Source organism: Paraburkholderia sp. MM5482-R2 (assembly GCF_050436125.1).
GTDB classification, from domain to species: Bacteria; Pseudomonadota; Gammaproteobacteria; order Burkholderiales; family Burkholderiaceae; genus Paraburkholderia; species Paraburkholderia tuberum.
Window position 1 is genome coordinate 1 of record NZ_JBNDLP010000003.1, and the last position, 230,686, is coordinate 230,686.

At 64.3% G+C, this 230,686-nt stretch carries 188 protein-coding genes, 3 tRNA genes, 2 rRNA genes and 12 pseudogenes (1 of these 205 cut by a window edge); 77 read left to right on the top strand and 128 right to left on the bottom strand.

What is annotated here, in order from left to right; translation table 11 throughout:
• Window positions 1-144: 144 nt before the first annotated feature.
• The 6 genes from OKW37_RS22100 to OKW37_RS22125 form a co-directional block, all read right to left on the bottom strand.
• Window positions 145-3,026 (bottom strand): 23S ribosomal RNA (locus tag OKW37_RS22100).
• Window positions 3,027-3,372: 346 nt separating this feature from the next.
• Window positions 3,373-3,448, bottom strand: a tRNA-Ala gene (locus OKW37_RS22105).
• 53 nt (window positions 3,449-3,501) lie between these two features.
• Window positions 3,502-3,578, bottom strand: a tRNA-Ile gene (locus OKW37_RS22110).
• 74 nt (window positions 3,579-3,652) lie between these two features.
• A 16S ribosomal RNA gene (locus tag OKW37_RS22115) occupies window positions 3,653-5,185 on the bottom strand.
• The 16S and 23S rRNA genes sit together here with 2 tRNA genes alongside, the layout of an rRNA operon.
• A 600-nt stretch (window positions 5,186-5,785) precedes the next feature.
• The gene (locus OKW37_RS22120) at window positions 5,786-6,526 is read right to left on the bottom strand and encodes a CbtA family protein (RefSeq protein ID WP_429403790.1); all 741 of its coding nucleotides are present in this window, start codon (window positions 6,524-6,526) and stop codon (window positions 5,786-5,788) included.
• Between the two features lie 11 nt (window positions 6,527-6,537).
• Window positions 6,538-6,759, bottom strand: coding sequence for a CbtB domain-containing protein (locus OKW37_RS22125; protein ID WP_184011521.1), 222 nt, complete (start codon window positions 6,757-6,759; stop codon window positions 6,538-6,540).
• 266 nt (window positions 6,760-7,025) lie between these two features.
• Between OKW37_RS22125 and OKW37_RS22130 the strand changes: the two genes are divergently transcribed.
• The gene (locus OKW37_RS22130; protein WP_429403791.1) at window positions 7,026-7,646 is read left to right on the top strand and encodes a histidine phosphatase family protein; all 621 of its coding nucleotides are present in this window, start codon (window positions 7,026-7,028) and stop codon (window positions 7,644-7,646) included.
• Window positions 7,647-7,659: 13 nt separating this feature from the next.
• On the opposite strand, the gene OKW37_RS22135 is transcribed toward OKW37_RS22130, so the two are convergent.
• Window positions 7,660-8,100, bottom strand: coding sequence for a hypothetical protein (locus OKW37_RS22135; RefSeq protein WP_429403792.1), 441 nt, complete (start codon window positions 8,098-8,100; stop codon window positions 7,660-7,662).
• Between the two features lie 197 nt (window positions 8,101-8,297).
• Here OKW37_RS22135 and OKW37_RS22140 point away from each other — a divergent pair.
• From OKW37_RS22140 to OKW37_RS22165, 6 genes and pseudogenes are all read left to right on the top strand, one after another.
• Window positions 8,298-8,717: pseudogene (locus tag OKW37_RS22140) on the top strand (ATPase domain-containing protein); the annotation flags it as partial.
• A 165-nt stretch (window positions 8,718-8,882) separates the two neighbouring features.
• A complete protein-coding gene (locus OKW37_RS22145; RefSeq protein ID WP_429352617.1) occupies window positions 8,883-9,587 on the top strand; it encodes a MarR family winged helix-turn-helix transcriptional regulator in 705 nt (234 codons plus the stop codon).
• Between the two features lie 6 nt (window positions 9,588-9,593).
• A complete protein-coding gene (locus tag OKW37_RS22150; RefSeq protein WP_429403793.1) occupies window positions 9,594-11,696 on the top strand; it encodes an FUSC family protein in 2,103 nt (700 codons plus the stop codon).
• Window positions 11,697-11,765: 69 nt separating this feature from the next.
• Window positions 11,766-11,975, top strand: a complete 210-nt coding sequence (locus OKW37_RS22155; protein ID WP_090808477.1) for a DUF1656 domain-containing protein — start codon at window positions 11,766-11,768, stop codon at window positions 11,973-11,975.
• A complete protein-coding gene (locus OKW37_RS22160) occupies window positions 11,972-12,979 on the top strand; it encodes an efflux RND transporter periplasmic adaptor subunit (protein ID WP_187612142.1) in 1,008 nt (335 codons plus the stop codon). The genes OKW37_RS22155 and OKW37_RS22160 overlap by 4 nt, the downstream gene beginning before the upstream one ends.
• On the top strand, window positions 12,976-14,553 hold the full coding sequence (locus OKW37_RS22165; protein ID WP_429403794.1) for an efflux transporter outer membrane subunit: 1,578 nt from the start codon (window positions 12,976-12,978) through the stop codon (window positions 14,551-14,553). Before OKW37_RS22160 ends, OKW37_RS22165 begins: the two co-directional genes overlap by 4 nt.
• 214 nt (window positions 14,554-14,767) lie before the next feature.
• Here the strand turns inward: OKW37_RS22165 and OKW37_RS22170 are convergent, their stop codons facing one another.
• The 6 genes from OKW37_RS22170 to xylA form a co-directional block, all read right to left on the bottom strand.
• Complete coding sequence (locus tag OKW37_RS22170) at window positions 14,768-15,229, bottom strand: (2Fe-2S)-binding protein (RefSeq protein ID WP_429403795.1); 462 nt, start codon at window positions 15,227-15,229, stop codon at window positions 14,768-14,770.
• A 55-nt stretch (window positions 15,230-15,284) separates the two neighbouring features.
• Window positions 15,285-17,555 carry a molybdopterin cofactor-binding domain-containing protein gene (locus tag OKW37_RS22175; RefSeq protein ID WP_429403796.1) on the bottom strand — a complete coding sequence of 757 codons (2,271 nt, stop codon included), beginning with the start codon at window positions 17,553-17,555 and terminating at the stop codon, window positions 15,285-15,287.
• A gap of 290 nt (window positions 17,556-17,845) precedes the next feature.
• On the bottom strand, window positions 17,846-19,045 hold the full coding sequence (locus OKW37_RS22180; protein ID WP_184057422.1) for a sugar ABC transporter permease: 1,200 nt from the start codon (window positions 19,043-19,045) through the stop codon (window positions 17,846-17,848).
• Complete coding sequence (gene xylG / locus OKW37_RS22185; RefSeq protein ID WP_429403797.1) at window positions 19,042-20,601, bottom strand: D-xylose ABC transporter ATP-binding protein; 1,560 nt, start codon at window positions 20,599-20,601, stop codon at window positions 19,042-19,044. The genes OKW37_RS22180 and xylG overlap by 4 nt, the downstream gene beginning before the upstream one ends.
• Window positions 20,602-20,694: 93 nt before the next feature.
• Window positions 20,695-21,723 (bottom strand): D-xylose ABC transporter substrate-binding protein, encoded by a 1,029-nt coding sequence (gene xylF, locus OKW37_RS22190; RefSeq protein WP_184036310.1) that lies wholly within the window; start codon window positions 21,721-21,723, stop codon window positions 20,695-20,697.
• Window positions 21,724-21,855: 132 nt separating this feature from the next.
• Entirely contained in the window at window positions 21,856-23,178 is a 1,323-nt protein-coding gene (gene xylA / locus OKW37_RS22195) for a xylose isomerase (RefSeq protein ID WP_429403798.1), read from the bottom strand.
• Window positions 23,179-23,448: 270 nt separating this feature from the next.
• Here xylA and OKW37_RS22200 point away from each other — a divergent pair, with 270 nt between their 5' ends.
• The 3 genes from OKW37_RS22200 to OKW37_RS22210 all read left to right on the top strand — a co-directional run bounded on the left by OKW37_RS22200 (window position 23,449) and on the right by OKW37_RS22210 (window position 26,298).
• The gene (locus tag OKW37_RS22200) at window positions 23,449-24,669 is read left to right on the top strand and encodes a XylR family transcriptional regulator (RefSeq protein WP_429403799.1); all 1,221 of its coding nucleotides are present in this window, start codon (window positions 23,449-23,451) and stop codon (window positions 24,667-24,669) included.
• A gap of 33 nt (window positions 24,670-24,702) precedes the next feature.
• Window positions 24,703-25,797, top strand: a complete 1,095-nt coding sequence (locus OKW37_RS22205; RefSeq protein ID WP_184057428.1) for an aldose epimerase family protein — start codon at window positions 24,703-24,705, stop codon at window positions 25,795-25,797.
• 192 nt (window positions 25,798-25,989) lie between these two features.
• Complete coding sequence (locus tag OKW37_RS22210; protein WP_018424216.1) at window positions 25,990-26,298, top strand: DUF4148 domain-containing protein; 309 nt, start codon at window positions 25,990-25,992, stop codon at window positions 26,296-26,298.
• A 188-nt stretch (window positions 26,299-26,486) separates the two neighbouring features.
• Here OKW37_RS22210 and OKW37_RS22215 read toward each other — a convergent pair whose 3' ends face one another.
• Window positions 26,487-26,798, bottom strand: coding sequence for a hypothetical protein (locus OKW37_RS22215; protein ID WP_429403800.1), 312 nt, complete (start codon window positions 26,796-26,798; stop codon window positions 26,487-26,489).
• 261 nt (window positions 26,799-27,059) lie between these two features.
• Between OKW37_RS22215 and OKW37_RS22220 the strand changes: the two genes are divergently transcribed.
• Window positions 27,060-27,881, top strand: coding sequence for an isocitrate lyase/PEP mutase family protein (locus OKW37_RS22220; protein WP_429403801.1), 822 nt, complete (start codon window positions 27,060-27,062; stop codon window positions 27,879-27,881).
• A 196-nt stretch (window positions 27,882-28,077) separates the two neighbouring features.
• Window positions 28,078-28,713, top strand: a complete 636-nt coding sequence (locus OKW37_RS22225) for a helix-turn-helix domain-containing protein (protein WP_090808454.1) — start codon at window positions 28,078-28,080, stop codon at window positions 28,711-28,713.
• Window positions 28,714-28,741: 28 nt separating this feature from the next.
• Here the strand turns inward: OKW37_RS22225 and OKW37_RS22230 are convergent, their stop codons facing one another.
• Both OKW37_RS22230 and OKW37_RS22235 read right to left on the bottom strand, forming a co-directional pair.
• Entirely contained in the window at window positions 28,742-31,714 is a 2,973-nt protein-coding gene (locus OKW37_RS22230; protein WP_429404384.1) for an FAD-binding and (Fe-S)-binding domain-containing protein, read from the bottom strand.
• A 63-nt stretch (window positions 31,715-31,777) separates the two neighbouring features.
• Complete coding sequence (locus OKW37_RS22235; protein ID WP_429403802.1) at window positions 31,778-32,815, bottom strand: DUF1338 domain-containing protein; 1,038 nt, start codon at window positions 32,813-32,815, stop codon at window positions 31,778-31,780.
• A gap of 124 nt (window positions 32,816-32,939) precedes the next feature.
• Here OKW37_RS22235 and OKW37_RS22240 point away from each other — a divergent pair, with 124 nt between their 5' ends.
• Entirely contained in the window at window positions 32,940-33,872 is a 933-nt protein-coding gene (locus OKW37_RS22240; protein WP_429403803.1) for a LysR substrate-binding domain-containing protein, read from the top strand.
• A gap of 57 nt (window positions 33,873-33,929) precedes the next feature.
• Here the strand turns inward: OKW37_RS22240 and OKW37_RS22245 are convergent, their stop codons facing one another.
• Both OKW37_RS22245 and pcaQ read right to left on the bottom strand, forming a co-directional pair.
• Window positions 33,930-35,057 carry a 4-hydroxyphenylpyruvate dioxygenase family protein gene (locus OKW37_RS22245; RefSeq protein WP_429403804.1) on the bottom strand — a complete coding sequence of 376 codons (1,128 nt, stop codon included), beginning with the start codon at window positions 35,055-35,057 and terminating at the stop codon, window positions 33,930-33,932.
• Window positions 35,058-35,219: 162 nt separating this feature from the next.
• Complete coding sequence (pcaQ, locus tag OKW37_RS22250; protein WP_429403805.1) at window positions 35,220-36,173, bottom strand: pca operon transcription factor PcaQ; 954 nt, start codon at window positions 36,171-36,173, stop codon at window positions 35,220-35,222.
• A 112-nt stretch (window positions 36,174-36,285) separates the two neighbouring features.
• Here pcaQ and pcaH point away from each other — a divergent pair, with 112 nt between their 5' ends.
• Both pcaH and pcaG read left to right on the top strand, forming a co-directional pair.
• The gene (pcaH, locus tag OKW37_RS22255; protein WP_429403806.1) at window positions 36,286-36,990 is read left to right on the top strand and encodes a protocatechuate 3,4-dioxygenase subunit beta; all 705 of its coding nucleotides are present in this window, start codon (window positions 36,286-36,288) and stop codon (window positions 36,988-36,990) included.
• A gap of 3 nt (window positions 36,991-36,993) precedes the next feature.
• Complete coding sequence (pcaG, locus tag OKW37_RS22260; protein ID WP_429403807.1) at window positions 36,994-37,581, top strand: protocatechuate 3,4-dioxygenase subunit alpha; 588 nt, start codon at window positions 36,994-36,996, stop codon at window positions 37,579-37,581.
• Between the two features lie 96 nt (window positions 37,582-37,677).
• On the opposite strand, the gene OKW37_RS22265 is transcribed toward pcaG, so the two are convergent.
• Window positions 37,678-37,944, bottom strand: coding sequence for an H-NS family nucleoid-associated regulatory protein (locus OKW37_RS22265; RefSeq protein ID WP_429403808.1), 267 nt, complete (start codon window positions 37,942-37,944; stop codon window positions 37,678-37,680).
• Window positions 37,945-38,436: 492 nt separating this feature from the next.
• Between OKW37_RS22265 and OKW37_RS22270 the strand changes: the two genes are divergently transcribed.
• Window positions 38,437-39,075, top strand: coding sequence for a LysE family translocator (locus tag OKW37_RS22270; RefSeq protein ID WP_184057444.1), 639 nt, complete (start codon window positions 38,437-38,439; stop codon window positions 39,073-39,075).
• Between the two features lie 81 nt (window positions 39,076-39,156).
• Here OKW37_RS22270 and OKW37_RS22275 read toward each other — a convergent pair whose 3' ends face one another.
• Complete coding sequence (locus OKW37_RS22275; RefSeq protein WP_429403809.1) at window positions 39,157-40,791, bottom strand: acyl-CoA synthetase; 1,635 nt, start codon at window positions 40,789-40,791, stop codon at window positions 39,157-39,159.
• Between the two features lie 115 nt (window positions 40,792-40,906).
• Between OKW37_RS22275 and OKW37_RS22280 the strand changes: the two are divergent.
• Window positions 40,907-41,581: pseudogene (locus OKW37_RS22280) on the top strand (Crp/Fnr family transcriptional regulator).
• A gap of 18 nt (window positions 41,582-41,599) precedes the next feature.
• Here OKW37_RS22280 and OKW37_RS22285 read toward each other — a convergent pair.
• On the bottom strand, window positions 41,600-41,866 hold the full coding sequence (locus OKW37_RS22285) for a transposase (RefSeq protein WP_184057447.1): 267 nt from the start codon (window positions 41,864-41,866) through the stop codon (window positions 41,600-41,602).
• A 55-nt stretch (window positions 41,867-41,921) separates the two neighbouring features.
• Between OKW37_RS22285 and OKW37_RS22290 the strand changes: the two genes are divergently transcribed.
• Window positions 41,922-42,662, top strand: a complete 741-nt coding sequence (locus OKW37_RS22290; RefSeq protein ID WP_429404386.1) for a porin — start codon at window positions 41,922-41,924, stop codon at window positions 42,660-42,662.
• Between the two features lie 153 nt (window positions 42,663-42,815).
• Here the strand turns inward: OKW37_RS22290 and OKW37_RS22295 are convergent, their stop codons facing one another.
• The 7 genes and pseudogenes from OKW37_RS22295 to OKW37_RS22325 all read right to left on the bottom strand — a co-directional run bounded on the left by OKW37_RS22295 (window position 42,816) and on the right by OKW37_RS22325 (window position 51,939).
• Window positions 42,816-43,958, bottom strand: coding sequence for a porin (locus tag OKW37_RS22295; RefSeq protein ID WP_429403810.1), 1,143 nt, complete (start codon window positions 43,956-43,958; stop codon window positions 42,816-42,818).
• A 1,104-nt stretch (window positions 43,959-45,062) separates the two neighbouring features.
• A tRNA-Ile gene (locus OKW37_RS22300) sits at window positions 45,063-45,150 on the bottom strand.
• A 153-nt stretch (window positions 45,151-45,303) separates the two neighbouring features.
• Entirely contained in the window at window positions 45,304-47,694 is a 2,391-nt protein-coding gene (gene rpoD, locus OKW37_RS22305) for an RNA polymerase sigma factor RpoD (RefSeq protein ID WP_184057451.1), read from the bottom strand.
• A 91-nt stretch (window positions 47,695-47,785) separates the two neighbouring features.
• A pseudogene (dnaG, locus tag OKW37_RS22310) lies at window positions 47,786-49,643 on the bottom strand (DNA primase).
• Window positions 49,644-49,760: 117 nt separating this feature from the next.
• Window positions 49,761-50,207, bottom strand: a complete 447-nt coding sequence (locus tag OKW37_RS22315; protein ID WP_184057455.1) for a GatB/YqeY domain-containing protein — start codon at window positions 50,205-50,207, stop codon at window positions 49,761-49,763.
• A 234-nt stretch (window positions 50,208-50,441) separates the two neighbouring features.
• Window positions 50,442-50,654, bottom strand: coding sequence for a 30S ribosomal protein S21 (rpsU, locus tag OKW37_RS22320; protein ID WP_018424196.1), 213 nt, complete (start codon window positions 50,652-50,654; stop codon window positions 50,442-50,444).
• Window positions 50,655-50,703: 49 nt separating this feature from the next.
• Window positions 50,704-51,939, bottom strand: a complete 1,236-nt coding sequence (locus OKW37_RS22325) for an NAD(P)/FAD-dependent oxidoreductase (RefSeq protein ID WP_429403812.1) — start codon at window positions 51,937-51,939, stop codon at window positions 50,704-50,706.
• 145 nt (window positions 51,940-52,084) lie between these two features.
• On the opposite strand from OKW37_RS22325, the gene tsaD reads away from it, so the two are divergent.
• Window positions 52,085-53,113 carry a tRNA (adenosine(37)-N6)-threonylcarbamoyltransferase complex transferase subunit TsaD gene (gene tsaD / locus OKW37_RS22330; protein WP_184054832.1) on the top strand — a complete coding sequence of 343 codons (1,029 nt, stop codon included), beginning with the start codon at window positions 52,085-52,087 and terminating at the stop codon, window positions 53,111-53,113.
• 94 nt (window positions 53,114-53,207) lie between these two features.
• Here tsaD and folE2 read toward each other — a convergent pair whose 3' ends face one another.
• The 4 genes from folE2 to OKW37_RS22350 all read right to left on the bottom strand — a co-directional run bounded on the left by folE2 (window position 53,208) and on the right by OKW37_RS22350 (window position 57,441).
• Entirely contained in the window at window positions 53,208-54,014 is an 807-nt protein-coding gene (gene folE2, locus OKW37_RS22335) for a GTP cyclohydrolase FolE2 (RefSeq protein WP_090808410.1), read from the bottom strand.
• 245 nt (window positions 54,015-54,259) lie between these two features.
• Entirely contained in the window at window positions 54,260-56,167 is a 1,908-nt protein-coding gene (gene dxs, locus OKW37_RS22340; protein WP_184057459.1) for a 1-deoxy-D-xylulose-5-phosphate synthase, read from the bottom strand.
• Between the two features lie 87 nt (window positions 56,168-56,254).
• Window positions 56,255-57,136 (bottom strand): polyprenyl synthetase family protein, encoded by an 882-nt coding sequence (locus tag OKW37_RS22345; RefSeq protein WP_184057461.1) that lies wholly within the window; start codon window positions 57,134-57,136, stop codon window positions 56,255-56,257.
• The gene (locus OKW37_RS22350; RefSeq protein ID WP_090808406.1) at window positions 57,133-57,441 is read right to left on the bottom strand and encodes an exodeoxyribonuclease VII small subunit; all 309 of its coding nucleotides are present in this window, start codon (window positions 57,439-57,441) and stop codon (window positions 57,133-57,135) included. The genes OKW37_RS22345 and OKW37_RS22350 overlap by 4 nt, the downstream gene beginning before the upstream one ends.
• A gap of 320 nt (window positions 57,442-57,761) precedes the next feature.
• Between OKW37_RS22350 and OKW37_RS22355 the strand changes: the two genes are divergently transcribed.
• Together OKW37_RS22355 and OKW37_RS22360 are read left to right on the top strand one after the other, a co-directional pair.
• Window positions 57,762-58,868 carry an aromatic ring-hydroxylating oxygenase subunit alpha gene (locus tag OKW37_RS22355; RefSeq protein ID WP_429403813.1) on the top strand — a complete coding sequence of 369 codons (1,107 nt, stop codon included), beginning with the start codon at window positions 57,762-57,764 and terminating at the stop codon, window positions 58,866-58,868.
• Between the two features lie 149 nt (window positions 58,869-59,017).
• Window positions 59,018-59,887: a sulfurtransferase gene (locus tag OKW37_RS22360; protein WP_090808405.1), complete on the top strand. Its 870-nt coding sequence runs from the start codon at window positions 59,018-59,020 to the stop codon at window positions 59,885-59,887.
• A 50-nt stretch (window positions 59,888-59,937) separates the two neighbouring features.
• On the opposite strand, the gene OKW37_RS22365 is transcribed toward OKW37_RS22360, so the two are convergent.
• The 3 genes from OKW37_RS22365 to polA form a co-directional block, all read right to left on the bottom strand.
• The gene (locus tag OKW37_RS22365; protein ID WP_184057465.1) at window positions 59,938-60,810 is read right to left on the bottom strand and encodes a dienelactone hydrolase family protein; all 873 of its coding nucleotides are present in this window, start codon (window positions 60,808-60,810) and stop codon (window positions 59,938-59,940) included.
• A 90-nt stretch (window positions 60,811-60,900) separates the two neighbouring features.
• On the bottom strand, window positions 60,901-62,256 hold the full coding sequence (locus OKW37_RS22370) for an NAD(P)/FAD-dependent oxidoreductase (protein ID WP_429403814.1): 1,356 nt from the start codon (window positions 62,254-62,256) through the stop codon (window positions 60,901-60,903).
• A 157-nt stretch (window positions 62,257-62,413) separates the two neighbouring features.
• The gene (gene polA, locus OKW37_RS22375) at window positions 62,414-65,155 is read right to left on the bottom strand and encodes a DNA polymerase I (protein WP_429403815.1); all 2,742 of its coding nucleotides are present in this window, start codon (window positions 65,153-65,155) and stop codon (window positions 62,414-62,416) included.
• A gap of 1 nt (window position 65,156) precedes the next feature.
• Here polA and OKW37_RS22380 point away from each other — a divergent pair, with 1 nt between their 5' ends.
• A complete protein-coding gene (locus OKW37_RS22380; protein WP_035471771.1) occupies window positions 65,157-65,900 on the top strand; it encodes a TIGR00730 family Rossman fold protein in 744 nt (247 codons plus the stop codon).
• A gap of 178 nt (window positions 65,901-66,078) precedes the next feature.
• Window positions 66,079-66,636, top strand: coding sequence for a chromate transporter (locus OKW37_RS22385; protein ID WP_429403816.1), 558 nt, complete (start codon window positions 66,079-66,081; stop codon window positions 66,634-66,636).
• Window position 66,637: 1 nt separating this feature from the next.
• Here OKW37_RS22385 and OKW37_RS22390 read toward each other — a convergent pair whose 3' ends face one another.
• Window positions 66,638-68,164, bottom strand: a complete 1,527-nt coding sequence (locus tag OKW37_RS22390) for an AMP nucleosidase (protein ID WP_429404388.1) — start codon at window positions 68,162-68,164, stop codon at window positions 66,638-66,640.
• A gap of 191 nt (window positions 68,165-68,355) precedes the next feature.
• On the opposite strand from OKW37_RS22390, the gene OKW37_RS22395 reads away from it, so the two are divergent.
• The 7 genes and pseudogenes from OKW37_RS22395 (at window position 68,356) to OKW37_RS22425 (ending at window position 73,164) form a co-directional block, all read left to right on the top strand.
• Window positions 68,356-68,751, top strand: a complete 396-nt coding sequence (locus tag OKW37_RS22395; RefSeq protein ID WP_090808396.1) for a hypothetical protein — start codon at window positions 68,356-68,358, stop codon at window positions 68,749-68,751.
• Window positions 68,752-68,953: 202 nt separating this feature from the next.
• On the top strand, window positions 68,954-69,949 hold the full coding sequence (locus OKW37_RS22400) for a homoserine kinase (protein WP_429352639.1): 996 nt from the start codon (window positions 68,954-68,956) through the stop codon (window positions 69,947-69,949).
• Complete coding sequence (locus OKW37_RS22405) at window positions 69,940-70,746, top strand: BPSS1780 family membrane protein (RefSeq protein ID WP_090808390.1); 807 nt, start codon at window positions 69,940-69,942, stop codon at window positions 70,744-70,746. The genes OKW37_RS22400 and OKW37_RS22405 overlap by 10 nt, the downstream gene beginning before the upstream one ends.
• A 175-nt stretch (window positions 70,747-70,921) precedes the next feature.
• Window positions 70,922-71,374 carry a MarR family winged helix-turn-helix transcriptional regulator gene (locus OKW37_RS22410; protein WP_184057475.1) on the top strand — a complete coding sequence of 151 codons (453 nt, stop codon included), beginning with the start codon at window positions 70,922-70,924 and terminating at the stop codon, window positions 71,372-71,374.
• 171 nt (window positions 71,375-71,545) lie between these two features.
• Window positions 71,546-71,965, top strand: coding sequence for an organic hydroperoxide resistance protein (locus OKW37_RS22415; protein WP_184057477.1), 420 nt, complete (start codon window positions 71,546-71,548; stop codon window positions 71,963-71,965).
• A gap of 208 nt (window positions 71,966-72,173) precedes the next feature.
• A pseudogene (locus tag OKW37_RS22420) lies at window positions 72,174-72,648 on the top strand (FAD-binding domain-containing protein); the annotation flags it as partial.
• A 57-nt stretch (window positions 72,649-72,705) separates the two neighbouring features.
• Window positions 72,706-73,164, top strand: a complete 459-nt coding sequence (locus OKW37_RS22425; protein WP_429352640.1) for a TspO/MBR family protein — start codon at window positions 72,706-72,708, stop codon at window positions 73,162-73,164.
• A 156-nt stretch (window positions 73,165-73,320) separates the two neighbouring features.
• Here the strand turns inward: OKW37_RS22425 and OKW37_RS22430 are convergent, their stop codons facing one another.
• Together OKW37_RS22430 and OKW37_RS22435 are read right to left on the bottom strand one after the other, a co-directional pair.
• Window positions 73,321-73,500: a DUF3563 family protein gene (locus OKW37_RS22430; RefSeq protein ID WP_090808381.1), complete on the bottom strand. Its 180-nt coding sequence runs from the start codon at window positions 73,498-73,500 to the stop codon at window positions 73,321-73,323.
• A 109-nt stretch (window positions 73,501-73,609) separates the two neighbouring features.
• The gene (locus OKW37_RS22435; RefSeq protein WP_184057479.1) at window positions 73,610-74,788 is read right to left on the bottom strand and encodes an extracellular catalytic domain type 1 short-chain-length polyhydroxyalkanoate depolymerase; all 1,179 of its coding nucleotides are present in this window, start codon (window positions 74,786-74,788) and stop codon (window positions 73,610-73,612) included.
• 358 nt (window positions 74,789-75,146) lie between these two features.
• Here OKW37_RS22435 and OKW37_RS22440 point away from each other — a divergent pair, with 358 nt between their 5' ends.
• The 4 genes from OKW37_RS22440 to OKW37_RS22455 all read left to right on the top strand — a co-directional run bounded on the left by OKW37_RS22440 (window position 75,147) and on the right by OKW37_RS22455 (window position 78,221).
• A complete protein-coding gene (locus tag OKW37_RS22440) occupies window positions 75,147-75,848 on the top strand; it encodes a phosphatase PAP2 family protein (protein ID WP_429403817.1) in 702 nt (233 codons plus the stop codon).
• A 190-nt stretch (window positions 75,849-76,038) separates the two neighbouring features.
• Complete coding sequence (modA, locus tag OKW37_RS22445) at window positions 76,039-76,812, top strand: molybdate ABC transporter substrate-binding protein (RefSeq protein ID WP_429403818.1); 774 nt, start codon at window positions 76,039-76,041, stop codon at window positions 76,810-76,812.
• Between the two features lie 22 nt (window positions 76,813-76,834).
• Window positions 76,835-77,509, top strand: a complete 675-nt coding sequence (modB, locus tag OKW37_RS22450; protein WP_184036157.1) for a molybdate ABC transporter permease subunit — start codon at window positions 76,835-76,837, stop codon at window positions 77,507-77,509.
• Between the two features lies 1 nt (window position 77,510).
• On the top strand, window positions 77,511-78,221 hold the full coding sequence (locus OKW37_RS22455) for a sulfate/molybdate ABC transporter ATP-binding protein (RefSeq protein WP_429403819.1): 711 nt from the start codon (window positions 77,511-77,513) through the stop codon (window positions 78,219-78,221).
• A 37-nt stretch (window positions 78,222-78,258) separates the two neighbouring features.
• On the opposite strand, the gene OKW37_RS22460 is transcribed toward OKW37_RS22455, so the two are convergent.
• On the bottom strand, window positions 78,259-79,104 hold the full coding sequence (locus tag OKW37_RS22460; RefSeq protein WP_429403820.1) for a TOBE domain-containing protein: 846 nt from the start codon (window positions 79,102-79,104) through the stop codon (window positions 78,259-78,261).
• Window positions 79,105-79,188: 84 nt separating this feature from the next.
• Window positions 79,189-79,893: an SDR family NAD(P)-dependent oxidoreductase gene (locus tag OKW37_RS22465; RefSeq protein WP_429403821.1), complete on the bottom strand. Its 705-nt coding sequence runs from the start codon at window positions 79,891-79,893 to the stop codon at window positions 79,189-79,191.
• 144 nt (window positions 79,894-80,037) lie between these two features.
• Between OKW37_RS22465 and OKW37_RS22470 the strand changes: the two genes are divergently transcribed.
• Complete coding sequence (locus OKW37_RS22470) at window positions 80,038-80,298, top strand: hypothetical protein (protein ID WP_429403822.1); 261 nt, start codon at window positions 80,038-80,040, stop codon at window positions 80,296-80,298.
• Here OKW37_RS22470 and OKW37_RS22475 read toward each other — a convergent pair.
• The 6 genes and pseudogenes from OKW37_RS22475 to OKW37_RS22500 form a co-directional block, all read right to left on the bottom strand.
• A pseudogene (locus OKW37_RS22475) lies at window positions 80,181-80,721 on the bottom strand (NAD(P)H-dependent oxidoreductase). The gene OKW37_RS22470 and the pseudogene OKW37_RS22475 overlap by 118 nt on opposite strands.
• Window positions 80,718-81,818 (bottom strand): ACR3 family arsenite efflux transporter, encoded by a 1,101-nt coding sequence (gene arsB / locus OKW37_RS22480; RefSeq protein WP_429403823.1) that lies wholly within the window; start codon window positions 81,816-81,818, stop codon window positions 80,718-80,720. Before arsB ends, OKW37_RS22475 begins: the two are co-directional and overlap by 4 nt.
• Window positions 81,805-82,326 (bottom strand): arsenate reductase ArsC, encoded by a 522-nt coding sequence (locus tag OKW37_RS22485; RefSeq protein ID WP_429403824.1) that lies wholly within the window; start codon window positions 82,324-82,326, stop codon window positions 81,805-81,807. Before OKW37_RS22485 ends, arsB begins: the two co-directional genes overlap by 14 nt.
• The gene (locus tag OKW37_RS22490) at window positions 82,323-82,793 is read right to left on the bottom strand and encodes an ArsI/CadI family heavy metal resistance metalloenzyme (RefSeq protein ID WP_429352647.1); all 471 of its coding nucleotides are present in this window, start codon (window positions 82,791-82,793) and stop codon (window positions 82,323-82,325) included. Before OKW37_RS22490 ends, OKW37_RS22485 begins: the two co-directional genes overlap by 4 nt.
• The gene (locus OKW37_RS22495) at window positions 82,790-83,122 is read right to left on the bottom strand and encodes an ArsR/SmtB family transcription factor (protein WP_018424160.1); all 333 of its coding nucleotides are present in this window, start codon (window positions 83,120-83,122) and stop codon (window positions 82,790-82,792) included. The genes OKW37_RS22490 and OKW37_RS22495 overlap by 4 nt, the downstream gene beginning before the upstream one ends.
• 91 nt (window positions 83,123-83,213) lie before the next feature.
• Window positions 83,214-83,606, bottom strand: coding sequence for a tautomerase family protein (locus OKW37_RS22500; protein WP_429403825.1), 393 nt, complete (start codon window positions 83,604-83,606; stop codon window positions 83,214-83,216).
• A gap of 99 nt (window positions 83,607-83,705) precedes the next feature.
• On the opposite strand from OKW37_RS22500, the pseudogene OKW37_RS22505 reads away from it, so the two are divergent.
• Window positions 83,706-84,565 (top strand): annotated as a pseudogene (locus OKW37_RS22505) (LysR family transcriptional regulator).
• Window positions 84,566-84,609: 44 nt separating this feature from the next.
• On the opposite strand, the gene OKW37_RS22510 reads toward OKW37_RS22505, so the two are convergent.
• A complete protein-coding gene (locus OKW37_RS22510) occupies window positions 84,610-85,284 on the bottom strand; it encodes a hypothetical protein (RefSeq protein ID WP_184057505.1) in 675 nt (224 codons plus the stop codon).
• Between the two features lie 187 nt (window positions 85,285-85,471).
• Between OKW37_RS22510 and OKW37_RS22515 the strand changes: the two genes are divergently transcribed.
• Window positions 85,472-85,834 (top strand): MbcA/ParS/Xre antitoxin family protein, encoded by a 363-nt coding sequence (locus tag OKW37_RS22515; RefSeq protein ID WP_018424156.1) that lies wholly within the window; start codon window positions 85,472-85,474, stop codon window positions 85,832-85,834.
• Window positions 85,831-86,532, top strand: coding sequence for an RES family NAD+ phosphorylase (locus OKW37_RS22520; RefSeq protein WP_090808353.1), 702 nt, complete (start codon window positions 85,831-85,833; stop codon window positions 86,530-86,532). Before OKW37_RS22515 ends, OKW37_RS22520 begins: the two co-directional genes overlap by 4 nt.
• 37 nt (window positions 86,533-86,569) lie before the next feature.
• On the opposite strand, the gene OKW37_RS22525 is transcribed toward OKW37_RS22520, so the two are convergent.
• The 4 genes from OKW37_RS22525 to OKW37_RS22540 all read right to left on the bottom strand — a co-directional run bounded on the left by OKW37_RS22525 (window position 86,570) and on the right by OKW37_RS22540 (window position 91,284).
• A complete protein-coding gene (locus tag OKW37_RS22525) occupies window positions 86,570-87,307 on the bottom strand; it encodes a metallophosphoesterase (RefSeq protein ID WP_409259238.1) in 738 nt (245 codons plus the stop codon).
• Window positions 87,308-87,495: 188 nt separating this feature from the next.
• Complete coding sequence (locus OKW37_RS22530) at window positions 87,496-88,926, bottom strand: cytochrome c (RefSeq protein ID WP_429403827.1); 1,431 nt, start codon at window positions 88,924-88,926, stop codon at window positions 87,496-87,498.
• Between the two features lie 20 nt (window positions 88,927-88,946).
• Window positions 88,947-90,548 (bottom strand): GMC family oxidoreductase, encoded by a 1,602-nt coding sequence (locus tag OKW37_RS22535; protein ID WP_429404390.1) that lies wholly within the window; start codon window positions 90,546-90,548, stop codon window positions 88,947-88,949.
• 109 nt (window positions 90,549-90,657) lie between these two features.
• Window positions 90,658-91,284, bottom strand: coding sequence for a sugar dehydrogenase complex small subunit (locus tag OKW37_RS22540; protein WP_429403828.1), 627 nt, complete (start codon window positions 91,282-91,284; stop codon window positions 90,658-90,660).
• Window positions 91,285-91,620: 336 nt separating this feature from the next.
• Between OKW37_RS22540 and OKW37_RS22545 the strand changes: the two genes are divergently transcribed.
• The 8 genes from OKW37_RS22545 (at window position 91,621) to treY (ending at window position 111,376) form a co-directional block, all read left to right on the top strand.
• The gene (locus OKW37_RS22545; protein ID WP_184057517.1) at window positions 91,621-92,283 is read left to right on the top strand and encodes a DUF1345 domain-containing protein; all 663 of its coding nucleotides are present in this window, start codon (window positions 91,621-91,623) and stop codon (window positions 92,281-92,283) included.
• Window positions 92,284-92,812: 529 nt separating this feature from the next.
• On the top strand, window positions 92,813-96,265 hold the full coding sequence (locus OKW37_RS22550) for a maltotransferase domain-containing protein (protein WP_429509949.1): 3,453 nt from the start codon (window positions 92,813-92,815) through the stop codon (window positions 96,263-96,265).
• Window positions 96,262-99,729 carry a maltose alpha-D-glucosyltransferase gene (treS, locus tag OKW37_RS22555; RefSeq protein ID WP_429509951.1) on the top strand — a complete coding sequence of 1,156 codons (3,468 nt, stop codon included), beginning with the start codon at window positions 96,262-96,264 and terminating at the stop codon, window positions 99,727-99,729. The genes OKW37_RS22550 and treS overlap by 4 nt, the downstream gene beginning before the upstream one ends.
• Complete coding sequence (gene glgB / locus OKW37_RS22560; RefSeq protein ID WP_429352655.1) at window positions 99,722-101,932, top strand: 1,4-alpha-glucan branching protein GlgB; 2,211 nt, start codon at window positions 99,722-99,724, stop codon at window positions 101,930-101,932. Before treS ends, glgB begins: the two co-directional genes overlap by 8 nt.
• 115 nt (window positions 101,933-102,047) lie before the next feature.
• Window positions 102,048-104,261, top strand: a complete 2,214-nt coding sequence (gene glgX, locus OKW37_RS22565) for a glycogen debranching protein GlgX (RefSeq protein WP_184057525.1) — start codon at window positions 102,048-102,050, stop codon at window positions 104,259-104,261.
• Between the two features lie 139 nt (window positions 104,262-104,400).
• The gene (gene treZ, locus OKW37_RS22570; protein ID WP_429403829.1) at window positions 104,401-106,305 is read left to right on the top strand and encodes a malto-oligosyltrehalose trehalohydrolase; all 1,905 of its coding nucleotides are present in this window, start codon (window positions 104,401-104,403) and stop codon (window positions 106,303-106,305) included.
• Window positions 106,302-108,512: a 4-alpha-glucanotransferase gene (gene malQ / locus OKW37_RS22575; protein ID WP_429403830.1), complete on the top strand. Its 2,211-nt coding sequence runs from the start codon at window positions 106,302-106,304 to the stop codon at window positions 108,510-108,512. The genes treZ and malQ overlap by 4 nt, the downstream gene beginning before the upstream one ends.
• Entirely contained in the window at window positions 108,509-111,376 is a 2,868-nt protein-coding gene (gene treY, locus OKW37_RS22580; protein WP_429403831.1) for a malto-oligosyltrehalose synthase, read from the top strand. The genes malQ and treY overlap by 4 nt, the downstream gene beginning before the upstream one ends.
• 40 nt (window positions 111,377-111,416) lie before the next feature.
• On the opposite strand, the gene OKW37_RS22585 is transcribed toward treY, so the two are convergent.
• Both OKW37_RS22585 and OKW37_RS22590 read right to left on the bottom strand, forming a co-directional pair.
• Window positions 111,417-112,760, bottom strand: coding sequence for a hemolysin family protein (locus OKW37_RS22585; protein ID WP_184057533.1), 1,344 nt, complete (start codon window positions 112,758-112,760; stop codon window positions 111,417-111,419).
• Between the two features lie 91 nt (window positions 112,761-112,851).
• Window positions 112,852-113,673 (bottom strand): sensor histidine kinase, encoded by an 822-nt coding sequence (locus OKW37_RS22590; RefSeq protein ID WP_184057535.1) that lies wholly within the window; start codon window positions 113,671-113,673, stop codon window positions 112,852-112,854.
• 195 nt (window positions 113,674-113,868) lie between these two features.
• On the opposite strand from OKW37_RS22590, the gene OKW37_RS22595 reads away from it, so the two are divergent.
• Entirely contained in the window at window positions 113,869-114,210 is a 342-nt protein-coding gene (locus tag OKW37_RS22595) for an FKBP-type peptidyl-prolyl cis-trans isomerase (RefSeq protein ID WP_429403832.1), read from the top strand.
• Between the two features lie 19 nt (window positions 114,211-114,229).
• Window positions 114,230-115,018, top strand: coding sequence for a helix-turn-helix domain-containing protein (locus OKW37_RS22600; protein WP_429403833.1), 789 nt, complete (start codon window positions 114,230-114,232; stop codon window positions 115,016-115,018).
• 84 nt (window positions 115,019-115,102) lie between these two features.
• Here the strand turns inward: OKW37_RS22600 and OKW37_RS22605 are convergent, their stop codons facing one another.
• The 24 genes from OKW37_RS22605 to OKW37_RS22720 form a co-directional block, all read right to left on the bottom strand.
• On the bottom strand, window positions 115,103-116,299 hold the full coding sequence (locus OKW37_RS22605) for an O-succinylhomoserine sulfhydrylase (RefSeq protein WP_429403834.1): 1,197 nt from the start codon (window positions 116,297-116,299) through the stop codon (window positions 115,103-115,105).
• 246 nt (window positions 116,300-116,545) lie between these two features.
• Window positions 116,546-118,096 (bottom strand): amidophosphoribosyltransferase, encoded by a 1,551-nt coding sequence (purF, locus tag OKW37_RS22610; protein ID WP_090810350.1) that lies wholly within the window; start codon window positions 118,094-118,096, stop codon window positions 116,546-116,548.
• Window positions 118,097-118,189: 93 nt separating this feature from the next.
• Entirely contained in the window at window positions 118,190-118,741 is a 552-nt protein-coding gene (locus tag OKW37_RS22615; protein ID WP_184057541.1) for a CvpA family protein, read from the bottom strand.
• Window positions 118,742-118,748: 7 nt separating this feature from the next.
• Entirely contained in the window at window positions 118,749-119,699 is a 951-nt protein-coding gene (locus OKW37_RS22620) for an SPOR domain-containing protein (protein ID WP_184057543.1), read from the bottom strand.
• A gap of 29 nt (window positions 119,700-119,728) precedes the next feature.
• A complete protein-coding gene (gene folC, locus OKW37_RS22625; protein WP_429403835.1) occupies window positions 119,729-121,039 on the bottom strand; it encodes a bifunctional tetrahydrofolate synthase/dihydrofolate synthase in 1,311 nt (436 codons plus the stop codon).
• Between the two features lie 321 nt (window positions 121,040-121,360).
• Window positions 121,361-122,233 (bottom strand): acetyl-CoA carboxylase, carboxyltransferase subunit beta, encoded by an 873-nt coding sequence (accD, locus tag OKW37_RS22630; RefSeq protein ID WP_090808311.1) that lies wholly within the window; start codon window positions 122,231-122,233, stop codon window positions 121,361-121,363.
• Window positions 122,234-122,312: 79 nt separating this feature from the next.
• On the bottom strand, window positions 122,313-123,125 hold the full coding sequence (gene trpA / locus OKW37_RS22635; protein ID WP_184036040.1) for a tryptophan synthase subunit alpha: 813 nt from the start codon (window positions 123,123-123,125) through the stop codon (window positions 122,313-122,315).
• An 80-nt stretch (window positions 123,126-123,205) separates the two neighbouring features.
• The gene (locus tag OKW37_RS22640; protein WP_429403836.1) at window positions 123,206-124,120 is read right to left on the bottom strand and encodes a DNA-methyltransferase; all 915 of its coding nucleotides are present in this window, start codon (window positions 124,118-124,120) and stop codon (window positions 123,206-123,208) included.
• A 9-nt stretch (window positions 124,121-124,129) separates the two neighbouring features.
• Complete coding sequence (gene trpB / locus OKW37_RS22645; protein ID WP_184036034.1) at window positions 124,130-125,323, bottom strand: tryptophan synthase subunit beta; 1,194 nt, start codon at window positions 125,321-125,323, stop codon at window positions 124,130-124,132.
• A 60-nt stretch (window positions 125,324-125,383) separates the two neighbouring features.
• Complete coding sequence (locus OKW37_RS22650) at window positions 125,384-126,094, bottom strand: phosphoribosylanthranilate isomerase (protein WP_090808304.1); 711 nt, start codon at window positions 126,092-126,094, stop codon at window positions 125,384-125,386.
• Window positions 126,091-126,903 carry a tRNA pseudouridine(38-40) synthase TruA gene (gene truA, locus OKW37_RS22655; protein WP_184057549.1) on the bottom strand — a complete coding sequence of 271 codons (813 nt, stop codon included), beginning with the start codon at window positions 126,901-126,903 and terminating at the stop codon, window positions 126,091-126,093. Before truA ends, OKW37_RS22650 begins: the two co-directional genes overlap by 4 nt.
• Window positions 126,900-129,554 (bottom strand): FimV/HubP family polar landmark protein, encoded by a 2,655-nt coding sequence (locus OKW37_RS22660; protein WP_429403837.1) that lies wholly within the window; start codon window positions 129,552-129,554, stop codon window positions 126,900-126,902. Before OKW37_RS22660 ends, truA begins: the two co-directional genes overlap by 4 nt.
• A 138-nt stretch (window positions 129,555-129,692) precedes the next feature.
• Window positions 129,693-130,814, bottom strand: coding sequence for an aspartate-semialdehyde dehydrogenase (asd, locus tag OKW37_RS22665; protein ID WP_184057553.1), 1,122 nt, complete (start codon window positions 130,812-130,814; stop codon window positions 129,693-129,695).
• A 360-nt stretch (window positions 130,815-131,174) separates the two neighbouring features.
• Window positions 131,175-132,242 carry a 3-isopropylmalate dehydrogenase gene (leuB, locus tag OKW37_RS22670; RefSeq protein WP_429403838.1) on the bottom strand — a complete coding sequence of 356 codons (1,068 nt, stop codon included), beginning with the start codon at window positions 132,240-132,242 and terminating at the stop codon, window positions 131,175-131,177.
• A 90-nt stretch (window positions 132,243-132,332) separates the two neighbouring features.
• The gene (gene leuD / locus OKW37_RS22675; protein ID WP_018424120.1) at window positions 132,333-132,986 is read right to left on the bottom strand and encodes a 3-isopropylmalate dehydratase small subunit; all 654 of its coding nucleotides are present in this window, start codon (window positions 132,984-132,986) and stop codon (window positions 132,333-132,335) included.
• 84 nt (window positions 132,987-133,070) lie between these two features.
• Window positions 133,071-133,229, bottom strand: coding sequence for an entericidin A/B family lipoprotein (locus OKW37_RS22680; protein WP_184057555.1), 159 nt, complete (start codon window positions 133,227-133,229; stop codon window positions 133,071-133,073).
• A 5-nt stretch (window positions 133,230-133,234) separates the two neighbouring features.
• Window positions 133,235-134,644, bottom strand: a complete 1,410-nt coding sequence (gene leuC / locus OKW37_RS22685) for a 3-isopropylmalate dehydratase large subunit (RefSeq protein WP_090808290.1) — start codon at window positions 134,642-134,644, stop codon at window positions 133,235-133,237.
• Window positions 134,645-134,941: 297 nt separating this feature from the next.
• Window positions 134,942-136,243, bottom strand: coding sequence for a citrate synthase (gene gltA / locus OKW37_RS22690; protein WP_184057557.1), 1,302 nt, complete (start codon window positions 136,241-136,243; stop codon window positions 134,942-134,944).
• A gap of 72 nt (window positions 136,244-136,315) precedes the next feature.
• Window positions 136,316-136,588, bottom strand: a complete 273-nt coding sequence (locus tag OKW37_RS22695; protein WP_018424116.1) for a succinate dehydrogenase assembly factor 2 — start codon at window positions 136,586-136,588, stop codon at window positions 136,316-136,318.
• Window positions 136,589-136,672: 84 nt separating this feature from the next.
• The gene (locus OKW37_RS22700; RefSeq protein ID WP_090808286.1) at window positions 136,673-137,377 is read right to left on the bottom strand and encodes a succinate dehydrogenase iron-sulfur subunit; all 705 of its coding nucleotides are present in this window, start codon (window positions 137,375-137,377) and stop codon (window positions 136,673-136,675) included.
• Between the two features lie 26 nt (window positions 137,378-137,403).
• Complete coding sequence (gene sdhA, locus OKW37_RS22705) at window positions 137,404-139,179, bottom strand: succinate dehydrogenase flavoprotein subunit (RefSeq protein ID WP_184057561.1); 1,776 nt, start codon at window positions 139,177-139,179, stop codon at window positions 137,404-137,406.
• Window positions 139,180-139,183: 4 nt separating this feature from the next.
• Window positions 139,184-139,552, bottom strand: coding sequence for a succinate dehydrogenase, hydrophobic membrane anchor protein (sdhD, locus tag OKW37_RS22710; protein WP_184038008.1), 369 nt, complete (start codon window positions 139,550-139,552; stop codon window positions 139,184-139,186).
• Window positions 139,553-139,555: 3 nt separating this feature from the next.
• Window positions 139,556-139,972, bottom strand: coding sequence for a succinate dehydrogenase, cytochrome b556 subunit (gene sdhC / locus OKW37_RS22715; protein WP_090808277.1), 417 nt, complete (start codon window positions 139,970-139,972; stop codon window positions 139,556-139,558).
• Between the two features lie 157 nt (window positions 139,973-140,129).
• The gene (locus tag OKW37_RS22720; RefSeq protein WP_184038002.1) at window positions 140,130-140,930 is read right to left on the bottom strand and encodes a GntR family transcriptional regulator; all 801 of its coding nucleotides are present in this window, start codon (window positions 140,928-140,930) and stop codon (window positions 140,130-140,132) included.
• Window positions 140,931-141,469: 539 nt separating this feature from the next.
• Between OKW37_RS22720 and OKW37_RS22725 the strand changes: the two genes are divergently transcribed.
• From OKW37_RS22725 to acnA, 6 genes are all read left to right on the top strand, one after another.
• Window positions 141,470-142,453 (top strand): malate dehydrogenase, encoded by a 984-nt coding sequence (locus tag OKW37_RS22725; RefSeq protein WP_429403839.1) that lies wholly within the window; start codon window positions 141,470-141,472, stop codon window positions 142,451-142,453.
• 191 nt (window positions 142,454-142,644) lie between these two features.
• Window positions 142,645-143,661 (top strand): HpcH/HpaI aldolase/citrate lyase family protein, encoded by a 1,017-nt coding sequence (locus tag OKW37_RS22730; RefSeq protein ID WP_429403840.1) that lies wholly within the window; start codon window positions 142,645-142,647, stop codon window positions 143,659-143,661.
• A 54-nt stretch (window positions 143,662-143,715) separates the two neighbouring features.
• On the top strand, window positions 143,716-144,903 hold the full coding sequence (gene prpC / locus OKW37_RS22735; RefSeq protein ID WP_429403841.1) for a bifunctional 2-methylcitrate synthase/citrate synthase: 1,188 nt from the start codon (window positions 143,716-143,718) through the stop codon (window positions 144,901-144,903).
• A gap of 101 nt (window positions 144,904-145,004) precedes the next feature.
• On the top strand, window positions 145,005-145,517 hold the full coding sequence (locus OKW37_RS22740; protein WP_184057569.1) for a hypothetical protein: 513 nt from the start codon (window positions 145,005-145,007) through the stop codon (window positions 145,515-145,517).
• Window positions 145,518-145,541: 24 nt separating this feature from the next.
• Window positions 145,542-146,993, top strand: a complete 1,452-nt coding sequence (locus OKW37_RS22745) for a bifunctional 2-methylcitrate dehydratase/aconitate hydratase (RefSeq protein WP_429403842.1) — start codon at window positions 145,542-145,544, stop codon at window positions 146,991-146,993.
• A gap of 42 nt (window positions 146,994-147,035) precedes the next feature.
• Window positions 147,036-149,750 carry an aconitate hydratase AcnA gene (gene acnA / locus OKW37_RS22750; RefSeq protein ID WP_429403843.1) on the top strand — a complete coding sequence of 905 codons (2,715 nt, stop codon included), beginning with the start codon at window positions 147,036-147,038 and terminating at the stop codon, window positions 149,748-149,750.
• A gap of 149 nt (window positions 149,751-149,899) precedes the next feature.
• Here the strand turns inward: acnA and OKW37_RS22755 are convergent, their stop codons facing one another.
• Both OKW37_RS22755 and OKW37_RS22760 read right to left on the bottom strand, forming a co-directional pair.
• A complete protein-coding gene (locus tag OKW37_RS22755) occupies window positions 149,900-153,670 on the bottom strand; it encodes a DUF748 domain-containing protein (protein WP_429403844.1) in 3,771 nt (1,256 codons plus the stop codon).
• 213 nt (window positions 153,671-153,883) lie between these two features.
• Window positions 153,884-155,302 carry a DUF1254 domain-containing protein gene (locus OKW37_RS22760; RefSeq protein ID WP_429352675.1) on the bottom strand — a complete coding sequence of 473 codons (1,419 nt, stop codon included), beginning with the start codon at window positions 155,300-155,302 and terminating at the stop codon, window positions 153,884-153,886.
• A gap of 323 nt (window positions 155,303-155,625) precedes the next feature.
• Between OKW37_RS22760 and OKW37_RS22765 the strand changes: the two genes are divergently transcribed.
• From OKW37_RS22765 to OKW37_RS22775, 3 genes are all read left to right on the top strand, one after another.
• Window positions 155,626-156,273 (top strand): FMN-binding negative transcriptional regulator, encoded by a 648-nt coding sequence (locus OKW37_RS22765; protein ID WP_090808258.1) that lies wholly within the window; start codon window positions 155,626-155,628, stop codon window positions 156,271-156,273.
• 95 nt (window positions 156,274-156,368) lie between these two features.
• The gene (locus OKW37_RS22770; RefSeq protein WP_429403845.1) at window positions 156,369-159,005 is read left to right on the top strand and encodes a heavy metal translocating P-type ATPase; all 2,637 of its coding nucleotides are present in this window, start codon (window positions 156,369-156,371) and stop codon (window positions 159,003-159,005) included.
• 189 nt (window positions 159,006-159,194) lie between these two features.
• Entirely contained in the window at window positions 159,195-161,168 is a 1,974-nt protein-coding gene (locus OKW37_RS22775; RefSeq protein WP_429403846.1) for a methyl-accepting chemotaxis protein, read from the top strand.
• Between the two features lie 44 nt (window positions 161,169-161,212).
• Here the strand turns inward: OKW37_RS22775 and OKW37_RS22780 are convergent, their stop codons facing one another.
• Complete coding sequence (locus OKW37_RS22780; RefSeq protein WP_429352678.1) at window positions 161,213-161,866, bottom strand: glutathione S-transferase family protein; 654 nt, start codon at window positions 161,864-161,866, stop codon at window positions 161,213-161,215.
• Window positions 161,867-162,095: 229 nt separating this feature from the next.
• Between OKW37_RS22780 and OKW37_RS22785 the strand changes: the two genes are divergently transcribed.
• On the top strand, window positions 162,096-163,535 hold the full coding sequence (locus OKW37_RS22785; protein ID WP_429403847.1) for a polyhydroxyalkanoate depolymerase: 1,440 nt from the start codon (window positions 162,096-162,098) through the stop codon (window positions 163,533-163,535).
• Between the two features lie 37 nt (window positions 163,536-163,572).
• Here OKW37_RS22785 and OKW37_RS22790 read toward each other — a convergent pair whose 3' ends face one another.
• From OKW37_RS22790 to OKW37_RS22815, 6 genes and pseudogenes are all read right to left on the bottom strand, one after another.
• A complete protein-coding gene (locus OKW37_RS22790) occupies window positions 163,573-164,184 on the bottom strand; it encodes a flavin reductase family protein (protein WP_184037964.1) in 612 nt (203 codons plus the stop codon).
• A gap of 110 nt (window positions 164,185-164,294) precedes the next feature.
• Window positions 164,295-165,170, bottom strand: coding sequence for a 3-hydroxyacyl-CoA dehydrogenase family protein (locus OKW37_RS22795; RefSeq protein WP_260336653.1), 876 nt, complete (start codon window positions 165,168-165,170; stop codon window positions 164,295-164,297).
• Between the two features lie 213 nt (window positions 165,171-165,383).
• Entirely contained in the window at window positions 165,384-165,689 is a 306-nt protein-coding gene (locus tag OKW37_RS22800) for a hypothetical protein (protein WP_429403848.1), read from the bottom strand.
• 497 nt (window positions 165,690-166,186) lie between these two features.
• Window positions 166,187-166,345, bottom strand: coding sequence for a hypothetical protein (locus OKW37_RS22805; protein ID WP_018424094.1), 159 nt, complete (start codon window positions 166,343-166,345; stop codon window positions 166,187-166,189).
• Window positions 166,346-166,507: 162 nt separating this feature from the next.
• The gene (locus OKW37_RS22810; protein ID WP_429403849.1) at window positions 166,508-167,863 is read right to left on the bottom strand and encodes a hypothetical protein; all 1,356 of its coding nucleotides are present in this window, start codon (window positions 167,861-167,863) and stop codon (window positions 166,508-166,510) included.
• Window positions 167,864-168,169: 306 nt separating this feature from the next.
• Window positions 168,170-168,325 (bottom strand): annotated as a pseudogene (locus OKW37_RS22815) (MgtC/SapB family protein); the annotation flags it as partial.
• A 256-nt stretch (window positions 168,326-168,581) separates the two neighbouring features.
• Between OKW37_RS22815 and OKW37_RS22820 the strand changes: the two are divergent.
• Both OKW37_RS22820 and OKW37_RS22825 read left to right on the top strand, forming a co-directional pair.
• The gene (locus OKW37_RS22820; RefSeq protein WP_429403850.1) at window positions 168,582-169,715 is read left to right on the top strand and encodes an AGE family epimerase/isomerase; all 1,134 of its coding nucleotides are present in this window, start codon (window positions 168,582-168,584) and stop codon (window positions 169,713-169,715) included.
• A 302-nt stretch (window positions 169,716-170,017) separates the two neighbouring features.
• Window positions 170,018-170,221: a cold-shock protein gene (locus OKW37_RS22825; RefSeq protein ID WP_018424088.1), complete on the top strand. Its 204-nt coding sequence runs from the start codon at window positions 170,018-170,020 to the stop codon at window positions 170,219-170,221.
• A gap of 133 nt (window positions 170,222-170,354) precedes the next feature.
• On the opposite strand, the gene OKW37_RS22830 is transcribed toward OKW37_RS22825, so the two are convergent.
• Entirely contained in the window at window positions 170,355-171,977 is a 1,623-nt protein-coding gene (locus OKW37_RS22830) for a methyl-accepting chemotaxis protein (RefSeq protein ID WP_429403851.1), read from the bottom strand.
• Window positions 171,978-172,260: 283 nt separating this feature from the next.
• Between OKW37_RS22830 and OKW37_RS22835 the strand changes: the two genes are divergently transcribed.
• Window positions 172,261-172,695 carry a PaaI family thioesterase gene (locus tag OKW37_RS22835; RefSeq protein WP_184037950.1) on the top strand — a complete coding sequence of 145 codons (435 nt, stop codon included), beginning with the start codon at window positions 172,261-172,263 and terminating at the stop codon, window positions 172,693-172,695.
• 87 nt (window positions 172,696-172,782) lie between these two features.
• Here OKW37_RS22835 and OKW37_RS22840 read toward each other — a convergent pair whose 3' ends face one another.
• The 4 genes from OKW37_RS22840 to OKW37_RS22855 are packed head-to-tail and all read right to left on the bottom strand — an operon-like array spanning window position 172,783 to window position 176,339.
• Window positions 172,783-173,631 (bottom strand): ureidoglycolate lyase, encoded by an 849-nt coding sequence (locus OKW37_RS22840; RefSeq protein ID WP_184057599.1) that lies wholly within the window; start codon window positions 173,629-173,631, stop codon window positions 172,783-172,785.
• 52 nt (window positions 173,632-173,683) lie between these two features.
• On the bottom strand, window positions 173,684-174,427 hold the full coding sequence (locus OKW37_RS22845) for an SDR family oxidoreductase (protein ID WP_018424084.1): 744 nt from the start codon (window positions 174,425-174,427) through the stop codon (window positions 173,684-173,686).
• A 33-nt stretch (window positions 174,428-174,460) separates the two neighbouring features.
• On the bottom strand, window positions 174,461-175,291 hold the full coding sequence (locus OKW37_RS22850) for an amidohydrolase family protein (protein ID WP_429403852.1): 831 nt from the start codon (window positions 175,289-175,291) through the stop codon (window positions 174,461-174,463).
• 7 nt (window positions 175,292-175,298) lie between these two features.
• Window positions 175,299-176,339 (bottom strand): aldo/keto reductase, encoded by a 1,041-nt coding sequence (locus OKW37_RS22855; protein ID WP_429403853.1) that lies wholly within the window; start codon window positions 176,337-176,339, stop codon window positions 175,299-175,301.
• Between the two features lie 260 nt (window positions 176,340-176,599).
• On the opposite strand from OKW37_RS22855, the gene OKW37_RS22860 reads away from it, so the two are divergent.
• Window positions 176,600-177,385 carry an IclR family transcriptional regulator gene (locus tag OKW37_RS22860; RefSeq protein WP_429403854.1) on the top strand — a complete coding sequence of 262 codons (786 nt, stop codon included), beginning with the start codon at window positions 176,600-176,602 and terminating at the stop codon, window positions 177,383-177,385.
• 114 nt (window positions 177,386-177,499) lie between these two features.
• Complete coding sequence (locus OKW37_RS22865; protein ID WP_429403855.1) at window positions 177,500-178,045, top strand: hypothetical protein; 546 nt, start codon at window positions 177,500-177,502, stop codon at window positions 178,043-178,045.
• Window positions 178,046-178,087: 42 nt separating this feature from the next.
• Here OKW37_RS22865 and OKW37_RS22870 read toward each other — a convergent pair whose 3' ends face one another.
• The 5 genes from OKW37_RS22870 to OKW37_RS22890 all read right to left on the bottom strand — a co-directional run bounded on the left by OKW37_RS22870 (window position 178,088) and on the right by OKW37_RS22890 (window position 185,023).
• Complete coding sequence (locus tag OKW37_RS22870) at window positions 178,088-180,523, bottom strand: GNAT family N-acetyltransferase (protein WP_429403856.1); 2,436 nt, start codon at window positions 180,521-180,523, stop codon at window positions 178,088-178,090.
• A 171-nt stretch (window positions 180,524-180,694) separates the two neighbouring features.
• On the bottom strand, window positions 180,695-182,296 hold the full coding sequence (locus tag OKW37_RS22875) for a peptide chain release factor 3 (protein ID WP_090808225.1): 1,602 nt from the start codon (window positions 182,294-182,296) through the stop codon (window positions 180,695-180,697).
• A 752-nt stretch (window positions 182,297-183,048) separates the two neighbouring features.
• Entirely contained in the window at window positions 183,049-183,351 is a 303-nt protein-coding gene (locus OKW37_RS22880) for an H-NS family nucleoid-associated regulatory protein (RefSeq protein ID WP_090808223.1), read from the bottom strand.
• 124 nt (window positions 183,352-183,475) lie between these two features.
• Entirely contained in the window at window positions 183,476-184,675 is a 1,200-nt protein-coding gene (locus OKW37_RS22885) for a serine hydrolase domain-containing protein (protein WP_429403857.1), read from the bottom strand.
• A gap of 144 nt (window positions 184,676-184,819) precedes the next feature.
• On the bottom strand, window positions 184,820-185,023 hold the full coding sequence (locus OKW37_RS22890) for a hypothetical protein (RefSeq protein WP_084754379.1): 204 nt from the start codon (window positions 185,021-185,023) through the stop codon (window positions 184,820-184,822).
• Between OKW37_RS22890 and OKW37_RS22895 the strand changes: the two genes are divergently transcribed.
• Window positions 185,023-185,304: a hypothetical protein gene (locus OKW37_RS22895; RefSeq protein WP_429352688.1), complete on the top strand. Its 282-nt coding sequence runs from the start codon at window positions 185,023-185,025 to the stop codon at window positions 185,302-185,304. The two genes, OKW37_RS22890 and OKW37_RS22895, sit on opposite strands and share 1 nt — an antisense overlap.
• 257 nt (window positions 185,305-185,561) lie before the next feature.
• Here OKW37_RS22895 and OKW37_RS22900 read toward each other — a convergent pair whose 3' ends face one another.
• Window positions 185,562-185,825 (bottom strand): hypothetical protein, encoded by a 264-nt coding sequence (locus OKW37_RS22900; protein WP_184057612.1) that lies wholly within the window; start codon window positions 185,823-185,825, stop codon window positions 185,562-185,564.
• A 99-nt stretch (window positions 185,826-185,924) separates the two neighbouring features.
• Window positions 185,925-187,391 carry a sigma-54 interaction domain-containing protein gene (locus OKW37_RS22905; RefSeq protein WP_184057614.1) on the bottom strand — a complete coding sequence of 489 codons (1,467 nt, stop codon included), beginning with the start codon at window positions 187,389-187,391 and terminating at the stop codon, window positions 185,925-185,927.
• 327 nt (window positions 187,392-187,718) lie between these two features.
• Between OKW37_RS22905 and OKW37_RS22910 the strand changes: the two genes are divergently transcribed.
• The 4 genes and pseudogenes from OKW37_RS22910 (at window position 187,719) to OKW37_RS22925 (ending at window position 193,079) form a co-directional block, all read left to right on the top strand.
• On the top strand, window positions 187,719-189,119 hold the full coding sequence (locus tag OKW37_RS22910; RefSeq protein WP_018424071.1) for a GntP family permease: 1,401 nt from the start codon (window positions 187,719-187,721) through the stop codon (window positions 189,117-189,119).
• A 460-nt stretch (window positions 189,120-189,579) separates the two neighbouring features.
• On the top strand, window positions 189,580-189,831 hold the full coding sequence (locus OKW37_RS22915) for a hypothetical protein (protein ID WP_008921056.1): 252 nt from the start codon (window positions 189,580-189,582) through the stop codon (window positions 189,829-189,831).
• A 398-nt stretch (window positions 189,832-190,229) separates the two neighbouring features.
• A complete protein-coding gene (locus OKW37_RS22920) occupies window positions 190,230-191,222 on the top strand; it encodes a DedA family protein/thiosulfate sulfurtransferase GlpE (RefSeq protein WP_184057616.1) in 993 nt (330 codons plus the stop codon).
• Window positions 191,223-191,340: 118 nt separating this feature from the next.
• Window positions 191,341-193,079, top strand: a pseudogene (locus OKW37_RS22925) (FAD-dependent oxidoreductase).
• 96 nt (window positions 193,080-193,175) lie between these two features.
• On the opposite strand, the gene OKW37_RS22930 reads toward OKW37_RS22925, so the two are convergent.
• From OKW37_RS22930 to OKW37_RS22940, 3 genes are all read right to left on the bottom strand, one after another.
• Window positions 193,176-193,433: a hypothetical protein gene (locus OKW37_RS22930; protein ID WP_184057620.1), complete on the bottom strand. Its 258-nt coding sequence runs from the start codon at window positions 193,431-193,433 to the stop codon at window positions 193,176-193,178.
• A 94-nt stretch (window positions 193,434-193,527) separates the two neighbouring features.
• Window positions 193,528-195,711, bottom strand: coding sequence for a hypothetical protein (locus OKW37_RS22935; protein WP_429403859.1), 2,184 nt, complete (start codon window positions 195,709-195,711; stop codon window positions 193,528-193,530).
• 263 nt (window positions 195,712-195,974) lie between these two features.
• Window positions 195,975-196,877: a DMT family transporter gene (locus tag OKW37_RS22940; protein ID WP_184037909.1), complete on the bottom strand. Its 903-nt coding sequence runs from the start codon at window positions 196,875-196,877 to the stop codon at window positions 195,975-195,977.
• Between the two features lie 235 nt (window positions 196,878-197,112).
• Here OKW37_RS22940 and OKW37_RS22945 point away from each other — a divergent pair, with 235 nt between their 5' ends.
• Window positions 197,113-197,988 carry a helix-turn-helix domain-containing protein gene (locus OKW37_RS22945; RefSeq protein WP_429354167.1) on the top strand — a complete coding sequence of 292 codons (876 nt, stop codon included), beginning with the start codon at window positions 197,113-197,115 and terminating at the stop codon, window positions 197,986-197,988.
• Between the two features lie 39 nt (window positions 197,989-198,027).
• On the opposite strand, the gene OKW37_RS22950 is transcribed toward OKW37_RS22945, so the two are convergent.
• From OKW37_RS22950 to OKW37_RS22965, 4 genes are all read right to left on the bottom strand, one after another.
• Window positions 198,028-201,060 carry an FAD-binding and (Fe-S)-binding domain-containing protein gene (locus OKW37_RS22950; protein ID WP_429403860.1) on the bottom strand — a complete coding sequence of 1,011 codons (3,033 nt, stop codon included), beginning with the start codon at window positions 201,058-201,060 and terminating at the stop codon, window positions 198,028-198,030.
• A gap of 47 nt (window positions 201,061-201,107) precedes the next feature.
• On the bottom strand, window positions 201,108-201,857 hold the full coding sequence (locus OKW37_RS22955) for a 2-keto-4-pentenoate hydratase (RefSeq protein WP_429403861.1): 750 nt from the start codon (window positions 201,855-201,857) through the stop codon (window positions 201,108-201,110).
• A 3-nt stretch (window positions 201,858-201,860) separates the two neighbouring features.
• Complete coding sequence (locus OKW37_RS22960; RefSeq protein ID WP_429403862.1) at window positions 201,861-203,147, bottom strand: MFS transporter; 1,287 nt, start codon at window positions 203,145-203,147, stop codon at window positions 201,861-201,863.
• 155 nt (window positions 203,148-203,302) lie between these two features.
• Complete coding sequence (locus tag OKW37_RS22965; protein WP_429403863.1) at window positions 203,303-204,523, bottom strand: pyridoxal-phosphate-dependent aminotransferase family protein; 1,221 nt, start codon at window positions 204,521-204,523, stop codon at window positions 203,303-203,305.
• Between the two features lie 170 nt (window positions 204,524-204,693).
• Between OKW37_RS22965 and OKW37_RS22970 the strand changes: the two genes are divergently transcribed.
• Window positions 204,694-205,425: a GntR family transcriptional regulator gene (locus tag OKW37_RS22970; protein WP_429403864.1), complete on the top strand. Its 732-nt coding sequence runs from the start codon at window positions 204,694-204,696 to the stop codon at window positions 205,423-205,425.
• Between the two features lie 393 nt (window positions 205,426-205,818).
• Here the strand turns inward: OKW37_RS22970 and OKW37_RS22975 are convergent.
• The 5 genes and pseudogenes from OKW37_RS22975 to OKW37_RS22995 form a co-directional block, all read right to left on the bottom strand.
• A pseudogene (locus OKW37_RS22975) lies at window positions 205,819-206,244 on the bottom strand (MFS transporter); the annotation flags it as partial.
• Window positions 206,219-207,139, bottom strand: a pseudogene (locus OKW37_RS22980) (LysR family transcriptional regulator); the annotation flags it as partial. The pseudogenes OKW37_RS22975 and OKW37_RS22980, both read right to left, overlap by 26 nt.
• Before the next feature lie 21 nt (window positions 207,140-207,160).
• Complete coding sequence (locus tag OKW37_RS22985; protein WP_184057637.1) at window positions 207,161-207,469, bottom strand: type II toxin-antitoxin system RelE/ParE family toxin; 309 nt, start codon at window positions 207,467-207,469, stop codon at window positions 207,161-207,163.
• A complete protein-coding gene (locus tag OKW37_RS22990) occupies window positions 207,466-207,750 on the bottom strand; it encodes a YlcI/YnfO family protein (RefSeq protein WP_429403865.1) in 285 nt (94 codons plus the stop codon). The genes OKW37_RS22985 and OKW37_RS22990 overlap by 4 nt, the downstream gene beginning before the upstream one ends.
• 67 nt (window positions 207,751-207,817) lie before the next feature.
• The gene (locus tag OKW37_RS22995) at window positions 207,818-208,459 is read right to left on the bottom strand and encodes an HD domain-containing protein (RefSeq protein WP_184057639.1); all 642 of its coding nucleotides are present in this window, start codon (window positions 208,457-208,459) and stop codon (window positions 207,818-207,820) included.
• 263 nt (window positions 208,460-208,722) lie between these two features.
• Here OKW37_RS22995 and OKW37_RS23000 point away from each other — a divergent pair, with 263 nt between their 5' ends.
• Window positions 208,723-209,685, top strand: coding sequence for a GlxA family transcriptional regulator (locus OKW37_RS23000; protein ID WP_429403866.1), 963 nt, complete (start codon window positions 208,723-208,725; stop codon window positions 209,683-209,685).
• 53 nt (window positions 209,686-209,738) lie between these two features.
• Window positions 209,739-210,497, top strand: coding sequence for an SDR family oxidoreductase (locus OKW37_RS23005; protein ID WP_429403867.1), 759 nt, complete (start codon window positions 209,739-209,741; stop codon window positions 210,495-210,497).
• 544 nt (window positions 210,498-211,041) lie between these two features.
• Here OKW37_RS23005 and OKW37_RS23010 read toward each other — a convergent pair.
• On the bottom strand, window positions 211,042-211,317 hold the full coding sequence (locus tag OKW37_RS23010; protein ID WP_429403868.1) for a hypothetical protein: 276 nt from the start codon (window positions 211,315-211,317) through the stop codon (window positions 211,042-211,044).
• A gap of 352 nt (window positions 211,318-211,669) precedes the next feature.
• Here OKW37_RS23010 and OKW37_RS23015 point away from each other — a divergent pair, with 352 nt between their 5' ends.
• The 3 genes from OKW37_RS23015 to OKW37_RS23025 all read left to right on the top strand — a co-directional run bounded on the left by OKW37_RS23015 (window position 211,670) and on the right by OKW37_RS23025 (window position 214,623).
• Window positions 211,670-212,050 carry a BON domain-containing protein gene (locus OKW37_RS23015; protein ID WP_429403869.1) on the top strand — a complete coding sequence of 127 codons (381 nt, stop codon included), beginning with the start codon at window positions 211,670-211,672 and terminating at the stop codon, window positions 212,048-212,050.
• A gap of 745 nt (window positions 212,051-212,795) precedes the next feature.
• Window positions 212,796-212,930, top strand: coding sequence for a hypothetical protein (locus OKW37_RS23020; protein WP_429403870.1), 135 nt, complete (start codon window positions 212,796-212,798; stop codon window positions 212,928-212,930).
• Window positions 212,931-212,976: 46 nt separating this feature from the next.
• Window positions 212,977-214,623 carry an NRAMP family divalent metal transporter gene (locus tag OKW37_RS23025; protein WP_018424052.1) on the top strand — a complete coding sequence of 549 codons (1,647 nt, stop codon included), beginning with the start codon at window positions 212,977-212,979 and terminating at the stop codon, window positions 214,621-214,623.
• Between the two features lie 119 nt (window positions 214,624-214,742).
• Here OKW37_RS23025 and OKW37_RS23030 read toward each other — a convergent pair.
• Window positions 214,743-214,871 (bottom strand): annotated as a pseudogene (locus OKW37_RS23030) (4-hydroxyphenylacetate 3-monooxygenase reductase subunit); the annotation flags it as partial.
• On the opposite strand from OKW37_RS23030, the pseudogene OKW37_RS23035 reads away from it, so the two are divergent.
• Window positions 214,863-215,190, top strand: a pseudogene (locus tag OKW37_RS23035) (response regulator transcription factor); the annotation flags it as partial. The pseudogenes OKW37_RS23030 and OKW37_RS23035 sit on opposite strands and share 9 nt — an antisense overlap.
• 28 nt (window positions 215,191-215,218) lie before the next feature.
• Here OKW37_RS23035 and OKW37_RS23040 read toward each other — a convergent pair.
• From OKW37_RS23040 to OKW37_RS23065, 6 genes are read right to left on the bottom strand one after another with little or no spacing between them, the layout of a single operon-like run.
• Window positions 215,219-215,962 carry an SDR family NAD(P)-dependent oxidoreductase gene (locus OKW37_RS23040; protein WP_429403871.1) on the bottom strand — a complete coding sequence of 248 codons (744 nt, stop codon included), beginning with the start codon at window positions 215,960-215,962 and terminating at the stop codon, window positions 215,219-215,221.
• Between the two features lie 22 nt (window positions 215,963-215,984).
• Complete coding sequence (locus tag OKW37_RS23045) at window positions 215,985-217,127, bottom strand: amidase (RefSeq protein WP_187612465.1); 1,143 nt, start codon at window positions 217,125-217,127, stop codon at window positions 215,985-215,987.
• Complete coding sequence (locus tag OKW37_RS23050) at window positions 217,124-217,654, bottom strand: nuclear transport factor 2 family protein (protein ID WP_429403872.1); 531 nt, start codon at window positions 217,652-217,654, stop codon at window positions 217,124-217,126. The genes OKW37_RS23045 and OKW37_RS23050 overlap by 4 nt, the downstream gene beginning before the upstream one ends.
• Complete coding sequence (locus OKW37_RS23055; RefSeq protein WP_184073051.1) at window positions 217,647-218,024, bottom strand: hypothetical protein; 378 nt, start codon at window positions 218,022-218,024, stop codon at window positions 217,647-217,649. Before OKW37_RS23055 ends, OKW37_RS23050 begins: the two co-directional genes overlap by 8 nt.
• A gap of 53 nt (window positions 218,025-218,077) precedes the next feature.
• Window positions 218,078-218,578: an aromatic-ring-hydroxylating dioxygenase subunit beta gene (locus OKW37_RS23060; protein WP_429333124.1), complete on the bottom strand. Its 501-nt coding sequence runs from the start codon at window positions 218,576-218,578 to the stop codon at window positions 218,078-218,080.
• Window positions 218,575-219,858, bottom strand: a complete 1,284-nt coding sequence (locus OKW37_RS23065) for an aromatic ring-hydroxylating oxygenase subunit alpha (RefSeq protein ID WP_429404393.1) — start codon at window positions 219,856-219,858, stop codon at window positions 218,575-218,577. Before OKW37_RS23065 ends, OKW37_RS23060 begins: the two co-directional genes overlap by 4 nt.
• 174 nt (window positions 219,859-220,032) lie before the next feature.
• Between OKW37_RS23065 and OKW37_RS23070 the strand changes: the two genes are divergently transcribed.
• Entirely contained in the window at window positions 220,033-220,953 is a 921-nt protein-coding gene (locus OKW37_RS23070) for a LysR family transcriptional regulator (RefSeq protein ID WP_184057656.1), read from the top strand.
• A 15-nt stretch (window positions 220,954-220,968) separates the two neighbouring features.
• On the opposite strand, the gene OKW37_RS23075 is transcribed toward OKW37_RS23070, so the two are convergent.
• From OKW37_RS23075 to OKW37_RS23120, 10 genes are all read right to left on the bottom strand, one after another.
• Window positions 220,969-221,937, bottom strand: coding sequence for a PDR/VanB family oxidoreductase (locus OKW37_RS23075; RefSeq protein ID WP_429403873.1), 969 nt, complete (start codon window positions 221,935-221,937; stop codon window positions 220,969-220,971).
• 120 nt (window positions 221,938-222,057) lie between these two features.
• On the bottom strand, window positions 222,058-222,528 hold the full coding sequence (locus tag OKW37_RS23080; protein ID WP_429403874.1) for a hypothetical protein: 471 nt from the start codon (window positions 222,526-222,528) through the stop codon (window positions 222,058-222,060).
• Window positions 222,529-222,598: 70 nt separating this feature from the next.
• The gene (locus OKW37_RS23085) at window positions 222,599-223,375 is read right to left on the bottom strand and encodes an enoyl-CoA hydratase (RefSeq protein WP_429403875.1); all 777 of its coding nucleotides are present in this window, start codon (window positions 223,373-223,375) and stop codon (window positions 222,599-222,601) included.
• Window positions 223,372-224,580 carry a CaiB/BaiF CoA transferase family protein gene (locus tag OKW37_RS23090; protein WP_429403876.1) on the bottom strand — a complete coding sequence of 403 codons (1,209 nt, stop codon included), beginning with the start codon at window positions 224,578-224,580 and terminating at the stop codon, window positions 223,372-223,374. The genes OKW37_RS23085 and OKW37_RS23090 overlap by 4 nt, the downstream gene beginning before the upstream one ends.
• Window positions 224,581-224,786: 206 nt before the next feature.
• The gene (locus tag OKW37_RS23095; protein WP_429403877.1) at window positions 224,787-225,689 is read right to left on the bottom strand and encodes a LysR family transcriptional regulator; all 903 of its coding nucleotides are present in this window, start codon (window positions 225,687-225,689) and stop codon (window positions 224,787-224,789) included.
• A 136-nt stretch (window positions 225,690-225,825) separates the two neighbouring features.
• Window positions 225,826-227,133 (bottom strand): MFS transporter, encoded by a 1,308-nt coding sequence (locus tag OKW37_RS23100; protein WP_429403878.1) that lies wholly within the window; start codon window positions 227,131-227,133, stop codon window positions 225,826-225,828.
• Window positions 227,134-227,304: 171 nt separating this feature from the next.
• Window positions 227,305-228,225 carry a LysR family transcriptional regulator gene (locus tag OKW37_RS23105; RefSeq protein ID WP_184037845.1) on the bottom strand — a complete coding sequence of 307 codons (921 nt, stop codon included), beginning with the start codon at window positions 228,223-228,225 and terminating at the stop codon, window positions 227,305-227,307.
• A gap of 50 nt (window positions 228,226-228,275) precedes the next feature.
• Window positions 228,276-228,980 (bottom strand): EthD family reductase, encoded by a 705-nt coding sequence (locus tag OKW37_RS23110; RefSeq protein WP_429404395.1) that lies wholly within the window; start codon window positions 228,978-228,980, stop codon window positions 228,276-228,278.
• A gap of 2 nt (window positions 228,981-228,982) precedes the next feature.
• The gene (gene hpaC, locus OKW37_RS23115) at window positions 228,983-229,504 is read right to left on the bottom strand and encodes a 4-hydroxyphenylacetate 3-monooxygenase, reductase component (protein WP_429403879.1); all 522 of its coding nucleotides are present in this window, start codon (window positions 229,502-229,504) and stop codon (window positions 228,983-228,985) included.
• 20 nt (window positions 229,505-229,524) lie between these two features.
• A protein-coding gene (locus OKW37_RS23120; RefSeq protein ID WP_429403880.1) for an acyl-CoA dehydrogenase family protein crosses the window boundary here: on the bottom strand, window positions 229,525-230,686 show its 3' portion. It continues 56 nt past the right edge of the window; only the last 1,162 of its 1,218 coding nucleotides appear in the window; its start codon lies off the right edge, out of view; its stop codon occupies window positions 229,525-229,527.

Here is a 230,686-nt window from a genome sequence, read left to right on the forward strand (position 1 = left end):
GGAGGGTTGTGTTGTTTCTGGCACAACACTGAATCCCAACCGTGCGTTTCTGTGAGCTCCCGCGGGAGTTCACACCAATCCCCTTCGGGGATCGGACCCGCGTAAGTGCTGAAGCACTACCGCGGGTCGAGACACACCTGTTATAGGATCAAGCCTTACGGGCAATTAGTATCAGTTAGCTCAGTACATTACTGTACGTGCACACCTGACCTATCAACGTCCTGGTCTTGAACGACCCTTCAAGGGGCTCGAAGCCCCGGGGATATCTCATCTTAAGGCGAGTTTCCCGCTTAGATGCTTTCAGCGGTTATCTCTTCCGAACATAGCTACCCGGCGATGCCACTGGCGTGACAACCGGTACACCAGAGGTTCGTCCACTCCGGTCCTCTCGTACTAGGAGCAGCCCCCTTCAAATATCCAGCGCCCACGGCAGATAGGGACCAAACTGTCTCACGACGTTTTAAACCCAGCTCACGTACCTCTTTAAATGGCGAACAGCCATACCCTTGGGACCGGCTACAGCCCCAGGATGAGATGAGCCGACATCGAGGTGCCAAACACCGCCGTCGATATGAACTCTTGGGCGGTATCAGCCTGTTATCCCCAGAGTACCTTTTATCCGTTGAGCGATGGCCCTTCCATACAGAACCACCGGATCACTATGACCTGCTTTCGCACCTGTTCGACTTGTCAGTCTCACAGTCAAGCACGCTTATGCCATTGCACTATCAGCACGATTTCCGACCGTACCTAGCGTACCTTCGTACTCCTCCGTTACACTTTGGGAGGAGACCGCCCCAGTCAAACTGCCTACCATGCACTGTCCCCGACCCGGATCACGGGCCAAGGTTAGAACCTCAAACAGATCAGGGTGGTATTTCAAGGACGGCTCCATTGAGACTGGCGTCCCAACTTCATAGCCTCCCACCTATCCTACACAGACCGGTTCAAAGTCCAATGCAAAGCTGCAGTAAAGGTTCATGGGGTCTTTCCGTCTAGCCGCGGGGAGATTGCATCATCACAAACACTTCAACTTCGCTGAGTCTCGGGAGGAGACAGTGTGGCCATCGTTACGCCATTCGTGCAGGTCGGAACTTACCCGACAAGGAATTTCGCTACCTTAGGACCGTTATAGTTACGGCCGCCGTTTACCGGGACTTCAATCAGGAGCTTGCACCCCATCATTTAATCTTCCGGCACCGGGCAGGCGTCACACCCTATACGTCCACTTTCGTGTTTGCAGAGTGCTGTGTTTTTATTAAACAGTCGCAGCCACCAGTTTATTGCAACCCTTTCACCCTTCTGGCGCAGGCCAGTCAGGCTATGAGGGCGTACCTTATCCCGAAGTTACGGTACCAATTTGCCGAGTTCCTTCTCCCGAGTTCTCTCAAGCGCCTTAGAATACTCATCTCGCCCACCTGTGTCGGTTTGCGGTACGGTCACTGTGAAACTGAAGCTTAGAGGCTTTTCCTGGAACCCCTTCCAGTTGCTTCGCCACCGAAGTGGCTCGCCTCGCACCCTTGAATTCTGCGCCCGGATTTGCCAAAGCGCCTTCTCCAATGCAAGGACCGGGACTTCCAACACCCGGACAACCTTCCGCGATCCGTCCCCCCATCGCATTTCACAATGGTGCAGAAATATTAATCTGCTTCCCATCAGCTACGCATTTCTGCCTCGCCTTAGGGGCCGACTCACCCTACGCCGATGAACGTTGCGTAGGAAACCTTGGGCTTACGGCGAGGGGGCCTTTCACCCCCTTTATCGCTACTCATGTCAGCATTCGCACTTCCGATACCTCCAGCACACTTTCCAGTGCACCTTCGCAGGCTTACGGAACGCTCTCCTACCATGCACATTACTGTGCATCCGCAGCTTCGGTATATGGCTTAGCCCCGTTACATCTTCCGCGCAGGACGACTCGATCAGTGAGCTATTACGCTTTCTTTAAAGGGTGGCTGCTTCTAAGCCAACCTCCTGACTGTTTTAGCCTTCCCACTTCGTTTCCCACTTAGCCATATTTGGGGACCTTAGCTGGCGGTCTGGGTTGTTTCCCTCTTGACACCGGACGTTAGCACCCGATGTCTGTCTCCCGTGATTGCACTCTTCGGTATTCGGAGTTTGCTATGGCGTAGTAATCCGCAATGGACCCCACAACCATGACAGTGCTCTACCCCCGAAGGTGAGACACGAGGCACTACCTAAATAGTTTTCGGAGAGAACCAGCTATTTCCAGGTTTGTTTAGCCTTTCACCCCTATCCACAGCTCATCCCCTAACTTTTCAACGTTAGTGGGTTCGGTCCTCCAGCACGTGTTACCGTGCCTTCAACCTGGCCATGGATAGATCACCTGGTTTCGGGTCTACACCCAGCGACTGGACGCCCTGTTCGGACTCGCTTTCGCTACGCCTGCCCTAATCGGTTAAGCTCGCCACTGAATGTAAGTCGCTGACCCATTATACAAAAGGTACGCCGTCACCCCTTCGCAGAGGCTCCGACTGTTTGTATGCATGCGGTTTCAGGATCTGTTTCACTCCCCTCCCGGGGTTCTTTTCGCCTTTCCCTCACGGTACTGGTTCACTATCGGTCGATCACGAGTATTTAGCCTTGGAGGATGGTCCCCCCATCTTCAGACAGGATTTCACGTGTCCCGCCCTACTTCTCGTACACCCAGTTCTTCCATGCTGTTTTCGTCTACAGGGCTATCACCTGCTATGGCCGCACTTTCCAGAGCGTTCGACTAACAATACGGATAACGTGTACCGGCTGATCCCATTTCGCTCGCCACTACTCTGGGAATCTCGGTTGATTTCTTTTCCTGCGGTTACTTAGATGTTTCAGTTCACCGCGTTCGCCTCACGTAGCCTATGGATTCAGCTACGGATACTCCATTAGGAGTGGGTTTCCCCATTCGGACATCTCCGGATCAATGCTCGTTTGCCAGCTCCCCGGAGCTTTTCGCAGGCTACCGCGTCCTTCATCGCCTGTGATCGCCAAGGCATCCACCACATGCACTTGTTCGCTTGACCCTATAACGGGTGTGTCTCTGTGTCGACCCACGTTAGCGCTTTAGCGCTTACGTGGGTCCCATCCCCGGAGGGGATAGACGCACTCGCTACAGGTTGAGTATTCGTGTTGCGCCGTATTCCAAAGCGATCTTTCGATCACCTTTAAAATACATCGATACAATCACAACCCTGATTCACCTACTCACACACCCATCTCCAGGTATGCTTTCGTGAATCTCTTTACTACTTCTTCCTGATTGTTAAAGAACGGCAGCCGGTATGAAGCCTGTGCCTCATACCGCTCTGACTGGCTCAATCGCCAATGCGCAACGCTCTGCCTTCATGCAGAACCCTGCGCATTGAGGATTGGTGGAGGATGACGGGATCGAACCGACGACCCCCTGCTTGCAAAGCAGGTGCTCTCCCAGCTGAGCTAATCCCCCAGTCCCACAGATAGTCCAGCGGCCCCAGCCCTTCAGCTCACCAGACAAGACCGTGGTGGGTCTGGATGGATTCGAACCATCGACCCCCGCCTTATCAAGACGGTGCTCTAACCGGCTGAGCTACAGACCCTGAGCCTGTCTGCGTTGCTTCTAACCACAGCCGATAAGCGTGAGCACTTGAGTGCAGGGAATGCACAGCTCTGGAAAGGAGGTGATCCAGCCGCACCTTCCGATACGGCTACCTTGTTACGACTTCACCCCAGTCATGAATCCTACCGTGGTGACCGTCCTCCTTGCGGTTAGACTAGCCACTTCTGGTAAAACCCACTCCCATGGTGTGACGGGCGGTGTGTACAAGACCCGGGAACGTATTCACCGCGGCATGCTGATCCGCGATTACTAGCGATTCCAGCTTCACGCACCCGAGTTGCAGAGTGCGATCCGGACTACGATCGGTTTTCTGGGATTGGCTCCACCTCGCGGCTTGGCAACCCTCTGTTCCGACCATTGTATGACGTGTGAAGCCCTACCCATAAGGGCCATGAGGACTTGACGTCATCCCCACCTTCCTCCGGTTTGTCACCGGCAGTCTCCCTGGAGTGCTCTTGCGTAGCAACTAGGGACAAGGGTTGCGCTCGTTGCGGGACTTAACCCAACATCTCACGACACGAGCTGACGACAGCCATGCAGCACCTGTGTTATGGCTCCCTTTCGGGCACTCCCGCCTCTCGGCAGGATTCCATACATGTCAAGGGTAGGTAAGGTTTTTCGCGTTGCATCGAATTAATCCACATCATCCACCGCTTGTGCGGGTCCCCGTCAATTCCTTTGAGTTTTAATCTTGCGACCGTACTCCCCAGGCGGTCAACTTCACGCGTTAGCTACGTTACCAAGCCAATGAAGGCCCGACAACCAGTTGACATCGTTTAGGGCGTGGACTACCAGGGTATCTAATCCTGTTTGCTCCCCACGCTTTCGTGCATGAGCGTCAGTATTGGCCCAGGGGGCTGCCTTCGCCATCGGTGTTCCTCCACATCTCTACGCATTTCACTGCTACACGTGGAATTCCACCCCCCTCTGCCATACTCCAGCGCTGCAGTCACCAATGCAGTTCCCAGGTTAAGCCCGGGGATTTCACATCGGTCTTACAGCACCGCCTGCGCACGCTTTACGCCCAGTAATTCCGATTAACGCTCGCACCCTACGTATTACCGCGGCTGCTGGCACGTAGTTAGCCGGTGCTTATTCTTCCGGTACCGTCATCCCTCACGGATATTAGCCACGAGGTTTTCTTTCCGGACAAAAGTGCTTTACAACCCGAAGGCCTTCTTCACACACGCGGCATTGCTGGATCAGGCTTGCGCCCATTGTCCAAAATTCCCCACTGCTGCCTCCCGTAGGAGTCTGGGCCGTGTCTCAGTCCCAGTGTGGCTGGTCGTCCTCTCAGACCAGCTACAGATCGTCGGCTTGGTAGGCCTTTACCCCACCAACTACCTAATCTGCCATCGGCCGCCCCTTGAGCGCGAGGTCCCGAAAGATCCCCCGCTTTCCTCTCCCGAGCGTATGCGGTATTAATCCGGCTTTCGCCGGGCTATCCCCCACTCCAGGACACGTTCCGATGTATTACTCACCCGTTCGCCACTCGCCACCGGACCGGAGTCCGTGCTGCCGTTCGACTTGCATGTGTAAGGCATGCCGCCAGCGTTCAATCTGAGCCAGGATCAAACTCTTCAGTTCAAACCTGTTACTGTGTTCGGGCTCTCTCGAACCCGGTCGCTCACTCAACGTACTGACGATGATTGATCCGTCTTTCGACAGACAAACCTTCCTCTAATACTGTGTGAGGCTTCTGATACTTCTGCCTGACAGCAGATTCCGGAGAATCCGCCGCCGCATTCCGCATCAAGCGCCCACACTTATCGACTGTTAGTTTTTAAAGATCGGTCCGCCAAACCCGCCGCGCCTGAACCACCACTACCCGGCACTGCTTCGTTTGCGTCGCTGCGTCTGCAGCAGAGAAACGAGATTATGGAGAGCGGTCGACAGCACGTCAATACCCTTCTCACAATTTATTTTAAAAAGTTGAAGAGCTTAAAAATTGAGCAGCGCCGCGTGCAACCTGAATTAGTTAGGCTTCCAATTGAATTCTCCGGAGCGCCGCGGCGAAAGGGAGAGATGAGTGGAGTTGCGAAAAGCCGTTAAGCAGCTTTTCCACAGAAAATGTTCGCAAGGCTGTGGATAACCACTCCACAACCGCGCCAAGTGCTTGATCCAAAACCATTCTCGCGCGTTGCGCGCGAGAATGGTCGCTTGCGCGGCCGCGTGTCACCGTCACAATCAGGCGGACTTCATCGTCACCCGCGCATTCGTACGCATAAAAGCGCTGCGCTCGACTATCGCGCCAAACAGCAGCCCGATCGTCGTCCACATGACCACCTGCATGCCGATCGCCGCGACGCGGAACTTCCACAGCAGCACAGCCGGGAACGCGGCCGGCACTTCATTGATGACCGGCATCGACAGTTGCACGGCCGCGATGATCACGACGAACAAGAGCCCCGCGACGATCGAACCGTTCCACGCACCCAGCTTCGCCGCCGCGCGACGCCGCACCTTCAGCGAAAACACCATCGTCGCGAGCGAAATCGCGATCATCAGAAAGAACAGGCCCGTGCGCGTGCCGATCGTCTCCGGATCACCGACCGACGGCGGATTAGCCGGATACTTGATATTCGGCACGATCACGAGCGTGATGAACGCGCCAAGCGCGAGCCACGCGGACAGCGCGCGCACGCTCAACGTACCCGCGCGTCCATACGCATACGCAAACACCAGCGAGAACAGGCCGCCAAATGCCGCGCCATACGTGACCACGCCAGTCAGCAGGCCGAGGCCAGCCTGCGTCCGACGGCTCACGATTTCGGGCTCGGGCGCCTCGCCGCGCGCGGCGGCCGCTTTTTCTTCGAATGAAATGGCCTGATCGACCTGTGGTTCGCCGACGATTCGCGCGAACGCGAACGTGAGCAAGCCCGCGACGATGCCCGCGAGCATCCCGCGCACCAACAATTTACCTACCATGTCGAACTCCGTTAGTGGCAGGGAAAGCCGAGCAGATGGCGGCCGTCGTGCACGAACTCATGCACGTACATGCCGGGCACGAGCGACGTCGCGCCCTGTTCCGCACCAACGAAGTAAAGCGCGAGCAACAGCAGCAAGCCGCCGAACACGACCCATGGCAGCAGTTCGCGCAAAGGAATGGGAGTGGGCTGGGCCGCCGGTTGCGCGGCGCGATCAAGAACAGCTTCGGTCATGATGGACATCTCCTGGGGTGACGCGCCCCGAAAGTCGATTGCAGAGGAATGGTGCGAAGCTCGGGTCTGGCTTTCGGCTCTTGTGGATTGCAATGCCGATTACAGTGGCGCGACCGCGCCGGGCTCTCACCGGCTTCCGTGCTTCGCAGTGTCGGTATTCTACCCGCTAAACTGCGGCTTCCGTGACGGCGAGGGCTACCTCGCAACGCGCGCCGCGAGCCGATCAAACCACGCAGGCAAGTACGAATGAGGCGCCGAGGCAAAGAATGGATACGCGACTATTACTGGTGAGCCACGCGGCAACGGCCGCGCAGCGCGCGGGCCGCTTCCCTGCCGATGATCCGCTCGACGCGCGCGGTCGCGCCGAAGCCGAAGCGGCGCGCGCGCGTCTCTCGCTTCCCGCCGACGCCGCCGTGTTCACCAGCCCCGCCGCCAGCGCGCACGAAACGGCCGCCGCGCTCGGTCTGAGCGCCACGCCTGCCGACGCATTGGCGGATATCGACTATGGCGAATGGCGCGGCCAGCGCCTCGCGGACATTGCCGACGCAGCGCCCCGCGAACTCGCCGCCTGGACACGCGAGCCCGACGCCGCGCCGCCCGGCGGCGAATCGTTCGGTCAACTCGTGCAGCGGGTTGGAGAGTGGCTCGACGCGCAGCAGGCAGACGTGCGTTCATGCAATGCCGTCAACGAAGCAAGCTTCGCGGCCTCTGCGCACAGTCGAACCATCGTCGCAATCACCCACGCGACTCTGCTGCGAGCGGCAATCGTGCACGCCCTCGGCGCATCGCCAACCGTGTTCTGTCGCATCGAGATCGCGCCGCTGTCGGTCGTCGAATTACGCCACTCGCGACGCGGCTGGTCGTGGTGGCCGGCCGCCAGCGCCTGAACGGCACCGCCGCTTACCTGCCCGACACCACGAGCCGCAACCGGTTGGACCCCTCGGGCGTCAGGGTGATTTCGGTGCGTCGATCCTTCGCGCCGAGATAAAAGTGCTGACGTCCCGGCGAATTCTGATCGTGCGTTGCATCGGGCAGGCACGACGCGACGTCGGCCGCGACCGCTTCCAATGCATCCGCGTTCGAGCCCGCCGCCTGATGCGGCGTCCACGTGCACTGGAAACTTCGATGCGCGGCCGAACATTGCGCGTCATCGCCATAAGGTTGCGCTACGCCTTTGCCGTCGTCGGGTGTCAGCGAGGCGAAGCCGTCCGGCGCCGCGGCCACGATCCGTTTGAGCGCACCGCAAGGACTGGGGCTATCGTCGGCGGATGCACTGACCGGCAGCAGCGCAACGAGCGATGCCGCGGTAAGCGCGATAGCGGAAAGTCGATCGGTTTTCATGGTGTGCGTGAAGCTTCCAAAGTGCTGCTGAAGAAAAACTCGCAGCGAGCCACCTTTAACAGCACGCTTCATGCCCATGCGCGCGAGGCCCGAGCACGCAGGCAATGCACGACGGCACACAAATTGCGTAGCGCCATACCGGCCGCGACATCGCGCCCGTTTCGATCAAAGCCACTGCCGACGTCATTTCAACCATCATGTCGACCACTACCGCCGCCCCTACCCCCGCCCGCATATCGTCGGGCATCGAAGGCATCGACGACATTCTCGGCGGTGGTCTTACGCCGAACCGCATGTACCTCGTGGAGGGCGTGCCAGGCACGGGTAAGACCACCCTCGCGTTGCAATTCTTACTCAAGGGCCTGCACGAAGGGCAGACCGGCCTTTATATCGCGCTGTCCGAAACCCGTGCTGAACTGCTCGCGATCGGCGCGAGCCATGGCTGGGATCTGAGCCGTTTCACGATACTGGAGCAACTGCCCGAAGTTGGGCTCGAACCGCAATACGAACAGACCGTGCTGCACCCGGCCGAAGTCGAACTCGGCGAAAGCGTGCGCAACGTGATCGAGCACGTCGACGAACTGAAGCCGGCGCGCGTCGTCCTGGACAGCCTGTCCGCCCATTGAATCGCGGCGCACCGCACACCCAACGATTCTGTAAGCCCAGTTCCTGGCCACCGATTTAATGCCGCTGTCGCATTCGCGCCGCAGACTCCTCCGGTTCGGCCACGATTTCCAATTCAATAGTTTGCTAACGAATATTTTGGAAATACAATACCGGCCATGTCGAATCTCGATGCCCTGCGCCGCACCGTCAGCAGCACGCTGGTCGTCGCCGCCAGAAAGTGGCGGCGCACGAGTCACGGTGTGCTCGCGGCCTTCAACGTATCCGAAGCGTGCGCGACGCCGCTGCTGACCGCGAGCCGGCTCGGCTCGGCGGTGCGTCAGGTCACGCTCGCCGATCACATCGGCATCGAGGGGCCGTCCCTCGTGCGGCTGCTCGACCAGTTGTGCGCGGCCGGCCTGATGCGCCGCGACGAAGATCCCGAAGACCGCCGCGCGAAGACCGTCGTACTGACCGACGAAGGCCGCGCCGTCACCGCGAAGATGGAAGAGGAGCTGGTCACGTTGCGCGCGCAGGCGCTCAAAGGCGTATCGCGCGACGATCTCGAAGCCGCCCTGCGCGTGCTCGGCGCATTCACGGCCGATGCCGCCGGACGCGCCGAACCGGGAAGCGTCGAGCGCGACACGCGTCACGAACGCGCGCAGCCGGTGCGCCCGGAATCGGTCAGGCACGAGGCGACGAAGCGCACCTCGTCGGCGAAGCGCGAGCCCGCCAAAGGCGAGGCGCTTGCCAGCAAGGTCAAACGGACGAGCGGCAAAAGCGCTGCCAAAACGGCCGGCAAATCGCGCGGCACCGCCAAGGCGCGCAAGTCCACCAAGAGCCGCGCGCGAGCCACCGTGCCGCACAACGCCGATTCCGCGTAACGGTTTATGGTCTATCCCACTCTCCGCGACTGGCTGTTTTCCGTCAAAACGTTCGCCGCGGCCATGCTCGCGCTTTACATCGGCCTCGCGTTCCAACTGCCGCGGCCGTACTGGGCGATGGCGACCGTCTACATCGTGTCGAACCCGTTCGTCGGCGCGACCCGCTCGAAGGCGATCTATCGTGCGCTGGGCACTGCGCTCGGCGCGTCGGGCGCGGTGCTGCTGGTGCCGCCGTTCGTCGAATCGCCGTACCTGTTCAGCGTGATCGTCGCGGCGTGGACCGGCACGATGCTCTACCTCGCGGTGTCCGACCGCACCGCGCGCAGCTACGTGTTCATGCTGGCGGCCTATACGATGCCGATCATCGCGCTGCCGTCGGTGACGAATCCGACCGGCGTCTTCGATCTCGCCGTGAGCCGGACCGAAGAGATCATTCTCGGCATCGTGTGCGCGAGCATCGTCGGCAGCGCGGTGTTCCCGAGCCGGCTCGCGCCGACGATCATCGAGCGCACCGACGCATGGTTTCGCGACGCCGCGTTCTACGCGACCGAAACGCTGTCGGGCCGTATCGCAAGCTCGGCGATTTCCGGTGCTCGGCAACGCCTCGCGAGCACGATCAACGGTCTCGAACTGCTGCTGAGCCAGCTCGCCTACGATCACACGCGGCCCGACGTCCTCGCGCGCGCGCATGAACTACGTGGCCGCATGCAACTGCTGCTGCCGATCATGTCGTCGCTCGCCGATCCGCTGCTCGCGCTCTACAACAACGGCCCGCAACACTGGCCCGAAGGACTTCAGACGCTGATCGACGACGTCATCAAGTGGTTCAACCAACCGCTGCCCGCGCCGAGCGAGGGCTATCACGCGGACGAGACCGCCAACGCGCTGCGCGCGCGCATCGCCGCGATGCACCCGCCCGCCGCCGCGCTCACGCATTGGGACAGCGCGCTGCTGTCGAATGCACTATGGCGCCTCGCGCAAGTGATCGACGTGTGGCAAGACTGCCGCTCGCTGCGCATCATCATCACGCGCGAGGAAGGTTCGTGGCGGCCGCATTTCCGTCACTGGCGACTCGGCGGCACCGAGCGCTTCTACGATCGCGGCATGATGCTGTTCGCGACCGTGTCGGCGGCCGCGGCTGTGGTGCTCGCGTGCGCGCTGTGGATCGGCTCGGGCTGGAACGACGGCGCGAGCGCGGTCACGCTCGCGGCGGTCGCCTGCTGCTTCTTCGCCGCGCTCGACGAGCCCGCGCCGTTCGTGTTCCGCTTCTTCCTCGCGACTGGCGTCGCCGTGGTGGCCGCGGGCCTCTATCTGTTCGTCGTGCTGCCGCAGGTGCACGACTTCCCGATGCTGGTGATCCTGTTCGCCGCGCCGTTCATTCTGGTCGGCACGCTGATTCCGCGCCCGCAGTTCAACATGGTGACGGTGCTAGTCGCGGTGAACACGGCCACCTTCATCAGCATTCAGGACGCGTACGACGCGAACTTCCTGACGTTCCTGAACGCCAACCTCGCGGGCCTCTCCGGCCTGCTCTATGCATACTTGTGGACCCGTGCAACGCGCCCATTCGGCGCCGAGCTGGCCGCGGCGCGCCTGTTGCGCTCGAGCTGGGCCGACGTCGCGCTGAGCGCGTCGACGCGGCCAATCGAAGACCCGCGCAATCTCGCCGCGCGCATGCTCGACCGGCTGATGCAATTGATCCCGCGCCTCGCGGCCACCGACGACTTCCGCCATCCGTCGATCGAGAGCTTCCGCGATCTGCGCATCGGGTTCAACGCGCTGGACCTGCGCCGCCTCACACGCAAGCTCGGCGGCGAAGCGGCCGGCGCGATCGACCATGTTCTCGATGGAGTGCGTACATACTACGAGAGCTGCATCGATCGACGCCACCGCGAGCCGGTGCCGGACAGCCTGATGTCGTTGATCGACGTAGCCGTCGCGCGCGTCACCGCGCAGGGGCTCGCCAATGCCGCGGCGCCGACCGAGACCTCGCAGACCTCGGCGCGTCAGTTGCGCGATGCGCTGCACGCGCTGGTCGGCTTGCGTCTTTCGCTGTTTCCGGCGACCCTCACGAAACCAACGCCGACCGAACCGGAGGCCGCCGCGTGATGCACCCATTCTTGCGCCCCTGCTTGCGCCCGCTTGCGCACCCCGCCCTCCCTTTTTCCAGTTCCCGCGATGATCGGTGAAATCGATATCTTCGGCGTGTTCGTACCGTCCGTGCTGGTGCTGATGTTGATCGCGTATCTGATCAACCTCGGCATTCGCACCGCGCTCGATTACACCGGCTTTTACCGCTTCGTCTGGCATCGCTCCATCTTCGATCTCGGCGTCTATGTGCTGGTGCTGGGCCTTGTCGTCGTCGTTTCGCACAGACTAATAACGTGAAAAAAACCTGGTTCTCCGTCGGTCAGATCCTGCTGACCCTGATCGTCGTAGTGGTCGCAGCATTGGTGCTGTGGAAACTCGTCAACTACTACATGTTCGCGCCGTGGACCCGCGACGGGCGCGTACGCGCCGACGTGATCCAGGTCGCGCCCGACGTGTCGGGACTGATTTCGTCGGTCGAGGTCATGGACAACCAGCAGGTCAAGCAGGGCCAGGTGCTGTTCAGGATCGATCAGGCGCGCTACACGCTCGCATTGCGTCAGGCCGAGGCAACGGCGCAGCAGCGCCGCGCGACGCTCGATCAGGCCCGCCGCGAATACGCGCGCAATCGTCAGCTCGGCAACCTCGTCGCCGCCGAAGTACTCGAAGAAAGCCGCTCGCGCGTCGAGGCGGGCGAAGCCGCGCTCGCCGACGCGAACGTCGCGATCGACACCGCGAAGCTGAACCTCGAGCGCTCGACGATCAAAAGCCCGGTAGACGGCTATCTGAACGACCGCGCGCCGCGCGCCGGCGAATTCGTCGCGGCCGGCCGCGCGGTGGTCGCGGTGGTCGACATGCATTCGTTCCGCGTCGACGGCTACTTCGAGGAAACCAAGCTGCGCGGCATCGACATCGGCCAGCCGGTCGACATCATCGTGATGGGCGAGCCGAAGCCGCTGCGCGGGCACGTGCAGAGCATCGTCGCCGGTATCGAAGACCGCGACCGCACGCAAAGCGCCAATCTGCTGCCGAACGTGAACCCGGCGTTCAGCTGGGTGCGGCTCGCGCAGCGCATTCCGGTGCGGGTCGCGCTCGATGAAGTGCCGGCTGATTTCCGCCTGATCGCGGGGCGTACCGCGACGGTGTCGGTGCGTGACCTGTCGCCGCTCAGGAGACGAGCCGTGTCGGGCACGGGTGGCGCATCTGGCACGGTCGCCGCTTCGGCTGCGCCGGTGGCACCGGGTTCGTCGGTGGCGTCCGGGTCCGCTGGGTCGGGCACCGCACCGTCGGGCGCGTCGCAATGAAGTTCGTGCGTACCTTGTCCTCGCTGGCGCCGCGCTTGCCGCTGCTGCCGCTGCTGCCGCTGCTGCCGTTATTGCCGCTCACCGTCGCGCTGAACGGCTGCATCAACGTCGGGCCGAACTACACGCTGCCGAAACAGGCGCTCGTCAATGCCCCGCTCGCGAACGGAGCGATCGAGGGCGCCGATCCCAAGCTGACGTCAACCCTCAATCTGCCGACCGTCTGGTGGAAGCTGTACGACGATCCGGTGCTGAACGGTCTGGTCGACCAGGCGTTGAAATCGAATACCGACCTGCGCGTCGCGACCGCGAATCTCGCGCGCTCGCGCGAGGCGCTGGGCATAGCGCAAGCGCAGGGCGGTTTTTCGGGCAACGCGTCGGTGGCGATCCAGCGCGCGCAGGAATCGGCCGAGCAATACCTGCTCTTCGAGAAACTGCCGGTCGCCAACCTGGGTGACATGGGCATCAACGTCTCGTACGAAATCGACCTGTTCGGCAAGCTGCGCCGCGGCGTCGAAGCGGCGGCGGCGGACACCGAGGCCGTGGAAGCCGCGGGCGACCTCGCGCGCATCACTGTCGTCGCGGACGTGGTGCGCTCGTACGTCGAACAATGCTCGGCGGCCGAGGAGCTGCGCATCGCGCAGCAATCGCTCGCGCTACAGAAGGAGCGCGTGGACGTGTCGCGCCGTCTGCGCGACGCGGGACGCGGAAACCAGACCGCGGTCACGAGCGGCCAGACTCAGGTCGAGACTCTGACGGCCGACATTCCGCGCTACACCGCGCGCCGCAAGATCGCACAATACCGGCTCGCGATGCTGCTCGCCCAGGCGCCGTCGCAATTGCCGCCGGCCGTGCTCGCCTGCGACCGGCTGCCGCAAATCCACCAGCCGATTCCGATCGGCGACGGCGCCGGGCTGCTGCGGCGACGCCCGGACGTGCACGAAGCCGAGCGTCAGCTCGCGGCGTCGACGGCGCGCATCGGCGTCGCGACCGGGGCGCTTTATCCGAGCATCAGCATTGGTGCGTCGGCGGGCTTCACCGGCATTCTGGAAGACATTCCCACCTCGCCGACGGCGCGTTGGGCCTTCGGTCCGCTGATCAGCTGGACCTTCCCGGCCAATGGCGCGCGCCAACGGGTCCACGAAGCCGAGGCGTCGAGCCAGGTCGCGCTCGCGAAGTTCGACGGCGTGGTGCTGACCGCGCTGCGCGAAACCGAGACCAACCTCGCGACCTACGCGTCCGATTACGCGCGCGCCGAATCGCTGCGCGCGGCGCTGAAGTCGGCGGCGCAATCGGCGGATGAAACGCATCGGCTGTATAGCGCCGGGCGCGAGTCGTTCATCTCCGATCTCGACGCGACGCGCACGCTGACGGCCGCGAAGTCGCAGCTCGCGGCGGCGGAGGGCCAGGTGGCGATCGATCAGGTCAATCTGTTCCTGTCGCTGGGCGGCGGGTGGGAAGTTGGCGGGCAAAGCACGCCGGGTGAAACGCGGCCGCAGCTGAAGGCAACACCTGTCGCGGCCAAGCCGTCCGCGAAGTCGGGAGCGTCGGCGGCCGCAACTGCGAAAGCGCCTTGATCGCCCGTCTTACGATTTATTTTTGACAATCTTTCTTTTTGCTTTCACTTTCGGTTAAATACGTGACATCACTTCACGCTACGGAGTCTCGTATGTCGCCATTCATGCAGGGTGTAGTCACGTTGGGCGGATGCATCGGTATCTTCACCGCGGTGGTTGCGGTGGTCGAAATGTTGGCGAATTGAGCTGGGCGGGCGGCGGACCGAAAGAGTGGCTAGCTGTTCCGCACTTTCGCCGCCGCCTGATGTATCGCCGCCCGTACCCGCGAATATGTGCCGCAACGGCACACCACTGGCGTCATCGCCTCGTCGATGTCGGCATCGGTCGGATCGGGCTTGTGCTTCAGCAACGCGCAAGCCGCCATCAATTGCGCGCTCTGGCAATAACCGCACTGCACCACATCGAGTTCGATCCACGCGGCCTTCAGCGCCTGCGCCTCGCGTCCCTGCAAACCCTCGATCGTCGTGATCTTCTGCGTATGCAGGCTCGACATCAACGTCTGGCACGCGAAGCACGCGGCATCGTCGAGATTGATCGTGCACGCGCCGCAGATGCCCACGCCGCAGCCGAACTTGGTGCCGGTCATGCCGAGATCGCAGCGCAGCACCCATAGCAGCGGCATGTCCGGATCGGCATCGACCTTCACCTTGCGTCCGTTGATATTCAGTACCGCCATGCTTGCCTCCTGAGTCGCCGCGCTACACCGCAAGCTTTTGCTCATCCACCGTCCGTCATGCAAGGCGCAACGGCAGCGTCCGCAAACGCTGCCCCGTCAGTGCGAACACCGCATTGCCCACCGCCGGCGCGATCGGCGGCACGCCCGGCTCGCCGACACCTTGCGGGTGCAGCTGGCTCGGCATGATGTCGACTTCGATCGCAGGGCACCCGTTCATCCGCACGACCGGAAAGTCCACGAAGTTCTTCTGCTGCACCTGGCCGTTGACGATCGTGATCTCGTTCTGCAACGCGCTCGACAACCCGAACACGATGCCGCCTTCCATCTGCTGACGGATCAGGTTCGGATTCACCGGCAAGCCGCAATCGATCACGCACACCACCCGATGCACGCGAATCTGCCGGTTCGCGCCGATCGACACCTCCGCGACCTGCGCGACCACGCTGCCGAACGCCTCGTGCAACGCGACGCCATGAGCGCAACGCGCGCCATCGGCGGCGGGTTTTAGCGGACGCCCCCAGTCGGACAACTTCTCGACACGCTTCAGGACCGCCAGATGACGCGGATGCTGCACGAGCAGCATCGCGCGAAACGCGATCGGGTCCTGGCCTGCCGCGGCGGCGGCTTCGTCGGTGAAGCTCTCGGTGAAGAAGGCCTGATGCGAGTGGCCGACCGAGCGCCAGAAGCCGATCGGCACCGGCAATTCGACTATCTTGTGCGACACGCGCGCGGCCGGCCACTCGTAGGGCTGGTCGAACGCGCCTTCGCAGGTGGTCTTGTCGATCGGGATGCGCGGCACGCCGTAGTAACGCGCGAGCGCATCCGGCACGATCGCCTGGCCCGCCGACTTCGCGTGCCAGGCGACCAGCTTGCCGTGCTCGTCGAAGCCGGCCTGAAGCCATGCCGCGCATGCGGGCCGGTAAAAGTCGTGCGTGAAGTCCTGCGCGCGCGACCAGATGGTTTGCACCGGACGGCCATCGGCCTCGCGCGCGATCGCCGCGGCCTGCGCGACGAAATCGAGTTCGAGGCGCCGGCCGAACGCGCCGCCCAACAACTGCGTCTGTACATCGACGAGATCGACGTCGAGGCCGAGCACTTTCGCCGCATGATGCCGCGCGAGCCGCGGCATCTGCGTCGACACCCAGACGGTCGCTGCGCCGTCCGCGACCTGCACCGTGCAGTTCAGCGGCTCGACCGCGCCATGCGCGAGATACGGTGCGTGATAGACCGCTTCGATCGTGCGCGCCGCGCGACTCATCGCGTTGTCGACGTTGCCGACGTGGTAATACACGTGACCGTCCGTATGGTCGAGCGCCTCGACGAGGCGGCAGTCCACCGCCGCGCTCGACACCTTCGCGGCCGCGCCGTCATGCCAGGTCACGTTGATCGCCTCGACCGCGCTCATCGCGCGAAACGCGTTGTCCGCGATCACTGCCACGCCGCCGGTGCCGCCCGCGTACGGCGGCACGGCGAACGCCTTGATGAAGCCCCGTATCTTTTGCGCGGGCGTCGCGTCGAAATGCGCGACCGTGCCACCGAGCGTCGGACACATCACGACGCTTGCATAGACCAAACCGTCGGGCAACACGTCGATGCCGAAGCGCGCCGCACCGTCGATTTTCGACGCGGCTTCGATGCGCCGCACGGGCTGGCCGATCAGCCTGAAGTCGGCCGGCTGCTTCAGGACGACGCTGCGCGGCAGCGGCTGGCGCGCGGCCATCGACGACAACTCGCCGAACGTCGCCTTGTGCCCCCACGGGTGCAGCACGTAGCCCTTTTCCGCGCGGCATTCGCGGACCGGCACGTCCCAGCGCTCGGCCGCCGCCGCGATCAGCATCACACGCGCCGACGCGCCGGCCTCGCGCATCGGCGTCCAGAGATCGTTCATGCTCGAGGAGCCGCCCGTCATCATCGTGCCGATCTCACGCACTGCCTTGCTCGTGATCCACACGGTGCCGCGCCGGATGTAGCTGTCGTCGTCGGGGCGAAACGGCAGATCGTCGACGATGCTCTGCACCGCGTTGTAGATCCGGTCGATCGGCGCCTCTTCGACTTTCACCTGCGGCCAGTCGGCGTCGAGCTCCTCGGCGAGCAGCATCGCAAGCCCCGTATGGATGCCCTGCCCCATTTCGGCCTTCGGCACCATGATCGTCACGCGGTTGTCGGCGTCGATCTTGACCCAGCCGTTTAGCCCAACCTGAGTGCCTTGCGTCGGCAGCGGCGTCGACGTCATCAGGCGCTGGCGCGGCGGCACCACGGCCCAGCCGACCAGCAGCCCGCCCAACGCACTGGCGCCGCCAAGCAGAAAGGTTCTGCGCGTCAACATGGCATGGCTCGCCCGGCTGGCTCGATGGTAGGAAAGCGGCGACAGCGCCGATGCACCCGTCTTTGTCTGCGAATAGTAATAAGACGAATCGGCGAGCGTGAGACTTAAATGCGCGCGTGAACCTCGAGCGGCCGTGCGGCGTGGGAAGGCGGGGACTGAAAGCGGCGGGGGAAAGTCGTGGGGTGTTTCATTAACTGCGGCCGCGCAGAGGCGGCGGTGTGCCGGCGTAAGTCACCGCCGGTACACCGCGAACCTTGCGCTTGAGTCAATCAGGCGATCATGCGACCGGATCAACGGCGGTTCGAACCCGACACCACGTCGATCCACACGGCCAGCACGAGGATGCCGCCCTTCACGATCATCTGCCAGAACGCGTCGACGTCGAGCATGGACATGCCGTTGTCGAGGCTCGCCATGACGAGCGCGCCGATCAGCGCGCCATACACGGTGCCGGAGCCGCCGCGCATCGAGGTGCCGCCGATAAAGCACGCGGCGATCGCGTCGAGTTCGCCCATCGAGCCCGCCGACGGCGAACCGGCCGCGAGCCGCGCCGTGTTGACGATGCCGGCAAACGCGCACATCAGCCCCATCAGCGCGAAGATCGCGAGCTTCACGCGGTCGGTGTTGACACCCGACAGCCGCGTCGCTTCGAGGTTCGAGCCGACCGCGTAGATGCGGCGTCCGAACACGGTCTGCGTCGAGATCCACGTGAAGACGCCGAGCAGCGCGAGCAGCAGCAACACCGGCACCGGAATGCCGCCGTAAGTGTCGAGCATCGCGATGAAGCCGGCGAGAATCGCGCCTGCGCCGATCACCTTCGCGACGTCCTGCCAGAACGGCACGACGCGCAACTGATAACGCTGCCGATTCGCGCGCTGGCGGATCGTCAGGAATGCCAGCAGCAGGAACAGCACGACGGCGAGCGTGTCGCCGGCGAGCCGCGGGAGGTAGCCCTGGCCGACGAACACGAAGCTGTCCGACACCGGCGCGATCGTCGACCCTCCGGTAATGCCGAGCAGAATGCCGCGATACGCGAGCATGCCGCCGAGCCCGACGATAAACGACGGCACGCGCCGATACGTCGACCACCAGCCGTTGAACATGCCGACCCCGATGCCGAGCAGCAACACGACCGGAATCGTCACGCCGATCGGCCAGTGCCGGTTCACGTCGAGAATCGCCGCGACGCCGCCGAGCAAACCGAGCAGCGATCCGACCGACAGATCGATTTCACCGGCGATGATCACGAACACCATGCCGCACGCGAGCATGCCGGTAATCGACATCTGCCGCAGCAGATTCGACAGATTGCGCGGCGTGACGAACGCGCCGTGCGTGAGCGCCGAAAAGAAAATCCAGATCACGGCGACGGCGATCAGCAGCGCGAGAATCTTGTAGCGCGCGAACAGTTGCTGGATCCGTTGCGTGCCGCCGAATGCGCCTCGCGGCGCGGCGTTGTCGGTGCGTTGGGAAGTTACTTCGGGAGTCATGCGGCACTCGCTGCGGTTGGGTTCGAAGATAGGTGCACGGGGCGGATCGCGGCGCCGAGAATGTCTTCCTGCGTGAGACCGTCGTTGATGAAGTCGCCGCGCAACTCGCCTTCGCCGATCACGAGCACTCGGTCGCTGATGCCGAGCACTTCCGGCAATTCGGACGACACCATCACGATCGACATGCCGCGCTGCGCCAGCTGGAAGATCAGCTTGTAGATCTCGTATTTGGCGCCGACGTCGACGCCGCGTGTCGGTTCGTCGAGAATCAGCACGGTCGGGTTGGTCAGCAGCATGCGCGTGAGCACGGCCTTCTGCTGATTGCCGCCCGACAGACTTGCAATCGATAACATCGGATTCGCGGCGCGCACGGAAAGCCGTTTCATTTCCGTCTGAATCGTGTCGAGTTCGGCCGCGGAATCGATACGTCCGCCCGACGCGAAACGCTGCAACACCGCAAGCGTGATGTTATGGCCGACGCTCATGCCGGGCACGATGCCGTGGCGTTTGCGATCCTCGGGCACCATCGCGATGCCGGCGCGAATCGCGTCGATCGGCGCACGAATTTTCAGCGGCTTGCCGTCGAGCACGACGTGCGCCTCGCTGATGCCTGCATACGCGCCGAAAACCGCCTGCATCAGTTCGGTGCGGCCCGCGCCGACGAGCCCGGCGACACCGAGAATTTCGCCGCGCCGCAACGAGAACGACACGTCGTCCACGCGCTTGCGGCGCGGATTCGTCACGTCGAAACAGGTCACGTTGCGCGCTTCGAAGATCACGTCGCCGATCGGATGCGGCTCGCGCGGAAACAGGTTCTTGATCTCTCGGCCGACCATCAGCGAGATGATCCGCTCGGTCGTCAGGGCGTGCATCGGCTCGGTCGCGACATGGCGGCCGTCGCGAATCACGCTGATCGTGTCGCAGACGGCCGCGACTTCGTCGAGCTTGTGCGAAATGTACACGCAGGCAATGCCGCGCCTTTTCAGATCGCGCACGATATCGAGCAGAATCGCGATTTCGGAGGCGGTCAGCGACGACGACGGTTCGTCGAGGATCAGCAGCTTTGCGCGCTTGTTCAGCGCCTTCGCGATTTCGATCAGCTGCTGATGGCCGCCCCCGTAGTTCATCACGGGCTGCGCGGCGTTGATGCCGCTGATGCCGAGTTCGCGCAACAGTTCGTCGGCACGCTGATACATCGCCGCGTAGTTCATGCGGCCGCCGGGCAGCGTGATTTCGTTGCCGAGAAAGATGTTTTCCGCGACCGACAACTCCGGCACGAGCATCAGTTCCTGGTGGATGATGATGATGCCCGCGCGTTCGGTGTCGCGTACGCTCGCGGCCTTCAGCGGCTGGCCTTCCCAGGTTATTTCGCCATCCCACGTACCGTGCGGATACACGCCGGACAGCACCTTCATCAGCGTCGATTTGCCCGCGCCGTTTTCGCCGCACAGGCCCACGCATTCGCCCGGCGATACGGTCAGATCGATGCCGTCGAGCGCCTTCACGCCGGAAAAAGCTTTGACGATGCCGCGCATCGTCAGAACAGGTTGCGTCATTCGCTATGCCTCGCTGCAAGTTGGGCCGATGTTCGATCACGCTCCCGGGCGCGATGACCCGGGAGCGTGGCGTTCACATAGCCCGTCTCTGTGTTATTTGCTCGCGAGTTGCTCTTGCGTGTAGAAGCCGTCCTTCACGACGGTGTCGAGGTTCGCCTTGGTCAGCTTGGTCGGCTGCAGCAGCACCGTATCGACCTTCTTCTTGCCGTTGTCGTATTGCGCGTTGAACGCCGGCTTGTCACCCTTGGCAAGCGCGACCGACAGCTTCGCCGCTTCGCTCGCGATCAGCTTCAGCGGCTTGTAGACCGTCATCGTCTGCGTGCCGGCCGCCACGCGCTTCACGGCAGCGAGGTCGGCATCCTGACCCGAGATCGGTACCTTGCCCGCGAGGCCCTGCGCGGCGAGCGCCTGGATCGCGCCGCCCGCGGTGCCGTCATTCGACGCGACGACTGCGTCGATCTTGTTGTTGTTCGCGGTCAGCGCGTCTTCCATGATGCGCAGCGCGGTCGATGCGCTCCACTCCGGCACCCACTGCTGGCCGACCACCTTGATGTCACCCTTGTCGATCGCCGGTTGCAGCACCTTCAACTGGCCCTTGCGCAGCATCTTCGCGTTGTTGTCGGTCGGCGCGCCGCCGAGCAGGAAGTAGTTGCCCTTCGGCCGCACGTCATAGACGCCCTGCGCCTGCATCTCGCCGACCTTCTCGTTGTCGAACGAGATATAGGCGTCGATATCGGCGTCGAGAATCAGGCGGTCATACGACACGACCTTGATGCCCGCTTTGCGTGCTTCGGCCACGACGTTGCCGAGCGTTTTCGAGTTGAACGGCACGATCACAATCACGTCGACGCCGCGCGAGATCAGGTTTTCGATCTGCGAGATCTGGCGCTCTTCGCTCGCATCGGCCGATTGCACCGACACCTTCGCGCCGAGCTTTTCCGCCGCGGCGACGAAATAGTCGCGATCGCGCGACCAGCGCTCGACGCGCAGATCGTCGATACAGAAGCCGATTTCCGGATGAGCCTTGCTGGCGTGCGCGAGCGGCGCGGCGAGCGACAGGCTGGCGAGTACCGCGCCGCACAACAGCGAACTCAGGACGTTACGACGCATTGCGAATTTCATTGATGTCTCCTTTTTGTGTAGTGATAGCCGGAATACCGGACATATCGGTCTGCGCTGCGAGCCGCAGACTCGGACAAGCGACAACCCACAGCTTGCTGGTGCGCGCGGTCGACGTGGCCGCGCGATCTTTATTCAACGTCCGCTATAAATCGCCTGATTTACGATGTTTTCCATGTGTTCCTGTTGCCCGCTCACATGCCGCGGATTCAGATCGCGCGCCAGCGTGTCCGCCGCAAGCGTCGACAGCGAGTAGTCGCCGGACAGGATCTTGCGGCCGAACTCGCCATCCCAGCCCGCGTAGCGTTGCCGCTTGAACTGCTCGAGGCGCTCGTTTTCGACCAGCACCGCGGCGCGTTCGAGGCCTAGCGCGAGGTTGTCGATTGCGCCGACGTGGCCATAAAACAGGTCTTCCGCATCGACACTCTGGCGCCGCACTTTCGCATCGAAGTTCATGCCGCCGCTCGTGAAACCGCCGTGGCGCAGGATTTCGTAGAAGGCCAGCGTGAGTTCCTCGACGCTGTTGGGAAATTGGTCGGTGTCCCAGCCATTTTGCGGATCGCCGCGATTCGCATCGACGCTACCGAAGATGCCGAGCGCAAATGCGGTCGCAATCTCGTGATGGAACGAGTGCCCCGCGAGCGTCGCGTGATTCGCCTCGATGTTGACGCGAATCTCCTTGTCGAGGCCGTGCTGCAGCAGAAAGCCGTGCACGGTCGCGACGTCGTGGTCGTATTGATGCTTGGTCGGCTCCTGCGGCTTCGGCTCGATCAGCAGCGCGCCCTTGAAACCGATCCGGTGCTTGTGTTCGACCACCATGTGCAGGAAGCGCGCGAACTGCTCGCGCTCGCGCACGAGGTCGGTGTTCAGCAGCGTGTCGTAGCCTTCGCGGCCACCCCACAACACGTAGTTTTCACCGCCGAGGCGCAGCGTCGCGTCGAGCGCATGACGCACCTGGGTCGCCGCAAAGGCGAAAACCTCCGGATTCGGATTGGTCGCGGCGCCGGCCGCGTAACGCGGGTGCGAAAACAGATTCGCGGTGCCCCAAAGCAATTTGACACCGGTATCCTGCTGCTTGCGCGCGAGGTAGTCGGACACGCGCAGGAAGTTCTCGCTGTATTCCTTCACGCTCGCGCCTTCGGGCGCGACGTCGGTATCGTGGAACGTGTAGTACGGCGTGCCGAGCTTCGAGAAGAATTCGAACGCGGCGTCGGCCTTCTGCAGCGCCCGCTCCATTGCGTCGCCGGGTTGCTGCCACGGCCGCAGGAACGCGCCCTGACCGAAGATATCGACGCCGGGCCATACGAAGGTATGCCAGTAGCAGACGGCGATACGCAGATGTTCCTCGAGCGTCTTGCCGAGTACCTTCCTCGTTTTGTCGTAGTGACGATACGCGAGCGGGTTGTCCGATTGCGGGCCTTCGTAACGGATCTCTGGAATGTGTTCGAAGTAGGACATCGGCGTCTCCAATGTATGCTGCGTTGCAACCCACGCGAGAAGCCGCGCAGGCCGACAAAGTGACGCCATGCTGCCGCTTGCACGATGTGCCGGCAATTGCGAAATTGCGCAGCGCGCTTGATGTTTCTTACCGCCCGCGCGTTTGTTTACTGCCGTCGCGCGATTCGGCGCCTAGAATAACCAGACGCTTAAAAACGGGGTTGCTCCCAGACACCCGACACAATGGAGACAAAGGCGCGTGGTCCATCGAGCCACCCGCCGCTCACCGCCATGACCCGTCCACAAGCACCTCAGACAACCCATCGCATCGCGCTGCTGTTCAACGCGAACAAGGTCTACGATCGCGAGATCATCACCGGCATCGGCAACTACCTGCTGTCGACGCGCGTCGCATGGGATCTCTTCCTCGAAGAAGACTTCCGCTGCCGGCTCGCGGGTATCCAGCGCTTCGACGGCGACGGCATCATCGCGGACTTCGACGATCCCGCCGTCGACGAAGCCCTGCGCGACTGTCCACTGCCGGTGGTCGCGGTCGGTTCGTCGTACGAGGATCCGACGCAGTACCCCCCGGATTTACCCTATATCGCGACCGACAACAGCAAGCTCGTGTCGCTCGCGTACACGCACCTGATCGGCGCGGGCCTCGAAAACTTCGCGCTGTACAGCCTGCCGCAGGCGCAGGAAAACCGTTGGGCGCAACAGCGCGAACTCGCCTTCGCGCATCTGCGCAGCGCCGACGGACGCAGCGCGGCGCAGATCGATAGCGAGATCTATCGCGGTCTGTCGACGAGCGCGCCGTCCTGGAACCAGGCCATCGAACAGCTGACCACCTGGCTGCGGCAACTGCCGAAGCCGGTCGGCATCATCGCGGTGACCGACGCGCGTGCGCGGCATTTGCTGCAGGCATGTCTGATCGCGGGCATTCCGGTGCCCGAGGAAGTCGCGATCATCGGCATCGACAACGATCCGCTCACGCGGACGCTGACGCGCATTCCGCTGTCGTCGGTGATCCAGGGTACCGAGGAAATGGGCCGTACCGCCGCGCACATCCTGCATCAGATGCTGCACGGCGCGCGCTTTCCGGGGCGCCGCATTCTGGTGCCGCCGGTCGGCATCCATGTGCTCGAATCGACGCGGCATCAGCCGCTCGCGAGTCCTTACGTGATGCGCGCCCGCCATTTCATTCGCCAGTACGCGTGCCAGGGCATCCGCACCGAGCAGGTGGCCGACTATGTGGGCGTGTCGCGTTCGTCGCTCGAAGAGTATTTCCGGCGCGAGCGTCAGTGCACCGTGCATCAGGAGATCCTGCGCCACAAGCTCGACGTCGCGAAGTCGCTGCTCGCGAAACGCGATGCGTCGAGCGCGGAAGTCGCGATCCGTTGCGGCTTCACGTCGCTGCAATACATGTACGCGGTATTCCGCCGCGAACTCGGCTGCACGCCGCGCGAATACCAGGAGCGCGTGGGCCCGAAGACCAAAACCGCTGGCTGAGCATGCTTTCTATTTTTTCTTCGCACTGACCACATGATCAGCATCGCACAACTCTCTTCCGAGCCGTGGGGCACGCTGCAGGGCGGCGATCGCGTACGGCTTTACACGTTGCGCAACGCGCACGGCATGAAAGTCGCCATCAGCGACCTCGGCGCGACGCTGGTTTCGTGGCACGCACCGGATCGCGCCGGACGTCTCGGCGATATTCTGCTCGGTCACGACACGCCCGCCGAATACGTGGCGGCCTCGACCTACATGGGCGGACTGATCGGCCGCTGGGCGAATCGCATTGCGGGCGCGCGCTTTTCGCTCGACGGCATCGAGTACACGCTCGATCGCAACGAAGGTCCGAATCTGCTGCACGGCGGCACGGTCGGTTTTCATCGGGCGTTGTGGGAGGTCGCCGAGGACGACGGCGCGTTGCTGATGCGGCTCGAGTCGCCCGAAGGCGATGCCGGTTTTCCGGGCAACGTGACGGTGCAAGTACGCTATTCGCTCGACGACGACGGCACGCTCACGATCGGCTACGAAGCGATCACCGACGCGCCGACGCCGCTCAATCTGACGAGCCATCCCTACTTCAACCTGACCGGGCGCGCGGGCACCGACATTCGCGGCCACGTGCTGTCGATCGACGCCGAGCGCTTTTTCGAAGTCGACGCGACGATGATTCCGTGCAAGCTCGCCGACGTCGCGGGCAACGCATTCGACTTCCGGCAGAGCGCGCCGATCGGCGGCCGGCTCGACTGGCCGCACGCGCAACTCGCGCGCGCCGGCGGCTTCGATCATTGCTACGTGCTGCGCGAGGCGCCGGCAAACGCGATGCAGGGCAACGACGGCCACGCGCCGCCGCTGCGCGAAGTCGCCTGGGCATACGATCCGGGCAGCGGACGCGAACTGACCGTCGCGACCGATCAGCGGGGCTTGCAGTTTTACACGGGCAACGCGTTGAACGGCAACCCGGGACGCGGCGGTGTCCGCTATCAACGGCACGCCGGCTTGTGCCTCGAGGCGGGCGGTTTCCCGAACGAGGTCAATATGACCGGGCACAACGAAGTGATCGTGCGACCCGGAGATACTTATCGGCAAATCACGAGTTATCGCGTCGATGTGCGCAAAGGTGTGTGACCAGATTTACGGCCGCTTTTGCGCTGTTTTACGAGAACCCGCGACGGCGAGATTACAGCTCGCCGACTACCCGTTCTTTGCAATACTGAATTAGTCGGCTAGTGGTTTTCCCCAAGTTCACCCCCCTCTAGACTGCGCTTATGGCACCGGTATCGCTGCGGTGCCGGATAGACAACTACGGAGGGAAACATCATGAAATCGCTTATCCAGGCAGTTGCGCTTACGGCCCTGATCGCTGCGCCGGTCGCGTCGTTCGCGCAATCGGAACAGCCGATCACGCGGGCCGAGGTCAAGGCACAGGTGCAGCAACTCGAACAGATTGGCTATAACCCGGCCATCGTGCTCGATGCCCAGTATCCCGCGGACATCCAGGCGGCCGAGGCACGCGTCTCCGCGATGAACGCGAAGGGCCAAGGCGACACGTCTGGCTATGGGTCGTCGATGGGCGGATCATCGCAAGCGGGCCATCATCCGATGTGGGTCAATCCGGACGGTCAGTGACGAGTCCCGAACGTATAGCGAATGTCCGTAGCGAGGAAAGATTCTCGAGTTAACGGCCCTTTCCCCTCTTTGCGGTTTTCGCCGTTTCGAACCGATATGAAGCGGGCGCATGTTTTCAAGGCATGCGCCCGCTCTTTACGTTTATGCGGCACTAACAACGTACCGCCAATTCTGACGCCGCGGCAGATTCACCCAGCCCGTGCCTGCGGGCATTCCGCCTGATACCAGATGTCCACCTGCCTCTGCGCGCGCTCGAGACTCGCCGGATAGTCAGGATCAAAGCGTCGTTCAGGGTGGTAGCCCGCTTGCTGCAGCGCTGTCAGTTCGCTCATGCTCCGCTGGTGCGTGGCCGGTGCCTTGTTCCTGAGGTCGGTCAGATCGCGGCATTGCGTTGCACTCAGATGCGTTTGCGCGCCGCCATTCCCGCCGCCCGCGGCGCAGCCAACGAGCGTGAGCAGCAACACGGCAGGGATCGACCGCATCCGGGTCGTGATGTTCATGTTGTGCCTCCTTTGGGGAAATGACCTCGTCGCGAATGCCGTCTTCCCACGCGGCCCTTCGCATCTCTGAACCGGCTTCTTCGCCTGTCGTCATTTTGAATTATTGGAAACGTCTGTGAAAGTCGCCACCCATTTCATCAACCACGGTTGCGATACGGACATAGACTTTCCCCTGGTGAATGCCGATTCGCCTGCGCAACAGTTGGCCCGGCGTTTTCCCCTCAACGAGGGAGCCGCTCCCTCACACCAAGGAGACATGCGATGCCCCGCACCGCCGCTGAAAAACGCGCCGCTTTCCGCGCGCTGCACTCGTCTGGCTGTTTCGTGCTGCCCAATCCGTGGGACGCGGGCAGCGCCCGTTATCTGCATACACTCGGCTTCAAGGCGCTCGCGACGACGAGTTCCGGTTTTGCGTGGTCGACCGGACATGCGGACAACACATTGCCGCGCGAAACGATCCTCGCGCACCTGCGCGCAATCGTCGACGCGACCGATCTGCCGGTCAACGCCGACTTCGAAAACGGCTTCGGCCGCGACCCGGAAGAAGTCGCCGAGAGCGTGACGCTCGCGGTGGAAACGGGCGTCGCGGGTCTGTCGATCGAGGACTCGACCGGCAACCCCGCCGCGCCGCTGTTTCCGGTCGACGTCGCCGTGCAGCGGCTCAGCGCGGCGCGACGTGCGATCGATCAGAACGGCGGCGACACGCTACTCGTCGGCCGCGCGGAGAATTTCTTCGCCGGCAAGCCCGATCTCGACGATGCCATTGCCCGTCTGAAGGCCTATGCGGCGGCGGGCGCCGACTGCCTGTATGCGCCCGGCATCCAGACGCGCGAGCAGATCGAAGCGGTGCTCGCGGCCGTCGCGCCGAAGCCCGTCAATCTGCTGATCGGCTCGACATCGACCCTGACGTTGCAGGACGTGGCCGCGCTCGGCGTGCGGCGGATCAGCGTCGGCGGCGGGCTCGCGCGCGCGGCGTGGGGTGGCTTCATGCACGCCGCTCAGGCGCTGGCCGATGGCCGCTTCGACTTCACCGGCGCGACGGCGGGCACCCAGCTCAATGAGCTTTTCAATCGCAGCGCGTGAAAACGCCGCGCAAAGGACGCCTCATCAACGTGAGATCGCCACGCTGCGTCGAACTCATTGGAAAAGCCGCGACGTTTCCGATGAGAAAAGCACACGAACGCCTGAATCGGCGCACAAAGGCCCCGGCCACGCCAAATGTTATGATCGGAAACATTATTCGCCCGATCAAGCGCATACCCGACCAGCAGCAAGCCTCATGGACACCCACCTCACCAAATCCGCCGACACGTCCTCCACCGATCTCGGCCGGCGCGTGCGCGCCGCCCGTCAAGCGCAGGATCTGACGCTCGAAACCGCGAGCCGCCTGTGCGGTGTCTCGCGCTCGACGCTGTCGAAAGTCGAAAACGGCCTGATGTCCCCCACGTTCGACGTGCTGCAAAAAATCGTGCTGGGCCTGAAGATCGAAATTGGCGAACTGTTCGGCTCGACGCCGAAAGTCAGCGCGAGCGGCCGGCGCGCGCTGACGCGCAAGAACGAAGGCCAACGCCACGCTTATCGCGGCTATCAGATGGAGTTGCTCGCCACCGACCTGGCCCACAAGGCGATGCTGCCGTTTCGCATCCGCATCTCGGCGCACACGCTCGATGCATTCGACGACTGGGGCCGCCACGAAGGCGAGGAGTTTCTCTACGTGATCAGCGGCAGCGTGTGCCTCTATTCGGAGCTGTACGCGCCGACACATCTGAACACGGGCGACAGCCTCTACTTCGACAGCCGCACGGGTCACGCGGCGGTGTCGACCAGCGAGGAAGACGCCGAAGTCTTGTGGATGGCGACCAATGCGGACCTTCCGCATACACCGCCTGCCGCGAACGAGTCAGCGAAGAAATAAAATAGCGCGCCCTGCACTCAGCGCGCACTCAGCGCGTCGCCAGCGCCCGTTGCGCGAGTTGCGCGATATGCAGTGCGTGTCGCCCTGTGCCGTGCTCGATCTGCTCGCGACAACTGAAGCCGTTGGTCAGCACGATCGTTTCCGCATTCGCCGCCATAGCGTCGCGCACGGCCTCAAACATGTCCTCGCCGATCTTTTCCGACAACGCGTGATGCTCGGCGTTGAAGCCGAACGATCCCGCCATCCCGCAGCAGCCGGTATCGAGCAGCTTCCATCTGACGCCGAGCTTGTTCAGCAACGCCGTGTCGCCCTGCATGCCGAATAGCGCCTTCTGATGACAATGGCCATGCACGATCACATCGGCCGCGAGCGTCGGCCACGCGAACGGCTGACGCGCGACGAATTCGGCAAACAGATATGTTTGCGCGGACAGCTTCTTCGCCAACGCATGATCGGGGAGTTGCTTCAGCAACTCGTCCTTGAACACCGATAGACAGCCAGGCTCCAGACCGACCAGCGGCACGCCGGCGGCGATGTCGTCCGCGAGGTCGTCGACGATATGCGTGAGCAGCTCGCGCGCGCGTTCGAGCAGGCCGAAGTCGTACAGCGGACGCCCGCAACACAAACGTTTCTTCGGCAACACGACGTGCCAGCCGAGTTGCGTGAGCACCTCAGCGGCGGCCTGCGCGATCTCGGGCGTGAAGTGCTCGTTGAATGTATCGACCCACAGGATCACCTTCTTTGCGCCGCCGCCGAGCGCATGAATCGCGGATGCTTGCGACGACGCACTCCGTCTATAAGTTGCAGCGGCGAACCGCGGCAACGCTCGCGTCTGCGCCACGCCCGCGATCCATTTGCCGAGCGCGGACAAACCGGGCGCCGTCGTCAGAAAGTTCGTCGTGCGCGGAAAACGCGCGGCCCACGGTGCCCATTCGCCGATCCGCCCCATGAACAGCGCCTGACGCGGCCGACGATTGTTCTCATAGTAGTGGGAAAGGAACTCCGCCTTGTACGACGCCATATCCGTATGCGTCGGGCAATCGGACTTGCAGCCCTTGCATGCGAGGCAGGTATCGAGCGCTTCTTTCACTTCGCGGCTGTTCCAGCCATCGGCGATCACGTCGCCTTGCAGCATTTCCCAGAACAGATGCGCGCGCCCGCGCGTCGAGTACTGTTCCTCGCGGGTGCCGCGATAGCTCGGACACATCGTGCCGCCTTCGAGCGAGCGGCATTTGCCCATGCCGATGCAGCGTTCGATCGCACGCTGAAAGCCGTCGCCTTCCTGGCTCGCGAACGCGAGCTTCGTATGCAGCGTCACCGGCTTGTACGCAGGGCCCATGCGCAGGTTTTCGTCGGCGCGGTATGCATGCACGACCTTGCCCGGATTCAGACGATTCGCCGGGTCCCAGATCGCCTTGAACTGCTCCATCGCCTGCATCAGCTCGGGGCCGTACATGATCGGCAGAAACTCGGCCTTCGCCTGGCCATCGCCGTGTTCGCCCGACAGCGAGCCGCCAAATTGGACCACCAGTTCCGCCGCTTCGCGCAAGAACCCGCGCCACGTCGCGATACCTTCCGCGCTGCGCAGATCGAACGTGATGCGCGCGTGCACGCAGCCGTCGCCGAAATGGCCGTACAGGCTCGTCTCGTAGCCATGGCGATCGACGAGCGCCTGAAACGCGCGCAGATAATCGCCGAGCCGCAGCGGATCGACCGCCGCGTCTTCCCAGCCGACGACCGGATCGGGCTTGTCGCGATCCACTGACAACGCGACCGCCGACGCCCCCGTCTCGCGAATCGACCACACCTTCGCCTGCAAGGCGCGATCTTCGACGAGCATCGTCGAGATTTGCGGCCCGGCCGCGCCCGATTGGAAATACGCGGCGGCGTCGCGTGCCTGTTGCAGCACCTCGTCCTGCGTGTGCGCGCCGAATTCGAGCACGACCCACGCATCGCCTTCGGGCAGCAGTGCGATCTCGTCCTTCTTCAGGCCGCGCGCCTGCAAGCCGCGAATGATCGCGCGGTCGAGTCCCTCGACTGCGATCGGCCCGCAGCGCATGAAATGCGGCACCGCGTCCGCCGCCGTATAGATGTCGGTGAAGCCGACCACGACGATCACGCGCCTGGCCGGACTCTTCACGAGCCTCACTTTCGCCTGCAACGTGACCGCGCACGTGCCTTCGCTGCCGACGAGCGCACGCGCGACGTTGAAGCCGTTTTCCGGCAGCAGTTGATCTAGATTGAAGCCCGACACGCGCCGCTTGATCTGCGGGAATTTCGCGCGAATCCGTTCGGCGTACGTGTCGCGCAGTTGCTTGAGCGCCGCGTAGATTTCGCCTTGTCGGCCACCCGCCGCGATGATGCGTTCGAGTTCTTCCCCGGAGGTCGGGCCGACCCAGAAACGCGCGCCGTCGAAGGTCGCGATTTCGAGCGCTTCGATGTTCTCGACGGTCTTGCCCGCCATCACCGAATGCGCGCCGCACGAGTTGTTCGCGATCATGCCGCCGAGCGTGCAGCGGCTATGCGTGGCGGGATCGGGCGCGAACGTGAGGCCGTGCTGTTCGGCGGCATCGCGCAAGGAGTCGCACACCACGCCCGGCTCGACGACCGCGACGCCCGCAAGCGGATCGATCGAGACGACGCGGTTCAGATACTTGCTCGCATCGGCCACGACCGCGACGTTCACGCATTGGCCGTTCTGCGACGTGCCGCCACCGCGCGCGAGAAACGGCACGTCGTTGCGACGGCATGCGGCGAGCGTTGCGAGCAGATCGTCGATATCGGCCGGCACCACGACACCGAGCGGGACTTGCCGATAGTTCGACGCATCCGATGCGTACAATGCTTTGGAACCCTGATCGAATCGCACCTCGCCGCGCACGTGCTGGCGCAGGTCGCTTTCGAGCGCCTGCAATAGCTCCGCGCTGGCCGAGAAAGGCGTGGCGACACGCGGTTCATTCAAAGCGCCCCGCTGCGCGCCAACCCGCCGCTCTTCATCCAATGACAATGACGTCCCCACTGCGCACCTCGTCTGCGATGCCGGCGCTCGAGCTGCCGTAAGCGCTCAGGCCGCCTGGCTCGCGGTCATCCGGAAGATACCCTGTGCGTTGCCCGCGTCGAAACGCAGGTCCGTTTCCCAGCGGCGCGCGTCCTGATCGAAACTGCGCTTGCGCGTAATGAATTCGTAGAACGAGCCCGGCACGTCGCGCGTGACGACGCTGCCGTCGGCCGCGCGAAATTCACGCTGCACGACATCCGCGTGATACGCGGTCTGGAACACGCGCCCGGAACGCGAATGTTCGACTTCGGGCTTCATCGGCCGACCCTTCGCCTTCTGTTCGTCCGACAGCTTGAAGACGTCCGCGACGCGATCGGTCGCGTGATTGAACGCGTTACCTTCGGTCGCGATCCACGCCATCTCCGCCGATTCCTTCAACAATACTTCGTAATCGGCTTCGCGTGGCATCTCGTGCTGACGCGCGAACGCACCGACGATCACCGGTAGCAACTCCTGCGCCGCATCGAGCGGCAGCACGCCATCGCGTTCGAGTTCCCACAAGAGGCCATGGGCGCGCGGCGTCAACGGATCGCGCGAGGCACCGATCACGTTCGTCACCGCCTGCTGGAACGCCGCGGAAAAACGCTCCGGGTGCAGTTCGCTGACGAAGAACTGCGCGATCTCGTCGGCGGCGTCCTCATGCGCCCACGCGCGGCCGGTCATGCCGAGACGATCGAGCGGGTAACGGCCGTTGATCCGAAAGCCGAGCGGCCGCAGGATGCGCGCGAACGCGGCCTCGCCGGGCGGCAGCGCGCCGCTGTGCGGCCAGCGCACGGTGCGCAGCGCGCCATGATCGAAGTACACACTGCCGCCGGCGGCGACGGTTTCCTCCGTATAGCGGCGGCCGTTTTCCGAGCGCGCGAGCAGATCGTCGAACAGCGCCATGTTCATCGCCTGTGCGAGTTCGGCGCGCGTGACGCTGCCGCTTTCCCACTCGTTCAACACACGCGGATGATTCAGCGTCGCAAAAAGGCGCGCGGCTTTCTGCGCGCCCAGCAGCTTCACCAGCAGTTGTTCGACGTTCGCATTCTTCAGGTTTCGCATCCGGCTTCTCCACGCTATACGTTGAGCGCTGCACGAGCGCCTCATAACGGGCGAGATTATTCAAAATGCGCTGCGCCCCGTAAAGCGAGATAAACTCGCCACTTGATGCATTTTTGGAATTAACGTGCGAAAGTTCAAGATTCCCAACATGGGCGCGCTGCTCGCGTTCGAAGCCGCCGCGCGCCACCAGAGCTTCACGCATGCGGCGCGCGAACTGTTCCTCACCGAAAGCGCGGTGTCGCGACAGATCAATACGCTCGAAAGCAATCTCGGCGTGCGGCTGTTCGTGCGCGTCAAGCAACGCGTGGTGCTGACGCGCGCGGGCAAGGTCTACAGCGCGCAGGTGCGACGCTCGCTCGAACACCTCGATCGCGACACGCTGTCGATCATCGCGCACGGCAGCGGCGGCGGCTATCTGGAACTCGCGGTATTGCCGACGTTCGCATCGCAGTGGTTAATTCCGCGCATGGCAACATTCAATGAACAATACCCGGACGTGCGCGTGAACATGGGCGTGCGTACCGCGACGTTCCCGTTCGCCGAGACGCATTTCGAAGCGGCAATTCATTACGGCAAGTCGACGTGGCCGGGTACGTCGGCCGATTTGCTCTTCCGCGAGGAAGTGGTGCCGATCTGCGCGGCGAGTCTGCTGAAGCGGCCGGTCCGCAACGTCGCCGAACTACTGAACTATCCGCTGCTGCATTCGACGACGCGACCCGACGGCTGGGCGAGCTGGTTCGCGAATCTCGGCATCGACGACAACCGCACGATGCAGGGCGTGCGCTACGAACTGCACACGATGCTGATCAGCGCTGCCGCGGCCGGACTCGGCATCGCGCTGGTGCCGCGCTTTTTCGTCGACACGCAGTTGCAGCAGTTCGGTCTCGTGATTCCGTTCGACACACCCGCGCTCGCCGAGGCCGCGTACTACCTTGTCTATCCGACCGAGTTGAGTCACGGCAAGCCGCTCGCGAGTTTCCGCGAGTGGCTGCTGCGTGAGGCCGCCGCATACGGCGCGATTTATCCGGAGTTGGTGGAGCGGCCCGAGGGGGCGTGACGCGACGAAAGCCGCATGCGTGAGCGATCCAATCACACATGCGACTACGCGCAGTGTTCAGCTGCCGGTGCGCGCCTGGGCCAATGCGGCGAGATTGCCTTCGCCGAAGCCATGATGCCCCTGGCGTTGCACGATCTCGAAGAAAATCTCGCCGGCGCGGCGGCGCACGAAGGTCTGGAAAAACAGCAGCGGCACGCCGTCCGCGCCGATCTCGCCATCTACGAGCACATGCGTGCGCCGCAGTCGCTCGACATCGAGCCCGTGGCCCGGCAAACGTGCATCGAGCTGCTCGTAGTAGCGCGGCGGCGGCTCGACGAATTCGACGCCGTTCGCGAGCAGACGCTCGACGCACGCGAAGATGTCGTCGGTGGCGAGCGCGATGTGCTGCACGCCTTCGCCCGGATGATCGGGCAAATACTCGTGCATCAGGTTGGTCCGGCCCGTGCCTTCCTCGTACAGCGGCACGCGGATCGCGCCGCACGGCGACACCATCACGCGCGATTCCGCCGACACATGCCAGTTGGCGTGCAGCTCGTGGATCTCGCGGAAATTCAGCAGGTCGCGATAGAAGTCGATCCACTCCTGCATGCGGCCTTCGCCAACGGTTTGCGTCAGATGGTCGACCGCGATCAGGCCGCTGCCCGCGTGATTCAGATCGGCTGCGGCCGTGTCGATTTCGATGGGCCGGAAGTCGATGTCGAAGATCGAGATATCGCCGAGGCCGCCGCGCTGACCGCCTCGCCCGCGCCAACGATCGACGAAATAGATGTGCGAATCGCCGATGCCTTGAATGGCCGGAATCAGCAGTTCGCCGGCACCGAGGCGTTCGCCTTCGAACGCCCACGCGCCGAGTTCCACCGCGCGTTCGAACGCGCGCTGTGCGTCGGCGACGCGAATCCCGATCGCGCAGATGCCGACCCCGTATTCTTCCGCGTAGCGCGCTGCGAACGAATCGGGCTCCGCGTTGATCAGGAAATTCATCTCGCCCTGGCGATACAGCGTCACATCCTTGCTGATATGACGCGCGATCGCCTTGAAGCCGAGCCGCGTGAAGGTCTCGCCGAGCGCCTGCGGATCGCGCGCGGCGAACTCGACGAACTCGAGGCCGGCCGTGCCGAGCGGATTGTGCTGCGGCGCCAATACGGCGCACTGCGCGGCCTCTGGAGTGGGCAAGTCGCTGGGCATGGCAATCTCCTTGTACGGTCTTTCGACGCGGGGCCGGTCTTTCCGGGTTCGGCGCGAAGTGTTCCGGTCGTTCGCGAGGGGCTGCGTGGTGCGTGCTCGCTCGTGGCGCGCACGCGGCGTGCCGCAGGAACAACGGGCTGCGGCGGCTTTCGCACCGTGTTTTTACACCGGGTCGCGGGGCGTTCGCAACCGTCTGCCCCGCGCGACCTCGCGCACCGCCTCGATAAACGCGCGTCCCACCGTCGACGGCTGCGTATCCGAGCGACGAATCAGCCCCACCGGCTCGCCGGTGCCCGCAAACGGCAGCGGCAAGCGCACCAGCATGCCGTGCGCGAGTTCGTATTCGACCGCGCTTTGCGGCACGAACCACACCGCGCCGTTTTCGAGCGTCAGCGCGCGCCCCGTGGATACCGACAACACCTCGACGAACGCCGACAACGGCGGCACGCCCCACGCGCCGAGCAGGCTCTCGGCCGATTGGCGGATCAGCGTGCCGAACGGCGGCAGCACGATCGGAAATTCCTCCAGCGACGTGGCGGGCAAGGCCTTCCCTTGCGCCAGCGGATGCCCGGCGCGCACGACCGCGATTAGCGGCTCGGTAAACAGTTGCTCGAAACTCAGGCCGACCATCCGCTCCGGGTCCGCGAGGCGGCCGATCGCGAATTCGACCGACCCCGCTTTCAGGCGTTCGAGCAATTCCGGATTTGCGCCGGTCGCGAGGCGCACGATCACGCGCGGCCACTGCGTCACGAACTGTCTCAGCACGGGCGGTACCAGCACCGCGGCGACAGTGGGCAGCACACCGACTTCGAGCGTCGCGGCGGCCGCGCCCTCGGCCCGCGCAAGCAGATCGACGCCTTGGCGCAGCGCGCTCACGCAGGCGCTCGCGTGCGGCATGAAAAGCTGCCCCTCGCGCGTCGGCACTGCGCCGTGACGGCCGCGCTCGAACAGCTTCACGCCGAGAATGGTCTCCAGCTCGGCGACCGTCTTCGATACCGCCGGCTGCGTGATGGACAAACTGTCCGCCGCCCGCTGGACGCTGCCGAACTGCGCGACGGCCAGAAAGCACTGGAGATGACGGAATTTGACGCGGCTATCCGCGAGACTGCGTTGCATAACGGAAGGTTATACGAAACGGGCAAAAACGTCATTTTTCATAACCGCACGTTTTGTATAAAGTGCGAGTCATAACGTCGCATCCCCCCGATTCCTCCAACGGAGACACCTCATGGAAGATTCAATTCTTTCGCCGCGAGATTTCGCGTCCCATCCCGAGTACATCTATCCGCCGTACGGTTCGTCGGTCAAACGCGGTCCGTCGCGTCCGCTGATTCCGCTGAAGGAACGGCTGCGCGACCAGCGCGTACCGGTCTACGGCACCGACGACCTCGGCCCGCTCGACAGCGACCTGACCCGCAACGCGGTGCGCAATGGCGAACCGCTCGGCGAGCGCATCATCGTGACGGGCCGTGTGCTCGACGAAGGCGGCCGCCCGGTGCGCAACACGCTGGTGGAAGTCTGGCAAGCGAACGCCGCCGGCCGCTATGTGCACAAGGCCGACCAGCACGACGCGCCGCTCGACCCGAACTTCCTCGGCGCGGGCCGCTGCATCACCGACAACGAAGGCCGTTACCGCTTCATGACCATCAAGCCGGGCGCGTATCCGTGGGGCAACCACCCGAACGCCTGGCGTCCGCAGCACATCCATTTCTCGCTGTTCGGCGACCACTTCGGCTCGCGTCTCGTCACGCAGATGTACTTTCCCGGCGATCCGCTGCTCGCATTCGACCCGATCTACCAGGGCACGCCCGGGCACGCCCGTGAGCGCATGGTCTCGAAGTTCTCGCTCGACACCACGCAAGAGGCCTACGCGCTCGGCTACGATTTCGACATCGTGCTGCGCGGCCCGAACGAAACCCCGATGGAGCGCTAAGCCATGACGACTCTCAAGCAAACGCCTTCGCAAACCGTTGGTCCGTACTTCGCCTACGGTCTTTGCCCGCAGCAATACGATTTCGACTTCAAGAGCCTGTTCACGAACGTTCTGGCCGACATGGAAGCGGCCGGCGAGCACATCACGATCGTCGGTCAGGTGTTCGACGGCGACGGCAAGGTGATCGGCGACGCGATGATCGAGATGTCGCAAGTCGACTCGAACGGCCACTATCCGGAATCGCGCGAAGAAATTTTGAAGACCGGCTTTCACGGCTTTGCGCGCGTCGGTACGGGCACGGATCCGCACAAGCGCTTCATCGTCGAGACGGTGAAGCCGGGCCGCGCGAATCCCGACGAAGCGCCGCACATCGACATAATCCTGACGATGCGCGGCATGCTGCTGCACACGTTCACGCGCATCTATTTCGAGGACGAAGCGCAGGCGAACGAGCAGGACACCGTGCTGGCGTCGGTGCCGGCCGAGCGCCGTAATACGCTGATCGCGCGCCGCGTTGCCGGTACGGCCAACGTGTATCGCTTCGACATCCACATGCAGGGCAATCAGGAAACCGTGTTTTTCGACCTGTGATGCGCGATTCGTCGCGAGACTCCGAGCAGTAAAGATCGAGCCCGCCTTGCGCGGGCTTTTTTTCGCGCGGGCGTTTTGCGGTGCGCCTGCGCGCGCTCAGCAGCGGAAATGATCGATGCTTTGTCCGGCGTGAATCGCGCGCGCGAGCCACGCCGGTTTATCGCCGCGACCGTCCCACGTGTTACCGAACGCGTCGCGATACAGCACCGCGGCCACGGCGTTCGCATCGGCTTCGAGCGATTCGGCCAGCGCTTCGAATGTGATGCCGTGGTCGTCCATGCGTCGGCGGATCCACGCGATCATGTGCTCGCGCAGGTTCTCGTGGCGTTCGAACAGTCGTTGTTGTCCTTCTCGTTGTTTCATAACGTATTGGTGTCGCAGCTCTTGCTGGCATTAGACAAACGGGCAACTCGCATAGCAACGCGAGGCTCGTCGTGCGTAATTCAATTTGAATGGAAGCAATTCGACGAATTCACGCGATCCATGCAAATGCGTGAAAACCCGCATTTGCAAGAGATGCCTGTCAGATCCTGAATTAAAGCGCCTGAAGTAAAGCGCCTGAGTTGAAGCGCTGGAATCAGGCGAATCGGCTACTCGAAAAATCGGCGTGGCTCGAATTGCGCCCGTGTTTCGCGTCGTGCGTCGCCTCGTCGTGACGAGGGAGCTTCCGCGTATGGAGAGTCATTCTAGCATTCGATGTATTTTGGCCGCAGCAAAGAACTTTTTCTAATTGCACTGCTTGCGCGACTTCCGAGTTTTCGGTATTCGTGGCTTCCGCCGCGCGATTGGCGGACAATGCGAGACTCTGTATTCGCCAGAACATCTGGCATCGGCCCGACATCAGGAGACACGACCATGCCCGCCTCGACCGCCATCCTCACGATCCTCGCCGCGCTGCTATTGGGCGCGATGAGTCCGGGGCCCAGCTTCGTCATCGTCGCACGCAACGCGATCGGTCTGTCGCGCGGCGACGGTCTCGCGACAGCGCTCGGCATGGGTATCGGCGGTGTGTTTTTTAGCGGCATCGCGCTGCTCGGGCTCTATACGCTGCTCGCGACGGTCGAATGGCTCTACGTCGGGCTGAAAGTGGCCGGCGGCGTCTACCTGGTCTATCTGGCGTCGAAAATCTGGCGCGGCGCCGCGAAGCCGCTCGCGTTCAGCGAAACGCGAACCGGCAGCGGCGGCAATCCGCGCAAGTCGTTCTGGATCGGCTTGAGCACGCAGCTCAGCAATCCGAAAACGGCTGTCTATTACGGCAGTATCTTCGCTGCGCTGCTGCCGCAACATCCGCCGGTGTGGTGCTATTTCGCGCTGCCGCCGGCGATCTTCGCGATCGAGGCGGGCTGGTACACGATCGTCGCACTGTGCTTTTCGAGCCAACGGCCGCGCGAAATCTATCTGCGCTGGAAGGGGTGGATCGATCGCATCGCCGCGAGCGCGGTGACCGCGCTGGGCCTGCGGCTGATTTTTAACGCGCACAAGGTGGGAATTTGACGGCAACCCGAAGCGGCGCGCACCGTCGTAACTCGATGCGCGCCACTCGCGCCGCCCTGAATCAGCGGTGATCGCGGCGCGTTACCCTTTCCCCTCCGCCTTGATCCGCGCGCGCAACTCGAACTTCTGGATCTTCCCCGTCGACGTCTTGGGCAACTCGCCAAAGCGCACCGCCTTCGGCAACTTGTAGCCGGCCAGAAACAGCCGGCAGTGCGCGATGATTTCCTCCTCGGTCACCTGCGCGCCTTCCTTCAACTCGATGAACGCGCACGGCACCTCGCCCCACTTCGGATCGGCCATCGCGACCACCGCCGCCACCGACACCGCGGGATGCCGGTACAGCGTGTCCTCGACCTCGATGCTCGAAATGTTCTCACCGCCCGAAATGATGATGTCCTTGCTGCGGTCGCGGATGCGGATATAGCCGTCGGCCGTGCGCACGCCGAGATCGCCGGTATGGAACCAGCCGCCTTCGAAAGCCGCTTCGGTCGCGCGCTCGTTCTTCAGATAGCCCTTCATGCAGATGTTGCCGCGAAACATGATCTCGCCGATCGTTTCGCCGTCGTCCGGCACCGGCGCGAGCGTGTCCGCATCGAGCACCGCGACCGCCGCCTGCAGGTGATAACGCACGCCCTGGCGCGCGGTCAGGTCGGCGCGGATTTGATCGTCGAGCGCGTCCCATTCGTCCTGCTTCGCGCAGACGGCCGCCGGCCCGTAGGTTTCGGTGAGCCCGTACACGTGCGTCAGATCGAAGCCGATCTGCTTCATCTTCGCGATCACCGCGGGCGGTGGCGCGGCGCCCGCGACCATCGTCGACACGCGATGCGTGATGCCCCCGCGCCATTCGGCCGGCGCATTCACGAGCGAACTCTGTACGATCGGCGCTCCGCAGTAATGCGTGATGTGTTCGCGGCGAATCAACTCGAACACGATCTTCGCGTCGAACTTGCGCAGACAGACGTTGACGCCCGCGCGGGCGGCCACCGTCCACGGAAAGCACCAGCCGTTGCAGTGGAACAGCGGCAGCGTCCACAGATAGACCGCGTGCTTCGGCATGTCCCATTCGAGGATGTTGCTCAGCGCGTTCAGATACGCGCCACGGTGATGGTAGACGACGCCCTTCGGGTCACCGGTCGTGCCCGATGTGTAGTTCAGCGCGATCGCGTCCCATTCGTCGGCGGGCGGAGTCCACTCGAAGGAAGGGTCGCCGGTTTGCAGGAACTGCTCGTAGTCCGTCGCGCGAATGAACTGCGCGGCGTCGACGGGCTGCGCGTCGGCCACGCTGATCACGCGGAGCTCCGGGAATTCTAGCGCCGCGCGATGCGCGAGCTCGCCGTATTCGGTGTCGACGATCAGCGCCTTCGCCTCACCGTGGCGCAGCATGAACAGCAGCGTCGCGACGTCGAGCCGCGTGTTCAGTGTATTCAGCACGGCGCCGGCCATCGGCACGCCGAAGTGCGCCTCGACCATCGGCGGGATGTTCGGCAGCAGCGCGGCGACCGTGTCGCCGCGGCAGATGCCGGCCTCGTGCAGCGCGCTCGCGAGCCGCCGCGCACGCTCATAGGTCTCGCGCCAGTTGCGGCGGATCTCCCCATGGACGATCGCGAGCCGCTCGCCATACACTTGCGCGGCGCGCACGAGGAAATCGATCGGCGTCAACGGGACATAATTGGCCTCGCGCCGCCCGAGGCCTTCGTCGAACATGTGCTGTGTCATTGCTTCGTCTCCTGAGGCGCGAGCCGCGCCGCCGATTGTTGACCGTGTTCTATGAATGAACCAGGGTCAAGCCTAGCAATTGTCGTCATGAACTGTCTGTCATTCAAATGACAGAGTGGCGCGACTGTTCGTCGCGTGCGCGTGGTTTCGCGCGCTCGCCGCCGATCATCAGGCGATGGTGCTCGCCAGCGCACACGCCGAGCACTTTGAAGGCGGTGCGTGGATCGCCCGCCGCCAGCAACCGTCCGACTATTGGATCGGCGTGCACTCCGGGCTCGTCAAGCTCGCTATCTAGAACGCGTGGGGCCGCAGCTGCACGCTGTCGGGCGTGCCGCCGGGCGGCTGGTTCGGCGAAGGCAGCGTGATCAAGCGCGAATTGCGCAAATACGACGTGGCCGCGATCCAGCCGTCGCTCGTGATGTTCGTGCCGTCCGCGACCTTCCATATGTTGCTCGAATCGAGTCTGCCGTTCACGGGCTTCGTGATCCGGCAATTGAACAACCGGATGGGGGAATTCATCGCGTCGATCCAGAACACCCGGCTGCTCGACGTGGACGCACGCGTCGCGCAATCGCTCGCGCAACTGTTCAATCCGGATCTGTATCCGGACACGGGTCGCACGCTGGCGATTTCACAGGAAGAAGTCGGTCTGCTCGCGGGAGTGTCGCGGCAGCGCATCAATCAGGCGCTGCAGAACCTCGAGAAGCTGCGGATTTTGCGACTGTCGTATAACCGGATCGAGGTGCTCGATCTCGAGCGGCTGGCTGCGTACGGGCGGGAACAGATCTAGCGACGCGACTGGCGCTCGCTATCCGGCGCGCACGCCGCCCTTGCGCGTCGCGCGCGTTTCGAGAGCGTCGTCGGTCTTGAACAGCGCGAGCATGATCGCGCTCAACACGCCCGTTTTTTTCCAGCGCAGATAGTAGCGATGCGCGGTCTGGTACGGGACGTAGTGCTCGGGCATTGCGCTCCACGGCGCGCGCGTGTGCAGCACCCACATCACGCTATTGAGCACGTGGCGAATTTCGATCGGCGGACGACCACGGCGCGGGCCGTCATCATAATTGTCAAACATGGCAATAGGTCATCGCGCGAGAGCGGCGACGGCGCGGCACGGACGGTGATCTATCATCGGCGCGCCCGGCGGCGGCGCCGTTGCCGTGACGTCCGAACAAGCTTCGGCACAAAGCGCGATCACCAACAGCCGCTGGGGTCTGCGCGGCTCGGAAGACCTCGGCGGCGGTCTCAAGGCGATCTTCGATCTGGAAAGCGGCATCAACCTGCAGGACGGCTCGGCCTCGGATAGCCGGCGCATTTTCAACCGCAACGCGTATGTCGGCGTCAGCAGTCCGTACGGCACGCTGACGCTCGGTCGCCAGAAGACGCCGCTGTTCGACCTGCTCGGCGACACCTACGACCCGCTCACGGTCGGCAACTACAACGAGAACTCGTCGCTGCCTGGCGCGCTCGGCGCGGGGCTTTACGCCGATAACGCGATCAGGTACACGGGCACGTTCAAAGGCCTGACGGTGGCCGCGATGTACTCATTCGGCACGAACTCGGAATCGACCGGCGGCGGCGGCTTCTCGGGCCAGGTGCCAGGCCATCTCGGCGCGGGCAACATGTACGGCCTCACGCTGTCGTACATGGCCGGTCCGCTGTCGGACATGTCGAACGCGGCGATCGGCGCTGGTCAGCTCGGCAGTGGCTATCGCTACACGTTCGTCGCACTGGCCGAGTACGCGCTGTCGAAGCGCACCGAGGTGTACGGCACCGTCGATTTCGACAAGGTGTCGGGCGCGGCGACGGTCGAACTGCCGGGCCGCGACAACCAGACCGGCGTTGCGCTCGGTTTGCGGACAATTTTCTGAATCGTTTCACGTCGTCATGGCAGAACGGGCGTCCCCAGGGACGCCCGTTTTTTTCGCCTCGCATACGGAAACCGGCTCACCGGTCTGCCGCGCGCATAAAAAAAGGTGCCGCGAACGGCACCTTTCTGTACTACAGGCAGCTTCTGCTGAAGCTTAGAAGCGGTGACGCAGACCGACCGTAGCAGCCGTCTGGTTCTTCGACGACGAGGTCGGAACCGTGTTGTCGCCGCTGTAGATCGAAGCCACGCCGCCGTCACCCATTGCGTGCTGGTACACAGCCTGAGCGTAGACGTCGGTGCGACGCGACAGCGAGTAGTCAGCCTGCAGGCCGATCTGGTGGTAACGGGTCTTCATGTCGTTACCGTCGGCGTTGATGCCGTAGCCGCGCGCGTCGGTGAACGTGTACGCGACGCCGAGAGCCATAGCCGGAGTCACGTTGTACTTGCCGTTGATTTCGTAGTTGTTGGTGTGGCCTTGACGCTGACCAGGAGCTTCACCAACCAGGTTGTCGACGCGCGATTGCGTCCATGCCACGCCAACCAGCGCCGGGCCGAAGCCGTACGAAGCGCCTGCGCCGAACTGACGCTGACGGAAGTCGCCTTGCAGCACGCCCGCGGTGTTCGCCAGAACGCCGTCCGATGCGCCGCTTGCGTTAGCAGCCGGGTTGTTTTGCTGAGCGTAGGCAGCACCGAGGTGCAGGCCTTGCCACTGGTATGCGGCGCCCAAGCTGTACTGACGGTTGTTTGCGAAGCCACCAGCCTGGTTCGAGAAGCCGTACGTGCCGCCGAACGTGAAGCCAGCGTAGTTAGCGCTCGAGTACTTGACCGAGTTGTTGACCGACAGACCACCGTTGGTGTTCAGGTTGTCGTTGTTGAACGGGTGCGCGAAGTACGTGCCGCCCCAGCTGCCCGTTGCGGTCAGCGGTGCGAGGTAGTCCTGCGCTGCGTCGTACTGGCGACCCAGCGTGACCGTACCGAATTGCGAGCTCGACAGACCGACGAAGGCCTGACGGTTGAACATGCCGTTGTTGTTAGCGTACTTGCCGTTGTTGATGTTGAAGCCGCTTTCCAACGTGAAGATTGCCTTCAGACCGCCGCCCAGATCTTCCGAACCACGCAGGCCGAACATGCTCTGGTTGATGCCGCCGCTACCTGCTGCCCACTTGGAGTTGTGGGCAACGTTGCTGGTGTACGTCAGACCTGCGTCGAGCAGACCGTACAGGGTCACGCTGCTTTGTGCGTGAGCGACCGAAGCGAACGATGCGGCAGCCGCAACGACGATGAGACTCTTTTTCATGGGAACTCCAATTCGAAAAATTTATACGGGGAGCAGGACCTGCTTCAGCAGCCGATGCATCGCATTTGCCGCCGCCCGCTTGGCCGAACCGTGGGGATCGACCGGGCACCCTTGAAGCGAAGCGTGAGTGTAGGGGGACACCCTGGTACCGACGCAGGCAATTCACGCAACAGGATTTTTCGAAATTCGCAACAATGTTGCTGCCGATGGGGATAACTTCTTGTTTTTCCATCGTTTATTGCAAGATCCAGGTGCCGGATCGCCAGCTCCACCCAAAACGAATTTGCAACGCGTCAATATTCTAAGTTGCGCGTTTGCAACAGTGCTTTAATACGCGTGACGTAATCGGGTCGGAGCAAATTGACGAAAAGACCGGCCGATATTTTTTGTAATCAAATGGTTGAAGTGACGGTTTTCCGCGTCGTTTGAGATTTATTTTTGGAGCGCCGGAACTTAATAGAGTCAAATGCAGTCTTGCTCGCGTACCCGCCAATTAATGGTTTCCGGCGGGGCGATTAACTCGTCGAATCACCAAGACGGCTTATTCACCTAATCTTTATTGACCGACGCAAGCAATCGCTGCCGCCCCCGGGCGGCGCAACGGTCCGAGCCCACCGCGTCGAATCAGCATTCACTATTGAGACACTGCCATTGCGGCGGTCTTCTGATTTCTCGCTTTAGTGAGCACCCTCTGTCACGTCTCTATAAGATGCGCGCGCGATTCGAAAAAGCCTTCAGCACGGACGTTGCCCGGAGGTGAATTGCGACGCCGGCCACCGCGTGACAAGACCCGCGCTGAAGGCGGACGGCATGCATCAACAAGCCTTCCGCATTCAACTAACGGCGGGGTTGCGCCCGCTTTTACACGGAGTTTCCCTGATTACGCGTGATCACCGCTTATGGCTGGCGCGGAGTGCGCTTAAGCGCCTCCTCGTCCGCGGGCGAGGAGCCTGGCGCGAGCGGGTCGGTGTCGGGCGGTGTGTGGGGCAACGGACGCCGCTCGCCGGGGTTGAGGCTGGCACTGGGTCGTCCAGCTGAGGCAGCCGAAGGCCGCCCAAAAAACAAAAAAGGGTTCCGGAATTCGGAACCCTTTTTTCGATACTTTGGTGGGCCGGGTGGGATTCGAACCCACGATGTCCTTTCGGAGGTGGATTATGAGTCCACTGCCTGCAACCAACACGGCGTCCAGCCCAAGAAAAAAGACCCGGTCGTGAAGGCCGGGCCCGTTTCGTCGATTGGCCGACATACTACACGAAAAAGGAGCCTCCGCAACCGCTTCGCTTCGGCGAAACGACCGGGAGGCCCCTTTGATCGCATCATTTGCGGCCAACCGCGGCCGTCGCCGTCAATTCCCTTCGAGGAATGACTTCAGCTTGTCCGAACGGCTCGGATGACGTAGCTTGCGCAGCGCCTTCGCCTCGATCTGACGAATTCGCTCACGCGTCACGTCGAACTGCTTACCGACTTCTTCGAGCGTGTGATCCGTGCTCATCTCGATACCGAAACGCATGCGCAACACCTTCGCTTCGCGCGGCGTCAGCGAATCGAGCACGTCCTTCACGACGTCGCGCATACTCGCGTGCAACGCCGCATCCGCCGGGGCGACCGTGTTCGTATCTTCGATGAAGTCGCCCAGATGAGAATCGTCGTCGTCACCGATCGGCGTTTCCATCGAGATCGGCTCCTTCGCGATCTTCATGATCTTGCGGATCTTGTCTTCCGGCATTTCCATCTTCTCGGCCAGCGTCGCCGGATCCGGCTCGAGACCGGTTTCCTGCAGGATCTGACGCGAGATGCGGTTCATCTTGTTGATCGTTTCGATCATGTGAACCGGAATCCGGATCGTGCGCGCCTGGTCGGCGATCGAACGCGTAATGGCCTGGCGGATCCACCACGTCGCATACGTGGAGAACTTGTAGCCACGACGGTATTCGAACTTGTCCACCGCCTTCATCAGGCCGATGTTGCCTTCCTGAATCAGGTCGAGGAACTGCAGACCGCGGTTCGTGTACTTCTTCGCGATCGAGATCACGAGACGCAGGTTGGCCTCGGTCATTTCGCGCTTCGCCTGGCGCGCCTTAAGCTCGCCGGCCGCCATCTGACGGTTGGTTTCCTTCAGGTCCTTCAGCGGCAGCACCACGCGCGCCTGCAGATCGAGCAGACGTTGCTGCTGTTCGCGGATCGCCGGAATGTTGCGCGTGAGGATCGCGCTATACCCGTGACCTTCGGCGACGATCTTGTCGGCCCATTCGAGGTCCGTCTCGCTGCCTGGGAAACGCGCGATGAATTCCGCACGCGGCATCCCGCACTTGTCGACGACCGTATGCAGGATCTGACGCTCGACCTGACGCACTTCATCCACCTGCGCGCGCAGCGTGTCGCACAACCGCTCGACGGTACGCGCGGTGAAGCGGATTGTCATCAGCTCGTTCTGGATGGTTTCCTGCGCCTTCAGATACGACTTGGACTTGTAGCCTTCCTTCTCGAACGCGCGACGCATCTTGTCGAACCATTCGCTGATCGACGCGAATTTTTCGAGCGACGCGCGCCGCAGCGCTTCGAGCTGCGCCGCGTTGGCGGTGGCTTGCGCCGCGCCATCGTCTTCTTCCTCGTCCTCTTCGTCCTCTTCCTCGGCTTCCTCGTCTTCATTCTCGATCGCTTCCGCCTCCTGCGCGGAGAAGCCGTCGGCGTCTGCCGCGTCGGCGTCGATCAGACCGTCGACGAGTTCGTCGATGCGCGCTTCGTCGTTGGCGACGCGCTCGGCCATCGCGAGAATGTCGGCGATCGTGGTCGGGCACGCGGAGATGGCCATCACCATGTGCTTCAGGCCGTCTTCGATGCGCTTCGCGATTTCGATTTCGCCTTCACGCGTAAGCAGCTCGACCGTGCCCATTTCGCGCATGTACATACGCACGGGATCGGTGGTGCGGCCAAATTCGGAGTCGACGGTGGACAGCGCGACTTCAGCTTCCTCTTCGACTTCGTCGTCTGACGAAGCCGCGGGCGCGTTGTCGTTGAGCAGCAGCGTTTCAGCGTCCGGGGCCTGTTCGTAGACCGCGACGCCCATGTCGTTGAACGTGCTGATGATGCCTTCGATCGCCTCGGTCTCGGTGAAGTTGTCCGGCAGGTGATCGTTGATTTCAGCGTACGTGAGGAAGCCGCGCTCCTTGCCGAGCTTGATCAGGGCGCGCAGCTTGGAGCGACGCTCCTCGAGTTCCTCTACCGTGCCAGGCTGCGACGACGCGAACGCATCCTTCAGCAGCGCTTTTTCCTTTGCACGACGGTCGCGAGCCTTGACCTTCTCCGGCTTGCCCGGTGCGGCAGCAGCGGTTTCTTCGGTCTGGGTTGCATCGTCATCGACGGGTACTTCATTCAGCTTTTTCGTCATGGAGTTCGCCGTACCGGCTGTAGTCTCGATCCCCGGCTGTTGGACAACAGCCGGTTGAACCGTGGATACTGAAGTCACGCGCGCTACCGCATCGTCCTGAACGGCAGCCGCTTCCCTTGCGCTTCTGACACCCGCCCGCTTGGCAGCCGGCGGTGCTACAGCTTTCGCCGCCCGAACCGGTGCGGCCTGCGCGGCCGCAGTGGTCGACGACTTCTTCCCGGCAGCCGGTGCAACGCTGACAGCAGACGTTCTTCTGGCGGATGCAGTCAGCTTGGCTTCGGTAACTTTTCCGGTGCGCTCTTTAGCGCGTGAGCCCGTTGCATGATTTCCGCCTGTCGTCTTTGCCATCGCATCGCCTTTCGCCTTTGCTAGGAAAACCCTTGAAAAAACAAACCGCTAGAAACTTTTGATTATACCATCCGATGTTTCGGCCTCGCCGCTACAGCCCGAGTTGACGCTTCATGTCGGCCCGCTTCCGGTTGAGCTCCGAAAACTCGGCAAACTCTTCCGGCGTATGCCGCGACTGTCGCGAAAGCTGTTCGAGACGATCGCAATAAGCGTCGTATCGCATCTTCAAAATCGCGGCTTTCAGCTCCTCGCCGACAATTCGTTCCTGCTCGCGCCGTTCCTCGATGACGGCCGCGTCCTGCGGGTTCTTTCAGCAGCAAATCCCGGACGTTTTCATCATAGTCTAGAATTTTGCGAAAGATTTCCTCGAAAGTTGGGGCGTTCGCGCCATTTCGCAAGAGATCGGACAACAACTGGAACGCTGCCGAATCGCCGAGGGCTCGCGCGTGCGTCGTCACTTCCGCGAACAGTTCGCCGTGCCGGGTCACGGTGAGCAGCGCCTCTTCGGCCGCTTCGTCGAGCATCGCGACCGTGCGCGGATACATCACCAGATTGCGCAGCGTCTTTTCCTCGATGCCGGTCACGCTGCGCCGGTCCTTGCGGGCCGGCGCCTTGCGCGACGCGGCCGCGATCCGCGCGTCGACCTCGCAAAGCGCCGCGACTTCGCTGAATGGCACATCGAGCCGGTCTGCGAACATATGCATGATCTGCGCGCGCAGCGCATTGGCCGGCAACGCCTGCAGCAGCGGTTTCGCGTCGAACAGCGCGCGGGCCTTGCCTTCGGGCTGATCGAGCTCCTTGCCGGTCAACACCTCGTTGAGCATGAACTGCGACAACGGCATCGCCCGTTCGACCTGTTCGGCGAAAGCCTCGGTGCCGAACTCGCGCACGTAGCTGTCGGGATCATGCTCGCTGGGCAGGAACAGGAAACGGATCGTCCGGTTGTCGGCGGCGTGCGGCAGGCACGCATCGAGCGCGCGACGCGCGGCGCGCCGGCCGGCCGCGTCGCCGTCGAAACTGAAGATGACCGTATCGGTCTGGCGCATCAGTTTCTGCACATGAATCGGCGTGCAAGCGGTGCCGAGGGTCGCGACGGCGTTCTGGAAGCCCAATTGGGCCAGCGCGACCACGTCCATATAACCTTCGACGACCAGCACGTAATGTTGCTCTCGAATCGCAAGACGCGCCTCGAACAGCCCGTACAGCTCGCTGCCCTTGTTAAATAGCGGCGTTTCCGGTGAATTCAAATACTTTGGCTCGCCGCCGTCGAGCACGCGGCCGCCGAAGCCGATCACCTGCCCTTTGACATTGCGGATCGGGAACATGATCCGCTCGCGAAAGCGGTCGTAGCGGCGGTTCTGACCCTGCGCGTCCGACTTTTCGCTGACGATCACGAGACCCGCTTCGACCAGGGCGTCGTCGCGATAGTTCGGGAACGCCGCCTCGAGGTTTTGCCACCCGTCCGGCGCATAGCCGAGACCGAAGCGCGCGGCGACTTCGCCGGTCAGGCCGCGCTTCTTCAAATATTGGATCGCGCCCGGCGCACCGCGCAGTTGCTTACGGTAGTAGTCGCAGGCGGTCTGCATGAGATCGGACAGCGCGGTTGTCACGGCCTTCGATGCCGCCGGCGCGTAGCCGCCGCCATATCCGGGAGAAGCCTCGTGCGGTACGGTGAGACCCACCGATTGCGCGAGCTCGTTGACCGCTTCGGGAAACGACGCGCCCACGTGTTCCATCAGGAAACCGATGGCCGTACCATGCGCACCGCAGCCGAAGCAGTGATAAAACTGTTTAGTCGGACTAACCGTAAACGAGGGGCTCTTCTCGTTGTGAAACGGGCACAGCCCCATGAAGTTCGCGCCGCCCTTTTTCAGCTGCACATACCGGCCGACCACGTCGACGATATCGACGCGGTTGAGCAGGTCCTGCAGGAATGACGGTGGGATCACAGTAAATGACGCTGCCTGGAAAGCTTCAAAATCCAAGCCCGGAGCCCGGGCTCGACACCGCGCCCGGGTCCCGCGCCTCGCCTTCTGGAGGCGCGCGACCCGGACAAATCGACAGAGTTACTTAGCGAGCGCGGCCTTGACCTGTGCGGAGACGGCGGTCATGTCGGCGCGGCCGGCCAGCTTCGGCTTCAGCACGCCCATCACCTTGCCCATGTCCTGCGGGCCGGCAGCGCCGGTTTGCGCGACCGCCGCCTGCACCTCGGCAACGATTTCCGCTTCGGACATCTGCTCAGGCATGTACGCGGAAAGAATAGCCAACTCGGCCTTTTCCTTGTCCGCAAGATCCGTACGTCCTGCGGCCTCGAACTGGCTGATCGAATCCTTGCGCTGCTTGATCATCTTGTCGATGACGGAGGTTATGGCGGCATCGTCGAGCGTGACCCGCTCATCGACTTCACGCTGCTTGATCGCGGCGAGCAGCAGGCGGATCGTCCCGAGACGTTCGGTCTCGCGCGCCCGCATGGCAGCTTTCATATCGTCGTTGATCCGGTCCTTGAGACTCATCACTCACCTGAATTGCGTTGAAAAGTTGAAAAACCGGCCGGTCGACGGCGGCGATACTGCCGCATCAGCACAAAAACCCGCTTGGGACTTCTTCCTCAAGCGGGTTGGCGCAATTTTACGTAGTGGATGCGACCCTGCCGGATGGCCCGATGGGCCGGGTTTGCCATGATGACACCTGTCGTGCCGCCATCGGCTTGGATGCTGCCGCGCCGCGTACAGCGGGCAACGCCAGAATCAGTAGAGCTTCCTTGGCAGCATCTGGCCACGCAGACGCTTGAAATGACGCTTCACTGCCGCCGCTTTCTTGCGCTTGCGTTCGGCTGTGGGTTTCTCGTAAAACTCGCGAGCGCGAAGTTCCGTCAGTAGGCCGTTTTTCTCCATGGTGCGCTTGAAACGGCGCATGGCGACTTCGAACGGCTCATTGTCTTTTACGCGGATGGTCGTCATTTTTCAATAACGGAACTTTGTAAAGGTTCAGGAGTATAGCAGAGCTTTCTCACAAAGCCATTGCGCCGTCAAGCCCCCGGGCATATTCGGCCGCCGCCTCGCCCGCCGCGACACCCGACGCCCACGCCCACTGGAAGTTGTAGCCGCCGAGCCAACCGGTCACGTCGACCGCCTCGCCGATGAAGTAGAGGCCCGGCACCCGCGCGCTCATCATCGTGGTCGATGACAAACCGCGCGTATCGACCCCGCCGCGCGTCACTTCGGCCTTGCGATAACCCTCGGTGCCGTTCGGCGTGAGGGTCCAGCGCGACAGCGCCTCACCGATGCCGCGCAGCGCCTTGTCCGGCAGATCGGCGACGCGGGCCTCGGCAACCATCCGGTGAGTGTCGAGCCACACATGCGCGAGCCGCTGCGGCACCCATTCCGATAGCAGATTGGCGATCTGCCGCTTCGTGCCGCTTTTCGCGTCGATGAGCGCAGTCGCGGCGTCGCGCTCCGGCAGCAGATTGATGTGAATCGGCTCGCCGGGCTGCCAGTAGCTCGAGATCTGCAGCACGCCTGGGCCCGACAGGCCGCGGTGCGTGAGCAGCAGATCTTCGGTGAATTCGGCGCCGGTCTTCGTATTGCCAGTCGACAGCTCTACTTCAAGCGACACGCCCGATAGCGCCGCGAACGGCTCCCAGTCGGCCGGAGCGAAGGTCAGCGGAACCAGCGCGGGACGCGTGTCGATCAACTTGTGGCCGAACTGCCTGGCGATCCGGTACGCGAAATCGGTTGCGCCGATCTTCGGGATCGACAGACCGCCCGTCGCGATCACGAGCGCACGGGCGGCGATCGTGCCCGCCGTCGTGCCGAGCAGGAACTGTCCTTCGGCGTCCTGGCGCACCTCTTCGACCGACAGCGGCGTGCGCCATGCAACCCCACCGGCGTCGCACTCGTTCTTCAGCACGTCGATGACCGCGTCGCTCGACTGATCGCAGAACAGCTGGCCCTTGTGCTTCTCGTGCCATGTCACGCGATGCTGCTTCAGCAGCGCCATGAAATCGCGCGGCGTATAGCGCGCGAGCGCCGAGCGGCAAAAATGCGGATTCGCCGACAGATAATTGGCCGGCCCCGCATACAGATTCGTGAAGTTGCACCGGCCACCGCCGGAAATGCGGATTTTTTCCGCGAGACGCTGCGAGTGGTCGATCAGCGCCACACGCCGGCCGAGTTGACCGGCCACGGCCGCGCACATCATGCCGGCCGCGCCCGCGCCGATCACCGCGATATCGAAGGATTCCATGGGGCCGCATTGTACCTGCCGGGCCCACGCGTCCATGCCGGTGCTCAGCGGGCCGCCTGCGGCCGCCTGTCCGCGCTGGTATACTTTCAGGCTTACCTTTCACTTCCGGACGCGCGTCGCGCGCGCCCGTCTCAAGCGATTCATCATGCTCGTTCTCGGCATCGAAAGCTCCTGCGACGAAACCGGTCTCGCGCTCTACGACACGGAGCGCGGCCTGCTCGCGCACGCGCTGCATTCGCAGATTGCGATGCATCGGGAGTACGGCGGCGTCGTGCCGGAGCTTGCATCGCGCGATCATATCCGCCGCGCGCTGCCGCTGCTCGAAGAGGTGATGGAGCGCGCCGGCGTCGCGCGCGGCGACATCGACGCGATCGCTTACACGCAAGGGCCTGGGCTCGCGGGCGCGCTGCTGGTCGGCGCGAGCGTCGCGAATTCGCTGGCGATGGCGTGGAACAAGCCGACCGTGGGCATTCACCATCTCGAAGGGCATCTGCTGTCGCCGCTGCTCGTCGACGAGCCGCCGCCGTTCCCGTTCGTCGCGCTGCTGGTCTCGGGCGGCCACACGCAGTTGATGCGCGTGACGGACGTCGGCTTCTACGAGACGCTCGGCGAGACGCTCGACGACGCCGCCGGCGAAGCCTTCGACAAAACCGCCAAGCTGCTGGGCCTCGGCTATCCGGGCGGCCCCGAAGTCTCGCGCATGGCCGAGTTCGGTACACCCGGCGCAGTCGTGCTGCCGCGCCCGATGCTGCATTCCGGCGACCTCGATTTCAGCTTCAGCGGCCTGAAGACCGCCGTGCTCACGCACGCGAACCGGCTGGGCGGCGCGAACATCTGCGAGCAGGCCAAGGCCGACCTCGCGCGCGGTTTCGTCGATGCCGCCGTCGACGTGCTGGCCGCGAAATCGCTAGCGGCGCTCAAGCGCACGAAGCTGAACCGGCTGGTGGTGGCGGGCGGCGTCGGCGCGAACCGGCAATTGCGCGAAGCGCTGTCGGCCGCCGCGCAGAAGCGCAATTTCTACGTCCACTACCCGGACCTGTCGCTGTGCACGGACAACGGGGCGATGATCGCGCTGGCCGGCGCGCTGCGTTTGCAACGCTGGCCCGAACAGGCCGGCCACGACTACGCGTTCACCGTGAAGCCGCGTTGGGATCTGACGTCGCTCGCGCACTGAACCGCCGCCCCAAGAGGACAAAAAGCCGCTTTACAAGCGGCTTTTTTGCTTCAATGCCTTCGCAACGAAACGGCGTGGAGCGATCAGGAACGTATCAGGCGAGGCGCTTGTCCCGCTCGATCACCGCATACGCGCTGTGATTGTGAATCGACTCGAAGTTCTCCGCTTCGAGCACATACGCGACGATGCGCTCGTCGGCATTCAGACGCTGGGCAACGTCGCGCACGAGGTCTTCGACGAACTTCGGATTTTCATACGCGCGCTCGGTGACGAACTTCTCGTCCGGGCGCTTGAGCAGGCCCCACAGTTCACACGACGCTTCTTCCTCGGCGATACGGATCAACTCTTCGACAGCGACGTCGCCGTTCAACTCGGCATCGATCGTCACGTGCGAACGCTGATTGTGCGCGCCGTACTGCGAGATCTTCTTCGAGCACGGGCACAGGCTCGTGACCGGCACCAGCACCTTCAGGAACACCCGCGTCGCGCCATGGCGGGTCTCACCGGTCAGCGTGACTTCATAATCGAGCAAGCTCTGCACGCCCGACACCGGCGCGGTCTTGTTCACGAAGTACGGGAACGACACTTCGATGCGGCCCGCCTCGGCCTCGAGTTTTTCGAGCATAGCCGCGAGCATCGTGCGGAAGGTGGCCGGTTCGAGCGGCGCCTTGTTCTCTTCGAGCAACGCGACGAAGCGCGACATGTGGGTGCCCTTCTGCTCGGCCGGCAGATGCACGTCGAGATTCCACGTGCCGACCGACGGCTGCACTTCGCCACCTTGCGTGCGAATCGTCAATGGATGACGCACGCCCCTCACGCCGACCCGCTGGATCGGAATCTGGCGCATGTCGGGGGTGCTTTGCACGTCGGGCATCACGAAAGCGGGATTCATCTGATTCATTCTTTTGTCCTTTCTGGAAAGCGCCGGGCTGCACCAAGGTTTCGCTGCATCGGCGACTATCGCGCAGCGAGTGCAAGGCACCCAACGGCCATGCGGATCAGTGCGCGCAACGGCGAACGCCGGCTCGCGCCGGCGTTGGGTGACGGCCCACAACACCCGTCGGTTCAAACTGGAGATTGCCGAAGCCGCCGTCGCATGACGGCGGCATGAGTCGAACCTACGACGGCACGACAGCCGACAGCGCTTTACGCGACGCGCTTCACGGACGACTGACCGCCGACCGCCCCGCTCGCAAGGAAGCGTTCGCGGATCGACCGGGCGATACCCGCGGCGTCGAGACCGCACGCGGCGAGCAGCTTGGCCGGGTCCCCGTGATCGATGAACCGATCGGGGAGCCCCAATTGTAGTACGGGACGCATAACCCCACTTGCGAGCAGGGCTTCGACGCACGCCGAACCCGCGCCACCCATGATGGAGCCTTCCTCGACGGTGACGATCGCGTCGTGCGTCTCGGCCAGCTTGCGCACGAGTTCGGTGTCGAGCGGCTTCACGAAGCGCATGTTCGCGACGGTGGCGTCGAGTTGCTCGGCGGCCGCGAGCGACGGCGCGACCATCGTGCCAAACGCGAGAATCGCGATGCGCTTGCCGGCCGGCGCCGACGTCTCGCGACGCACTTCGCCCTTGCCGAGCGGCAACGCGGCCATCTGCTTGACCGTTGCGACCCCGGTACCCGCGCCGCGCGGGTAGCGCACAGCGGTCGGATGCGACTGCTGCAACGCGGTGTACAGCATCTGGCGGCACTCGTTTTCGTCAGACGGCGCCATCACGGTCATGTTCGGAATACAACGCATGAACGCGAGGTCGTACGCGCCCGCATGCGTCGCGCCGTCCGCACCAACGAGACCCGCACGATCGATTGCGAACACCACCGGCAGGTTTTGCAGCGCGACGTCGTGAATCAGCTGGTCATACGCGCGTTGCAGAAAGGTCGAATAGATCGCGACGACAGGCTTCATGCCGTCCGCGGCAAGGCCGCCCGCGAACGTCACCGCGTGCTGCTCGGCGATGCCGACGTCGAAGTAACGGTCCGGGAAGCGCTTTTCGAACTCGACCATGCCCGAGCCTTCACGCATTGCCGGCGTAATGCCGATCACGCGCGAGTCGAGCTCGGCCGCGTCGCACAGCCACTCGCCGAACACCTGCGTGTAGGTCTTTTTCGACGGCGTCGCGGCCGGTTTGATACCCTCGGCCGGATTGAACTTGCCCGGGCCGTGGTACAGCACCGGATCAGCCTCGGCCAGCTTGTAGCCTTGGCCTTTCTTCGTGACCACGTGCAGGAATTGCGGCCCGCGCAGTTCCTTGATGTTTTGCAGCGTCGGAATCAGCGAATCGAGATCGTGACCGTCGATTGGTCCGATGTAGTTGAAGCCGAACTCTTCGAACAGCGTCGCCGGCACGATCATGCCCTTCGCGTGCTCCTCGAGCTTGCGCGCGAGATCGAGCACCGGCGGCGCGACGCGCAGCACGCGCTCGACGCCCGCGCGCGCAGCCGCATAGAAGCGCCCGGACATCAGACGCGCGAGATGGCGATTCAGCGCGCCGACCGGCGGCGAGATCGACATGTCGTTGTCGTTGAGGATCACGAGCAGCGGCACGTCGTCTTCGACGCCCGCGTTGTTCATTGCCTCGAAGGCCATGCCGGCCGTCATCGCGCCGTCGCCGATCACGGCGATGCCCATGCGGTTGTCGCCTTGCAGCTTGCTCGCGATCGCCATGCCGAGCGCGGCCGAAATCGACGTGCTCGAGTGCGCGGTGCCGAAGGTGTCGTATTCCGATTCGTCGCGCTTCGGGAAGCCCGAGATGCCGCCCAACTGACGCAGCGTGTGCATCTGGTCGCGACGACCGGTCAGGATCTTGTGCGGATAGGTCTGATGGCCGACGTCCCAGACGATCCGGTCGTGCGGCGTATCGAAGACGTAGTGCAGCGCGATGGTCAACTCGACCGTGCCGAGGTTGGACGAGAGATGGCCGCCCGTCTGCGATACGCTGTCGAGCACGAAGGCACGCAACTCGTCGGCAAGCGGGTGCAATTGGCGGCGATCGAGGCGGCGCAGGGCTGCCGGGTCGTCGATGGTTTTCAGCAAGTCGTACATCGTCGTTCCATTGTAGGAAAACTTACGCGCCCGCACTTCATACATGCACCCCGGGGATGGAGGGTGCGCGGCGGCGGGCTTTCGCGTTCAGCTGACCCGGTTCACCACCAGGTCGGCCAGTTCGGCAAGACGCTGCGCGCGCGCGCCGAACGGCGCGAGCGCGGCGTGCGCGTCGCTGCGCAGTTGCGCCGCGAGCGCGCGCGACGCGTCGAGCCCAATAATCGACACGTAGGTCGGCTTGCCGTCCTTCGCGTCCTTGCCGGCGGTCTTGCCGAGCGTTGCGGAGTCGGTCGTGACGTCGAGAATGTCGTCGACGACCTGAAACGCAAGACCGACCGCGGCGGCGTAGGCGTCGAGCGACGCCAGACCCTGCGCGTCCGGCGTCTCGCCGGCCAATGCGCCCATGCGCACGGCCGCGCGCAGCAGCGCGCCGGTCTTCATGCGATGCATGGTCTCGAGCTGCGGGCGGGTCAGCGTGTGGCCGACGCTCGCCAGATCGATGGCCTGGCCGCCGCACATGCCGATCGAGCCGCTTGCGAGCGCGAGTTCGCGTACGAGCGAGGCCTGCTGCGGCCGGCCGAGTACGTCGGACGTGAGCACGATGAATGCTTGCGACTGCAGCGCGTCGCCGACCAGCAGCGCGGTCGCTTCGTCATACTTGACGTGGACCGTCGGCTTGCCGCGGCGCAGTTCGTCGTCGTCCATGCAGGGCATGTCGTCGTGCACGAGCGAGTACACGTGAATCATTTCCAGCGCCGCCGCCGCCGCATCGAGGCATTCGGCACGCGCGCCGGTCAGCTCGCCGGCCGCGTGGCACAGGAGCGGCCGCACCCGCTTGCCGCCGCCGAGCACCGCATAGCGCATCGCCTCGTGCAACCTGGCGGGTTCGGTCGTCTCGGCCGGCAGATAGTGTTCCAGAGCCGTTTCGACGCGTTCGAGCACCGAGCGCGTCCATTGTTCGAATGTCATAGGTCGTCCCCGCTCTCAGTCGCGGCTGTTCCTGCGGTATTCATGGGCAGCGGCTTGAGGGTCTCGCCATCGAGGACCCGCACCTGCTGCTCGACCTTTTCGAGCTGCTGTTGACAGAATGCGACAAGTGCCGCCCCGCGACGGTAAGCGGCCAGCGATTCCTCGAGGCTCAGACTGCCGCCTTCCATGCGCGCGACGAGCTCTTCCAGTTCGGTCTGCGCGGCCTCGTAGTTCTCCGGCAGCGGCGCGCTATCGCCGCTTTCGGCTGGTGCGGCGGCGGAATCGTTCGATGCGGTCTTCGCCATGAATAGTCGCAAAATTAAAACAAGTCGGACATTCTACGGCAAAAGCGACATTTTCGATCCGCCCGCCGGCCTGCGCCCCGCCGTGCTGTCTCGCTTCGAGCCTGTCCGATGCCCACCCTTGCCCCGCTTCGACCCTGAAGTCTCGCAGAAAAAAAGCTCGAGGTCTGCGGCGAAAATGCCGAACTTTCTTGACATTTTTAACCCAAATCAGGGACTTAAGTGCCCCTGTCACAGGGAAACGGGTATAATTGCGGGCTCCCTAAATCGAATCTTCGATGGTTGGGTTGTTCACTGCTTTCACGTCTTCATCGGGAGTGGGAATGTCCAATCTGAGCAATGCATTGCAGTTGCGGTCTGTTCATAGCCAGCTGCCAGTCACGGCTTACTTTGACGAAGCGCTTCTTACGCGCGAAATCGACACCCTTTTCAAGAAAGGTCCTCGCTACATCGGCCACGATCTCATGGTGCCCGAAGCGGGGGATTATTTTGCCTTGCCCAGCGAACGCGAGGGGCGGGTACTCGTCCGTAACCAGCTGTCGCAAGTCGAGTTGCTGTCGAACGTGTGCCGCCACCGGCAAGCCATCATGCTCAACGGCCGCGGCCAGACGCAGAACATCGTCTGTCCGCTGCATCGCTGGACGTACGACCTGAAGGGCGAGCTGCTCGGCGCGCCCCATTTCGCCGACAACCCGTGCCTGAATCTCGGCGCCACGCCACTGCGGAACTGGCAGGGTCTCCTGTTCGAGGCCCAAGGTCGGGACGTCGCGAAAGATCTCGCACGCCTCGGCACCAAGCGCCATTTCGATTTCTCGGGCTTCATGTTCGATCACGTCGAAGTCCATGAGTGCAACTACAACTGGAAGACCTTCATCGAGGTCTATCTGGAGGACTATCACGTCGCACCGTTCCATCCGGGCCTCGGCAGCTTCGTCAATTGCGACGATCTGACGTGGGAGTTCGGCGACTGGTACAGCGTGCAGACGGTCGGCGTGCACAAGGCGCTCGAGCAACCGGGCAGCCCGACGTATCGCAAGTGGCACGACGAAGTGCTGCGCTTTCGCGACGGCAATCCGCCCGAGTTCGGCGCGATCTGGATGGTGTACTACCCGGGCATCATGATCGAGTGGTATCCGCACGTGCTGGTCGTGTCGTGGCTGATTCCGCGCGGTCCGCAGAAGACCACCAACGTGGTGGAGTTCTATTACCCCGAGGAAATCGCGCTGTTCGAGCGCGACTTCGTCGAAGCCGAGCGCGCCGCCTATATGGAGACAGCCCGCGAAGACGACGAGATCGCCGAGCGCATGGACGCCGGCCGCCTCGCGTTGATGGAGCGCGGCGAATCACAGGTCGGACCGTATCAGAGCCCGATGGAAGACGGTATGCAGCACTTCCACGAGTTTCTGCGGCGCGAACTCGGCACGATCTGATCCGCGCCGCGTGGCGCATCGATCGACTCAAGGAAAGACGGGCTTCGACCCGTCTTTTTTTGTTTAGACTACCGATATAGACCGGCCATGCGCCAGCCGCGTGAACGACGCGGCCCGCAGCCGCCATCGCCCGTATCGAGGAGACGCTCATGCCCCACACTCATTACACCACCCTGATCTCCGCGACCAATCTTGCCGAGCGGCTCACGGCCGCGCCGGGCAGCGTGTTCGTGATCGACTGCCGGTTCGACCTCGCCGATACCGACGCGGGCGAGAAAGCCTGGCTGGCCGGCCATCTGCCGGGCGCGCACTATCTGCATCTCGATCGCGATCTGTCCGGGCCGAAGAACGGCTCGAACGGCCGGCATCCGCTGCCCGATCGCGCGCGGCTCGTCGAAACGCTGGAGTCGCGGGGACTGAAGCAAGGTCAACAGGTCGTCGCATATGACGCACAAGGCGGCATGTACGCGGCGCGCGTCTGGTGGCTGTTGCGCTGGCTCGGTCACGACGCGGTCGCGCTGCTCGACGGCGGACTGCAGGCATGGGAAGCGGCTGGCCAACCGCTGACGCAGGACGTGCCCGCGCAGAACACCGGCGACTTCAAGGCGGCCGCGCCGCTCGCCGTGACCATCGATACCCAGGCGGTCGAGCGCAACCTCGGTTCGAAGGAGCGAATCGTCGTCGATGCGCGCGCGGCCGATCGCTATCGCGGCGAAAACGAGACGCTCGACCGCGTCGGCGGCCATATCCCGGGCGCGCTGAACCGCTTCTTCAAGGACAACCTGACCCCCGACGGCCGCTTCAAGCCGGCGCACACACTGCGTGAGGAATTCCACGCGCTGCTCGGCGACACGCCGCCCGAACACGTGGTGCTGCAATGCGGCTCGGGCGTGACCGCCTGCATCAATTCGCTTGCGATGGAGGTTGCCGGCCTGCATGGTTCAGCGTTGTACGCGGGCTCCTGGAGCGAATGGAGTTCCGACCCGAAACGGCCGGTGGCGACGGGGGCGAAACCTTGAGCGCGAGCCGCCGCAAGTCGTAACCAGACGCGAGGAATTCGAGCAGCGCTTCAAGCCACGCCGTGCTGCTTGAACCACACGAGCGTACGACGCCAGCCATCCTCGGCATCGGCCTTCCTGTAGCTCGGACGGTAATCGGCGAAAAACGCGTGACCCGCGTCGTCATAAACGACGAACTGTGAGCCGCGTCCTGCTTGCGGCCCTTGCGCGATCGCCTGCTTCATCTGCTCGAGCGTGTCCTGCGGATTGCTTTGATCCTGGCGCCCGTACAGGCCGAGCACCGGCGCATGAAGGTCAGCGACGAGATCGATCGGATTGGCCGGCGTCATCGCATTCTTCGCGCCGGTCACGCGACCGTACCAGGCGACCCCCGCCTTCACGCGCGGATTGTGTTCGGCATAGAGCCACGAGATGCGCCCACCCCAGCAGAAGCCGTTCACGCCGAGCCGGTTCAGGTCGCCGCCGTTTTCGCCGGCCCACGCGACGGCTGCGTCGAGGTCGGCCAGCACCTGCTCGTCGGGTACCTTGCTGAGCAGTTGCTCGCTCAGTTGCTGGATGCTCGTGTAGACGGTCGGATCGCCCTCGCGCTCGAACAGGTTCGGCGCGATTGCCAGATAGCCCAGCTTCGCGAAGCGCCGGCAGACGTCCGCGATATGCTCGTGCACGCCGAAAGCCTCATGCACGACGAGGATCACCGGCAGATGCGTCTTGCCCTTCGGCTGCGCGCGGTAGGCCGGTATCAGCGTACCGAGCGAATGAAACGCCACCTCCCCTGCTTCGAGGCCGTCGCTGTCGGTATGAATGGTTTGCGCCGAGACTGGCAGCACCGCCGCCGCGAAACCGGTGCCCAGCGCCGCCTTGATGAAGGTGCGCCGATCGAAGGGAACGTGCGGGACCAGGCAGTCGACCTCAGGCTTCAGCATGTGGCGCTCCTCGAAGAATTGTTAGAGGCAACAGGATACGCCTTGCGCGCATCCCGTTGCACATTCAACTGAGGAGATCGTCCGCGCGCGTCAGTGCAGCTTGACGCGCGGCAGCGTGGTACGGCGCAACCAATGCGCGAAGGTGTCGAGCACCATGCGCGGATAGCCGTGCAGCGCCGCGATATGCAGCCGGTACAGCGACATGTACATGAAGCGCGCGAACAGCCCTTCGATCAGCATATTGCCGCCAATCACCCCGCCCATCAGATTGCCGACCGCGCTGAAGTGGCCGAGCGAGACCAGCGAGCCGAAGTCGCGATAAGTGAATTCCGGTTGTGGCCTGTTGTCGAGGCGCGCCGCCAGTCCTTTCATCAGAAAGCTCGCCTGCTGATGCGCGGCCTGCGCGCGCGGCGGCACGTTGCGCTCGTTGCCCGGCCACTCGCAGGCCGCGCAGTCGCCGAGCGCGAAGATGTTGTCGTCGATCCCGGTTTGCAGCGTACGGCGCACGACCAGCTGGCCGAGCCGGTTGACCGGCAAGCCGTCGAGCTGACCGAGCACCGCCGGCGCCTTGATGCCCGCCGCCCACACGGTCAGATCGGCCCGCACGGTGTGACCGCTCGCGGTGCGGATGTAGCCCGGCGCGACCTCGGCCACCGTCTCGCCAATCATCAGCTTCACGCCGAGCTTGGTCAGCAATTCGGCGGTGGCCGTGGAAACGCGCTCCTGCAACGCGGGCAGAATGCGCGGCCCCGCCTCGATCAGCACGATGCCGACGTCATGCCGCGGATCGAGCTTGTGCAAGCCATACGCGGACAACACCTGCGCGGTATTGCGCAACTCCGCCGACAACTCGACCCCCGTCGCGCCGCCGCCGACGATCGCCACCTGAATGCGCGGCTCGCTGGACGTCCACGTGCCGGGTCCCGGTCTCGACTCGACGGGTTCGTGCGCCTGATGCTCGGCGCGCACGCATGCGGCGATCAGGCGCTTGCGGAAACGCTCTGCCTCGCTGACCGTATCCAGTGCTATGGAGAATTCGGCCGCTCCCTTGACGCCGAAGAAGGCCGTGGTACTGCCGATCGCGATGATCAGCGTGTCGTACTCGAGCTCGCGTTCGGGCAGCAGTTCAGCGCCGTCGTCGTCCAGCACGGTGCCGAGCGTAATGCGTCGGTTCGTGCGGTCGAGTGCGCTCAGGTCGCCTTGCTGGAATGCGAAGCCATGCCAGCGCGCCTGCGCCGCGTACGGGAGCTCCTGCGTGAACGGGTCCATGCTGCCCGCCGCCACCTCGTGCAGCAGCGGCTTCCAGATATGCGTCGGATAGCGGTCGACCAGCGTGACCTGGGCCTGCGCGCTGCGCCCCTTCTTGTCGGCCCGATAGCGATCGCCAAGACGCGTGGCCAGTTCCAATCCTCCCGCACCTCCGCCAACGACGATAAATCGATGCATTGCACTTCTCCGTGTAGCCGATGAATTATCTGTCGCGACGCTGCGCATGAATGCGCCGTCCTGAACCGATTGTCCTCGACCCGCCTGGGAAGTCACAAGTCGCCAAAACCCATGTGTGACATGCGCACGACGTTATCGTGCGCATGTCACGGGCATGTCAATGCGCTTCCTCCCAGTTCAGGCCCGCACCGACCTCGGCGACGAGCGGCACCTTCAGCGCGGCGACGCCGCACATCAGTTCTGGCAGGCGCATGCGGACTTCGGACAACTCAGCGTCGGGCACTTCGAGAATCAGTTCGTCATGCACCTGCATGATCATCCGCGTGCCGATCTTCGAGTCTTCGATCCAGTTCTGCACGGCGATCATCGAAAGCTTGATCAGGTCGGCGGCGGTGCCCTGCATCGGCGCGTTGATCGCGGCCCGCTCCGCGGCCTGGCGGCGCGGACCGTTGCCGCCGTTGATCTCGGGCAGCCACAGACGACGGCCGAACACCGTTTCGACGTAGCCCTTCGCCTTCGCGCTCAAACGCGTCTCGTCCATATAGCGCGCGACGCCGGGATAGCGCGCGAAGTAGCGGTCGATATAAATCTTCGCCGCATCGCGCGTGATGCCGAGGTTCGACGCGAGTCCGAACGCGCTCATGCCGTAGATGAGCCCAAAGTTGATGACCTTCGCGACGCGCCGCTGATCGCTCGACACTTCGAGCGGCGTCACGCTGAAGATTTCCGACGCGGTGGCGCGGTGAATGTCCTCGCCCCGCGAAAACGCGCGCAACAACGATTCGTCGCCCGAGATGTGGGCCATGATGCGCAATTCGATCTGCGAATAATCGGCGGAGACGAGCTTGTGCCCGGGCGGCGCGATGAACGCCTCGCGGATGCGCCGACCTTCGCCGGTACGCACCGGAATGTTCTGCAGGTTTGGATCGTTCGATGCGAGCCGCCCCGTCACCGCGACGGCCTGCGCGTAGTTCGTATGCACGCGGCCGGTGTGCAGATTGACCATGCGCGGCAGCTTGTCGGTATAGGTCGACTTCAGTTTCGACAGGCCGCGATGTTCGAGCAGAATCTTCGGCAGCGGATAGTCTTCGGCGAGCTTCTGCAACACCTCTTCGTCGGTGGAAGGCGCACCGCTCGGCGTCTTCTTGATGACCGGCAGTTCGAGCTTCTCGAAGAAAATCTGACCAATCTGCTTTGGCGAGCCGAGGTTGAATTCGCCGCCGGCCAGTTCGTACGCCTTGCCTTCGAGTTCGATCAGACGCGTGGCGATCTCACTGCTCTGCTGACGCAGCTTCTCCGCGTCGATCAGCACGCCGGTCCGCTCCATCTTGCGCAGTACGCGCGAAGTCGGCACTTCGATCTCGCGATACACATGGTCGAGCGACTTCTCCGCGGCGATCTGCGGATACAAGGCCTGATGCAGACGCAGCGTGATGTCTGCGTCTTCGGCAGCATATTCGGCGGCTTTGTCGAGCGCGACTTCGTCGAAGCCGATCTGCTGCGCACCCTTGCCCGCGACCTCTTCGTACTTGATCGTCTTCACGCCGAGATGACGCAGCGCGAGGCTGTCCATGTCGTGCGTGCGATGCGATTCGAGCACGTACGACTCGAGCAGCGTGTCATGCTCGACGCCGCGCATTTCGATGCCGTAATTCGCGAGCACCTGTTCGTCGTACTTCAGATGCTGGCCGACCTTCTTGTGGCCTGCGCTTTCGAGCCACGGCTTGAGCTTCGCGAGCACTTCGTCTCGCGGCAGCTGCACCGGCGCGTCGGGGCCGCGATGCGCGAGCGGCACATACGCGGCGCGGCCCGCTTCGACCGACAGCGACAAGCCGACGATCTGCGCGATCATCGGATCGAGCGACGTGGTCTCGGTATCGAACGAGGTCAGCTCGGCCGCATTGATCCTGTCGAGCCACGCGTCGAGCTGCTCCCATGTTTGCACGGTCTCGTAGTGGCGCTCGTGATCGACGGACAACGCGGGGGGCACGTCGGTTTCCGGACCTTCGACCGCATCGGCGATTTCGACTTCGCGCAGCCACGTCTTGAAGCCGTGGCGCGTGAACACCTCGCGCAACTCTTCGCGCGATTCGGGAAGGCTCGGCAGACTCTCCTCGATCGACACGATATGCCCGGTCAGATCGCAATGACGCTCGACTGTGACGAGCTTGCGCGCCATCGGCAAAAAGTCCAGCGCGCGGCGCAGATTCTCGCCGACCGCGCCCTTGATCTCGCTCGCATGCCCGACGATGCCATCTAGCGACTCATATTGCGTCAGCCATTTGACCGCGGTTTTCGGACCGCACTTCTCGACGCCCGGCACGTTGTCGACGGTATCGCCGATCAGCGACAGATAATCGATGATGCGCTCCGGCGGCACACCGAACTTCGCGACCACGCCGTCGCGGTCGAGGGTTTCGTTGGTCATCGTATTGACGAGCGTCACGCGGTTCGACACGAGCTGCGCGAGGTCCTTGTCGCCGGTCGACACGACCACGTTCATGCCGAGCTTTTCCGCTTCGGTGCACAGCGTGCCGATCACGTCATCCGCTTCGACGCGATCGATCATCAGCAGCGGCCAGCCGAGCGCACGCACCGCGACGTGAATCGGCTCGATCTGACGGGCAAGATCTTCCGGCATCGACGGACGGTTCGCCTTGTATTCCGGATACCAGTCGTCGCGAAACGTTTTGCCCTTGGCGTCGAACACGCACGCGCTATACTCTGCTGTGACTTCCTTGCGCATGCGCCGCAGCATGTTGATCATCCCGTAGAGCGCACCCGTCGGGCCACCCTCGGGACCGCGCAGATCAGGCATCGCATGGTAGGCCCGGTACAGATAACTCGAACCGTCGACCAACAGCAGGGTCTTACCTTCAAGGCTTCGTTCTTCAGGCATTATGACTAAGAGAAAAGTGATTCCGAGTCTGCGATCGCTCGCAGATCAAGAGCGCGCAACGGCCAAGAAAGCCCGCGCATCGTGGCAGATGTTCACGATTATGGCAGAGTTTATCGAGGCGACCGAGTACCTGTCGGAGATTCGCCCGGCGGTCAGCATCTACGGTTCGGCGCGCCTGAAACCGAACTCGCCGTACTACAAACTCGCCACGCAGATCGCGCGCAAATTGTCGGATGCTGGCTTCGCGGTGATCTCCGGCGGCGGCCCCGGCATCATGGAAGCGGCCAACAAGGGCGCGCATGCGGGCAAGGCGCCTTCGGTCGGTCTGAACATCGAGTTGCCGCACGAGCAGTCGGGCAACCAGTGGCAGGACATCTCGCTGCGCTTTCGCCATTTCTTCACGCGCAAGGTCACGTTCGTGAAGAACTCGGACGCGGTGATCGTGATGCCCGGCGGCTTCGGCACGCTCGACGAACTGGCCGAAGTGCTCACGCTGATCCAGACCAAGAAGTCGCGCCATGTGCCGATCATTCTGGTCGGCGCCGAGTTCTGGGAAGGTCTGCTCGCGTGGTTCAAGAGCGCTCTGATTCCGATGGGTTTGATCAATCCGACCGACATCGATCTGATGCAGGTGATCGACAATCCGGACCAGGTGCTCGAAGCGGTGCTCAAGTTCTACGAAGACCGCGAGGAAGGCGAAGTTCATCCGGTCAAGTCGGAAGAAGACCGGATGTTCTACCTGTGATGGCAAGAGGCTGCGCGCCTCGCATTGCGCGTAGCACGATGCCTATCGTCGCGCACATGGCGGGCAGCCTTCGGGCTGCCCGCTTTCGTTTTGCAGGCCAGTTTGCGGCGCGCTGACTGTCAACCGGATTGGCGAACAAATCGTTTGCACGCTTGCCGTCCGGCGCTAACGTGCTCAGTTGGTACTCGAAGCTCGCAATCTGAACGAACTCACCTCACCCGAAGCCGCGCTCGCGCCGACGTTGCGTGAGATCTTCAGCGGTTTTCTCGGCCCCGGTCTCATTTCATTCGGCGGCGCGTTGCCGCTCGCGCGCCGTGCACTCGTCGATGCTGCGACTGCCGCTGCTGCCGACGATGCTCGTGCTCACGCCGCTCAGCATTTATCTTGCTGCAAGGAGCGCGCGATGAACGACATGCTCGTTTCCCTTGCGGCGATTTTTAGTCAGCTGTCGCTGCTCGCGTTCGGCGGCGGCAATACGATCCCTCCGGAGATGCAGCGGCAGGTGGTCGACGTGCATCATTGGATGCCGGCCAGCGAGTTCAGCGCGCTGTTCGCGCTCGCTCAAGCCGCGCCCGGCCCGAACCAGATGATCGTCACGCTGATCGGCTGGCATGTGGCCCGCTGGGCCGGCATGCTCGTCACGTCGATTGCGAAGTTCGGGCCGACGTCGCTCGCGAGCCATCTTCAAAGCGGCACATCCAGCGTAAGCGGGCTGTTTATCAGTGCCTCGGCCTGAGTTACTGAAACGCGACTTCCGCGAAACTCCGCAGCTTGCGGCTATGCAATCGATGCAGCCCATTCATCCGCAGCAGTTCCATCGCCTTCACGCCGATCTGCAGATGCTGATCGACCTGCGCGCGATAGAACTGATCGGCCATGCCCGGCAGCTTCAGCTCGCCGTGCAGCGGCTTGTCCGACACGCACAGCAACGTGCCGTAAGGCACGCGGAAGCGGAAGCCGTTCGCGGCGATCGTCGCGCTTTCCATATCGAGCGCGATTGCACGGCTTTGCGACAGCCGCTGCACCGGCTCGCGATGATCGCGCAGCTCCCAGTTGCGATTGTCGACGCTCGCCACCGTGCCCGTGCGCATCACGCGCTTCAGCTCGACGCCGTCGAGCTGCGTGACCTGCGCGACCGCGCGCTCGAGCGCGACCTGCACTTCGGCGAGCGCCGGAATCGGCACCCACAGCGGCAGATCGGCATCGAGCACATGATCTTCGCGCACATAGCCGTGCGCGAGCACGTAGTCGCCGAGACGCTGCGTGTTGCGCAGTCCCGCGCAGTGGCCGAGCATGATCCACGCATGCGGACGCAGCACCGCGATGTGATCGGTGATGGTCTTCGCATTCGACGGCCCGACCCCAATGTTGATCATCGTGATGCCGCTGCCGTCCGCGCGTTTCAGGTGATAGGCCGGCATCTGCGGCAGACGTGGCGGCAGCGTGCCCTCCTGCGCCTGCTCGCCGAGATTCTCGTTGTAGGTGATGACGTCGCCGGGCTCGACGAACGACGTGTATTCGCTGCGATAGGCGCGCAATTCCTCGTCGTCGGTACGGGCCATCATGCCCCGGCCGAGCTTGACGAATTCGTCGATATAGAACTGGTAGTTGGTGTACAGCACGTAGTTCTGCACATGCGTCGGCGAGGTCGCCGTGTAGTGCTTCAGCCGATGCAGTGAAAAATCGACGCGCGCCGCCGTGAACAACGCGAGCGGATGCGGCTCGCCCGACAGCGGCTCGTACGTGCCGTTGACGATGCGGTCGTCGAGCAGCGCGAGGTCCGGTATATCGAAGATGTCGCGCATCAGGAACAGGCGCTCGCGGTCCAGATCGCCTTCGAGGTGGATGCCCTCGGCGAACGCGAAATGAATCGGAATCGGCTGGTCCGACACGCCGACCTCGATCTGCACGTGATGGTTCTTCGCCAGCAGCCGCAGTTGCTCGCGATAGTAGTTGCCGAACAGATCGGGGCGCGTGACGGTCGTCTCGAACACGCCCGGCCCCGCGACGAAACCGTACGAGCGGCGTGAATCGACGTGCGTGTTGACCTCGGTACGCACGCGCACGAACGGATAGCAGGCGCGCACGCGATGGTCGAACTGCTCGTTGCGGCGATAGCGCGCGAACGCATCGCGCAGGAACGACGTGTTCGCCTCGTAGATCGCGGCGAGGCGGGTGACGGCCTCGGCCGCGTCGTCGAAGCCTTCGGTTGGGAAGCTGTTGGCGGGAGTCTGCACCGTGCGCTGATTGATATCGTTGTTGATCATCATCGTTCACCCTTTTTGATGAGACGACATTACCACGGAACCCGCTGTTGCCAAATGTCGGCGGCGACGCTTGCAACAGCGCCCGCGAGAACGCGCGCAGGTTGCGCGAAAGCGGCGCAAAATAAGGCTTGGCGCCCGTGCGTCAGGCCGGATTTGCTAGAATCCGGGCACCCAATCGGAGAATCACCATGAAGCTGCTCCTTCCCATCGCTGTTGCGCTGGCTCTGGCCTTCGGCAACGCCGCGATGGCTGCCCAGCCCGTCGACGAACCGCCGGCCGCCGGCGTGCCCCAGTCCGGCAATGAACGGGCCGGTCTGCCGGACCTGGACAAGATCAATCGTCCGGCCGCAGAGGTCAGCTCGAAGGTCGACATCAACGTTCCGCGCACGCCGAGCTTTCACGAAGTCAGCCCGAACGGCACCGAAATCACCGAATTCCGCGACAAGGGCAAGCCGGTCGAAATCGACGTGCATTCGAATTTCGGCACCCGCTACCAGATGAGCGCGTCGCCCGACACGTCGCCCACCGTCCACGACAGCGGCAAGCCCAGTACGCGCTTGCCATCGGTGAATCTCCACTATTGATCTTTACGAAAGCGGCACGCCGGCAACGGCGGCCGCGGCGCGACCGCGCCCCCGCTCAACCCGATCGCGGCCGCTGCGCGCTGAATGCGGCAACGCTTGCACTTCGCCGTTCCGCTTTCGTCGCCCGCTCCGCCACATTCGTTTGTCTCACCTCGCACTGGCTGCACCGCGCCAGCCGAACAACCTGATCCGACGTTTCCGCATGGCCGTCTTCACCGCTGTCAACGAATCCCAACTCGCAGAATGGATGAGTCACTACGATCTCGGCGATGTCGTCGAGTTTCGCGGCATCTCGTCCGGCATTGAAAACAGCAACTTCTTTCTGACGACGACGCGCGGCGAATACGTGCTGACGATTTTCGAAAAGCTGACAGCTGAACAACTGCCGTTCTATCTGAACCTGATGCGGCATCTTGCCGCGCATCGCGTGCCGGTACCGGATCCGATGCCGCGTCTCGACGGCGCGCTGTTCGGCATGCTGCTCGGCAAACCCGCGACCATCGTGACGAAGCTCGAAGGCGCACCCGAACTCTCGCCGGGCGTCGAGCATTGCGTCGAGGTCGGCCAGATGCTCGCGCGCCTGCACCTCGCGGGCCGCGACTATCCGCGCTATCAGCCGAACCTGCGCAGCCTGCCGTGGTGGCGCGAAACCGTGCCGACGATCCTGCCGTATCTGGAAGGCGAGCAGCGCGATCTGCTGGCGTCCGAGCTTGCGCATCAGGAAGCGTTCTTCGCCTCCGCCGATTACGCGGCAATGCCCGCGGGCCCGTGCCACGCCGACCTGTTCCGCGACAACGCGATGTTCGCTCACGCGGCGCCCGACACCGGTCACGAAGTGCGGCTCGGTGGTTTCTTCGATTTCTATTTCGCCGGCTGCGACAAGTGGCTGTTCGACGTCGCGGTGACGGTCAACGACTGGTGCGTCGACCTCGTGACCGGCAAGCTCGACGCCGAGCGCACCGAGGCGCTGTTGCGCGCGTATCAGACGGTGCGGCCGTTCACCGTCGAGGAAAAGCATCACTGGGGCGACATGCTGCGTGCGGGCGCATACCGTTTCTGGGTCTCGCGCCTGTATGATTTTCATTTGCCGCGCGCGGCCGAACTGCTGAAGCCGCACGACCCCGGTCATTTCGAACGCATTCTGCGCGAGCGCCTGCACGGCGTCGCGAATCCAGGCATCCATACCTCATGCAACTGATCGAAGTCCCCGCGAAAACCGGCTATGTGTGGTTCCGCCAGGGTATCTGGCTGTTCCGCAAGAATCCGCTCGCCTTTCTGACGCTGTTCTTCACCTATTTGCTGGTGATGACGCTCGTGTCGCAGATTCCGGTGGTCGGCGGCGTGTTGCCGCTATTGTTCATTCCCGGTGTCGCGGTCGGCTTCATGGCCGCATGCCGCAACACGATCGCGGGCAAACCGGTGTTTCCGACCATCCTTGTCGACGGCTTTCATTCGTACGGCCCGGTGGTCGCGCGGCGGCTGCTCGTGCTCGGCGTGCTGTATGTCATCGCCATGGCGCTCGTGCTGGCCGGCTCGGCGCTCGCCGACGGCGGCATGCTGCTGAAGGTGATGCTCGGCAACGCGTCGATGGACGAGAACACGATCGCCAACAGCAATATCCCGCTCGCGGTGATCACCGCGCTCGCGTTCTACATACCAGTCGCGATGCTGTTCTGGTTCTCGCCCATCCTCGCCGCCTGGCACGACGTGCCGCCCGTCAAGGCCATGTTCTTCAGCGTGGTCAGTTGCTGGCGCAATCGCGGCGCTTTCGTCGTATTCGCGGCGCTGTGGTTCGCAGTCGCAACAGTCGTGTCGATCGGGCTGTCGGTGCTGATGCAGGCGCTCGGCGCGGCCGACTTCGCGTTCGCGATCCTGATGCCCGCGACGATGATCGTCACGACCATGCTGTACTGCTCGTTCTACGCGACCTATCGCGGCTGCTTCGGCGTGCAGACGCCGCAAACGCCGGATCTGCCGACCACGCCGGCGGCCTGATCCGTCGTTCCCGCGCGGGAGCCGTTCTGGCGCCCGCGCGCGCCGCGTGTTCCGCGCACACCTTCCCGACGTCTCTGTCGACACACCTGATCCCGACGCTCGGCATCCTGAATCGACTTGCGGCACAATGGTTTGCGTGCAATCCATTTGCACGCTCTTTTTGCCGAGATGAATCATGACCCAGCGCCCCGCTCTCCCCTTCACGCTCGACGAGCAACTGTGCTTTGCGCTCTACTCGACCTCGCTCGCGATGACGAAAGCGTACAAGCCGCTGCTCGAAAAGCTCGGACTCACGTATCCACAGTATCTGGCGATGCTCGTGCTGTGGGAAACCGACGACGTCACCGTCAAGGACATGGCCGCGCGCCTGAATCTCGATCCGGCGACGGTCACGCCGCTGCTCAAGCGCCTCGAAGCGCAGGGACTCATCGAGCGCGCGCGCGGCACCGACGATGAGCGCCTCGTCTACATTCGCCTGATGGGCGCGGGCAAGGCGCTCAAGCGTCAGGCGCGCGACGTGCCCGGCGAAATCTTCTGCGCGACGCAGCAGACGGCGGACTTCCTGCTGCGTCTGCGCGACGACCTCACACGCCTGCGCACGACGCTCAACGACTTCATGGACCAGTAGGGCGATAACTGAAAAGGACTAGTTCCGGTTCCATCGAAAAATTCATTTGCACACAAATGATTTGTGTACTATCTTGGTCACCTGCCGCTTCGCTAGCGCTTCGCCAGACCGGCGAACCGGCAGCCAGCGGCAAACAAGCCAACCCTGACACCCCAGACTAGGAACCGCACCATGAACATCCTCTACAAGGCAAGCGCAACGAGCACCGGCGGCCGCGACGGCCGCGCCGTATCGTCGGACGATGCATTGGACGTGAAGCTGGCGGCACCGCGTGAACTCGGCGGAAATGGCGCAGCAGGCACGAATCCCGAACAGCTGTTTGCAGCCGGCTACTCGGCCTGTTTCCTGAGCGCCATGAAGTTTGTCGCCGGCCAGCGCAAACAGGCCCTGCCGGCCGACGCGCAGGTTTCCGCCGACGTCGGCATCGGTCCGAACGACAAGGGCGGCTTCGCGCTCGACATCGACCTGCGTATCACTCTGCCGGGTCTGGCTGCGGACGCTGCCAGGGAACTGGTAGATGCAGCGCACCAGGTCTGCCCGTACTCGAACGCTACGCGTAACAACGTCGCGGTTCGTCTGCACGTCGCTTGAGGTCAGGTCGGCCGTTGCGCCGATCAGCAATGCTCAAGAAGAACCGCTCACGGCGCATTACCCTGCGCCGTCGCGAGCAGCGCCCGCACCCTGCACAAAGGGCCGGGCGCTGATTGTTTTCGCGCGCACGGCACGCATCCTGCGTAGCCGGTCCTCGACCACCTTCAGCCCGACTGCCTCTCCCGATGACACGCGCCCGCCGCCTGCAGCGTTCGCCGCCTGGTGCGACGGCCGCACCGGCTATCCGCTCGTCGATGCCGCGATGCTGCAGTTGAACCAGACCGGCTATATGCACAACCGTCTGCGGATGGTCGCGGCAAGCTTCCTCGCGAAGGATCTCGGCATCGACTGGCGGCTCGGCGAGCGATACTTCGCCGATTTGCTGAACGACTTCGATTTCTCGGCGAACAACGGCGGCTGGCAGTGGGCCGCCTCGACCGGCTACGGCGCGCAACCTTACTCCCGTATTTTCAATCCGGTCACGCGATCCGAAAAATTCGACCCCGACGGCGCTTTATCAAACGATATCTACCGCGGCTCGCGAACTTGCCGGCAAAATGGATTCACGCGCGGTGGCTGGCCGGCGCGGAGCGGCTCGCGGAATTCGGTGCATGGTACTGGGCGGGAATTATCCCGAACGGATCGTCGACCAGGCACAGGCCCGCGAGCGCACACTGGCCTGATACGGAAAGTGAGTGCCTGCTCACATTACTGAATAAGAAGGTCTGAAGGGGGCGAAGATGCGCCGTCTACCGTCGCTGCTCGTATTTTTGATCCTGACGCTGGCGGCCGGCTGGGCCGCGAGTCTGTCTCTGCCGGACGCGTGGTACACGGGCGTGCAAAAGCCTGTGTTCAATCCGCCGAACTGGGTTTTCCCACCGGTCTGGACCGTACTTTACGTGCTGATGGCGTTTTCCGCGTGGCGCGTGTGGAAGCGCGACGGCCTGACCGCGGCGATCGTACTGTGGGTCGTGCAGCTGGTGTTCAACGCCGCGTGGATGTGGCTGTTTTTCGGCCTGCATCGGCCGGAGACGGCGCTGATCGACATCCTGATTCTGCTGCTACTGATCGTGATGCTGACGTATGTGTTCTGGCGGCGCGATCGCCTCGCGGGCATTCTGCTCGTGCCGTATGTCGTGTGGGTCGCGTACGCCGCGCTTTTGAACTACGCGTTGTGGCAGCTGAATCCGGCTGCTTGAGTGGAGTCTGCCAAGCGGGCGCGAAGGCCGCGCGATGAGTAAAGGGGAATGCGCGTTACGAGTACTAGCCTTGATGGCCAACCCCAAACACCAGCGCCTCACCACGCGCCGATGTGCCGATTGCTGACGGCCTGATGCCGATTACAGGCAGTCGGCTTAGCCGTAGTGCTGGCTCATCCACGACGGACGCGCGTTCGTCTCTTGATCGAGCTTGCGCATGCGGAATTCGAGATCGTAGAGATCGGTCGCTTCAGCGAGATAGGCGTCAGCGCGCTCCTTCGCGAGCTGGTCCGGCGATTTGGTCAGAAACAGGAACAGGCGGCTGATCAGATACATGGTTCACCTCGGCAATGATAGCTAGGCGGTTACGCCTAAGGGATAACCCGTATTATAGGGAAAACCCTGATTACATGCCACTGCTCATTTTCGAGGTGTTGCTCGGACGTCACCGCCCGACCGACGATGCCGCCAACCCTTCCGCGATGCGGCCCGCGTCCGTGCGACGCTGATGCCGGAAAAACTCCCACAGCATGGCGCTCGCGTCCGGGCCCTTGGATGAATGGAAGGGCAGCGCATCGTCGCCGCCGGCCCATGCGTGACCCAGCCCCTGCACACGACAAAGCCGTACCACGCGCCGCCCGCCGCGCAGATAATCGCGCATCACGACGCCATTTTTGCGGTCCTCGCGCGTCTCGCCGGCTTTGCGCGCGCCGTTTGCGTCAATGAGGCGGTTCAGACGCAGGAACTGTGTCGCCAACTGGTCCGCGTTGACCGGCGCCACCACATGGTCGGCATCGCCGTGGACGATCAATGCCGGCATGCCCGGGTATTGCGCGACGTTCGTGGTTTCGTCGACGAGTTCCGCCGGCTCGCGACGCGCGCCGCGCCGCATCACGTCCATCGCGGTAATGCCGGAGCGCGCCTCGCCGAAAGCGGGGCCGGAATGCAGCGCGACCGCGGCGAAATGCCCGGGGTACTTGACGGCCAATAGCGCGGTCAGCCCCGCGCCCGCCGAAATCCCCGCCACGTAGACACGCGCGCGGTCAAAGCCGTGTTGCTCGACCAGCGAATCCACCAGCGACACGACCGCGCGCGCTTCCGCGCCGCCCGCGTTATCGCCGGCATCGTACCAATGCCAGCAGCGGTGCGAGTGCGCGTGCTTCGATTGCTCCGGATACACGACCGCGAAGCCGTGGCGGTCGGCGAGCAGGTTCATGCGCGTACCCTCGGCGAATTCGTCGATCGACTGCGTGCAGCCATGCAGCATCACGACCAGCGGCATCGCCTCATGCGCGTGCCCGGACGGGATATAGAGCCCGTACTGCAGGTGATTGACCAGCCGGCCCGGCGCGGCCGGCGCGGAATGGAACGAGCGCGTCCACGCGCCGCTCGCCCACGCTGCCGCGCGTGGACGCACGCGCGACTCGCGCGGCGCTTCGCGTTTCATCGGCGTGCGTAGCGCGGCAGCCGGCTTCAGTGGATGAGCCTTGCTCGACGGTTTGGTGGTGGCGGCGCGAACCGGTCGCGCCTGCGCTCGCTTGGCGGTTTTTTGCGCGTGTTCGGTTTGGATCGCGAGCAGGCGCTTGAAACCACGCAGCCAGATTTTCGATAGGCTTTTTGCCATCGGCGATAACCTCGCAAAAGAGACAAATGCGGACCCCAAAACTGCGGATCAGATGAAGTTGTGCAATGCACAATAACATCATTTTTCCTGCGGTGCTGAACACAGCGCCGCTCTTCGTGCCCCATTTCGATCGTCGCGAACCTTGCCGGGGCCCTGTCGTCAAACCACGTCGATAGCCGTTCGGCAGCCCACATTCGGCGTGCAAAAGCGCTGTGCGCCGCAAGACCGTCGCGCGACACCCGACTATACTGGCGGTTGATCTCCCGACCTGTCGATCCGGGCCGCATCGGCGTTTCGTGCCGGCCGCGCGCCGATTTCCACCAACCCGATGTCACGCGACCCGCGTCGCGCTCCCGCCATGCCCGATTTACCGATCCACCTGTGGTATTCGATCACCAGCCTCGGCGGCGCCGGCTTGACGCTGCCGCTCGCGCTCGCCATCGCGCTGTGGTTGGCGGTCGGCTACTCGTGGCGGCTCGCGGCCTGCTGGCTCGCGCTGCTCGGTACGGCGATCGGCGTCGTGACCGTGACCAAGCTCGCCTTCCTCGGCTGGGGCGTCGGCGTGCGCGAGCTCGATTTCACCGGCGTCAGCGGTCACTCCATGCTGTCCACGGCCGTCTATCCGGTCGCGCTGTTTTTGATGCTATTGCCCGCGCGCCGCGCCGTCCGGCTGCTCGGCGTGCTCGGGGGGCTTGCCGCCGGCCTGGCGGTGGGCTTGTCGCGCGTCGTGCTGAGCGCGCATTCGCCGTCCGAAGCCGTGACTGGCTGCCTCGTCGGCGCGCTCACCGCGCTCGTGTTCGTGCGCATCGCGTGGAATGCGGAGCCGGGCCGGCTGTCGGCGCTCCCGGTCACCGTCAGCCTGATGGTGCTGGCAATCCTGATGCACGGCGTGCACGTGCCCACGCAGCGCTGGGTCACGCATATCGCATTGAAGGTGTCCGGCCACGACCGGCCGTTCATTCGCGCGAAATGGCTGGCCCCACGCGACATTCGACCGTCGGCCGCGCCGCTGTCGCAAACGCGCAATACGCTCGAGCCGATGCGCGCGTCGGACATCTGAGCACGCTGCGCCGGCCCTCCCGCCGCGTTTTCAAGCTTCCTTTTACAGTTTCGTAGCACTTCCCTCGCTTCACGCCATACGTGAAGCGCTGCGCCGAATCGACCGTTTCGCCCACCGCTATAACCGCGCATATATTACGATAGCGTTTTTAAGCCACTGCTTGCCGTTCACGTCAGACTCCGGGTCCTTCATGACACTCTCTTGCCATCTGAAGCAGTACGCGCTGTGCGTCACAGCCGCCGTCGCCGTCGTGGTCAGCGTGAATGCCCACGCCGATGAACTGGTGGTCTCGGCCGCCGCCAGCCTGACCAATGCGTTCAAGGCGGTCGGCGACGCGTTCGAGCAACAGCATCCGGGCACCAAGGTTCTGTTGAACTTCGGCGCGTCCGACGTGCTGATGCAACAGATCGTCAAAGGCGCGCCCGCCGACGTATTCGCGTCCGCGGATCAGAAGGCAATGGACAAGGCCGCCGCCGAAAAGGTGATCGTGCCGTCGACGCGGCGCGACTTCGCCGCCAACTCGCTGGTGCTGATCGTGCCAGCCGACAGTCATTTCGCGCCCGCCAACCTCAACGCGCTGACGACCGCGAACGTCAAGCGCGTCGCGTTCGGCGATCCGGCCTCGGTGCCGGTTGGCCGCTACACGCAAGGCGCGCTTCAGGCCGCCGGCGTGTGGGACGCGGTCAGCGCGAAGGCGGTGCTCGCGTCGAACGTGCGTCAGAGCCTTGATTACGTCGCGCGCGGCGAAGTCGACGCCGGCTTCGTGTTCGGCACCGATGCCGCGATCATGCCCGACAAGGTCAAGGTCGCGCTGCACCTGCCGACGCAAACGCCGATCAGCTATCCGATCGCGCAGGTCGAAGGCAGCCATCACGCGGCCGACGCGCAAGCCTTCATCGACTTCGTGCTGTCGCCGGCCGGCCAGGCGGTGCTCGCGAAGTACGGCTTCAGGCCGGCGCATTGATTCACGGGGAGAGCACACGCTCATGCAACAGGCCTGGGTTCCGCTGCTGCTATCGCTGAAGGTCGCAGGCTGGGCCACCGCGCTCACTCTCGTGCTCGGCGTCGCGGCCGCGTTCGGCCTGTCGCGCTGGCGCTCCGGCGCGCGCGACGTGATCGATTCGCTGCTGATGCTGCCGCTCGTGCTGCCGCCCACCGTGCTCGGCTATTACCTGCTCGTGCTGCTCGGCCGACGCGGCGTGATCGGCGCGTGGCTCGACCGCTTCGACATCCAGCTCGTCTTCACGTGGCAGGGCGCGGTGATCGCGTCGACGGTGGTCGCGTTTCCGCTCGTGCTGAAGTCCGCGCGCGCCGCCTTTGAAGGCGTCGATCCGCAGTTGGAGCGCGCGGCGCGCACGCTCGGCGTCAGCGAAGCCGCGGTGTTTTTCCGCGTGACGCTGCCGCTCGCCGCGCGCGGCATCCTCGCGGGCGGCCTGCTCGCGTTCGCGCGCGCGCTCGGCGAATTCGGCGCGACGCTGATGATCGCGGGCAATCTGCCAGGCCGCACGCAGACACTGTCGGTCGCGGTCTATTCGGCGGTGCAGGCCGGCGACGACAGCACCGCCAACTTCCTCGTGCTCGTGACATCGGTCGCGTGCGTGACGATCCTGCTGCTCGCGGGGCGTCTCGTGCCGCAGCACACGCTTCTGAGAGCCCGCTGACATGCCGCTCAACGTCGCCATCCGCAAGACCTTCGAGACCGCCGAGCGGCGCTTCACGCTCGACGTCGCGTTCAGCGCGAGCACGCAGCGGCTCGTGCTGTTCGGGCCGTCGGGCGCGGGCAAGAGCCTGACCTTGCAGGCGATCGCCGGCTTGCTGCGTCCCGATGAAGGGACCATCACGCTGCACGGCACCACCTTGTTCGATAGCGCGGTCGGCATCGATCAGAAGCCGCAGGCGCGCAAGATCGCGTATCTGTTTCAGGACTACGCGCTGTTTCCGCATCTGAACGTGCGGCAGAACATCGGCTTCGGGATGCACCGGGGCTGGCTCAATCCGCGTGCGCGCGGCGCGCATGCGCAGGTCGATTACTGGCTCGATGCGCTCGAATTGAGGGGCTTGGCGGGCAATCACCCGGCGCAGCTGTCGGGCGGGCAGAAGCAGCGTGTGGCGCTCGCGCGCGCGCTGGTTTCGCAGCCGCGCCTGCTGTTGCTCGACGAGCCGTTTTCCGCACTGGATAGTGAGTTGCGCCAGCGCATGCGACGCGAGCTATCGGACCTGCAAACGCGGCTCGATATTCCGATGGTGCTGATCACGCACGATCCGGACGACGTCGCCGCATTCGGCGATCAGGTCGTGCAGGTCAGCGACGGCCGCGTGCGCGAGGATCATCCGTTCGCAGGATATGCGCGCAGCGAGGCGTCGCCTCGTTGAGCGGGTGGCATTGCGCTTCCGTTACGCCCCGGCAACCTCAATCCTTCACGCCAAGTATCACGCTCGACGCCTTGAACACCGCGACCGCGCTCGCGCCTTCCTGCAAACCGAGCATGTCGACGCTGCCATTGGTGACGACCGCCGTGACCACCGCGCCGCCTTCGAGCCCGAGCGACACTTCCGCGTTCACCGCGCCGCGCTTCACGCTGTGCACGGTGCCAGACAACTGATTGCGGGCCGACAGGTTCAACGGCGCATCGCGATCGCCATCACCCGGTACGAGCAAAACGACCCACGACGCCTTGATCAGCGCAAACGCCGCCACGCCGACCGCGAGCCCGAGGGCTTCGGTGCTCTCGTGCGTGAGCACGGCGACGATCGTGTGGCCGCCGGGCAGCGCGAGCGACACTTCGTCGTTGACGGTGCCGCGCTCGATCGCCGACACCGTGCCGTAGAACTGGTTGCGCGCGCTCGTCTTCACGCCGATGCGGCCGATCAGGTCCCAGTCCGTCGCGAAGCCCTCGCCAATCGCCGCGCCCGCGCGTTCGAGAAAGCGCCGATGCTCGCGCTCGACCGCGCGAAACGTCTCGATCAGCTTCACCGCGCGCGGCGTCAGCGTCGTCCCGCCGCCGCCCTTGCCGCCGGTCAGACGCACGACGAGCGGCTCGCCGGCGAGGTTGTTCATCGTGTCGATGGCATCCCATGCGCCTTTGTAGCTGATGCCGACCGCCTTCGCCGCGCTCGTGATCGAGCCGGTCTCGCCAATCGCCGCAAGCAGCGCGATGCGTGCCGCGCCGCCGAGCGTCTGCGTGCCCGCCTGAAACCAGACGGAGCCGCCGAGTTCGAGGGCATCGCGGGGAGGGTCGGGGCGGTCGATGGTCATGGCAGAGAGTGATTGAGGGTACGTGTAGGGCGGCGAATCATTATAGCGACGCGCTCTTCTACCGCTGGCCCCTACGCTTGCCGTTCACCAAGGCACGACTCTGCCGAGGTAGTCGAGGTAATGCAAACCGGCACGGCCCTCGTAAGCGTCGATCGTGCTGACCAGGTTCGGGATGCTTTCGTCGATGCTCAGACGCGCGTCCGGCCCGCCCATGTCGGTTCGCACCCAGCCGGGCGCCATCAGCAGCAGGGTTCTGGTATCGCTTCGGTGACGTGCGGCAAAGCTGCGCATGAACATGTTGAGCGCGGCCTTGCTGCCGCGATAGACCTCGTAGTTACCATTCTCGTTGTTGGCGACGCTGCCCTGCCCCGACGACATCACGCCGATCGTGCCAGTCGGCCGAACGAGATCCTGCAAGGCCTCGACGACCCGCATCGGACTCAACGCGTTCGTCACCATTACGCGCACGAATTCGTTGGTCGATACATCCGCGATCGTTTCACTATCGTCGTTCTTGACGCCGGCGTTGACGAACAGCAGGTCGATCGGACGTCCTTCGAGGCGGCCCCGCAACGCGGCGACCTGTTCGGGCATCGTGATGTCGACCGTTTCGACTTCGAGTGCGTGATGTGACGCCGTCGCAAGCTGAAGGAGCCTGGTCGTGGAATTTTGCCTGCCGGTCGCGATGACTCGCCAGCCGCGCTTCAGATACTCCTCGACCATCGCGAAGCCGAGGCCGCGCGAGGCGCCGATCAGAAGCACGGTTTTTTGCTGGTTTGCGGGTTGCATGGAACGTTTCCTGTCGATGGACTCGGGTTGAAGCCGGTCCAGGAAATATAGTCCCGCGTGATACGGCGCGGAAGATGCAATGCTTGCACTTACCGACCGTGAATCGTCGACAATGAGCAAGCGCACGAATCAGGAGACCGCGCGATGTCACCCTCTCGTGAATACTGGTTCCCAGCCAAACGCTATGGCTGGGGTTGGGGCCTTCCCGTGCGCTGGCAAGGATGGGTGACGCTGCTCGCGTATTTCGTGTCGCTCGGGGTGGTCGTTTTCCGGTTTCAACCCGCGGGTCATCCGCTCACGTTCTCCTTGCTGGTCGCCCTATTAACCGTGGCTCTCGTGGTCGTGTGCTGGCTGAATTGCAGGGGCGCGGCCTCCTTGCGCTCGCTGTATCGATCGGTCAGATAGTCCGAACGGTCCCGCACGAGCAGCGTGAACTTGAACAACTCTTCCATCACGTCGACCACGCGATCATAGTCAGTCGATCTGATTCTTGAATACGGCCGTGAGATTGCCGTGGCGTTCCGGGCTGCACCAAACCTGCCCCTCCGACCACTCGGACAGCTTGCGCAGTTCGACGACCTTCGGATGATCTGCCGGGACGCTATCGGCGAGCGGCAGGCCGTGCGGGTCGAATACCCGCGTTTGCGCTCCGAAATGCCGGAGGATGCGCTCGGCTTCGAGCGTCAGCAGCCGGCTATACGACGTTGCTCGCAGCGACCCGTAAAGCAGCAGGATGCGTGGCGGATGCGTTGAAGTGGTCACGGGTGCCAGCTTGTCCACGTCCGGTATATCGAGGTGAATAGGGCTGACGTTCGGCAGATCACTCATCGCGATCCGTTTCTCCCCAAGTTGGGCGCGGCGTTCCGCTGCCCTGATTCGTACCATGCTTGCGAACGGTTCACGACCCCCACGACGAGCAGCATCACGGGGACCTCGATCAGAACCCCAACCACCGTCGCCAGGGCGGCACCCGAATGAAAACCGAACAGGCTGATTGCGGTGGCCACGGCGAGTTCGAAGAAGTTGCTTGCGCCAATCAGACTCGACGGGCCAGCGACGCAATGTGCGACGCCTAACTGGCGGTTGAGCAGGTAGGCCAGTCCCGAGTTCAGAAACACCTGAATGAGGATTGGCACGGCGAGCATCGCGATCACCAGCGGCTGCTCAACGATCTGCTGACCCTGAAACGCAAACAGCAGGACCAGCGTCACGAGCAAGGCGCAGATGGACCAGGGACCGAGACGGGCAACGACGCTACGGAAATGCTCTTCGCCCTTTCGAAGAAAGCGTTGGCGCAGCAGTTGCGCGAGGATGACCGGGATCACTATGTAAAGGCCAACCGAAGCGATCAGTGTGTCCCAAGGCACTGTAATCGCGGACAGCCCGAGCAACAACGCGACGAGTGGCGCGAACGCCACGACCATGATCGAGTCGTTCAGCGCGACCTGCGACAGGGTGAAATACGGGTCGCCCTTGCACAGCTGCGACCACACGAAGACCATTGCCGTGCACGGCGCGGCGGCGAGCAGGATGAGACCTGCGAGGTAGCTGTCGAGTTGCTCGACGGGCAGCCACGGCCTGAACACGTGACGAATGAACACCCAGCCCAACACGGCCATCGAGAACGGTTTGACGAGCCAGTTGACCGCGAGCGTCACGCCGATGCCGCGCCATTGGCTGCCGACCTGCTTCATCGCCGAGAAGTCGATCTTGATGAGCATCGGGATGATCATCACCCAGATCAGCACGCCGACGGGCAGGTTGACGTGCGCGACTTCCATGCGCCCGAGCACCTGAAATGCGCCCGGCAACAACTGGCCGAGTATCACGCCTGCCACGATGCACAGCGCGACCCACACCGTCAGATAGCGCTCGAAGAAGCCGATAGCCGGGCGCGCTGCTGCACGAGCCTCAGCGCGACTCATTGGTTTGCTCTGCCGGACGCTCGCCAATGGCGCGCATTTCGCGCTGGATTGCGTCGTGGTTGAGCGCGTGCAGCGGCAGGTTCACGAACTGGCTCACGCGATTCATGATCTGTCGATAGACCTTGTCGAAAACTTCGCGCTTCTCGTCGTCGGTTCCCTGGCAGGCTGCGGGATCTTCAAAGCCCCAGTGCGCGCTGATCGGCTTGCCGGGCCAGATCGGGCAGACCTCGCCCGCGGCCTGATCGCATACGGTAATGACGAAGTCCATCTGCGGCGCGTCGGGCGTTGCGAACTCGTCCCAGCTCTTACTGCGCATCCTGGCGGTGTCGTAGCCCAGTGCCGCGCATTTCTCGATCGCGAACGCATTGACTGCGCCGGATGGATGGCTGCCCGCGCTGTACGCGCGAAACTGTCCTTTGCCGAGCACGTTGAACAGCGCTTCGGCCATGATGCTGCGTGCGCTGTTGCCGGTGCAGAGAATCAGTACGGAATACGGTTTGCCGCTCACGTGCGGCTCCGAAATGAAATGCTTGTCTGGGACGGAGCGCAGCAGGCTGCCGCGGATTCGTTTGCTGCCAATGCCTCCTGGGTATGAGATTGCCCATAGATGGGAGCCGATTCGAGGGTCAGAAAGGTTTCCCAGGCCACGCCTTGCGGATCGACGGTCCACGCCTTGTCCGACTTCGCGTAACAGCATGTCGTGCCGCTCTGATGCTGCACGGGAACTTCAGCGGCGGCGAAGCGCGCGTTCATCTCTGCCAGTTCTTCATCGGTTTCGACCTGGATGCCAATGTGATCGACGCCAGGTTTCGCCCCGCGTTGCGAGATCGTGAAGTTCACGACGGGGTCGCTCAACTCCCACTTGCAGTAATCGCTCTTGGTGACCGTCGGCTCGACGTTGCCAAACATCGCGCTGTAGAAGCGGATGCTGTCGGCAAGATTGTCCACAGCCACGTGAATGTGCATGCGTTTCATGTTTCGTCTCGGCAGCAGTTGGAAAGGTCGCTCGCGGCGCACGATGCACCGGAGCAGCAGTTCTCTGTGAGGAAGCCGATCAGCGACGTCATCGCGTCGAAGTTTGCGGTGTAGATGACGAAGCGCCCTTCCTGTCGCGGACTCACCAGTCCGGCGTGTGTCAGGTCTTTCAGGTGGAATGAAAGGCCGGAAGGCGAAATGCCTAACTGCTGCGCTATTTCGCCAGCCGCCATGCCTTCGGGGCCGGCAACGACGAGCTGGCGAAAGATCGCGAGACGGGATTCGTGAGCGAGCGCGCCGAGCGCGCGTACGGCATTGATCGTGTCCATAAAGACACTATATCCACTTCATCGTTATATTTCAATATTTGTTGAAATGTCGCAACTTAGTCGGTGGTTCGCTCTTTGATGACGCATGGCGCTAGTCGGGACGGCTTGCGTACTGCGCAATCCCATTCCCAAACGACCAGTTCTCCTTCTCGACCTCGACGAGATTGACGAACACATCCTCGGGCCGCACGCCCGGCGACTTCCCGAGTTCATCGACGATGCGCCGGTAGAGCGCCTTCTTCTGCTCGACCGAACGCGTGTTGCTAACGGTCAGCTGGATCACGACGAGATCGTCGCCGCGCTCGATATTCTGGTACTGCCGGTCATAGATCATGTTGTCGGGCGTGTGCTCGGTGATCAGCATGAACATGTCGTCCTTCGGCACGTTGAACGTGTCCACCAGCGAGCGCTGGATGCCGGCGCTCAGCGCCTGGCGGTAATCGGCCGGCTTGCCGGCGCGCAGTGAGATCCGGGTGAGCGGCATGATGGGCTCCTTGTTTGCGGTGTTGGGTTGAACACAGCTTAGGCGCGCTCAATCATAATAAACAGATATCTTTGTCTATTTCATCAATTTCCATCCGAAATGAAAGTCCTCGATCTCGATGCGGTGCGCGCCTTCGTGCTGGTCGCCGATCTGCGCAGCTTCACGCGCGCCGCGGACGCGCTCGACACCACGCAATCGGCCGTCAGCCTGAAGCTGAAGCGACTGGAGGCGCACCTGGGCAAGCAGTTGCTGGAGCGCACGCCGCGCATCGTGCGTCTGTCCGCCGACGGCCACGCGTTTCTCGGCGCCGCGCGCGAGTTGCTGAACGCGCACGAGCGCGCGCTCGGCGCGCTGTCGGTGGAGCGGCGGCGGCTCGTGCTCGGGCTCAGCGAGCACGTCGCGGGCTCCGATCTGCCGCACCTGCTCGGACGGCTCAACGCGCACGATCCGGGCCTCTTGGTCGAGTTGCATATGGGCACGTCGGCGGCGTTGCTCTCGCAGTTCGACGAACGCCGGCTCGATGCGGCGATCGTCCGCTACGGCGCCGACGAACCGCCGCGCGAAGACGCGCAGACGCTGTTCAGCGAACCGCTCGGTTGGCTCGCGACGCCGACATGGCTGCCGCGAGTCGGTGAGCCGCTAGCGCTCGCGCTATTGAGCCCGCCGTGCAACGTGCGTGAGGTCGCGTTGCGCACGCTGACGGCGGCGGGGATCGCCTGGCAGGAGGTGTTTGTGGGTGGTGGCGTCGCGGCAGTGGGCGCGGCTGTGGCCGCTGGGCTCGCCGTGTCGCCGCTCGCGCGTCGGGTTGCGCCGCGCGGTCTGATCGACGTCGGCGCGCGGCTCAGCCTGCCGGCGCTGCCGGAATCGCGTGTGACGCTGCATTCGCGCGTGCGCGAGAGAGAGAGGCCCGCTCGGCGGAAACGCTGCGGCTGCTTGCGAACGGCCTCGCCACGGCGTGACGCCACGACCGATGCCACACCGCGCCGCGCCGCTCGAAGCAGCCTTAGTGGATGATCGGCGGCAGCGAACCGCTGCTGGCGGTCGCCGGATTGGGCACGGAGCCCATCGGCGCGATGTCGCTAACGTTTGCGGACGCGTCCGACGAAGTCCGCACGGGCGGTTTGATCAGATTCGCACGGGAAATCGCGGGCTTCGCCGCGACCTTGTCCACATGCGGACGCGCGGTGTGAGCCGCCGCGAAATCGGCGTGCACGACCTTGCCCCGAGCCGGCTTCGCGTGCGCCAGTTGCACATGTGGCTGCGCGTGCTTCGTGGTCTGCGCGGTCACGGTCGGGTGCGACCGGTTCGGCCCCGACGCCGCGACTTTCGTACCGCCTTTCACGTTCCCGCCGGCCACGAGATGTTTCTCGCCGTTCCCATGCGCCGCGAGTTTGCCGCCGTGGGCCGCGCCGGCCGACGCGACATGGGTTGCCGCGTGCCGGGCGCTCGCCGTCTGCCGCGCATGCGCACCAGTTTTGGTCTTGATTCCGCCCTTGGCGCCCGCCTTCACTTTCACCGCCTCGGGTTTTTTCCGCGCGTGCGCCTGCCGGGTAACGTGTCCGCTCGCGATATGCCCGCTCGCCTCCGGTGGATTCCACACTTCCGCATAACCGGCAGCCAACGCCACCTCCGACACACACCACACGGCCAGCGCCGCTGCTACTGCTCGAACCCGCATCTGCTGCTTCTCCTGATCGACGACTGTCAAAACGAGCCGGGATTATATTCTCTTGCAAAAATCCACTTTTGGACTAATATCATTAAAAAGTACACATAGGGACCTACCCGCAATGACTCACGCTGCCCGAATTTCCTCGCCCGAGGCATCGCCGCGACAATCGCTTTCGGAACCCACGCTGACGCAGATGTCCGCGGCCGGTCTGCGTGCGTTCTTCAACATCGCGCGCGACTGGGACCTGAGCGCCGACGAGCAGATCGTGCTGCTCGGCAAGCCGGGCCGCTCGACGTTCTTCAAGTGGAGGGCGACGCCCGAGACCGCGCGCCTCAGCCACGACACGCTGGAGCGACTGTCGCTGCTGCTCGGCATCTACAAGGCGCTGCAGATTCTGCTGCCGCAGCCGAGCGCCGCCGACACCTGGGTCAAACGCCCCAACAGCGCGCCGCCGTTCGGCGGCAAACGCGCGCTGGACCGCATGCTGGCGGGCAACATCAGCGATCTCGTGGCCGTGCGCCAGTATCTCGACGCAATGCGAGGCGGCTGGGCGTGACGCAACCGCAATGGCAGGACCGCTGGACCAGCGCAGCGCTCGATTGGTCGCCCGCGTATCGCGTGATTCCGACGCGCTTTCCGGCCATCAACCTGTTCGATCGGGTCGCATCGCCGGAGGATTTCGACGCGCTGTACGCGCTCGAAGCGATGACCAACGACCGTCTGCGCACCGAAATCGGCGAACTCGATCTGGTGCCGCGCGAGGAGCGCCGTTTCGGGCCCGGCTACGGGCCGATCATGGCCGCGCTCACGCATCTGAATCCGCTCGGCAGCCGCTTTTCCGACGGCACCTACGGCGTGTTCTATTGCGCGCGTTCACGCGCGACGGCGATCGCCGAAACACGCTATCACACGGGTCAGTTTCTCCAGGCGACCGCCGAGCCGCCGATGCGTCAACAGATGCGTCTCTACACGGTAGTCGCACAAGGCAGCGTGGTCGACTTGCGTCGCGACCCCGAGTTCGATCCCGCCGTGCTGTCGCCCGACGACTACCTTCCCGGACAGGCGCTCGGGCGCGCGGTACGCGCGGCGGGCGCGCCAGGCATCGTGTATCCGTCGGTGCGCGACAGCGCTGGAGAATGCCTCGCGGCGTTCCGCACGATGCTGCTGCGCGACTGCCATCACGCGGCATACCTCGAATACAACTGGAACGGCAGGAGCGTCGATATGGTGTTCGAGTTGAATCAGGTCGGGTGACAGAAGAGCGGCGAAGCAGCGCGGGGACTTCAGCCGTTCAAGGCAAGGCCAATTCCGCCGCCCCTTCCGCGCGCGCGGCCTCGACCGAGATCGACCAACGACGCAACGCCTGCGGCTGCACGATCGTCAACGTGCCGTCCGGCCCGAACGCGCCCGTATCGATGAACACTTGCGAGCCGATCTGCGTGATGTCGCGCACCGGCGTATGGCCGCAATAAGTCAGCGACAGCCCACGCTGCCGCAGCGGATCGCCGTTGCCCAGCGCGAGCTCGCGACCCCACAGCAATTGCTGGCGCGTTTCGGCCGAATAATTGCCCGCGTCGAGCTCGGCGTCGGAGCCGAAAAATTCGGCGTGCAGAACGTTGAAGCGCGCCTTGCCGCTGCCGATCACGCGCACGAGCGGCAGCGTGCGCAGATGCTCGGCGTAATAGCGCAGACGCTCGTCGGGCACGTCGGCCGCCCACGCGCCGCCGATGCCGTACCACCACTGCCGCCGCAAGCGGCCGTCGGCGACCGCGCACAGCGCGTCCTCGTGATTGCCGAGCACCGCATGGAACCACGGCTTCTCGAGCAGCGCGAGCGCCTGCTCCGAGTGCTCGCCCCGATCGACCAGATCGCCGACCGAAAACAGCCGGTCGCACGTCGGATCGAACGCGATCTGACGCAGCAGGTAGCGCAAAGCGTCGACGCAGCCGTGCAGATCGCCGACCACGAAATCGCGGCCGGCCTCGTTGGCGTCGTGATGCTGAACGAAGTTGGCGGGGGTGGAATTCATCCCACCATGATAATGCGGCCGACGCGCACGCGTATGCGGGGTGCCTATCGTATCCGCGCGCTTCATCGAGCAAGAAAGACATCGAACGACGCAAAAATGACGCTGAAACGCCACATTTGCGGTATGCGTTACCGGAAATGCACCTTTGCGCGAGTCACTTCTGGCGCGCGCCCGCGTCGTCCCGCGCGCTATTGCAGCGTGCGCAGCTTCGCCACCTGGTCGGCCGCGATCGTCGCCTGCGGATTGCCGAACTGTTTCGTCACGTAGTTGGTGATCGCCGCGATCTGCTCGTCGTCGAGATGGCCGCCGAACCCGGGCATCAGCACGTCCGCGTGCGCGGTCGTGCGATTCACGCCGTGCAGAATGACCAACGCGAGATTGTTGGCGTCGTTCGCGCCGACCGTCGAGTTGTGGATCAGCGACGGATACGCGCCCGGCGCGCTCGCGCCCACGCCCTGCCCGGTCCAGCCATGACAGGTCGCGCAATTGGCGACGAACAGCTGCGCGCCGTTCACGCCGGTGATCGCGGTGCCGCGCATGGCGGTGACGTCGCTGGCCGGCTTGCCCCATTGATGACGGGGACGCGCGTCGCCGCCGCTCACGGCCGGCACCGAGCGCAAGAACACGACGATCGAGCGCAGATCCACCGGCGTCAGGAACTGCGTGCTGTTCGCGACCACTTCGCCCATCGGGCCGGCCGCGTTTGCGCGGCTCGGCGCCGCGCCGGTCGACAGATACGACGTGAGTTCGTCGTCGCGCCAGTCGCCGACGCCGCTCAGCTTGTCCGGCGTGATATTGAACGCATGCCAGCCGGCCTGCACCGCACCGGAGAAACGCGCGCTCGACTTCAGCCCCTGCATGAAATTGCGCGGTGTATGGCATTCCTCGCAATGCGCGAGCCCTTCGACCAGATACGCGCCTCGGTTCCATTCGGGGCTCTGTTTCGGGTCCGGCACGAAGCGCCCCTCGGTGAAGTTGAACAGGTTCCAGAACACCATTAGCCAGCGCTGATTGAACGGGAACTTGAGGCTGTTCGAGGGCGGCGTGTAGTGAATCGGCGCGAGCGTGTTCAGATACGCGCGAATCGCGAGCACGTCCTGTTCGGTCACGCGTGTGTAGGCGGTGTACGGGAACGCCGGATAGAGCCGCTCGCCGCCTTTGCCGATGCCTTCGTGCATCGCGCGCATGAAATCGGCGTCGCTCCATTGGCCGATGCCGGTGTCGGGATCGGGCGTGATGTTCGGCGTCACGATCGTGCCGAACGGTGTGCTGATCGGCAGGCCGCCCGCGAATGGGCGCGACTTGTCCGCCGTATGGCAGGCCGCGCAATCGGCAGCACGGGTCAGGTATTGGCCGCGCTTCACGAGTTCGCCATTGGCGGCCTTGCCGGCGAGCATGGCCGGGCCGCCGACCGCAGCCTGCGCCGCGTCGTCGGCGCGCGCCTGGGTGATCGGCATTTCGTCGGTCGAGTCTGCGTCCGGGCCGTGCGACTCGTGCCACGCTATCGACAGCGCAAGCAGCGAAAACGCGGCCGCGAGCGCCGCGCCGCCGAAGCGGCGGCGCTGGTTGACGTGCATCAGCACAGGGTTCGGCTGCGCGCGACAGGTTTTCTTCGTCATTGTGGCTCTCCGGTCGGCGCTCAGATTTCGCGCTTCAGCTTGTCGCCCAGTTTCAGCGACAGTGCAGCGATCGTCAGCGTGCAGTTCACCGACGCGGCGGTGGGCATCACGCCGCTACTCGCGATGAACAGGTTCGAATGATCGTGCGTGCGGCAGTCCGCGTCGACGACCGAACTCGCCGCATCGCTGCCCATGATCGTCGTGCCCATGATGTGATTGTTGGGCGCGAAGCTGTCGTCGAACGAGACCTCGGTGCCGCCGAATAGCGTCGCGATCTGCGCATACAGTTCGTGCGTATTGGCGGCGCTCTTCTTCACGTAGTCGTTGATCGAGTAGTAGATCTCGGGCTGAGGAATCCCGAGCGCGTCCTTGTGATCTGCCGACGGCACGATGCGGTTCTGCGGCTCCGGCAGATGTTCGTGAAAGCTGTTGATGTTCAGCGTGCGCGCCGCGCGGTCGCGAATCTGCCGGTCGAGCTCGGCGCCGGTCAGGCCTTTTTTCAGCAGGTCGGCGGTGACCCCCATCGTCGGCACGCCGTTCGACAAATGCAGCTTCTTCGACGAGTAATCGGAGCGGAATGCGCCGTCGCGGAAGTTGACTATCGAGGTCATCTCCATCGGGCCACGGCCGGGCCACAGCGGTTCGTTGGCGAGAAACGTGACGCCGGTGCCGGGATGGTCCATCAGGTTGCGGCCCACCTGATCGGAGCTGTTGCCGACGCCGTGCGGGAATTTGTCGGAGGTCGACATCAACATCAGCTTCGGCGTTTCGATGCCGTTCGCCGCGAGCACGAACAGCTTGCCCGTGACGCGTGTGCCATTGCCGTTCGGGTCCTTGTAGTGGACCGCGGTGATAAGCCCTTTGTCGTCCGCTTCGATGCGATACACGACCGCTTCGGGAATCAGTTTCGCGCCGGCCTGCTCGGCCTTCTCCGCGTGAATCACGCCGTTGTACATCGCCGCGATCGGGCAGATCGGCATGCAGTTGTTGTTGCCGCAGCAGGTGGGCCGCGCATCGAACGGCCGGCTGTTGCGCGCGACCGGTTCGGGCACGACCTTGAAGCCCTGCGCGTTGAGCACGTCGCTGAACCGCTGATCCATGTACGACAGTGGCAGCTGCTGCATCGGATAGGGCTTCGAGCGCGGCGAACCGAGATCGATCGAACTATCGGGACCGGACACGCCGAGCTGCACTTCGGCGGCCACGTACCACGGCTCGAGCGTTTCGTACGGATACGGCCAGTCGCGCCCGACGCCATACAGCTTGCGCAACTGGAAGTCCGACGGCAGCAGCCGCCACGCGGCGGCCGCCCAGTGCCAGGTCGTGCCGCCGACCAGCCGCACGTATTGTGAGTTGTACGGATAATCGCCCTTCTGGATCAGGTAGTTATTCGCGGGCGCGTACTCGGGATGCGGCGCGTAAGGCGTCGACGGATACGGCGTCGCGAAGTCGGACTTCGCCGGCGAGTTGCGGAAGTTCTCGACGATCTGCCAGCGCGGAATGCGCGGCCCCGCTTCGAGCAGGATCACCGACGCGCCCGCCAGCGCCAGCTGATGCGCAACCAGACTGCCGGCGACGCCGGAGCCGACCACGACGATATCGGCGGATTGTGTGTTTGCCATCATTTCTCTCTTCGATGCCCTGCCTGTTGCGGGCTTTGTTCGTGCGACGCTTGCGGGTCCGGCGTGCTGGTTGCGCTGCTGGCGTGGCCCGCTCGCGGGCTCGCGCGGCTCACGCGGACGTCGGCTTCTGCGTCCAGTAGAACGGCACGTCGCGGCAATAGGAGGGAATCGTGAGCACGTCTTGCACGGGCTCGAACATCAGCGCCTTTTCATACGCGATCACCTGGACGTGCGGCATGTCGCCGACGAGGCCCAGGTACCACGCGCGCATGATCGCGCCGACCGTTTTCGCGAGCGCGGGCTGGTCGGTCTGCAGCGCCTGCGTGACCGTATCGGACGGCACGCCGCCGTGGCCTTGCAGCCACGTGTTGAGCGCCGCGACGTTCTGCGCGAACTGGTTATCGGCACGCGACAGCGCATCGTAGACACGTTGGCCAAGCACGGTATCGAAACTGCTACGACCGGTGAGGTGTTGCGAAAGCGCGAGGAAGGCATCGAGTCCGCCCCCGGCTGGCCGCGTATCGGCGAAGGCGGGCGCGATCCACGACAGCGAACGGCTCGCGCCGGCGAACGCGAGCGCCGCGGCCGTCGCGCACGAGCCGAGCACCCAGGCCCTGCGCGAAGCGGAAAACGACGGCGGCAAGCCGGTGAACCGTGTGGCATTGCGATAAGACTTCGCTCCTTGCCGATGCGTCACGTGGGGATGCGCATCGTTATCCTCAGGAACATCTGCCATGGGGGCTCCAGATGATGAGTCGTTCTCGACGAGCAGCGCGGCGAGGGCATGATGCCGTTCGCCTGCCGCTTCGTTTGCTCTTCCCCAAACCTGGTCTTACGCCGCTTCAGCGGTCTCGTATCCGTGCGCGTGATTCACGCGCGCCGCATGTGCGGTGTTGCATGCATGATTGCAACGATTGCTGCCGTTATCTACCAATCGCCTTTCAAGTGAAAGCGGCGCGCAAGGCCGCCGCGAAAGACTATAGCCTGTGACCCACCATTCGACAATCGGTCCGCGTTGCACGCGTAGAATCCGCGACACCGACTGCCCTACACTTCGTCGTTCATCGAGTCCATGTCCATCAACTACTATCCCCAGCTTCTTCGCAATCGGCCCCGCACGGTGATCGGCCTCGTGATCGGGATCGTCGTCGCGTTCCTCGTGCCCGGTCATACGAGTCCGATCGCCCGCACACTGATCGGCTGGGACGCGGCGATCTGGAGCTACCTGCTGATGATCTGGGCGCATATGGCTCTTGCCGACGAGCACCGCGTGCGCGAATACGCGATGCGCGACGACGAAAACGCGGGCGTCGTGCTGGTCGTCATCTGCGTCGCGACGATCGCGAGCGTCGCCGCGATCGTGCTCGAACTCGCGTCGGCCAAGGGCGCGGGCGGCGCAACGACCGTCTGGCACTACCTGCTGACCGGTCTGACGCTGATCGGCGCATGGTTTCTGATTCCGACGATCTTCACGCTGCACTACGCGCGCCTCTACTTCGACACGGACGCGCAAGAGACCGCGTTGAAGTTTCCCGATCACCATTTGCTGCCGAACTACTGGGACTTCCTGTACTACTCGTTCACGATCGCGGTCGCGTCGCAGACTTCCGATGTCGTGTTGCGCTCACGCGAAATTCGCCGCGCGACGCTCGCCCAATCGGTCCTGTCGTTCTACTTCAACGTCGCGGTGCTCGGCCTGTGCGTGAACATCGCGGCGGGGCTGCTGGGTTCGTGACACGGCCACTGCGCGGCGTTCGGATGAATTTCATGCGAATGCCACGCGCGTGCCACATGGCTGCCACGCGAGCGGCACCCAGGCTTCACGCGTCCGCTTGAACCGCATTCCGTGCAACGCGGGGCCGTCCGTGTAAAACCGGCCCCACACCACCCCGTTTTACATGCCGGCCACCCGCGGCGTGCGTAACAATGCCCGCATTATTGCGCGCGCTCCGTGCGCGCGCGCACCTTCGGCACCCGCCATCTCACCGTAACCTCCCCGTTTCCGCGCTAGCGCGGTGCCCGGCTGCCCGCGTTGGCACACGGTTTGCTCCTTTCCGCGACGAGTGACGACCAGTCCCGCGAGACCGGCGTCTGGCGTCAAAGCACCCGCGACTGGCCAGCGGCGCGACGATCTTTGCACTACATTGACCAGTACGTGCCTCTGCTGACGCATCGCGCGGTATCCGGCTCGGGAAGCCCAATGAGCGCTGTGATCGCATGCCAAGTGCATCCACACCGCAGCAGGACAACTCTGGAAACGACCGATGGAATCTCCAAACGGGTACGCGCCGCGGATTTACTTTTTTCATTCTCTTCTCGTCGGGCCCCTCGATGCCTGGCCCGCGCAGTTCGCTCATGCGGCCGGGCTCGGCTTCGATCATGCGTTGATCGGCGGGCTGTTCGAGCCCGGCCAGGCCGGCCATGGCCAGGTGGTCGGCAATCACGCTCGGCTGCATCCGGTGTTCGAGGCGCAGCATTCGGTGCACGACGCCGTGCGCATGCTCGCCGATGCCGCGCGCCGCAACAACCTGACGCTGCTGGTCGATCTCGTGATCGACCGCATGGCCGCCGACGGCGTGCTGTACAGCGAGCATTCGGACTGGTTTCACGCGCGTGAGTCCGAGCTCGCACGGCTCGATCCGCGCCACGTGCATCGCGAAGACAACGTTGCCTACGCGAATTTCGACGACCCCGCGACGAGTGCCTCGCTGAGCGTCTGGTGGACCCAGCAACTGCTCGCGCTCGCCGAGGCGGGTGTCGGCGGCTTCCGTTTCGATTCGCCGCATCGCGTGCCGGCTGCCGCATGGCGGCACCTCGGCGATGAAGTGCGCGCGAAGCATCCGCGCGTGCGCTTTCTCGCGGCAACGCCGGGCCTGTCGCGCGGCGATCTGCCCGGTCTCGAAGCAGCCGGCTTCGACAGCGCGTTTTCGTCGGTGCGCTGGTGGGATTTCCGTTCGAGCTGGATGGCCGAGGAGCATGCGGCGCTCGCGCGCGTTGGTGCGCCGATCGCCTTTCCCGAAGCGCCGTACGGTACGCGCCTCGCCGCCGAGCTGAGCGACGTGCATGATGCGGCGATCGTCGAGCGGGCGTATCGACGCGCGCTGTTCACGTCGGTTGCATTGGGCAGCGGCTGGATGATGCCGATGGGCTTCGAATACGGCATCGCCGAACCGATGTCGCAAACGCGCGGCGACGCCGCGCAGTTCGCCCGCGCCGCGCAGTCGCGCCGCTTCGATCTGAGCGCCGCCGTCACCCAGGCCAACGACTTCGCGCGCAACACGCCAACACTGCACGCGAACGGTGAATTGCGCCCATTGAGCGGCCCCGGCGCATCGGCCGCGGTTCTGCTGCGCGGCGACGCAGCCGATCTGCGCGACGCCGGCGAAGCCGTTCTGATCGTCGTGAATCCCGAACTCGGTGCGCCAGTGCGTGTCGATCCCGCGCGCTTCCTCGCGGGCGTGCCGGGCAGCTTTACGCGCTTCGCGCCGCTCGATGCGCGCGGCCGAACCGAACCCGCGGCACTCGTGCCGTTTGCGCTCGCGCCCGGTGCGGTGCGGCTGCTGCGCGCGTTCGCGGAGCAGCCGATCTGCCTCGCGCCGCCGATCGACAAGGCGAACAGCAAGCGCAGCGGCCGCAAGACAGTGCTCGACGCGATCGAAGCGCCGCGCGTCGCGATCGAGAGCGTGTCGCCGTCGGTGGAGAACGGCCGCTTCGCGGCCAAGCGCAGCGTCGGCGAGCGCGCGGAAATTCGCGCGGCGATCTTCGCCGAAGGTCACGACAAGATCGCGGCTGCCGTGCTGTGGCGCGCGGCCGACGAAACCGCGTGGCACGAAGAACTGATGTCGCCCGCGCCGCCGGCCGGGCTCGACTTGTGGAGCGCGCGCATTCCGCTCGAGCGGATCGGCCGCTACGAGTTCACCGTGATCGCGTGGCGCGACGACTTCGCGTCGCTCGTCGAGCACATCCAGAAGAAGCTGAAGGCGAACCAGACCGTCGAGATAGAACTCGACGAAGCCGCGCATCTGTTCGCGCTCGTGCTCGCCGAAGTCGAGACGACCGAAGGCGCCGACAAGGAGCCGCTCGAACACATCGTGCGCGACTTCCAGAAGGCCGACGCCGAACAGAAGCTCGCAGTGATTCTCGCGCCCGCCACAGCGAAGGCAATGACCGCCGCGCGCCATCGCCCGTTTCTGAGCCGCGACCCCGTGATCTACAAGATCGACGCGGAACGCACGGCCGCCTATTTCGCGAGCTGGTACGAGATCTTCCCGCGCTCGATGAGCGACGACGAGTCGCGCCACGGCACGTTCGCGGACGTGAGCGCGAAGCTGCCGCGCATCCGCGACATGGGCTTCGACGTGCTGTACTTCCCGCCGATCCACCCGATCGGCCTCGCGAACCGCAAGGGCCGCAACAACACGCTGACCACGCAGCCGGGCGATGTGGGCAGTCCCTATGCGATCGGCGCCGCCGAGGGCGGTCACACCGCCGTGCATCCGCAACTCGGCACGCTCGACGATTTCAAGGCGATGCTCGCCGCCGCGCATGCGCATGGCCTCGAGATCGCGCTCGACTTCGCGATCCAGTGCTCGCCCGATCACCCATGGCTGAAGGAGCATCCGACGTGGTTCGCGTGGCGCCCCGACGGCACGCTGCGCTACGCCGAGAATCCGCCGAAGAAGTATCAGGACATCGTCAACCCGGACTTCTACGCGCACGACGCCAAGCCCGGCCTGTGGCTCGCATTGCGCGACGTGATCCTGTTCTGGGTCGACGCAGGCGTGCGCATCTTCCGCGTCGACAATCCGCACACCAAGCCGCTGCCGTTCTGGGAATGGATGATCGCCGACGTGCGCGCGCGCCACCCCGACACGATCTTTCTCGCCGAAGCCTTCACGCGGCCGCGCATGATGAACCGGCTCGGCAAGATCGGCTTCTCGCAGTCGTACACGTACTTCACGTGGCGCGAGTCGAAGCGCGATTTCACCGAGTACATGGGCGAACTTACGCAGACCGGCGCGCGCGATTTCTATCGGCCGAACTTCTTCGTCAATACGCCGGACATCAACCCGCGCCATCTGCAATCGCAGGGACGCACGGGCTTTCTGATCCGCGCGGCGCTGGCCGCGACACTGGCCGGCCTGTGGGGCGTGTATAGCGGCTTCGAACTGTGCGAGGCCACCGCGCTGCCGAACAGCGAAGAGTATCTGGACTCCGAAAAGTATCAGTTGCGGGCGTGGGACTGGCACCGGCCCGGCAATATCGTCGGCGAGATCACCGCACTGAACCGCATCCGTCGCGCGAATCCGGCGCTGCAAACGCATCTCGGTCTCACGTTCCTCGCCGCGCACAACGACCACATCCTGTGCTTCGAGAAAGCGACCGAATCGCGCGACAACGTGATCGTCGTCGCGATCAATCTCGATCCGTTCAACGAACAGGGCGCGGACATCGAGTTGTCGTGGGACACGTTCCAGCGCTGGCATCTACACGATCACGCCACGCTCGAAGTGATCGACCAGATGACCGGCGCACGCTTCGAATGGCACGGACGCTGGCAACACGTGCGGCTCGGCTCGGGCCAACCCTTCTCGATCTGGCGCATCGCGCCGCTAGGCGGCCTGCCCGCCGATCGCCCCGAGGAGAGCGACCACGATCCCGACAGCGCTCCTCACGCAGACGCTGTCAACCCAACCTGGATGGAAGGTGGAACATGAAGCGCGACGATCCAGCCCAAACCGCGCACGAGGCGCAAACGGCCGTGGCCGTCGGCACCGCGGCGAAGGTACGCACGCGCCGCCGCGGCAAACCCGCGGCCCTCAGCGACGATCCGCTGTGGTACAAGGACGCGATCATCTATCAGGTGCACATCAAGTCGTTCTTCGATGGGAACAACGACGGCGTCGGCGATTTCCCCGGTCTGATGGCCAAGCTCGACTACATCGCCGAGCTCGGCGTCAACGCGATCTGGCTGCTGCCGTTCTATCCGTCGCCACGCCGCGACGACGGCTACGACATCGCCGACTACCGCAACGTGCATCCCGACTACGGTCAGCTCGCGGACGTGCGGCGCTTCATCCAGGAAGCGCACGCGCGCGGCATCCGCGTGATCACCGAGCTCGTCATCAACCACACGTCGGATCAGCACCCGTGGTTCCAGCGCGCGCGGCGCGCGAAGCCCGGCTCGAACTATCGCAACTACTATGTGTGGTCCGATACCGATCAGAAGTACGCGGAGACTCGCATCATCTTCATCGACTCGGAGCCGTCGAACTGGACGCACGATCCGGTTGCGGGCGCGTACTACTGGCACCGCTTCTACTCGCACCAGCCCGATCTGAACTTCGACAATCCGGCGGTGTTGAAAGAGGTCCTGCAGGTGATGCGTTTCTGGCTCGACATGGGCATCGACGGGCTGCGGCTCGATGCGGTGCCATACCTCGTCGAACGTGAAGGCACCAACAACGAGAACCTGCCTGAGACGCACGAGGTCCTGAAGCGGATTCGCGCGACCATCGACGCCGAGTACCCGAACCGGATGCTGCTCGCCGAGGCGAACCAGTGGCCCGAGGACGTGAAGGAGTATTTCGGCAACGAAGACGAATGCCATATGGCGTTCCACTTCCCGCTGATGCCGCGCATCTACATGTCGATCGCGAGCGAAGACCGCTTCCCGATCACCGACATCATGAAGCAGACACCGGAACTCCCCGAATCGAACCAGTGGGCGATCTTCCTGCGCAATCACGACGAGCTGACGCTCGAAATGGTCACTGATTCCGAGCGTGACTATTTGTGGAACACCTATGCGAGCGATCGCCGCGCACGTTTGAATCTCGGCATTCGCCGCCGTCTCGCGCCGCTGATGGAGCGCGACCGCCGCCGCATCGAGCTGATCAACTCGCTGCTGCTGTCGATGCCCGGCACGCCGGTCATCTACTACGGCGACGAACTCGGCATGGGCGACAACATCCACCTCGGCGACCGCGACGGCGTGCGCACGCCGATGCAGTGGTCGTCGGATCGCAACGGCGGCTTCTCGCGCGCCGACCCTGAGCAACTGGTGCTGCCGCCCGTGATGGGTACGCTGTACGGCTTCGACGCGGTCAACGTCGAAGCGCAGAGCCGCGACCCGCATTCGCTGCTGAACTGGACCCGCCGCATGCTTGCGACGCGGCGCGCGAAGCAGACCTTCGGACGCGGCACGATCCGCTTTTTGAAGCCTGAAAACCGCAAGATTCTCGCGTATCTGCGCGAGATGCCCGGCGCGGCGCCGATCCTGTGCGTCGCGAATCTGTCGCGTGCGCCGCAGGCGGTCGAGCTCGAACTGTCAGAATTCAACGGCTTCGTGCCGATCGAGATGACCGCCGATTCGGTGTTCCCCGCGATCGGCCAGCTGACCTATCTGCTGACGTTCCCGCCCTACGGCTTCCTGTGGTTCATGCTGTGCGAAGGCGGCGGGCGGCCGACATGGGCGCAGGCGCATTCCGTGCCGCTGCCCGAGTTCGTCACGATCGTGATCCGCGAAGGGCAATCCGGGCCGACACCCGAAAACGTGCGGCTGCTGGAATCCGAGGTGCTGCCGTCGTGGCTGAGCCGGCGCCGCTGGTTCGCGTCGAAAGATCAGAAGATGCACGCGGTGCGGCTCGCCGCGCTGACCACGATCCCGAACGGCGGCTTCGCGTTCACCGAAATCGAAGTGGACGTCGGCAACCACACCGAACGCTACGTGGTACCGATCGCGCTCACATGGGGCGGCGAAACCACCACGCCGCTGTTCCTGCAATTGGCGCTTGCGCGCGTGCGGCGCGGCCGCACCGTCGGCCATCTGACCGACGCGTTCTCGCTGCCGATCTTCGCGCACAACGTGCTGCGCAAGCTGCGCGAGCGCGCGGTCGTGCCGACCGTGCAGAAGAGCGAGATCAAGTTCCTGCCGACCGAGCGCTTCGCCGAACTCGACGCTCTCGGCGAGCGGCCCGAGATTCGCTGGCTCGCGGCCGAACAGAGCAACAGCTCGCTGATCGTCGCCGATGCCGCGGTGCTGAAGCTGGTGCGGCGGCTCGTCAGCGGCATCCATCCGGAAGCGGAAATCAGCCGCTATCTGACGCAGCTCGGCTATGCGAACACCGCGCCGCTGTATGGCGAAGTGGTGCGCGTCGATCCCGAGGGCGTGCCGCATACGCTCGCGATCCTGCAGGGCTTTATCGACAATCAGGGCGATGCGTGGAACTGGTCGCTCGACTATCTGCGCCGCTCGGTCGACGAACTCGCGATCGCGATCGACACCGAAACGCAGACAGTACCCGATCGCACGAACGAGTCGATTCTGCTGGACGGTTACGGCGAACTCGCGGGCATCATCGGCCGCCGGCTCGGCGAGTTGCACGTCGCGCTCGCCACGCCGAGCGACGACCCCGCGTTCGCGCCGGAACCGGCCAACGCCAAACAGGTGAAGGCATGGGTCGAGGCGGCGCAGACGATGCTCGCGGCCGCGCTCGATCTGCTCGCGCCGCGCATCGCGGACATGAGCGACGCGGACACGAAGGGGCTTGCGCAAAGTCTGATCGATCGCCGCGCCGCGCTCGTCGAGGCCGTCGACAAGCTGGTGCCGGGCGACGCGGGCGCGTTGCGCATCCGCATCCATGGCGACTTCCATCTCGGCCAGGTACTGGTCGCGCACGGCGACGCGTACCTGATCGACTTCGAGGGCGAGCCCGCGCGTTCGCTCGACGAGCGTCGCCAGAAATCGAGCCCGTTGCGTGACGTGGCCGGTCTGATGCGCTCGTTCTCGTATGCGAGCGCAGCCGCGCAATCGACCACCGAAGGCGCGCCGCAACAGACCGCCGATCGCAAGCGCGCGCTGTTCGAACGCTTCCGCGCGCACGCGACCAGCGCGTTCCTCGCGGAATATCGCGCGGCCGCCGCGCAGTCGCCGACACCGCTCGTCGCGCCCGAATCCGAGGAAGCGCTGCTCGATCTGTTCCTGATCGAGAAGGCCGCCTACGAAATCCGCTACGAAGCGGCCAACCGACCGGCGTGGCTCGGCTTGCCGGTGCGCGGCCTCGCGGCGCTCGTGAGCCGGCTGCTCGGCGACACCGGTGCGCCGCCGCACAGCGTTCCGTCAACCCAGGCGCCTGGCGCGGCCACGCCGCCTAACCCGGCCGAGGGCGACTATGAGTGAGCATGATCCGGCCGCAGGCCTTCAACCCGTCGATATCGACGCGCTCGTCGAAGCGCGTCACCCCGATCCGTTTTCGCAGCTCGGGCTGCATCAGACGGACGCGGGGCCGATCGTGCGCGCGCTGCTGCCGAACGCCGCGCACGTCACCGTGATTTCGCGCGCTGATGGCGCGACGCTCGGCGAACTCGAACAACTGCGCCCTGGCCTGTTCGCGGGCCGCATCACGTCGGCGATGCCGTATCGCTTGCGCATCGACTGGCATGGTGTGGTGCAGGAAGTGGAGGATACCTATTCGTTTGCTCCGGTGCTCGGCGACGAGCCGCTCGAACGTCTCGCGCGCGGCGATCCGTACGCGGTGCTCGAATGTCTGGGCGCGCGGCCGGTCGACGTCGACGGTGTGCCGGGTGTGCGCTTTGCGGTGTGGGCGCCGAATGCGCGGCGCGTGTCGGTGGTCGGCGACTTCAATGCGTGGGACGGCCGCCGCCATCCGATGCGGCTGCGTCACCAGGCGGGCGTGTGGGAGCTGTTCGTGCCGCGCGTCGGCGCCGGCACGCGCTACAAGTACGAGCTGCTGTCGCGCGACGGCCATCCGCTGCCGCTGAAGGCCGACCCGTGCGCGATGCAGACGGAAAAGCCGCCGGGCACCGCATCGATCGTCGCACACGTCGACGAGATCGAGCAGTTTCCATGGAGCGATCACGAGTGGATCCAGTCGCGCGCCGACAAGCAGACCGCGCGCACGCCGATCACGATCTACGAAGTGCACGCGGAGTCGTGGCTGCGCGTCGCCGAGGAAGGCCAGCGTGGTCTCGTCTGGGAAGAGCTCGCCGAGCGGCTGATCCCCTATGCGAAGAGCATGGGCTTCACGCACATCGAATTTCTGCCGATCGCCGAGCATCCGTTCGGCGGTTCGTGGGGCTATCAGCCGCTCGGGCAGTTCGCGCCGTCCGCGCGCTTCGGCAAGCCCGAGCAGTTCGCGCGTTTCGTCGATCGCGCGCACGAAGCAGGCCTCGGCGTGATTCTCGACTGGGTGCCCGCGCATTTCCCGAACGACGCGCATGGCCTGATCGATTTCGACGGCACGCCGCTCTACGAGCATGCCGATCCGCGCGAAGGCTATCACCAGGACTGGAACACGATGATCTACAACCTCGGCCGCAACGAGGTCAGCGCGTTCCTGATCGCGTCGGGGCTCGCGTGGTTGAAGCGCTATCACGTCGACGGCCTGCGCGTCGATGCGGTCGCGTCGATGCTGTATCGCGACTACTCCCGTGCGGCCGGCGAGTGGGTGCCGAACATCTATGGCGGCCGCGAGAATCTCGAATCGATCGCGTTCCTGAAGCGCTTGAATCACGAGGTCCGCTATGTGCCGGGCGCGCCCGGCGCGATCACGGTCGCCGAGGAATCGACCGCATGGCCGGGCGTGACCGCGCGCCTCGCGGACGGCGGCCTCGGCTTCGACTTCAAGTGGAACATGGGCTGGATGCACGACACCCTGCACTACATGCACGAAGACCCGATGTATCGCCAGTATCACCACCACAACATGACGTTCGGCATGGTGTACGCATATTCCGAGCACTTCGTGCTGCCGCTTTCGCACGACGAGGTGGTGCACGGCAAGGGCTCGCTGCTCGGCAAGATGCCCGGCGACCGCTGGCAGCGTTTCGCTAATCTGCGCGCGTACTTCGGTTTCATGTGGACGCACCCAGGCAAGAAGCTGCTGTTCATGGGCGGCGAATTCGGCCAGATGGCGGAGTTCGACCATGACGGCTCGCCGCATTGGCATCTTCTCGACGATTCGAACCACCACGGCGTGCAATTACTGGTGCGCGACCTGAACCATCTGTATCGCAACGAGCCCGCGCTGCATCTGCTCGACAGCGAACCGGGCGGCTTCGAATGGTTGATCGGCGACGACAGCGGCAACAGCGTGTTCGCCTATCGGCGCACCGACGGCGCGGGCCAGGAGTTCGTCGTGGTGTGCAACATGACGCCGGTGCCGCGGCTCGGCTATCGGCTCGGCATGCCGCGCGGCGGACGCTGGGTGGAAGTGCTGAATACCGATGCAGGCGTGTATGGCGGCTCGAACATGGGCAACGGCGGGCTGATTCATTCCGACCATGTATCGAGCCACGGCAGGCCACATTCCGCCGCGCTGATCTTGCCCCCGCTCGCGACGATCGTATTGCGCGCGGACTGAGAAAACGTGCCGTAACGCGGGCGCGCGGCGCACAGGCAGCCGCCGCGCGCCCGTTGCATGAAGACCCAGTCAGACCCGAGCTCCAGCTCGACAATCAGAACAGGAAAGGGAAATCATGTCGCATGCGTTGCCCGAGCGGTTGCTGCCCGGCTCGCCGTATCCGCTCGGCGCGAACTGGGATGGGCTGGGTGTCAACTTCGCGGTGTTCTCGGCCAATGCGCAGAAAATCGAGCTATGCCTGTTCGACTCAACCGGCCGCAAGGAGATTCGCCGCTTCACCATGCCCGAATGCACCGACGAGATCTGGCACGGCTATCTGCCGAACGCGCATCCGGGCACCGCGTACGGCTTTCGCGCGCATGGGCCGTATCAGCCGCATTTCGGGCATCGTTTCAATCCGCACAAGCTGCTGCTCGACCCGTATGCGCGCAAGCTCGTCGGGCAGTTTCGCTGGTCCGACGCGCTGTTCGGCTATCGCGTGCATTCGAATCGCGCGGACCTTTCGATCGACCGGCGCGATTCCGCGCCCGCGATGCCCAAGTGCGTCGTGATCGACGAGGCGTTCGACTCGTCGCACGACAGGCGGCCCGACGTGCCGTGGGGCGAGACCGTGATCTACGAAACGCACTTGCGCGGCGCGTCGATGCTGCGCTCCGATCTGCGCCAGCATGAACGCGGCACGTTCGCGGCGCTCGCGTCGCCGGAGTTCATCGAGCATTTGCTGAAGCTCGGCGTGACCGCGGTCGAGCTGCTGCCCGTGCACGCGTTTCTGAACGACCGCTTCCTCGTGGAGCGCGGCCTGCGCAATTACTGGGGCTACAACACGGCAGCGTTCTTCGCGCCGGAGCCGACCTATCTGAGCACGCACCGGCTCGACGAAATGCGCATCGCCGTGCGCCAGCTGCACGCGGCCGGCATCGAGGTGATTCTCGACGTGGTCTACAACCACACTTGCGAAAGCAATGAGATGGGCCCGACCATTTCATGGCGCGGCCTCGACAATGCCAGCTATTACCGGCTGATTCCCGGCGACGAGCGTCACCATATCAACGACACGGGCTGCGGCAACACGGTCAATCTGCCGCATCCGCGCGTGCTGCAGATGGTGATGGATTCACTGCGCTACTGGTCGACCGCGTTCAATATCGACGGCTTCCGTTTCGATCTCGGCGTGACGCTCGGGCGCGAAAGCCACGGCTTCGATCCGGGCTCGGGCCTGTTCGACGCGTTGCGCCAGGACCCGGTGCTATCGCAACGCAAGCTGATTTCCGAGCCATGGGATCTCGGCCCTGGCGGCTATCAGCTCGGCAATCATCCGCCGGGATTCAGCGAATGGAACGACCGTTTCCGTGACACGGTGCGACGTTTCTGGCGTGGCGATGCCGGCCTGCGGCCCGACCTCGCCGCGCGCCTGACCGGGTCGGCCGATCTGTTCAACCGGCGGCATCGCAAGCCGTGGGCGTCGATCAACTTCGTCACGTCGCATGACGGCTTCACCTTGGCCGATGTCACCGCGTACGAGCAGAAGCACAACGAAGCCAACCTGGAAGACAACAACGACGGCCACAACGAGAATTGCAGCCGCAATTGGGGTCTCGAAGGCGCGACCGACGACCCCGCGATCCTCGCGACCCGCCGTCGCGTGTCGCGCTCGCTGATCGCGACACTGATGATCACGCTCGGCACGCCGATGCTGCTGGCCGGCGACGAAGCGCTGCGCACGCAGCGCGGCAACAACAATGCGTACTGTCAGGATAACGACCTATCCTGGATCGACTGGGACCTCGCGGATTCGCCGGAAGGTCAGCGCATGACCGAGTTCGTCGCGCGCGTGATCGGGTTGCGCAAGCGCCATCCGCTGCTACGTGAAACGCGCTTTCTGTTCGGCGACCGCGAAGTGCTGCCCGGCCTGTTCGACGTCGGCTGGTTCGACGAACACGGCGATCCGCTGACGATCGAAGCGTGGCAGGACCCGGAGGGACGCGCGTTCACGTTGCGTCGCGCGGGTCCGGGCCTGAATGGCGAAACCGAAGTATTGTTACTGATGCTCAACGCTCACGAGGAACCGCTGCAGTTCGCGCCTCCCGCGCCGCACCTGGAATGGCATGTGCTGTTAGACACGGCCGATCCGGAACGCGCGCCGCAGCGGCTCGCGACGGCCGAACTCGAGGTCGCCGCGCACGGCCTCGTGATACTCGCCGCGCAACCGACCGGTGAAGCGGATTGGCAAGCCGGCTGGGTGGCTGGCGCGCAGCACGGGCCGCGGCTGTTGACCGCGCTGCCGCCCGATCCGGGCGCGCAGACCGCAAACGATGTTGGTTCGCAATGAACGATGCACTGCGGCGACCTGGTTCGAGCATGGACAAATCGCGCCGCAGCCGGGGTGGCAAGAATGTTGCGACGCAATGCCTGCTTGCGTTGCGTCGCATTGCCGTCCAGGCTCGTTAGCAGATTCGAATGGTGAAGACATGTCTGAAAGTCCGATTGATCCTCACACGCATCATTACGCGCACTGCCTGCCGTTCAGCGCGCAGTTGATCGGCGCGAGCGGCACGCGACCGCGCACGCGGTTCCGTTTTTGGGCACCGTCGTGCAGCAGCGTGCAGGTGGTGGTCGAAAACGGCCCCGCGCAAGGCACGCACGACATGGCTCCGACCGGCAACGGCTGGTTCGAGACCACCGTGGAGAGCGGCGCGGGCACGCTGTATCGGTTCCAGCTCGACGACGGGCAGGCGGTGCCCGATCCGGCCTCGCGGTTCCAGCCGCGGGACGTGCACGGCCCGAGCGAGGTCATCGATCCGCGCGCCTACCATTGGGAACACACCGAATGGCACGGCCGGCCCTGGGAAGAAACGGTGCTGTACGAATTGCACGTCGGTGCGATGGGCGGGTATGCGGGCGTGCAAAAGCGCCTGCCCGAGCTCGCCGCGCTCGGCGTCACCGCCATCGAACTGATGCCGTTGAACGACTTTCCCGGTCGTCGCAACTGGGGTTACGACGGCGTGTTGCCGTACGCGCCCGACTCCGCATACGGCCGCCCCGACGAACTGAAGGCGCTGATCGACGCCGCGCATGGTGTGGGCCTGATGGTGTTTCTCGACGTCGTCTACAACCACTTCGGACCGGACGGCAACTATCTGCATAGTTACGCGGAGCCGTTTTTCCGCGCAGGCGTGAACACGCCGTGGGGCCCCGCGATCGACTTCGAGCGCAGCGAAGTCAGCGACTTCTTCACCGACAACGCCGTCTACTGGATCAACGAGTACCGCTTCGACGGACTGCGCTTCGATGCGGTGCATGCGATCGACAATCCCGGGTGGCTGCGCGAGCTGTCGGACCATATCCGCGCGCGCGTGCAGCAGGGCCGTCACGTGCATCTGGTGGTCGAAAACGAGCACAACAGCGCGAGCCTGCTCGGCGCGCATTTCGACGCGCAATGGAACGACGACGCGCACAACACGCTGCACGTGCTGCTGACCGGCGAAACCGAAGGCTATTACCACGCGTATGCCAACCAACCGATTCGCCGGCTCGCGCGAGTGCTGGCCGAAGGCTTCGCGTATCAGGGCGAGCCATCGCCGCTGCACGATGGTGCGCCGCGTGGCGAAGCGAGCGCGCATCTGCCGCCGACGTCGTTCGTGATGTTTTTGCAGAACCACGATCAGATTGGCAACCGTGCGTTCGGCGAACGTCTGCGCAAGCTGACCTCGGATGACGCGCTGCGCGCCGCGACCGCGTTGCTGTTGCTGTCGCCGCAAATTCCGCTGCTGTTCATGGACGAGGAGCATGGTTCGACGCAACCGTTCCTGTTTTTCACCGATTACACCGGCGATCTCGCCGACGCCGTGCGCGAAGGGCGACGCCGTGAATTCGCCCGCTTTGCCGCGTTCAGCGATGACAAACGCCGCGCGCAGATTCCCGATCCGAACGATGCCCAGACCTTCGCCGCCTCGTCGCCACCCGCGCCCGATGTACCGCCGACGCCGGATCGGCTCGACTGGATGCATTACTACAAGTCCGCGCTCGCGGTGCGCGCGAAGCTGATCACGCCGCGCCTGAAACATACGAAGGCGTGCGGTGCGACCGTGCTGCGCGATGCCGGTGGCGGCGACGCGAACGCGCTGATCGCGCGCTGGAATCTCGGCGATGGTGAGACGCTGTCGATCGCGCTGAATCTGTCGCAGCAGAACGTCGCGTTCGACGCCATCCCCGACGGCAAGATCATTTTCGAAACACCGCCGCGCGCGCGCGAACAGGCCGACGCGCGGGTGTTGCCCGCGCATGCGTGCATCGCGTGGCTGACCGGCGACATCAACGAATTCGCGAGCCGCCACGATGCGCGCATCGCATCGCACGAGGAGCAGCGCGCGTGACGACCCGACGCCCCAACGACAGGCTTGCCGCGCTCGCCACCCGCGCAGGCTTCGAGGTGGAGTGGCAGGACGCGCACCATCATACGCAGCACGTGCCGGAGAAGACTCTTGGCACGCTGCTCGAACGCATGGGTCTGCCGTGCGGCAACGCCACGGATATCCGCCACAGCGCCGCTGCTCTGGAGGCCGAACTATCGGGCCGTAGGCTGCCGCCGCTGATGACCGCGGTGATCGGGCGTGGCATCGCGCTGCCCGCGCCCGCGGTCAGGTCGGGCAGCCATTACCGGATCGAGCTGGAGAGCGGCTCGATCATCGACGGCCGCTTTACCGCGCCGAAAGGCGAGGAAGCGCTGCTCGCGCCGATCGACGAAACCGGCTATCACACGCTCGTGATCAACGACCAGCGCATGACGCTCGCGGTCGCGCCGCCGCGCTGCTACACCGTCGCCGACGCATGGCGCACGCTGCATGGCGGCGGCGACGACGGAGAAGGCGAACGCGAAGCCGCGCCGCCCGCGCCGCCGCTGTGGGGCATCGCCGCGCAACTGTATGGCTTGCGCCGCACCGGCGACGGCGGCATCGGCGACTACACGGCGCTCGCGCAGCTTGCGCGGCACGGCGCGCAGCGCGGCGCGCACGCGCTCGCCGTCAGTCCGACCCACGCGATGTTCAGCGCGCAGCCCGAGCGCTTCAGCCCGTACGCGCCGTCGTCGCGTTTATGGCTCAACGTCACGCATATCGATCCGGCCGCGGTGTTCGGCGCGGATGCGTCCGCGTCCGCATCGGCGCAGGCCGGCAACGCGTGGTCCAAATATGAAGAGCTGCCTCTGATCGATTGGCCGCACGCGACCCCGCTGAAGCTCACGGTTTTGCGCGCGCTGTACGAGCAGTTCAGCGCCAACGAGCGCCCGCAGCACTCGCCGCGCGCGCTCGAATTTCACGGCTTCTGCGAACGCGCGGGGCGCGCGCTCGAAGATCATGCGCGCTTCGAAGCGCTGCAGGCCGCGCAGCTCGCGCAAGGCGGCGACGGCCATTGGCGCAACTGGCCCGATGCATTGCGCGACCCACGCGGCCCCGAAGTCGAGGCGTTCGCCGCCGCGCATCGCGACGAGGTCGACTTTCATCTGTTCCTGCAGTGGCTGGCATCGCGCGGGCTGTTGCACGCTCAGCACACCGCGCGCGAAGCCGGCATGGCGGTCGGCCTGATCGCCGATCTCGCGGTGGGTTGCGACAGCGCCGGCAGTCATGCATGGTCCTATCCCGACGACATGCTGCAGGGCGTGTCGGTCGGCGCGCCGCCCGATCTCTTCAACCAGGCCGGCCAGTCGTGGGGACTCACGACCTTTTCGCCGCGCGCGATGCGCACACAAGGCTTCGCCGCGTTCATCGACATGCTGCGCGCGGCGTTCGCGCATGCCGGCGGCATCCGCATCGATCACATCCTCGGCTTGCGGCGTCTGTGGCTCGTGCCCGAAGGCGAAAGCGCGCGCAATGGCGCATATCTGCGCTATCCGTTCGAAGACCTGCTGCGGCTGATCGCGCTCGAATCGTGGCGGCATCGCTCGATCGTGATCGGCGAGGACCTCGGCACCGTGCCGTCCGGGTTTCGGGAGCGGCTCGACGAGCACGGCATCGAGGGGATTCGCGTGCTGTGGTTCGAAGGCGCCGCCGACGGCAACGGCTTCAAGGCGCCGGCCGATTGGGACCGGTACGCGGTCGGCACGACGACCACGCACGATCTGCCGACCGTCGCCGGCTGGTGGCGCGGCAGCGACATCATGTGGCGCAACCGCATCGGCCAGACGATGGCGCGCGCCGACGGGCGCGATCCCGAGGAAGCGGCGCTCGAAGAGCGCGCGCAGCAGCGCGCCGACTTGTGGCGCGCGTTCCAGCAAGCGGGCGTGGCCGCGCCCGAGGTCGCGCCGCCGGACGCCGACAACGCGCCGGTCGACGAAGCGCTCGCATTCGTCGCCGCGACACCCGGGCCGCTCGTCACGTTTCCGCTCGAAGACCTGCTCGCGCTCGACGAGCAGCCGAACCTGCCGGGCTCGATCGACGAACATCCGAACTGGCGCCGCCGCATGACGCTGCCCGTCGACGCGATGTTCGACGACCCCGTGTTCACCGACCGCCTGCTGGCCGTCGACGGCGCGCGCCGCGCCGCCGCGCGTTCATCCAACACTTCCGCGGAGCCTGACACGCCATGACCGTTCCACGCTCCACACTGCGCCTCCAGTTCCATCGAGGCTTCACGTTCGACGACGCCGCGCGGCACATCGACTACTTCGCCGCGCTCGGCATCAGCCACCTGTACGCGTCGCCGATCACGACGGCCGAGCCCGGCTCGATGCACGGCTACGACACCGTCGACTACACCGAGGTCAGTGCCGAATACGGCGGCGAGGCGGGCCTGAAGCACCTCGTCGACAAGCTGCGCGCGCACGACATGGGGCTCATCGTCGACATGGTGCCGAATCATATGGGCGTCGGCGGGTCGAGCAACGCGTGGTGGCTCGACATCCTCGAATGGGGCCGCCACAGCGCGTATGCGCGTCATTTCGACGTCGACTGGCATTCGCCCGATCCCGCGCTGCGCGGCAAGGTGCTGCTGCCGACGCTCGGCGCGTCGTACGGCGAAGAACTGGCGGCGGGCCGCATCGGGCTGCATTTCGCGGCCGACAGCGGACGCTTTCAAATCGGCTATGGTCCGCACGTGTTCCCGATCTGCCCGGTCGATTACGCGGCCATCCTGCAAGGCGCCGACCGCGCCGATCTGAGCGCGCTCGCGAATCGCTTTCAGGGGCTCACCACGCAGCCCGCCGATCAGCCGCGCGCCGCCGAGGCGCGCGACGCGCTGCGCGAGTTCGTCGCGCGCGAAGGCGAGTCGGCGATCGAGTTCGTGCTGGAGACTTACGCGCCTGAGGATCCGGTCACGCGCGACCGGCTGCATCGGCTGATCGAGCGGCAGCATTTCCGGCTCGCGTGGTGGCGCACCGCCTCCGACGAAGTGAACTGGCGGCGCTTCTTCGACATCTCGACGCTCGCCGGCGTGCGCGTCGAGCGGCCCGAGGTGTTCGAGGCGGTGCACGCGCTGATCTTTCGCCTCTATCGCGAAGGGCTCGTCGACGGCTTGCGGATCGATCACATCGACGGGCTCGCCGAGCCGCGCGAATACTGCCAGCGTTTGCGCCAACGGCTCAGCGAGTTGCGCGACACCGCGCCGTATGTGGTGGTGGAGAAGATTCTCGGCCGTGGCGAGCCGTTGCGCGACGACTGGCCCGTCGACGGCACGACCGGCTACGACTTCATGAACGACGTCGGCGCGCTGCTGCACGATCCGGCCGGCGCGGACCCGCTCGCCGGTACGTGGGCCGAGCTCACCGGCCGCAGCGCGCGCTTCGCCGATGAAGCGCACGCGGCGCGGCGCAAGATTCTCGCGGAAAACTTCTCGGCGGAACTGGACCGCGCGGCGCGCGCGCTGCATCGGATCGCACGCGATTCGCTGAGCACGCGCGACTTCACGTACCCCGCGCTGCGCCGCGTGCTGACCGAACTGGTCGTGCATTTCCCCGTGTACCGCATGTATCCGCTGGGCGGACTGCGCAGCGCCGCCGACAACGTCTATTTCGAGGAGGCGCTCGCGGGCGCGCGCGCTTCGCTGCCGCGCTCGGACCATGCGGCGCTCGAGCGCGTGAATGCGTGGCTCGGCGGCAGCGCCGAAGAGGCCCCGCCCGCGCGGCCCGGTGCGCAGTCGCAGCAGCAGGCGCAAGGCGGCGGAGCGTCGCCGCATGCGGGCTCGTCCCGGCGCAGCGCGCAAACGCTGTTTTCGCAGCTGACCGCGCCGCTCGCCGCCAAGGCGATCGAGGACACCGCGTGCTATCGCTACGGCCGTCTGCTGTCGCGCAACGAAGTCGGCTCGGACCCGGGCGAGTTCGCGCTGTCGGTGGAGCAGTTTCATGCGGGCAATCTCGAGCGCGCGCAACGTTTTCCTCATGCGATGCTTGCGACCGCCACGCACGATCACAAGCGCGGTGAAGATGTGCGCGCGCGGCTCGCGGTGCTCAGCGAGATCGCCGACGAATGGGGCGCGACGTTGCGTGCATGGTCGACGTTGAACGCGCCGCAGCGTCGAGCGCTCGACGGCACGCCGATCAACAGCGTGAGCCAGGACAAGAGCGACGCATGGGCTCCCGGCCCCGCCGCCGAGGCGATGCTGTATCAAACGCTGGTGGGCTGCTGGCCGCCGCCGCTGCGCGCCGACGACGAAGCCGGCGTCAAGGAGCTGGCCGAGCGCGTCGCGCAATGGCAGTTGAAGGCGCTGCGCGAGGCGAAGCTGCAAACCAGCTGGCTCGCGCCCGACGAAGCCTACGAAGCCGGCTGCCGCGAATTCCTGTTCGGCATCCTTGCGCCGCAGCGGCGCGACGCCTTTCTGAAGGAGCTGTCAGCGTTCGTCGAGCGCATTGGTCGCGCGGGCGCGCTCAACAGCCTGCAGCAGACGGTGTTGCGCGTCGCGTCGCCTGGGATCCCTGATCTTTATCAAGGCACCGAGCTGTGGGACTTCAGCCTCGTCGATCCGGACAATCGGCGGCCCGTCGATTTCGCGAAACGCGAGGCGTGGCTGCCGCAGACGCAAACGCCGCCGTCGGAATTTCTGGCGGACTGGCGCGACGGGCGCGTAAAGCTCGCGGTGATCCAGCGCGTGCTGGCGTTGCGCGCGCATCTGCCGGAGCTACTGAGTCAGGGCGCGTATCTGCCGCTCACGGTGCGCGGCGCGCATGCGTCGAGTGTGATCGCGTTCGCGCGGCGGCATGGCAATGCGTGGGCCGTGGTGATTGCCAGCCGGTTGGCCGCGCGACTGCTTGGCGATGATGCTGGTCTGCCGCTCGTCGAGCCGGCGCAATGGGCGGATACGGCCATCGAAATGCCGCCCGATCTGTCGGCGCGTGCGCTGTTCGATTGGCTGAGCCCCGCCGCGCCGAAAGTCGACGATCACGGGCTGCTGTATCTGCGCGACGCGCTCGCCGCGATGCCGGTCGCGGTGTTGGTGGAGGATGGGGTGCCTCGAAGCTGAGGCGGTCAAAGAGGGTTGAGGCTTCGGGTTGGCTCGGGCCTCAACCGCCTTCGTCGTCGAACAGCTTCGGATACACGCGCACGAGCACGATGCGCGGTCCCTTCATCTTCTTGACCACGACGTCGAAGTCTTCGAACTCGACGCGCTGCCCTTCGCTCGGCAGATCGTTGAGCGCCTGGATCACGAGCCCGCCCACCGATTCGGCCTTGCCTTCATCGATGTCGATACCCAGAGCACGTTCGAGCGACACCACCGGCAAGCTGCCCTTGCCCATCAGCGTGCCGTCGTCCATGCGGGTCCAGTCGGCGTCGCCCTGGCGGAATTCATCGTGGATCTGCCCGACCAGCGCGCCGAGCAGGTTGTCGAGCGTCAGGAAGCCGATCGGTTTCGCGTTCTTGTGGCCGACCAGCGCGAAGTGCGGCGCGCCCTTGCGAAAGCGCCGGAACAGATCGAGAGCCGGCATGTCCGGCTTCACGTACTGCACGGGGCGGACGTAGCGCGACAGGTCGTCGAGCGTGCTGCCCGCCTGGCGCGCGAGCAGCAGGTCCTTCAGATGGATCATGCCGGCCACGCGTTCGCCGGATGCATCCTCGAACAGCGGATAGCGGCTGAAGCGGTGCCGCGCGACCACCTGCATGTTGTCGCGCAACGGTAGATCGCGCCGCAGGCACACCATTTCATGCGACGGCCGCATCAGGTCCGATACGGTCATTCGCGAGAAGTCGAGCGAGTGCGCGATCGTGTTCCATTCGTCCTGGCTGTACGCGCCGGTCGACGCACCGAGTTCGCTCGCGACGTTCGCGCGGCGGCCGCGCAGGATCAGCTTGAGTTCCTCGGTCGAGTAATGCGAGTCGTGACCCTGGTCGGTATCGAGCCCCGCGGCCTTCAGCACCGCGTTCGCGCTCGTGTTGAGCAGCCAGATGGCCGGGTACATGGCCCAGTAGAAACCGTACAGCGGCGTCGCGGTCCACAGCGAAATTTTCTCCGCCTCGCGAATCGCGAGCGACTTCGGCGCGAGTTCGCCGACCACGATATGCAGGAACGAAATACACGAAAACGCGAAGAACAGTGAAATGCCATGCATCAGCTTCTCGGACTCGACGCCGATCACGGTGAAAAGCGGCATCAGCAGTTGCGCGAACGCTGGTTCGCCGATCCAGCCGAGGCCGAGCGACGCGAGCGTGATGCCGAGCTGACACGCCGACAGATACGCGTCGAGCTGTCCGTGCACCTTCGCGAGCAGACGTCCGCGCATGCCATGCTGGGTGGCAAGGCTTTGCACGCGGGTCTGCCGCAGTTTGACCAGACCGAATTCGGCGGCGACGAAAAAGCCGTTGAGTGCAACCAGAAACATTGCACCGATAAGAGCGACAACCTGGATCAAAGCGACGGGCTCCGGCAACAAAAGTTGTCAGTATAGGCGCTGAAAGCTCGATGAATTCTTGATTGTGCGCAAACGCATTCGCGCGCGACGCTCATTTCGGCGCCGCCGCGCTGAACGGCACGCGCAGCACGAGCGTGGCGGGGGTCGCGGTGACGCCGTCCGCTTCCGTCGTATCGCTTTGCTCGAAGCTTCCGCCGTGCGCCTCCGCGACGCGTTTGCACAACGCGAACACCCACGCGATGCGCTTCGCCTCGCGCGGTTCGCCCGCCTGCTTGCGCGCGAACGCTTCGAGCACATGCGGCAGCGCGGCGTCGTTCAACGCGGCCTCGTTCGGCTCGTACGTGACGCTCGCATGCCATGTGCCGTTGTCCGCGCGCGCGGCCAGTGCGACCTCGGTGCCCCGCGCGCTCGCTTCGACGGCGAACGTCAGCATCAGCCACGCCGCGGCGGCGAGCCGAGCGCGGTCGCCGTTCAGTTGCTCGGTGGCGATCTGCGAGTCGAGCCGCACTTCGACGCCGCGCGCGCGGGCGAGGCCGGCGCGGACTTCCTCGACGGTTTCGTCGAGCAGCGGATGCAGCGGAAAGGGTTCATACGTGAGCGCGAGCGATTTCGTTTCGGCGCGCGTCGCATCGACGATCGTCTCGAGCAGCTTCACCTGCTGATCGACGCCGCTGCGAATGCCGGTGATCGCGCGCTGCGAATTGGGATCGTTCGCGTCGAGCTTGCGCTCGAGCACGTACGCCCAGCTATGAATCGCATTCAACGGACCGCGCAGGTCGTGCGACACCAGCGACAGCACGTGATCGCGCATGAACAACGCGGTTTCCGCGCGCAGCAGCGCGCTGCGTTCGGTGATGACAAAGCCGGCCGACGCCGGCTGGGCGCCAGCAGTCCCGTTGGGTGACGTAGTCACGATCGAGTCCTCTCAGGCAATGCTGGATGATGGGGGGAAGCCTCATTATAGGCATCCCGTTCGGACCGACCAGTCGAGGCCGAATCGCGACGCGGGACGCAATCCGCATGCCATGCGCGGAACCGGACCAGACTCGGCGATCGACGTCAACGCGCCTACAATGTCGGTTTTACGTTTTGATCTGAGGAGCAACGCATGTCGACTGTGACGACCGAATCCGGCCTGAAGTACGAAGATCTCGTGGAAGGCACCGGCGCCGAAGCCGTGGCCGGCAAGACCGTGACCGTGCATTACACGGGCTGGCTGACCGACGGCCAGAAGTTCGATTCGAGCAAGGACCGCAATGACCCGTTCGCGTTCGTGCTGGACGGCGGCATGGTCATCAAGGGCTGGGACGAAGGCGTGCAAGGCATGAAGGTCGGCGGCAAGCGCAAGCTGATCATTCCGCCGCAACTCGGCTACGGCGTGCGCGGCGCGGGCGGGGTGATTCCGCCGAACGCGACACTCGTGTTCGAAGTCGAACTGCTCGAAGTCTGAGTCACGTCTGAGTATTGTCGTGAGCCACGCCGCCGTCACCGCCCCCAACGTTTCGCTGCGCTGCTATGGCGCGATCGAAGCGTCGGACGTGCACGACTTCCACCAGGTCGTGCTGGGGCTCGACGGCGCAATGGTGATGGCGGTAGACGGCGTCGCCGAGCAGATCGACGCCGGCTCCGCATGGCTGATCCCGGCCGGCGCGCGGCACGATTATGCGGGTGTCGGCACGAACCGGCAGCTCGTGCTCGATTTGCCTGCGGCCTCGCTGGCGGTGCCCGAGCGGTTGTTCGAGCGCGCGCGCGCCGTGGCCGTTGATCCGTCGCTCGCACAGCTCGTGCACGCGATTGCCGCGCATGCTGCGGGCGGCGTGGGCGAAGCGCAAGATAATGCCTTCGGTCACCGTCGCTTTCATTGGGATGCTGCGGCACGCCTGGGCGCCGCGCTTGTCGCCGATTCCGGGGCACTAGCCGGTGTGCAAAGCGAAGGCGTTCGCCTCGATTTCGCGCGCATCGACCGCTGGCTGCGCGCGCATCTGTCCGAGCCGCTGAAGATCGCGGACCTCGCCGCGCACTGCGGTTTCGGCATGCGGCGTTTTCATCAACTGTTTATCGATGCGTTCGGCGAGACGCCGCATCGCTATTTGCAGCGGTTGCGGCTCGACACGTCGATCACGCTGCTTGCGGACCCGCGTCTTTCGTTGACCGATATCGCGCTCGAGATCGGCTTCGGCGATCAGAGCGCTTACACGCACGCGTTCACGCGGCGTTTCGGGCTGGCGCCCGGGCAGTGGCGCGCGTTGCGGCACTGAGTGTGGCGGAGGTGGCGCGGAGGGCTTTGAGACCCTTGAGGCCATTTGAAGCCTGTATGCCGCGCACAGGTTTTGCCCTGCCTGTCAGCTTTCGAGCCCACATTGCAGATCCGCACGGATATCGCCCGCGTTTTCAAGCCCCACCGCAAGCCGGATCAGACCTTCGCTGATGCCCACCGCCGCGCGCGCTTCGGGCGTAATGCGGCCGTGCGTGGTCGTCGCCGGATGCGTGATCGTCGTACGCGTGTCGCCCAGGTTGCCGGTGATCGAGCAGACTTTCGTGCCGTCGATCACGCGCCATGCGTTCGTACGCATCTGCTCGGGCGTGTCGCCCTTCAATTCGAACGACACGATCGCGCCGCCCAACTTCTGCTGACGCATCGCGAGCGCGTGCTGAGGATGCGATTCGAGCCCCGGATAGAACACGCGATTGACGGCCGGATGCGAGTCGAGCCAGCGCGCGATTTCGAGCGCATTCGCCGACTGCTTCTCGACGCGTAGCGACAACGTTTCCATGCCTTTCAACAGTACCCACGCGTTGAACGCGGACAGCGTCGGCCCGGCGCTGCGTACGAACGGAAACACCTTTTCCATGATGATTTTCTTCGAACCGACCAGCGCGCCGCCGAGCACACGGCCCTGGCCGTCGAGGAACTTGGTCGCCGAATGCATGACGACGTCCGCGCCGAGCTTCAGCGGCTGCTGCAACGCCGGGCTGCAGAAGCAGTTATCGACGACGAACAGCGCATTCGCGGCCTTCGCGATCTTGCCGATCGCTTCGATATCCGACACTTCCGTCAGCGGGTTGGAAGGCGTTTCGAGGAAGAACATCTTCGTTTCGGGACGCACCGCTTCGTTCCACGCGTTCAAATCAGTCGGATCGACGAATGTAGTCGTAATGCCGAACTTGCTGAAGATCTGCGAGAACATGCCGAGCGTCGAGCCGAACAGCGCCCGCGAGCTGACGAGGTGATCGCCCGCCTGCAACGTCGACATCACGACCGACATGATCGCCGCCATGCCCGAAGCCGTCGCGATGCAGGCCTCGCCGCCTTCGAGCGCGGCCAGACGGTCCTGGAACATCGACACGGTCGGGTTCGAGAAGCGCGAGTACGTGAAATAGTCCTCGGAGTTTCTGAAGCGTTCGGCGGCGTCCGCGGCGCTCGCGAACACGAAGCTCGAGGTCAGGAAGATCGCTTCCGAGTGCTCGTTGAAATCGCTGCGCACGGTGCCTGAGCGAACGGCCAGCGTGTCGAAGTCAAAGTCGTGGAAGTCGTCCATGTTGGTTCTGGTCTCCAGGTTTCCGTGGCTGCTTCCGTGCCTAAATGAGGCAGCAACAAAAAAGAAAAAGCCCGCTTTTGCGTCGGCATAAGCGGGCTTCATGTACGGGGAGGGGCTGGAGCCAGGGCGGACGACCGTGGCGTTCCGCCCTTCGCTTTAGCTGTTTCGGGTCGCCCCGCGCCCGCAAGCTGAGATCAAATCGACGCAAGCCAACATGTTAATGCGCTCGGGGCGCGGTGTGTACGCTCAACCCACCGACAGTTGCAGATGCAGCTGCGAACGCGCCGGGCCGCCACCGTCGATCGCTTCGCTCGCGGCATCGCGATCCGATTGCGACGACGGCGCGAGACGCGCGCTTTCGATGCGGTCGAGGTATTCGGTCGTGATGTCGCCGGTCACGTAGTTGCCGTCGAAGCACGAAGCCTCGAACTCCTTCAGCGCCGGATTGATATCGCGCACCGCCTGCTTCAGCGCATCGACGTCCTGATACACGAGGTGATCCGCGCCGATCATGCGCGCAACTTCCTCGTCCGAGCGGCCGTGCGCGACCAGTTCGCCGCGCGTCGGCATATCGATGCCGTAGACGTTCGGGAATTTCACCGGCGGCGCCGCCGACGCGAAAATCACCTTGTTCGCGCCCGCATCGCGCGCCATCTGCACGATTTCATGCGACGTCGTGCCGCGCACGATCGAGTCGTCGACGATCAGCACGTTCTTGCCCTTGAACTCGATGTTCATCGCGTTCAGCTTCTGGCGCACCGACTTCTTGCGCACCGCCTGCCCCGGCATGATGAAGGTACGGCCTACATAGCGGTTCTTGAAGAAGCCCTCGCGATACTCGACGCCGAGCTTCTTCGCGACCTGCATCGCGGCCGGGCGCGACGAATCGGGAATCGGCATCACCACGTCGATTGCGACGTCGGGCAGCTCGCGCCTGATCTTCTCGGCGAGGTAGTCGCCCATGCGCAAACGCACGTTGTAGACCGGCACGCCGTCGAGCACCGAATCCGGACGCGCCAGATACACGAGTTCGAAGATGCAGGGGTTCAGGCTCGTGGTCGTCGCGCATTGCTGCGAATGCAGCTGGCCTTCGGCGTCGATGAAAATCGCCTCGCCCGGCTGCACGTCGCGCACGAATTCGAAACCGACGCCTTCGATCGCCACCGATTCCGACGCCAGCATCCACTCGACGCCGTCAGCCGTTTCCCGTTTGCCGAGGCACAGCGGACGGATGCCGAACGGGTCGCGGAGACCAAGCAGGCCGTAGCCAGCGATCAACGCGACGATCGCATACGAGCCGCGCACCCGCCGATGCACACCCGACACCGCCTTGAACAGTGCGGCCGGATCGAGCTGCAGACCCGAGCTCGACAGTTGCAACTCGTGCGCAAGCACGTTGAGCAGCACTTCGGTATCGGAATTGGTGTTCACGTGGCGGCGATCGATGCGGAACATCTCATCTTTCAGCTGCTGCCAGTTGGTGAGGTTGCCGTTATGCGCGAGGATGATGCCGAACGGCGCGTTCACGTAGAACGGCTGCGCTTCTTCTTCGCTCGACGCCGAACCGGCGGTCGGGTAACGGACCTGGCCGATGCCCGTCGTGCCCGGCAGGCTGCGCATGTTGCGCGTGCGGAACACGTCGCGCACCATGCCGTTGGCCTTGTGCATGTGGAAATTGCTGCCGTTCGCCGTTGCGATGCCGGCGGCGTCCTGACCGCGATGCTGCAGAAGCAGCAGGCTGTCATAGATCAGCTGGTTGACCGGGGAATGGGAAACTACGCCTACGATGCCGCACATGGCATGTCCTTCAAAGGTACGAAATTCGTGATGGCGACCGGTGCCTGCGACCGCGCCCGCGCTTGCTTTCATGCGACGGCACGCGCTACGACGTCAAGGCAGCCGGTATGCGCCGGAGTCCTGTTGCGCATTGCTCGGGGCGCCCGAATCGTCCACATGGACGTAAGCGGCGAGCGCCTCGGGGAGCAGCGGTTTCATTGCGCGTACGCCCGCAACCGCATACGGACGAAGCAGCGCGTTGCGCCAGAATTCCTCTTTGGGCAGTTTAGTCAAGCCTGCGAGGGCGACCAGAATCAGCACCAGAACGACCCCACGCACGAGGCCGAACATCAAACCGAGCGAGCGGTCCGCACCACCCAGTCCCGTGACCTGCACGAGGCGGCTGAGCAGCGCGCTCACCACGCTCGTGACCAGCACTACGCCGATCACCACGAGCGAAAAAGCCAGCAGCCACTGCGTCAACGCGCCGCCCGGCCAGGTAGACGGGATATACGGGACCACGTAGCCCACGAACTCGCAAGCGATGAAAAACGCCGCGACCCAGCCGATCAAACCAAACACTTCCGACAGCAAACCGCGCCAGGCGCCTCGCAGCGCCGACAAACCAATCACCGCCATTACAGCGTAGTCGAAGGCAGTGAACATCGCTCGCTTACTGTGCTCTGCCGCCGGTCGAGCCCGACACGAGGCCCGCCTCGCGGACCTTCGCGACAGCGGCGGTGGCCGCGGCGCGGTCGGCGAACGGGCCTGCACGCAGCAATGTCAGCGTCGAGCCGTCGGCTTGCTTCCTATGTTCCGTATATGTGGGCACGCCTGCTGCTTTCAACTTCGCGGCCCAATTGCGCGCGTTCGCTTCGTTCGAGAAGGCGCCGAGCTGCACCGCGAAACGGTTGCCCGGCGGCGAGGCCGGCGTGCCGGAGTTCGCGTCGGCGCTGGCGCTGGCGGTGGCCGTGTTCGCTTCGTCGTCGGTCGACGCCGACGGTGTGGTGGCGGGTGCCTTCGTCTGTTTGGCGGGGACAGCAGGCGCGGTGTTGGCTGCGAGCGATTGCGTTTGCGGCTTCGCGGCGGGCTTTGGCGTCGCGGCGGTAACAGCGCCAGTTGCGGCGGAGGGGGTCGCGCCTTGTTTCGCTGCGGTCGATTGCGTCGATTTGGCGGCGGAGGCCGAGGCGGCCGCCGTGGTCGCCGCGCTCGTTGCCGGCGCGAGGCCGGACGCAGCCACGCCCGTGTCGGCGGCCGGCGGACTGTCCGGCGCGACGCCGGCCTGCACGTCTTCGTTGGCGGTGGATCTGGAGAGCTTCGGCGCGGGCCGGTTCGGAATGTCGATCGAGATGTCGTCGGTGACGGGCTTGGGGTGCGAGTCCAACACCATCGGCAGGATGATCACCGCCGCGACAACCAGTGCGATTGCGCCGACGAGCCGGCGGCGCGCGCGCTGCTTTTCCGGCAGCGTGGGGTCGAGCAGCATTGCATCTGCATCGACGGTGCGCTCGGTGCGGCGGGTGCGCCGCTCGACGCGTTCACCCCGGGTGGCCCGATTGGAACTGGTGTTTGCGCCGCGCCGGCTGGGCGCGTCGTCTTTCTTGCCGAACGAGAAAATTCCCATGAATCGCTTGGTTCGAGCCTGGTGCCCGCTCAGTGTTGCTGCGATTTCCGGTAGGCCATCACACCCGCTACCGTATAGAAACTGCCGAAAACGACGATTCTATCATTCTCTGACGCACGTTTTAGCGCGTCCTGGAAAGCCTGCGCCGGCGTTGCATAACGCATGACGCTGCTGTCGGCGCCGTCTTCCACGCCCAGCTCGCGCAACACGGTTTCCAGCTCTTGCGCGGACGCGGCGCGCGGGGTCGGCAGATCGGTCACGCACCAGTGATCGATCTCGCCTTTCAGATGACTTAGCACGCCGGCGATGTCCTTGTCGCGCATCGCGCCGAACACCGCGTACGTGTACGGGAAAAAGCCCATGTTGCCGAGGTTCTGCCCGAGCACCGCGGCGGCATGCGGATTGTGGCCGACGTCGAGCACGATGGACGGCTTGCCCGGCAGTACCTGGAAACGGCCCGGAAGATCCACGTTGGCGATGCCGAGCCGGATGTCCTGCGCGGACACCGGCAGACGGTCGCGCAAAGCTTCGAGCCCGGCCAGCGCCGCCGACGTGTTGATCAGCTGATTCGCGCCGCGCAGCGATGGATACGCGAGCGCCGAGCGCCGCAGCGTCGGGCCGACATAGCTCCACTGCTGTCGCTCGCTGCCGGCCTGGCCTTCGTAACGGAAATCGCGGCCGAACAACCACAATTGCGCCCCGATCTTTTCCGCGTGATCGATCAACGATTGCGGCGGCACCGGGTCCGCGCAAATCGCGGGCTTGCCGGGACGGAAGATACCGGCTTTTTCGAACGCGATTTTTTCGCGCGTGTCGCCGAGATAGTCGGTGTGGTCAATATCGATGCTCGTGATGATCGCGCAGTCGGTGTCGAGGATATTGACCGCGTCGAGACGGCCACCGAGGCCAACTTCGAGAATCACCGCGTCGAGGCCTCGCGACGCGAACAGGCTCATGATCGCGAGCGTCGTGAATTCGAAGTAGGTCAGCGTGACCGGTTTGGCGAGGCTCAGGCGCGCGGCCTCGACGGCTTCGAAGTGCGGCAGCAGATCTGCGTCGCTTGCCATTGCCCCATTGATGCGCGCGCGCTCGTTGAACGACAGCAGATGCGGCGAGGTGTGGCAGCCGACCGTATAGCCCGCGCGCAGCAGGATCGCTTCGAGAATCGCGCAGGTCGAGCCTTTGCCGTTCGTGCCGCCGACCGTGATGATCGGGCACGCAAACGATAGCTGCATCGCATCGCGTACCTGGGAGATGCGGCCCAAACCCATGTCGATGCCGACCGGATGCGCGGATTCAAGGTGCGTGAGCCACGCGTCGAGAGTGGGGAATGTCGTCATCGGGTGAATCTTGAGTGAGTCGCGGTAGTTCGGTTCTGCAGTGCTGCGAAGGGTGCTGGTCAGGCGGTTGCGGTCGAGGATCGCGGGTCGCCGGTCATGGGCGTAGGCCGCTGCGCGGTTTATGCGCACAAACCCGCGCCTTGAGCCGCGCCAGCTTCGGCTTCGACCGCTGCCGCATTGCAGGCGACGGTAATTATCCTGGAAATGACAGCGCGCCGCTTGATTGCTCACGCGGCGCGCTATTTTTTTGATTGCTTCTCTGGCTCCGCCGCGTCTTCGACAGCGCGGCGAAAGAGCGGCAAATGCGGTGCTGCCCGGCTTTTACGCGACCGCGTCCGCCGGCTGATGGCTCAACAGCGCCAGCAATTGCGCGATCTCTTCGCGCAGCTTGCGACGATCGACGATCATGTCGATCGCGCCCTTTTGCAGCAGAAACTCGGCGCGTTGGAAGCCTTCCGGCAGTTTCTCGCGCACGGTCTGTTCGATCACGCGCGGACCAGCAAAGCCGATCAGCGCCTTCGGTTCGGCGATCACGACGTCGCCGAGGAATGCGAAACTCGCTGACACGCCGCCCATCGTCGGGTCGGTCAGCACCGAGATGAATGGCAGCCTGGCTTCCGCCAGCTTCGTGAGCATCGCGGTGGTCTTTGCCATCTGCATCAACGACAGCAAGCTTTCCTGCATCCGCGCGCCGCCCGAAGCGGTGAAACAGATGAACGGCACTTTCTGTTCGAGCGCGTTCTGCGCGCCGCGCGCGAAACGCTCGCCGACCACCGAACCCATCGAGCCGCCCATAAACGAGAACTCGAAGTTCGCCACGACGACCGGCAGCGTGTGAATCGCGCCGCCCATCACGACCATTGCGTCGGTCTCGTCGGTTTCGTCCATCGCCTCTTTAATGCGCTCAGGGTACTTACGGCTATCTTTGAACTTCAGCGCGTCGACCGGAACGATTTCCTGGCCGATTTCGTAGCGGCCTTCCGGATCGAGCAGGCTGTCGAGCCGCTCACGTGCGCCGATGCGCATGTGATGGTCGCACTTGGGGCAAACATGCAGATTGGCCTCGACGTCGTTGCGATACAGCACGGCTTCGCACGACGGGCACTTGATCCACAGGCCTTCCGGAATTCCCTTGCGGTTTTTCGGGTCGGTCTGTTTGATTTTCGGCGGCAGCAGCTTATCGAGCCAGCTCATAGGGAATCCTTCTGGGTCAGCAGTCGCGCGAACGGCGGGACGAGCCCGCCGCTCACGTTACCGCGACAAAAAATAACTGTTATCGGGCAGTTGCAACGCTATCGAGCGCCTCGCGCACCTCGGCAACGAAACGCGTGAGCGTCTCGGCAGCGGCGTCGGGCGCTGCCTGTTCGAGCAATTGAACGATACGGCTGCCGATCACGACGGCATCGGCCACCTCGCCCACCGCACGCGCCGTTTGCGCGTCGCGAATGCCGAAACCGACGCCCACCGGCAGGGGGACGCGCGACTTGATGGCCGGGATTTTACTCGCGATGCTGGAAACGTCCAGATTTGCGGCGCCGGTGACCCCTTTCAGCGACACATAGTAGACGTAGCCGCTGGCGATGCGGCCGACTTCGGCGATACGTTCGTCGGTTGAAGTCGGCGCGAGCAAAAAGATCGGATCGATCCCGGCAGATTGCATCTGTTCCGCGAAGTTTGCGCACTCTTCAGGCGGATAGTCGACCACCAGCACGCCATCGACACCGGCTTCCTTCGCGGCTTTCGCGAAGGCCTCGGCGCCCATTCGCTCGATCGGATTCGCATAGCCCATCAGCACGACCGGGGTTTTGTCGTCGGCTTCGCGGAAGCGTTTGACGTCGGCCAGCACATGGCGTAGCGACACGCCCTTCGCGAGCGCGCGTTCAGACGACTGCTGAATGACAGGACCGTCTGCCATTGGGTCGGAAAACGGCACGCCTAGTTCGATCACATCGGCGCCGCCGGCGGCGAGGGCGTGCATGAACTCGACCGTGCGAGCCGGGTCCGGGTCGCCAGCGGTCATGAACGGGATCAAGCCTTTCTTACCTTGGGCGGACAGCGCGGCAAACGTGTTCTTGATACGGGACATGGAAGTACTCTCGAATTAGGGCTATTGCGCGCCCATTGCCGCGCGCTTTTCAGCGAACTTAGCGGCGCATCTCGCGCTTTTCACTGCACTTCGGTCGACGGCTGCACTTTTGGCCTGGCTCGGGTCCGACGGGGCGCAGCAGGCGTAGCGGCCGCGCTGACGCGCTCGCGCGCTATCGCACAATAGCTCTCGTTGATCTCATAGCCGACGAATTCGCGCTGATGACGGACGCAAGCGACTGCGGTGGTGCCGCTGCCCATGAATGGGTCGAGCACGCGGCCGCCCTTCGGGCAGCAGGACAGTACCATCCGCTCGACGATTTCCAGAGGTTTCTGGGTTGGGTGCGCAACGCGCTCGGCATGCTGCCGATGCAGACGCGATACCGACCAGACATCCTTCGGATTATAGCCAACCTCCAACCACTTGCTTCCTTCGAACAACTTTCGCGAACGCGCCTTCTTCGTGACTGCATCGTACGGGATGCGGACGGGATCGAGATCGAAGAAGTAGTCCTTCGACACCGCGAAAAAACCGATGTTGTCATGCACTGACGTGAAGCGGCGCGTGGTGCCGCCCATACTCGGCACGCGCCGGTCCCAGATGATTTCGTTGACCATCGTGAGTTTCGTCTTCAGGAAACTGAAGATTTCCGGCGCGTATTGCCAGGTGCAGAAGATATAGAGCGACCCTGTTGGCTTGAGCTTCGGTACAGCGAGCTCGAGCCAGCCGCGCGTCCAGACGAGAAATTCCTCGCCCGTGCGCATGTCCGAGTCGTTGCCATAGTCCTTCCCCAACCCATAAGGCGGATCACAGACGATCAGGTCGATCGACTCATCGGGAATGTTCGCTACATCGGTTAGAAAATCGCGGTTTAACAGCTGAATGCCGGCCGGCACCTGCGCCAGCAGCGGTGCGGATGCCGCGGCCGCCGGGACTTCGGCGGCCGGATTCGTGGATTCAATCGCCGGCTGCGGCTCGTCGAACTCGTCGCGCATCGTCGCGGCTCAGAACTGGATACCCGATCGCTCAGCGACCGTGTGCATGTCCTTGTCGCCGCGGCCCGACAGGTTGACCAGCAGAATCTTGTCTTTCGACAAGGTCGGCGCGAGTTTCGTAGCGTAAGCGAGCGCGTGGCTCGACTCCAGCGCAGGAATAATGCCCTCGATGCGGCAGCAATCGTGGAACGCCTTCAGGGCTTCTTCGTCAGTGATGCCTACGTATTGAGCGCGATTGCTCTCTTTTAGCCATGCGTGCTCGGGGCCGACGCCCGGGTAGTCGAGGCCTGCCGACACCGAATGCGTCTCGATGATCTGGCCGTCTTCGTCTTGCAGCAGATACGTGCGGTTACCGTGCAACACGCCGGGACTACCGCCGATCAGCGATGCCGCGTGACGACCCGTTTCGAGGCCGTCGCCGGCCGCTTCGACGCCGATCAACTGCACGGAACTATCGTCGATATACGGGTAAAAGATCCCCATCGCATTCGAACCGCCGCCAACACACGCGATGACGGCGTCCGGCTGGCGGCCAGCGAGTTCTGGCATCTGCACGCGGCATTCGTCGCCGATCACTCGCTGGAAGTCGCGCACCATCATCGGGTACGGATGCGGACCCGCAACCGTGCCGATGATGTAGAAGGTGTTTTCGACGTTGGTGACCCAGTCGCGCATCGCTTCGTTCAGCGCGTCCTTCAGCGTGCGCGACCCCGATTCGACCGGCACGACCGTCGCACCGAGCAGTTTCATGCGATAAACGTTCGCGGCCTGGCGGCGCACGTCCTCGGCGCCCATGTACACCACGCACTCCATACCGAAGCGCGCGCAGATTGTCGCCGTGGCCACGCCGTGCTGACCGGCGCCGGTTTCCGCGATCACGCGCGGCTTGCCCATGCGCTTGGCGAGCAGAGCCTGGCCGATCACGTTGTTGATCTTGTGCGCCCCCGTGTGATTCAGGTCTTCACGCTTCAGATAAACCTGCGCGCCGCCGAGCAGTTCGCTCCAGCGCTGGGCGTGATAAATCGGGGACGGGCGACCCACGAAATACTTCAATTCGCGCTCGTACTCGGCGACGAATTCCGGGTCTTTCTGATATTTCTCGTACGCTTCACGCAACTCGTTGAGTGCGGAAAACAGCGTTTCGGCGACGAACACACCACCAAATTGGCCGAAGTGGCCTCTTTCGTCAGGCAAGTTGTACATGGTGATCACTTTTCTCAGGATGGCTCGCGGCTTTCATCGGAAAGCGCCCGCGAGCCTGAATCATTCAGCGTCCGCAGCGCGCACCGCGCGTACGAACGCCGCCATCCGGGCGTGATCCTTCACGCCCCGGGCGCCCGCTACTTCGATGCCGCTCGAGACATCGACCGCGTACGGGCGCACGCGATGGATCGCATCACTGACGTTTTGCGCGTTCAACCCACCACTCAAAACGGCCCGACGCGCGAGCTCTGCTGGAATAAGTGACCAATCGAAAACCTTCCCACCGCCGCCGTAGCCTTCGACATGGGTGTCGAACAGAAGACCACTGGCTGCTGAATAGTTGAATGCCGATTTTACCAAATCGGCCGCTCGAGTATCCGCCGCAACTCGCAACGCGCGCAACCAAGGCAAACCCGCAACGCCGGCGAGCGCCTCGCACTGCTCAGGCGTCTCGTCGCCGTGGAACTGCAACAGCGTCAGGTTCACGTTGCTCGCGACTTCGTGAACCCATTCCGGCGTCGCGTTGACGAACAGACCGACGACCGATACGAACGGCGGCACCTCGTGCACGAGTTCGACCGCTTGCGCGACGCTCACCGAGCGCGGGCTCGGCGGATAGAACACGAGGCCGATCGCGTCGGCGCCGAGGTCGATCGCGTGTGCAATGTCGACGGGTTTCGACAGTCCGCACAGCTTGATGCGCGTGCGATGTGGCACGCCTTGCAAGGCGGTGGCGTCGGTCTGAATGGCGGGGTTCTCTGCTGCTTTCATGTTTCCGGTTGTTCGGTCCATACGCTGCTCCACGGCACGCTGCCCGTCGCCGGATCGGGCACGCCGAATTGCTCAGGATAGCCCACTTGCGCGAGGTACAAGCCGTCGGGCATGAAGGTCGGCGCCGCGCAATCGCGGCTACGGCTCGCGAGCACGTCGGCCATCCACGCGGCCGGGCGGCGGCCGCTGCCGATTTCGATCAGACAGCCCATCACGTTGCGCACCATGTGATGCAGGAACGCGTTCGCGCGGAGGCGGAAATGCACGAAGTTACCCTGTCGTTTGACGTCGATCTGGTACAGGTGCTTGAACGGCGTCTTCGACTGGCATTGCGACGAACGAAACGCCGAAAAGTCATGCTCGCCGATCAGGTGCTCGGCGGCCGAGCGCATCGCGTCGACGTCGAGTGGCGTGTGCACCCAGCCGGCGCGCGTCGTGAGCATCGGCGAGCGAACCGGACTTACGTACAGCACGTAGTAATAGGTCCGCTCGAATGCCGAAAACCGCGCGTGAAAATCGTCGGGCATCGGCTTGGCCCATTGCACGCCGATCGTCTTCGGCAGAAACGCGTTCGGGCCGCGCACCCAGGAGATCTCGAGACGATCGAGGTCGGTGTCGAAATGCACGACCTGACCCAAGCCATGCACACCGCGGTCGGTGCGGCCGGCGACCACCGTCTGCACGGGCGTGCGCATGAATTCGCGCAGCGCCCGTTCGAGCTCGTCCTGTACCGTGTTGCCATGCGGCTGCGACTGCCATCCGGTGAACGCGGCGCCGTCGTATTGCACGCCTAATGCGATGCGCTTCACGACAGCGGTGCGAGAGTCGAAAGCAACGCGCGGGCTTCGGTGCGCGTGGCTGGATCGTTTGCTTCGATCACTTCGTTGATGAGCGCGCGGGCGCCCGCCAGATCGCCGAGCTCGATGTACTCGGAGGCCAACTCCAGCTTGTTGCGCGCGATGCGGCCGAGATCGGCCGGTGTGAAGGCCGGCAATGGCTGAGCCGGGCTCGGCGGCAACTCGAGGTCGAAGTCGAGCTTCAGCGCGCCGAAGCCGGCCGCGCCGAGGCCCGCGACAGCGCCGTGGCCGGCTGTGCCGGCGGCGATCTGGTCGGCGATGTGCGGGGCGTCGTCGTCCGCGCCATGGACGCCGAAGGCCTGCTGCGCGGTCGTGTCGGGCGATGCGACCGGTTGCGTCGAAAGCGACGTGGAAGGCTCCGCTTCGCCGACGGTGGGCACTTCGATGCGCGGCGGCAGCGGCATGTTCAGGCTGCCGAACGCGTCGACGGCCTCGCGCGGGAACTCGGTCGGTGTGGACGGCGCGGGTTCCGTCGGCACGGGGATGTCGCTGAACGGCTGACCGAACGACGTAGTGGCGCGCGGTTCGATCTGATATTGCGTGAAATCGATCACTGGGGGTGGAACGTTCAAGGGGGACTGCGGTTCGGCCGTCGCGGTGTGCGACGCTGTCGAGGGCGGTTCCGCGGCGCTTGGGCTCGGGGTTGTCGTCGTGCCTGTTGTTTTCTCTGCGGTCGGACTTTCTGTGGGTTCCTCGTCCCATTGCAGGCGATGCGCGTTCTCGTCCTGCGTCGCGGCGCCAACCGGTTCGAGCGGTCCCAGCGGCAACGCGTCGGCGCCGAGTTCTGCCGCGGCGGCGAGATTGGCGGCCGTCGCGGCGGAGCGCAGCGTCTCGTCATGGGCGGGTGCGACCGCCGGTGGTTCGCTGGACAGTTCGCTTTGGCTGGGTAGCGGGATGCTGGCGAGTGGCGCCGTTGGTGCAGTAGGTTCGGGCGTGCCTGCTTGCTGTGCCGCCTGTTCTTCTGCGGCGCGCTCGGATGCGCTGCGTTCTGCTGCTATGCGTTCCGCTTCCGCATGTTCGGCGGCGACGCGTGCTGCTGCTTGTTCGGCTGCTGCTTGTTCGGCTGCTGCTTGTTCCGCTGCTGCGCGTTCCGCCGCGGCGTGTTCTCCGGCCGCTGCTCGCTCTGCTGCGGCTCGCTCCGCTGCCGTCTGTTCGGCTGCTGCACTTTCCGCTGCGGCTTGCTCGGCTGCTGCACGTTCGACTGCCACGCTTTCTGCTGCGGCTTGCTCGGCTGCTGCACGTTCCGCAGCCGCGCGCTCCGCTGCTACCCGCTCCGCAGCCGCGCTTTCTGCCGCTGCCTGTTCGGCTGCCGCACGTTCCGCAGCCGCATGCTCTGCTGCTGCGGCCTGCCGTGCAACCTCTTGATCTTGCGCGTCCGATCCTTCCGTGACCGCCGCCTGCCCCTCCGCCGCGCTGCCATTGCGCGAATCGGCCTCACGCGCGGATCTCGCTATTTCTGCATCAGTTGCCTGGGCAGCCCGTGCCGCGGCCTCTTTATCGCGCTTGCGGCGACCCATGCGCAGAGCAGCGAGCAGAACGATCAGTGCCGCGCCCACGGCCGCCGCGATGCTCAAATCGCGCTGAGAGATGCCGCCCTCATTCGACGGCGACGTCGTCACATTCGCGTGCTCCGGCGCCACGGCCACGGTCGCCGCGGAACCTGCCGGTGCCGGCTGCGCAGCGCTCGTCGGCGTTGGGCCTGAAGCGACGGGCGCCCCGCCGATACCGTGCTTCTGCAACTCCATCAGCACGCGGTTTTTCAGCGCCAGCAATTGCTGCAGACTCGACACCTGCGGATGCGGCTGCGAAGCCGCCTGCGCGGCCGCGGTCGCGGCCGCCGGTGCTTGTCCCGCGGGCGCGCTCGCCGCCGGTTGAATCGATCCGGCCCATTCCCGCGTGCCACTCGTCGCCACCGGCGCCGAACCGGCCACTGGCGCGGACGAAACCGCACCGCCCGCCGCCGCGCCGGTCGATACCGCCGCGCTGGCCGCGCCGGAAACCGTGGATGCGGCTGGCGTCGTCGCTTGAGCCGCCGCGCTGGCCGCACTCGCGGCGGCGGCGTTGACCTGCGCGACTGCACTCGCCGTGCTCGCGGCAGCCTGCGCGGCAGTCGGCGCGGAAGCGGGCGCAGCCGCCGTGGACTCCGACGCCCCTGCCGCGGCCCCAGTCGACGAAACCGCCAAGGCCCCCGACGCATCGAGCGCCGGCACGATCAACACCGCTCCTACACGCATCCGGCTCGGATCGTGATTCATGAACGCGGCCGGATTCGTGTCGAACAATGCGTGCGTAGCGCGCGCGAGTACCGCCCGGTCATGCGACTGCGTAATAGCGATCGCGACATCGTTCAGCGACTGCCCTGCGTGTACGGTGTACTGAGAGCCCGCAGCGACAGCAACGACAGCGGTAGTGGAACTGACAGCGGAAGCGGCATCCGGCGCGCTCGTGGCACTAGCCGGCGCGGCAAGCGCATTGCCCGCGCCACCGCCGAGCAGCGCAAGAGCGAAAGTGGCACAAGCGGCCATCGCCGCCGGACGGCTGCTGAATCGCACCTTCTCGTGACGAATGGACATAGCCCGAAGAGCGGAGCGTCGAAAGTTCATCGGGACTCCTGGGCGCGTCAGCGCGCAGCCTTTTTTGCGAGTGGAAAGAGACAAGATGATCGGAGCACACAATGAAAAAGCGCCGCGCAAGCGCGACGCTTCTTGAGTTGTCTACGCGTCGTGAGCGCGTAGTTTACTTTACTTGTCGAGCACAATGCGAAGCATACGACGCAGCGGTTCAGCCGCGCCCCACAGCAGCTGATCGCCGACCGTGAAGGCCGACAGATACTCGCCGCCCATCGCGAGCTTGCGCACGCGGCCGACCGGCACCGTCAGCGTACCGGTGACAACCGCCGGGGACAGATCGCGCATCGACGCTTCGCGTTCGTTCGGCACAACCTTGACCCAGTCGTTGCCCGACGCGAGGATGCTGTTCACTTCGTCGAGCGGCACGTCCTTGTTCAGCTTGATCGTGAGCGCTTGCGAATGGCAGCGCATTGCGCCGATCCGCACGCACAGACCATCGACGGGAATCGAACCCGGCGTGCCCATGGCCGGCCTGCCGAGGATCTTGTTGGTTTCCGCGCCGCCCTTCCACTCTTCCTTCGACATGCCGTTGCCGAGATCCTTGTCGATCCACGGAATCAGCGAGCCCGCGAGCGGTACGCCGAAGTGGTCGGTCGGCATGCTGTCGCTGTTCATCGCTTCGAGCACTCGGCGATCGATGTCGAGAATCGCCGAAGCCGGGTCTGCCAGTTCGTTCTTCACCGCGCCGTGCAGCGTGCCCATTTGCGACAGCAATTCGCGCATGTTCTGCGCGCCCGCGCCGGATGCGGCCTGGTAAGTCATGGCCGTCATCCAGTCGACGAGGTTTTCGCGGAACAGGCCGCCCAATGCCATCAGCATCAGGCTGACCGTGCAGTTACCGCCGATGAAATTCTTCTGGCCTTTGACGAGCGCGTTCTTGATCACGTCGAGGTTGACCGGATCGAGAATGATGACCGCGTCGTCCTTCATGCGCAGCGACGATGCCGCGTCGATCCAGTAGCCGTTCCAGCCCGCCGCGCGCAGCTTCGGGAACACTTCGTTCGTGTAGTCACCGCCCTGGCAGGAAATGATCGCGTCGCACTTCTTCAGGTCGTCGATGCTTGTCGCATCTTTGAGCCTGGTCTCGTTTTTGGCGAACGAAGGCGCGTTGCCGCCCGCGTTGCTGGTGCTGAAAAACACCGGTTCGATCAAGTCGAAATCGCCTTCCTGCTGCATACGTTGCATCAGGACGCTGCCGACCATGCCGCGCCAACCTACGAGACCTACGTTCATGACTTCATACCCTTCGAATGGAAACTTCCCCGCGTCTTTGCCCGCAGTGACCGCGCGGGGAAGATGGGCGGGCACGACGGACGATCAGCGCTTCGTGATCGTTTTCGGGGTAATGGTTTTGATGGTAATGGCGAACTCGATCGCACGGGACGTTGTGCCGTGCGTTTTGGAAATCGAGGAGATTTGGGAGATCTGAGCCATCACAAGAATATACACGAAAACGGAAAACTGGCGGCGTTCTTCGCCGTATGACGCGCAAATCGGCCTGTTTCAAGGCCCGATTCGCGTTTTTAAAAGGCCAGTATCGTTGACCTGACCACCGCATGCCTTCGCTCTGCGAGCGCATGCGGTGCACGCGTTTTACAGCGCGGCCACGACGGCATCGCCCATCGCGGCGGTGCCGACCTGCTTGCAACCCGGCGTGAGAATGTCGCCGGTGCGATAGCCCTGTTCGAGCACCTTCTTCACCGCGGTTTCGATGCGATCGGCCTGCTCCGCCTTGTTCAGCGAATAGCGCAGCATCATCGCGGCCGACAGGATCGTGGCGAGCGGATTGGCAACGCCCTTGCCGGCGATATCCGGCGCGGAGCCATGCGACGGCTCGTACAAGCCCTTGTTGTTCTTGTCGAGCGATGCCGACGGCAGCATGCCGATCGAGCCGGTCAGCATGGCCGCCTCGTCGGACAGGATGTCGCCGAACATGTTGCCGGTCACGATCACGTCGAACGACTTCGGCGCCTTCACGAGCTGCATCGCGGCGTTGTCGACGTACATGTGCGACAGTTCGACGTCCGCGTATTCCTTCGACAAGTCGATCATCACGTCCTTCCAGAACTGCGACGTTTCGAGCACGTTGGCTTTATCGACCGAGGTGAGCTTCTTGCCGCGCTTTTGCGCCGCCTGGAATGCGACGTGCGCGATGCGGCGCACTTCGGGTTCCGAATAGCGCATCGTGTCGAAGCCTTCCTTCGCGCCGGCGAACAGGCCGTCCGGCGACGTACGCACGCCGCGCGGCGCGCCGAAGTAGATGTCGCCGTTCAGTTCGCGCACGATCAGGATGTCGAGACCCGAAACGATCTCTTCCTTCAGCGACGACGCGCCCGTCAGTTGCGGGTAGCAGATCGCCGGACGGAAGTTCGCGAAAAGTTCCAGGTGCTTGCGCAGACCGAGAATCGCCTGCTCGGGGCGCAGCGCGCGTTCGAGCTTGTCGTACTTCCAGTCGCCGACCGCGCCGAACAGGATCGCGTCGGCTTCCTTCGCGAGCGCGAGCGTCGAGTCCGGCAGCGGGTGGCCCTTCGCTTCGTAGCCTGCGCCGCCGACCGGCGCTTCTTCGAGTTCGAACTTCTCGCCGAGCACGTTCAGGACCTTGACGGCCTCCTTGACGATTTCGGGACCGATGCCGTCGCCCGGCAACACTGCGATCTTCATGCGAATTCCTTGATGATTTTTTCGGATCTTTCTGGCGCAAACCGACATTGGCGCGCGAACTTCACGCCCCTGACGCCCTCACGGTTTCGCTTAGCGGACGAGGCGATTGTTCAGCCACGGTTGCTTCGCGAGACGCTCCGCTTCGAATTGGCGGATCTTGTCCGCGTGACGCAGCGTGAGGCCGATGTCGTCGAAACCGTTCAGCAGACAATACTTGCGGAACGCCGCGACTTCGAACGGATATTCGGTGCCGCCGTCGGCCGTGCGCACGACTTGCGCTTCGAGGTCGATCGTCAGCTCGAAGCCGTTGAACGCATACGTCTCGTTGAACAGATGATCGACCTGCTGTTCGGTCAGCACGATCGGCAGCACGCCGTTCTTGAAGCAGTTGTTGTAGAAGATGTCCGCGAAGCTCGGCGCGATCAGCGCGCGAAAGCCGTATTGCTGCAACGCCCAGGGCGCGTGTTCGCGCGAGCTGCCGCAGCCAAAATTCTTGCGCGCGAGCAGCACCGAGGCGCCCTGGTAGCGCGGCTGATTCAGCACGAAATCCGGGTTCAGCGGACGCTTCGAGTTGTCTTGACCCGGTTCGCCGTGGTCGAGGTAGCGCCATTCGTCGAACGCATTCGGACCGAAACCCGTGCGCTTGATCGACTTCAGGAACTGCTTCGGAATGATCGCGTCCGTGTCGACGTTCTCGCGATCGAGCGGCGCCACGACGCCGGTGTGTACGATGAATTTATCCATGACGCTTGCGCCTGTTCAGGACCGGGCGATGCGACTGGCGGCTGGAACCCCCGCGCCGTATCGCCGGCAAAAATCAAAAACCGCTTATTTCTCAGCGTGATTGCTGATCGAATTGCCGAGGTGCGACATGTCCTGGCCGAATCCGTGCACCGTGTTGCAGCCGGCAAGACCGAGCAGGAGCCCGGCGAACGTGCCGAGTGCGAAGCGGCGCAACAGAGTGATGCGATCCATGTTCTTCATCATGCGATTTATCCGAGCTTGCGAATGTCGACGAAATGCCCTTCGATGGCCGCAGCCGCGGCCATTGCGGGGCTCACCAGGTGCGTGCGGCCACCAGCGCCCTGACGACCTTCGAAATTGCGGTTCGACGTGGACGCGCAACGCTCGCCCGGCTCGAGCCGGTCGGCGTTCATTGCCAGACACATCGAGCAGCCCGGCTCGCGCCATTCGAAACCGGCCTCGGTAAAGACCTTGTCGAGGCCTTCACGCTCCGCCTGCGCCTTCACGAGACCCGAACCCGGCACGACCATCGCCAGACGGATGTTCGGCGCGACGCGACGGCCGAGCTTCTTCACGACGTAAGCCGCGGCGCGAATGTCTTCGATGCGCGCGTTGGTGCACGACCCGATGAAGATTTTATCCGGCTTGATCGACTCGATCGGCGCGTTCGGCTCGAGCGCCATGTACTTGAGCGCGCGCTCCATCGCGTCGCGCTTGACCGGGTCCTTTTCGCGCTCCGGATCCGGCACGCGGCCGTCGATCGGCGTGACCATTTCCGGCGACGTGCCCCAGGTGACCTGCGGCACGATTTCGGCGGCGTTCAACTCGACCACGCGATCGAAATGCGCTCCGTCGTCCGACTTGAACTGCTTCCAGTACTCGACCGCGTGATCCCACTCGACGCCTTGCGGCGAGAACGGACGGCCTTTCAGGTATTCGACCGTGGTGTCGTCGACGGCGACCATGCCGGCGCGCGCGCCCGCTTCGATCGCCATGTTGCAGACCGTCATGCGGCCTTCCATTGTCAGCGAACGGATCGTCGAGCCGCCGAATTCGATCGCGTAGCCGGTGCCGCCCGCGGTGCCGATCTTGCCGATGATCGCGAGCACGATGTCCTTCGCGGTACAGCCGCGCGGCAATTGGCCCTCGACCTTCACGAGCATGTTCTTGCTCTTCTTCTGCAGCAGCGTTTGCGTGGCCAGCACGTGCTCGACTTCCGACGTGCCGATGCCGTGCGCGAGCGCGCCGAACGCGCCGTGCGTGGACGTGTGCGAGTCGCCGCAGACGATCGTCATACCCGGCAGCGTGGCGCCCTGTTCCGGCCCGATGATGTGAACGATGCCCTGACGCAGGTCGTTCATCTTGAACTGTGTGATGCCGAAGGCGTCGCAGTTGGCGTCGAGCGTGTCGACCTGCAGCTTCGACACCGGATCGGCGATGCCGTGGCTGCGGTCCGTGGTCGGCACGTTGTGGTCGGACACGGCCAGGTTCGCGCTGATGCGCCACACCGGACGCTGGGCGATTTTCAGGCCTTCGAACGCCTGCGGGCTGGTCACTTCATGCAGCAGGTGACGGTCGATGTAGAGAATCGTGGTGCCGTCGTCTTCCGTGTGGACCACGTGCGTGTTCCACAATTTGTCGTAGAGAGTCTGTGCCATGGTATGCGGAGTAGTAGTGACTGCGGGCTGACTGTGTCGATTGATTATGCCACGCAGCGCACCGCGGTGGGCTGCTCAGCCGACGAAAAAACCGATAAAAAACATGGAGTTGGCTGGTAGTGGCAATACCTGTATCGTCGTTACCCGGCAAGTGTTGGCCCCAGCGACGCCTAGCTGCCGCCGAAACGGAAAACGCCCCAACGGTAAACCCGTCGAGGCGTTTTATTCACTCGGATTTCGCGCTTTTGCACGGCACGAATGCCGCTGCGAAGCGCGCGTATCGAGGTCGATCAGCGATCAGCGCTGTGCGATCGGCTTCGCTTCACGCAGCGTCTCGCCGATGAACAGCTGACGCGGACGGCCGATCTTCTGCTCAGGATCGGCGATCATTTCGTTCCACTGCGCGATCCAGCCGACCGTGCGTGCCATCGCGAAGATACACGTGAACATCGACGTCGGAATGCCCAGCGCGCGCTGCACGATACCCGAGTAGAAGTCGACGTTCGGGTACAGCTTGCGCGACACGAAGTATTCGTCTTCGAGCGCGATCTTTTCGAGTTCCATCGCGAGCTTGAACAGCGGATCGTCGTGCAGGCCCAGCTCTTCGAGCACTTCGTAGCAGGTCTCGCGCATCAGCTTCGCGCGCGGGTCGTAGTTCTTGTACACGCGGTGGCCGAAGCCCATCAGCTTCACGCCCGAGTTCTTGTCCTTCACCTGCTTGATGAACTCAGGAATGTTGTCGACCGAGCCGATTTCTTCCAGCATGGTCAGCGCGGCTTCGTTCGCGCCGCCGTGCGCCGGGCCCCACAGACACGCGATACCCGCCGCGATACACGCGAACGGATTCGCGCCCGACGAACCGGCGAGCCGCACGGTCGACGTCGATGCGTTCTGCTCGTGGTCAGCGTGCAGGATCAGGATACGGTCGAGCGCGCGCACCAGCACGTCGTTGACCTCATACTCTTCGCACGGGTTCGAGAACATCATGCGCATGAAGTTCGCGCTGTACGACAGGTCGTTCTTCGGATACACGAACGGCTGGCCGATGCTGTACTTGTACGCCATCGCGACCAGCGTGGGCAGCTTCGCGATCATACGGATCGCCGACACTTCGCGGTGACGCGGGTTATTGATGTCGAGCGAGTCGTGATAGAACGCCGACAGCGCGCCGACCGCGGCGACCAGAATTGCCATCGGGTGCGCGTCGCGGCGGAAGCCGCGGAAGAAGAACTGCATCTGCTCGTGCACCATCGTGTGCTTCGTGACGGTGCCGACGAATTCGACCTTCTGCTTCTGGTTCGGCAGCTCGCCGTTCAGCAGCAGGTAGCAGGTTTCGAGGAAGTCGGCGTTTTGCGCGAGGTTGTCGATCGGGTAGCCGCGGTAGAGCAGTTCGCCCTTGTCGCCGTCGATGTAGGTAATCGCCGAATTGCACGCCGCCGTCGACATGAAGCCCGGGTCGTACGTGAATTTGCCGGTCTGGCCGTACAGCTTGCGAATGTCGATCACATCCGGGCCAATCGTGCCCTTGTAAATCGGCATTTCGACGCTCGGCGAATTGTCGCTGAACGATAGCGTGGCTTTAACATCTGACGGGGTCATAGCACATCCTCAATCGAAGTATGGATACAGGGTTTCGATAATTGCACGCCTGGAACAACGGACTGGCGGCGCTCAAGCGTTGCGCAGCAACTCCAGAACCCGGACCACGTCCGGGTCGGCCAGATCGCCTTCTGGTTCCTTGCGCGCGAGCAGCAAGTCCATCAGGTCGTTATCGCTCAGCTCGAGCAGGCGCGTGAGTGCGCCCACGTCGGCATCGCTGAGGTCATGCTCATATCGGCTGAAAAAACGCTCGAAAATCAGGTCGTTTTCCAGCAGGCCCCGCCGTGCGCGCCAGCGAAGACGCGCGCGGCGGAGAGGGTCGGACTGATGCGATGTTTCGGTCATGTCGGTACACCCCGCGCCGCGCCCGGGCGCACTGACCGCCCTCTCGGGGGCAGCGCGCGCCAGGGAGCGCGGAGCTCATTGATACTAGACAGCGCGGCGAACCATCAATTCCTTGATCTTGCCGATTGCCTTGGTCGGGTTCAGGCCCTTCGGACAAACGTCGACGCAGTTCATGATGGTGTGGCAACGGAACAGACGGTACGGATCTTCCAGGTTGTCGAGGCGCTCGCCGGTTGCCTCGTCGCGGCTATCCGCGATGAAGCGGTAGGCTTGCAGCAGACCAGCCGGGCCGACGAACTTGTCCGGATTCCACCAGAAGCTCGGGCACGACGTCGAGCAGCTCGCGCACAGGATACATTCGTACAGGCCGTCGAGCTCGTCGCGTTCTTCCGGCGACTGCAGACGTTCCTTTTCCGGCGGCGGCGTATCGTTGATCAGGTACGGCTTGATCGAGTGATACTGGTTGAAGAACTGCGTGAAGTCGCAGATCAGGTCACGCACGACGGGCAGGCCCGGCAGCGGACGCAGCACGATCTTCTGCGGCAGGTCGTTCAGGTTCGTCAGGCACGCGAGGCCGTTCTTGCCGTTGATGTTCATTGCGTCCGAACCGCACACGCCTTCGCGGCACGAGCGACGGAACGACAGGGTTTCGTCGAGCGCCTTCAGCTTGATGAGCGCGTCGAGCAGCATGCGTTCGTGCGAGTCGATTTCGATCTCGTACGTCTGCATGCGCGGAGCGGCGTCCTTGTCCGGATCGTAGCGGTAAATTTCAAATGTACGCTTGGCCATTTCTCTGAATTCCTTTGACTTGTGCCTTAGAAGGTACGCGCTTTCGGCGGAACCGATTCGACGGTCAGCGGCTTCATGTGAACCGGCTTGTAGTCGAGGCGATCGCCTTCGCTGAACCACAACGTATGGCGCAGCCAGTTTTCGTCGTCGCGATGTTCGAAGTCGTTCTGCGCGTGCGCGCCACGGCTTTCCTTGCGCGCTTCGGCGGAGACCATCGTGGCGCGTGCCACTTCGATCAGGTTCGCCACTTCGAGCGCTTCGATGCGAGCCGTGTTGAACACCTTCGACTTGTCCTTCAGATGGATGTTGTCGACGCGTGCCGCCACTTCACGGATGGCCTCGACGCCTTCGGACAGCAGAGCCGAGGTACGGAACACACCAGCGTGCTTCTGCATCGTGCCGCGGATGTCGTTCGCGACCGACTGTGCGTACTCGCCCGACGACGAGTTGTCCAGCTTCGCCAGACGCGACAGCGCGAAGTCGGCTGCATCGGCCGGCAGCGGCTTGTGTTCCTTCAGTTCCTTCACGTGCTTGACGATGTGGTTGCCGGCAGCGCGGCCGAACACCACGAGGTCGAGCAGCGAGTTCGTGCCGAGACGGTTCGCGCCGTGCACCGACACGCACGAGCATTCGCCCACTGCGTAGAAACCGTTGACGACTTCTTCGGGGCCGCGCGGCGTCCCGACCACCTGACCGTTGATGTTCGTCGGGATACCGCCCATCTGGTAGTGGATGGTCGGCACGACCGGAATCGGCTCTTTAATGCAGTCGACGTTCGCGAACTTCAGCGCGATTTCGCGGATCGACGGCAGACGCTTCATGATCGTCTCGGCGCCGATGTGCGACAGGTCGAGCAGCACGTGATCCTTGTTCGGACCCACGCCGCGGCCTTCCTTGATTTCCTGGTCCATCGAACGCGAGACGAAGTCGCGCGGCGCCAGGTCCTTCAGCGTCGGCGCGTAGCGTTCCATGAAACGCTCGCCGTTCGAGTTACGCAGAATACCGCCTTCGCCGCGCACGCCTTCGGTGATCAGCACGCCCGCGCCGGCCACGCCGGTCGGGTGGAATTGCCAGAATTCCATGTCCTGCAGCGCGATGCCCGAACGGGCCGCCATGCCGAGGCCGTCACCGGTGTTGATGAACGCGTTGGTCGATGCCGCGAAGATCCGGCCCGCGCCGCCCGTGGCGAACAGCGTGGTCTTGCCTTCGAGGATGTAGACGTCGCCGGTTTCCATTTCCAGTGCGGTCACGCCGAGCACGTCGCCGTCGGCGTCGCGGATCAGGTCCAGCGCCATCCATTCGACGAAGAATTGCGTCTTGGCAGCAACGTTCTGCTGGTACAGCGTGTGCAGCAGCGCGTGACCGGTACGGTCAGCCGCCGCGCAGGCGCGTTGCACCGGCTTTTCGCCGTAATTCGCGGTGTGGCCGCCGAACGGGCGCTGATAGATCGTGCCGTCCGCGTTACGGTCGAACGGCATGCCGAAGTGTTCGAGTTCGTAAACGGCGTTCGGTGCTTCACGGCACATGAACTCGATCGCGTCCTGGTCGCCGAGCCAGTCGGAGCCCTTGATCGTGTCGTAGAAGTGGTAGTGCCAGTTGTCTTCGCTCATGTTGCCGAGCGAAGCGCCGATGCCGCCCTGGGCCGCGACCGTGTGCGAACGCGTCGGGAACACCTTGGACAGCACGCAGACCGACAGACCGGCACGCGCGAGTTGCAGCGACGCGCGCATCCCCGAGCCGCCCGCGCCGACGATGACGACGTCGAAGCGGCGACGCGGCAGAGAATTCTTGATTGCAACCATGCTTTTATACTCTCCAGAGAATCTGCGCAGCGTAGCCCGCACATGCGAGCAGCCAGAGGATCGTCAGCACCTGGAGGACGAGACGCGTGCCAACGGGCTTCACGTAATCCATCCAGATGTCACGGATACCAACCCACGCGTGGTAGAACAGCGAGAGAAGCGTGACGAACGTGGCGAGCTTCATCCACTGCGTCGCGAAGATCGACGCCCAGCCGTCGTACGAAAAGTCGCGCGCGAGGAAGAACCACGCGAGCAGAATCACCGTGTACACCGCCATCACGCAGGCGGTGACGCGTTGCGCGAGCCAGTCGCGCAGACCGTAATGCGCGCCGACGACGAGACGCTTCGAACCGATTCGGTTATTGGCTGACATTTTTTAGAATGCTCCGAACAGTTTTGCCGCGAATGCGATGGTAAGCAGCGACGACACGACGATCACCACGATGGAGGTCGATTTGCCCTTCTCTTTCGACACGGCATCATGATTCGTATCCATCACGAGGTGACGGATGCCGGCGCAGAAGTGGAACAGGAAGGCCCACGCGAGAACCAGCGTGATCAGCTTGACGATGATGTTGGAGAGGAAGCCTTTGAATACTTCGAAGCTCAGTTCGGAAGTCAGGCTCTGATCGAAGAGGAACAGCAGGAACGGAAGGAAGAGAAACAACAAGGCACCGCTCACGCGATGCAGAATCGACACGCGCCCCGCCAGCGGGAGACGGTATGCCGTCAGTATTTGCCCAATACCGATGTTCCGGAATTCCGGCCTCGGTTTTTTTACGGCTTCTGCCATGCTAGACCCCTACTATGTAGTCACACTAATCCGCAATTTTAGCGCCTTTTTATATCGCGCTGCAGCGAAAACCACGCTGGGTCCTTTGCGGCGCGCGCATTAAAAGCGCCTTCCGATTGGCACGCGTGTGGGACGCCGCGCCTCGTTTCAGCCCGATTCAGCTCAGATCGTTCTGATAGTAATACCCGGTTGTGACATACCAACCTCGCCGGACTTCGACCGGCCGGTCCCCATAGGTATAGGACACGCGCTCGACCGACAGCAACGGAAAACCCGCCGGCACATGCAGCAGGTCCGCCACGGAAGGCTCCGCCGCGACCGCGCGGATTTTTTCCGTCGCGCGAATCATGCGGGTCCCGAATTCCGTCTCGAACATCGCGTAGAGGGGACCCTTGTACTCCGACAGCCGCTCGAGCGTGAGCCCGCGGAACACGACGCCGGGCAGCCAGATTTCGTCGAGCACGGTGACTTCGCCGTCGAACTGCAGCAAACGCTTGATCAGCACGACCGGATCGGCCGGCTTCAGATCGAGCTGCCGCGCGATTTCCGCCGATGCGCGCAGCCGCCGGCATTCCAGCAGACGGCTCACGTGCGGATGCTCGGCGCCGTCGTCGGCGAGCAATCTCAGGAAACGGAACTGCGCGCGCTCTTCGTTGTGCGTTGCAACGAATGTGCCCTTGCCCTGGCGGCGCACCAGCAGGTTGTCGGCGGCGAGTTCGTCGATCGCCTTGCGCACCGTACCCTGACTCACCTTGAAACGCGCGGCCAGTTCGACTTCACTAGGAATGATCTCGCCCGGCTTCCATTCGCCGCTTTCGAGGCTCTGCGTAATCAAGCCCTTGATCTGCTGATATAAGGGGCTGAAGGTAGGCGACGCGGCAGCGGAAACAGCGGATACGCCTTCGCCGGCGGCCCCTTGGCCATTCGGGTTCACAGGATTCGCCGGGTTCGAATTCATGCGCGCATTTCATCATAAAGGGCTGGGACACGTCTAGGGTTTTCCCCGCGATAGATGTGTCTTATATAAGACATAAGATACTGTTGACTTTGTCTGATTCGACTCCTACACTCCTTGTCGAGCAAGGGTTTGCGGGATTTTGCGGCGCCTGTTTGATGCACCGCCGCGACGCTCCGGCAGCCACTCTGCACCATGCCGTCCCCTACGCAGTCCAGGTTTCGATTCGCCGCCATCCGTTGCATTCGCGCGCTGTCTCCGTGTTGCACCCGCTGGCCCGACGCTTGCCGAAACGCGCTGTTTGCAGGAGCCCGCACCGTGCAGTTGCGGCCCCGGCCCGGCGTAAGCCCTGGGCCATCGCGTCCCGCACCGCAGTACAGCTTTCCGGCACGGCGGTCTTGCCGTAACGCGCCGCCCGGTCTCGCCAATTCCGAGCCCGCACGCGAACAGTGAATTCCGCCGTGTTTCATCACGCTACGCTGAACGCGCATATAGAATGGCGTTTTCCCTAGCGTCTAACGCATCGTCCTGGAGATTTCTCAATGGCTAAGCCCGCAAAGCGCGTTGCCGTCACCGGCGCCGCAGGTCAAATCGCTTACTCCCTGCTATTCCGCATCGCCAATGGCGACCTGCTCGGCAAGGACCAGCCGGTGATCCTGCAACTGCTCGATCTGTCGCAAGCGCAAGCCGCCGTCAAAGGCGTCGTGATGGAACTGGATGATTGCGCATTCCCGCTGCTGTCGGGCGTCGTGATCACGGACGACCCGAAGGTCGCGTTCAAGGACGCCGACATCGCACTGCTGGTCGGCGCGCGTCCGCGTTCGAAGGGTATGGAGCGCAAGGATCTGCTGTCGGCCAACGCCGAAATCTTCACGGTTCAGGGCAAGGCGCTGAACGACGTCGCCAGCCGCGACGTGAAAGTTCTGGTGGTCGGCAACCCGGCCAACACGAACGCATACATCGCCATGAAGTCGGCGCCGGATCTGCCGAAGAAGAACTTCACCGCGATGCTCCGTCTGGACCACAACCGCGCGCTGTCGCAACTGGCCGCCAAGTCGGGCAAGCCGGTCGCGTCGATCGAAAAGCTCGCAGTGTGGGGCAACCACTCGCCGACCATGTACCCCGACTTCCGCGTTGCAACGGCTGAAGGTCAGGACCTGACCAAGCTGATCAACGACGAAGAATGGAACCGCAACACGTTCATCCCGACCGTCGGCAAGCGCGGCGCGGCGATCATTGAAGCGCGCGGCCTGTCGTCGGCGGCATCGGCGGCTAACGCTGCGATCGACCACGTGCGTGACTGGGTGCTCGGCACGAACGGCAAGTGGGTCACGATGGGCATCCCGTCGGACGGCTCGTACGGCATCCCTGAAGACATCATCTACGGCGTGCCCGTAACCTGCGAAAACGGCGAGTACAAGCGCGTCGAAGGTCTGGCAATCGACGCGTTCTCGCGCGAAAAGATGGACGGCACGCTGCAGGAACTGCTGGAAGAGCGCGACGGCGTTCAGCACCTGCTCGGCTAAGCATCTGATGCCGATGAACCGGAACTCCGAAGCGTCAGCGCGGCGGGTTCCGGTTTTTTTCGTGTGAATGGCCGTGCGATCATCGCCATTCGCCTCTGATTCGAACGTGCTTTGCCGTTGCCCGACGGCACTCGCGCAGAGCACGCCCGAATCCGACATCCTTAATTTTCACCACGCCCCACACGCCGAAGATGCGCGTTCTCACACCCGCCGAAGTGCTGTTTGAGGGCGAAGCGCCGCCCGCTGTGCTGCCTGCCTGCGATCACTACGCGGGCAGCGAAAAGCTGATGCTGAAGTCGCTCGCGTTACAGCAGCAACTCGGCCCGGTGTTCGATATCACGCTCGATTGCGAAGACGGCGCGCAGGTCGGCCGCGAGGCCGAGCACGCGGAACTGGTCGCATCGCTACTGGGCACCGAGCATGACCGCTTCGGCCGCGTCGGCGTGCGCATCCACGACTTCGCTCACGCGCACTGGCGCGACGACGTACGCCTCATTCTGCGCGCCGCAAAGCGAGCACCCGCTTACATCACGCTGCCGAAAATCCGCAACGTTCACGATGCCGCCGAAATGATCGCGTTCATCGAGGCGACGCGGCGCGAGCTCGGCCTCGCGCAGCCGGTGCCGGTGCAGTTGCTGGTCGAAACCCACGGCGCGCTTACGAGTGTGTTCGAACTCGCCGCGCTGCCGGGCGTCGAGGCGCTGAGCTTCGGCCTGATGGACTTCGTCTCCGCGCACGACGGCGCGATCCCCGATACCGCGATGCGCTCGCCGGGCCAATTCGATCATCCGCTCGTGCGGCGCGCGAAGCTCGAGATTTCGGCGGCCTGCCATGCGTTCGGCAAGGTGCCGTCGCACAACGTCAGCACCGAAGTGCGCGACATGAGCGTGGTCGCGAACGACGCACAGCGCGCCCGCAACGAGTTCGGCTACACGCGCATGTGGAGCATCCACCCCGCGCAGATCGAGGCGATCGTCGCCGCGTTCGCGCCGCGCAACGAAGAAATCGCGACGGCCGCCGAAATCCTGCTGGCCGCGCAGTCCGCGCATTGGGGCCCGACGCGTCATGGCGATACGCTGCACGACCGTGCGAGCTACCGCTATTACTGGTCGGTGCTGCGCCGCGCGCAAACCACCGGCCGCGCTGTTCCACAAGAAGCGGCGCCGCTTTTTGCGCAAGTGGGCGCCAACGGACAGTCTGTAGCATAAGCGACGCGTTTTTCAAACGGCAGCGATGAGCCGGCACACAGGAGAAGGCGGAACATGAGCGAGACGACGCAAGCCGCTGGCGCAACAGGCGGCAACGAAACGCAAAGCGGCTTCAAACCGAAAAAATCCGTCGCGCTGTCGGGCGTGACCGCGGGCAACACCGCGCTGTGCACGGTCGGCAAGACCGGCAACGATCTGCACTATCGCGGCTATGACATTCTCGACATCGCCGAGGCGTGCGAATTCGAGGAGATCGCTTATCTGCTGGTCCACGGCAAGCTACCGACCCAGGCCGAACTGACCGCGTACAAGACGAAGCTGAAGTCGATGCGCGGCCTGCCCGCCAACGTGAAGGCCGCGCTCGAATGGATTCCGGCCGCCGCGCATCCGATGGACGTGATGCGCACCGGCGTGTCGGTGCTCGGCACCGTGCTGCCCGAGAAAGACGATCACAACCTGCCCGGCGCGCGCGATATCGCCGACAAACTGATGGCCTCGCTCGGCTCGATGCTGCTGTACTGGTATCACTACTCGCACAACGGCAAGCGCATCGAGGTCGAAACCGACGACGATTCGATCGGCGGTCATCTCCTGCATCTGCTGCATGGCGTCGAGCCGTCGAAGGCGTGGGTCGATGCGATGCACGTGTCGCTGAACCTGTACGCGGAGCACGAGTTCAACGCGTCGACGTTCACCGGCCGCGTGATCGCGGGCACGGGCTCGGACATGTACTCGGCGGTCACCGGGGCGATCGGCGCGCTGCGCGGCCCGAAACACGGCGGCGCCAATGAAGCCGCGTTCGAAATCCAGTCGCGCTACCAGACGCCTGACGAAGCCGAAGCCGACATCCGCCGCCGCGTCGAGAACAAGGAAGTCGTGATCGGCTTTGGCCATCCGGTCTACACGATCTCGGACCCGCGCAGCAAGATCATCAAGGAAGTCGCGAAGAAGCTGTCGAAGGAAGTGGGCAACACGAAGCTGTTCTCGATCGCCGAACGGCTCGAATCGGTGATGTGGGACGCGAAGAAGATGTTCCCGAACCTCGACTGGTTCAGCGCGGTGTCGTACCACATGATGGGCGTGCCGACCGCGATGTTCACGCCGCTGTTCGTGATCTCGCGTACGGCAGGATGGAGCGCGCACATCATCGAGCAGCGCGTCGACAACAAGATCATCCGGCCAAGCGCGAATTACACCGGACCCGAGAATTTAAAGTACGTGCCGCTAAATAGGAGAAAATAGCGATCGCTGCGCGCTCCACAGCGCGTGCAGTTCAACCCGCGCGGCCGCCGGACCGGTCGTCCGCGCACTGTTTAACTGATTTTGATAGAAAGGTTTTCTCCATGAAAAAGCTGATGATCGCCGCCATGATTGGCGCCCTGTCCACGACGATGCTGACCGTCGCGACTGACGCCACCGCTGCGGACACGGCCACCACCACGAAGAAGCCGGCCACCAAGGCCGTCGCGAAGCGCCCGGAGCCGCGCCGCCTGATCAAGCGCAAGCCGAGTCCGGCGAAGGAAGCGAAGGTCGATCCGATCCCGGAAGGCGCTGAAAAGTGGGCGTGCAAGGACGGCCTTGCTTTCGAAATGAAAGGCGACATGAAGCGTGACCAGATTGTCACGGTTCACTGGGCGAACAAGAACTACAACCTGCCGCGCGAAGCGACCACGACGGGCGCCGACCGCTTCCACGATGCAGCATCCGGTATGGACCTCGTCGTGATCCCGACGAAGGCCATGCTGTTCCAGGACAAGGACAGCTCGCGTCTCGCCGACGAGTGCAAGACGGTCGCCATGGAACAGGGCGCGCCGGCTGCAACGCAATCGAACGCGATCAACAAGACCGGCAACTGATTTTCGCCGCCAGGGAAGCCCCCGATGTCCGCCCCGATCTCCAACGTACGACCCGCCCCGGACGCCGTCCTGGCCGAGATCGTCGACTACGTGCTGGATTACCGGATCGACAGCGCGCTCGCGCTGGAAACCGCGCGTCATTGCCTGATCGACACGCTCGGTTGCGGACTCGAGGCGCTTACCTACCCAGCCTGCACCAAGCTGATGGGACCGATCGTGGCAGGCACGATCGTCCCCAACGGCGCGAAGGTGCCGGGCACGTCGTTCCAACTGGACCCGGTTCAGGCCGCCTTCAACATCGGCGCGATGATCCGCTGGCTCGATTTCAACGACACCTGGCTCGCCGCCGAATGGGGCCATCCGTCCGATAACCTCGGTGGCATTCTCGCGACGGCCGACTGGCTCTCGCGCACCGCCATCGCAGCCGGCAAAGCGCCGCTGACGATGAAAGACGTCCTGATCGCCATGATCAAGGCGCACGAAATTCAAGGCTGCATCGCGCTCGAGAACTCGTTCAACAAGGTCGGGCTCGATCATGTGCTGCTCGTCAAGCTCGCGTCGACCGCGGTGGTCGGCCAGCTGATCGGCCTTACGCGCGACGAGCTGATCAACGCGGTATCGCAGGCGCTCGTCGATGGGCAGGCGCTGCGCACCTACCGTCATGCGCCGAACACCGGTTCGCGCAAATCGTGGGCCGCCGGCGACGCGACCTCGCGCGCCGTGCGCCTCGCGCTGATCTCGAAGACCGGCGAGATGGGCTATCCGTCGGTGCTCAGCGCGAAAACGTGGGGCTTCTACGACGTGCTGTTCAACGGCAACGCGTTCCAGTTCCAGCGTCCGTACGGCTCGTACGTGATGGAAAACGTGCTGTTCAAAATCTCGTTTCCGGCCGAGTTCCACGCGCAAACCGCCGTGGAAGCCGCGCTCGCGCTGCATGTGCAGCTCGCCGCGCAGGGCCGGCGCGTCGAAGACATTCGCCGCATCACGATCCGCACCCACGAAGCGGCGATTCGCATCATCGATAAAAAGGGTCCGTTGAACAATCCGGCTGACCGTGATCATTGCATCCAGTACATGATCGCGGTGCCGCTGATTTTCGGCCGTCTGACGGCTGCCGATTACCAAGATTCAGTCGCGCAGGACTCGCGTATCGATGCATTGCGCGCGAAGATGGAATGCGTCGAAGACCCACAGTTCACGAAGGACTATCACGACCCGGAGAAGCGGTCGATCGCCAACGCACTGGCGATCGAATTCAACGACGGGTCGAAGTTCGGTGAAGTCGTAGTCGAATACCCGATCGGTCATCAGCGCCGTCGTGAAGACGGTATTCCGTTGCTGGTCGAGAAGTTCAAGACCAACCTCGCGCGGCGCTTTCCGGTCAAGCAACAACTGGCGATTCTCGACGTATCGCTCGACCAGGCCAAGCTCGAAGCGACGCCGGTCAATGAATACGTCGATCTGTACGTCATCTAGGTTGAGTACTGTAGTTCCGCGATCCAAACCAAGGAAAACACCATGGCCCACAACCTCCACAAAACGCTCAAGGAATTCGACAGCGGTTCCGGCAAAGGCAAGTTCTACTCCCTGCCGCAACTCGGCAAGGCTCTGAACCTCAAGATCGACCGCCTGCCGGTCTCGATCCGTATCGTGCTGGAATCGGTGCTGCGCAACTACGACGGCAAGAAAGTCGCCGAAGAACATGTCACGCAACTCGCGAACTGGAAGCCGACCGCGGCGCGCGTCGACGAAATTCCGTTCGTCGTGTCGCGCGTCGTGCTGCAGGACTTCACCGGCGTGCCGCTGCTCGCCGACATCGCCGCGATGCGCGGCGTCGCGAAGGCCATCGGCAAGAACCCGAAATCGATCGAGCCGCTGGTGCCGGTCGATCTGGTCGTCGACCACTCGGTGCAGATCGACCACTTCCGCGAGAAGAACGCGCTCGACCTGAACATGAAGCTGGAATTCCAGCGCAACAACGAGCGCTATCAGTTCATGAAGTGGGGCATGCAGGCGTTCGACACGTTCAAGGTCGTGCCGCCAGGCGTCGGCATCGTTCACCAGGTGAACCTCGAGTACCTCGCGCGGGGCGTGCACAAGAAGGCCGACGGCGCGGACACCGTGTACTACCCGGATTCACTGGTCGGCACGGACAGCCACACGACGATGATCAACGGCATCGGCGTGGTCGGCTGGGGCGTGGGCGGTATCGAAGCCGAAGCAGGCATGCTCGGCCAGCCGGTGTACTTCCTGACGCCGGACGTCGTCGGTGTGCACCTGAAGGGCAAGCTGATCGAAGGCGTGACCGCGACCGACCTCGTGCTGACGATCACCGAACTGCTGCGTAAGGAGAAGGTCGTCGGCAAGTTCGTCGAGTTCTTCGGCGAAGGCACGCGCTCGCTGTCGGTGCCGGACCGTGCGACGATCGGCAACATGGCGCCGGAATACGGCGCAACGATGGGCTTCTTCCCGGTCGACGAAAAGACCATCGACTTCTTCCACGGCACGGGCCGCACGGACGCGGAGATCTCCGCGTTCGAAAACTACTTCAAGGCGCAGGAGCTGTTCGGCATTCCGGGCGAAGGCGATATCGATTACACGAAGGTCGTCACGCTGGATCTCGCGACGGTCGCGCCGTCGCTGGCAGGCCCGAAGCGTCCGCAGGACCGCATCGAGATCGGCCACGTGAAGTCGACCTTCACCGACCTGTTCTCGAAGCCGGTCGCCGAAAACGGCTTTGCGAAGAAGGCCGCCGATCTCGACGCGCAATACACGACGAGCAACGGCGTCGACGTCAAGAACGGCGACGTGCTGATCGCCGCGATCACGTCGTGCACGAACACGTCGAACCCGAGCGTGCTGCTGGCCGCCGGTCTGCTTGCGAAGAAGGCTGTCGAAGCTGGCCTGACGGTCGCTCCGCACATCAAGACCTCGCTGGCTCCGGGATCGCGTATCGTCACCGAGTACCTGACGAAGACCGACCTGCTGAAGTACCTCGACAAGCTCGGCTTCACGCTGGCCGCTTACGGCTGCACGACCTGTATCGGCAACGCGGGCGACCTGACGCCGGAACTGAACGACGCGATCACGAAGCACGACATCGTCGCGGCAGCGGTGCTGTCGGGCAACCGTAACTTCGAAGCGCGTATCCACCCGAACATCCGCGCGAACTTCCTCGCGTCGCCGCCGCTCGTCGTGGCATACGCGATCGCCGGCAACATCACGCGCGACCTGATGACCGAGCCGGTCGGCAAGGGCAAGGGCGGCAAGGACGTCTACCTCGGCGACATCTGGCCGACCAGCGAAGAAGTCAACGCGCTGCTGAAGTACGCGATGGATGCCGACGCGTTCCGCAAGAACTACTCGCAGCTCACGAAGAAGGGCGATCTGTGGAGCAAGATCGAGGGCGAAGAAGGTCAGGTCTACGACTGGCCGAAGTCGACCTACATCGCCGAGCCGCCGTTCTTCGGCAAGGACTTCTCGATGACGCCGGCTTCCAGCATCGCGCCGGTCAAGGGCGCACGCGCGTTGGGCATCTTCGGTGACTCGGTCACGACCGACCACATCAGCCCGGCAGGCTCGATCAAGGAAGACTCGCCGGCAGGCCGCTGGTTGAAGGAAAACGGCGTGCAAAAGGCCGACTTCAACAGCTACGGCTCGCGGCGCGGTAACCACGACGTGATGATGCGCGGCACGTTCGCGAACGTCCGTATCAAGAACCTGATGATCCCGGCGAAGGCGGATGGCTCGCGCGTCGAAGGCGGCCTGACGATTCACCAGCCGAGCGGCGAACAGCTGTCCATCTATGACGCAGCGATGAAGTACATCGCCGCCGATACGCCGACCGTCGTGTTCGCGGGCGAAGAGTACGGCACGGGCTCGTCGCGCGACTGGGCGGCCAAGGGCACGCAACTGCTGGGCGTGAAGGCTGTGGTCGCACGCAGCTTCGAGCGGATCCATCGTTCGAACCTGGTCGGCATGGGCGTTCTGCCGCTGCAGTTCAAGGGCTCGGATAGCGTGCAGTCGCTCGGCATCACCGGCGAAGAAACCTACGACATCGAAGACCTCGGCGACGACTTCAAGCCGCAACAGGAAGTCACGCTCGTGATCCACGGCAAGGACGGCGACAAGCGCGTTCCGGTGCTGCTGCGTATCGACACGCCGATCGAAGTCGACTACTACAAGCACGGCGGGATTCTGCCGTTCGTGCTGCGCTCGCTGCTGGCTGCTTAAGCCTCGCGGCAACGCATACAGCCTCGCTGTTTTGCAGGGGCTGCGTCCTGTGGAGGGCGCAGCCGACTTTGAAGCCCGACCTCAGGTCGGGCTTTTTTTTATCGGCTCGCCGAACGCCACGGCTCGCGCGCCGCGCCGCGACTCCTCCATCACTTCAAGCCGAAATCGACCCGCGTCGTCGCACCCTTGTCCTTGATGTCGTCGGCATTCATCCTCGGCGCGACGATAAACACGCGGCTGCTGTCGATCTTGCCTTGCAGGTACTGCTGCACACTCTGCGCGCGCCGCTGCGCGAGTTGCCGCAAGCTCGCGTCGTCGATCGGCGCGTTGGCCGCGAGCGCGCTCTTCATGTCGTCGTCGGGCAGCGTCTTCGTCATGCCGATGAAGTTGTGCGGCTTCTTGAAGTCGGAGGACTTGTAGGCCTTGGTCAGATATTTGTCGTACTCTTTCTGATCGACCGTGACCGTCGACGGATCGACGCTCTCACCATTACCCACCGTGTCCTTGATCTTCTGCCGCTTGACCATCTGATCGACGTACTGCGTGCGCAGCGCCGGCTCGTCGACCTTCGGATCGACGCGTCCGATCAGGTCCATGCGGATCGACGGCTTGTCGGTGAGTGCCTTCACGATCGTGTCGAGTTTCTGCTTGTCGGCATCGGTGAGCGTCGCCGAGCCGGCCTCGAATTCGACGTAACCGAGGTCCTCACCATTGCCGCCGAACGCGTGCGCGATCAGCGTGAACGGCGCGGTCACCGCCTTTTCGAGCAAATTGAGCACCGCATGCCAGATCAGCCCGCCGATGCTGAACTCGGGGTTCGACAACGAGCCCGACACGGGCAGGTTCACGTCGATCTCGCCGCGCGAGTTCTTCAGCAGCGAGATCGCGAAACGCACCGGCAGTTTGGTCGCGGTGTCGTTGTCGATGTGATCGCCGAACGTCAGTTGATCGATGAACAGGTGGTTGTTCGCGTTCAGTTGGTCGTTCTCGAGCTTGTAATGCAAATCGACGTTGAGCTTGCCCTTCGTGATCGGATAGCCCGCGTATTTCGCCGAATACGGCGTCAGGTTGGTCAGCTCGATGTCGTGCGCGCTCGCGGTCAGATCGAGCGCCGGTTTCGCGATCAGCGGATTGATGGTGCCGCGGATCGTCAGCGGACCGTTGGCCGCGAGCTTCGCTGCCACGTCGACCGGCGCGGGCGTCGTCGATTCCGTACCGAACGCGCCGATCGTGCCCTGAATGGCGACAAGGTTCGCCGTGTAGTTCGGCTTGACGAAGTTGTCGGTATAGGTCACGCGGCCCTGCTGCAACACCAGTTGCCCGACGTGCATCTTGACCGGGTTTGCTGGCGGCGTCGCGGCCGTGGCGCTGGCGACGGCCGTGGCGGCAGGCTTGCCGGGCGTTGCAGCAGATGCCGCGACCGGCGCCGACGCCGCGACTGCCTCAGACACCGCCTCGGGCGTCAGCGGAATCGGGTGCGAGCCGCTCTTGTCGCGCGTCAGCGACTGCGTCGTACCGCCCTCGTGCGCGACCACATCCTTCAGATTCAGCTTGCCTTGCGCGTCGAGCAGTACACGCCCATAGAACTTCGAGAACGTCACGCGGCCCGCGTCGACGACGGTGCCGTGCTCGTCGTAATCGGCCTTCAGGTTCGACAGCGCGAGCGAGCCCCAGCCCGCGAACGGGTCCGACGTCACCTTGTCGAGCATGCGCACGGCGACGAGCGCCATGTCGCCGCGAAAGTTCGCTTTCAGCGACTTAGCCTGGGTGACCGCGAGATCGCCGTTCGCGTTCAGCAGCGCGCTTGCGAGCGTCGCGTTCAGCTTGCTGCCGAAGTACGGCTCGAACGCGGCCGCGTCGAGCTGGTTCGCGTTGATCTTGACGGCCAGCTTTAGCGGCGTCGCGGTCACGTCGCCCTTCACCGCGAGCGTGCCCTTCTTGTTCAACGTCGCTTGCAGGTCGACCGGCAGCGGACGGCCCAAGTCGTCGCTGATCTGCCGCACCTTCAGCTGCACCGGCGTAAAGCTCAGCTTGACCGGCTGCGGCGTCGTGTTGTCGGTGAAATCGGCGGTCGCGTCTTTGAGCGTCAATTCGGCGATCTTGTAGCGCCATGCGGGGCCTTCGGCCTGCGCTTGTTTCGCCGCGTGGATCGCCGTGCGCTCCGTCGCCTGTTGATGCGCCCTCGCGAGCGCATCCAGATTGATGGTGCCGTCCTTCAGGCGCTGCGCGTCGACCGCGAGACCGGTTACGTCTACGCTCGTCACGTCGGCCGTGCGCGCCGCGACGTCGACCTGTTTGACTACCACGTTGCCCTGCGCGAGCGAGATCACCGGCGTCTTGCCGCCGCGCGCCGCGAGCTTCACCGCCTGCATGTCCAGCTGCGTGTCCGCGACCGTCAGCGCCATCGGCGACTTCGACCAGTTCGCGTCGATATTCGTCGTCGCGGACAACGCGCCGTCGAGCACCTGCGCGGACGTCGCGGTATCGAGATACGGCTGCAACGGCGGCAGCTTCAGCGACTTCAGAACGAGCTTCGCGCTCGCCGTCTTCGCCGCGAGGCCGACCGTGCCATCGGCGGCGAGCGAACCGCCAATGTTCTTCAGGTTCGTGTTCAGCGTGTAGTGCGCTGGCGCCGACGCGAGCGTCGAGAAATCGGTCAGCGTAACCGCGAGGTTTTGCAGCCCGGCTTCTACCGGATGCGACACGGCTTCGTCGTGTACGTTCACGGTGCCGTCGTTGAGTGTGAAACGTTTGATCGCGACGTCGAACGGCGGGGCCGCCTTTTCGGCGGCGGCGGTTTTGGCGTTGGCATTCGCGTCCGCGGTTTCCTTTGCGGTGGTTTTTTCCGGCGCGGACGCGAACATATGCTCGACGCTCAATACGCCGTCCTTGTCGCGCGCGAGGCTCGCGCTCGGCGCGTCGATGCGGATATCGTCGAAGTGATAGATGCTCTTCAACGGTTCGAGCGATGCCGCCGCCACATGCACGGCGCGCGCCGCGAAAAACGGCGCCTTGCCCTGATCCTGCACGTTGACGTCGTTCAGATCGACGGTGCCGGCGACGCGCAGCGACGGCGTGTCGTTCGACATCTCGAAGTTCAGCTTCAGGTCGGTGGACAGCTTGCCCGACTGCACGATCACCGGCAGCTTCGACGGCGCGTAAGACACCAGCTTCGGCACGTCGAGCTCGTCGAAGCGCAGCGACACTTCCGACTCGCGCGACGCCGCGAACGGCTTGGTCCTGCCGTCGATCGCGAGCTGACTGTCGCCGTCGATGCGCGCGCGCAGCAGCGGCTCGACGAAGATATCGGTCTTCGACGGCAGCGTCGCGATGAACGGAATGCCGAGCTTCCATTGATCGATCACGTGGCTCGTGCCGAGCAGCCGGTCGTCGAACCTGATCTGGCCGTTTTCGACACGAATGTTGGAAACGGAGAACTGCGTCGGCTTGCTATTCGGTTTTGCCGGCTGATTCGCGAATTTCTCGATCAGGTCGCTGAAATTGAAGTGCTGCGCATCGAGGCGAACGATATGAAAGCGCGGCGAATCGACCTGCACTTCATCGACGATGGGCGCGCCGCGAAACAGCGAACTCCACGACGGCTTCACGATGAGCCGCGAAATATCGACGAAGTCGCCCGCGCCGCCGCGCTCGCCGATATGCACGTTGTCGGCCTCGAAACGCAGTGTGTACGGATTGAGCGCGATGCGGCCGATCGACGCCGGCCGGTCGAGCTGCTTGCTCAGTTGCTGGCTGGCGATGTGGCGAATCAGCGGCGGCGCCGCGAAAAAGCCGAGCAGGCCGAACACGACGACGAAGATCAGCAGACCGACGAGAATCCGTCGCGTACGGCGCGACTGCGCGACTGCGCGCACGGTCTGTATGGACGAGGCTAACGATGCTTTATTGAGGCTTGCCATGCTCGATGTGGAGGAATGCGGCGGCAAGCCCGCCGCGAAAAACAGAGATCCCGCAAGCGGCAGTATAAGGCGTGAATCAATGGTTAGACAGGAATGTCAGGCCCGCCTTGACGATTCGTGCTGCTGACTGAGTGGCTTTCCCGCGAACGAGATTTTCGCGAGCGTCAGATAACGAAACCGGACGGCGCGCGGTTTGCCCGCGCGCCGTTCACATCATTGCCGCACGACCGGCGGCGGCTGCCAGCTGCCGTCGGTGGCTTGCGGCTTCGGCGCATACAGGCGTAGCACCAGTTGCATGTCCGCGCGCGGTGCGGGCAGCCAGTTGCCGGTCCGGCTGCGCGTCGACGACACGACCACGTCGAGCGAACCATCGCGATTGCGGCGCGCGCCATTGCGATCGCCAACCGCGAGCCGCGCCGGCGCGTTCTCGCTCAGCGCGCCATCCTTCGTATACGCGGTGATCGTCCAGAAACCGCGCACCGGCGGCAGCTGGTTCGCCGCGAAGTGGATCACATAGCGATTCGCGCCGTTCAGCGTGTTGCCGTCGCTGTCCTGCGTGACGAACGCGCGTACTTCGTCGTCCTTCGTACCGAGGCCCAACTGTGTGCTCGCCGCATACGCGCGCAACCCATAGTCGGGACCGTAGTTGCCGACGGCATCGCCGAACCAGCTCCAGCCGTTCGCGCTCAGCAGATTCGACGGCGGCGTCGCGAGGCGATCGCGACCGTCGGCGAGACCGGCCGCGAGCGCATCGGATGAGTTCGGCAGCTTCACAGGATCGCCCGGCGTCACGCCGAGATCGGCGAGAAATTTGAGCGCGTGCGGATCGGCCGGTGTCGGCGGATTGTCAGGCAACGCGTCGGCGAGACGGCCGAAGAAGCCGCTCGCGTCGAGCGCGGCGACCTGCTGCGCCGGCGTGCCGCTCGGGCCCGCGACGCCGCTTGCGTAACCGCGCGGCGGCACCGCCGGCTCCGCGTCGCCGACGAACACGCTCAGCGGCTCCAGACGGATCGCGTGCTGCAGCTTGCGCACCGCGTTCAGATCGCGCGCGCCGTTCGACTGGATGCGCACGCTGATCCATGCGTTGCGCGTCGGCACGTCGACGCGCTTTGCGCCCTTCGGCAGTTCGCCCTTCCAGCCCGGTGCGACGAACGCGATCGTCTGCGCGCGCAAGCCCTTCGCGGTGCCCGTGCCCGCGGCGAACTGCGGCCCGGTCGACCACGCGACGTTGGTCCACATGTCGAGCACGCGCGCATCGACGTAACGGCCATGCGAATCAGGTAGCGCCAGGATCACCGGCTCGGCGGCAAGGTCGAGCCAGCCGGTCGAGTCGAGCGTGTCGAGGCTCGGCTGCGGCGGATTGGTCGCGCCGATCGGCGGCAGCGCCTGCGCGTGACGCAGCGTGTTGAAAGGCGCCTGACCCGGCTCGGTGCCGACCGCCGCATCGCGCGCCGCGCTCATCAGCACGAGCGGATAGCCGAATACGTAGGAGTCGGCGACTTCGTCCTTGATCCAGCCGGTGGGTTGTTGCGTCGCGGTGGGGGTCGACGCACAGCTGGCCAGCAGTGCCAGACCCGCGAGCGACGCGCAGGTTCGTTGAAGCAAAAACAGTTCTCGGAGATTTTTTATCATTCGTTCAGAGTGCGGAACGTGCAGTCCTATGGGGGATGCCGGTGTGCAGCGCCTGGTGCATGCGCGGTTCTCCCGAAACACTGCGCAGCGAGTCCGCGGATTGCGATTCCGACAACATCGCGTTGTATCGTATCCTTGCTAGCCAGGCAAGCACAAAGCAGGGAATTTTGGCTGACAGCGCGCAGGCGCGTCACCGATGTGACAATCGGCGTCGCTGTCACATTATGTTCCCGCGCCATGCTTTTTGGATTCGCGCATTCGTCGATCCGCCAGCTTGGCCGTTCGCCTCCACTCTTTCGTCGTCCTGCATTCGGAATACTTCAATGTACATGCCCGCCCATTTCGAAGAGAACCGTCCAGGGGTTCTTCATCGCCTGATCGCCGAGCACCCGTTCGGCGCGCTGATTACGCACGGCCCCAACGGGCTCGATGCGAATCATCTGCCGTTCGAGGCGCAGGCGGATGCGGCGGATTCGTCACGTCTGGTGCTGCGCGCGCACGTAGCGCGGGCGAACCCCGTCTGGCAGGAAGCCGCGACCCATCCCGAAGCGCTCGTGATCTTCCAGGGGCCGACCGCCTATATTTCCCCGAGTTGGTATCCGAGCAAACACGAAACGCACAAGCAGGTGCCGACCTACAACTATATGGTCGTGCATGCACATGGCAGGATCGTGGTGCATGACGATGAATCGTTCGTGCGCGGTCTCGTCGCGCGACTCACGCGCGAGATGGAAGCCGGCGAGCCGGTGCCATGGAAGATGGGCGACGCGCCCGCCGACTACATCGCGCAGATGCTCGGCGCGATCGTCGGTATGGAGATCGAGGTAACGCGGCTCGTCGGCAAATGGAAGCTCGGGCAGAACAAGGCGGCCGAAGACCGGCGCGGCGCCGCGCAAACGCTGCTCGCGCGCGACGGCGATCAACAGAAGGCGGTGGGACAGGCGATGCTCGATGCGCCGCCGGCGTTCTGACGGCGGCCGCATAATCCGGCCTTGACCTTCCCGTCATGGGAAGGTCGATACTGGATTGACGATGCGGCCCAATGCCGCCACGAGCCTCGCCTGCCATGACCGCACTTGCCAACACGCAGCGCCCCGCCGACGCTGCCGCTTCTTCTTCGCCCACGCGCGTCGTCGAACTCGATATCGGCGGGATGACTTGCGCGTCGTGCGCGAGCCGCGTCGAGAAAGCACTGACCAGGCTGCCGGGAGTGGCGCGCGCGTCGGTGAATCTCGCGACCGAGCGCGCCCGCGTGGAAAGCGACGCGACGCTCGGGCCTCAGCAACTGGCCGATGCCGTGCGCAAGGCAGGATACGAAGCGACGCCGGTCGCGAACGCCGAGCTTGCCGCGCCAAGCGCGACGCAAACCGCGACAGCCGCCGCGACGCCGGGAACCATTGAACTGGAGATTGGCGGCATGACCTGCGCAGCCTGCGCGTTGCGCGTCGAAAAAGCGCTCGCGAAGGTGCCTGGGGTCGCGCGCGCGTCGGTCAATCTGGCGACCGAAACCGCCACCGCTCATCCGCAAGGCACCGCATCCGCCGATACCGGCGCGCTGATCGCCGCTGTGAGGAAAGCTGGCTACGAAGCGACGCTGAGCGCGCCGCCCGCTGCTGCCGCTCCAGCCGAGACAACGGCCACTATCGCCGCGTCCGGCGACGAAAGCGACATCCTCGACACGACCCACGCCCCCGGCGTCGACCGCAAGCGGATTCAAACCCGCCGCGACCTCGCGAGCGTCGTTGCGTCCGCGCTGCTGACGCTGCCGCTCGTCGCACCGATGTTCGGCGAATGGTTCGGCCTCCACGCGATGCTGCCAGCCTGGCTGCAATTCGTGCTCGCGTCGATCGTGCAGGTCGTATTCGGCGCGCGCTTCTATCGCGCAGCCTGGCGCGCGGTGCGCGCCGGCGCGGGCAACATGGACCTGCTGGTCGCGCTCGGCACATCGGCGGCGTACGGCATCAGCGTCTACGAACTCGCGATGCATCCGGCCGACACGATGCATCTGTACTTCGAGGCTTCGGCGGTCGTGATCACGCTGGTGCGCTTCGGCAAGTGGCTCGAGGCGCGCGCCAAGCGCCAGACCACCGACGCGATCCGCGCGCTCAACGCGCTGCGCCCCGAGCGCGCGCGCCTCCGCGACGGCGCCGGCGAACGCGAGGTGCCGCTCGCGCAGGTGCGGGTCGGCACCGTCGTGATCGTGCGGCCGGGCGAGCGCGTACCGGTCGACGGCGCGGTGCTCGAAGGCCGCACGCATATCGACGAAGCGCTGATCACCGGCGAAAGCCTGCCGGTGCCGAAACAGACCGGCGACGCCGTCACGGCCGGCTCGATCAACGGCGAAGGCGCGCTCGTGGTGACGACCACCGCGATCGGCGCGGAGACGACACTGGCGCGCATCATCCGGCTCGTCGAAAGCGCGCAGGCCGAGAAGGCGCCGATCCAGCGGCTCGTCGACCGCGTCAGCGAAGTCTTCGTGCCGACGATTCTCGCGCTCGCGGCGCTGACGCTGATCGGCTGGCTGCTCGCCGGCGCGGGCGCGGAAACCGCGATCCTGAACGCGGTCGCGGTGTTGGTGATCGCCTGCCCGTGCGCGCTCGGCCTCGCGACGCCCGCCGCGATCATGGCCGGCACCGGCGTCGCCGCGCGCCACGGCGTGCTGATCAAGGACGCGGAAGCGCTGGAAATCGCGCATCGCGTGTCGATTGTCGCGTTCGACAAAACCGGCACGCTGACGCTCGGCCAACCATCGGTAACGGCGTTCGAGCCGATCGGCGGCTTGAGCCGCGACCAAGCGCTCGCGCTCGCGGCGGCGGTGCAGCGGCATAGCGATCATCCGCTCGCGCGGGCGGTGATGCGCGCGCACGAGGCTCAACTCGGGCAAATGGCCGGCGAACACGAGGGCGGGCCAAGCGCCACCGCCGCTCGCGCCGTCGCCGGCCGGGGCGTCGAAGCCCACGTCGACGGCCGCACGCTCGCCCTCGGCAGCACGCGCTGGCTGCGCGAGCTCGACATCGCGCTGCCGAGCGCGCTTGCCGCGCGCGCACAGGAACTCGAAGCGGCGGGCAACACGGTGTCGTGGCTGATGACGCGCGCGCCTCACGCCCCCGAAGCGCTCGCACTGATCGCGTTCGGCGACACGGTGAAGCCGACCGCGCGCGCGGCCGTCGCGCGGCTCGCACAGATGGGCACCCGCAGCGTGCTCGTGACTGGCGACAACCGCGGCAGTGCGGCGAGCGTCGCGCGGGCGCTCGGCATCGACGAATTCCACGCCGAGGTGCTGCCCGACGACAAGGCCCGCGTGATCCGCGACCTGAAGATGCGCCACGCCGGCATCGTCGCGATGGCGGGCGACGGCATCAACGACGCGCCCGCGCTCGCCGCCGCCGACATCGGCATCGCGATGGCGAGCGGCACCGACGTCGCCATGCACGCCGCCGGCATCACGCTGATGCGCGGCGACCCGGCGCTCGTCGCCGACGCGATCGACATCTCCCGCAGAACCTGGCGCAAGATCCAGCAGAACCTGTTCTGGGCATTCGTCTACAACCTGATCGGCATTCCGCTGGCCGCGTTCGGCTTGCTGAATCCGATGCTCGCGGGCGCGGCGATGGCGTTTTCGAGCGTCAGCGTCGTCACCAATGCGTTGTTGTTGCGGACGTGGCGAAGCGCGCCCGGCCGAACCGTCGATCGGGTGCGCTGAGCAACGCAGCAACACCTTCCGCATTCCGCCTCGTCCTTCTTTCGGGGCCCGTCGTGGCCCCTTTCATCCCATACGGGCGGCTTTCAGTCGCCCTAAAGCCGCCGTCTCCCGAGCCGTAAACCAGTAAATCGATGCCGTTCGCGGCCATGCCCGACGCGCGCGTCGCCTGTCCCCTTTTCGCGCCTGCCCATGAACTCTCTCTTCTTGCGCCGCGCCAGCGTCGGCGCGCGGCTTGCCGTGCTCTCGTGCGTGCTGGTCGCGTTGATTTTCAGCACGTTCGCGTGGGCGCTCGCACGCGCCGTCGGCGACCAGGTGCGCGACCAGGTGCTCGCCCGCATCGCCGAAAAAGACCGCTCGATCGCCGCGATGATCGAGCTGTTCGACAAGGCGCTGTCGGCCGAAGTCGATCGGTCGATGGCACTGTTCGCGAGCTTCCTGCCCACCGACTTCTCGCTCGACGACACGCAGAAAGTCGACATCGGGAGCACCGCGACGCCGACTTTCAAGGCCGGCGGCAAGGTGCTGAATCTCGACTTCACGATTCCCGACCAGTTCCTCGAACGCTGCGGCGCGGTCGCGACCGTGTTTGCGCGCAGCGGCGACGACTTCGTGCGCGTGACCACCTCGCTGAAGAAGCAGGACGGCACCCGAGCGGTCGGCACGCTGCTCGACCGCAAGGGGCCGGCGTATGCGCCGCTGCTCGCGAACCGCTCGTACACCGGCCTCGCCATGCTGTTCGGCAAGCGCATGATCACGCAGTACCGGCCGATCGCCGACGCGAGCGGCCGCGTGATCGGCGCGCTGTTCGTCGGCGTCGACGTGGACAAGGAGATCCAGTCGGTCCAGGACGGCATCCACGCGCTGAAGATCGGCGCGAGCGGCTATTACTTCGTGCTCGACGCGTCGAGCGGCGCGGAGCGCGGCAAGCTGCTCGTGCATCCGGCCGCCGCGGGCCAGAAAGCCGACGACACCAACGCGCCGTATCAGCGCATGCTCGACATGAAGCAGGGCGAGCTCGACTACCGCTCGGCCGACTCGACGCTCGGCGAGAGCGACGCGCGCGACAAGTTCGTGTCGTTCGTCACGGTGCCGGAGTGGCAGTGGCTCGTGGGCGGCGTCGCGCCGCGCGACGAAGTGATGGCCGACGTCGTGCGCACCCGCAACGCCTTCCTGCTGCTCGGCCTCGCGCTGGTCGGCCTGTTCGCGATCGTGTTCCTCGTCGTGGTGCGGCGGCTCGTCAGCCGTCCGCTCGACGAAGCCGCGCGTGCGTCGGAGCGTCTCGCCGCGGGCGACCTGAGCGTGCGCGTCGCGCAGCACGGCCGCGCGCGCGCCGACGAGATCGGCCGCCTGATGCTGGCGATCGACGGCATCGGCGAAGGCCTCGCGCGCATCGTCGCGCAGGTGCGCAACGCGTCGGCCGACATGTCGGCGGGCACCGAGAAAATCGCCACCGGTAGCGGCAACATCGCGATGCGCATCGCGACCCAGGCGAGCAGCCTCGAAGAGACCGCGGCGAGCATGGAGCAGATCACGTCGACCGTGCAGCAGAATGCCGATCACGCGACCGAAGCGAACACCCTCGTCACCCACGCCGCCGACGCCGCGCTCGAAGGCGGCCGCGCGGTCGAGCGCGTGGTGTCGACGATGGGCGAGATCGGCCGCTCGTCGCAGAAGATCGCCGAGATCACGACGGTGATCGAGGGCATCGCCTTCCAGACCAACATCCTCGCGTTGAACGCGGCCGTCGAGGCGGCGCGCGCGGGCGAGCACGGCAAGGGCTTCGCGGTCGTCGCGTCGGAAGTGCGCGCGCTCGCGCAGCGCAGCGCGGCGGCGGTGAAGGAGATCGAGGGGGTGATCGCGGCGTCGAGCGCGAACGTCGACAGCGGTTTTCGCATCGCCGAAGAAGCGAGCGCGACGATGCAGGGAATCGTCACTCAGGTCGGTCAGGTCCGCGCGATCATGAGCGAGATCAATGTCGCGTCGCGCGAGCAGTCGGGCGGCATCGAGCAGGTCAACCTGGCGGTCACGCAGATCGGCGAGGCGACGCAGCAGAATGCGACGATCGTCGTCGATGCGGAAGCCGCGGCGGCCGAGTTGCGCGAGCAGGCTGCGCGGCTCGCGCAGCTGGTCAGCGTGTTCAAGCTCGAAGGCGAGCGCGGCTGACGGATCTGCTTAATGTGGACGGCGGCGGACGGCGGCCGCCGCGCTCAGAACTCGACGTCCAGTTCATCGATCTCCTCGACCTCCTGACGCGCGAGCGCGATCCACTCGCGCATTTCGGGCAGCGCCATGATGCGCTGCCCGTATTCGACCATATCCGGATCGAGTTGCACGTCATAGGTCACGAAACGCGTAACCACCGGTGCGTACATCGCGTCCGCGGCGGTCCGCTCGCCGAACAGGAACGGGCCGCCGTACTCCTTCAGACATTCACGCCAGATCGTCACGATCCGCTCGATATCCGATTGCGCGCGCGCCCATACCTTGAAGCCCGGGAAATGCGCCTTCAGGTTCATCGGCAGCGCCGAGCGCAACGACGCAAACCCCGAATGCATCTCGCCGCAGATAGCGCGGCAATGCGCGCGGGCGCGGATCTCGTGCGGCAACAGCGCGGCTTGCGGCTTCAGCTCGTGCAGATATTCGGCGATCGCCAGCGTGTCCCAGACCTTGACGCCGTCGTGCACGAGGCATGGCACCAGAATCGACGGCGACAGCAGCAGTAGTTCGGCGCGCGCCGCGGGGTCGTCGATCGGCACCACGATTTCTTCGAACGGCAAGCCGCTGAACTTCGTCAGCAGCCAGCCGCGCAGCGACCACGACGAATAATTCCTGCTGCTTATCGTGAGCGTAGTATTTCCCATACGTGTGTCCTCCAGATCGGGCATCGCGCCGCGCGTGCCTGCACCCATGCACGCCGCGGTGCGCGCGCGCACCAAAGCGCGGCAAGGCCGGCCCATTTCGCCTATGCATGCAAGTGATATGCCGACCCACGCAGATATGACGCGACACAGGGGGCAACGCGCGCCGGCGCCTGGCGCACCACTTGCTTTTATTCGAGTTCCTGTCTTTCTGGCGCATTCGAGTGAAAGTATGAATCTGTTCGCCTATCCTGCCTATCAGGCCTGCGCCGACCTGCTGATACCGCTGCGGCACGGCGCGGCGCTGGCGAACCGTTCGCTCGATGCATGGTCCGCATTCGCCGCTACGCCGCACGGACGCTCGCTGCGCGCGACGTGCGAACTTCTGATGCTCGGCGGACTCACGCCGAAGCGGCCGCCGTTCGGCATTGATAGCGTCGTCACCGAAGGCGAGCCGGTCGCGGTGGTCGAGGAAGTCGTCGCGCGCACGCCGTTCTGCTCGCTGCTGCATTTTCGCAAGGACGCCGTGCTTTCAACGCCGCAGCCGCGCGTGCTGATGATCGCGCCAATGTCGGGCCACTTCGCGACGCTGCTGCGCGCAACCGTGCGCACGATGCTGACCGAGCACGACGTCTATATCACCGACTGGCACAACCCGCGCGACGTGCCGCTCGGCGAAGGCCGCTTCGGCTTCGACGAATTCGTGCGCCACGTGATCGACTTCACCGCGACGATCGGGTCCGGCACGCATCTGCTCGCGGTCTGTCAACCGACCGTCGCGGCGCTCGCCGCCGTCGCGCTGATGGCCGCCGAGGACCATCCCGCGCAGCCGGCCAGCATGACGCTGATGGCCGGCCCAATCGACACGCGCATCAATCCGACGCGCGTCAACGAACTGGCCAGGAGCCGGCCGATCGAGTGGTTCGAGCGTAATCTGATCAGCGCGGTGCCGTTCGGGTTTGCCGGCGCGCAGCGTCGCGTGTATCCGGGTTTCGTGCAGCTGGCCGCGTTCATGGCGATGAATCCGAGCCGCCACGCCGACTCGTTCGAAACGATGTACTACGAGCGCGGCAAGGGCGATCCGCAGAAAGCCGACACGATTCGCACGTTCTACGAAGAGTACTTCGCGACGATGGATCTGACCGCCGACTTCTATCTGGAGACCGTCGACACCGTGTTCCAGCAGCATGCGCTGCCGTTACGCGCGCTCGAAGTCGAGGGGCGTCTGGTGGAGCCGTCGAAGATTCGCCGCACCGCATTGCTGACCGTGGAAGGTGAAAAGGACGATATCTGCGCGGTCGGTCAGACGCTCGCCGCGCAGGACATGTGCGATCGTCTGCGGCCGTATCTGAAGACGCATCACGTGCAAACGGGCGTCGGCCACTACGGCGTGTTCAGCGGACGTCGCTGGGAGCGGGAGATTTATCCGCGCGTGCGGGCCGTGATTTACGACAATGAACCGCGCGCGGTGCTCGTCAGCTCGCGTGCGCGCCCGATCCAGCCGGTGCCCGCGGCGATTGCGGCGGAAGTCACGGCGGCCGCGCCGGTCGCGGCTGCGGTCGTCGAGGTTGAAGTGGATGCGCCCGTGGGCGGGAGCGGGAGCGGCAACAGTGACTCCGCGGCAAAAACGTCCGCGCAGTCCCCACGCAAGCCGCCGCCGGTGACACCCTGAGCGATCCGCTAATCAGCGGAAGCTGCTGAGGGCGAGTTCAGGCCGTTGGCCGGATCATCTGGAACATCTCGCCGATCTGCGCATAGTCGGCGCGATAACCCGCGCGCATGATCGGCTGCGCGGCGTGCGTGTCGAACAGGCCGTCCTTCAGATACGCGTCGTCGATATGCACGCCGACCACCTGGCCGAGCGACAGATAGTTGTCCATCGGCTTGCCGTCGACATCATGCAGACGCACGATCTGCAGCAGCTTGCATTCGAGCGCCGCCGGCGATTCGGCTACGTGTGGCACCGCCACGTTGCGGCCCGGCGCCGGCGTGAGCCCGGCCAATGCGAACTCGTCGACGTGCGGCGCGACCGGCGCCGACGAGCGGTTCATCTGCTCCGCGAGCGGCCGGGTGGCGAGATTCCAAACGAATTCGCCGGTCGCCTCGATGTTGGCGAGGCTGTCCTTGCGGCCCTCGCTGCTAAAACCGATGATCGGCGGAAAGGTCGCGAACGCGCCGAAAAAGCTGTATGGCGCGAGATTGAGCGTGCCTTCGGCATCGCGCGACGAAATCCAGCCGATCAGCCGCGGCGCGACGATCGCCTTGAAAGGATCGTGCGGGAGGCCGTGACCGGCGGCGGGGTCGTAGAAGTAGTGAGACATGAAGTGGCTTGGGGTTGGCTTGGAGTTGATTTAGGTTCGCTTGCGACGCGTGTGGCAGTTAGCGCGAAAAGCGGCGGAGTACCAGGCACGGAACGGCTATTTATACCGCACTAGCCGCGCCCGATCACGCGCTTGCGCCCTTCCTTTACCCGCGCGATGCGCGCTTCATCCCAGTCATGAAACCCTGCGCCGCTGCGCACGCCGACACGCCCCGCGTCGACCTGCGCGCGCAGCAGATCGATCACGTCCTCGTCTTTCGCGAGTTGCGGCATCAGATGCGACGCGATGTCGACGAACGTGTCGAGTCCGCCCATGTCCGCGCCCTCGAATGGTCCGACGATGCCCCAGCGACGTCCCAGCGAAGCTTTCATCACGCGATCGACGACCTCGGGCGTCGCTGCCCCCGAACGCACGATGTGCAACGCCTCGCGCAGTACCGCGAACTGCAGCCGATTACCGACGAAGCCCGGAATCGCCTTCGCGAGAACGACCGGCTCCATGCCGATCGCGCTCATCAGTCCGGCGGTTTGCCGCACGACTTCGGGCGCGGTCTCGGTGCCCGGCACGACCTCGACGAGCGGAATCATGTGCGGCGGGTTCCAGAAATGCGCGATCACGAAGCGTTCTTTCGCGCGCAGCGGGGTGGCAAGCTGGTCGGGCGGGAAGCCGCTGGTGTTGCTCGCGAGGATCGCATCATCGGCGAGCAGGCTGGTCAGCGTCGCGTAGAGGCGGTGTTTGAGTTCGAGCACTTCGGGAATCGCCTCGATCACGAAGCGCGCTTGCCCGATCGCATCGAGTTGCGCATTGGTTTCGATGCGCGCGAGCGCCGCCTGTTTGGCAGCATCGTCGATACGGCCCGCGTCGATCAGTTCGTCGAGCACCGCTTGCGCTTTCGGCGCGACGCTCGCGAGTCGCGCCGGATCAACGTCGTGAACGATCGTGCGGTATCCATGCAACGCGGCCTGCGTCGCAATGCCGACGCCCATCAGTCCCGTGCCCACCACCCCTATCGCTACATCCTGTGTCGTCTTGTCCACACGCGCTCCCGCTGCCGTCGATGAAAGCCCCGAAGCATAGCGCAGCACGCGCAATACCACGGTCGGACTCGCACGCCCAAATGCGACGAAGCCGGCCTTTCCCTCGAGGGAAAACCGGCTTCGTGGACTCACGCCGCCTGTTGCGACGCGATCAGGCGCGCTTTAGTAGCGCGGGGGCGGGGTGCGGTGATCGTCGCCGCGGTGGTGCGGATCGTAGTCGTGCGGATGACGGCGCATCCACTCGTCGTGCTCCCAGTAGCGGTGGCCGTCCCAGTAACGATCGCCGTGCCAGCCGATGTTGATCGACACGCCCACCGGCATCATATGCGGTTGGCCGTACACGACTGTTGCCGGACCGTGTTCGACGATCACGCGGTCTTGCGCGAATGCGCTACCAGCCGCGACGAGTGCGCCGCCCGCGAGCAGCGTTGCGATCAGCGAGCGCGATGCCTTGCCAAAGTTTTTCATAATGACCTCCCGTCAAAGTTTTATTCCAGGCCAGCGTCCGTGTTTGCTCGGATCGTGCGATTCGCTTCGTTCGCTTCGCTTGTGAGCCGAACCAGACGCCGTACGCTTGAGACTCACTTTAGCGGCCCGAATCGCGTGAAGACGTTAGCACTTGTAAGCGAGCATTTCATAGATGGGGCCTGTTGATGGAAGCGCGGTGTCGCTTTCGCGCTTCATTCAACGAAGGTTTACGGGCAATGCTTTCATTCGACTCGCTGAATCAGCGTGAAAGCTGGTTACATTCATTTCGGCCCCGAAATAATTTGCAAGGAGTCGGACAGACACTGGAGGCCTGGCGCTGATACGTCTGTCTCGTCGCGCAATGGTGCATCGCGACAAGAGAGCCCCGAAAAACAAAAAGCCACGATCCGCATTTCGCGAATAGTGGCTCAATGAGAAGCGCACTCGAGGTGCGCGCCCCGGCGCGTTGTCGCGCGCTCGGGAGGTGCGGCTGGTTTTTAGTCCGTCAGCTTGATGCCGAACAGCGTGGCCTGCGCGCGGCGCAGACGCTCGGCTTCACGGGCACGCGCTGCGTACGAGTAGTCCGAATCCAGCGGCAGATGGGGCGACGCAAAGAGGTCGCTGACCTTTTGGAACAGTGCAAAGATGTAGCTCATGGCGACTCCCGATTAGTGACTGCGTTGCTAGGGTTTTCCCTTAGTTGTGATTATGGGGTTTTCCCTAGAGAAAAGCTAGTGCACTGCAGCAAATTTTCGCCGCGGCGGGTTGCCGCGATGTCATTGGGCCGGGAAGCGTTGCATCGCGACAACGTCCCCGATTTAGTGACTCGGCGGCCGCCGGTGCGAAGCGCGAGCGTGCCTCGCGCGCGTCGGCGTCGCGCTGGGCTGTAGGGGCGCTGCGGTGGGGGTCGTGGCGGCGGGCGCCGATGCGGCGTTCGCTGTCGCCGCATGCGCGTCGAGCAGGCTCACCATCGCCGCTTGCTGGTTCTGCATCATCTGTTCGATGCGGTGTTGCTGCGCCGTCGTCTCGCGCGTGAGGCGCATTAGCAGCAGCGTCTGCGCGATGCCGATCGCCACCGTCACCAGCAGCGCACCGACCACGATCGACAGCATCCATTTCACGCGCCGCGAATGATCGGTCGCGGCGCGGCGTTGATCGGCGATCACGCCATAGAGCGCATCGACCGTATCGGCGAACGCGGTGGCGCGCGCGCGGTCGAGTTCCGGCTCCGAGCGTAGCGCGGCGGCGGCCGCGTCGGTGCGGCGCGCGTCACGCGAGGAAGTGGCGAATCCGGCGTGGTTGTCTGCGGACGAGGACCGGGGTGTCGTCAACTGCGCGGTGGCGGAGAGCTTGTCGTCCTGTTTCGTGGTCAAGGCCTCTGGCGAGGCGGATTGCGTACGCGTCGCGGGCTCGTCGGCGGACTGGCTCATGCTACTGCCGTCGGTCGCAGCGGACGTTGCAAGCGAAGCCGGGGCGGTAGCAACTGCGGCATCGCGCGATGCCGTCGCGGCTTTCGCGAACGTCGCGGCGAAACGCTGCTGTGGCTTGCCCGCGCCCGCCGTCGCAGCCGACTCCGCTTCGGCCGCCTGGCGCAACGCGGTCACGCTGCGCGCGACGGTCGCGGCGGCCATCGCCGAGCTGGGCGGCGCGGATGGCTCACGCGACGTTGCCGCGGGCTTGTCGTCGGTGTTTGCTGCGGCGTTCGGCGCTGAGCCGTCGGGGGCGCCGTTCGCGGGCTCGTTTGCGGGCTTGTTTGCAGACGCATCCGCAACCGCCATCACCGGCTCGACGTCAAACCCGCTCAACTGCCCGTTCACCGGCGGCGCATCCAGCTTCGCCGCACGCGGTGCGCGGCGCGCAGTTTTGTCGAGCGACCCGTGTTCATCGAATACGCCGACCGCCTGCAGCACCACGTCCGGCAGTTCGAAGCCGTGCAGCGTGCCTTGGCGGACGTCGATGTTCATCGCCTCGAGCGTCGCGCGGGTCGGATCGTCGGGGAACAGGTCGAGCGTGCTGTCGTCGCGCGCGACGCCGCTCAGTTGCGCGAGGCGTTGCGCCGAGCGCGCCGCGCGCGCCAGCTTGTTTTCGGTTTCGGTGGAGACGGCGCCCTGGCGCTGCTTCTTCGAAGCGACGCGCGGGGGCATGGACTGCGAGGATGCTACGGAATCTGCCATAGAGGAAAAAGCGGTCGTCGCCAGGAACGGGGCGCCGGATGCCGCTTGTCATTGCCATTGGAATATTTAGAGCCAGCATTGTCGCATGGCGCTCCGCCCGTGCCGAAGCCATTCCCCGTCGATTTGCGCCCTTTCGCGCGCCTCGCGCCTTTCACGACCTCGCGTCGTCGCCTGGAATTCCCGCACGCCCTGCCATTGCCGAAGCCGAGCGCAGGTCGACTCGCATTGCGCATTCGACACGCGATGCAGCGTGATGATCACTTCGTCGCACTCGTTCACATCGTCGCTTTGCTGCATCACGAATTACGCGGACACGATCATCATGAGCGCCGAGCCCACGCAGACCAACATGTGCGTGCGCAAGCCCGCCGCCCACGACAACCGCTCCCGCTCGTAGCCGATCACGCTGCCGAGCATCGCGGCCAGCACGAGACGGGAGATGAGTTCGAGATTACCGGGCATCGTTGTTCCTCCTTATCCGAAATGAGCGGCGGCGGCAGCTCAGTGCGCCTCGCGTTGCCCATCCCATGCGGCTCGTGCATCTGTCGCGCCGCGTCGGCGTCGAGCATTTCGGATGCTTGACCCAAGCTGTCAGCGCGAGGCGTTTGCTTTATGCTAGGCCGCACACCGCAGCAGTCTCGGCGAGCCGAATCCTGAACCGCCGCCCTGAACGCTGCCTCGACACACTGCGCACGTTGCGCGCCCGAACCAACCGACGATGCCAAGCATGCCCCCTCCCCCTGCTTCGACGACCACCGCCGCGACCGCGCTGCGCGAGCACTTCGCGAACGTGGTGCTGCCGATGTGGCGCGGGCCCGGCTTCAATCACGCGTTGCAGCTGCCCTACGAAGCGCTCGACGCCACCGGAGGCGAGCCGCTGCCCGCGCAACGCTATCGGGCGATGGCATGCGCGCGGCAGCTGTTCACATTTGCACAAGCGGGCGACATGGAACACGCGCGCGTGCTGTTCGATTCGCTGACCCGCACCTTTCGCGACGCCGATCACGGCGGATGGTTCTACAGCGTCGACGCGCTCGGCCTGCCGCTCGACACCACCAAGGACCTCTACACGCACGCGTTCGTCGTGTTCGCGTGCGCGGAATACGCGCGGCGCTCCGACAACCTCGACGCGCTGAAGCTCGTGCACAACACGACCGCGCTGATCCAGTCGAACTTCGCGGCCGACGGCGATCTGTTCAACGCCGCGCTCAACGTCGACTTTTCGAAGGTCACCGCCACGCCGTTGCAGAATCCGCTGATGCACCTGACCGAAGCGTGGCTCGCCGCCTGCGAGGCGACGCGCGACAACGTCTTCGGCGCCGCGTTGCGCCGCCTCGCTGGCGCGATCGCGCGACACTTCGTGCATGCGCCGAGCGGCTGTATCGCCGAATTGCCGATCGGCGCGAGCGGCAACCGTCTGGAGCCGGGACATCAGTTCGAGTGGTACTGGCTGGTCAGGCAGGCAGGCGCGCTGTTCGACGGCACGGGGCTAACCGACGCGCTGGCGCGCGCCTTCACCTTCGCGCAGCAGCACGGCGTAAACCCGGACAACGGCGGCGTGTGCGCATCGCTCGACGAGGCTGGCAAGGTCAGCGACGCGACCCAGCGGATCTGGGCGCAGACGGAATATCTGCGCGCGCTCGCCAGTCATGACGATCCGGCCGTGCGCGCGGCGCTGCCGCAACACATCGCACGTTTTCAGCGATGCTTTTTGCATGAACACGGCTGGTTCGAATGCAAGACGTCGAGCGGCGAAATTGCACGTACGGACATGCCGTCAACGACGCCTTATCATCTGGCCACCGCCTACGCGGCGCTGCCTGTGGACGCCGAATTTCGAGCGGGAACTTAGCCGAATTTGGCCAGTGATAGATGAAGTTCCACGCTTGATCGCCTCAATAAAGTGCGGCACGCACGGACGAATGTCCGCCGCCGGGTCGCGAGAGAAATTTGATGTTGCTGGTAAACCCTGGCGCAAAAAAGTTCTCGTCAGACGTTCTCAAAGTGCGAAAAAACATCAAAACCGGGGAATACCCGGACGCAGGTTGATTGGCGTCTGTCATAAAGACGTGATACAACTCTCCCCTCGCGCTCGCTCTCGCATTGGAGCGATTGCGGTCGCGATGCAATACACAACATTTATTTGGATCAAAAATGGCAACAGGTACTGTTAAGTGGTTTAACGATGCAAAGGGCTTTGGCTTCATCACCCCGGACGACGGCGGCGAAGACCTGTTTGCACACTTCTCGGAAATCCAGTCTTCGGGCTTCAAGTCCTTGCAGGAAAACCAGAAAGTGTCGTTCGAAGTCAAGCAAGGCCCGAAGGGCAAGCAGGCTGCAAACATCCAGCCGGTCTAAGTTCCTTCGGGTACTTTGAGACAGACTTGGACGTCACGATAGGCGCCTCTACAGGCGCTTGCGTCTAATGCAAAATGGCTCGCTTTACGCGGGCCATTTTCTATTTCTGCGTCCGTTTTCAAGTGTCGCCGCTTTAAAGCGCATGCATTCCGGTTAATGCGAATTCTGCGTTTGCGACGGACATTGCTCCGCGCTGTTGCGTACGCAACACACTTTCAGAAATTTCGAACACGGAAACGGCCTGTTTCAATTGCTCGGTTTGCTGATGCAGCGAAGCCGCCGCCGCCGCGGCCTGCTCGACGAGCGCCGCGTTCTGCTGCGTCATCTCGTCCATCTGCACGACCGCCTGATTCACCTGCTCGATGCCGGTGCTCTGCTCGAGCGACGACGCGCTGATTTCGGCCATCATCTGCGTGACGCGCGAGATCGACGCCGACACATGACTCATCGCTTCGCCGGCGCGCTCGACGAGCGTCGAGCCGCCCTGAATCTCCGCGACCGATTCGCTGATCAGCGTCTTGATTTCCTTCGCCGACTGCGCGCTGCGTTGCGCGAGGCCGCGCACTTCGCCGGCTACGACCGCGAAGCCGCGGCCCTGCTCGCCCGCGCGCGCCGCCTCGACGGCGGCATTCAGCGCGAGGATGTTGGTTTGGAACGCGATGCCGTCGATCACAGAGATGATCTCGGCGATCTTGTCCGAGCTCTGCGCGATGCCGCGCATCTTGTCGACCACCTGATTGACGACTTCACTGCCGCGCGACGTCGCGCCAAGCGCGGTCTCGGCGAGCGCATTGGCTTCGCGCGCATGATCGGCGTTCTGGCGCACGGTCGCTGTGAGTTCCTCCATGCTCGATGCCGTTTCCTCGAGCGATGCTGCCTGGTTTTCGGTGCGCGCCGACAGATCGGCGTTGCCGGTCGCGATTTCGTTGGCGCCAAGATGGATCGAGTCGGCCGACTCGCGCACGCTCTTGACGGTGCGTGCAACGCTTGCCTGCATCGTCGCGAGGCCCGAGAACAGACGGCCGATTTCGTTGCTGCCGCGTGCGGCGATCGGTTGATCGAGACGGCCTTGGGCGATGCGCTCGAAGTGGCGGCCCGCTTCCTCGAGCGGTGCCACGACGCCGCGGCGCAGCGCCGTATAGACGGCGAGCGTGCCGGCGACGAGCACGAGCAAAATCACCACGCTGACGATGCGAAACGCCGCCACGCGCGCATCGATCGAATCGAGCGACGCGCGGCTCGCGGCGTCGCCGAATTGCCCAAAGTTGTGCACTTCCGCCAGATAAGCGTCCTGAAACGACTGCGTCGGCTGATCGAGGAAGGCCTGGATGTTGTCCGAGTCGAGATACTGCGCGAGCTCCGCGAGCGCGCCATGCAGCGTCTTGTAGCGTTCGGCGAGCGCGGCGGCGCGCGCGCTGTTTTCGTCGCTGGTCTTCTGCGCGCTCATGAAGGCCGCGAAAGACTGATCGGCGGCGGCGAGCTGTTCGCGAGCGTGCTGCACGATGTCCGTGGGCTCGGTGCCCCCGCGCACCATGCGCGTGCCGGCACGCGACAGGTTGATGCGCGCGTCCATCAGGCGCTGCGTCGTCTGATTGACCGCGTCGACCTGCTTCAGCGCGATGTTCGACAGATCGCCGACGTCGTCGTGCGTGCGTGTCAGCGACCAGAAGCCCAACCCTACCGTGACGAGCTGGAAGACGCAGAACGCGGCCAGAACACATAGCAGGCCGGATGCGACCTTGATCTTGCTGAACATCGTGGACACCTGGGAACAAAGGATAACGGAGGTACACCAGGGTTAACGGCAGGCCGATTGGCGGCTTGAGGCCAATTCCGGCAAAAAGCGCTCTACGTGCACGTTTCATCGTCGATCGTCGCGATTGCGGTTGTTTTGCGCAACAATGCGCCGCTCATCGCGAGGAATCACCTTGCGCAGCGCAGCGGCACTTCCTAGAGTGGGTAGGGACCGCATGGCACGCGCCGCGCGGATGTTTTGTTGCACCGATGCACTACCCAGACCCCTGCACGAAGGAACCACGATGACCGACCTACTCGACCGGGCGCGCGGCGCACTGCACGCCCAGCCGTTCAGCATGCTGCTAGGCGCGGAGCTGATGCACGCCGGCAGCGACGAGCTCACCCTATGTCTGCCGATTCGGGATGAACTGCGGCAGCAGCATGGCTTCGTACATGGCGGCGTCATCAGCTATCTCGCCGACAATGCGTTGACGTTCGCTGGCGCGCTGTCGCTGGGTCCGAGAGTCGTGACCGGTGAGTACAAGATCAATTATCTGCGCCCGGCAGTGAAGGGCACGCTGATCGCGCGCGCCAGTGTGGTCTATGCGGGCAGGCATCAGGCGACCTGCCAGTGCAGCGTGTTCGTGATGGAGGGGAATCGCGAGAAGCTAGTGGCGGTTGCGCAGGGGACCGTGAATCGGATTGGAGAGGACGGGGAGCAAGAGGCGGGGGCTTAAAGCCGGGACGCCATGAAAAAAGCCGCTCCTGCGCAAAACAGGAACGGCCTTTCATTTCACAGCGATATGACGGAAAGAGAAAGCGCGTTACTCCGCCGCGTAAGTCTTCTGCGTCTGCTCGCCCAGCCCTTCGATACCCAGACGCACCGTCTGCCCCGCCTTCAGAAACACCGGGTTCGGCTTCACACCCATGCCCACGCCGGGCGGCGTGCCGGTCGAGATAACGTCGCCCGGCTGCAGGCTCATGCACTGAGACACATACGACACCAGCTTCGCGACACTGAAGATCATCGTCTTCGTGCTGCCGTTCTGGTAGCGATGGCCGTCCACTTCGAGCCACAGGCTCAGGTTCTGGGGATCGGCGACTTCGTCGCGCGTAACGACCCACGGGCCGATCGGGCCGAACGTGTCGAAGCCCTTGCCCTTGTCCCACGTGCCGCCGCGCTCGATTTGCCATTCGCGCTCCGACACGTCGTTGACGACGCAGTAGCCGGCCACATGCTCGAGCGCGTTTGCTTCGTCGACATACTTCGCCGCCTTGCCGATCACGACGCCGAGTTCCACTTCCCAGTCGGTCTTCTTCGAACCGCGCGGGATTTCGATGTCGTCGTTCGGGCCGCTGATCGCGCTCGTCCACTTGTTGAAGATGACCGGTTCCGCCGGTACCGGCAGATTCGATTCCGCCGCGTGATCCGCATAGTTCAGGCCGATGCAGATGAACTTGCCGATCTTGCCGACGCACGGTCCAACGCGCGGATTACCTTCGACGACCGGGAGCGTTGCCGGATCGAGCGCGCGCAGTTTCGCGAGACTTTCATCGCCGAGCCCAGCGCCGTCGATATCGCCCACCACCTTCGACAAATCGCGAATCTTGCCTTGCGCGTCGAGCAGGCCCGGCTTTTCCTGGCCTTTCGGCCCATAACGAAGCAGTTTCATCGTTGCACTTCCCTTTACGTTCAGTAGTGTTCGGTTCGTCAGTCAATCAGAATCAGTTCGACCATCCGCCGTCGATTACATGGAGTTGGCCCGTCGTGAACGACGACTCGTCGGACGCGAGATATAGCGCGAGCGCGGCGATCTCCTCCGGCTTGCCGATGCGGCCCATCGGCTGACGCGCGACGAAGGCGGCCTGCACCGCATCGAGCGACGCGCCCTGCGCCTGAGCCTGCGCGGCGATTCGCTGTTCGAGCGACGGCGAGGACACCGTGCCCGGGCAAATCGCGTTACAGCGTACACCACGCGTGACGAAATCCGCAGCGACGGACTTCGTCAGCCCGACCACCGCGGCCTTCGACGCGCCGTACGCGAAGCGATTCGGCACACCCTTCACGCTCGACGCCGCCGACGACATGTTGATGATCGAGCCGCCGCCCTTCTCCAGCATGGCCGGCAAGAACGCGCGAATCATACGGTACATGGCCTTCGCGTTGAGGTCGAACGCGAAATCCCAGTCCTCCTCGCTGCATTCGAGGATATTGCCCGAGTGTACGAAGCCCGCGCAGTTGAACAGCACGTCGATCGTGCCGACTTCCGCGGCGAGCGCCTTGATCGCCGCGCCATCGAGCACGTCGAGCTTGCGCGCCTCGACCGGCTTGCCGGCGAGTCCGTCGATGCGGATATCGGTGGCGATCACACGCGCGCCTTCGCGCGCGAACAGTTCGGCGGTGGCGAGACCGATACCTTGTCCCGCTGCGGTGATCAGGGCCGTTTTGCCGGCCAGTCTTTGTGTCATCTACGACTCCAGTTGAATGGGCTGCTAACGAAATCAAAGCCGATAAAACGCGGTGGCGTTCTCGCCGAACACGGCGTCGCGCTCGGCGTCGCTCAACGACGCGACGAGCGCGGTCGCCACCGAATGCCAGAGCAAATAGTCGCCGTTCAGTTCGAGCACCGGCCAGTCGCTGCCCCACATCAGCCGCGCGGGACCGAACGTGTTCAGCAGATGCTCGACGTAGGGCCGCAGCGTGTCCTCGGTCCAGCCGGGCGAGGCCTCGGTCGCGAGACCCGACAGCTTGCAGTGCACCTGCGGCAGCGCGGCGAGCCGCGTGATCGCGTCGCGCCATACCGGGTAGCCCGCCTGGCCGTAGCGGATCGGCGGCTTCGCGCCATGATCGACCACCATGCGCAGCGCCGGAAAACGCTGCGCGAAGATCTCGACGTATTGCACGTGACGCGCGTAGATCAGCGCATCGAACGCGAGATCGTGCGCGATCAGCGCCTCGATCGCCGGCGCGAGATCGGGGTTGGCGATCCAGCCGTCGTCGGGCAGATCCTGAAGCATCGGCCGCACGCCCTTGAACTTCGGCTCGCGCGCGAGCACCTCGATCAGATCGGGCGCGTTCGGCAACAACAGCGGCACCCAGCCGACCACGCCCGCGATCGACGGCTCGTGCCGCGCGATGTCGAGCAGGTAGCGGGTTTCGTCGAGCGTCGGCGCGGCCTGCACCACCACGGTCCGCTCGATGCCGGCCTGTTCGCGCAACGGCTTCAGATCATCAGGCCCGAACGGCCGGTAGAGGATTTTCAGCTCCGGCGTCAGCCACTCGTAGTCACCCCGCGCGGGGTCCCAGTAGTGCTGGTGAGCGTCGATCGGCATGGTCGGGTCAGTCCTCGGGGGCGGGCGCACGGGGGTCGAGCAGGCCCGCGTCGCGCAATGCGGACCACAAGGCCGCGGGGATCGGCAGCTCGAACGACGCGACGTTCTCGCGCAATTCGTCGGCGCTACGCGCGCCGGTCAGCACGGTGGCGACCGCCGGGTGCGCATACGGAAACTGCAACGCGGCGGCGGCGAGCGGCACGTCATGCGCGCGGCATACCGCCTCCAGACGCGCGACGCGCTCGATCACCTCGGGCGGCGCGGCGCCGTAATTGAACTTCAGATCGCCTTCGACGCCCCGCGCCAGAATGCCCGAATTAAACGCGCCGCCGAGCAGGATGCTGACGCCGCGCGCCTCGCAGGCGGGCAGCAGGTCCTCGAGGGTGGTTTGCTCGAGCAGCGTATAACGGCCCGCGAGCAACGCGCAATCGATATCGCACTCGGCCATCGCGTCGAGGATCACCGCGCCCTCGTTGACGCCGAGGCCGAGCGCCTTGATTGCGCCCGTCGAGCGCAGGCGCTCGAGCGCACGGAAGCCGCCCCCTTCGGTCAGTTGCCGCCAGTAGTGCGGATGCTGGTCGCCGTGCGTGACGCGACCGATGTCATGCACGAGCAGGACGTCGATATCGATGATGCCGAGGCGCTGCTGGCTGTCCTCGAACGAACGCAGAATGCCGTCGTGCGTGTAGTCGTAGATCGCTTCGAACGGCAGCGGATTCTGCCAGCCTTCGCGGTCGTCGAATGGCGACGTGCGCGGCACGAAGCGGCGGCCGACCTTGGTCGACAGCACATACTCGCCGCGCGGATAGTGGCGCAGCGCGGCGCCGAGCCGATGCTCGGCCTTGGTGTTGCCGTAATGCGGCGCGGTGTCGAAGTAGCGCACACCCGCGTCCCAGGCGGCGGCGATCGTCGCTTGGGCCTCCTCGTCGGACAGGTCGCGGTACAGGCCGCCGAGCGGCGCCGTGCCGAGCCCCAGTCCGCTCACCTGCAACGAGCCGCGGCCGATACGGCGCCGCTGCCCGATTTTCGATACGATCGATGCCGACATCAGCGTGTCTCCAGATTTGTGCTCTTTTTACCATGCGGCGGCGAGGGCGTGGCGGTCACACTCCGCGCACCGCTTGGGAAGTGCATTCATTCACCAATGAACGTATTATTCATATTCGAATTTTTCCAAGTCAAGAAAACTACGCGGCGCGGATGCCTGGGTTTTCCCTGGACATAGGCCATCCAGTTCGCGAAATGCTACGCACTCGCCCGCGCACACCAGATAATCAAAACTCCACACGGAATTCCCGGACCCTCACGATGGACGCCGAAGACAAGGACGACGACCGCTATCGCGCCCCCGCGCTGGATAAAGGCCTCGACATTCTCGAGCTACTGTCCGAGCAGAAGGAAGGACTCACGCGCGCCGAAATCACGCGGCAGTTGGGCCGCAACGCGAGCGAGATGTACCGGATGCTCGAACGCCTCGTCGCGCGCCAGTACGTGGTGCGCTCGGCGGCTGGTGACCGCTACTCGCTGAGCCTGAAGCTGTTCGCGCTCGCGCACCGTCATCCGCCAATGAACCGGCTGATCGCAGAAGCGCTGCCGCTGATGCAGCGTTTCGCCGACGCGGCCGAGCAGTCTTGCCACCTCGTCGTCTACGACCGCGGCAACCTGCTAGTGATTGCGCAAGTCGACGGACCGGGCACATGGGGCATGTCAGTGCGGCTCGGTTCGCGGGTCGGCCTGATCGACACCGGTTCGGGGCGCGTGATGCTCGCGTTCCAGAGCATCGAGCAGCGCCAGCAGATGCTGGCGGAGCACACGAAGGTGAAGGGCGAAGTGACGCTCGATCTCGACGCGCTGGAGGAGGCCTGCGAGCGCATCCGCGCGGCGGGCTTCTGGCAGAAGGACAGCCAGCAGACCTTCGGCGTCACCGACGTGACGTTCCCGATACTCGCGCCGTCGGGACAGGCGAGCGCGGTGCTGACCTGCCCGTATCTGCGGCGGATCGACGAATACGTCGCGCCGACGCTCGAAGCGGCCACCACGCTGCTGCGCGACACGGTGCAGGCGCTGTCGATGTTCCGCGAGCAGGCGGCGTGATCGGTAAGTTGCGCGGTAAGTTGCGCAGCGGCGCGCACGCACACATGGTTTAGAATGGCGGCCCTTCCAAAATAACGCCGCATGACGGGCTCATGCGCGCGCATCGATTGAGCAATGGCCAAACTTCTGACCGATTCCGAATTCCAGCGTTTTTCCGAACTCCAGCAGAAGCAGTCGAGCTTCACGATCACCGCCGAAGAAGCCGACGAACTGCGCGACATCGTCGCCCACGCGCAGAAGCGCCGCGACGACCGCGCCGCCGCGATGCAAAGCATCGAGACCTTCATCCAGCAGTTCCACATCACGCCCGACGAGCTGTTTTCGCCCGAGCAGATCGGCGAAGCGGCGCGCACCTACGGCCTGATTCCGGCCGTGCGCAAGGAGCGCGTGCTGCCGCCGTCGCTGACGTTCAACGGCAAGCCGTACCAATGGACCACCCGTGCGCTGCCCGACGAAATTCGCGTGCCGCTGTTCGACGCGTTCAAGGGCGGTGAGTCGGTGAAAGCGTTCATTTCGACGCTGAAGGACGCGAACCGCTGCGCCGCGACGATCGCGCGGCTCGAACGCGAAACCGGCGCCGTGTATGCGCAGGCATGGCTCGACGAGCTGTCGGTCACGCGCGCGCAGGTCGATGAGGCGGCACAGAAGCTGGCGGCGTGAGGCGGTGAAGCCATGCGTTGAGCGGCTCGCGACGTCAGCCGCTCAACGCGCCGGCTGGTTCTGCGCGGCGGACTTCGGGTCCGCCCCCGCCGTTTCGTCGAGCGCCATCCGCAAGCCGACCACACCGGGGTCATCGGTCCGCGTGATCGTGAAGCCGCTGGCCTTCGCGAGCGCGATCATCGCGGTGTTCTCGCGCAACGCTTCACCGATCAGCCAGTGCGTGTCGCGCGCCCGCGCGTACGCGATGATCCGCTGCATCAGCAACTGGCCGAGACGCCGCCCTTTCTGATCCGAGCGCACGGTCACCGCGAATTCGGCCGTCTCGTTGTCGGGATCGGCCACCGCACGCACCACGCCGAGCGTCTGCGCGACGCCGTCTTCGTTGTCGACCGTCGCGATCAGCGCCATTTCCCGGTCATAGTCGATCTGCGTCATGCGCGCGAGTTGCGAGTGGTCGAACGCGCCGACTGAAGCGAAAAAACGCAGCCGCAAATCTTCCGGCGTCATCGCCTGCACGAACTCGCGATGCGCATTTTCGTCTTCGGGGCGAATCGGCCGCACCGTTACACGCATCCCCTGCCAGTCGATCGTTTCCTCGAAGCGGCGCGGATACGGCACGATCGCGAGACGGCTGCGCTGCGCGCCGAGCCGCAACACGGGCTCGACCACCATCACGCGGTCCCGGTAGACCCTGAGCTTCAACGACAGGCCGACGATCTCGCGCACGTCGCAAACCGCCTGCGACACCGCCGTCAACGCCGCGAGCGTCGGCTCCGGCGCGACCAGCCTCGCGTAGTGCGAACGCGTGACGATATCGCGCGCGAGCATCGGATTGAGCGGCGGCAGGCCGTACACGTGCAACCCGCTGGAAACGCCGTCGATCGGCGGTGCGGCGAAGCGGAACACGGGGCCGAAGTTGTCGTCGTCGTGCAGTTCGACGGCGACGTCGACGATGGGTTTTGCGGCGCCGTCGGCATCGGCGCCCGACGCGTGGGCGCCCCCTCCTTGCGCACCCTCCACCCGCAACCCGAACCGCGACAGAAACCGCGCCGCCGCCGCCCCGGCCAGCTCGCTCGCGCCCGCCGCCACCGCTTCGCGAGCCTGCGCCTGGGCGGCGTCGATCGACTCGGGAATCTGCGCAGGCAGGCCTTCCGGCGTTTGCATCAGCAGTTCGCGGCCCAGCCGGTAATCGACCAGACGGGCGAAGGCGCGCGCGAGCCGCTGCGGCGTCGTGTGCACCGGGATGCCCTGCGCATGCAGCGCGTCGCGCCTCGTCGCATCGACACCGCCGAAAAAGCACGCGAGCAGCCCGCGATACGCAAAGCGCTGATGCTCGATCAGCGCCTGCGCGACGTCGTCGACGGGCGCGCCATGCGTCGATGCGTGCACCACGACGGCGGTGCCGGTCTCGCGATACTCGCCGAGCAGCTTCAGCGCGGTGCCGAAGTGCTCAGGACGCGCGCCGTCGCCGAGCAGCAGCGGATTGCCGCCGACCGCGAGCGGCAGCGCCTCGCGCAGCGCGTCCGACGCCGCGGCCGGCCACGGCGCGAGCAGGCCGCCGGCGGCGGTGAACGCGTCGCGCGCGAGCGTCGCGAGACCGCGGTCGCTAGTGATCAGCGTGGCGGTGGCGCCCGCCGCCACGCGGCCGACGCCGAGCGTTTCGATTTCGTCGAGCAGATCGTCGAGCGCGTCGACGCGCACGAGGCCCGCGCGCCGGAACGCCGCTGTGTAGAGACCGTCGGCGGGATCGTCGCGGCCGGAGCGCAGCGCGAGCACCGGCTTGTTGCGCGCCGCCGCGCGCGCGGCCGACATGAACTTGCGCGCCGCCCGCACGCTGTCGAGTTCGAGCAGGATCGCGCGGGTGCCGGGGTCGCTCGCGAGGTAATCGAGCACGTCGCCGGCATCGACGTCGGCCTCCGCTCCGAGCGCCACCGCGTGCGAAAAACCGAGCCCGCGCGCTCGTGCCCAGCCGAGCACTGCGTTGGTCAGCGCATTCGACTGCGACACCCACGCGACGCCGCCCGCCTTGACCGTGCACGACGGCGCGCCCAGATGCGCGCCGAGCGCCGGCGACACCACGCCGAGACTGCCGGGTCCGACGATGCGCAACAGATGCGGCCGCGCCGCCGACAGCGCGTGCCGCAGTTCGAGCCGGTCTTCATCGCTGCGCACCTCGCCGACGATGATTACGGCGCGCGTGCCCATGCCACCGAGCTTATGGATCAGCGAGGGCCACGTCGCGGGCGGCGTGCAGATCACCGCGACGGTGGGCGCCTGCGGCAGATCGCCGACGTCGGCAATCACCGGATGGACGCCGAGCGTCGCGTGTTTCGGATTGACCGGCCACAGCGGGCCGTCGAAGCCGCCTTCCAGCACACGCGCCCAGACCATCGCGCCGGTGCTGCCCGGCCGCTCGGACGCGCCGATCACGGCGACGGATTTCGGGCGAAACAAGGCGTCGAGGTTGCGAACGGTCACGGGAGCTCCATGCGGTTGGACAGGAATTGGAGCCGGCTTCGCGGCGAGGCGGGTGGTTCCGTCAGCATAGGCGAAGTCGCGCGCTGGCGCGGGACGTTGTTGCGGCGGAAAAGTAAAAAGCCGCGTCGAACGACGCGGCTTTTTTGCTTCGAAACCAGCGGACTCGCGGTTTTACATCGCCTTTCTGAACGGCGCCCCCGAGTGCTCGCGCAACTCGTTGAACACGATCTTCGGCCACGCCTTCTGTGCGACTTCGATCTCCGATACGTGCGAGGCCAGATAGGTCGGCGCATCGGACGCGTCGAGCGCGATTCGCGCCGAGTACGAGTCGGTGAAGCGGCGCAGTTCGGCCGCATCGTCGCAGGTCACCCAGCGCGAGAGCCGGTAACGCGCCGGCGCCATGCGCACGACGACCTTGTATTCCGTCGACAGACGGTGCGACACCACTTCGAACTGCAGTTGCCCGACCGCGCCGAGAATCATCAGACCGCCGGCTTCGGGACGGAACACCTGGATCGCGCCTTCCTCGCCGAGCTGCTTCAGCGCTTCGCCGAGCTGCTTCGCGCGCATCGGATCGACCACTTCGACGGTCTGGAAAATTTCCGGCGCGAAGAACGGCAGGCCGACGAACTGCAGCTGCTCGCCTTCGGTCAGCGTATCGCCGAGACTCAGCGTGCCGTGGTTCGGAATACCGATGATGTCGCCCGGATACGCCTCGCTCACCGTCTCGCGACGCTGCGACAGGAACGTGACCACGTTGTTTGCGCGGAACGTCTTGTTCGAGCGCGTGACCTTCACCGCCATGCCGCGCTCGAAACGTCCCGAGCACACGCGGATGAACGCGACGCGGTCGCGGTGCGCGAGGTCCATGTTCGCCTGTACCTTGAACACGACGCCGGTGAACTTCGACTCTTCCGGCTGCACCGGACGCTGTACGGTCATGCGCATCGACGGCGGCGGCGCGAGGTCGACCAGCGCGTCGAGAATCTCCTTCACGCCGAAGTTGTTGATCGCCGAACCGAACAGCACCGGGGACTGCTGGCCGGCGAGGAACTGCTCACGGTCGAACTCGGGCGTCGCGCCGCTGATCAGATCGATTTCTTCCTTCGCACGCACCCACGCATGGCCGAAACGGCGCTCGCCTTCCTCGTTGCTCAGTGCCTGCAGCGTTTCGACCGCGCCGCCGGCCGTGTCCTGACCGGCGCGGAACACGCGCACCTGATCGCGCTGGACGTCGTAGACGCCCTGGAAATCCTTGCCCATGCCGATCGGCCATGTGAAAGGCACCGCCGCCACGCCGAGGTGCTGCTCGATCTCATCGAGCAGTTCGAGCGGCTCGCGCACTTCGCGGTCGAGCTTGTTGATGAACGTGACGATCGGCGTCTTACGGCTGCGGCAGACTTCCAGCAGCTTCAGCGTCTGCGCTTCGACGCCGTTCGCGCCGTCGATCACCATCACGGCGGCGTCGACCGCGGTCAGCACACGGTAGGTGTCCTCGGAGAAGTCTTCGTGGCCCGGCGTGTCGAGCAGGTTGATCACGCAATCGCCGTACTCGAACTGCATCACCGAGCTCGCGACCGAAATGCCGCGTTGCTTTTCGATTTCCATCCAGTCGGACGTCGCGTAGCGGTTGCTCTTGCGGCCCTTCACGGTACCGGCGATCTGGATCGCGCCCGAGAACAGCAGCAGTTTTTCGGTGAGCGTGGTTTTACCCGCGTCCGGGTGGGAAATGACCGCGAACGTGCGGCGGCGTTTGAGTTCGGAGACTGACATCGGGTCTGGCGGTCATGGAAAGGGGTTCAGGCGGTTCCCGGCGGCCGTGCGCGGCCGGTATGCCGCGCGTGGCGCGGCGGCGTCGAGCTGCGAGAATCAGGCGCGGGCCCGGATCGGCCGGCGCTCGCACCGCGTCCGAAAACGGGTGGCGAACGGGTCACGACCCAGCGTTCGACAATGCGGGAATCGCTGGCGCAAAAACGGCGCAAGGTGCGAATGATACACGTCTGGCGCGACGGCCGGGGGAAAGGGCCCCGGCGCCGGACGGGGCGACGGCGCGAGCGTCGGCGCGCCGCGTATGCTTCTGGCAAAGGTGAGCGTTTTCGGGACTTACGGCGGCGAATATCGATTTGCGGTCAAAGGTGAGGATCGCGAAGCGCATGCACGCACCTGCCAGGTCGCGGGCGCCACCAACGCGATGCGCGGGAAAACGGCGATAAAGCTTCGCACCGCTATGAACAGGTTCCGGCTCGACGCCTGGAAACGCCCGCCAGCAAAGGCTGTCGCGGGTTTTCGGCGAGCGGCGCGGGCGGGGCGGCACGATGGCGATTCGCACCCGCGGAGGTGCGTCGCGCGACAAAGCCTGGCTCACCGAAGCATCCCGCGAGGTTCGAATGCATCGGTAAATATCGCCGTATACGTTCAGGCGTCACGCAAAGGTGAGCGTTTTCGGGACCTTTGCAACGGTGCGGAACGGATCAAACCACGCATCACTTCAGAGAACACGGACGCATCGGCACCCACGATGAAGCTCAACCTTCGATCAGAAACCGCTCGCGATTTTTGCCGACGAGCCAGGCCGGCGAGCGCCCACGGCCGCTCCAGGTTTCGCCGGTCTTCGGATTGCGGTACTTGGCGACGGACGTCGTCGACGACGACTTGCGGCGCGGCTTCGGCGAGGCGCTCGTCAAGCCGAGTTCTTCGGCGGTCAGGTCGTATTCGGCAATCTTCTGCTTGATATCGGCGATAGCTTGCGAGACTTCTTTTTCGCGCGCGGCTGCGACTTCCTTGTGGAGTTTTTCGAGTTGCGCAGTCAGCTGTTTGTAAGAGGCCATGCCGGTGTTCCCCCCTCGGTTGGACGCACTGCGATGAATCGCGATGAATGGTTGGCGGACACTATCAGACGAATAAATCACAGGATAGTGAATCGCGCGGCCGAGCGCATGCGCGGCGCCCCGCTCAATCGTCGATCGCATCGTAGACGCGGCGTTCGAAGTCGATGGCCATCGGGAAGGGGTCGATCGAGCGGCGCTGGATCAGCATCAGGCCGATCATGTTCTCGACCGGATCGGCGAACCAGGTCGTGCCGTACGCGCCGGGCCAACCGAACGAGCCGAGCGAGCGGTAGCCGAGCGGCAATTGCTGCGCCGGATCATCGACGATCGACAGGCCGAGGCCGAAGCCTTGACCCGCCCAGATCACGTGACCGAAGGCAGGCAGGCGGCGCTGGTCGCGGCTCAGGAAATTGCTGCGCATCAGGTCGACCGAGCGATGCGACAGCAGCCGCGTGTCGCCGACGCGGCCGCGCCCGAGCAGCAGTTGCGCGAATCGCAGATAATCCTCGGCGGTCGAGACCAACCCGCCGCCGCCGCTCTGGAAGCGTTGCGGATTGGCCCAGCGGCTCGCCGCCGCATGATCCTCGACCACACGACGCCGCGTGCCGGGATCGATGTTGTACGCGGTGGCGAGGCGCGCAAGCTGTGCGTCGGGCACCCAGAACGCGGTGTCGCGCATGCCGAGAGGCGCGAAAATGCGCGTGCGGAAAAACTCCCCAAGAGTCATGCCGCTCACGCGTTCTATCAGCACGCCGAGCACGTCGGTCGCCACGCCGTAGTGCCAGCGCGAGCCGGGCTGGAACATCAGCGGCAACGCGGCGATGCGCGCAAGGCACGCGCTGTTGCCGCCGCTCGCCTCGAAGCCGTTGAACGCGGCTGCGTAGGCTTCGGCGAGCGGCCCCGTTGCCGTGAAGTCATACGCGAAGCCCGCGCGATGCGTGAGCAGGTCGAGCACCGTAATCGGCGCGCGTAACGGATCGGTCTGGTCGAGCGGGCCGGTCGGGTCACGCAGCACGCGCGGCGCGGCAAGCTCGGGCAGCCACCGCGAGATGGGCGCATCGAGCGCGAGGCGGTCTTCCTCGATCAGCATCATGATCGCGGCGCTCGTCACCGGCTTCGTCATCGACGCGATGCGAAACAGCGTGTCGCGCTCCATCGGCAATTGCGCGGCTTCGTCGCGTAGGCCTGTCGGTTCGAAGTAGCCGATTTCGCCGCGCCGCCATACGAGCGACACCACCCCCGCCACTTCGCCCCGCTCCACGTAGCCCTGCATCGCGTTGGTCAGCGTCGCGAGGCGGGTCGCGGCAAATCCTGCTATCTGCATGTTCATCCTGTGTCGGTAAAAGCAAACGTGCGCGCGCCCAGGTCGCTTTGGGCGATCAAACCGAAAGATAAAACCTGTCCGGCGAAAGCGCACACGACGGCTTTCCTAATTGCCGATCCCGATTGGCGGACACAATGACGACATTCAGGCTTTCTGCCGTTTTTCCAATGCGCAAAGCGCGGCATCGAGGCGTTTGACGCGGGTTGCCTGCGCCGGCACGAGAACCGCGCCGGAAACGTGCTGAAGGCGGTTACGCCAGTAAGACAAAGGAATACGGTCTTCTGCGGAAATATGGGAAATTATGTGCTCGAGATGCTCGATGTCTTTTTCGAGTTGCTGATGATTCATTGCTTTCCCCGGATTCTATTGAATTAGTGTTGAAGCAAAAAAATCGAAAGCATGAAGCCGCGTTGGCCCGCGCGGCCCAAAGTAATGCCCGCCAGCAGCGGAAAAACCTTCCTGAACTTCTTCTGCGTCGGGAAAAACCGGCAATTTCTGCTCGCCGGGTTAAATCCCAACGGTTTAAAAAAGAATACTGCCGTCAAATTTCACGTTCCGTTGCCTGCCGCACTGACTGCGTTCGACGCCCCGAAGGTAAAGATAAATCATGGTCGGGGCGCAAAGGATAATCGGTGCGCGGTGACTCAACGTTGTAAAAATGCCGCATGCGGCCTACTTATCCAATTCGCATGCAAACCGCTTATCGGACACGCATTAGGCGCATGAATTTATGACGGCCATGTGGTAACCGGAATGGCACGAGCGTGGTCAGCGAGCGTATCGGGAATTGGCAGGGAATAACTGCGAACAGGCGAAAAATACCGAAGGCCGCCAACGGATCGGCCAGCCGCGCGCGCCGGCATTGCACCGGCACGGCGTCAGGAGCTTACTTCGCGGTCGCGCGGCAGGCGTAGATCAGGCTCAACGTACCGCCCTCGCTCGACTGGCGCACGACGTCGAACGCGCCATTGCAACTGGCGGCCGCCTGTTGCGAGCACGAGTCGGAACCGACCGGGCATTGCACGAGCGTGGTCGCACGGCCGTCCGGCAGGAACAGCGGCGCGCTGCTGCTGCAACCGCCAAGCGCGACGATCGCGGCGACGGCCAGTATGCCGCGCGAGCGGCGCGCGAAGAAGGAATGGCATTTCATGGAGACCCCGGTCACGTCTTGTTTTTCGATCTCGCGATTGTGCCACGCTGCTCTCGTGCTGCGTCAGTTGGCGTGGTGCGGCTGGCCGGGCGCGGCGAGTCAAACGTCGATGCCGTGCGCGGCGATCTTCTTGTACAGCGTCGCGCGGCCCATGCCGATCTGTTTCGCAGTGTCAATGACGCGGCCGCCGTTCGCGCGCAACGCGTCGCAGAGAAAGCGCTTTTCGAACGCGGCCATCGCGTCGCTCCACGAGGTGGGTTCGGCGCTGGCGGCCACGTCCACGCTGGCGGCCGCGACAGTCGGGGTCCGCGCCGGTGCCATCGCACCGCCGTGCCCCGAGCCGATGAACGGCGCGAGCACACGCGCATCGATGCGCTCGCTGTCGGACAGCATCACGGCGCGCTCCAATGTGTTGCGCAGTTCGCGCACGTTGCCGGGCCAGTCGTACGCGCACAGCACGCGCAACGCGTCGTCGTGCAATTCGAAGTGGCTGCCGCCGCCTGCCTGCGCGGCCAGCTCCTCGAGCATCGCGTAGGCAAGCGCCTCGATGTCGGACGGACGCTCGCGCAGCGCCGGCGCATGGATCGTCAGCACGTTGAGCCGGTAGAACAGGTCCGCGCGAAAACGCCCGGCCGCGACGAGCGCCGGCAGATCGGCCGATGTCGCCGCGATGATCCGCACATCCGCGCGCACGATCCGATTCGAGCCGAGCGGCTCGAATTCCTTGTCCTGCAGCACGCGCAGCAGCTTGCCCTGCAACGGCAGCGGCATATCGCCGATCTCGTCGAGAAACAGCGTGCCGCCGTTGGCGAGCTCGAACTTGCCGACCCGCCCCCTGCGATCCGCGCCGGTGTACGCGCCGGGTGCGGCGCCGAAGAACTCGACTTCGAGCAGCGTGTCGGGAATCGCCGCGACGTTGACGCTGACGAGCGGCTTGTGCGCGCGCGCCGAGCCGCCGTGAATCGCATGCGCGAGCAGCTCCTTGCCGGTGCCGGTTTCACCCAGCAGCAGCACCGGCGCTTCGAGTTGCGCCGCACGCCGCGCCTGGCGCTTCACTTCGAGCGACGCCGCGCTGGTGCCGACGAAGCTGCCGAACGTATAGCGCGCGCGGCGCGCCTGCGCAAGCGACTGACGCGTCGCGATCAACTCCTGCTGCAACCGCGAGTACTGCGAAAAGAGGGGCGACAGCGCTTTCAGCTCGTCGAACAGCGCGAAGCCGACCGCGCCGATCGTCACGCCGGCATCGTCCTTGAGCGGCAGGCGCGTGACGACGAGCGGCTCGCGATCGGTCTCCATGATGTCGAGCAGGATCGGCTTGCCGGTGTTGACGACCTCGCGCATCAGACTGTTTGGAATCACCGCTTCGCAATCCCGGCCGATCGCCTGCTGCGGGTCAGCAAAGCCGAAGCGCGCCGCATACCGCTTGTTGATCCAGACGACGCGCGCCTGTCCATCGACGATGAAGGTGCCTTCGCTGAAGTTTTCGAACGTGCGAAACAGCGAATCCATCGCCCGACGAAGCACGTCGTCATAGGTGGCGGGCAGGCCCGTCCAGTCGGTCAACATGCTGTCGCTGTCTCCGCTTATCGTTTTGATTGCATCAATCTCAATCGGTGGATGAATTTATCTCCAAATTGAGACACCCGATAGGCCTTATGCATCATGACTTACCCTGGTTTCAGGTGTTCTTCACCGGATGGAAGTCCCGTTTCGGAGACGCTTGAGTACAATCCGCCAACGATGCCTCGGCCCGCCGCTGCGCGGCCGCGCCATGCGCCACGACGGGCCAGCAGCAAAACGGCAGCCATGGCATGGAACCTGCGTTCCGAGCGCGCCGCGCCGTCGCTCGATCGGGACGGCAAACATGTAGAACAACCGGGCTATGGAGACTCAATGACCTTTCTCATCGTTATCGCCGCGCTGGCGTTTCTGATGTTCGCTGCGTATCGCGGCTACAGCGTGATCCTGTTCGCACCGATCGCGGCGCTCGCCGCCGTCCTGCTCACCGAGCCCGCCGCCGTCGCGCCGGTCTTCACGAGCATCTTCATGGACAAGATGGTCGGCTTCGTGAAGCTGTACTTCCCGGTGTTTCTGCTCGGCGCCGTATTCGGCAAGGTGATCGAGCTGTCGGGCTTCTCGGAGTCCATCGTCGCGGCCGCGATCCGCTATATCGGCCGCTCGCGCGCTAACGCGGTGATCGTCGCGGTGTGCGCGCTGCTCACCTACGGCGGCGTGTCGCTGTTCGTCGTCGTGTTCGCGGTCTATCCGTTCGCGGCCGAGCTGTATCGCCAGAGCAACATTCCGAAGCGGCTGATGCCCGGCGCGATCGCGCTCGGCGCGTTCTCGTTCACGATGGACTCGCTGCCCGGCACGCCGCAGATCCAGAACATCATCCCGACGACGTTCTTCAAGACCACCTCGTGGGCCGCGCCGACGCTCGGCGTGCTCGGCTCGCTGTTCATCATCGTGGTCGGTCTGTCGTATCTGGAATGGCGACGCCGCGCCGCGATGGCGACCGGCGAGGGGTACGGCACCGACCTCGTCAACGAGCCGGAGCGCGTCGAGTCGAAGCAGCTGCCGCATCCGCTGCTGGCGGTCGCGCCGCTCGTCATGGTCGGCGTCGCGAACTTCCTGCTGACGCGCTGGATTCCGACCTGGTACGGTCCGTCCTTCACGGTCACCCCGGACATCCTGCCGGGGCTGCATGCACCGGTCGAAACGAGCGTCAAGGCTCTCGTGGGGATTTGGGCCGTGCTGGGCGCGCTGCTGCTTGGCATCGTGATGGTCGTCGTGACGGCGTTCAGTCGCGTCAGCCAGCGCTTCGCGGTGGGCACCAAGGCGGCAGTGGCGGGCGCGCTGCTGGCGTCGCTCAACACCGCGTCGGAATATGGCTTCGGCGGTGTGATCGCGGCGCTGCCGGGCTTTCTCGTCGTCAGCAACGCGCTGAAAAGCATTCCGAATCCGCTCGTCAACGCCGCGGTGTCGGTCAGCACGCTGGCGGGCATCACGGGTTCGGCATCGGGCGGTATGAGCATTGCGCTCGCCGCGATGTCGGATACGTTCATCAAGGGTGCGGAAGCCGCGCATATTCCGCTCGAAGTACTGCATCGCGTGGTCGCAATGGCGAGCGGCGGCATGGATACGCTACCGCACAACGGCGCGGTGATTACGCTGCTCGCCGTGACGGGTCTCACGCACCGGCAGTCGTATCGCGACATCTTCGCGGTCACCGTGATCAAGACGCTCGCGGTGTTCTTCGTGATCGCGGTGTATTACGCGACCGGCCTCGTGTGAACGCCGAACCGGAAAACAGTACTTTGATCTGATAGATCCGCATTACCCCCACCTCGACAGCCGGCCAACGAAGCACGAGGATGGAGTCGTCAGCGCCCAATGTTGCAAGAAGGGCAGGCTGACCCGAGTAACAACGGCGTTTAACGGCCCGTCCCTGTCCGGACGGGCTATTTTTTTGCGCGCGCCCAACGCCTCCTAGCCCGCCCCCGCGTCACCCGCATGACAAAACCCGAACGCACGTCGCGCCACCGCGGGGCATGAAAAATGCGTCCGTCGCGACGAGGAGTCGCGTTAAACTGGTTGCTCGCTCCGCAACCGCGAATCCGCTAGCGGCAGCGTCACACCCGACTAAAACCCCGGCGAGACAGAGGCAGACGCGACACGGCACGACGACGCGGCAGACGGCACGCCGTCCGCCCCGTACAATGGTTCCATCACCAACGCAACAAGGACAACTTCGATGCGCATCACCGGGTCCTCCGGGTCAATGGCCCTGCTCACCGAATACGACGACGCAACGGCGCGCGAACTTCGCTCGCTGCGCCTCGAATCGACCGAAGACGGCAAAGGCATCCTGCTGATCGAGGTCGATGAGCGCAAGCCGGGCATACATCGCGAAGTGCGCTACGAAATCACGCCCGCGGAGCTGATCGCCGCGATCCGCGCGCATGGCGCCGAGTTGCCGGGCGAGCAGCACAATCATCGTCAGTGAAACAGGCGCGCGGCGGGTGTGACCGTCGCGCGACTCGTCAGCCTCTCGCGCCGGTTGCGTCGCGCTTCGACGCGTCAGCGCGGGATTATTCGCATTGGGCGCGCGTCGCCGTGCTTCTGTTTGTTCCGTTCACGCCGCCAATCCCCGCTTTCCTACGGGTTTTTGCAAGCGTCTTCGCGTCTCGTCGAGCGCGCTTACCCGGCCTTCAGCAACTTGTCACAAGCGGTTGCCACGCTTGTGTATCGAGGCATGCGGCCACATAGGGCGACCTGATCGCAGCCAGAAGACGGGCCAATTTCCGGGCCGGTTGCACGTCTCGAAAATACGTCCATAATCCTTGCATTCCCCTTTGCATTCCTTACCGCGCTGCGCCCGCAAGGGCCGCGGATGTTAAACCGATGCTACATGACCTCGTCGCGCAATATGGACCGGCGCTCGTCTTCCTCAATGTGCTGGCTGCCGCGCTCGGGCTGCCGGTGCCGGCCATGCCGTCGCTCGTGCTGTTCGGAGCGATGGCCGCGATGCACCCCGGCTCGGTCGGCACGCAACTGCTGCCGGTCCTCGTGCTGTCGATCTTCGCGACGCTGATCGGCGACAGCGCGTGGTACGTCGCGGGCCGCATCTACGGCGGCAATACGCTGAAGACGATCTGCCGGCTGTCGCTGTCGCGTGACACCTGCGTGAAAAAGACCGAGCGCTTCTTCGGCCGCTGGGGCGTGCGCGTGCTCGCGGTCGCGAAGTTCGTGCCGGGGCTGTCGATCGTGTCGATCCCGATGGCCGGCGCGATGGGCACGCGCTACCGCATCTTCCTCACCTATGACGGCGTCGGCGCCGCGCTGTGGTCCGGCACCGGGCTGATCATCGGCGCGCTGTTCGCGCGGCAGATCGACATGCTGTTCGCGATTGCCGGGCGGCTCGGGCGCACGGCGGCGCTCGTCGTCGTCGCGTTGCTGGTGCTGTACGCGGTGTACCGGTGGATCCGGCGCCGTCAGTTGATCGCGAAGCTCGCGTCCGCGCGCATCGAGGTCGACGAACTCGAGAAGCTGTTCGCAGCTGACCGGGCGCCGGTCGTGTTCGACATCCGTTCGGAGGAGAAGCGCAAGCTCGATCCGTTCGTGATCCCCGGCGCGCAATTCGCCGATGAACGGCAACTCGACGACATCGTCGCCACCTACGCGCACGATCAGAAGCTCGTGATCTACTGCTCCTGCCCGAACGAGATTTCCGCGGCATGGATGGCCAAGCAGCTCAACGAAGCCGGCTTCTCCGACGTGCTGCCGCTGCGCGGCGGCATGGAAGCCTGGCGCGATTCGGGCAAGCCGGTTGACGCGCTGCCCGCGATGCCGCCGCCGGAAGTCGCGGTCGACGACATCGCGCCCAAAGCCGTTTAGCCGTAATCAGCGGCGGCATCGTCCGCCTGACGCGCGCGGCACGGCTCGTCCCGGCGTGCGAGCGCGCATCGCGTTGCCTCGCGTTCAATCGTGCAATGAATATCGAAGGAGCGGTTCAATGCTTTCGACTCAGGACGTTTCGACTCAAGAGGTGGAAGGACAGCAGGGGGTCGTCGCCGACGCGCCGTTTTCGTCGCTATCGACGCGCATGCACCAGATGTTTCCGGAGCTCAGTTGCGCCGAGATCGACCGGCTGCGCCGCTTCGGCGAGGTCGGTCACTGGAAGTCCGGCGAGCTGCTGTTCGAGACCGGTCACACCGGCCCCGGCATGTTCGTGCTGCTCGAAGGGCGCGTGAAGGTCTATCAGCGTGACGGCATCGGCCGCGAGCACGTGATCAGCGAGCGCGGCGCCGGGCATTTCCTGGCCGAGGTCGGGCAGTTGTCGGGCAAGCCCTCGCTGGTGAACGGCCTCGCGATCGGCCGCGTCGAAGCGCTGCTGATTTCGCCGGAGCGCCTGCGCGCGCTGATCGTCGCCGAAGCGGAACTCGGCGAGCGCATCATGCGCGCGCTGATTCTGCGGCGCGTGGCGCTGATCGAAAAGGGCGCGGGCGGGCCAATCCTGATCGGCAATAGCAGCGACGCACGGCTCGTGACGCTGCAAGGCTTCCTGTCGCGCAACGGCCATCCGCATTCCGTGATCGACGAACGCGACGAAGACGCGCTGCGTCTGATCGAGCAGTTCGCCGCGCAGCGCGAGGACCTGCCGCTCGTGATCTGCCCGGACGGCTCGGTGCTGCGTCATCCGAGCATGCCCGAGCTTGCCACTCGCTTAGGTATGCTGCCCGATCTCGACGACACGTACGTGTACGACGTCGCGATCGTCGGCGCGGGGCCGGCGGGACTTGCCGCCGCGGTGTACGCGGCCTCCGAAGGACTTTCGGTGATCGTGCTCGACAGCCGCGCGCCGGGCGGCCAGGCGGGCGCGAGCTCACGCATCGAAAACTACCTCGGCTTTCCGACCGGCATCTCGGGCCAGGCGCTCGCCGGCCGCGCGTTCGTGCAGGCGCAGAAGTTCGGCGCGCACGTTGCGATCCCAGTCAACGTGAAAGCGCTGCATTGCGGGCAGTCGCCGTATCGGCTCGAGCTGAAATGCGGCGGCCACATCAGCGCGCAGGCGATCGTGATCGCGAGCGGCGCCGTGTACCGGCGCCCGGCGCTCGACGGGCTCGAGCGCTTCGACGGACGCGGCGTCTACTACTGGGCGTCGCCGGTCGAGGCGAAGCTGTGCAAGCGCCAGGAGGTCGTGCTGGTTGGCGGCGGCAATTCGGCCGGCCAGGCGATCGTCTATCTGGCGACGCACGCGGCCAAGGTTCACGTACTGATCCGCCGCAGCGGTTTCGAGGCGACCATGTCGCGCTATCTGATCGACCGCATCCGCTCGCTGCCGAACGTGTTCGTGCATCCGAATTCGGAAGTCGGCCGGCTCGAAGGCGATGAGGACGGGCTCGTGTCGGTCGCGCTGAAGCGGCCGCTGCCCGGCGGCGTCGATCACTTCGACACCCGGCATCTGTTTCTGTTCACCGGCGCGGACCCGAACACTGAATGGCTGCGTACCTGCGGCGTGCAGCTCGACGCGAAAGGCTTCGTGCTGACCGGCATCAGCGCGGATGGCTCGGCCACCGCGTGCGACCTCGGGACCACGGTCGAAGGAGTCTATGCGATCGGCGATGCGCGTGCCGGGTCGACGAAACGCGTGGCCGCGGCGGTCGGCGAAGGCGGGCGTGGTCGGCCGTGGTCGCGCAGATTCACCAGTTGCTGGCGCAGACGAGCGGTGAAGAGGTGGCGCTCGGGGCGTGAGCCTCAGAGAGCATGAAAAAAAGCGCACGGTGAGTTACACAGTGCGCTTTTGTATAACAGACGGCACGATGGCTGCGCCGGAGCGGACCCGCATGTTCAGCGCTCCAACTTCGCGCGCAACTCGCGCGCGGCCTCCAGCAGTCCCTCGTAACCCGAACGTGCGTGCTCCGGCAGATCGGGATCGCCGACCAGCGCACCGAGCGTTTCGATCAGACTGTACACAATGCCTTTCGCGGCGCCCGATGCAATGCCGCCTGACGACACCTGCTGATCGACGTGACTGAGCGCCGCGTCGAGCTGCTCGATCTCGGGACGATCGTCGGAGGGCGGCTTGGGAGAAACGTCTTGCGTCATGATCGAACATCGCTCCATTGAGTGCATCGGTAAAGTTGTTATATACCGATCGTGCGCCGCCGTCTATTCGTGTTCGGCGCGACAGCGATCCACGTCAAGGCGTCCAGCGATACATCAGCAGCTTCGCGCGCGCGTCGTCTTCGACCAGCACCACGTACTCGCCGTTATCGCGCCGCACCGCGCTGATGCCGAGATACACGTCGACCCAGCCGCTCGTGCCGCCGACGCTCGCGCCCGGCGTCATGTAACCGACCGCCGTGCCGTTGCGCGCGTCGTAGACGTCGATGCGATCGGTGTACAGCTCGGCAACGAAGATATAGTTGCCCGCCACCGCGACGCCGACCGTGGTGGTCTGCGGATCGCTTTGCGTGTTCCACGGCAACGAGACCGTGTATGTCAGCGTCGGGTTGCCGCTGCTCCAGTTGTCGTAGCGGGCCAGCACCGGACCCGCTTCCTTCCAGTGCGTCGGGTCCCACGGAATCGCACTCGTGAAACCGGACAGATACATCGTGTCGGTCGCTGCGACGTAGACGAGCCGCGCGAGCCGCGTGAATGGCGCGGGCATCGCGAACATCTTCGCACTCGCGTACGTGTAGATCGGATTGCCGGCGGAGTCGAGACCTTGCAGCGGCATCTCGCGCACGCCGCTCAATGGCGTGGCAAGCCACACGTTGCCGGGTTCGTCGACCCACCAGAAGCCGTCGCCGACCGTGCTGCCGGTCGACGGATTGCCGCTGATCTCGCTCGCGTCGACGGCGCCATTGCCATTGCTGTCGCGCCACAGCCATTCGCCGTACGTCGGTTGCGCAGCGGGCCATGCGTCGGGCAGCGGATTCTGCGCGAGCATCCCCGACGGTATCGCGATCTCGCCATGCGCGGCATCGAAGCGATAGACGTTCAGATAGTGCGCGCCCGGATCGAGCGTATAGAGAAAGCGCTGGCCATCGAATCTGCGCACCATCGGTTCGCCACGCACGCCGCGCGGCTCGTGAAAGGCGGGATCGTCGGGGTAATCGAAGCGATCGAGCGTGAACGCCGCATATGACCATTCGTGGCCGACCGGCTGCCTGTAATCGAGCGTGAAGCGCTTCGAGCCCGTGTAGATGGAAGCGGGCGTGGCCGGGTCGAACGCGCCGCTATCGACGAAGCTCAGACCGTAGAGCCGCCAGTTGAGCACGCGCGTGCCGTACACGTAGCTCTCCAGCACTGCGCCCTGCCCTACGGATGCAGAGCCGAGCGCGCGCGGTCCCTCGCCGTTTTGCGCGACGTACAGATTGCCGGCCGCGTCGACGCCGATGCCGGTGATGCCGTTGAAACGCGTATCGCCGGGCACGCCGCGCACCGGGTGGAAAATGCCGTTGCGCGTGCCGATCGACGTGCCCGCCTGCATCTGGCCGCCAGCGCCCTTGTTGAACACGAGGATCTGCTGCGAAACGCCGTTGTCGGCGACCAGCAGTTGGCCGGATGGCGTCACTGTGAGGTCGCTCGGCACGGTGCCGGCGGGCAGCGTCAATGGACCGGCGAGCGCGGTGCCGTCGGCGCGGTAGTGCAGGATGCTCAGATTGGCTGTGCCGAAGGCGCTGATGATCCACAGCGTCGAGTCGGTGTCGATCGCGATGCGGGCCGGCGACGCGACGCTCCACGAACGCAGCGGCTGCATGGACTGCGCGTCGTACACGGCGATCCGGTTGCCGTACGTGTCGGCCACGTAGAGCTCGCTGTCGGTTGCGGCGAGGCCGCGAATGCTCGCGTCGGTGCCAGTCTTCACCGTATCGACCGCGACGAAACTGTTCTTCGTCGCGTTCGCGCTATTGCCGATGCCGCCGGAAAACGGCGCGCCGGTCGCGAGATTCGCAAGCGTGCGTCGCGTGATGCCGTACCAGGTCTGATTGGCCGGCGGATAGTCGGCGCCGACCAGCGCATTGTTCTCATTGCCGATCGACATCGCCGCATAGAGGTACGTCTGGTTGACGGCCACCGCGTCGCCGCCGGCCGCGCCCCAGCCATGCGTCGAACCGGCCACCGCGAGCTTGTCGCCCGCGCGATAGGCGGCGATTTCACTGCCGCTTTCGTCCCACGGCGCATTCGTATAAACGGTGCCATTGGCGCCGACGCTAATGGCCTGAATATCCTGCTGCATCCATTTGCCGTCGCCGAATCCGAAACTATTACCGATCCATGAGGTCGTGTAATTCAATTGAGATTGCGCGGAAACATTCGGCGAGATCAGGCTGTGGATTAACACCACGGCCAAGCCAAGGCGGGAGAAAGGCTTCACGGCAGTCGGTCCTTGCGAGGCGCGAGACGCGCACATCAGATTTGGCGTTTTATCCTCTCATATAAAAATAGTAAATTTATTGATGAAAAAATGATTATTGAATGCCGATTCGTCCAATTCATTCCATTTGCATCGAATCATGTTTCCGACACAATCTTTCCTTCACGAAACCGGTAAAAACCGGTTCCCGTAAAGACTCACCGATCAGCGATTCAGTTGCTTTTTTCTGCTCCTGTAAATCCTCACCTTGAGCGAGACGCTCATCATGTACGCGCCGCCCGGCGACGCTCGAAAATCCGCCGCGTCAGATCGAACGCCACCAGATTGCCGGCCACCACGAGCATTAGACCGACCACCGCGAGCGCTGACCACCGATAGCCCTCGAACAGCGTCGATGCCGCGAGCGCGACGATCGGAAACAGCACCGTGCAATAGGCGGCCCGCTCCGGGCCCATACGGCCGACGAGCATCAGGTACGCCGTAAAGCCGATCACCGAGCCGAACACCACGAGATACGCGAGCGCACCGAGATAGCGCGCCGACGGTTCCACCGCGAACGAATAGCCGGCGAACAGACTACCGAGCGTCAGGACGGCAGCACCGATCAGCATCGCCCAGCTGTTGGTCGCGAACGGATGCAGGCCCATCGACTGCATGCGGCTCGACAGCAGGTTGCCGGCCGAGAAGCACAGCGTGCCGAGAAACGCGACGCCGAGCCCGAGCCATGCGGTGTGATCGCCGAGATGCCCGGCCATCTGCTGCACGAACAGACAGACGATGCCGACGAGCCCGAGCAACGCACCCGCAATCGCGCTCGGCTGCAGAGGCCGGCCCATGAACAGCCGCCCGTTGATCGAGTTCAGCAGCGGCGCGGTCGAGAACACCACCGCGACGAGCCCGCTCGGCACGAGCTGTTCGGCGTAGTAGAAGCACAGGAAATTCAGGCAGAACAGCGCGAGACCCTGCGCGGCGAGGTAGCGCCAGGCGTCGCGCGGCGGCCAGATCGGGCGGCGCATGATGCGCGCCAGTGCGAACATCAGCAGCGCGGCGATCCAGAAACGCCATGCAATCGATACCGGTGGCGGCACCGCGCCGAGTTGCCATTTGATTGCGATCCACGTGGTGCCCCAGATCAGCACGGTGATGGCATAAAGGAGGAGATTCATGGTCGGGCCTCAGACTGCAATGACGGACTGCGATGACGCGCAGCATGGAAGAAAGCCCGACTATGGAACCGCGCCGCCGCCCGCAATTGTCCAAAATTGCGCACTTTTTCGCGCCGATGCGCGGGCTGACGGGACGCGCCGTATACTGGCCGCTCAACCACCACCGTACACCGGAAAACCTCCGCGCGCCGCCGTGAACCCCACCCCGTCCGTCCCCGTGATATCCACCGCCGGCATGCCTTTTGGCCTGCAGTCGGTCTGTCACACGCTCGCCAGTGCGAACGCGCATCTGGACCGCTTCGCGTGGCTCGGCGACGGACTCGCGATCGCGCTATGGACCCGCGACACGAAGGAGGACGAGACCGTCTACGAACGGCCCGGCCATCACACGCTGTCGTGCTATCTGGACGGCGGCTATCGCACCGAGCGCCAGAAAATGCCGGGCCACTACGGCGCGCCGTCGCGGCTGTGCGCACTGCCCGGCGATCACGAATCGCGCTGGTGGGTGCGCGGCCACATGCATTTCATGCATCTGTACTTCCTGCCCGAGCACTTCACGCGACGCGCGGTGCAGGAGCTCGACCGCGAACCGCGCGAACTGACGCTCGCCGATCGCACCTATTTCGAGGACCCGCGCATTGCGAGTCTGTGTCAGTCGCTCGTCAACGAGGAGTGGAAAAGTCCCGACGGTCTGCTGCGCACCAACGAGACCGCGCACGAAGTGCTGAGCCTGCTATTGCGCGGCCAGGGCGTACGGCGCGCGAACGTGGCGCTGAAAGGCGGGCTGTCGGCCGCGACGCGGCGCCGCCTGCGCGACTATATCGACATTCATCTTGCGCAGCCGTTGACGCTTGGGGAGCTGTCGGGTGTCGCGGCGCTGTCGGAGTTTCATCTTGCGCGGATGTTTCGCGAGTCGTTCGGGTTGCCGCCCGCCGCCTGGATCGCGCGGCAGCGGCTCGATCGCGCGCGCACGCTGCTGCGCACGACGACGTTGCCGCTCACGCAGATCGCCGGGCAGTGTGGCTATGCAAACGCGAGTCACTTTAGTCACCGGTTTCGCGAGGCTGTCGGGGTGACGCCGAGTGGGTTCCGGCAGGCTATCGGTGTTTGAGATTCGCGTTTGAGTTTCGCTTTTGCGGTTAGCTCCGTGTCATCGCAGCGCCATCGCCAGCACGCGCGCGACGTGGATCGCGTCGACGCCCGCGCCGTCGTGAATCTGATGCCGGCAGCTAGTGCCGTCGGCGACCATCACCGTGGCCGCGTCCAGCTTGCGCACCGCGGGTAGCAGCGACAGCTCGGCCATCGCCTGCGAGCTCGCGTAGTGCTCCGCTTCATAGCCGAAGCTGCCGGCCATGCCGCAGCACGACGATTCGACCGTCGATACCTTCAATTCGGGAATCCACTCCAGCACGGTCTGCACCGGCGTGAATGCGTCGAACGCCTTCTGATGGCAGTGGCCGTGCACGAGTGCCTGCTGCATCGGCAGCGGCTTCAATTCGAGCTGCAATCGTCCGGCCTTTTCTTCGCGCACGAGGAATTCCTCGAATAGAAACGCGTGCTGCGCGAGGCGCTGCGCCTCTTCGCCGAAACCGTACTGCAGGAATTCATCGCGCAACGACAGCAGACACGATGGCTCCAACCCCACCACCGGCACGCCACGTTCGACGAACGGCCTGAACAGCTCGAGCATGCGCCGCGCTTCCTCTTTCGCTTCGTCGACGAGACCCGCCGCCAGAAACGTGCGGCCGCAACACACGGGACGCTCTCCCGGGCGTGCATTGAAGTGGACCGTGTAGCCCGCCGCTTCGAGCACCTGTTGCGCGGCGCGCGCGTTGTCGGGCTCGAGGTGATTGTTGAAAGTATCGACGAACAGCAGGACTTCTTTCAGCGCGCACGCCTGCGCGGCGTTGCGTGCAGGCTTCGCGGACACCGCATCGGCCAGAAACGCCTTCTTGAACCGCGGCAAACTCCGCTCGGTCGCGAAGCCGACCGAGCGCTTGAACCACGTCGACAGCACCGGCACGTTGTCCGCGAGCGCCAGCAGCCTCGGCATGCGGCTCGCCGCGCCCGCATAGCGCGGCATGAACGCGACGAGCCTGTCGCGCAGCCGCACCCCATGCGTCTTGACACGCGCCGCCCGCGCCTCGATCTTGAACTTCGCCATATCGATGCCGGTCGGGCAATCGCGCTTGCAGCCCTTGCACGATACGCACAGGTCGAGCGTTTCCTTCACGTCATCGCTCGCGAGCCCGCTTTCGCCGAGCTGCCCCGAAATCGCGAGCCGCAACGTGTTGGCCCGCCCGCGCGTCAAATGTTGCTCGTCCTTCGTCACGCGATAGCTCGGGCACATCGTGCCCGCGTCGAACTTGCGACAGTGGCCGTTGTTGTTGCACATCTCGACCGCTTTCGCGAGGCCGCCGCTCAGATCGTCGCCGCTGCCGGGCGCGCTTTCTTCTCCCGTCAGCGGGTCGCGCTTCACGTTCCACGTCGACCAGTCGAGCGCCGTTTCGATGCGCTGTTCGCGATAGCCCGGCGCAAAGCGGAAATTGCGCGCGTCGTCCATCTTCGGCGGACGCACGATCCTGTCGGGATTGAAGCGGTTGTCCGGATCGAACAACGCCTTGATCTCGCTGAACGCCTGGTTGAGCCGCGGCCCGTATTGCCACGCAACCCATTCGCCACGGCATAGCCCATCGCCATGCTCGCCGGAATACGCGCCCTTGTACTCACGCACGAGCGCGGCCGCTTCCTCGGCGATCGCGCGCATCTTCGTCGCGCCGTCGCGGCGCATGTCGAGAATCGGCCGCACGTGCAGCGTACCGACGCTCGCATGCGCGTACCACGTGCCTTCGGTGCCGTGGCGATGAAACACGTCGGTCAGCCGGCTCGTGTAGTCGGCCAGATGTTCGAGCGGCACCGCGCAATCTTCGATGAAGGACACCGGCTTGCCGTCGCCCTTCATGCTCATCATGATGTTGAGACCAGCCTTGCGCACTTCCCACAGCGCTTTTTGCGCATTTGCGTCCGGCATCTCGACGACCGCATCGGGCAGGCCCAACTCGCCCATCAACTCCGTGAGCTGCTTCAGCGACGCGAGCTGCGCGTCGCGATCCTCGCCCGCGAATTCGACGAGCAGAATCGCCTGCGGCTCGCCGACCAGCGCCTTCCCGATCACCGGCCGAAACGCGGGATTGCTCAACGCGAGATCGATCATCGTGCGATCGACGAGTTCGACAGCGACCGGCTTCAGCTTGACGATGTGCTGCGTGAGCGCCATCGACTGCCTGAAGGTCGGAAAGTTGACCACGCCAAGCGCCTTGTGCGCGGGCAGCGGCGCGAGCTTCAACGTGATCTGCCGGCTGAATGCGAGCGTGCCTTCCGAGCCGACCAGCAGATGCGCGAGGTTCGCGCTGCCGTCATCGGTATAGGCGCGCGGATTCTGGCAATCGAACAGATCGATGTTGTAGCCCGCGACGCGGCGCAGCACCTTCGGCACGCGCGCGATGATTTCGTCACGCTCGCGCTGCGCGATCCGCGTGACGCCCGCGACGATCTGCTGCAAGCGCTCACCTTGCGGCGGCTCGCCCAGCGACGCGAAGCGCGCTTCGCTGCCGTCGGCGAGAATCGCGTCGATCGCCTCGACGTTGTGCACCATGTTGCCGTACTCGATCGAGCGCGAGCCGCACGAGTTGTTGCCGGCCATGCCGCCGATCGTGCACTGGGCAGCCGTCGATACATCGACCGGGAACCACAGTCCATGCGGCTTCAGCCACGCGTTCAGATGATCGAGCACGACGCCGGGCTCGACCGTCACGGTGCGCGCGTCGGCATCGAACGCGACGATGTTGTTGAGCCACTTGCTCGTATCGACCACCAGCGCTTCGCCGACCGTCTGCCCACACTGGCTCGTGCCCGCGCCGCGCGCGAGCAGCGGTACTTTCTCGCTGCGCGCGATCTCGAGCGCGATGCGCAGATCGTCCTGATCGCGCGGCACCACGACGCCGACCGGCGTGATCTGATAGATCGACGCATCGGTCGCGTAGCGGCCGCGGCTGGCAAGATCGAACAGCACGTCGCCGCGCAGCGCTTTGCGCAGATGCTGCGCGAGCGGACTCGTTGCGCGCGCGGCGGAGGGGACCAGATGGATCGGCTTGACGAGCAAGCTCGCAGTGGGATTCGTCATTTCGTCGGCCTGTGAGGAGCGCGCCTGAACCACGCAGCTCGAATTACCTAGTACAGCGTCAGATGCACCGGCGCGAGTCCTTCGATATGCCCGCTTACGTCGCCCGCCTCGCGCGGAAAGAACATGCCGGTGTACGAACCGGCGGTGATCACCATCTCCGGCGTCACCGCAATGCCGCGCGAACTCGCGTGATTGACGAGCCACGTCAATAGCCGCCGCGGATCGCCGGCCGGATTCGCGGGCGTCGTTTCGACGACATTGCCTCCGTTGAACGCGAAGCGCAGCGACGGCGCGACGAACGGAAAATCCTCGCGATACCGTGTGAATTCACCGACGATCAGCGCGCCGTGATTTTGCAGGTCCGCAAGCTGCGCGAGTTTGTCGATGGCGGGCCACGCGGCATGGCGGCTCGCGACGATCTCGATGGTCGCGCCGATCGAGCCGATGCCCCCGAGCACTTCGTCCTCGCGGTACGGTTTCGTGGACGGCTCGAAACGCCGGCCGAAGCGGAACGCGACTTCGAGTTCGAGCCCGAGCGGCGCGAAGCCTTCGCGCGACAGACGCGCGCCGTCGGCGTGCAGATCGGTGTCGGGCAATGGCGCGCCCTGAATCGGTCCGCTCGCCGATTTCGCGCCGATCTTCCAGCCGCCGATTCGCGCGCCGCATGCGCTCAAGATTTCGTGCTGGATTGCGTAGGCCGCGTCGGCATCGGAAGGAAGCAGCTCCGGCGGCAACGTATCGAGCACCGTACGACTGCGACGCGCATCGGCAAGCAGCTGACTCAATGATGAAGTCATGTTTTACACGCCCATCCGGGTGGAAACGTGCGCCTTCTCCGACGCGCCAACTTCGAAGCGGCTCTCGGGCTGCATGCGGAACGCGAGCACGACGCCGATGCCCATCAGCAACATGCTGCCCACGAACGGCAGATCCCAGTTGCCAAAGCGGTCGATCAGAAAGCCGCCCATCACCGGCGAGATGATCGCGGCGAGCGCCGAGCCCGTGTTCATCATGCCGCTCGCGGTGCCGGAGAATTCCGGCGCGATATCCATCGGGATCGCCCACATCGGGCCGATCGTCATCTCGGCGAAGAAGAAGCCCGACGCGAGACAGGCAATCGACAGCGTCAGGTCATGCGTGAACATCAGAGGAATCAGCGACAGCAGGCAGAACAACATGCACACCGACACCATCCAGCTGCGCGCGCGTTTGAGGCTGCCGGTGCGCTTGAAGATCGCATCGGTGACGATGCCGCCGAGCGTGTCGCCGATCACGCCCGCGAAGAACACGACCGACGCGAAGATCGCCGACTTCTTCAATTGCAGATTGTGGTTATGCAGGAAGTACAGCGGAATCCAGCTCAGGAACAGCCACAGCGTCCAGCCGTAGCAGAAGTAGACGATCGTGACCGGCGTCATGCGGCGAAACAGCTTGCCCCACGGCAGGCCGGAGACTTTCGGCTTCGGCGTGGGCAGCACCGCGAGTTCCTCGGCCGTGATGCGCGGATGATCTTTCGGATGCTCGGTGAACGTGACCGCCCACGTGACCACCCACACCAGACTCAGCGCGCCGCAGATAAAGAACGATTCGCGCCAGCCCCAGTTGGTCATCACGATCACGATGAGCGCCGGCGCGACCGCGTTGCCGACTCGCGACGCCGCGTGCGTGATGCCCTGCGCGAAGCCGCGCTTTTCTTTCGCGACCCAGCGCGACATCGCGGACGTTGCGGCCGGGAACGTCGCGCCTTCGCCGAAACCGAGCACGAGCCGCGCGGCGAGCAACGAAGCGAGCCCGCCCGCGAAGCCCGTGAGCACCGTCGCGAGACCCCAGATGGCGCCGCAGAACAGCAGCGTGCGTCGCGCGCCGAAGCGATCGCTGACCCAGCCGCCGATCACCTGAAACAGCAGATACGGATACGCGAAGGCCGAGAACACGAGCCCGACCTGCGTATGCGTGAGATTGAATTCCTTGCCGAAACCCGCCGCCGCGGTGCTGACGTTCACGCGATCGAGGTACGTGATGAAGTACATGATGCAGAGCATCACTAGAACGATACTGGTCGCACTGGTCAAACGAAACCGCTTCATCGTCTCTCTCCATGGCATGTGTCGACGGCGCGCCTGAAGTGGCGCGCTGCGTCCGTCGCCCGTCGGCCGCGAGAGCCGCTATGGACGCATTGCATGTTGTTCTGGCCGCGTTCTGCGCGCGGCTCGATGAGGGAAGCGCTCCCTGCGCCCGACAATCAGGCCGCGGCCTTCAATCCCGACGTCTTCGGTGCCTGGCTCAGCCACTCCATCGCGGCCGGCATGCCGCTTTCCTTGAGCGGCACGCCAGCAAGCCGCAGACCCATTTCGCAGCCAGCCAGTGTCGCGAGCAGCATCAGATCGTTGCAATCGCCAAGATGGCCGATGCGGAACATGCGGCCTTTCATCTTGCCGAGGCCCGTGCCGAGCGACATGTCGAAGCGTTCGTAGATCAGCTTGCGCACCGCATCGGCATCGACACCGTCGGGCGTCATCACGCCCGTCAGCACCGGGCTATAGACGGCGGGATCGGCGCACTGGATTTCGAGCCCCCACGCGCGCACCGCGCGGCGCGTCGCTTCGGCAAGCCGCTCGTGACGCGCGAACACGTTGTCCAGCCCTTCGCCGAGAATCATTTCGATCGCTTCATGCAGCCCGTACAGCAGGTTCGTGTTCGGCGTGTACGGCCAGTAGCCGGATTTGTTCATGTCGACGATTTCCGCCCAGTCCCAGAAGCTGCGCGGCAGCTTCGCGTGCTGGCTGGCGGCCATCGCCTTCGGCGAGATCGCGTTGAAGCTGATGCCCGGCGGCAGCATCAAGCCCTTTTGCGAGCCCGACACGGTCACGTCGACACCCCATTCGTCATGACGATAATCAGCGCACGCGAGACCGGAGATCGTGTCGACGAGCAGCAGCGCCGGATGGTCCGCGGCGTCGATCGCGCGACGCACGGCGGCGATGTCGGACGTGACGCCGGTCGAGGTTTCGTTGTGCACCACGCAGACCGCCTTGATCGCATGCTGCGTGTCGGCGCGCAGACGCTCTTCGATCATCTGCGGCTGCACGCCGCGCCGCCAGCCTTCGATGCCTGGCAGCCCCAGGAATTCGGGCTTCAGGCCGAGCTGCTCGGCCATTTTTTTCCACAACGTCGCGAAGTGGCCGGTCTCGAACATCAGCACGTGATCGCCGGGGCTCAGCGTATTCGACAATGCGGCTTCCCATGCGCCCGTGCCGGACGCCGGATAGATGACGACCGGCTGCTGCGTCTTGAAGATCTTCTTGATGCCGTCGAGCACCTTGAGACCCAGCTCGCCGAATTCGGGTCCGCGATGGTCGATGGTCGGATAGCTCATCGCGCGAAGGATGCGATCCGGCACCGGACTCGGCCCCGGAATCTGCAGGAAGTGACGGCCAGCGGGATGAAAATCTAGCTTCAGCATCAGAGTCCTCCAATTGAATTTTGCATGCAAAAAACTATATCAGATGAACCGTGACGCTCCCAAGACGAAAATTGGCCTCTAAGGCCCGTGTTTACCCGCGTGTGCGCATGGATTAACTAATCGATATGGTTCCGATAAAATCCAATCCATGTGAAGCTGAGGATTTTTGTATGCAAAATTCGGATCTCGACGCGGGTCTGACCGCTGCCCCGCTGATGCCGAAGGTCGAGCGTCAGCGCCTGCACGACACGGTGGTGGAGCACATCCGCCGCTTTATCGTCGAGGGAGCGCTGGAGCCCGGCAAGAAACTGAACGAGCGGGAGTTGTGCGAAACGCTCGGCATTTCGCGCACGCCGCTGCGCGAGGCGCTGAAGGTGCTGGCTTCCGAAGGTCTGATCGAGATTTCGCCGAACCGGGGCGCGTCGGTATCGAAGATGTCGGAAGCGGAGGTGCGTGAGACCTTCGAGCTAATGAGCGGCCTCGAAGCGTTTTCCGGTGAACTCGCGGCCGAGCGCATCACGGCGGCCGAACTCGCAGAGATCAAGGCGCTGCATTACGCGATGCTGGCGTGCCGTGCGCAGAACGATCTGCCGGGCTACTACAGTCGCAACCAGGCGATCCACGACAAGATCAACGAAGCGGCGAGAAATTCGGCGCTGCGGCAGACGTATGTGTCGGTCAACCGGCGGCTGCAGGCGCTGCGCTTTCGCTCGAACTATCAGACGCCGAAGTGGGACCGCGCGATTCACGATCACGATGAAATGCTGAAGGCGCTCGAGGCTCGCGACGGCAAGAAGCTCAGCGCGATTTTGCGGCAGCATCTGCTCGATAAGCGGGATGCGGTTTTGCAGGTGCAGGTGCAGGAGGAGGTGGTCGCTTCGGCCTCCGGGTTGAAGGCGTGATGCGGACAACTGATGCCGAATCCCGCTCCTCGCCACTCCATCGGCAACAAAACTTGTCCACCTAAATTGTTGGCAAGCCTGTGGACAACCTTCGCACAGCGAGCTTAAGTGCTTGAAGCATGAGAACTATCCGCGCGCGGTGCACGCGTAGGCAGTGAGCGTCGCTATGGAGTCCGTGATACTGGCGAGTGGGCTTCGCAAGGATGCCGTTTCACTCGCGCCGACCTCGAAGTCCAGTTGTCCACATAATTTGGGAACAAGCTTGTGGACAACCTGCGCACAGGCCTGCCAAGTGTTTGATACGGCAGGCCTATCGTGCGCGGATGCTGGAGCGGGCAGCGGCGCGGCACCTCACGCGATGCAAGCCAACGGCCGCGCCCTCCACCCTCGATTTCACTGCGTCGTTTCACGACTGCGCAACGACTCCGGCAACCCATACAGCACGATCAGCGCGCACACCACGCTCATCGCGCCGATCACATACAGCGCCAGCGTCGTGCTGCCGGTCAGATCCTTCACACGTCCGACCATCACCGGGCTCACGGTCCCGCCGAGTTGCCCGAGCGTGTTGATCAACGCGATACCGCCCGCGGCGCCCGCGCCCGTCAGCAGCTTTAGCGGCAGCGCCCAGAATGCCGGGATCGACGCGACCACGCCCGCGCCCATCACGGCAAGCGCGACCACCAGCAAGGTGGTCTGCTTGTCGAAGAATCCCGCGGCGAAGAAGCCGGGAGCCGACATCAACAGCAGCCCGAACACGAACTTGCGCCGCTCGCCGCTCGCGTCCGACAGGCGCCCGACCACCACCATGCACCGTGCGCAGATGATCGAACAGCAGCCGGCTCACCGGCGACAACGCATCGACGTCGCGCGCGACGAGCACGAGGCTGCGCTCGGCCCAATCGTCGTCGAGCGGCATGCCGACGAGGCCGAGCGGGCGGCCCATCAGTTGATACACCTTTTGCGGCAGCACGCCGACGCCCATGCCAGCCTGAACCATCCGGCACACCGCATCGAAGCCCGGCACGTGGATGCGCAGGCGCAGCGGCTTGCCGGCCTGGCGCGCCGCGAGGTGGGTGCCCGCGTTGATCGAGCTCGCCGAATGCAGGCCGACGTGATCGCCATCGAGCGTTTCGGCGAACGCGATGCTCGTGCGTGCCGCGAGCGGATGATCGTCGCGCATCACGATCACGAGCGAATCGCGTCGGTAGTGCTCGACGTGCAGCTCGCGCGTATCGGCGTCGCCGGAACAGATGCCGAGATCGGCGAGGCTTTCGTCGATGGCTTTGACGACGCCGCCGCTCGGCCGCTCCTCGAGATCGACCTTCACGCGCTCGTGCAACGACTGGAACGCGCGCAGATCTTCAGGCAGAAATTCGACGATCGCCGACAGGGTCGCCATCATCCGCACATAGCCGAACACGCCGCTAGCATGACCGGCCAGTTCGATGCCGATGCTCTCGATGTCGCGCAGCACCCGGCGCGCGTGATGCAACAGCGTTTCGCCGGCCGGCGTCAGTGTCATGCCGCGCGCGTTGCGCTGGAATAACGACGCGCCGACCGCCTGTTCGAGTTCGACCGGCCGCTTGCTGGCGGCCGACACGGCGATCGCCTCGCGCTCGGCGGCACGCGTGAGCGTACCTTCTTCGAAGCCGGCGAGAAAGAGCTGCAGCGTGGTGAGGTCGAGCTTACGGAGAAGGTTTTTGATGACCATGGCGCGGCGACGAAAGTTCGGTCAGTGATAATCATCCTCTAGCTGATGGCGCACCGCCAGCACGGTCACGGTTTGGTTGTCGTCGATCTCGAACAGCGCGACGTAGCCCGCGCGACCGAATGGGATCAGCAGCTCGCGCAAAAACGGCGTATCGCGCTGAACCTTTCGGCAAGTGAACGGCGATGTGCGCAGCGTGGCGATACCATCGCGGATGGCTTGCAACGCGCGTTCGGCGAGCGGGAAATCCCCGTCGTCCCGCTCGAGGATGAAATCGTACAGTCTCTGCAGGTCCGCCGCCGCTGCGCGTGTGAAACGAACCTGATACGTCATCGGTGCTTCTTCGCGCGGGCCTTCGTTTTTGCTTCGCGGAGCCGCGTTTCGAGACCCGCGAGCACGTCGTCGGCCGATACGTAGTCGCCGCTTTGCTTCGCTTCAGCACGCGACTCGAGCCCTCGCACGACGAATTCACGCACATTCAGGCGCCGCGCGATGCTGTCGCGGATCGCCTGCTCGACGAAACTGGACAGGCTTTCGCCGTCCTGCAGCACGTCCTCGGCCGCGGCCCGCAGCTCGGGCTTGACCCGAACCGACGGGAAAGTAGCGCTTTTCATCGTTCTCTCCATGCATCGCATTAGCGATGCATTATCGCGCTACCTCATTTCTGCCGCAAGCAGCCCTTCACGACTTCCACGCCGAACCCAGAATCATCGTGCAGAAATTCTCGCGATGATAATGCGGGTCTTTCAGCGCGAGCACGTCGGCCTTCACGTTGCCGAACGTCGTGTGCGGCTTGTGTATCGTGCCGTGCGCGAACGCATCGATGATACCTTCCTTGAAGTGCGCGCCGCGCGGATGCGCATGCGTGACTTCCTCCCGTTGCTGTTCGCTGAATTCGTCGTAGGCGAGGCCGAGCACGTCCATTTCGACACCCGCCGTGACGAGCGCGATCACCGGCTTCATATGCTGCGGAATGCCTGGTGTCGTGTGCAGCGCGATCGCGGTCCACACCTGCTCGATCTGGTCCTCGCCGATTCGATGCCGCCGCAGAAATTCACGCGCGGCATTCGCGCCGTCGACTTCGAAGCGCTCCTGCTCGCTGCTGTATGGCGCGACGAGGCCCATGTCGTGAAACATCGCGCCGATGTACAGCAGTTCGGGGTCGAACTTCAGCTGCTTGCGTTGCCCGGCCAGCGCGCCGAACAGAAACACGCGCCGCGAGTGGTGATACAGCAACTCCGTTTCGGTGTCGCGCACGAGCTCGGTGGCTTCACGCGCCATCATGCTGTCGGGAATCTGGATACCTGCGATCGTCGTAGTCATGCGGCGTACTCCTTCATATGCGAACGTGAATGTGAAAGTAATCCACCGGACGCGCGCCGCGGCTTCAGAGCGCGTTTTGGTATGCTGGTCCGCGCCGTGATGTCAATGCCTGTCGCCTGCCTGTGAGACCGCGCGTCCGACCGATCCAGTATTGGCCAGCGCGGCGCCGCGAACAATTGCCGCGAGCCGTTGAACACTGCCAAACGCACAGCGTTGACTGCCGCGGCGTGCCCTTCACTTTCCCCATCAGAGGAAGTCATCCGATGCCCACCGTCGCGATCGCGATCTTCCCAGGAGTGCAGGCACTCGACGTCGCCGGTCCCGTCGACGTGTTCTCCGAAGCAAACCGCTTCGTCGCGCCCACGCGGCACTACGAGGTCAAGCTGCTGGCCGCGGACCCGGCGCCGCTGCGCGCATCGAACGGGATGACGCTGGTGGCGGACGCGACCTTCGAGCAGTCGCGCGAACCGTTCGATCTCGCGCTCGTCGCCGGCGGCCCCGCGCTACCGCGCAACGAAGTGCCGGACGCGCGCCTGTTCGACTGGCTCGCCAACGTCGCGACACGTTGCGCCCGCTACGGCTCGATCTGCACCGGCGCTTTCGCGCTCGGTCACGCGGGCCTGCTCGATGGGCGCCACGTGACGACGCACTGGCAGCACGCCGCGCAACTCGCCGCGCAGTTTCCGCGCGCGCGGGTCGACTTCGATCGCATCTATCTGCGCGACGGGCCGCTGGTCACCTCTGCGGGCGTGACGGCCGGCATCGATCTGTCGCTCGCGCTGGTGGCCGAGGATCACGGTCCGCATACCGCGCTCGCGGTCGCCAAGCGGCTCGTCGTGTTCGCGCAGCGGCAAGGCGGTCAGTCGCAATTCAGCCCCTATCTGACCGCGCCCGCCGACGACACCTCGCCCGCCGCGAAAGTGCAGGCGCACGTGATGGCGCGTATCCATGACAGCTTCACCGTCAAGCAGCTCGCCGACGTCGCGGGCATGAGCGCGCGTAACTTCGCGCGCGTGTTCGTGCACGAAACCGGCGTGACGCCGCATGAATTCGTCGAACGCGCGCGCGTGGATGCCGCACGCAAGCTGCTCGAAAGCAGCGCCGCGGCGCTGAAGACGATCGCCTACGATTGCGGCTTCGGCACCGCCGACCGCATGCGCATCGTGTTTACGAAGCGGCTTGGCGTGACGCCGATGCAGTATCGCGAGCGCTTTCGCCCGGTGTGAATACGGCGTGAGAAAATCGTCGACTTTGCACGTCAACGATCACCAGGAACGACATGACCTCCTCTTCTCCGATTCGCGCGATCGTCACCGGCCATACGCGCGGCCTGGGCGCGGCGCTCGCCGAACAACTGCTCGCGCGCAACGTCGCGGTGCTGGGTCTGTCGCGCTCGCGGCATGCCGCGCTGAAGGCGCGCTTTGCCGCGCGGCTCGAAGAGATCGAGCTGCCGCTGGCCGAGCCCGCACGCGTCGCGCAATGGATCGCCACCGACGCACTGAGCAACTTCGTGCGCGGCGCGCAGACGGTGCTGCTGATCAACAACGCGGGCATGATGCAGCCGATCGGGCCCATCGAAGGACAGGACGCCGCGAGCGTCGCGGACGCGGTGAGCCTGAACGTCGCGACGCCGCTGATGCTCGCGAGCGCGCTCGCCGCCGCGGCCGTCGACGCAACCGACCGCCGCATCGTGCACATTTCGAGCGGCGCGGCGCGCAACGCGTATCCGGGCTGGAGCATCTACTGCGCGACCAAGGCCGCGCTCGATCATCACGCGCGCGCCGTCGCGCTCGACGCGAATCGCGCGCTGCGCATCTGCAGCCTCGCGCCGGGTGTGATCGATACGGACATGCAGGCGCAAATTCGCGGTAGCGGCGAAGAGCAGTTCCCGATGCGCCAGCGCTTCGACGACCTGAAGCGCAACGGCCAACTGTCGACGCCCGAGCAATGCGCGGCGCAGCTGATCGACTATGCGCTCAGCGATGCGTTCGGGCAGACGCCGGTCGCGGACATTCGCGAGATCGCGAAATCGGCCTGAACGGGCTATTGCTGTCGGGTATTTGCGCTCCCGAAAATCCTCACCTCAAGCACGGAGCAGTGGCGGATCGGCGCCTGCTACCGTCGTCATTTCTCCCGAAAAGCCTCACCTTTGAGGTGAAAAGAGGACTCGAGGAGGCATTTCAGCGAGCGCATTGCGGCGCTCACACACCGCTCCCGAAATCCCTCACCTTTGATCGAACGCAGCCGGATCGCTTCGCCGATGCCGGCCGCTTACGCGGCAGATCGCCTGGACATTCAACGACTTACGTTACACAGCCGGCGCACGGTCACCGCGACGGATGCCATGATTGGCGACTGCATGAAGCGCGTTTTGTACGTCGGCACGACGGGCCGTCGCCCGATACAGCATCGACGGCTCCCGAATATCCTCACCTATGGCTGACAGGCATAAATGCGCGCATTCCCGCGAGCCTCTTGCCGCGCGGTTTGTGCCGTTCCTGGCCCGGCCGGTTAGTTGCAAAAGAACCGCCCGCGCGCGACTCCCGAAAGTCCTCACCTTTGACGCGATGCACGCGTCACATTCATTCGATCGGCACGTTCTTCAGCCCATGCACCGCGACGACGTTCTTCATCGCGTCGACGACCGCCGTTCTAACCTGCACGGGCAGATGGCCGCAAAATTCGTCGTCGTTCTGATCGTCCAATTGCGCGAGTTCGGGGACGAGCGTCTTTGCGGCATCGCTTAACGCGATCAGATGATTGCGACGGTCTTCGTCGACCGTCTTGCGTTCGAGCAGCGCCTTTGTCTCTTGTGCGCGCCGCGTTCGCCGGCTTCCGGCTAGACGGTCTGACCGCATGACGCCTCTGACGGAAACGTTGCATCGACGTGGGCGAACCTGACGAAAAGGAAGCAAGGTTGGGAATGCGATATTAGTTTCTCAGGAAACCATTCGCAATTTGTAGCGCCGTCCAGGCGACTCCCGAATTCCCTCACCCTCAATTTTGAAGTGCGCGTACAGGTGCGCATATTCTCACCTCGGCGGCTCCCGAATCTTCTCACCTATCAGTATCGGCGCGTGCGCCGCAGAATATAATCGGGGCCGACGGTCGATGACTCGTCGCGAGGCGGTAGTGCGTTGCGCCGCCTCTTCCCCGCTGGCAGCACGCGGCTCGAACGGCAGTTCCTGACAAACCGGCAAAGGAGGAAGAATGAAAACAAACGGCGCGAGCAGAATCCTCGGTGCAATGTTCGCGGTGGCCATCGCGACTTGCGCGACCTATGCAAACGCACAGACGCGCGAGATGCCGAACGATGCGTCGATGCAAAGCCAGTCGGTCCCGGCGGCTTCGAACCGGAACAACAACCGGTCCGACAGCGCAATCGTCCGCGACGTCCGCCGCGCTTTCACGCGCACCACGAACCTCAATTCGGCGAACATCCGTGTCGAAGCGCGTCACGGCATCGTTACGCTGACCGGCACCGTGCCGCGGCAATCGCAAATCGCGCGAGCCGGCAACGCCGCGCGATCGGTTCGCGGCGTCAGAAGCGTGCATAACCGGCTGACCGAGCGACGGCGCGCCAATCAGTGAACACGGCGTGGTGGCATCGGCCGGACGGATCGGTGCCGCCTGTTCGACCTCCCCCCATATCGGCCTCGACCCGCATGTCATTCAAAGTGCCCACCGTCGCGCGCCGCACATTTTTTCTGCTCTGTTTAAGAAACAGGTTGACCTCGGCGGAAGGCGAACCCTAGAATTCAAAAATCATCACCAATGGGGCTCATGCCTTGGACACCTGCAGTAGCCGACTTTCGAACAGATTCGCTGCCTGACCGGCAGGACGTCCGCGCTCTCTTCATTAGCCGCCGTCTTGCCAGTTGGCAGACGGTGCGCGCCGCAGTTTCTTCCCGTGCACCTAAAGTAACGTCGTATCCGCATGACAGGAACGCCGCGTTCACGCGCGTTCCCGCGCCGATACGGCGTCGCATCGCGAGCCTTGCGCTTGCGGTCGCGTTTGCGCGCGCGTTGTCAGTCAACGCAAACAGTTCAACGCAATGCGCGCGAACGCGTGGATAAACACATGCGTAGCGAACGTGCGTAGCGAACATGCGTAGCGAGCGTGCGTAGCGAACGCTTCAGACGCTCGAACGCAGTCCCCGCTACACACCGACAAGGAGCCGCCATGCCCGACAGTGACAGTTATCCCTTATGCCGCTTCCCCGTTCTATCAACTGAGGAAAGCGAGTAGACCTCCACCGCCGCGCCCGGACATACGCGGCCTCCGTGTCTGCTGGCTTTCCACCAGCGCGTCGAAACCGGCGCACGGAGATCCCTCATGCAATTCGGCCTCCTTCTTTCGCAGTTCCCGCGTGTGCAGGAATCGCGTGCCCATTACGACGGCATGCTCTTGCTACACGCACCGCATCCGTTCATCGCCTTCTGCCGTCGCGTGATGTCGCGCGTGGCATAGCGTTTCGCGATCCGACCTTCGACAAATACAACCAGGAGAGAACGACATGTCTACTCCGACGAACATTTCCTCCGCGCGCAGCGCCGTGCTCGATTCGGCACACGTAGGCGATATCAAGGGCGCGCTCGGCACGATCGCTCACCATGACATCGCGCCACGCACGAGCTGGTGGGCGCGCCTGCGCACGCTGCTCGCGATCCTCGGCCCCGGTCTGATCGTGATGGTCGGCGACAACGACGCGGGCGCATTCGGCATCTACACGCAGGCCGGCCAGAACTACGGCACTACGTTGCTGTGGACCATGCTGTTGCTGGTGCCGGTGCTGTTCGTCAATCAGGAGATGGTGTTGCGGCTCGGTGCGGTCACAGGCGTGGGCCACGCGCGGCTTATTTTCGAGCGCTTCGGCAAGTTCTGGGGCGCGTTCAGCGTCGTCGATCTGTTCCTGCTGAACGCGCTAACCATCGTGACGGAATTCATCGGCATCACGTTCGTGCTCGACTTCTTCGGCGTCTCGAAGATCGCGGGCGTGTGTATCGCCGCGGCGCTGACGATGGCCGCCGTCAGCACCGGCGACTTCCGCCGCTTCGAGCGTTTCGCGGTCGCGCTGTGCGTGTTGAGCCTGCTGCTCGTGCCGGTGCTCGTGTCGATTCATCCGCCGGTCGGCCAGATCGCGCGCGACTTCTTCATTCCGAACTGGCCCGCGCACTCGAAGCTGTCCGACGTGATGCTGCTCGTAATCGGCATCGTCGGCACGACGGTTGCTCCGTGGCAGCTGTTCTTCCAGCAGAGCTATGTGGTCGACAAGCGCATCACGCCGCGCTTCATGAACTACGAAAAAGCCGACCTGTGGATCGGCATCGTGTTCGTACTGATCGGCGCGGTCGCGATGATCTCGTTCAGCGCGGCGCTGTTCGACGGACGGCCCGGGTTCGGCAACTTCACGGACGCGGGCGGTGTGATCGCCGGTCTCGAGAGATACGCGGGGCGTACCTCGGCCGTGCTGTTCGCGATCGCGCTGTTCGACGCGTGCGTGATCGGCGCGGCGGCTGTGTCGCTATCGACCGCGTATGCGATCGGCGACGTGTTCAAGATCCGCCATTCGCTGCACCGTAGCGTGTCGGATGCGAAGGGCTTCTACGTCGTGTACTTCGCGATCGTCGCGGCCGCCGCGGCATTGGTGCTGATTCCAGGCAGCCCGCTCGGTCTGTTGACAGAAGCGGTGCAGACGCTCGCCGGGGTACTGCTGCCGAGCGCGACCGTGTTCCTGCTGCTGCTGTGCAACGATCGCGCGGTGCTCGGTCCGTGGGCCAATTCGAAGAAGCTCAATCTGTTTACCGGCGCGGTGATCTGGGTGCTCGTGATGCTGTCGATCATCCTGACCGCGTCGGTGATCTATCCGGACATCGCGGCGGAAACGATCATCGAAGTCCTGGCGGGCGGCACGTTGCTCGCGGTCGTCGGGTATGTGGCGAGCTTCGGGATGCGCAAGCTGCGCGGCGAGTCCGCGGCCGAGCCGGCTCCGGTCTATGCGAAGGACGCGCGCAACACGTGGCGCATGCCGCCGCTCGACGAACTGCCGCCGCCGCGTCTGACGCTCGCCAAACGCGTATGGATGGGCGTGCTGCGCGGCTATCTGCTGCTCGCGATCGCGCTCGTGATCGTCAAGGTCGTGCAGATGGCGTTGCTGAAGTAGTGCGAATGGTGAGGAGTTCCAGGAGGTCCGGGCAATGGTGAGGTTTTACGGGAGCCATGTCCGGAGCGACAACGTAAGCGCTGCCGGAGCCCGAGCTGGCCGGCAGCGCTTCAAATGACTCATTGCCCCTTCCACGCGCGCGGCACCCGGTGAAAATTCCGGTCGAAGTAAATCAGGCTGTCGCCGTCGGCGCGCACGCGAATCTGCGTGGTCTTCACGAACATGACCGAGTGCGAGCCGACTTCGTCGAGAAGCCGTACAACTCGCAGCAGATGCTCGAGCGCATTCAACGCGCAATGAAACTCGCGTCCCAGCGTCACGCGAAACACATGCGCCAACTCGAACTGCGTGAGCGGATCAACTCGCTCACGTCGTGCGAGAAGGAAGTGCTGCACGGTTTGATCGAGGGGAAGCGGAGCAAGGTCATTGCGGCGGACCTGTCGATCAGTGAAAACCGTGGACGTGCATCGCGCGAGCATCAAGGAAAAGCTCGGCGCTTCGTCGATTCCGACCCTCGTGCGCGGCGTGCCCGAAGTATGGAGCCCGCCGGACGAGCGGCCGGAATGACCCGGCCGCCTCGGCCCTTGCAGACGCATCAGCGCATGTACAGGCCGCCGTTGACGTCCCAGCACGCGCCATTGGCGAAATAAGCATCACCGGAAGCGAGCATCACCGCGACATCGGCAACATACGACGCGGCCCCGAGCTTGCCGACCGGTATCGCTTCGATCACTTTTGCCAGCTTGTCCGCCGCCACGCTCTCGTGAACGATCGGCAAATCGAGCGGCCCCGGCGAGATCGCGTTGACTGTCACACCGCACGCGGCGAGATCGCGCGCGAAGACCTTGGTCAGCGTCAGCACGCCGCCCTTCGCGGCCGCATAGTGCGCGCCCGTTGCCGAGCCGCCATTCTGCCCCGCCAGCGACGCGATATTGACGATGCGGCCCACGCCGCGCTGCGCGAAGTACTGCCCGAATACCTGGCAGCCGAACAGCACGCTGCGCAGATTCACGTTGATGACCTGATCGAACTGCTCGGCGGTAATGTCCATCACGGGCACGACCTTCGAGGCGCCCGCATTGTTGACGAGCGCGTCCACGCCGCCCCAACGTTCGAGCAACGCGTCGCGCGCTGCCTCGAAGTCCGCCTTGCGCGTGACGTCGAGCCGGATTGCGCAGGCGCTCGAGCCGTCGCTGCTGAGTTCATGCGCGAGCGCTTGCGCGGGTTCGATCGCGATATCGGCCAGCGCGACCCTGTAGCCTGCGTCGTGAAAACGACGCGCGACAACGGCGCCAAGTCCGCGCGCGGCGCCCGTCACGAGCGCGATTCTGTTCGACATCTTGCTGACTCCTTGATTGCGTTCAGGCGGATTGCGCGAGGCGCGCTTCGAGGTGCGCGGCGACCGCGCACACCGTTTCGTCGTCGTTCTTGCGACCGATGATTTGCAGGCCCGCCTTCAGCGTCGAGCGTTCGATCGGAACGGGCAGGCTCAGCGCCGGATGCCCGCTCAGGTTGAACGGCCGGATCAACGACGACATGCCGATCACCGACGTGCCGGCGCGTGCCGCTTCGAGCGTGATCGGCAATGAGGGCAGCGTCGGCAGCACGAGTACGTCGACCCGGTCGAGCGCGCGGTCCACTTCGTCGGTGAAGGTGCGGCGCACGCGTTCCGCCGCGTCGAGATCGGCGGCGCTCGTGGCCGCGGCCGCGCGCAGGCGCGCTTCGATATCGGCGCCGAGCTTGCCGCTTGCCACCAGATGGCCGAATGCGCGCGATGTCTCCGCGTTGATCACCGCGAGGCCGGCCGTGAATGCGTCCTTCAGGGACGCGAGTTCGATCGCTTGCATGGCGAGTTCGGACTTTCCGACCGCGTCGGCGATTGCTTTGGCGATGTCGTCATCCGCGTCGACTGCGACCATGCCGATGCGCAACTGCGAAACGTCTCGACGCGCATCGTCAGCGCGAAACGAAGGATCGATCGCCGTCATCACGCGAATCAGCGTGTCCGTCTCGCGCGTGAATGGTCCAACGCAGTCGAGTGTCGTGACGCGCGGCGCCACGCCGAGCCGCGACACGCGGCCGAACGTCGGCTTCAGGCCGATAACGCCGCAGCATGCGGCCGGGCCGCGGACCGAGCCACCGGTGTCGGTACCGAGCGCGGCGTCCACAAACTTCTGCCCGACCGCCGACGCGGACCCGCTCGACGATCCGCCCGGAATGCGTGCCGCGTCCTGCGGATTGACCGGCGTGCCGGAAAAGTCGTTGATGCCGGTCATGCCGAACGCGAGTTCGTGCATGTTGGTTTTGCCAGTGACGCGCCAGCCGGCGTCGAGCAAACGCCGCACGACTTCGGCGTGCTCCGATGCAAGCGGTGCGTCGGCAAGCGCGCGGCTTGCCGCTGTCGTCGCGTAGCCGGCGACGTCGATGCTGTCCTTGATCGCGATCGTCGGCGCGTCGGCGCTGTCCGTCGCGCTCAGATCGAATGTCTGCAGAAATGCGCTCATGCCGAAACTCCCTGGGCCGGGTTGACTTGCCACGGTGCATCGAAAAGACGCTCGGTACGGAAATGGCGGATCAGCCATGTCGCGCTCGCATCGTGAGTGGCGGGCACGAAGTCGACTTCGAGGCGCGCCGCGATCAGTTCCGCTTTCGCATCGACATAACCCGAAGCCTGCAACATGATCCAGCGACCCTTCGCCGTGTCGCCGTTCACCTCGATGTGCTCCGCAGTCAGAAAGTGGACATTGGTCGCGAAGTGCGGCGTGGGCGGCAGATAACGCTGCAGCATCGCGACGATCTGCGCCGGCCCTTCGAGACGCCCGAACTTGTTCGCGTACTGCGGGCCGATGCCTTCCCAGATCGCGTCTTCGGCGAACAGCGCGGCGAGCGCCTCGCCTTCGAGCGCGCGCATGGGCACATCGCACAGCGCCATGTAGCGTGCGATCGTCTTACGCACCGCGTTCTGTGCTTCTAGCGCTTTGACGCGCGCGAGCAGCGCGTCGATAGCCGGATCGGTCATCGCGTCACGCATGGTTGGCGACCGCTGGCGGCACCGTCAGCGCACGGCCCACGCGCGCCTCGATCTTGCCGTAGCGCCACAGGTTGTAGTCGCCGACCGGCGTCGTCCGATACAGATTGCACACGGCCACCGCGGTATCGAAGTCGGCGACGTCGGCCATGATGTAGAACGTCCACGGCGCGCCATCGGCGTTGCCGACCACGAGCCGATCGTCGTCCATCACGCCCAGCACGCGCACGTTTTCCATCGCTTCGATCGCGTTCAGCATCTTGCCGTACGCTTGCCACACTTCGCCGATCTGTTCGCGCGGCAAGTCGAAGAAGTTCTGCGAGACGCCGCAGCAGAACAGCACACGCAAAGGCAGGTTTCGGTTGTCGCTCATGGGAACGTTCCTTGGTTCGGTTGATAGCCTTCGAGTGTCGGCATGATGACCGGTCAGAGCAGGAAGCCGATCGCGCTCAGCGCATCGGTGGAATCGATCAGGCGAATTACTTTCTCGACGAGACGCGGCTCGCCGCTCGCCATGCTGATCTTGTGCGTCAGATCGGCCGCGAAGATCGTCGACGTGCCCCGCTTGTACGCGATGATGATCTGCGACGACTTCACTTCGACCATGTCCGCGCTATCGCTCGCGAGCGTGAAGCGCGACACCGTGCGCACCGTGCGCGCGGCATCCGACGCGGATGCCGAATAGCCCGACGTCATGCGCTGCACGCGCAGCTCGCGCATGTGCTGATCGTCGTACGCGTAGTTCAGCGTTGCCGCGTAATCGGTCGTGTTCGGATCGATCGGCACCACGTAGTGGCCCGCCGGGTCCCACAACTCGAGCCACTCGCGATAGTCGCGTCGATCGAGCAATTCGGCTTCGCGCCAGATGAACTCGATCGCGCGCGCAAAGGTCTGGTGGGAAAAGAGTGCGTTTCTGTCGTCCATCATGCCTGCTCCATCATTGCGCGCCATTGCTTGTAGGCTTCGCGCATGCCGGTTTCATCGGTTGCGTGGGCGGTTTTCTCGCCGTTCGCGGCGGTCGTTTCGCGATTCAGACCGCGATTGACGAGGATCGGTACGTCCGGTCCCGCATGCGAGCCGCGCTGCACGCGCTCCCACGCTTCGGCGTCGTCGGGACTGCCGAAGCCGAAGGGGCCCTGGAAGTGCTCGTGAATGCGCAGGCGCACGCGGTTCGCTTCTTCAGGACCGCCGTCCATCGCGAGCGCGACGTGGCGAATCTCCGTTTCCTCGGCGGAAATCGGCCGCAGCACACGGAAGAACGCCATCGACAGCGCGAGATTCGGGAACAGGTTCAGGTTGAAGCCGACGCCCATCAGCGAGCGCACGATGCGGCGAACTTCTTCCGGCGGGTGCTTTTGCGCGAGTTGCGCGGCGAGTTCGCTGAAGCGCTCGGGCAGCGGCGCGCCATCGTCGCGGTCCAGATCGACGATCTCGGGCATCAGCACCGCGAGGCTGTGACCGTTGCCGAGCGAGCGGCAGAACGCCTGGTCGCTCGTCATGAAGCTGGTGATCGCGGCGGCGGTTTCGTCGTCGATGGACTTCATCCATGACTTGTGCACGACCGGGAAGTGGTACAGGTCCGTCGTGTTCTCGAGCTGGATCTTCCAGTTGCCCTTGAACTTGAACTTGTGCTCGCCGTTGGCCTTGATCGGATAGCCCGCGCCCTGTTTCATGAACAGGTCGATCCACGGCTTCGCGCCGCCGAGGAAGTCTTCAAGCGGTTCGATCGTTTCGTTGAAGCTCGCGAAAATGAGGCCCTGATAGACGCCCACGCGCAGCTTTTTCAGCGGCAGCTCGCCCTTTTCGCATACGCCTTCGTAACCGTCGCCGTACGGCAGAGCGCGCAGCGTGCCGTCGAGCGCATAAGACCAGCTGTGATACGGGCACGTGAAGCCCTTCGCATTGCCCTTGTGCGCTTCGCACACGGTCGCGCCGCGATGCCGGCAGCGGTTTTGCAGCACGTTGACCGCGCCGCTCTTGTCGCGCACGACGATCACCGGCTGCCGGCCGATCGTCGTCGTGATGAAATCGCCGGGCTTCGGCAGCTCGCTGTCATGCGCGACCCAGATCCACGTCTTGTAGAAAATGCGCTCCAGTTCGACTTCGAACAGCTCGGGATCGTAGTAGAGGGAAGGCGCGATGCGATCGGCCTCGGCGCGCCTGGCTAAAGCGCTGGTGTCGATGGTTTGATAGATCGGCGTACTCATCGTATGCGGGGGCAGTTGCGTGGTTGGAATGAAGACGCACATCGACGCGACGAGTCGCGTGCAACACATCAGCGCATCCTCTCGTTGACATCAGTCTCGCTTTGCGACGATCATGCGTCAAATCGATTAAAAACAGGTTGCCGAATAAGTTCGGCTGATATCACAAGAGACGCCATGACCTCCATCGACCACGTCGATCTCAATCTGCTGAGAGTGTTTCAGGCGATCGTCGAGGAGCGCAGCCTGACGAAAGCGGGCGAACGCCTCGCGCTGTCGCAGCCCGCGGTCAGCTACTCGCTCGGCCGTCTGCGCACGATGTTCGACGATCCGCTCTTTATCCGCACGCGCGCGGGTATGCAGCCGACCCCCGTCGCGCTCGAGCTCGCGGAAATCGTCGGCCACGCGCTCGACACCGTGCGTCAGGCGCTGCGTTACGCGGAACGTTTCGATCCGGCGACGAGCACGCGCACGTTTCGTCTGTCGCTATCGGATGCGGGCGAAATGGCCTATCTGCCCGCCCTGTGCGCGGCGCTGCAGAAGTCCGCGCCGCGCGTGAAGCTGGTCGTCGAGCCGTTGCCGGTGGAGGAGATCGAGGAGGCGCTGCGCTCGAGCCGGTTGGACTTCGCGATCGGCAATCTGCCGTCGCTGCTGCCGCGCACGCGGCATAGCCTTCTGTTCGAGGAATCGTATGTGTGCATGACGCGCAAGCGCCGCGACCTGCCGAGCGGTGACACGCTGAAGCTCGACCGGTTTCTGGCCGCGTCGCACATCCAGGTGCGCTCGCTCGAACATAGCCACCATGCGCTCGACGACGCGCTGCGCGCGCAACGCGTCGGCCGCAATATCGCGTTCGCGTTGCCGCACTTCGTCGCGGTGCCTGGCGTGCTGGCCGCGACGGATCTGTTCGCGACGCTGCCCGAACGGCTCGCGCATATCCTCAATCGCGGCGACGCGTTCCGGATCTATGCACTGCCCGTGCCGCTGCCGAAGGCCGCCGTGACGATGCACTGGCACGAGCACTTCCACGAAGACGAAGGCATCGCGTGGATGCGCGGCCTCATCACCGAGATCCTCGCGGGCTTCGAGAAGATGTGATTGCGCGGAGGCAAATCAGAGGTCGAGCACGAGCACGGGAGTGCGCGAGCGCGACACACAGCAGCAGATCACGCTATTGCTCGCGCGCTCGGCCTTGCTCAGGCAGTGATCGCGATGCTCGGGCTCGCCGCTGACCACATCGACCATGCAGGTACCGCACACGCCTTCGCCGCATGACGTGTCCACTTCGATACCGATCGACGCGAGCGCGTCGACGATCGACGTGTTCGCATCGACTCGCACCGTCTGACCGCTGCTCGCGAGCTGCACGTCGAAGCTATCGAGCGACGCTTCGGCCGCAGGCGCCGGCTCCGCCTTGAAACGTTCGAGATGGATCGCCTCCGCGGGCAAGCGTTGCTGAGCGCTCGCTACGACAAAATCCATGAACGGCGAGGGACCGCACGTGTAGACATGCGCGTTCGCGCCTGCATCGAGCAGGCACGCATCGAGCGCGGGTTTCAGCTCCTCGGGCTGCACGCCGAAATGCAGCTTCACGTGCCGTGCGAACGGCTCGCGCGTGAGCAGCGTCATGAAGGCCGCGTGCGCCTCGCTGCGGGCGAAATAGTGCAGCGTGAAGCGCGCGTGCCGCGCGGCGAGCCGATAAGCCATCGACAGCAACGGCGTAATGCCGATGCCCGCGCCGATCAGGATGTGCTCGTCCGCGCTTTCTTCGAGACGAAAAAGGTTGCGCGGCGCGCCGACCGACAGTTCGGTGCCGACGCTCACCTCTTCATGAAGCGAGCGCGAGCCGCCGCGCGATTGCTCCTCCTTCTTCACCGCGAAAATCTGCGACTCGATACACTCCGGGTCGCCGCACAACGAGTATTGCCGCGTGACGCCCGAAGGACTCGTGACGTCGATATGTGCGCCGGGTTCGTAGCGCTCGAACGGCAGCCCGTCGAGCCGCGAAATGCTGAACGAGCGGACGCCGTGCGCTTCTTCGCACAAGGCATCGACCCGAACCTTCAGGGTTTGCGCTTGCATGATTGCCTTCCGATGTATTCCTGGGGGGACGATATGCCGAGATTAGCGCCCCGCATCGGATAAGCAAAATAGATTAAAAAACCGTGCTTGCATCAATGCGATTTATTTTATGCTGAAGTGTCAAGCGCCCGACAGCGCGTCCTCCTTGCGTTGCGATTCGCTGCGCGGCTGCGTCGCGTCATTCGAAAACGGTATGTCCGGCTTCATGAAGAAGCTCAGCACGATGCCGAAGAGCATCACGCCGATCGACAGTACGAACGTCAGATCCCAGCTGTGCAACCGGTCGGCGACCAACCCGGCGATGACTGGGCTCGCGATCGCCGCAGTGAAGCCGGTGCCGCTCATGATGCCGCTGGCCGTGCCGGAGCGGTCGTAGGCGACGTCCATCGGAATCGCCCACATCGGGCCGACGTTCATTTCGTTGAAGAACATCGCCGCGGCAAGGAAGATCAGCGTATTGCTGAGGCCGAGCTCGCTCTTGAACTGCCCCGCTGCCGTACTGATGTTGACGCGATCCACATAGGTGATGAAATACATCAGGCACAACATCACCAGCGCGGTGGTGGTGGCCTTCAGCGACAGGCGTTTCATGTGTCGTCCTCCAGATGCGGTTTATTTTTTGTGGTGAAGCCACGCGACTAGCGCGTGCGATCCGGGACGCTCAGTCTTTCGGCGTTCCCGAACCGAAGGCCGCGACGGCGTCGCGGAACCGCTGGCTGCCGTACACCTGCTCGACGAGATCCTCGTCTGCGAGGCTTTGATCGATCACGATGCGCCGCAAGCTCTCCTTGACCGCGTGCTGCGTCACGGGCGATAGCGCAACGAGCCGCTCGGCGAGCGCGCACGCCGCGTTGCCGACCTGTTCCTTCGCCGTGACGTCATACACATAGCCGCACGCGTGCGCTTCGGCGGCGCTGAGGAAATCGGAGAGCAGCAGCATCTTCTTCACGCGCGGCACGCCGAATGCCGCCAAGAGCCTCGCGAGATTGCGTGACGACAGCGTGTTCGATAACGTCTTTGCGATCGGCGCGCCGAAGCGCGAGCCCTCCGCACAGATGCGGAAGTCACACGCGGTAGCGATGGCGAGTCCGCCACCCACGGCCCAACCGTCGATCGCGGCGACGGTGGGCACCGCAATGCGTTCGACCGCGTCGATCACCTGTTCGACGAGCGCTTCGTATTCGACGCCCTGCGAGCCTGCCGTAAAGTCGCGGAAGTAGTCGATGTCGGTGCCCGAGATAAAGGACTTGCCGCCCGCGCCGCGTAGAACGATGCAACCTACGGTTTCGTCCGCGCGGCATTGGTCGATCAATGCCAGCAAGGTCTCGTACATCGGAATCGACATCGCGTTGTGCCGCTCGGGGCGGTCGATCACGATCTGCGCGACCGACTCCGTCAGACGTTCGAGCCTGACTTTCTCACTCGTCGCTTCGCTCATTTCGCGGCCCCGTTGATCTCTGCGTAAAGCTCGTCGTTGTGCTCGCCCAGCCGCGGCGGATGGCGTCGCACGCGCTGCGGCGTACCGAGCATCTTGACCGGAAAGCCGATGTTCTTGACCTTGCCTTCAACCGGATGGTCGATCTCCATGCACATGCGGCGATACTGCGCATGTTCGCTGCTGAAGGCTTGCGGATACGACAGGATCGGTCCGGCGGGAATGCCCGCGGCCAGCATCGTCTCGATCCATGCCTCGCAGTCGCGCTGGCCGAACGACTTCTCGAGCGATTCGATCAGCGCCTCGCGGTTCTTCAGGCGCAGCGAAACGGTCTCGAACTCGGGATTCGTCAGCAGATCGGTCCGCTCCAGCAGTTCGCAAAGACGCGACCACAGCTTCTGGTTGGTTGCGCCCATCACGAAGTAACCGTCGCGCGCCTTCACGGCCTGATACGGCGCGCTCATCTTGTTGCTGGTGCCAAGCGGCGTCGGCTCGACACCCGTTCCCCAGTAATCCGACATGTCCCAGATCGAGAAGGCCATCGCCGAATCGAACAGAGACGCGTCGATGTGTTGCCCCTGCCCGGTCTTCTGCGCGCCGATATAAGCGGAAAGCACGCCGTACACGGCGAACAGCGCACAGCCGATGTCCGCCACCGGCACGCCGGCCTTCACGGGCTTGCCGCCTTTGTAGCCCGTCACGCTCATGACGCCGGACATGGCCTGCGCCATCAGGTCGAAGCCGGGGCGCTGCGACCACGGGCCGCTCTGACCGAAGCCCGAGATGCTCGCGTAGACGATCTTCGGGTTGATTTCACGGATCGTCTCGTAATCGATCCGCAGCCGCTGAACCACGCCGGGCCGATAATTCTCGACGATCACGTCGGCGGTCCTGGCCAGCTTGTAGAAAAACTCGCGCCCTTCGTCGGTCTTCAGGTCCAGCGCGACCGAGCGCTTGTTGCGGTTCATGTTCAGAAAGCCCATGCTGTCCGGGCCTTTCATCTTGAAGCCCATGGCGCCGCGCGTCTGGTCGCCTTCGAGGGGTTCGACCTTGATGACGTCCGCGCCGAGATCGGCGAGCATCATGCAGGCGAACGGGCCGGCCATCACCTGGCTGACGTCGAGCACGCGGATGCCTTGTAGCGGCAAAGGCCGGTTGTTCGTTTCCGCGTCGTCGCTGGATGGTGTTTGTGCGTGGTTTTGCGTCATGTCGTCCCCTGTTTTTCCTGCCGGGCCGCTGTCGCGCGAAGCGCGTCGCGCGGCCGGCCGTTGCAGCACCGTGTTGGCGTGCGTCAACTGTCGCGCACGCGAGGGTGCCGCCGCAAGAATGCGACGGTCATACCTGGTTTCGCAAAAGACGAAGGGGGTGCTTTGCAGTCGAGGGCGTCGAGCGCAGGAACTGCTGCGCCCGCGCTTCAGCGGCCGGCCACGCGCCGTCCGGCCGTGAGCGCGGCTTCGACGTTGCGCAGCGTCTGCGCCTGCGCATGTCCTTCCACACAAGACAGTACGTAGCTACGTTGATGCCAGTCACCCGCGAGCTCGACGACGCCGAGGCCGTCCTCGGGATGGAAGCTGCGCAGCACGTCGGGCGGCATCAGACCCACGCCGAGCCCGTGGCGCACGACGGCGAGCATCGTGTCGAAACCATTGACCAGATAGTCGCAATCGAAGCGGCGGCCGCGGCTGTGAAACGCGCGCTGCACGGCGGCAAGGATTGCCGAGCCCTTGCCGAGGCTGACGAGCGGAAGCTCGAGCAAGGCGTCGAGCGTGACCGGCTGCGGATCAAGATGGAAATGTGCGCGGCTATAAACGAGCACCAGCCGGTCCTCGCGATAGCGCATTTGCGGCAGATCGAGAAAGCCGCTCTTCTTTTCGTAGATGCCGATGTCGATCATCTTGTCGCGCAACATCTGCTGCACGATGCGGCTGTTCTCTTCGACGATCTTCAGCGAGATGCCCGGATAGGCATTCCGGATCGCGGCGATATCCGCGGCGAGAAACTCGATGATCACGGCTTTCGGCGCGCCGATCACGATGCGTCCGTCGAACCCGCTCACGAGTGCCTGCGCCTCGCTCGCGAGCCGGTCCACCAGCGTGTCGACCTGCTGCAGATAGCCGAGCAGCTTGCCACCCGACTCGGTCATTTCCACGCCGTGCGGTACGCGCCTGAAGAGCTTCGTGCCGAGTTGCTCCTCGAGATCCGACACACGCCGCGACGCCGCCGCCACCGCGAGCCCCAGCCGGTTGGCCGCCCGCGAGATGCTGCCCTCTTCGACCATCGCGACGACGAGACGAACGGTGGTGGTGTCGACTTTCATGCGCTGACATGAGGACCGGGTCTTGGGGGAGTGCCATGTTACCGCACTCCTTTACCTCATACTGCGCGGGCCAAAGCGAAGCCTTCGCGCGATACACGTCACCGCGCGAAGGCTTGCACGCCAGGCAGGCGAAGCATTACGGCTGACGCGTTTCGTGCGTGAACTTCAGCGTGACGACTGTGATGAGACCGAGCACGATCAGGAACACGGCAACCGGCCAGTAGGCCTGGTAGTGCGCGAGCAGCGCGGTCGCGATCAGCGGCGACAGGCCGCCCGCGAAGATCGACGCGACTTCGTGACCGAGCGCCACGCCGGAATAGCGGACTTCGGTGCTGAACAGTTCGCCGACGAGCGCTGGCAGCGTGCCGATCATCGCGCCGTGGCAGACGGCCGTGCCGAGCAAAAGCGCGAGCCAGATCAGCGGCGTGGACTGCGTGTTGAGCAGCCAGAAGAACGGAAACGCCATCACCACGAGCGACACCGCGCCGATCATATACACCGGCTTGCGCCCGATGCGGTCCGACAGCTTGCCCCACGCGAGCATCGCGCCCATTTCGACCACCATCGCGAGCATCACGCCGGTCAGCATCACCGAATTCGAAATGCCGACGAACTTGCCGTACACGAGCGAGAACGCGAGAAAGATATAGGCGCCGCCGTTTTCCGCGACCCGCAGACCCATCGCCATCAGGATCTCTTTCGGGTGACGCTTGATCGCTTCGAGCACCGGCATATGTGCGGTCTTGCCGGCTTTCTCCGCGTTCTCGAAGTCGCGGCTCTCCGGCAGGTTGTGACGGATGTACACGCCGAGCGCGAAAATCACGATGCTCGCGAGAAACGGCAGACGCCATCCCCATGACATGAACTGATCGTGCGGCAGCGCTTGCACCGCGAGGAACGCGCCCGCCGACAGCACGAAGCCGCCGCCCACGCCGAGCTGACTCCACGCCGCGAAATAGCCGCGTTTTTCGGGCGGAGCGTTCTCGCTGATCATCAGCACGCCGCCGCCCCATTCGCCACCTGATGCGATACCTTGCAGCAAGCGCAAGCCCGCGAGCGCCACGGGGGCCGCCAGACCGACGTGCTCATAGGTCGGCAACAGCCCGATGCCGAAGGTCGCAAAGCCCATGATCAGCAGCGTCCAGACGAGCGACGCGCGGCGTCCATAGCGGTCGCCGATATGCCCGAACACGATGCCGCCCAGCGGACGCGCGACGAAGCCGATCGCAAACGCGGCAAACGCCCCGATCGTGCCGATCAACGGGTCCGCGTGCGCGGGAAAGAACAGTTGCCCGAGCACGAGCGCAGCCGCGGTGCCGTACACGAAAAAGTCGTACCACTCCATCGCGTTGCCGGCCACCGACGCAATGATGATTTTCCTGAGTGCGCGATCCGACTCTGCTGTGGCGCGCCCGGCCGCGATCGGGGATTGAACGGAGGACATGTCTGCTCGCATCTGAATTGGGGGGATGGCGGCCTTTCAGAAAAGGCTTCGCACGATACGCAGTGTCGAGGCGACAGATAGTGGCGTCAAATTAGCCGAAAAGCAGGGCGGGTATCAGTGCAGCTAATATGCCCGGCGTGCCCGGGCACCCGCGGGCAAGCTCACGGGCGCTCAGCGTGCCGGCTGATGAAACATCGTATGGATAGTCTCGCGCAGCCACGCGATGCCGGGGTCCGCCGCGAACTGCGAGTGGCAGTGCACCTGAATTTCGATCGGCGGCAGCGGAAACGGCAGCGGCAGAATCCGGAACGCCTTGCCGCGGTTGAAGCGCTTCGCGATGCTTTTCGGAAAGATCACGGCAAGATCGGTATTCATCACGATCTCGGGCGCGACGACGAAATGCGGCAGCCGCAGCACGACCTCGCGCTTCAGGTTCAGCTCGTCGAGCCATTGCTCGACCATCCGATGCCCGGTCGCATTGGTGCTCGCGTACACGTAGCGTAGCGCGCTCAGATCTTCGCGGCTCGGCCTCGTCTTGCGCAGCGGATGACCGGCGCGCACCACGCACACGTGCTCGTCGACGAACAGCGTCCGGCTCACGCAGCCCGCGTCGAGACCCGGCACATAGCCGAGCGCGAGATCGACTTCGCCGGCGCGCATCGCCGCGCTGACCGACTCGACCGGCACATTGGCAACCTCGATGCGGATGCCGCGCGCTTCGCGATCGAGCAGCGCGGCGAGCGGGGGCAAGAAGTAGAACTCCGACATGTCCGACATCGACACGCGAAACACCCGTCGCGCGGTCGACGGCTCGAACTTCGCCAGCTGCTGCACGGCTTCGTTGATGATCGCGAACGCTTGCGCGAGCGGCGGATAGAGGCGGTACGCGGCATCGGTGGGGACCATGCCATTGGGCGTGCGCGAAAACAGCGGGTCTTCGAACAGCGTGCGCAGACGGCGCAGCGCATGACTGACCGCCGGTTGCGTGAGACCGAGCCGATCGCCGGCCGCCGTCAGACTGCGCAGGTCCCAGATCGCGAGGAACACGCGCAGAAGATTCAGATCGGCGATGCCGGGATTCAGCTTGTTCATGCGCAGCTCTCGCAAACTAAGGCACGTCGCTGGGCCGCGCGACGCGCCGGTCAATATGCGGCGAGGTTACCGTAGATGCTGCGCATTGCAAAATGCGGCGTCGCCCCGCTGTACGGCGGCAGCGCCTGGAAGTCGCGGCGCATCGCATCGCGCACCGGCGACGCGAGCGCATCGGTGAGCGCGCTCGCATCGTCGAACACGACCTTGTTGCGTTGCATCGCGCTCACGCGCGCAAACGGCAAACCGCTGCGGCTGTCGATGCGCGTGTAGATCTCCATTTCGCGCAGCGCCGGCAATTGCAGCATCAACGGCGGATGATGCGCCAGATAGTGCGTAAGCCACGCGTTGAAGTCTTGCGCGACGCCTTCGTATGCGACCAGATAGGTGCAGCGTTGCGCGTTGTCTTCGACCGACGCAGCCTGCGGTGGCGCGAAGATGCGCACGGCCATCACCTGCTGCGAGAAGCTTTGCGGGCTGTATTCGGCGCGCATGGCCGAATGCAACGCGTGCGCGATCGCGCCGTCAGGTTCGAGCGCGGCTTCGAGCGGCTCGAGTTCGTCGAAGTACCACTGCAGCACGCACGACGGCGCATCGGCCGCCGGCGCGATACGCGCATCGACCTGTCCCGCGATCGGCTCGTGCACGATCAGCTTGCGCAGCCCCGCGACTTGCGTGGCGGCCCGCAGCAGCGCGGGCGGGTCCGTGAGCGATTGCCGCGCGTCGCTCGTGCCGATCAGAAAGAGACAGACCTGCATCGTCATGCCGCCTCGCAAGCCGCGACACCGGCACGCGCAAGCCGGTGGAACTGCCTGCCGAAGTAGACGAGGCCATCGCCGTCATCGCGCGTGGCGATCCGCTCGATCCGCACGAACATCACCGAGTGCGAGCCCACCGTCTTGCTGTCGACGATCTGTCCTTCGAGGCTCGCGAGCGCGTCGCCAAGCACCGGAGCGCCGAGCGCTCCCGGCTGCCACGCGCATTGATCGAAACGCGCGTCCATCGAGCAACCCGTCATGCCCGCGAACACGCGCGCCAGGTCCTGGCAGTGCGCGCCAAGGATGTTGATGCACAGGTTCGCGTTTTCGTGCATCACGTCATGCACATAGCTCGATTGATTGATGCACACCAGCATGGTCGGTGGCGTATCGGTCACCGAACAGACAGCGCTCGCGGTGATGCCGCAGCGCCCGCGCGGACCATCGGTCGTGATGATGTTGACGGCCGCGCCGAGGCAAGCCATCGCGTCGCGGAAGTGCGTGCGCGTTTCGTCGTGCGTCATGACAGTCGCTCCTATGTCGCTCAGGGATAGGGCGTGACCGGCGGTATGCCGACGAACAGCGCGCCCGACGCGTCGTAGGTGCCTTCGCCGAGAAACGCATGCTGCGTGACGACGATCGAATCGCGCACCATCCGCTGCATGTGGCTCTCGCGATAGATCGCGCCGATGCCAGCCATCTTGTACGCCTGCATGACCACCTCGGCGCACGTATGCGCGGCATGCGTCGCGGAGAGCCGCAGCAGATTGGCCTCGCTGGGCGACACGGGGTCGCCCGCCATGACCGTGCGCCACGAAGTTTGCGCCGACTCGAAGAAGAACGCGCGCGCGCTGCGCAGATTCGCTTCGGCCTGCGCGAGACCCGAGCGATAGTACGCGCGGTCGGCAAGACGCGGCGCGCCGGTCGTCGTTCTGGTTACGCCGGACATACCGGCCAGCAGGTCGAGCGCCGCGCGCGCGAGCCCGAGGTTCACAGCCGCATGCACCTGTGCCTGATATGCGACGGCGGGGTAGCGGTAGAGCGGCTCGTCGATCAGCGGCGCACCGCCGCGCACGAAGGTCCATTGCTCGTCGACGAACTTGTTTTTCAGGCGCAGATCGTGGCTCCCGGTGCCTTGCATGCCGACCACGTTCCAGTTGTCGACGATCTCGACTTCGCTCGCCGGAAACACGGCCGTGAACGGCTTGCCCGCGTTCGCGTCGCCGACCTTGCCCGGCGCGCCACCGATGCCGACGCCGAGCCAGTCCGCGCCCTTGCAGCCGCTCGCGAAACGCCATTGACCCGACACGACGTAGCCGCCGGGCGCACGCTCGGCCGGTTGCAGGGGATACAGGCCGCCCGCGAAAACCTGGTCCGGACCGGACGCGTAGATGCGGGCCTGAGTCTCGACCGGCAGCGACGCAAGATACGTGTTCGCGGAGCCAAAGGCCGCGACCCATGCGGTCGAACCATCGGCGATCGCGATGCGTTCGAGCATCGCCAGAAACTGTGGCGGCGGCAGCGCGTCGCCGCCGAAGCGTTTCGGCGTGCTCGCGCGGAAGATGCCCGCGCGCTTCATCTTCAGGATCATGTCGCGCGGGACGTGTGAAACCGCATCGAACTCGTCGCGGCGACGCTCGACTTCGGTGATCAGGTCATCGAGCGACAGCGGGCCCGTGTATTCGGGGTAGTCCTGCTGCGTGTCG

Bases quoted from the DNA above. Each gene is read 5' to 3' on its own strand.
- OKW37_RS22120 (WP_429403790.1), bottom strand. From the start codon at position 6,526: ATGGTAGGTAAATTGTTGGTGCGCGGGATGCTCGCGGGCATCGTCGCG.
- OKW37_RS22125 (WP_184011521.1), bottom strand. From the start codon at position 6,759: ATGACCGAAGCTGTTCTTGATCGCGCCGCGCAACCGGCGGCCCAGCCC.
- OKW37_RS22130 (WP_429403791.1), top strand. From the start codon at position 7,026: ATGGATACGCGACTATTACTGGTGAGCCACGCGGCAACGGCCGCGCAG.
- OKW37_RS22135 (WP_429403792.1), bottom strand. From the start codon at position 8,100: ATGAAAACCGATCGACTTTCCGCTATCGCGCTTACCGCGGCATCGCTC.
- OKW37_RS22145 (WP_429352617.1), top strand. From the start codon at position 8,883: ATGTCGAATCTCGATGCCCTGCGCCGCACCGTCAGCAGCACGCTGGTC.
- OKW37_RS22150 (WP_429403793.1), top strand. From the start codon at position 9,594: ATGGTCTATCCCACTCTCCGCGACTGGCTGTTTTCCGTCAAAACGTTC.
- OKW37_RS22155 (WP_090808477.1), top strand. From the start codon at position 11,766: ATGATCGGTGAAATCGATATCTTCGGCGTGTTCGTACCGTCCGTGCTG.
- OKW37_RS22165 (WP_429403794.1), top strand. From the start codon at position 12,976: ATGAAGTTCGTGCGTACCTTGTCCTCGCTGGCGCCGCGCTTGCCGCTG.
- OKW37_RS22170 (WP_429403795.1), bottom strand. From the start codon at position 15,229: ATGGCGGTACTGAATATCAACGGACGCAAGGTGAAGGTCGATGCCGAT.
- OKW37_RS22175 (WP_429403796.1), bottom strand. From the start codon at position 17,555: ATGTTGACGCGCAGAACCTTTCTGCTTGGCGGCGCCAGTGCGTTGGGC.
- OKW37_RS22180 (WP_184057422.1), bottom strand. From the start codon at position 19,045: ATGACTCCCGAAGTAACTTCCCAACGCACCGACAACGCCGCGCCGCGA.
- xylG (WP_429403797.1), bottom strand. From the start codon at position 20,601: ATGACGCAACCTGTTCTGACGATGCGCGGCATCGTCAAAGCTTTTTCC.
- xylF (WP_184036310.1), bottom strand. From the start codon at position 21,723: ATGAAATTCGCAATGCGTCGTAACGTCCTGAGTTCGCTGTTGTGCGGC.
- xylA (WP_429403798.1), bottom strand. From the start codon at position 23,178: ATGTCCTACTTCGAACACATTCCAGAGATCCGTTACGAAGGCCCGCAA.
- OKW37_RS22200 (WP_429403799.1), top strand. From the start codon at position 23,449: ATGACCCGTCCACAAGCACCTCAGACAACCCATCGCATCGCGCTGCTG.
- OKW37_RS22205 (WP_184057428.1), top strand. From the start codon at position 24,703: ATGATCAGCATCGCACAACTCTCTTCCGAGCCGTGGGGCACGCTGCAG.
- OKW37_RS22210 (WP_018424216.1), top strand. From the start codon at position 25,990: ATGAAATCGCTTATCCAGGCAGTTGCGCTTACGGCCCTGATCGCTGCG.
- OKW37_RS22215 (WP_429403800.1), bottom strand. From the start codon at position 26,798: ATGAACATCACGACCCGGATGCGGTCGATCCCTGCCGTGTTGCTGCTC.
- OKW37_RS22220 (WP_429403801.1), top strand. From the start codon at position 27,060: ATGCCCCGCACCGCCGCTGAAAAACGCGCCGCTTTCCGCGCGCTGCAC.
- OKW37_RS22225 (WP_090808454.1), top strand. From the start codon at position 28,078: ATGGACACCCACCTCACCAAATCCGCCGACACGTCCTCCACCGATCTC.
- OKW37_RS22235 (WP_429403802.1), bottom strand. From the start codon at position 32,815: ATGCGAAACCTGAAGAATGCGAACGTCGAACAACTGCTGGTGAAGCTG.
- OKW37_RS22245 (WP_429403804.1), bottom strand. From the start codon at position 35,057: ATGCCCAGCGACTTGCCCACTCCAGAGGCCGCGCAGTGCGCCGTATTG.
- pcaQ (WP_429403805.1), bottom strand. From the start codon at position 36,173: ATGCAACGCAGTCTCGCGGATAGCCGCGTCAAATTCCGTCATCTCCAG.
- pcaH (WP_429403806.1), top strand. From the start codon at position 36,286: ATGGAAGATTCAATTCTTTCGCCGCGAGATTTCGCGTCCCATCCCGAG.
- pcaG (WP_429403807.1), top strand. From the start codon at position 36,994: ATGACGACTCTCAAGCAAACGCCTTCGCAAACCGTTGGTCCGTACTTC.
- OKW37_RS22265 (WP_429403808.1), bottom strand. From the start codon at position 37,944: ATGAAACAACGAGAAGGACAACAACGACTGTTCGAACGCCACGAGAAC.
- OKW37_RS22270 (WP_184057444.1), top strand. From the start codon at position 38,437: ATGCCCGCCTCGACCGCCATCCTCACGATCCTCGCCGCGCTGCTATTG.
- OKW37_RS22275 (WP_429403809.1), bottom strand. From the start codon at position 40,791: ATGACACAGCACATGTTCGACGAAGGCCTCGGGCGGCGCGAGGCCAAT.
- OKW37_RS22285 (WP_184057447.1), bottom strand. From the start codon at position 41,866: ATGTTTGACAATTATGATGACGGCCCGCGCCGTGGTCGTCCGCCGATC.
- OKW37_RS22295 (WP_429403810.1), bottom strand. From the start codon at position 43,958: ATGAAAAAGAGTCTCATCGTCGTTGCGGCTGCCGCATCGTTCGCTTCG.
- rpoD (WP_184057451.1), bottom strand. From the start codon at position 47,694: ATGGCAAAGACGACAGGCGGAAATCATGCAACGGGCTCACGCGCTAAA.
- OKW37_RS22315 (WP_184057455.1), bottom strand. From the start codon at position 50,207: ATGAGTCTCAAGGACCGGATCAACGACGATATGAAAGCTGCCATGCGG.
- rpsU (WP_018424196.1), bottom strand. From the start codon at position 50,654: ATGACGACCATCCGCGTAAAAGACAATGAGCCGTTCGAAGTCGCCATG.
- OKW37_RS22325 (WP_429403812.1), bottom strand. From the start codon at position 51,939: ATGGAATCCTTCGATATCGCGGTGATCGGCGCGGGCGCGGCCGGCATG.
- tsaD (WP_184054832.1), top strand. From the start codon at position 52,085: ATGCTCGTTCTCGGCATCGAAAGCTCCTGCGACGAAACCGGTCTCGCG.
- folE2 (WP_090808410.1), bottom strand. From the start codon at position 54,014: ATGAATCAGATGAATCCCGCTTTCGTGATGCCCGACGTGCAAAGCACC.
- dxs (WP_184057459.1), bottom strand. From the start codon at position 56,167: ATGTACGACTTGCTGAAAACCATCGACGACCCGGCAGCCCTGCGCCGC.
- OKW37_RS22345 (WP_184057461.1), bottom strand. From the start codon at position 57,136: ATGACATTCGAACAATGGACGCGCTCGGTGCTCGAACGCGTCGAAACG.
- OKW37_RS22350 (WP_090808406.1), bottom strand. From the start codon at position 57,441: ATGGCGAAGACCGCATCGAACGATTCCGCCGCCGCACCAGCCGAAAGC.
- OKW37_RS22355 (WP_429403813.1), top strand. From the start codon at position 57,762: ATGTCCAATCTGAGCAATGCATTGCAGTTGCGGTCTGTTCATAGCCAG.
- OKW37_RS22360 (WP_090808405.1), top strand. From the start codon at position 59,018: ATGCCCCACACTCATTACACCACCCTGATCTCCGCGACCAATCTTGCC.
- OKW37_RS22365 (WP_184057465.1), bottom strand. From the start codon at position 60,810: ATGCTGAAGCCTGAGGTCGACTGCCTGGTCCCGCACGTTCCCTTCGAT.
- OKW37_RS22370 (WP_429403814.1), bottom strand. From the start codon at position 62,256: ATGCATCGATTTATCGTCGTTGGCGGAGGTGCGGGAGGATTGGAACTG.
- polA (WP_429403815.1), bottom strand. From the start codon at position 65,155: ATGCCTGAAGAACGAAGCCTTGAAGGTAAGACCCTGCTGTTGGTCGAC.
- OKW37_RS22380 (WP_035471771.1), top strand. From the start codon at position 65,157: ATGACTAAGAGAAAAGTGATTCCGAGTCTGCGATCGCTCGCAGATCAA.
- OKW37_RS22395 (WP_090808396.1), top strand. From the start codon at position 68,356: ATGAAGCTGCTCCTTCCCATCGCTGTTGCGCTGGCTCTGGCCTTCGGC.
- OKW37_RS22400 (WP_429352639.1), top strand. From the start codon at position 68,954: ATGGCCGTCTTCACCGCTGTCAACGAATCCCAACTCGCAGAATGGATG.
- OKW37_RS22405 (WP_090808390.1), top strand. From the start codon at position 69,940: ATGCAACTGATCGAAGTCCCCGCGAAAACCGGCTATGTGTGGTTCCGC.
- OKW37_RS22410 (WP_184057475.1), top strand. From the start codon at position 70,922: ATGACCCAGCGCCCCGCTCTCCCCTTCACGCTCGACGAGCAACTGTGC.
- OKW37_RS22415 (WP_184057477.1), top strand. From the start codon at position 71,546: ATGAACATCCTCTACAAGGCAAGCGCAACGAGCACCGGCGGCCGCGAC.
- OKW37_RS22425 (WP_429352640.1), top strand. From the start codon at position 72,706: ATGCGCCGTCTACCGTCGCTGCTCGTATTTTTGATCCTGACGCTGGCG.
- OKW37_RS22430 (WP_090808381.1), bottom strand. From the start codon at position 73,500: ATGTATCTGATCAGCCGCCTGTTCCTGTTTCTGACCAAATCGCCGGAC.
- OKW37_RS22435 (WP_184057479.1), bottom strand. From the start codon at position 74,788: ATGGCAAAAAGCCTATCGAAAATCTGGCTGCGTGGTTTCAAGCGCCTG.
- OKW37_RS22440 (WP_429403817.1), top strand. From the start codon at position 75,147: ATGCCCGATTTACCGATCCACCTGTGGTATTCGATCACCAGCCTCGGC.
- modA (WP_429403818.1), top strand. From the start codon at position 76,039: ATGACACTCTCTTGCCATCTGAAGCAGTACGCGCTGTGCGTCACAGCC.
- modB (WP_184036157.1), top strand. From the start codon at position 76,835: ATGCAACAGGCCTGGGTTCCGCTGCTGCTATCGCTGAAGGTCGCAGGC.
- OKW37_RS22455 (WP_429403819.1), top strand. From the start codon at position 77,511: ATGCCGCTCAACGTCGCCATCCGCAAGACCTTCGAGACCGCCGAGCGG.
- OKW37_RS22460 (WP_429403820.1), bottom strand. From the start codon at position 79,104: ATGACCATCGACCGCCCCGACCCTCCCCGCGATGCCCTCGAACTCGGC.
- OKW37_RS22465 (WP_429403821.1), bottom strand. From the start codon at position 79,893: ATGCAACCCGCAAACCAGCAAAAAACCGTGCTTCTGATCGGCGCCTCG.
- OKW37_RS22470 (WP_429403822.1), top strand. From the start codon at position 80,038: ATGTCACCCTCTCGTGAATACTGGTTCCCAGCCAAACGCTATGGCTGG.
- arsB (WP_429403823.1), bottom strand. From the start codon at position 81,818: ATGAGTCGCGCTGAGGCTCGTGCAGCAGCGCGCCCGGCTATCGGCTTC.
- OKW37_RS22490 (WP_429352647.1), bottom strand. From the start codon at position 82,793: ATGAAACGCATGCACATTCACGTGGCTGTGGACAATCTTGCCGACAGC.
- OKW37_RS22495 (WP_018424160.1), bottom strand. From the start codon at position 83,122: ATGGACACGATCAATGCCGTACGCGCGCTCGGCGCGCTCGCTCACGAA.
- OKW37_RS22500 (WP_429403825.1), bottom strand. From the start codon at position 83,606: ATGCCGCTCACCCGGATCTCACTGCGCGCCGGCAAGCCGGCCGATTAC.
- OKW37_RS22510 (WP_184057505.1), bottom strand. From the start codon at position 85,284: ATGCGGGTTCGAGCAGTAGCAGCGGCGCTGGCCGTGTGGTGTGTGTCG.
- OKW37_RS22515 (WP_018424156.1), top strand. From the start codon at position 85,472: ATGTCCGCGGCCGGTCTGCGTGCGTTCTTCAACATCGCGCGCGACTGG.
- OKW37_RS22525 (WP_409259238.1), bottom strand. From the start codon at position 87,307: ATGAATTCCACCCCCGCCAACTTCGTTCAGCATCACGACGCCAACGAG.
- OKW37_RS22530 (WP_429403827.1), bottom strand. From the start codon at position 88,926: ATGACGAAGAAAACCTGTCGCGCGCAGCCGAACCCTGTGCTGATGCAC.
- OKW37_RS22535 (WP_429404390.1), bottom strand. From the start codon at position 90,548: ATGGCAAACACACAATCCGCCGATATCGTCGTGGTCGGCTCCGGCGTC.
- OKW37_RS22540 (WP_429403828.1), bottom strand. From the start codon at position 91,284: ATGGCAGATGTTCCTGAGGATAACGATGCGCATCCCCACGTGACGCAT.
- OKW37_RS22545 (WP_184057517.1), top strand. From the start codon at position 91,621: ATGTCCATCAACTACTATCCCCAGCTTCTTCGCAATCGGCCCCGCACG.
- OKW37_RS22550 (WP_429509949.1), top strand. From the start codon at position 92,813: ATGGAATCTCCAAACGGGTACGCGCCGCGGATTTACTTTTTTCATTCT.
- treS (WP_429509951.1), top strand. From the start codon at position 96,262: ATGAAGCGCGACGATCCAGCCCAAACCGCGCACGAGGCGCAAACGGCC.
- glgB (WP_429352655.1), top strand. From the start codon at position 99,722: ATGAGTGAGCATGATCCGGCCGCAGGCCTTCAACCCGTCGATATCGAC.
- glgX (WP_184057525.1), top strand. From the start codon at position 102,048: ATGTCGCATGCGTTGCCCGAGCGGTTGCTGCCCGGCTCGCCGTATCCG.
- treZ (WP_429403829.1), top strand. From the start codon at position 104,401: ATGTCTGAAAGTCCGATTGATCCTCACACGCATCATTACGCGCACTGC.
- treY (WP_429403831.1), top strand. From the start codon at position 108,509: ATGACCGTTCCACGCTCCACACTGCGCCTCCAGTTCCATCGAGGCTTC.
- OKW37_RS22595 (WP_429403832.1), top strand. From the start codon at position 113,869: ATGTCGACTGTGACGACCGAATCCGGCCTGAAGTACGAAGATCTCGTG.
- OKW37_RS22605 (WP_429403834.1), bottom strand. From the start codon at position 116,299: ATGGACGACTTCCACGACTTTGACTTCGACACGCTGGCCGTTCGCTCA.
- purF (WP_090810350.1), bottom strand. From the start codon at position 118,096: ATGTGCGGCATCGTAGGCGTAGTTTCCCATTCCCCGGTCAACCAGCTG.
- OKW37_RS22615 (WP_184057541.1), bottom strand. From the start codon at position 118,741: ATGTTCACTGCCTTCGACTACGCTGTAATGGCGGTGATTGGTTTGTCG.
- OKW37_RS22620 (WP_184057543.1), bottom strand. From the start codon at position 119,699: ATGGGAATTTTCTCGTTCGGCAAGAAAGACGACGCGCCCAGCCGGCGC.
- folC (WP_429403835.1), bottom strand. From the start codon at position 121,039: ATGACGACATTCCCCACTCTCGACGCGTGGCTCACGCACCTTGAATCC.
- accD (WP_090808311.1), bottom strand. From the start codon at position 122,233: ATGAGCTGGCTCGATAAGCTGCTGCCGCCGAAAATCAAACAGACCGAC.
- trpA (WP_184036040.1), bottom strand. From the start codon at position 123,125: ATGTCCCGTATCAAGAACACGTTTGCCGCGCTGTCCGCCCAAGGTAAG.
- OKW37_RS22640 (WP_429403836.1), bottom strand. From the start codon at position 124,120: ATGCGCGACGAGTTCGACGAGCCGCAGCCGGCGATTGAATCCACGAAT.
- trpB (WP_184036034.1), bottom strand. From the start codon at position 125,323: ATGTACAACTTGCCTGACGAAAGAGGCCACTTCGGCCAATTTGGTGGT.
- OKW37_RS22650 (WP_090808304.1), bottom strand. From the start codon at position 126,094: ATGAAAGCAGCAGAGAACCCCGCCATTCAGACCGACGCCACCGCCTTG.
- OKW37_RS22660 (WP_429403837.1), bottom strand. From the start codon at position 129,554: ATGAACTTTCGACGCTCCGCTCTTCGGGCTATGTCCATTCGTCACGAG.
- asd (WP_184057553.1), bottom strand. From the start codon at position 130,814: ATGAACGTAGGTCTCGTAGGTTGGCGCGGCATGGTCGGCAGCGTCCTG.
- leuB (WP_429403838.1), bottom strand. From the start codon at position 132,242: ATGAAGATCGCAGTGTTGCCGGGCGACGGCATCGGTCCCGAAATCGTC.
- leuD (WP_018424120.1), bottom strand. From the start codon at position 132,986: ATGGATAAATTCATCGTACACACCGGCGTCGTGGCGCCGCTCGATCGC.
- OKW37_RS22680 (WP_184057555.1), bottom strand. From the start codon at position 133,229: ATGATGAAGAACATGGATCGCATCACTCTGTTGCGCCGCTTCGCACTC.
- leuC (WP_090808290.1), bottom strand. From the start codon at position 134,644: ATGGCACAGACTCTCTACGACAAATTGTGGAACACGCACGTGGTCCAC.
- gltA (WP_184057557.1), bottom strand. From the start codon at position 136,243: ATGACCCCGTCAGATGTTAAAGCCACGCTATCGTTCAGCGACAATTCG.
- OKW37_RS22695 (WP_018424116.1), bottom strand. From the start codon at position 136,588: ATGACCGAAACATCGCATCAGTCCGACCCTCTCCGCCGCGCGCGTCTT.
- OKW37_RS22700 (WP_090808286.1), bottom strand. From the start codon at position 137,377: ATGGCCAAGCGTACATTTGAAATTTACCGCTACGATCCGGACAAGGAC.
- sdhA (WP_184057561.1), bottom strand. From the start codon at position 139,179: ATGGTTGCAATCAAGAATTCTCTGCCGCGTCGCCGCTTCGACGTCGTC.
- sdhD (WP_184038008.1), bottom strand. From the start codon at position 139,552: ATGTCAGCCAATAACCGAATCGGTTCGAAGCGTCTCGTCGTCGGCGCG.
- sdhC (WP_090808277.1), bottom strand. From the start codon at position 139,972: ATGGCAGAAGCCGTAAAAAAACCGAGGCCGGAATTCCGGAACATCGGT.
- OKW37_RS22720 (WP_184038002.1), bottom strand. From the start codon at position 140,930: ATGAATTCGAACCCGGCGAATCCTGTGAACCCGAATGGCCAAGGGGCC.
- OKW37_RS22725 (WP_429403839.1), top strand. From the start codon at position 141,470: ATGGCTAAGCCCGCAAAGCGCGTTGCCGTCACCGGCGCCGCAGGTCAA.
- OKW37_RS22730 (WP_429403840.1), top strand. From the start codon at position 142,645: ATGCGCGTTCTCACACCCGCCGAAGTGCTGTTTGAGGGCGAAGCGCCG.
- prpC (WP_429403841.1), top strand. From the start codon at position 143,716: ATGAGCGAGACGACGCAAGCCGCTGGCGCAACAGGCGGCAACGAAACG.
- OKW37_RS22740 (WP_184057569.1), top strand. From the start codon at position 145,005: ATGAAAAAGCTGATGATCGCCGCCATGATTGGCGCCCTGTCCACGACG.
- OKW37_RS22745 (WP_429403842.1), top strand. From the start codon at position 145,542: ATGTCCGCCCCGATCTCCAACGTACGACCCGCCCCGGACGCCGTCCTG.
- acnA (WP_429403843.1), top strand. From the start codon at position 147,036: ATGGCCCACAACCTCCACAAAACGCTCAAGGAATTCGACAGCGGTTCC.
- OKW37_RS22755 (WP_429403844.1), bottom strand. From the start codon at position 153,670: ATGGCAAGCCTCAATAAAGCATCGTTAGCCTCGTCCATACAGACCGTG.
- OKW37_RS22760 (WP_429352675.1), bottom strand. From the start codon at position 155,302: ATGATAAAAAATCTCCGAGAACTGTTTTTGCTTCAACGAACCTGCGCG.
- OKW37_RS22765 (WP_090808258.1), top strand. From the start codon at position 155,626: ATGTACATGCCCGCCCATTTCGAAGAGAACCGTCCAGGGGTTCTTCAT.
- OKW37_RS22770 (WP_429403845.1), top strand. From the start codon at position 156,369: ATGACCGCACTTGCCAACACGCAGCGCCCCGCCGACGCTGCCGCTTCT.
- OKW37_RS22775 (WP_429403846.1), top strand. From the start codon at position 159,195: ATGAACTCTCTCTTCTTGCGCCGCGCCAGCGTCGGCGCGCGGCTTGCC.
- OKW37_RS22780 (WP_429352678.1), bottom strand. From the start codon at position 161,866: ATGGGAAATACTACGCTCACGATAAGCAGCAGGAATTATTCGTCGTGG.
- OKW37_RS22785 (WP_429403847.1), top strand. From the start codon at position 162,096: ATGAATCTGTTCGCCTATCCTGCCTATCAGGCCTGCGCCGACCTGCTG.
- OKW37_RS22790 (WP_184037964.1), bottom strand. From the start codon at position 164,184: ATGTCTCACTACTTCTACGACCCCGCCGCCGGTCACGGCCTCCCGCAC.
- OKW37_RS22795 (WP_260336653.1), bottom strand. From the start codon at position 165,170: ATGGGCGTCGGCATTGCGACGCAGGCCGCGTTGCATGGATACCGCACG.
- OKW37_RS22800 (WP_429403848.1), bottom strand. From the start codon at position 165,689: ATGAAAAACTTTGGCAAGGCATCGCGCTCGCTGATCGCAACGCTGCTC.
- OKW37_RS22805 (WP_018424094.1), bottom strand. From the start codon at position 166,345: ATGAGCTACATCTTTGCACTGTTCCAAAAGGTCAGCGACCTCTTTGCG.
- OKW37_RS22810 (WP_429403849.1), bottom strand. From the start codon at position 167,863: ATGGCAGATTCCGTAGCATCCTCGCAGTCCATGCCCCCGCGCGTCGCT.
- OKW37_RS22820 (WP_429403850.1), top strand. From the start codon at position 168,582: ATGCCAAGCATGCCCCCTCCCCCTGCTTCGACGACCACCGCCGCGACC.
- OKW37_RS22825 (WP_018424088.1), top strand. From the start codon at position 170,018: ATGGCAACAGGTACTGTTAAGTGGTTTAACGATGCAAAGGGCTTTGGC.
- OKW37_RS22830 (WP_429403851.1), bottom strand. From the start codon at position 171,977: ATGTTCAGCAAGATCAAGGTCGCATCCGGCCTGCTATGTGTTCTGGCC.
- OKW37_RS22835 (WP_184037950.1), top strand. From the start codon at position 172,261: ATGACCGACCTACTCGACCGGGCGCGCGGCGCACTGCACGCCCAGCCG.
- OKW37_RS22840 (WP_184057599.1), bottom strand. From the start codon at position 173,631: ATGAAACTGCTTCGTTATGGGCCGAAAGGCCAGGAAAAGCCGGGCCTG.
- OKW37_RS22845 (WP_018424084.1), bottom strand. From the start codon at position 174,427: ATGACACAAAGACTGGCCGGCAAAACGGCCCTGATCACCGCAGCGGGA.
- OKW37_RS22850 (WP_429403852.1), bottom strand. From the start codon at position 175,291: ATGCCGATCGACGCTCACCAGCACTACTGGGACCCCGCGCGGGGTGAC.
- OKW37_RS22855 (WP_429403853.1), bottom strand. From the start codon at position 176,339: ATGTCGGCATCGATCGTATCGAAAATCGGGCAGCGGCGCCGTATCGGC.
- OKW37_RS22860 (WP_429403854.1), top strand. From the start codon at position 176,600: ATGGACGCCGAAGACAAGGACGACGACCGCTATCGCGCCCCCGCGCTG.
- OKW37_RS22865 (WP_429403855.1), top strand. From the start codon at position 177,500: ATGGCCAAACTTCTGACCGATTCCGAATTCCAGCGTTTTTCCGAACTC.
- OKW37_RS22875 (WP_090808225.1), bottom strand. From the start codon at position 182,296: ATGTCAGTCTCCGAACTCAAACGCCGCCGCACGTTCGCGGTCATTTCC.
- OKW37_RS22880 (WP_090808223.1), bottom strand. From the start codon at position 183,351: ATGGCCTCTTACAAACAGCTGACTGCGCAACTCGAAAAACTCCACAAG.
- OKW37_RS22885 (WP_429403857.1), bottom strand. From the start codon at position 184,675: ATGCAGATAGCAGGATTTGCCGCGACCCGCCTCGCGACGCTGACCAAC.
- OKW37_RS22890 (WP_084754379.1), bottom strand. From the start codon at position 185,023: ATGAATCATCAGCAACTCGAAAAAGACATCGAGCATCTCGAGCACATA.
- OKW37_RS22900 (WP_184057612.1), bottom strand. From the start codon at position 185,825: ATGAAATGCCATTCCTTCTTCGCGCGCCGCTCGCGCGGCATACTGGCC.
- OKW37_RS22905 (WP_184057614.1), bottom strand. From the start codon at position 187,391: ATGTTGACCGACTGGACGGGCCTGCCCGCCACCTATGACGACGTGCTT.
- OKW37_RS22910 (WP_018424071.1), top strand. From the start codon at position 187,719: ATGACCTTTCTCATCGTTATCGCCGCGCTGGCGTTTCTGATGTTCGCT.
- OKW37_RS22915 (WP_008921056.1), top strand. From the start codon at position 189,580: ATGCGCATCACCGGGTCCTCCGGGTCAATGGCCCTGCTCACCGAATAC.
- OKW37_RS22920 (WP_184057616.1), top strand. From the start codon at position 190,230: ATGCTACATGACCTCGTCGCGCAATATGGACCGGCGCTCGTCTTCCTC.
- OKW37_RS22930 (WP_184057620.1), bottom strand. From the start codon at position 193,433: ATGACGCAAGACGTTTCTCCCAAGCCGCCCTCCGACGATCGTCCCGAG.
- OKW37_RS22940 (WP_184037909.1), bottom strand. From the start codon at position 196,877: ATGAATCTCCTCCTTTATGCCATCACCGTGCTGATCTGGGGCACCACG.
- OKW37_RS22945 (WP_429354167.1), top strand. From the start codon at position 197,113: ATGCCTTTTGGCCTGCAGTCGGTCTGTCACACGCTCGCCAGTGCGAAC.
- OKW37_RS22950 (WP_429403860.1), bottom strand. From the start codon at position 201,060: ATGACGAATCCCACTGCGAGCTTGCTCGTCAAGCCGATCCATCTGGTC.
- OKW37_RS22955 (WP_429403861.1), bottom strand. From the start codon at position 201,857: ATGACTTCATCATTGAGTCAGCTGCTTGCCGATGCGCGTCGCAGTCGT.
- OKW37_RS22960 (WP_429403862.1), bottom strand. From the start codon at position 203,147: ATGAAGCGGTTTCGTTTGACCAGTGCGACCAGTATCGTTCTAGTGATG.
- OKW37_RS22965 (WP_429403863.1), bottom strand. From the start codon at position 204,523: ATGCTGAAGCTAGATTTTCATCCCGCTGGCCGTCACTTCCTGCAGATT.
- OKW37_RS22970 (WP_429403864.1), top strand. From the start codon at position 204,694: ATGCAAAATTCGGATCTCGACGCGGGTCTGACCGCTGCCCCGCTGATG.
- OKW37_RS22985 (WP_184057637.1), bottom strand. From the start codon at position 207,469: ATGACGTATCAGGTTCGTTTCACACGCGCAGCGGCGGCGGACCTGCAG.
- OKW37_RS22990 (WP_429403865.1), bottom strand. From the start codon at position 207,750: ATGAAAAGCGCTACTTTCCCGTCGGTTCGGGTCAAGCCCGAGCTGCGG.
- OKW37_RS22995 (WP_184057639.1), bottom strand. From the start codon at position 208,459: ATGACTACGACGATCGCAGGTATCCAGATTCCCGACAGCATGATGGCG.
- OKW37_RS23000 (WP_429403866.1), top strand. From the start codon at position 208,723: ATGCCCACCGTCGCGATCGCGATCTTCCCAGGAGTGCAGGCACTCGAC.
- OKW37_RS23005 (WP_429403867.1), top strand. From the start codon at position 209,739: ATGACCTCCTCTTCTCCGATTCGCGCGATCGTCACCGGCCATACGCGC.
- OKW37_RS23010 (WP_429403868.1), bottom strand. From the start codon at position 211,317: ATGCGGTCAGACCGTCTAGCCGGAAGCCGGCGAACGCGGCGCGCACAA.
- OKW37_RS23015 (WP_429403869.1), top strand. From the start codon at position 211,670: ATGAAAACAAACGGCGCGAGCAGAATCCTCGGTGCAATGTTCGCGGTG.
- OKW37_RS23020 (WP_429403870.1), top strand. From the start codon at position 212,796: ATGCAATTCGGCCTCCTTCTTTCGCAGTTCCCGCGTGTGCAGGAATCG.
- OKW37_RS23025 (WP_018424052.1), top strand. From the start codon at position 212,977: ATGTCTACTCCGACGAACATTTCCTCCGCGCGCAGCGCCGTGCTCGAT.
- OKW37_RS23040 (WP_429403871.1), bottom strand. From the start codon at position 215,962: ATGTCGAACAGAATCGCGCTCGTGACGGGCGCCGCGCGCGGACTTGGC.
- OKW37_RS23045 (WP_187612465.1), bottom strand. From the start codon at position 217,127: ATGAGCGCATTTCTGCAGACATTCGATCTGAGCGCGACGGACAGCGCC.
- OKW37_RS23050 (WP_429403872.1), bottom strand. From the start codon at position 217,654: ATGCGTGACGCGATGACCGATCCGGCTATCGACGCGCTGCTCGCGCGC.
- OKW37_RS23055 (WP_184073051.1), bottom strand. From the start codon at position 218,024: ATGAGCGACAACCGAAACCTGCCTTTGCGTGTGCTGTTCTGCTGCGGC.
- OKW37_RS23060 (WP_429333124.1), bottom strand. From the start codon at position 218,578: ATGATGGACGACAGAAACGCACTCTTTTCCCACCAGACCTTTGCGCGC.
- OKW37_RS23065 (WP_429404393.1), bottom strand. From the start codon at position 219,858: ATGAGTACGCCGATCTATCAAACCATCGACACCAGCGCTTTAGCCAGG.
- OKW37_RS23070 (WP_184057656.1), top strand. From the start codon at position 220,033: ATGACCTCCATCGACCACGTCGATCTCAATCTGCTGAGAGTGTTTCAG.
- OKW37_RS23075 (WP_429403873.1), bottom strand. From the start codon at position 221,937: ATGCAAGCGCAAACCCTGAAGGTTCGGGTCGATGCCTTGTGCGAAGAA.
- OKW37_RS23080 (WP_429403874.1), bottom strand. From the start codon at position 222,528: ATGAAACGCCTGTCGCTGAAGGCCACCACCACCGCGCTGGTGATGTTG.
- OKW37_RS23085 (WP_429403875.1), bottom strand. From the start codon at position 223,375: ATGAGCGAAGCGACGAGTGAGAAAGTCAGGCTCGAACGTCTGACGGAG.
- OKW37_RS23090 (WP_429403876.1), bottom strand. From the start codon at position 224,580: ATGACGCAAAACCACGCACAAACACCATCCAGCGACGACGCGGAAACG.
- OKW37_RS23095 (WP_429403877.1), bottom strand. From the start codon at position 225,689: ATGAAAGTCGACACCACCACCGTTCGTCTCGTCGTCGCGATGGTCGAA.
- OKW37_RS23100 (WP_429403878.1), bottom strand. From the start codon at position 227,133: ATGTCCTCCGTTCAATCCCCGATCGCGGCCGGGCGCGCCACAGCAGAG.
- OKW37_RS23105 (WP_184037845.1), bottom strand. From the start codon at position 228,225: ATGAACAAGCTGAATCCCGGCATCGCCGATCTGAATCTTCTGCGCGTG.
- OKW37_RS23110 (WP_429404395.1), bottom strand. From the start codon at position 228,980: ATGCAGGTCTGTCTCTTTCTGATCGGCACGAGCGACGCGCGGCAATCG.
- hpaC (WP_429403879.1), bottom strand. From the start codon at position 229,504: ATGACGCACGACGAAACGCGCACGCACTTCCGCGACGCGATGGCTTGC.